We start from the raw sequence: 188,133 nt of genomic DNA, 5'->3' as shown, positions 1-188,133 counted from the left end.
TGGCTGGGGCCGTCGGTGCTGGATCAGGTGCCGGTGGGGTCGCGGACGCACACGGAGGAGATCTTCGGTCCGGTGTTGTCGGTGGTGCGGGTGTCCTCGTATGAGGAGGGCCTGCGGGTGATCAACGAGGGTGTGTACGGCAACGGTACGGCGATCTTCACCAACGACGGCGGTGCGGCGCGGCGGTTCCAGAACGAGGTCGAGGTGGGGATGGTCGGGATCAATGTGCCGATCCCGGTGCCGATGGCGTTCTACAGCTTCGGCGGGTGGAAGTCGTCGTTGTTCGGCGACACGCATGTGCACGGTGGCGAGGGGGTGCATTTCTACACGCGGGGCAAGGTGGTGACCTCGCGGTGGCTGGACCCGTCGCACGGTGGTGTGAACCTCGGCTTCCCCACGAACGGGTAACCCGTGGCTCCGACCGGGAGGGACCGGCGTCCCTCCCGGTCCCGTCCCCGGTAAGCTCCAGCACAACGGACAAGGGGGGACATCGTGAGACGCCGTCGCATATCCGCCGTGGCGCTGGCCACGGCGGCGCTGGTCGCCGGCACGGGAGCGGTGTCCTCGCCCTCCGGGACGGCCGGGCAGCCGGCCGCCAGGCCGAGCCCCAAGCCGACCCCGACGGCCACGCCCTCGCCCACGGCGACCCAGAGCGACGGCACGCTCCAGATCCTCACCTACCGCGGCTACGCCGAGTACGGCGGCGTCAGCCCCAAGGCCAACTGGGTCGGCTCCTTCGAGAAGGAGACCGGCTGCCGCCTGGCCCGCCTGGACACCGTCCGCACCGCCGAGGAGATGGAACGGGCCGTGGCGGCCGCCGACCGCCCATACGACCTGATCTCGGCGGGCCCGGCGCTGGCCGGCGACCTGATCACCCGCAAGCTGGTGCAGCCGATCGACCCGGCCAAGGTGGGCGGCTACGACGACCTCGACGAGCGTTTCCGCGACATGGTGAAGGTGTCCGGCAAGGTCTACGGCGTGCCGTACCTGTGGGGGTACCACGAGTTCGTCTACGACGCGGCCAAGGTCAAGAACCCGAGCATGAGCGAGGCGTTCGCCTCCGGCCGGGCCGCGCTCCGCGACAGCCCGCTGACCATCGCCGACGCCGCACTGACCGACACCACCGTCAAGGACCCGTACGAGCTGAGCCAGGAGCAGCTCGACCGGGCCATGGCGCTGCTCGGGCAGCAGAAGGAGCGCACCTACTGGCGGAAGCCGATCGACCTGATCAAGGGCTTCGCCACCGGGTCGCTGGATTACGCGCAGGCCACACCGTACTATCGCCTGCTGCTGCAGAAGGCCGGCAAACCGGTCCGGACGGTCGGCGCCACGGCGACCACCGGCTGGCTCGACTCCTGGATGCTCGGCGCCAACCTGCCCGACACCACCTGCGCCTACCGCTGGCTGACCTGGATGACCGCGGCCGACGCCCAGCGTGACGCGGCCGCCTGGGCGGGGCTCGCCCCGGCCAACGAGAAGGCGTGCAAGGGCCGGGCCAAGTCCGTCTGCGACGTCTACGGCGTCGGCGACCCCAAGCGGCTCGGCCGTGTCGCCTTCGCCGTCCGGCCGCCGGGCGGTTGCCGCGGCGAGGACGGGGAATGCACTGATTACGCCGTCTGGGGGAAACGGTGGGCCGCCCTCGCCGAGTAGGCGAGACCGCCGCCTCCGCTCGCCCCCATCGCGGGCGCGCCTTCCCCCGAGGTGCGCCTGCAGAGACGCCCCGGGCCTTCCCCCCTGTCCCGGGGCGTCTCGCTGTTCCGGGGCCTTCTTGGCGCCAGAAATTCGACTGAATGACCAGTCAGTGAGTATGGTCTTCCCATGAGAATCCTTCTTGTCGGCGCCGGAGGCGTCGGTTCAGCCGTGGTCCCGATCGCCGCCCGCCGCCATTTCTACGAACACATCGTGGTGGCCGACTCCCAACAGAGCCGGGCGGCCGCCGCCGTCGCCGCCGTGGACGACCCCCGTTTCACCGCCATCCAGCTGGACGCCTCCGACCGGGCCCAGGTCGTCGCGGCGCTCCGGGAGCACCGCTGTGACGTGCTGTTCAACGCGGTCGACCCGCGCTTCACGATGCCGCTGTTCGAGGCCGCGCTGGAGGCCGGGGCCCACTACCTGGACATGGCGATGTCGCTGTCGAAGCCGCATCCGCGCGAGCCGTACCGCAAGCCGGGGGTGAAGCTGGGCGACCGGCAGTTCGAGCGCGACGGCGAGTGGCGCGGCGCGGGCCGGCTCGCGCTGGTCGGCATGGGCGTCGAGCCGGGGCTCGCGGACGTGTTCGCCCGCTACGCCGCCGACCACCTGTTCGACGAGATCGACGAGATCGGCATCAGGGACGGCGCCAACCTCGTCGTCGACGGCTACGACTTCGCGCCCACGTTCTCGATCTGGACCACGATCGAGGAGTGCCTGAACCCGCCCGTCGTCTGGGAGGACGGGCAGTGGCGCACCACCGAGCCGTTCAGCGAGCCCGAGGTGTTCGACTTCCCCGACGGCATCGGGCCCGTGGAGTGCGTGAACGTCGAGCACGAGGAGGTGCTGCTCGTCCCGAGGTGGATCCCGGCGCGGCGGGTGACGTTCAAGTACGGGCTCGGCGAGGAGTTCATCGGCGTGCTCAAGACGCTGCGCAAGCTGGGCCTGGACAGCGCCGACAAGATCAGGGTGGGCGGGGCGGAGGTGGCCCCGCGCGACATGGTCGCCGCGAGCCTGCCGGACCCGGCGACGCTGGGCGCACGCATGCGCGGCAAGACCTGCGCGGGCACGTGGGTCAAGGGCACCGGCAAGGACGGCTCGCCGCGCGAGGTGTACCTGTACCACGTGGTGGACAACGAGTGGTCGATGCGGGAGTACGGCTCCCAGGCCGTCGTGTGGCAGACGGCGATCCATCCGGTCGTCGCGCTGGAGCTGGTGGCGACCGGGGTGTGGAAGGGCGAGGGCGTGCTCGGCCCTGAGGCGTTCGACGCGGTGCCGTTCCTCGACCTGCTGCGCGAGTACGGCTCGCCGTGGGGCCTGCGCGAGGCGGCGGTGGCGGCCTGAAGGCCGGGCCGCGGCCGGCGCGTGGTCGATGCGGTCGATGCGGCTAGCGGCCCGGGAAGGCCACCACGGTCGCCATGGGAGCGGGCAGGAGCGCCTCGGCGCATTCGGTGCAGGCGAGCACGGAGGAGTTGTCGGGCAGCTTGCCGACCCGGACCCGAGGCCGCGGCCACCTCTTGTGGCACACGACGCAGGCGTCGCCGTCGCGCTGGGCCACGCTCAGGCCCTCAGGGTCGAACGTCAACATACTCTGTGCCGTTCTGGTGGGACCCCAGTTCATCACGCTCCCAGCTGTCATCGCTCCTCCGCATGTCCGGATCCGTTATAACCCTGACCGAGGCCGTGATCGTCTAGCTGAGCGTCAAGCCAGGGTGAATTCTCTACCCGAGTGACCTCTTTTACACACACAAAATCGGGCATCCAGCCGCAAGGTGGATGCCCGATTTTTCGGTCTTTGCTACAGAGCGGCGACGGCCTTCTCCAAGATCCCCAGGCCCTCCTCAAGCAGGTGCTCGGGCATGACCAGCGGGGGCAGGAAGCGCAGCACGTTGCCGTACGTGCCGGCGGTCAGGACCACCAGGCCCTCGGCGTGGCAGCGCTTGACGATCTCCTGGACGGCGGCCGGGTCCGGGTTCTTCGTCCCCGGCTCGACCAGCTCGATCGCGATCATCGCGCCGCGTCCGCGCACGTCGCCGATCACCGGGAACCGCTCCTGGAGCGACCGGAGGCGGGGGAGCATGATCTCGCCGATGCGGCGGGCCTTGGCGACCAGGTCCTCCGACTCGATCGTCTCCAGGACGCCGAGCGCGGCCTCGCAGGCCAGCGGGTTGCCGCCGTACGTGCCGCCCAGGCCGCCGACGTGCACGTGGTCCATCAGGTCGGCGCGGCCGGTCACGGCGGCCAGCGGCAGGCCGCCCGCGATGCCCTTGGCGGTGCAGATGATGTCGGGGACGACGCCCTCGTCCTCGCAGGCGAACAGGTCACCGGTACGCGCGAAGCCGGTCTGGACCTCGTCGGCCACGAACACGATACCGTTCGCCCGGCAGAACTCGGCGATCCGCGGCAGGAAGCCCCTGGCCGGGACGATGAACCCGCCCTCGCCGGCGATCGGCTCGATCACCACGGCGGCCACGTTCTCGGCCCCGACCTGCTTGTTGATCTGGTCGATGGCCTGCGCGGCGGCCTCCTCCGCGCAGTTGTCCGCGCCCGTCGGCCAGCGGAACGGGTAGGCCAGCGGCACCCGGTACACCTCGGGCGCGTACGGGCCGAAGCCGTGCTTGTACGGCATGTTCTTGGCGGTCATGGTCATCGAGAGCAGCGTGCGGCCGTGGTAGCCGTGGTCGAACACCACGACGGCCTGCCTGCCGGTGGCGTGCCGGGCCACCTTGACCGCGTTCTCGACGGCCTCGGCGCCCGAGTTCACCAGGAAGGTGCGCTTCTCGTGGTCGCCGGGGGTCAGCTGGTTGAGCTTCTCGCAGACCTGCACGTACGACTCGTACGGGGTGACCATGAAACAGGTGTGGGTGAAGTCGGCCACCTGCTTCTGGACGCGCTCGACGACCTTCGGCGCGGAGTTGCCCACGTTGGTCACGGCGATGCCGGAGCCGAAGTCGATCAGAGAGTTCCCGTCGGCGTCCTGGAGGACGCCGCCGCCGGCGCGGGTGACGAAGACCGGCAGCGTGGTGCCGATGCCGGACGGGACGGCGGCCTGCTTGCGGGCCAGCAGCTCCTGCGACTTGGGGCCTGGGATCGCGGTCACGACGCGCCGCTCCTGGGGAATGCTCATGGGCTCGACGCTACGTCGGGCTCCGACCTGGGCCGATACGTCGATATGGCACACTGGGGGTGCTCGCCTTTGCCGGAATGGACAAACTCGTATGGCACCTTCGCTGCGCACCGTGGTGCGACGGATGGGGCTGCGTCCGCTGGCGGGCGCGGCGGCCCCCGAAGCGCTCGACGCGGAGGTGCGCTGGGTGGCGGTCAGCGAGCTGGAGGACCCGACGCCGTTCCTTGAGGGCTCGGAGCTGCTGCTGACGACGGGCATCCGCCTGGAGGGCGACCTCTCCGGATATGTCGCCCGGCTGGTGGGGCGCGGGGTGGCCGGGCTCGGCTTCGGCGTCGGCCTCTCCCACGAACGCGTCCCGCCCGCCCTGGTCAGCGCCGCCGACGAGGCCGGGCTGCCACTGTTCGAGGTGCCGCGCGAGACGCCGTTCATCGCCATCGGCAAGGTCGTCAGCGAGCTGCTCGCGGCCGAGCAGTACGACGAGATCACCCGGGCCTTCGCCGCCCAGGGACGGCTCACCCGGGCGGCGCTGCGGCCGGAGGGCATGCACGCGGTCATCGACCGGGTCGCCAAGGAGATCGACGGCTGGGCCGCCCTGCTCGACGAGACGGGCGAGGTCCGGCACGCCACCCCCGGCGCCGACGTGCCGGTCGTGGTGGCCGAGCTACGCCGCCTGCGCACCGGCGCCCCGGCAAGACCCCACCCCGACCAGCCCGCCACCGACGACCGCGGGCCGGCCGGTGAGCAGCCAGCAGCCGGAGAACCCGTTCGTGGCGGTGAGCGGACGCCTGCCGAGGGCGTCCGTGGAGGTGTGCCGGGCGGTGAGCGGGGGCGTGGGGGAGGCCAGGGTCCTGAGCGGGGGCGTGGGGGAGGGCCGGGGGTGGAGCGGGTGCCGGCCAGCCTCGCGTTGTCCGGGCCCGACGAGCACATCGTGATCCAGCCGCTCGGCGGCGGCGCCCGGCCGCGCGGCTTCTTCGCGGTCGGCGCGCGCAAACCCTTCTCGCCGGTGACCCACACGGTGATCAACGCCGCCGGCTCGCTGCTGACGCTCGCCATGGAGCAGGGCAGGGCCCAGCGGGAGGCGGGGCGGAGGCTCCGCTCGGCCGTGCTCGAACTGCTGCTCGGCGGGGCGGTCGAGCAGGCGCGGTCGGTGATGGGCACGCTAGGCGCGCGGCTGCCCGGCGAGCCGCTGGTGGTGCTGGCGGCGGGCGCGAGCGCCCTGGAGGCCCTGGAACCCCACGGCTTCACGGCCCTCCTCGACGACCACACCCACAGCCACAGCCACGACCACACCCACAGCAGCAGCCACGGCCGCAGCGGCAGCGGTAGCGACGGTGGGCACGGCGGAGGTGGTGGCGGGCGTGGCCGCGGTGGTGGTGGTGGGGCGGTCGTTGTTTGTCTGGTGGGGGAGGGGAGTGTGGAGAAGGTGGCGCGGGAGGCGGAGGGGCCGGTCGGGGTGAGCTCACCGTGCCGCTACGACGGCCTGCGCGACGCCCTCGGCCAGGCGCGACGGGCGCTGGCCCACAGCGACGGCGGCGTGGTGCGGTTCGCCGACCTGGCCGGGCAAGGGCTGCTCGCGCTGCTGGACGCCGACGCCCTGCGCGCGTTCTCCGGCGCGCTGCTGGCCCCGCTCACCGCGTACGGCTCCCGTGCCGACCTGGTCGAGTCCCTGCGCGCCTACCTCGACAGCAACGGCCACTGGGACGCCGCGGCCCAGCGGCTCGGCGTCCACCGGCACACGCTGCGCTACCGCATGCGCCGCGTGGCCGAACTCCTCGGCCGCGACCTCGACGACCCGGGCGTGCGCGCCGAACTCTGGCTCGCCCTGGAGGCCGCCCGCCGCTGACCCGACGGCCTTCAGCGGCCGGGGGCCGACGGCAGGTTGTCCTTGTCCACCAGGTAGCAGCAGATCGTGGCCAGGGTGACCGCCTCGTACGTGCGGTCGTCCCGCAGGTGGCCGGCCCGTTCCAGACTGATCGCGCCCTGGGCGGCGGCCCAGAGAGCGTCGGCGATCTTGCGTGGCTGGGTCGGCGTCAGGTAGCCGGCGGAGATGCAGTCGGCGATCACCCGGTCGAGGATGTTCAGGGCCGCGCGGGCGAGCGTCCTGGCCCGCTCGCTGGGTTCGAAACCGGGGATGGCCTGCTCGAACATCAGGCTGTAGTAGCCGGGCTCGGCCAGGCATGCCTGCCGGTAGGCGGGGCCGAGCGCGGTCAGGTACTCCAGCGGGTTGCGCCGCTGCGGGACCGCTTCGAGCAGGCGGCGAAACCGCTCGAAACCCTCCAGGTAAAGCGCCTCGGCCAGGCCCTCCCGGTTGCCGAACATCGTGTAGATGACGGTCGTCGTGCAGCCGGCCTCGGCCGCGATCCTGCGCATGGTCAGACTGTCGGGACCCTCGCTCTGAAGCAGGTTCACGGCCACGTCGAGCAGGCGGGAACGGAGTTCGTCGTGGGTGGCGCGCTCGCCCAGCAGGTAGGCACCCTGCAGGCCCAGCGGCGTCGAGGTCATGCGACCTCCCCAGCGACCAAGGAGCTCAGTGTCCTTGTGACCTCTTGCTCGGTCACGGGGCCCACGCCTTTCTGAGTCTGGGGCCCACCGCGCTGGAGACCCGCACTCGATGACTTAGCCATGGCGGAGATCGCTCAAACCACTCCGCATGGTAAACATCCCGAATTGGGTCTACTTCTGTTACATCATGGGTATACACCAGGGCTTGTACTTAACGGTGAGCGCTCGTGGGAGTCTTGTGCACCCTGGTGTAAATCCCCGAACTCCCGCTTGGCATAACGTCATGGGTATGGACGTGCGTACCTTCTGGCTTGCCGGCCGGCCCGCCACCGGCGAAACCGAGCTCACCGTGACCAACCCCCACGACGGTCGTGAGGTGGGCCGGTACTCCGTACCGACCGATGCCCAGGTCGAGGAGGCCGTCGCGGCCGCCCACGCGGTCTCGCGCGAGGCCGCCGCGCTGCCCGTGCACGTACGTGCCGAGGCCCTGGCCCACGTCTCGCGTCGGCTGGCCGAGCGGGCCGAGGAGATCGCCCACCTGATCACCGCCGAGAACGGCAAGCCGATCTTCTGGGCGCGCGGCGAGGTCAACCGCGCCATCTCCACCTTCCGCTTCGCCGCCGAGGAGGCCCGCCGCTGGTCCGGCCAGGTGCAGCGGCTCGACACCGAGCCCGCCGCCGCGGGCCGCCTCGCCTACGTCTCCCGCGTGCCCAAGGGCCCGGTGCTGGCGATCACCCCGTTCAACTTCCCGCTGAACCTGGTCGCCCACAAGGTCGCGCCCGCCATCGCCGTCGGCGCCCCGATCATCGTCAAGCCCGCGCCCGCCACGCCGCTGTCCTCGCTGATCCTCGGCGAGATCCTGGCCGAGACCGACCTGCCCGCCGGCATGTTCTCGGTGCTGCCCGTCCAGAACGAGCGCGCCGCCGCCCTCGTGGACGACCCCCGCCTGCCCGTCGTCTCCTTCACCGGCTCCGCGCCCGTCGGCTACGCCATCGCCGACCAGGTGCCGCGCAAGCACGTGACCCTGGAGCTGGGCGGCAACGCCGCGGCCGTCGTGCTGGCCGACGCCGACCTCGACTGGGCCGCGCAGCGCATCGCCCTGTTCTCCAACTACCAGGCCGGTCAGAGCTGCATCGCCGTCCAGCGGGTGATCGTCGAGCAGCCGGTCTACGACGCCTTCGTCGAACGCCTGCTGCCGGCCGTCGCCGGGCTCGTCACGGGTGACCCGGCCGACGAGAAGACCCAGGTCGGGCCGCTGGTGTCGGAGGCCGCCGCCGAGCGCGTGGAGCAGTGGGTGCGGGAGGCGGTCGCCGCCGGCGCCCGCGTCCTGGCCGGCGGCACCCGCGAGGGCGCCACGGTCGCGCCGACCGTGCTGGCCGACGTCCCGCACGACGCCAAGGTGGCCTGCGAGGAGGTCTTCGGGCCGGTCATGATCCTGCAGCCGGTCGCCTCGATCGACGAGGCGTACGCCACGGTGAACGACTCCAAGTACGGCCTCCAGGCCGGCGTCTTCACCCGCTCGCTGGACGCCGCCTTCCGGGCCAACCGCGAACTTGAGGTCGGCGGCGTGATCATCGGTGACGTGCCGTCGTACCGGGCCGACCAGATGCCGTACGGCGGCGTGAAGGACTCCGGCATCGGCCGCGAGGGCCTGCACTCGGCCATGGAGGACCTGACCTACGAGAAGGTCATGGTGCTCACCGGCCTGTCGCTGTAGCTCGCCAGCAGGGCGACGGCGGCGACCTCAAAGAGACCGAGGGCGCGCACGGGCCGGTGCGCCCCCTTGGTCTCAGGCGCGCTCGGCCGTGGTGTAGACCGCCTTGGCGGCCTGGCCGAAGTACGGGCCGTACATGGTGTGCTGGTCGTCGCTGTACTTGAAGCTGCTCAGCGAGGTGATCGTGCCGCGGCCGGTCATCGGGTCGAAGCCGGACATCCAGGGGCCGCCGCTCGAACCGGCGGTCATGGCGCAGCCGAGCCCCTGGTCGCGCGTCTGCTTGTACGGGTCGTCGCGCAGCCGCCCCGCGCAGTAGACGAGCTGGTCGCCGTCGTAGGGAGGGTCGGCCGGGTAGCCGAAGCCGTAGGTCTGGCCGCCGCGCCGGGCGTTGAAGGCGATGTCCTGGGTGCCCACGACGTCGGCGACGTGCCGGCCGCCCGAGGTGGCCAGGGCGACCATGCCGACGTCGTGGTTGTCGTCGGCCGAGCGCGACCAGGGGGCGGAGACGAACATGCGGCGGGCCGCGTACTGGCCGAAGGGCTGTTCGCCGCCCCTGCCGTAGCCGGGGACGAACGTCCAGTTCTCGGCCCATTCGCCTGCGCCGTCCTTGACGCAGTGGCCGGCGGTGACGACGAGGTCCTTGCTGGCGCTCGTGACCGTGCTGGCCGAGCAGACGAAGTCGGCCCCCGCCAGGGTCAGGAACACCCGGCCGGTGGTCCTGGTCACGGCCCCGCCGGTGCTCCAGCGCGCGCCGATCGTGCTGGCCTGGGGCCTGGACGACGCCTGGTGCCGCCGGCCCAGGTTGATCTCGGTGTGGCCGTCGGACACGCCGGGCGTCGCCCGCACCCCGCCGCGGCCGGTCAGGCCGCTGAGCAGGCCGTCGCCGTCGGTCACGGAGTCGAGCAAGCCGATGGGCAGGGCCGCCGCCATGCGCTGCGGGGTCCAGTAGCCGAGCACGCGCCGCTGTTCGGCGTCGTCGCGGGCGGCCTCGTGCTCGACCACCAGGCTCCGCCGGGCCGCGGAGTGCTCGACGGCGGGACGATCGACCTGCTGCTGGACGGGGACCGCGCCGAGCATCGCCGGTCCCATCAGCCCCGCCATCAGCGGGGCGGCCGCAAGCAGGGAGGTGCTCAGGGTCATGGCCCCAGAGTGTGCACCACGAGATGTGTTCTTGTGGCTACTTTCCGTAAATCCGGCAGACTGCGTTGGCGCTTCGCGCTGCTCGGCAGACGGCCTGTGCTTCGCGCCGCGCTGCTGGGAGGCGGGGCGATGCCTGCGGCGGCGAAGGTGAGGACGGACGGCGGGGCGGGATCCGCGGCGCATTACGTAACCTGCCGAAACCCGGCTCCGAGGTCGGGAAGGTAGCCGCACAATAATCGGGATTTCTCAAGACATGCGCATCCCGGTATGGCGATATCTGGACATAAATGGTCCCGGTTATCACGCGTCACTTAAGGGACGGGATCGCGGCCGTGAGCCCCTCACGTGCCCGTCCGCCCCCGGCAGCGGGGACAATGGACAGGTGCATGCAGAGACCCTCCGCTCAGTCGTCGTGCTCGGCTCCACCGGCTCGATCGGCACCCAGGCCCTCGACGTCATCGCCGCCGACCCCGCCGGGTTCAAGGTCGCCGGGCTCGCGGCCGGGGGCGGCAGGGTCGAGGCGCTGGCCGCTCAGGCGGCCGAGTTCGGCGTGGAGGTCGTGGCGGTGGCCGACGACGCCGCCGTCCCGGCGCTGAAGGAGGCGCTGGCCGCGCGCGGGGCCTCCCCCGTCGTGCTGGGCGGCCACGAGGGCGTCGCCGAGGTCGCGGCCTGGCGGTGCGACACCGTGCTCAACGGCATCACCGGCGCGCTGGGCCTGACGTCCACGCTGGTCGCCCTGAAGGCCGGCCGCACGCTCGCGCTGGCCAACAAGGAGTCCCTGATCATCGGCGGGCCGCTGGTCAAGCGGCTGGCCGCGCCGGGGCAGATCCTCCCGGTCGACTCCGAGCACTCGGCGGTGCAGCAGTGCCTGTGGGCGGCCGGTCCCGGCGGCCACGACCCCGACGCCGTCAGGCAGCTCGTCATCACCGCCAGCGGCGGCCCGTTCAGGGGCATGAAGCGCGAGGAGATGGCCGACGTCACCCCGGAGATGGCGCTGGCCCACCCGACCTGGTCCATGGGCCCGGTCATCACCATCAACTCCGCCACCCTGGTCAACAAGGGGCTGGAGGTCATCGAGGCCCACCTGCTGTTCGACATCGGCTTCGACCGCATCGAGGTCGTGGTCCACCCGCAGTCGGTGATCCACTCCATGGTCGAGTACGTCGACGGCTCCACCATCGCCCAGGCCAGCCCGCCCGACATGCGCCTGCCGATCGCGCTCGCGCTGGCCCACCCGGCCCGCGTGCCCGGCGCGGCCCGGCCCGTCGACTGGACCAAGGCCCACACCTGGACCTTCGAGCCGCTCGACGACGCGGCCTTCCCGGCCGTCGCGCTGGCCAGGCACGTCGGCGCCGAGGGCGGCACCGCGCCCGCCGTCTACAACGCCGCCAACGAGGTCTGCGTCGAGGCGTTCACCAGGGGCGGGCTGCGCTTCCCCGCGATCGTCGACACGGTCGCCAAGGTCGTCGAGGAACACCGCGTCACCCCGGCCTCCAGCGTGGAGGAGGTGCTGGCCGCCGACGCCTGGGCCCGGGCGCGTGCGGCCGAACTCACAGCCGGGCAGTCCTTCTAGCTACCTAGACTGGGTAGCGTCGTCACACCTAAGGGTAGAAATGTCTTCTGTAGCACTTGGCATCCCGACGGTCCGCCCCAAGCCGCTCGCCGAACGCCGGCACTCCCGCCAGATCATGGTCGGCAGCGTTCCCGTGGGCGGCGACGCGCCCGTCTCCGTCCAGTCGATGACGACGACGGTCACCGCCGACGTCAACGCCACGTTGCAGCAGATCGCCGAGCTGACGGCGTCCGGCTGCCAGATCGTGCGCGTGGCCGTCCCGTCGCAGGACGACGCGGACGCGCTGCCGATCATCGCGAGGAAGTCCCAGATCCCGGTCATCGCCGACATCCACTTCCAGCCGAAGTACGTGTTCGCGGCCATCGAGGCGGGTTGCGCGGCGGTCCGCGTCAACCCCGGGAACATCAAGAAGTTCGACGACAAGGTGGGCGAGATCGCCAAGGCGGCCGCCGACCACGGCGTGCCGATCAGGATCGGCGTCAACGCCGGGTCGCTCGACCCCCGCCTGCTCCAGAAGTACGGCAAGGCCACGCCCGAGGCGCTGGTCGAGTCCGCGCTGTGGGAGTGCTCGCTGTTCGAGGAGCACGGTTTCCGCGACATCAAGATCTCGGTCAAGCACAACGACCCGGTCGTCATGATCAACGCCTACCGGCTGCTCGCCGCCAAGTGCGACTACCCGCTGCACCTCGGCGTCACCGAGGCCGGCCCCGCCTTCCAGGGCACGGTCAAGTCCGCGGTGGCCTTCGGCGCGCTGCTGGCCGAGGGCATCGGCGACACCATCCGCGTCTCGCTGTCCGCGCCTCCCGTCGAGGAGGTCAAGGTCGGCGCCCAGATCCTGGAGTCGCTGGGCCTGCGCGAGCGGGGGCTGGAGATCGTCTCCTGCCCGTCGTGCGGCCGGGCCCAGGTCGACGTCTACACGCTGGCCGAGCAGGTCCAGGCGGGCCTGGAGGGGCTCAAGGTCCCGCTGCGGGTGGCCGTCATGGGCTGCGTCGTCAACGGCCCCGGCGAGGCCCGTGAGGCCGACCTCGGCGTCGCCTCCGGCAACGGCAAGGGCCAGATCTTCGTCAAGGGCGAGGTCATCAAGACCGTGCCCGAGTCGCAGATCGTCGAGACCCTGATCGAGGAGGCCCTGCGCCTGGCCGAGGAGATGGGCGTCGAGATCGACCTCGACGACGACACCGTCTCCGGGCCCCAGGTGACCGTGGGCTGAGTGCCCCGGGGGCCCCGGTCACCCGGTGCAATGGGCCCATTACAAAGTGGCAAGCGTTTCTCCATACCCAGCGTCATGACCCCGTCGCCCGCGGGAGCATCACAGGGCCATGACGAGGGGGAGGGGCTGGGTGAAGCGCGTATTCAGTGTTGCCGTCGGCATCGCGGTGCTGGTCGCCGGGGTTGTCAGCGCGGACGGTGTGGCGTCGGCCGGCAGGGGTGCGGTCACGTGGGCGCAGCAGGTGGTCTGGGGGTCGTGCCCGGCGAAGGAGGGCAAGACGGTCCGGGCCGACCTGGAGTGCGCCACCGTACGCGTGCCGCTCGACTACCACGACCCGTGGGGGCAGTCGATCAAGCTGGCGATCAACCGCATCAAGGCCAAGGTGTCCAGGGACGGCAACCATCTCGGCACCCTGCTGATCAACCCGGGCGGGCCGGGCGCCTCGGGCCGCGACCTGACCGAGTTCGTCTCGAACGGGCTGCCGAACCGGCTGGGCGAGCGCTACGACGTCGTGGGGTTCGACCCGCGCGGGGTCGGCGGCAGTGAGCCGTCACTCCACTGCGTGGACCCCGACGCCTACTACCGGGCGCCGCGGCCGGACGCGGTGCCGCACTCGGCGGCCGACGAGAGCAGGCTCCTGGCCAGGGCCGACGAGTACGCCACCGGCTGCGGCGACCACTGGTCCTGGATGCTGCCGTACCTGACGACCGAGAACTCGGCCAGGGACATGGACGCGATCAGGGCGGCGCTGGGCGAGGAGAAGATCAGCTACCTGGGCTACTCGTACGGCACCTACCTCGGCGCCGTCTACGCGACCCTGTTCCCGCAGCGGGTCAGGCGGCTCGTCATGGACAGCACGGTCAACCCCGAGGGCGTCTGGTACCGGTCGAACCTGAGCCAGGACGTCGCCTTCGAACGCCGCCACCGCGCCTTCCTCGCCTGGACGGCCCGGCACAACGACGTCTACCGGCTGGGCGGCACGCTGAAGCAGACCTCGTTCGCCTACTACGCGATGCGCGACCGGCTGCGCGCCCGCCCGGCCGGCGGCGTGGTGGGGCCGAGCGAGCTGGACGACACCTTCACCCTCGGCGGATACACCGACCGGGTGTGGCCGGAGTTCGCGCGGGCCTGGTCCGCCTACGTGCGCAAGGGCGACGTGAAGCCGCTGGTGGAGGCGTACAACCGGCGCGGCAAGAACGACGCCGACGACGAGAACGGCTACGCCGTCTACCTCGGCGTGCAGTGCCGCGACGCCGCCTGGCCGCGCGACTGGACCAAGTGGCGCACCGACATGACCCGGCTCCACCCCAGGGCGCCGTTCCTGACCTGGCCGAACGCCTGGTTCAACGCCCCGTGCGCGTTCTGGCCGGTCAAGGGCGGCACGCCGGTCGCGGTGCACGGTTCGCCGAAGCTGCCGCAGGTGCTGTTCCTGCAGTCGCGCGACGACGCCGCGACGCCGTACCGGGGGGCGCTGGCCATGCAGCGGCGCTTCCCGAGGAGCGGCCTGGTGATCGACGAGGGCGGCAACCACGGCGTGTCCCTGGCCGGCAACCGCTGCGTGGACGGCTACCTCGCGGCGTACCTGGCCGACGGCACGCTGCCGGCCCGGACGGTGTCCTGCGCGGCCCTGCCGGACCCGAGTCCGGCCGCCCACATGGCGTCGGGAGGCGCGCAGGGTCACGATCGGCTCACCGACGTGCTGTCCCGGTGAGCTATTCGGGGGACGTTCGCGTAGTCTGACCATGTGATGCTGCGTACATCGGCGTCGCGCGTGCTCGACGACAGCGACCGGGACGAAGTTCTCGCCCTGCTTGACTGCGATCCGGTCGCCAACGTCTTCGTCTCCTCCCGGGTGCGGGCCGTCGGACTCAATCCGGCACGCCTCGGGGGGCAGATGTGGGGGTTCGGGCCGCGCGGCGGGCTCGTGTCGCTCTGTTACGCCGGCGCGAACATGGTGCCGGTCAACGCCGGTCCTGAGGCCGTGCACGCGTTCGCCGACCGTGCCCGCAAGCAGGGGCGCAGGTGTTCGTCCATCGTGGGCCCCGTCGAGGCGGTGTCCCTGCTGTGGGAGCGGCTGGAGCCGCACTGGGGCAGGGCGCGCGCCGTCCGGTGGGCGCAGCCGGTGATGGCGACCTCCAGCAAGGCCCCTGTACCGGCCGATCCGCTGGTGCGCCGGGTGCGGCCGGAGGAGTTCGACATCATGCTGCCGGCGTGCGTGGCGATGTTCACCGAGGAGGTGGGCGTCTCGCCCAACCTCGGCGACGGCGGCGCGCTCTACCGCACGCGAGTCGCCGAGCTGATCCGCATCGGCCGCTCCTACGCGCGCATCGACGACGGCCGGGTGGTGTTCAAGGCCGAGGTGGGCGCGGTCACGCCGCACGCCTGCCAGATCCAGGGCGTGTGGGTGGCCCCCGACCTGCGGGGCAAGGGCCACGCGGTGGCGGGCATGGCGGCGGTCGTGGAGGCGGCGATGAGCTGCTTCGCCCCGGTCGTGTCGCTCTACGTCAACGACTACAACCACTCGGCGCGGGCGGTCTACCGCAAGGTGGGGTTCCGCGAGGTCGACACCTTCATGTCGGTGTTGTTCTGAGACGCCCGGCTAGAGGCGTACCAGCTTGTCGAAGAGGCGGGCCAGCTCGGTGTCGGGGTCGGTGGTGAGCCCCGCGTGCACCGGGCCGGTCTGCACGATCGTGCTGCGCGGCGCGGTCAGCCAGCGGAACCGGCCGCCCAGCGGCTCGTCCGCGAGAGGGCCCGGCCGGTCGCCGCAGGCCCGCTCGTAGGCGCTGAGCGCGTGGCGCACGCCGTCGAGGTCGGCCCCGGGGTCGAGGGCTCGCAGGCGGGCCGGGTCGAGCTGGACGCGCGCGCACAGGTAGTCGCGCGGCTGGCAGTAGAGCAGCACGCCGGCGTTGATCAGCTCGCCGCGCTCCACCTTGGGCATGACGCGGATCACCGCGTACTCGTAGACATCTCTGGTCACCGGCTGCCTCCCCGCCAGAACTCGCCGACCGACCCGGGCCCGGACGCCTTGTGCTCCTTGCCGGGGCGGCGCAGCAGCCACTCGCGCGGCCCGTGCGCCCGGCGCAGCAGATGGTCGGTGTAAGCCTCGCGCACGTCGTGGGCGGAGTCGAACCCCGGCTCGCCGTCGAGCCATTCGTCGGGCACCAGGGCCGTCACCTCGTCCAGCAGCTCGCGGGTGATCCGCCCGGCCAGCTCCTCGCCCGCGGCCGGCACGTCGGCCGCGAACGGCGCGAGCACGTGGTCGCCGGCGTCGAACACGCGCTGTGGGTCGGCCGTGCGCCAGTTGTGGTGGAACCACAGGGCCGCGCCGTGGTCGATGAGCCAGATGTCGCGGTGCCAGACCAGCAGGTTGGGGTTGCGCCAGCTCCGGTCGACGTTGTGGATCAGACCGTCGAACCAGACCGCCCGGGAGGCGAACATCGGGTCGGGGATCCAGCCCAGCGGGTCGAAGCCGAGCGCGCCGGGCAGGAAGTCGACCGCCAGGTTGAGGCCGGTGCTGGCCTTGAGGAGGTCCTGGACCTCCTCGTCGGGCTCGCGGACGCCGAGCTGCGGGTCGAGGTCGATGAGCTTGAGCTCGGGCGTGCGCAGCCCCAGCCGGCGGCCCAGCTCGGCGGCGATGATCTCCGCGACGAGCACCCGCCGGCCCTGGCCCGCCTCGCGGAACTTCACGACGTATGTGCCGAGGTCATCGGCCTCGACGACGCCCGGCAGCGACCCGCCCTCTCGCAACGGGGTCACATATCGGGTGGCTGCGATCTTTTCCAGCACGGGACGAGGCTATCGTCACCGGGGCCCCCTTCCGAACTCCCGGCGCGGCTCACCCCCCGGACGGCCGGGCGGGACGGGTGAAGGGCGCGAACGGCTGCCGCGACGACGCCTCGACGGCGGCGAACGCGTAGTCCAGCATGGCGTGCTCGTAGGCCGTCTTCGCCTCGGCGAGCGGCCGGCCCTCGGCGGCGGCCGCGGCCAGGTTCGCGCACAGGGTGCGGGCGTCGCGCAGCGCGATGTTCGCGCCTTCGCCGCGGCCCGGGCTCATGCTGTGCACGGCGTCGCCGAGCAGGGTCACCGCGGGCTCGTCCCAGGGGCGCACGCGCCGGGCCGCGTGGGTGTGCACCAGGAAGGTCGCCTCGGGGTCGGCCCGCTCGACGATCCGGCGCACGCCCTCGTGCCAGCCGGCGACCGCGGCGAGCGCGAGCCGGTGCAGGCCGGCGGGCGAGGTGTCGTCGGGCCGGGCGCCGGGGACGGTCAGCGTCCAGGAGAAGTAGCCGGGGACGTCGGTCAGCTCCAGGCCGGGGGCGTGCCGGGCGACGGCCTCGGCCACCGGCGTGCAGGGGCGGCAGGTGGCCACGGAGAACGCGGTGTGGTCGGCCGCGGTGACCCGGTTGAAGGTGTCGACCAGGTCCGGGGGCGTGGCGGCGAGCAGGTCGGGGGTCAGCGCGGTCCGGCCGTACAGGGCCTGGTCGAGCCGGTCCACGACGGCGTCGGGGAGCAGCTGGCCGCGGACGCGGGAGCCGACGCCGTCCGCGCCGGCGAGCAGGTCGCCGTCCAGGGTGGAGCCGTCGGCGAGGTGGGCGCGGACCCTCGTGCCGGGCAGCGGCTCGTACCGGGTGTACTCGGTGCCGAAGCGTACGTCGAGGCCGGACAGGAGGATCTCGCGGAGGGTGAGCCGGTTGACGCCGAGGCCGTCCACGCCGGGGAGCTGGGGCGGGATGTCCTTGGAGAACTTGGGGACCAGCCGGGTGTCCATGAAGGTCATGCGGGTGGCCGGGCGGATGGAGGTGGCCACGGCCAGGTCGTACAGGCCGGGAGGCAGGCAGGCCCGCAGCGCCTCGGCGCCGGTCTCCTTGAGGCTGATGCGGTAACCCTGGGGGCGGTGGCCGGGTGCGGGGTCGCGTTCCAGCACGGTGGCCTCGAACCCCGCCTTGCGCAGGCCCTGGGCCAGGGATAAGCCGCCGATGCCGCCTCCCACGACGATGACACGAGCAGAGGTGTCCATGGATGTGACGATAGACGATAGCTGTCGCGACAGTAAATGCTCTCGCCAGCTATTCTGGGGCGCGTGACCGACGATCGAATGCCGCCGCCGTTCGAGCTGGTGCTGGGCGGCGGGTCGCTGCTCGTGCAGGTGGGGCGGGAGCTCAACACCGAGACCGAGCGCCGCCTGGCCCCGCTCGGGCTCACCGCGCAGCAGGCGGCGCTGCTGCTGCACGCGGCGGGCGGCCGGAGCACGCCCGGCGTCCTGAAGGGCCGGCTCGGCACGGACACGGCCGGGATGACCCGGCTGCTGGACCGGCTGGAGGCCAAGGGGCTGCTGCGGCGGGTCCGGCGGCCGGAGGACCGGCGCTCGGTCGTCATCGAGCTGACGGACGAGGGCCACGCGCTGACGCCCCTCCTGCCGCCGATCTTCGGCGGGGTCAGCCGCCAGGTCTTCTCGGGCTTCTCCGAGGACGAGATCGAGCAGGTCACGGGCATGCTGCGGCGGATCATGGCCAACCTGGCGGAAGGGGCGTCCTGACCGGGGTGCGCACGTGTCGCGTGCCCGGTCAGGATCGTCCCGGCCGCCGGGGTCAGAGCTTGGCGATGACGTCCTCGGCGAAGCGTTCCATGGTGGCGATCTTGAGGTCGAGGGTGTCCTCGCCGTACCGGGACTTCTCCTCGGGGGTGGCCAGCCACCAGGGGGCGGCCATGGTGGCGGTCACGCCCTTGGCGGCGAAGCGGCGGTAGGTCGCGGCGTCGGGCATCACGGCCAGCGGGGCGACGATGTCGAACGGGCCCGTCCTGCCGTTCTCGTCGAGGTGCCGGCGGAGGGTGTCGAGCACCGGGTCGAGCTGCTCCTCGGTGTAGATGCGGTTGCCCAGCCAGCCGTCGCCGAAGCGGGCGGCCCGGCGCAGCGCCGCCTCGCTGTCGCCACCCACGTAGACGGGTACGGGCCGGGCCGGGGCGGGGGAGATGGACAGGGGAGGCAGGCCGTCCAGCGTGACCGTCTCGCCCGCCCACAGGGCGCGCAGCGTGGGCAGCATGCGGTCGAGGCGGCGTCCCCGGGTGTGGAAGTCCTGGCCGGTGCCGGCGAACTCCTCCTCGCACCAGCCCACCCCGACCCCGAACGTCACCCGCTCCCGCGACAGCACCGCCGCCGTGGAGACCAGCTTGGCCACGGTGAACAGGTCGCGGGCCGGGGCGATGTAGACGTTCGGCGAGAAGCGCAGCGTCGTGGTCACCGCGGCCATCGCGCCGATCGTCACCCACACGTCGGGCCAGTGCGTCTCGGCGGTCCAGCGGGGCGCGCCCGACCGCGAGTACGGGTAGCGGGAGGCGAAGTCGGCGTAGAAGAGGTGGTCCGACAGCGTGAAGGTGTCGAAACCGCAGCGCTCGGCCGCCCGCGCCAGCTCCACGAACTGGTCCGTCGGGGCGAACGAGGCCCCCAGCCACATCTTCATCGGAACTCCGGCGCGACCTTGGTGGCGAACATCTCCAGGTTCCGCTTGACCGTGTCCAGCGGGAGCACGCCCTGCTGCCCCTGCATGTACAGGCCGAACCACTCCAGGTCCGGCATGCGGTCGAGCATGCGCTGGATGCCGCGCTTGACGTCGTCGGGGGTGCCGAACAGCGCCATCTCCACGTCGTTCATGCGCTTGGCGTCGCCCTTCTCGGGGGAGATCGGCTTGTGCTTCTCGTCCTCCTTCTTGCGCAGCACCTCCAGGTAGCCGAACGGGCCGAAGAAGGCGGCGAAGTCCTTGGGGATGCTGCGGCCGAAGGTGTTGATCGCCTCTTCGGTGGTGTCCGCGATGCCGACGATCTTGAGGATGCCGGTGTGCTCGCCCAGCTTGTAGTGGCGGCCCTGCCGGGCCGACTCCTCCTGGTAGAGCTTGGCCTTGGCGGCGTGGTCGTCGGGGTTGGGGGTGAACATCCACGGCAGGATGTCCTCCTGGGCGGCCCTGATGACCGACCGGTCGGAGATCGTGAACGGCTGCCACAGCTCCGGATGGGGGTTCTGGTACGGCCGGGGGCAGACCGAGATCGCCTGGATCTTCCCGTCGTCGGAGACCTCACCGGGCGCCCCGAACGTCCTGGTCCATTCCATCGCGGGCCAGCCCTCGATACCGTCGTAGGGGTACGGCACCTCGTAGTCCAGCACGTCGGACTTGTAGCGGAGGGTCTCCTGCGTCCAGGCCATCTTCATGATCTTCAGCACCTCGCCGAAGACGTCGAAGTTCCGGGTGTCCGAGGCCGAGCCGTCGGAGCGGGCGGCGGCGGCCTGCCAGCGCTGGCCGAGGACGTTCATCCAGCGGTTCTGGTAGCCGCGCGCCACGCCGAGTCGCAGGCGGCCCTTGCTGAACTGGTCGAGCAGCGCCACGTCCTCGGCGGCCCTGATCGGGTCCCAGGCGGGCAGCACCATGCCGAGCGGCGCGAGCAGGATGCGCTCGGTCCGGGCGGCGAGGTCGGTGAGGAACATCAGCGGATTGACCGAGAACTCCATCCCCTCGGAGTGGAAATGGTGCTCGGTCATCATCAGCGCGTCGAACCCGACCTGGTCGGCGTGGACGGCTATCTCCCGCACCTCGTGCAGCAGCCGCTGATACGACTCGGTGTCGCGTCCGATGGGACGCCGTGCCTTGGCGTTCTCCTCGGCCGCGTATCCAGAGCCTGGAATCTGCGGGTTCAGGAAGATAGAGAACTTCACCGGGAACCTCTTTCCGCGGACGTCGCCTTGCAAGCTACCCTGGAAATCTTAGCCGAGCAATCGCTTGGTTGACATGAGGAGGCCGTATGAGGCTGGGTGTCACGATGTTCGCCACGGATCTGGCCATGCCGGTCCAGGACCTCGCGGCCGCGGCCGAGGAGCGCGGGTTCGACTCGCTCTACCTGCCCGAGCACACCCACATCCCGGTCAGCCGCCGCACGCCGCCCGCCGGCGGCCAGGACGAGCTGCCCGAGGAGTACAAGCGCACGCTGGACCCGCTGGTCGCGCTCTCCTTCGCCGCCGCCGCGACCCGGCGGCTGCGCGTCGGCACCGGCATCCTGCTCGCCGCCCAGCGTGACCCCATCGTCACCGCCAAGGCCCTGGCCACGCTCGACCACCTGTCGGGCGGGCGCGCGGTGGTCGGCGTCGGGTTCGGCTGGAACGTCGAGGAGATCGAGAACCACGGCGTGCCGTACGGGCGGCGTCGCGAGGTCGTCCGGCGCAACGTGCTGGCCATGCGGGCCTTCTGGCGGGACGAGGTGGCCGACGTCGAAGGGCTCGAACCGTCCTGGTCGTGGCCCAAGCCCGTCCGCGACCTGCCCGTCTACCTCGGCGGCGCCGCCGGGCCGAAGCTGTTCGCCCACATCGCCGAGTACGGCGACGGCTGGATGCCCATCGGCGGCAAGGGGATCAAGGACGCGCTGCCCGCGCTGCGCGAGGCGTGCGAGAAGGCCGGGCGGCCCATGGCCAGGGTGATCCCGTTCGGGACGCTGCCCACCAGGGAGAAGCTCGACTACTTCGCCGGCCTCGGCATCGAGGAGGCCGTGGCCACCCTGCCGAGCGGCCCGGCGGACGTCGTCCTGCGCGCCCTCGACGCCTATGCCGGCCTGCTGTAGGCGGTGCCATAATGACGCCCTATGTCCGAGCTCCGCGCTGATGACCCCCGCCGGCTGGGGGAGTACCGGCTCTCGCGCAGGCTCGGGCAGGGCGGCCAGGGCGTCGTCTTCCTCGGTCACTCGCCGGCCGGGGCGCAGGTCGCGATCAAGCTGTTGCACGCGAGCGTGTCCAAGGACGCCGACGTACGTCGCCGGTTCCTCGGCGAGGTCGAGGCGGTGCGCCGGGTCGCGGCCTTCTGCACCGCCCAGCTCCTGGACGCCGACCTCGACGGCGACCGCCCCTACCTGGTCAGCGAGTACGTCGAAGGGCCCTCGCTGGGCGAGCACGTGGTCGCGCGGGGGCCCCGGCTCGGCGGCTCGCTCGACCGGCTGGCCATCGGCACCGCCACCGCCCTGGGGGCGATCCACCGGGCGGGGGTCGTCCACCGCGATCTCAAGCCGGGCAACGTGCTGCTCAGCCTCGACGGGCCGCGGGTCATCGACTTCGGGGTGTCCCGGCTGATGGACGCCGCCGCCACCACGACCAGGTCGCCCATCGGCACGCCGGCCTACCTGTCGCCCGAGCGCATCAACGGGGAGCCGGCCGGGCCGGCCGCGGACATGTGGGCGTGGGGGCTGACCGTGGCGTACACGGCCAGCGGGCGGCATGCGTACATGGCGGACACGTACCAGGAGATTCTGGCCAGGATCCTGTACGGCAGGCCGGACCTGCGCGGGTTGTCGGGGCGGTTGCGGGAGATCGTGGAGGCGTGCCTGGCCCGCGACCCGCGCGACCGTCCGGACGCCGAGGAGACGCTGCGCGCGCTGCTCGGCCAGGACGCCGGCACCGGCGACGTCCTCCCCTCGGGCGCCCAAGCCGCCACCCCCGATGAACGGCCCCCCACCACCGCCCCCTCGACCTCCCCTGACGAAACCCCCGCCACCTTCCCCGAAGGGATGTCCGCTGTCGCGGCGGGAAGTGCTTCCGCCACCTTTCCCGAAAGGACGCCTGCCACTGTGGTCGGGAAGGCTCGGCGGGGGTGGCTGGTGGCGGTGGCGGGGGTTGTGGTGGTGGTCGCCGGGGTCGTGTTCTGGTTGCGCGGAGCGCAGGACCCGGGCCCGGCGGACGCCCGGAACGGCACGGCCGACCAGGGCGCCACCCCCACGCACGCCACCACCGGCGAGCCCCCGCCGGGAAACCCCACCGTCCCGCCCCTGGACGGCGTCTGGACGGGATCGGCCGAGCACCCCACGGCCGGCCGGATCTTCCCGGTCGAGCTGCGCCTGCGCGCCGACGGCGGATCCACCATGCGCTGGGGCGCCGACCTGCACTGCTCCGGCCGGCTCACCCCCACGAGGAGCGCCGTCGTGTTCGCCCTCGGCCAGGTCACCGGCAAGGCGTGCCACGCCGGAACAGTCCGGGTCGTCCCCTCGGACGACCCCAACCGGTTCTCCGTCAAGGTGACTCGATCGGACGACGGCGCCGTCATGTACGCGGGCCAGGTCTCCCGGGCCTCCTGACCGGCTGTGTCACGGTCAGGCGGCGATTGCGGTGCGCACGGTTGACTGAACGCGGCCCGTTGCCTTCAGTGGAGAGCAAGAAGGGGTGGCGGCGAGGGGAGGCGCCCCGTGCCAACGGCGCAGCCGCTCAGAACGGGGGACCCGCACAGACTCGGCGAGTACGAGCTCGCCGGGCGACTGGGTGAAGGCGGACAGGGCGCGGTGTTCCTCGGTTCGAGGAGCGGGGAGAGGCACAGCGGGGAGAGGTACGCGGTCAAGCTGCTGCACGGGCCCGTCGGGGACGAGCAAGGGGCGTTCCTGCGGGAGGTGGAGCTGGCCAAGCACGTGGCGAGGTTCTGCACGGCCCAGGTGGTCGACGCCGGGTTCGACGAGGGCCGGCCGTACATCGTGAGCGAGTACGTCGACGGGCCCTCGCTGCACCGGGAGGTCTCGCTGACCGGCCCGCGGCACGGCGGCGCGCTGGAACGGCTGGCGGTCGGCACCGCGACCGCGCTGGCCGCCATCCATCGGGCGGGCATCGTGCACCGGGACTTCAAGCCGCAGAACGTGCTGCTCGGGCCCGACGGGCCGCGGGTGATCGACTTCGGCCTGGCCAGGGCGCTGGACGCGGCGGCCACGGTGACGAACAGGGGGGTGGGCACGCCGGCGTACATGGCTCCCGAGCAGATCACCGCCTCGGCCGTGACCGGGGCGGCCGACGTCTTCTCCTGGGGCGCGACCATGTGTTTCGCGGCCAACGCGAGCGCGCCGTTCGGCCAGGACTCGGTGGCGCCGGTGCTGCACCGCATCCTGACCGCGCCGCCCGAGCTGGGCCGGCTGGACGGGCGGCTGCGGGTGCTGGTCGCCGCCTGCCTGGACAAGGACGTCAGGAACCGGCCGTCCAGCAGGGAGCTGCTGTTCGCGCTGCTCGGCGAGGCGGACTCGCCGGATCAAGGGTACGGCGACGTGCCGCTGGTCCCCGGGCAGCGACCGCCCGTGCCGCTGGCCGAGCCCGAGGTCACCGGCGCGGCCGGCGCGTACCACCTGCGCTCGCGGACGGGCGGCGGCCCCGAGCTCCCCACGACCGCGCAGGGCACGAGGCCGCCGGCCGAGGCGGGCCCGCCGGACGGCCTGAGGACGCGGGCCGGGACGGGCGCGCCGGACCGGCAGGGCCGGGGGCGCGGGGCCGGATGGGTGCAGGCGGTCGTGGCGGTGTGCGCGGCGCTGCTGGTGACCGCGGTCGTGCTCACCGTGATCGTGCCCGCGCTCAACGGCCACCGCTCCGGCCAGGCGTCCGTGCTGCCGGCGGCGCCGCCGAGCCCGGCGGGTTCGGCGCGCGCCTCCTCACGGCCGGGCGGGAAGCCGGCGGAGCGGGAGCGCGTGCCCACCGTCGCGCCCGCCGTCGAGCCCACCGGCGGGCCGACAGTCGGGCGGCCGGTGACGACGGTCGCGGTTCCGCCGCTGACCGGCCTGGACCGGGCCGACGCGGTCAAGGCGCTCAAGCAGGCCGGGCTCACCGTCGGCGCGGTCACCAGAACCGACTCGGTCAAGGAGATCGGCCGGGTGCTCGGCAGCCGTCCGGCGGCCGGGACCGTGGTGGGCCGGGGCGGCGCGGTCGCGCTGGAGGTGTCGGCGGGGGTGCCGGTGCCGTCCGTCGCCGGGCGGCAGCGCAAGGCGGCCGAGGCGGCGCTCACCGCCGCCGGGCTCACGGCCGGGACGGTCACCCGATCGTGCTCCGACCAGCCGGACGGCCAGGTTCTCGCGACGCGGCCCGAGGCCGGCGCCCGGGTGCCGGGTGGCGCCCCGGTGGCGCTGACGGTGGCCCGCCAGGGCGTCGAGGTGCCGTCCGTGGTGGGGGAGGGCCGCGCCGACGGCCGGGCCGAGCTGGTCGCGGCCGGCTTCACGGTACGGGCCCGCACCCAGGTCGTGGACGACGACGCCAAGGCGGACACCGTCCTGGGCCAGAGCCTGGCGCCGGGGACCTGCGCCGGGTCCGGGGACGTGGTCGTGATCACGGTCGGCGTGTCCGGCCAGCAGGGCGGGCCCGGCCCCGAGGAGCCCACGCAAAGCCCGACCGGCCCCGCCGTCGACCCCTCGACGGGGCTGTGATCGGGGGACCTCCGCCGCGGTCGGTCCGCGCAGGAGCTGATCGGCGGGAGCCGTCAGAAGGCCAGCGCCGACTGCAGCATGACCGCCGTGACCTGCTCCTCGGGCAGGTCCATGGTCTTGACCACGCCCCACTGGAGCGCCCCGAGCAGGGCCCAGCACCTGACCCTGGCCTCGGGCCCCGGGTTCTCGCCGGCGAGCTTGGCGAAGATCTCGTCCCTGAACGTGCCGACGACCGCGCGCTCGGAGCCGGCCGGCACGGGCTCGTCGGCCGCGAGGTCCTCCATGAACAGGCGGATCACCGCGCGGTGGCGCACCGCGAAGACGGCCAGGGCCTCGACGAACGCCTTGCGGTCGGGATGGTCGGCGTCGAGCAGGGTGATCATCTCGGCCGCGGCCGGGGAGAGCAGTTCGGAGGCCAGCCGGTCCTTGGGATGGAAGTGGTAGGCGACGGCGGTCTTGGTCAGCCCGACCGCGGCGGCGATGTCGGCCAGCGAGGTGCCCGCGTAGCCGCGCTCGGCGAACAGCTCGCGCGCGGCCGCCAGAATCCGGGAGCGGGTGTCGTCGGGTGTGGTCATCGTCTCATTTCCCACGGAATCCGGAATTTCCGGCGTCCTCCGTTTTATCGTAGTCCTGTACGACCGTACAGGACGGGCGTCGGGCAGGGGCGGGGCGATGACGCGGTTTCTTGGTCGGCTGGGTGGCTGGTGCGCGCGGCACGGGCGGATCGTCCTGGCCTTATGGGTGGTCCTGGCCGTCGGCCTGATGGGCGGCAGTCTCGCGCTCGGCCGTCCGGTCAGCAACGACGCCTCCATCCCGGGCACCGACGCGCAGCGCGCGCACGACCTGATGAAGGAGGGCTTCGGCCCCGGCTACGCCACCGGCGGAACCGTGCAGCTCCTCCTGTACTCCGCGGACGGCAAGCTCACCGACGCGCCGCGCAAGCAGGCCGTCGAGCGCTCGGTCGCCGCGATGCGCACGATGCCGCACGTGGTCCAGGTGGACACGCCCTTCCGCGTGGGCGGCATCGCCTCGAACCTGCAGATCGGCGTGATCACCGTCAAGATGCAGGGCAACGACCCCGACAAGGCCGGCGAGGCCACGCGGGCCCTGTCCGACGCCGCCGCCCCGGCCAGGGACGCCGGGCTGGAAGTGGTGCCCGCCGACGACTCCAACCCGGCGAGCAAGGAGATCAAGACCGGGCCGAGCGAGATCATCGGCGTGATCTGTGCGCTGCTCGTGCTGGTCTTCGCGTTCGGGACGCTGGTGGCCGCGATGGTGCCGATCTTCACCGCGCTGGTCAGCGTCGCGACCGGGCTCGGCGTGATCGGCCTGCTCGGGTACGTCGTGGACATGCCCAAGCAGGCCGGGATCATGTCCACGATGATCGGGCTCGGCGTCGGCATCGACTACGCGCTGTTCCTGCTGTCGCGCCACCGCAAGCTGCTGGCCGACGGGGTGCCGGTCGTGGAGTCCGTACGCCGGACGGTGGCCAGTTCGGGCGGGGCCGTCGTGTTCGCCGGCGGCACGGTGATCATCGCGTTGAGCGCGCTGATGCTGGCCGGGTTCCCGCTGCTGAGCACGCTCGGCTGGGTGACCGGCATCTCCGTCGTCTTCGCCGTGCTGACCTCGGTCACCCTCGTGCCCGCCCTGCTCGGGCTGCTCGGCCACCGCGTCAACGCGCTCAAGGTGCCGCTGATCCGCGGGCGTTCGTCCAACCGCGGCGGGGGCGCCGGCTGGGCCGGGCTCGGCGCGTGGGTGGCGCGCAGGCCGTGGCGGGTGCTCATCGGCAGCGTGCTCGTGCTCGCCGCGCTGGCCGCGCCCGCGCTCGCGCTGACACTGGGGCCGCTGGACGAGGGGTACGCGGCCAAGGACTCGGCCGGGCGGCGCGCGTACGAGCTGATGGCCACGGCCTTCGGGCCCGGCAGCAACGGCCCGCTCATCGTGGTCGCCGAACTGCCGGAGAAGGTCTCCGGCGCCGGGGACGTGACCGTGCGGCGGATCGCCGACGCGGTCGCCGACGTCGAGGGCGTCGCCCACGTGGCCGATCCGAAGCTGAACGCCTCCGGCCGCTCGGTCCTGCTCCAGACGATCAGCGACTACGCCCCGAGCGACCCGAGGGCGGCCGAGGTGGTCAGGCAGGTCAGGGCCGTCTCGATCCCGGGCGTCCAGGTGCACGTCGGCGGCAAGGTGGCCGGGATGACCGACGCGGGCGACCGCATGAACGAGCGCACCCCGCTGGTCATCGGCGTGGTCGTGCTGCTGAGCGCCCTGCTCCTGCTGTTCGCCTTCCGCGCGCCCGTCGTCGCGGTCAAGGCCGCGGTGATGAACCTGGTGTCCCTGGGCGCCGCGTTCGGCGCGCTCGCGCTGGTGTTCTCGATCGGACTCGGCAGCGGCCTGGTCGGCATGGACGCCCCCATGGACTCCTCCTACCTGGAGACCGTGTTCTTCTCGGTGCCGATCGAGAGCTACGTGCCGTTGATGCTGTTCGCGGTGCTGTTCGGCCTGTCGATGGACTACGAGGTGTTCCTGCTGACGGCGGTGCGGCAGGCCCACGCCCGGCACGGCGACAACAGCCGGGCGGTGGCCGAGGGGCTCGGCTCGACCGGCCGGGTCATCACCTCGGCCGCCCTGATCATGGTGGCGGTGTTCGTGGCGTTCATCGCCTACCCGGACGCGATGGTCAAGACGTTCGGCGTCGGGCTGGCCGTGGCCATCGCGGTGGACGCGACCGTCATCCGCGGCTTCCTCGTGCCGGCGACGATGGTGCTGCTCGGCCGGGCGAACTGGTGGTGCCCGCGCTGGCTGGACCGGCTGCTGCCGAACCTGTCGGTCGAGGGGCACGAGGAGGACGACCCGGCGTCGAGCGACGAGCGGGTGCAGGAGCCGGTGGGCGCCGGGCGCTGAGCCCGCGGGCGAGCGGTCGGAGCGGTCAGTCGGGGTCGTCGAGATGGCAGGCCGGCACCCATCCGACGACCCCGGTGGTGGAGTCGGTGCCGTGGTGCCACAGGGTGCTGTCGAACGCCTCGTCGCACCGGAACAGCTCGTGCTCCTCCGACCGGTCGGAGTCGAAGCCGTCGCCGGGACGGCCCACGCCGAGCTGGGTCGCGCCGTTCTTCGGCTCGCTCCAGATGACCACCTCGCGGCTGCGGAAGTCGTAGCGGTAGCGGGCCTCGGCGGGGCCGGCGCCGCCCACGGTCAGGACCGCGAGCAGGCCGGCCGCGACGGCTCCTCTGACGAGCATGCGGACCTCCCTCACTGTGGGCGATTACCCGCTCACAGTACGCGCTCGGGCGCGGGCCGGCCGGTGGCGGACCCGCGTGCCGTCCCCGCGGCTGGTCAGACCGGGTACTGGTCGTGGCGGTTCCAGAGCTCGACCCACTCCTCGGAGGTGAGCTCGCGGCCGGTGTGGGTGATGTCGGCCAGCTCCTCGAAGTACGCCTCGCGCGGCGCGCCCGGCGTGAAGAGCACCAGCATCGAGGCCGGCTCGCCCGAGGTGTTGCGGAAGGCGTGGATGCCGCCCTCGGGCACGTGCAGGAAGTCGCCGGGCAGGCCCTTCGCCCACGTGGCGCCGTTGTAGAGCTGGACGCTGCCGGTCAGCACGTAGAAGGACTCGGTGATGGTCCGGTGGAAGTGCGGGCTCGCGCCTCCGGGACGCGGGCCCATCTCCCAGCGGTACAGGCCGAAGGCGCCGTTGGTCGAGCCGCCCGTGCCCAGGTAGTGGACGCGGGTGCCGGTCGCCATCGACAGGTCGGGGCCGTTTTCCGCCGGGCGCAGGGTGCCGCTGATCTCGCCGGTCTCGGCCAGGTAGCGCTGTTCGGGGTACGACATGGGGGCTCCTCCGCTGTTCCGAAGGAACTGAGAATAGCGAGGGCTCAGAACGTGATGACGGTGCGGGCGACCGTCCCCTGGCGGACGTGGGCGACGGCCTCGTTGATCCGGTCGAGGGGCAGGCGTTCGGTGATCAGGCCGTCGAGGTCGAGCCGGCCGCGCAGGTACTGCCCGGCCAGCATGGGCAGGTCGCGGTGCGGCGCGGCGTCGCCGCCCTGGGTGCCCATGAGGCGGCGGGAGGAGAACAGCAGGCCGGTGTCCAGCTCCATCGCGTGGCCCCGCGGCGGGCTGCCGACCATGACGGTGGTCCCGCCCGGCTGGGTGGCGGCGAAGGCGTCGGCCAGCACGCCGGGGACGCCGGTCGCGTCGAAGGCGTAGTCGACGCCGCCGCGTACCAGCGCGCCCACCTGGTCCGGCAGGTCGCCGGGGGTGAGCAGGTGGGTGGCGCCGAAGCGCTCGGCCAGCTTGAGCTTCTGCTCGGCCACGTCCGCGGCGATGATCGTGGTGGCGCCGGCGAGCACCGCGCCCTGGACGACGTTGAGGCCCACGCCGCCGCAGCCGACGACCAGCACCGAGGCGCCCGGCGGCACCTGGGCCACGTTCAGGACCGCGCCCACGCCGGTGATCACGCCGCAGGCCAGCAGGCACATGGCGGCGAAGGGGGCGTCCTTGGCGATCTTGACGCACATGGCCTCGGTGACCACCGCGTACTCGGCGAACGAGCCGATGCCGATGAAGCGGCGGGTCTCCTGGCCGTCCAGGGTGACCCTGGGCGGGCCGCCCATGATGGTGGGCAGCCGCAGCGGGCCCGAGCACAGGTGGAAGCGGCCAGAGCCGCAGTGGCGGCAGCGCCCGCAGGGGCCGCTCATGGCGATGATGACGTGGTCGTCCGGCCGGACGGTGGTGACGCCCGCGCCGACGCTCTCCACCACGCCCGCGCTCTCGTGCCCCAGGATGAACGGCGGCGCGCTCACCACCGGGCTCTTGCCGTCGATCGCCTTGAGGTCGGAGCCGCACACGCCCGAGGCCTTGATCCGGACACGGACCTCGCCGGGGCCGGGGTCGTCGATCTCGACGTCGCGGATCTCCATCGGGGCGTGGAACCCGGTCAGCACGGCCGCGCGCATCAGCATGCGCCCACGCTAGCCCGGCGCGCGGGCTACGAGCAAGCGGTTGCTCGGGAGCCCGTTGACACCCCTCCCCGGCAAATCTACGCTCAGCGAAACCAAGCGAGCGCTAGGCCGAGTCGCGAGGGAGAACAACATGGTACGGCGGGGCGCGGCCGCGCTCACACTGACGCTGCTCGCCGCCGGTTGCGCGGCCCAGCAGACCGGTACGGCCCAGTCGGGCACGGGAGTGACGGACACCACCATCAAGATCGGCGGCGTGCTGACCAAGACCAGCGCGAGCGGCTACTCGACCAGGGACGCCGAGATCGGCGCCAAGGCCAGGTTCGCCCGCGCCAACGCCGAGGGCGGCGTGCACGGCCGGAAGATCGACTTCATCGGCGCCGAGGACGACGCCCAGGACGCGGCCAAGGGCGACGCGGCGGCCAAGAAACTCGTCCAGAAGGACCAGGTGTTCGCGCTGGTCCCGGTGCACGCCCCCAACTTCGGCGGCGCGGCCTTCCTCGAACAGCAGGGCGTCCCCTGGTTCGGCTGGGCCACCGGGCCGCAGTGGTGCGGCACCAGGACCGGGTTCGGCTACAACGGCTGCCTGGCCCCCAAGCAGGGGGCGGGCTCCCAGACGTGGTGGGGCAGGCAGATGGCCGACCTGCTCGGCGGCGCGGCGGGCAAGAGCGTCTACGTGCAGACCAGCGACTCCAGCGGCAGCAAGTACGGTGGCACGACCATCTCCCAGTCGTTCACCGCCGCCGGGTTCGAGCTGGTCGGCGTGAACTCCGGCCTGCCGGCCGCCGCCCCGCCCCCCGACTGGCTCCCGTACGTCAACAAGATCATGACCTCGGACGGCGGCAAGGCCCCCGACGTCGTCGTCTCGGTGATCGCGGGCACCAAGTTCAACGTCGGCCTCTACGCGGCGCTCAAGCGGGCCGGCTACAAGGGCGTGCTCACCGACGCCACCAGCTACGACGTGGCCATCCTCAAGGACCAGGCCGGCGCGCAGGCGCTCGAAGGCGTGATCGCCGCGCCCATGTTCGAGCCGTTCGAGTCGCCCGCGCCCGAGATCGCCCAGCTCAAGAAGGACGTCGAGCAGGTCGCCCCCGGCACCGCGCTCACCCAGCACCTGGCGATCGGCTACTGGGCCGCCGACATCTTCCTCGACGTCCTCAAGCGCACCGGCAAGGACCTGACCAGGGAGAAGTTCCTGGCCACCGCCAACGGCGACTACCTCTACGAGAACCCCGGGTTCGGCCGCATCCGCTACCCGAGGGACCACAGCGAGCCGAACGGCTGCGGCGCCCTGGTCAAGCTGGCGGGCGGGGCCTTCCAGGTGGCCAGAAGGATGGCCTGCTTCGACAACGTGCCGCTGAAATGATCCTCCAGTACGTGCTCAGCGGCCTGGTCACCGGGGCCGTCTTCGCGATCATGGGCTCCGGCCTGACCCTGTCGTACGCGGCGACCGGGGTGTTCAACTTCGCCCACGGCGCCGTCGGTTTCCTGGCCGCCCTGGTGTTCTACGAGCTCACCGCCGCCGCCGGGCTGCCCGCCTGGCTGTCGGCGCTGGTGGCGGCCGGGCTGTTCGCGCCTGCGCTCGGCTACCTGCTGCACCGGGCCATGTTCCGCGGGCTCGCCCAGGCGGGGGAGACCGCGCAGATCGTCGCCACCATCGGGCTCACGATCGCGCTGCCCGCGCTCGGCCTGCTGGTCGTGGACCTGGCCGGGCTGCCCGCCACGGACGCCACCTCGCTGCCGCGCGGCGTCGGCCCCCACCCCGCCCAGGGGTTCGACCCGCTCGGGGTGCGGCTGGACAGCGACCAGCTCATCACCTTCGCCCTCTCGGCGGTCGCGGCAGCCGGGTTGTGGGCGTTCATGCGGCACACGCCGTACGGGCTGCGCATGCGCGCCTCCGTGGACCGCCGCCGCCTGGCCACGCTGCGGGGCATCGACGTGGACGCCACCTCCGCGCTGGCCTGGATGCTCGGATCGGGGCTCGCCGGGCTGGCCGGGGTGCTGGCGGCGCCCGTGCTCGGGCTGGACGCGACGGCGTACACGGTGCTGCTGTTCGCCTCGGCGACGGCGGCGGTGTTCGGACGGCTGCGCTCGATCCCCTGGACGTTCGCGGCCGGGCTCGCGCTCGGGGTCGTGCAGAACCTGGTCGCCGGGTACACCGACTTCCTGGAGGAGGTCACCGGGCTGCGCACCGCCGTGCCGGTGCTCCTGCTGTTCGCCGGGCTGGTGCTGCTGAACCGGTCGCGGGAGCGGGTGGCGGGCAGCGCCGCCGAGGACGTCCCGCCGCCCGACCACCTGGCCGGGGTGCCGGCCTGGCGCAGGCGGCTGCCGTGGGCGGCGGGGCTGGCCGCGCTGGCCGCCTTCGCGCTGCTCGGGCCGCAGTACTACGTGGGCGTCGCGGCCCAGGGGCTGGTGCTCGCGCTGATCTTCTGCTCGTTCGTGGTGGTGACCGGGATCGGCGGCATGGTGAACCTGGCGCAGGCCGCCTTCGCGGCCATGGCGGCGCTGACCTGTGGGTGGGCGTTCGCCTCCGGGTGGCCGTTCGTCGTGGCGATCCTGTTGGGCGTGGTCGCGGCGGGGGCCGTCGGGCTGGTGGTGGCGCTGCCCGCGCTGCGGCTGGGCGGGCGGGTGCTGACGCTGGCCACGCTGGCCCTGGCGCTGCTGGCCGATCAGGTGCTGTTCCAGGTGGACGCCTTCAGCAACGGGACCATCGGCTGGGCGCTGCCCGCGCTCGGCCTCGGCGTCGCCGACACCTCCGACCCGCGGGTGCGGGTGGTCGTGCTGCTGGCGTTGATCGGGCTGGTGGCGCTGCTGGTGCGGAACCTGGAGCGGTCGGCGTCCGGGCGGGCCGTGCTGGCCGTACGGTCGGCGCCCGCGGCGGCCGTCACCTCCGGGCTGTCCGCGCCGCGCGCCAAGATCGTGCTGTTCGTGCTGGCGTCCGGGATCGCGGGGCTCGGCGGGGTGCTGTTCGCGATCTCCAAGGGGTCGATCACGGCCACCGACCTGCCGGCGTTCTCCGGGTTCGTGTGGCTGGCCGTGGTGGTGCTGCAGGGCGTGCGCAGGATCGGCGGGGCGGTGCTCGGCGGGCTCGTCGCGGTGGCCGTGCCCGAGCTGCTGGCGACCTGGGGCCTGTCCGCGCACGTGGGGTCGATCCTGTTCGGGGCGGGCGGCATGATCCTGGCCCGGCATCCGGATGGTGTGCTCACCCAGCTCGCCGAGGCCCGCGCCCGGCGCCGCCTGCCCGCCGTGGCTCCCGCGGTTCCCCACGTCGTGCCCCGCCGGGCGGAGGTCGCCGCCGGAGGCGGTCGGGCGTTGTTCGTGCTGGAGGACGTCGTGGCCGGTTACGCCGACTGCACCGTGCTGCGCGGGGTGAGGCTGGAGGTGCGGCCCGGCGAGGTGGTGGCGCTGCTCGGCGCGAACGGCGCGGGCAAGTCCACCACGTGCGCCGTCGCCGCCGGAGACCTGCCGGTGAGCGCCGGCCGCGTCCTGCTCGACGGAGTGGACGTCACCGCCTGGCCGGCGCACCGGCGGGCGCGGGCCGGCGTCCTGCTGGCCCCCGAAGGGCGGGGCGTCTTTCCGGGGCTCACCGTGGAGGAGAACCTGCGTACCTGGCTGGACGATCCCGGGCCGGTCTACGAGCGGCTGCCGCAGCTCGCGGCCCGCCGTACGGTGGCCGCGGGCGCGCTGTCGGGCGGCGAGCAGCAGCTCCTCACGCTGGCCCCGGCCCTGGTGCGCCCGCCGCGCGTGCTGATCGCCGACGAGCCGTCGCTCGGCCTCGCGCCGCTCGTGGTGCGGCAGGTGTTCGACGTCTTCGCCGAGCTGTGCGACCGGGGCGTGGCGCTGCTGCTGGTGGAGGAGAAGGCGACCGAGGCGCTGGCCGTCGCCGACCGGGTCGCGTTCATGCGGCTGGGCGGCGTCACCTGGACGGGCCCGCGCTCGGAGGTGGACGGCGACCGGCTGACCGCCGCCTACCTGGGGGTGAGGTGAATGCTCGCGGTGGAGGGCGTGTCCGTGGCCTTCGGCGGCGTCAGGGCGCTGGACGGCGTGTCGTTCGAGGCCGGGCCGGGCCAGGTCTGCGGCGTGATCGGGCCGAACGGCGCGGGCAAGACCACGCTGTTCGACGTGGTGTCCGGGCTGCGCAGGCCGGTCGCGGGCCGGGTCGCGCTGGACGGGCGCGACCTGACCGGGGTGTCGGCGCTCCGGCGGGCCAGGGCCGGCGTGCGCAGGACGTTCCAGCGCACGCAGGTGTTCGGCCGGCTCACCGTGGCCCAGAACGTGCTGGCCGCGCTCGACTGGCACGGCGGTGGCGGCGGGCTGGCCGCCGACCTGGCCGGGTGGCCGGGACGGCGGCGGATCGAGCGCGAGCGCGGCGCGCGCGTGGCCGAGGTGCTCGACCTGTGCGGGCTCACCCCGCTGCGCGACGCGTACGCCGCCGCGCTGCCGGTCGGGCAGCGCCGGATGGTCGAGCTGGCCCGCGCGCTCGCGGACCGTCCGAGGCTCCTGCTGCTCGACGAGCCCACCTCCGGTCTGGACGCCGCCCAGACCGCCCGGCTCGGCGAGGTCGTCAGGGCCCTGGACACGACGGTGCTGCTGGTCGAGCACGACATGGGCTTCGTGATGGAGAGCTGCGACCGGATCGTCGTGCTGGACCTGGGCAGGGTGATCGCGTCCGGGACGCCCGCGCAGGTGCGCGACGACCCGGTGGTGCGGGCCGCGTACCTAGGCTGAGTGGCGTTCGGTGAAGGTCAGGACGCGGCGCCAGGCGTCCTGGCAGACGTCCTCCCACTCCTTGAACGAGCGGTCGAAGAAGGAGTGGGGCGCGCCCTCGTAGACGTGGGTCTCGTGCTCGGTGCCCACCCGGTCCAGCGCCGCGGTGTACGCCTCGAACTCCTCCGGGCTCGACACCTTGTCCGCGCCGCCCCTGAGCAGCAGCAGCGGCGCGCCCGGCCCGGTCGTCGGCTCGTCGATGAAGCGCAGCGCGCCGTAGAAGCCGACGCTGCCGGCCAGGCCGTTGCCCTCCGCGCCCTGACGCCACGACAGCGCGCCGCCCATGCAGAAGCCGACCGTGAACACCGGGCCGTCGCCGGCCAGCTCGGCGGTCGCCGCCGCGGCGTCGGCCTGCACCTGGTCGAGCTTGAGCCGGTCGACGTGAGGCATGTGGTCGAAGTCGTCGCCGCGGTCGTCGGTCCCGGCGGTGCGGCCGAAGTAGTCGATCGCGATCGTGCGGAACCCGGCCTCGGCGAAGCGCACCGCGAGGTCGCGGTAGAACGGGTGCAGGCCGCGCACGTCCGGCATGATCACCACGCCGCGGCCGTTCGGCTCGGCCGGGTCGGCGCGGTAGGCCATGAAACGGGTGCCGTCGGCGGAGGTCAGGGTGATCTGCTCGTGCGCGGCGACCTCGCCCCGGATCGGCGGGGCGGGCGGTCGGCTGTCGGTGGAATGACACATGTTGCCCAGCATGCCCACGGTGATCGCTCGTCATCCACCTTCGTCCTCAGTACGGCGGCGCCGCCCGGAACGCCGCCAGCAGATGGGCACGTACCCGCGCCACGGCCGACCTGGCCAGCGCCCCCGACCGTACGGCCAGGTAGCCGGTGTTGATCGGCGGCTCAGGCGGCTCGGCCAGCGCGACCAGCGTGCCCTCGGCCAGGTCACGCCGGCACAGGTACGCGGGCAGGACCGAGACGCCCATGCCGGCCCGCACCGCGCTCAGCACGCCGCGCAGGTCGGGGATGACGACCTGCGCGGCCATCGACGGACGCCGCCCGAACACGGTCCGCCAGTAGCGGCGCACGATCGGCAGGTCCTCGGCGTAGGCCACCACCGGGACCCCGGCCAGCTCCTTGGGCCCGACCCGGCCGGGCGGCAGCGCCCCCACCAGGGACGGCGCCGCCACCAGGACGAACTCCTCGTCGTAGACCGGGTCGGCCTGGACGCCGCGCACCCGGGGCCGGATCGTGGACAGCACCAGGTCGAGCCGTCCGGCCGCGAGGTCGGCCAGCAGGTCGTCGGCCAGGCCGAGGGTGGTGCGCAGCCGCAGCCCGTCGCGTACGAGCGGGGCGAGCATCGGCATGACCTCCTCGCACAGGAACTCGGCCGGGCCGCCCAGGTGCACGGCCTCGTCCGAGGGCAGCTCCGAGCCGGCGACCTCGTCCAGGGCGTCGAGGGCGGGGGCGACCCTGCGGGCCAGCTCGTCGGCGGCGGGGGTGGGCGCGACGCCGCGCGGCAGGCGGTCGAACAGCGGCCGGTCGAGGGTCGCCTCCAGCGTCTTGACCTGGGCGGTCACCGCGGGCTGCGAGAGGCCGAGCGTCTGCGCGGCGGCCGTGATGGAGCCGGTCCTGTGCACGGCGAGGAAGGTCCGCAGCAGGTCCAGCGAGAGTGGCGACATATCACCATTCTGATGCCGGGACCGATATTTCACGATTTGTTACTAATGGGTCTCGCCGGGCATGCTCGACGGCATGAGCAAGCGCATCCTGATCGTGTTGACCAGCCATGACGACCTCGGCGGCGTGGAGCGTACCGGATACTACGTCCCCGAGGCGGCCCATCCCTGGCAGATCTTCACCAAGGCGGGCTTCGAGGTGGACGTCGCCAGCGTCGCCGGCGGCCGCCCGCCGCGCGACGGCCACGACCCGGACGACCCCACGCAGGCCGCCTTCCTCGCCACCGGCCTGGACGACGACACCGCCCGCCTCGCCGACGTGAACACCGCGGCCTACGACGCCGTCCTGTACGCCGGCGGCCACGGCACCATGTGGGACTTCCCCGACAACCCCGACGTCGCCCGCGTCGGCCGCGAGATCTACGAGCGCGGCGGCGTGGTCGCGGCGGTCTGCCACGGCCCGGCCGCGCTGGTCGGCCTGACCCTGTCCGACGGCTCCCACCTGGTGGACGGCCGCCGGGTGGCCGCCTTCACCAACAGCGAGGAGAGCGCGCGCGGCGTGGCGGACGTGGTGCCGTTCCTGCTGGCCGACGCGCTGACCGCGCGCGGCGCCCGGCACGAGCCCGCCGCGAACTGGCAGCCGCAGGTGGTCGCGGACGGCCGCCTGGTCACCGGCCAGAACCCGGCCAGCGCCGGGCCCCTGGCCGAGCGGGTCGTCGACCTGCTCGCCTGACCTCGCCGAGCGGCGGGCGCCGCGCGCGCAACGGCAACCGGATGGCGGTTGCCGCACCCCCGTGCGGGATCCGATCATCGAGGGGTACGGCAGGCCCCTCCGTGGAAGGAAGTCCTCATGGCGTTCCACCCCAACCTCGATCCGGAACTGCGTGCCGCCCTGGAGAGCACGCCGTTCCCGACCTTCGACGTGACCACCCTCACGGCGGAGGAACTGGCCGGGTACCGGGCCCAGATCAACGCGATGCTGGCCGCCATGCCGCCCGCCGAGAGCGAGGTGCTGGTCGAGGACCGCCACGTCCCCGGCCCCGACGGCGAACCGGACGTCCGGGTCCGCCTCTACCGTCCCGCCCAGGAGGGCACCGGCAGGCCGGGGCTCTACTGGATCCACGGCGGCGGCATGATCGTCGGCGTGCCCGAGGTCGACGAGGCCACGATGATCGATTACGTCGAGCGCCTCGGCGTCGTGGTGGTCTCCGTCGACTACCGCCTGGCGCCCGAGCACCCGCACCCCGCGCCGGTCGAGGACTGCTACGCGGGCCTGGTGTGGACCGCCAAGAACGCCGACGAGCTGGGCATCGACCCCGCCAGGCTGGCCGTCGGCGGGGCCAGCGCGGGTGGGGGGCTGGCCGCCGCGACCGTGCTGCTCGCCCGCGACCGGGGCGGCCCCGAGGTGGCCTTCCAGCTCCTGGTCTGCCCGATGCTCGACGACCGCAACACCACCCCGTCGAGCCGGGAGTTCACCGAGGCCGTGGTCTGGGACCGGGCCGCGAACCTCTACGGCTGGTCCGCCCTGCTCGGCGAGCGGACGGGCGGCCCGGACGTCCCGCCGTACGCGGCGCCGGCGCGGGCCGAGGACCTGTCGGGGCTGCCGCCCGCGTTCATCGACGTGGGCGAGCTGGAGGTGTTCAGGGACGAGGACATCGACTACGCCCAGCGGCTGGCGCGGGCCGGGGTGTCCACCGAGTTCCACCTCTATCCGGGGGCCTTCCACGGGTTCGACGCCATGGTGCCGGACACCGCGCTGAGCAGGCGGGCACGGGAGACCCGGTTGGCGGCGCTCAGGCGGGCCTACGGGTTGTAGCCCCCGGCTCAGGTGGTGGCGTTGGCGAGCGGGCGTCGCAGGGCCAGGGCGAGGTGGGCGCCCTCGCGTTCCATAGACCCTGCGCGACGCCCACCCCAGGCGCACGGACGGCGGCCTGGCCAGCAGACCAAGCGTGCGCTAGGTTGGTTTCGTGGATCTCGACTTCTCCCCGGCCGAGCTGGACTTCCGCGCCGAGGTTCGCGACTGGCTGGCCGCCCACGCGCCGCGGCGGCTCCCGCCGATGGACACCCCCGAGGGCTTCGAGGCGCACCGCGCCTGGGAGGCGCTGCTGGCCGGTGAGCGGCTGTCGGTCGTCTCCTGGCCCCGCGAGCACGGCGGCCGCGGCGCGTCCCTGATCGAATGGCTGATCTTCGAGGAGGAGTACTGGGCCGTCGGCGCCCCCGCCAGGGTCAGCCAGAACGGCATCTTCCTCCTGGCCCCCAGCCTCATGCGGTTCGGCACCCCCGAGCAGCGGCGGCGCTGGCTGCCCCGGATGGCGACGGCCGAGGACGTGTGGGCGCAGGCCTGGTCCGAGCCCGAGGCCGGCAGCGACCTCGCCGCGCTCACCGCCCGCGCCGAACGCGCCGACGGCGGCTGGCGCCTGTACGGCCACAAGACCTGGAGCTCCCGGGCCGCCCACGCCTCCCACGGCTTCGGCCTCTTCCGCACCTCCGGCGCCCGGCACAAGGGCCTGACGTATTTCCTCTTCCCCCTGGACGAGGTCGCCGTCCGGCCGATCGCGCAGCTCGACGGCCTGCCCGGGTTCGCCGAGCTGCACTTCGACGGGGTGTTCGCAGCCGACTCCATGGTGCTCGGCGAGCCCGGCGACGGCTGGCGGATCGCGATGTCCACCACCTCCTCCGAACGCGGCCTGACCCTGCGCAGCCCCGGCCGCTTCCTCGCCACCGCCGACCGCCTCGTCGAGCTGGCCGCGGACGCCGGCCCCGTCCTCGCCGACCAGGCCGCGCGCTGCTGGACGGCGGCCGAGGCGTACCGGCTGCACACCTTCGCCACCGCCCGCCGGATCATGGCCGGGGCCGAGATCGGGGCGGCGGCCAGCATGGGCAAGGTCTTCTGGTCGGAGCTGGACCTGCGCATGCACGAACTGGCCCTGGAACTGCTCGGCGACCGCGCCGGCGGGACACCCTGGCTGGACGGCTTCCTGTTCTCGCTGGCCGGGCCGATCTACGCGGGCACCAACGAGATCCAGCGCAACATCATCGCCGAGCGTGTCCTGGGCCTGCCCCGATGACCCCTCTGGAGTCGCCCTCATGCACTTCGCCTTCACCGACGAGCAACTCGCCCTGGGGGCGACCGTGCGCGACGTGTTGCGGGCGCACTGCCCGCCCGGCGCGCTGCGGACCGAACGCCGTCCGGCCTGGGACCGGCTCGCCGAGCTGGGGTTCTTCGGGCTGCTCCTGCCGCCGGAGCTCGACGGGCTCGGGCTCGGGCTGACCGACGTGCTGCCCGCCGTCGAGGAGACCGGGCGGGCGTGCCTGCCGGGGCCGGTGGTGGAGACGGCGGTGGCGGCGGCGTTCCTGGTGCCGCACGTGCCCAAGCTCGCCTCGGGCGGGGTGTGCGTGGGGGTGGCGCTGCCGGGGGAGGCGTACATGGCGGACGCCGATCTCGCCGACGTGCTGGTCGTGGCGCGTACGGGAGGTGGGGTCCGGGTTACGGCGGGGCACGAGGCGCGGCTCACGGCGGTGCCGGGCGTGGACCCGTGCCGGCCGGTGTTCGCCGTCGCCTTCGAGTCGCCGGACCGTCCCGATCCCGGCTGGTCCTGGGGACGGGGCGGGGGCGGCGCGGATCGGGTGGCGCTCGCGGTGCGGGCCGTCACGGTCGCGACCGCCGCCCAGCTCGTCGGGGTCGCGCGGGAGCTGCTCGCGGTCTCGGTGTCGTACGCGGGGGTCAGGAGGCAGTTCGGCGCGGCGATCGGGTCCTTCCAGGCCGTCCGGCACAAGCTCGCCGACGTGGCGGTGGCCGTCGAGTTCGCCGCGCCGCTGGTGCACCGCGCGGCGCTGTCCGTGGACCGGGACGCGCCCACGGCCGAGCGGGACGTGAGCGCCGCCAAGGCCGCGGCCGGCGAGGCGGCGACCCTGGCCGCCCGGGTCGCCCTGCAGACCCACGGGGCGATCGGCTACACCGAGGAGCTGGACCTGCGGTTCTGGCTCGCACGGGCCTGGTCCCTGGCGGCCGCGCACGGCACCGCGGCCGCCCACCGCGAACGCGTCCGCGCGGCCCTGCACACCCGCGACCTGCGGAGGTATCCGTGAAGCACGGCGTCCCGCCCGGCGGCGGTCTGCGGAGGTGCGTGTGAAGTACGGCGTACCGCTGGGGTTGCTGCATCCGGACGCCTGGAAGGACGTGGCCGTGGCCGCCGACGAGCTGGGGTTCGAGTCGGTGTGGCTGCCCGAGCACCTGGTGTTCGCCACCGACCTGTCGCTCGCCGTCTATCCGGGCACCGAGGACCCCGGCATCAAGCCGACGACCCCGCTGTTCGACGCCCCGGCCTACCTGTGCTGGCTGGCCGGGCTCACCACCCGCGTCCGGCTCGGCACCGCCGTGCACCTGCTGGCCCTGCGCCACCCGTTCGTGTCGGCCCGCGCGTTCGCCACCCTGGACGTGGTGTCGGGCGGACGGGCCGTCTGCGGCGTGGGCGCGGGCTGGTACCGAGGCGAGTGGACGGCGGCCGAACTGCCCTTCGAGACCCGCGGCGCCCGCCTGGACGAGGCCATAGAGGTCGTCCGGCGGCTCTGGACCGAGCCCGTGGTCGCCCATTCCGGACGGTTCTACCGGTTTCCCGAGGTCGCCTTCGAGCCCAAGCCCGTCCAGGGGCGGCTGCCGGTGCTGGCCGGTGGGGAGTCGGCGGCGGCGCTGCGCCGGGCGTCCCGGCTGTGCGACGGGTGGATCAGCATGCCGCACACCATCGAGTCGATCAGGCCGCAGGTCGCGCGGCTGGGGGCGGGGGTGCCGGTCACGGCGCACGCGTACGCCCTGGGCTCCCCGGGGGAGGTGGCGTCCTGGGCGGAGCTGGGGGTGGAACGGCTGATCGTCCGCCCGTGGACGCGCAGCCGCGACGCGGTCACCCGCCTGGCCGCCTTCGCCGCCGAGTACGGGGTCACCTGAGGGCGTGGGGCCGGCCGTCTCAGGCGGGTTGCCGTTCCCAGTCGGGGGTGCTGACGAGCTCGCGGGTGGGGGTGCGGTGGCGGCGGCCGCGCAAGGGGGCGTCCTGGACGAACGTCTCGACGGTGCTCGTTCCGCCGCCGGTCGGCTGGAACGGGCTCCACACGCTCTGCGGGGCCATGGGGCCCACGGTGGCTGCGGCGGACGCGGCGGACGCGGCTGACGCGGTGCGCCGGTGGCGGCGGCCGCGCGGGGTGGCGTCGGCGGTGAAGGGGGCGAACTCGTCCGCGAAGGCGGCGGGCCCGGGGGCGTACGCGACGGGTTCGCTGCGACGGCGACGGCCCCGGTACGTCGCGCCGATCCCGGACGCCTCCGCGGCGTGCGACGTCGTCCTCGTCCGGGCGGCGACCTCCGCCCCCGGGCGGGGGCTGGGGGAGAAGGCGCTGAACGTGCTCGTCGCCGGAGGGAGCGAGATCGCGACCATCGGGCCGGTGTCGAACGTGGGCGCGAAGGGCGCGGTGTCGGGGGCGGGCCGGAACGAGGCGCTGTCGAGCCGCCGCGGCGGCGCCGTCCGGTCGGTGAACGCCTCGAAGGCATCCCCGTCACCCTCGAACCCGCCGCTCGCGGGGCTGCGCTCGGGAACAGGAGCGGAAAGCTCGAACCACGCCGCCAGGGCGGGCTCGGGAGAGCCGACAAGGTGCTCGGAGCGGGCCGTCCGGATGGGCTCGGGACGGCCGGTCGGGTGCTCGAAGTGGCTCGTCCGGGTGGGGGCGGGGGAGACGGGGGGCGGGGTGGAGGCGAGGGGGGAGCGGTGTGGGGTGGGGTGGGTGGGTTCGTGGCGCGGGTCCGACGGCCTGCGGCGACGCCGGTGGCGGGAGGGGGCGGCGTGGGAGCCGCGCCTGGAGCGCGTCCCCGGAGCGGGCACGGTGACGCCCGTCGTGCCGCTGTCCGGCGAAGCGGCGCCCAGCAGCGCGGCGACCTCCGCCGTGGGGCTCAGGGCGACGCCTTCCGCCGGTGAGAGGTTCAGAGGGGCGATCGCCGTGGCGGCGCCGCGCATCCGGGCGGTCTTCGCGGACGCGGTGGCCGGGCGAAGGCGCTGCTGACGGGTCTTCGCCAGGGCCAGGAGGGCCAGGGCGGCGATCAGGGCGGAGCCGACCAGCGTCGGGGAGGCGATCGTGGACAGCGAGCCCGGCGAGGAGGCGTCCACCAGCGTGGGGAGGGGCTCGGCGGTGGCGGCCGTGGTGTCGGCGGTCGTCGCCTTGGCGTGCTTGGACTTCTGGGCCGACCTCCCCGCCGCCGTCGTCGGCGCGGGCGCCGCCGCCGTCGCGGGCGAGGCGGACGGTGACGGCACGGCCGGGGACGCGGCAGGCGAGGACGCCGTCGTCTTCGCAGTCTTGTCGGCCTTGCCCTTCGGCCGCGCGGCGAGCGGGACCTCGCCCGTGCGCTCCTGCTCGACGTGCGGGATCAGGGAGCTGAGCGCGTCGCCGGGAAGCTGGAGCGTTCCCACGTCGCCGGGCCTGGCGGACTGCGCCGCCTGCTCGTCGGCCCGCTTCTGGGCCGCCTCCTCGTCCAGGCGCGCCTTGATGCGCTCGGGGTAGCCGTAGCCGACGACCTTGCTGGTGTCGCGTTCCTTGCGCTTGGCGACGCCGCCGTCGATGTTGCCCTCGATGGTGAAGATCGTGTCGCCCTCGACCCGCGTGACGATGCCGACGTGGTCGATGTTGTCGATCTTGCCGGTCCCGCTCCAGTCGTAGAAGACGAACGCGCCGGGCTTCGGCGTCTTCCCCCACGCGCCCTGCGCCTTGAACCATTCGGCGTGCCGTACGGTCCAGGCGAACTGCCCGATCCACTCCTGGAAGCCGAGCTTGTGCGCGGCCCAGGAGAGGTACATGTCACACCAGGGGGCGGCGGAGTAGTCGGCGTCGAACTCGACGGTCTTGCCGTACCAGTCGCCGAACTTGGTGTACGCGCCGGCCTTCTCGGAGTAGCCGAGCTGGCTTTCGAGCAGGTCGATGTACTTCTGCATCTCGGGCGTCATGGAAGTATGGGGGAACCTTCCGGTCAAGATCCGGATTTATCCACACATACCGGGGTACGCGGGGGTAACCCGGGACATGTGTGGCAAAACCGGAAACCTGTGGTGTCGTGCGCTGCGAGGTTACCGCTTCGTGACCAAGGTCAAGCACACCCCAAGAGCAGGCAAAGACATCACCGGGCGCATAACCGCAGCTCAACCAAGCCGCCAGACATGCCTAAAACGTATGATTCGACTAGAAAGGAGTCACGGAAGCCTAGTAGCCCGCCCCCGTCAGCAGCCCCCCGTCGACCGTGAACTCGCTCCCCGTGCAGTAGCTGGCCCGGTCCGAGGCCAGGAACGCCACCACGTGCGAGACCTCCACCGGCTTCGCGAACCGCTTGATGACCATGGACTTCACGAACGCCTCCGCGTCCACCTCGGCCATCAGGTCCGGGTTCACCGCCATCGCCGTGTTGATCGCGCCGGGATGCACCGAGTTCACCCGGATCTTGAAACGGGCCAGCTCCCGCGCGGCCGACTTGGTCAGCCCGCGCACCGCGAACTTCGACGCCGCGTACGCCGACAACCCCTCCGCCCCGACGAAGCCCTCGATCGAGGAGATGTTCACGATGGCGCCGCGCCCGGCCGCCTTCATGGGGTCGATCACCGACTTGACCCCGAGCCAGGTGCCCTTGAGGTTCACGTCGATCACCCGGTCGAAGTCCTCGGGAGCCATGTCCTGAATGCGGCCGTAGGCGAGGATGCCGGCGTTGTTCACCAGGACGTCGAGCCGTCCGTGCAGCTCCGTGGCCGTGTCCACGGCCCGCCGCCACTCGCCGGGGCTGCGCACGTCGTGCCGCACGTACGTGGCCCCGGTCTCGGCGGCCAGCGCCTTGCCCTCCTCCTCCAGCACGTCGCCGAAGACCACCCGCGCGCCCTCTTCGAGGAACAGGCGCACGTGCGACTCGCCCATGCCCCTGGCCCCACCCGTGATCAGCGCGACCTTGCCGTCAAGCAGTCCCACGACTACCTCCTGCCGCGACGGCCGCCGCGGCCGCCTCCATGGAGCGGTAGACGGGGACGCCCGCCGCCGCCGCGATCCGCCGTACCTCGTCCTCCACGCCCGCGGGCGCGCACTCGCCGTTCCTGGTGACGAGCGTGATCCTGACGCGCGGCAGCGCCTCCTGCGCGCCGGCCAGGGCCCGCGTGTAGGCGTACAGGGGTTCGGCCGCGTCGCCGTAGGTGAAGAAGCTCTGCACGTTCACGTGGGCGACCACGTCCGCGTACGGCTCCCGCCGTACGATCGCCTCGATCACCTCCGCCACCAGCCCCGGACGCCCGCGCGGACCCACCGGCACCTCCAGCGGGTTGCCCGCGACGGCCAGGCCGAGCCCGTCGAGCACGCCGTCCGGGAGCGGATCGAGCCGCACGTCCGCCCGGTCGAACGCGTCGGCCGCCAGCACGCCCGCGCCCCCGCTCGGCCCGATCACCAGCACCCGGTCGCCGTCCGTGATGCGGGAGCCGTGCGCCTGGAAGAAGGCCAGCACGCCGATCAGGTCGTCCTGGGAGGACACCAGCGCCGTGCCCGTCTGGGCCGCGACCGCCGCCCACACCCGCAGGTCGCCCACCATGCCGCCGGTGTGCGAGAGCGCCGCCCGCTGCCCCTGCGAGCTGCGCCCGCCGACCAGCAGCGCCACCGGCAGCCCGGCCGCGCGCAGCGCCTCGTGCAGCTCCCGGCCGCCGCGCGGATCCTCCAGGTAGAGCCCGACGGCCCGGGTCTCGGAGTCGCCGGCCAGCCAGGTCAGCAGCTCGGCGGGGGTCACGTCGGCCGCGTTCCCCACGGTGACGACCCGGCTGAACGCGAGCCCGCGTCGCTCCCCGACCTTGATCACCTCGCCCGCGAGCCCGCCGCTCTGCGAGATCAGCGCGACCGTCCCGGCCGGTCCTAGGCCGCCGCCGACGAACGTCTGCCGGCCGCGCGGGCAGTACACGCCCATGCAGTTGGGCCCGAGCAGCCGGGTGCCCGCCGCGCGGGCGGCCCCGGCCAGCGCGCGTTCCAGGTCCGCGCGTCCCGCCTCGCCGAACCCGCCGCTCATCACCTGCACGTACGGGACGCCCGACGCCTCCCGCACCACCTCGGCGCACCGCTCGGCGGGCACCGCCACCAGCGCGTAGTCCACGCCGGCGGCGGCCAGCGACGGCACCGCGGGCACCCCCGCCACCTCGGAGGCGGACGGGTGCACGGCCACCAGCGGCACGCCGGCGGCCTTGTAGAAGTCGAGGAACATGTTCCCGAAGTTCGGCCTGCTCGCGGAGGCGCCGACGACGGCCACCGCGCGGGGCTCGAAGAGCGGCAGGAAGTCCGCCGGCGCGCGGGCGGCGGACGGGCGGGGCTCGCCGGGCAGGTACCGGGCGTCCACCGCGGTCACGCCGGAAGGGGTGGCGATGACCGGGTTCAGCTCGAACTCGCCCAGTTTTAGCCGTTCCCACAGCCCGCCATGGCCGCCGACCGTCATGAGCAGCTTGACCACGGCGTCCACGTCCACCGGCGGCCGGCCGCGGTGGCCGCGCAGGAGGGCCGAGCCGCGCAGCTCGTCCAGCATGAGCCGGGCGTCCCGCTCGGAGATCGGGCAGAGCCGCAGCGCCGTGTCGCGCAGCGCCTCCGTCCAGACGCCGCCCAGCCCGGCCAGCAGCACCGGGCCGAACCCAGGATCGCCGACCAGCCCCACGATCAGCTCCACCCCGGCGGGCGCCTGCTCCTCGACCAGGAACCCCTCCACGTCGAGCCGCGAACGCATCTCCCCGGCCGCCGCCGCGAGTTCGTCCGCCCGCAGGCCGAGCCGTACGGCCCCCGCCTCCGACTTGTGCACCAGCCCCGGCCCGAACGCCTTCAGCACCAGCGGCCCGGCCAGCTCCCCGGCCGCCGTGAAGTCCAGGTCGCGCACCACGACCCCGCGCGGCACCGGCACCCCGGCCGCCGCGACCAGCGCCTTGACCTCGTGCTCCCGTGGACCGTCCCGGCCCTCGCGCTCCTGGACGCTCACCCGAGCAGGTGCCCGTGCTGCTCGCGGATCCGGCGGCGCAGCAGCTTGCCGGGGCCGCCGGAGGCGTCCTGCGAGTGCGGCAGCTCGCCGGTCACCACGATGTGGTCGGGCCGCTGGTGCGGGGGCAGCGTGTCGGCCAGGGCGAGCGACAGCTTGGCGGCGTCCAGCGACTGCCCGGCGCGCGGCACGACCGCCAGCAGCACCCGCTGCTCGGCCGCCCCCTCGGGGACGCCCACCGCGCCGGCCTCGGCCACGCCGTCCAGCGCCGAGACGGCCTCCTCGATCGTGGCGGGCTGCGTCCACTGGCCGTGTTTGAGTATCGAGTCCTCGCGGCGGCCGAGGACGCGCAGCACGCCGTCGGCCGACAGCGTCCCGAGGTCGCCGCCCACGTACCAGTCGCCGCGCAGCACGCCGTGGTCGTCCGGCCCGTCGTAGCCCGCCATGCGGTGCGGCCCGGCCAGGTTGATCTCACCGACCTCGCCGGTCACGGCGGCGCCGGACGGGCCGGTGATCCGTACGGCGTTGCCCGTGCGCGCCCGTCCGGAGGAGCCGAGCGGCGTCGAGCCGTCGTCCACGCGGCCCATGCACGTGTACGGCGCCTCGGTCTGCCCGTAGTAGGAGTAGACCCCGGCGCCGGGCAGCCTGGCCTTGATCCGGTCCAGCATGGTCGCGGTCAGCGGCTCGCCGCCCAGCATGATCACCTGGATCGACGACAGGTCCACCCCCTCGTGCTCGGACGACCCCAGCAACGCCGTGTAGAACGACGGGATCTGCGACACGTGCGTGACCCGCTCGCGCGGCACCACGCGCAGGAAGTTCGCCGGTCCCCAGTCCTGCTCCAGCACCAGGCGCATGCCCGCGTACAGGGCCGGGCCGACGATGGCGGGGAAGCCGATGCCCCAGATGATCGCGCCGGTGCCGAACACCGAGTCGGGGCCGCGCGGCACGTCCAGCCAGATCTGGGCGGTCGCCAGGGAGGAGGCGTGGGTGTGCACGACGGCCTTGGGCAGGCCGGTCGTGCCCGAGGTGTAGTAGAGGGCCAGCGGGTCGTCGTGGAAGCCGCCCAGCGGCGGTTCCTCCTCCGGGCCGCCGGTCAGCTCGCCGGCGTCGATCCAGGTGGTGACGTCCGGGAGGGAGTCCCTGATCTCCTCGACCACCTGGGCGACCGTGGGGTCGTACACGAAGGCCGTGCAGCCGGAGGCGGCCACCACCGCCCGCAGCGTCTCGACCGGCCAGTACGGGTTGAGCGCCGCCGTCACCGCCCCGATCTTGGCCTGGGCGAGGTAGACCTCGGCGACCAGCAGCGTCTCGTTGAGCAGCGCCGCCACCCGTTGCCCAGGGGCGATCCCGGCCGAGAGCAGGGCGTTCGCGCGGCGGTTGACGGCCCGGTTCAGCTCGTCGTAGGTGAAGCTCCGCTCGCCGCAGTACGTCAGCGCCACCCGGTCGGGCGTGCGCAGCGCTCCCGCGGTCAGGATCGCGTGGCCGTAGTTGCCGTAGGGTGATCGCGCCATGGGGGTGCCTCCAGGTCAGAGGGGCGAGTAGAGCACGAACGTGTTTCCTGAGGGGTCGCGCAGCACGGCCCGCCTCTCGTGCGGCCCGTCCTCGGGCGCGCGCACCACCTCGGCCCCGCGCGCCGCCATCTCGCGCACCGTGGCCGCCACGTCGTCCACCTTGTACGACGGCGCCGCCGACGCGGTGACGTGCTCGGCGGGTCCGGCCAGCGCCACGGTGACGCCGCCGCCGTCCAGCGCGGCGAACCTGTCGCCGTCCCTGAACGTGACCGGCAGGCCGTAGAAGGCGATCGCCTCGTCCAGGTCGGCGACGGGGATGAGCACGTTGCCGAGCTTCATGCGGGCCTCCAATGCGGCAGATCGTCCACGAACGTCACCCGCACCGGCATCCCGACGCGGACCTCCTCCGGCGCGCATCCCACGACGTGCCCGAACGCGCGCACCCCCTCGTCCAGGTCCACCCACGCCGGCACGTACGGCTCCCGCCCCCGGTAGCCGGGCGCGAACGACCGGTGCACGACGGTGAACGTGTGCACCGTCCCCGTGCCCTCGGCGGGCTCGGCGGCCTGCTCGTCCCCGCCGCACGCCGGGCAGGACGGCTCGGGCAGCCAGCCGCGGCGGCCGCAGGACACGCAGCGCCGGATCACCAGCTCGCCACGCGTCCCCGCGCCGGTGGGGGAGGTGTCACCGCTCATCGCTGCCAAGCTAGCGCACGCTTGGTTGGCCGACAAGGGCCCGCGCCCCTACTCGCCGGGCACCAGCCCGCCCTCCGGGGAGGCGGGCGGGAGGGCGTACTCCGGAGAGGTCCCGGCGGACGGGGACGGCGGTCCCTGCGTGGGACGCGCGACGGGCCGCCCGCCGGCCGAGGACGTCGAGGCCGACGGGGTCGACGGGGTCGACGGGGCCGCCGGGGTGCCGGACGGCGTGGCCGGGCCCGAGCGGGTCGGGGTGGGGCAGGTGGGCCCGTCCACGGCGACCTCGCTGACCTGGGGCCCGTTGACCGCCGCCGGCTCGGTCATGACGACGATCCCGAGGTAGGCCCGCACCCCGCAGCCCACGTCCCCGGGATCGTGCCGGACGCCGCTGGTGTAGGCGGTGCTGCCGCGCAGCGTGAGGGTCTCCTGCCGCACGGTGGCGACCGGCCCGTCGTCGAGCCGCCGCGTGTACGCGATCCGCAGCCGCACCGGCCCCGTGCCGTCCGCGGACACGCTGATCGCGCCCGCCGAGCCGCTCCACCGGGTGATGCTCGCCTCCCGCACGGCCGGCGGCGGCGGGGCGGTCCCGCTCTGCGCCTGCGTCGGCACCGGCGGCGCGGCGCTGGTCGGGACCGGCGGCGGGCCGGCGGACCCGCGCGGCGGGCCGGTGGGGACGCGCGGCCCGCCGGTGGCGCGCGGGGGCGCACTGCCGCGGTCCGTGGCGGGCGCGCTCCTCCGGGGGGTCGGCGTGTGGGCGTCGACCGGCGCCGGATTCAGCTCGCCCGACGGCTTCGGCTGCGGCATCAGGATCGTGCCCGCGCCGGGCGACAACCGTCCGCCGGAGATGATCAGGGCGATCGCCACGGCGACCACCGTCGCGCCCGCCACCCACAGGTGCGGCGGCAGCGTGGGCAGCCGCACCGCCCGGCTCCGGACCCCTGCCGGGGACCGCGTCTCCCGCTCGGTCGTGGCCGCCAGCGGGAAGCGCAGCGCGAGCAGCGTGGCCAGCTCGGCGAGCCGGCGGCGGCCCCGCTGCTCCCAGCCGGGCCCGTACGCCGCGACGGCGTCCTCCTCCAGCTCGGCCGCGAACTGCCGGGCCGAGGCGTACCTGAGCGCCGGGTCCTTCGCCATCCCGCGTCTGAGCAGGTCGCGCAGCGCGTCCGGGACCACCTCCAGCGGCACCGGCTCCATCAGGTGCAGGTCCCGCAGTGCCGCGACGTCCTGCTCGCCGTCCTGACCCTCCTTGTACGCGCGGTAGGGCGGCCGCCCCTTGACCGCCTCGAACAGCAGGCAGGCCGCCGCGTACAGGTCGGCCGAGGGTCCGGCCCGTCCCTGCGTCCACAGCTCGGGCGACATGTACGCCGGGCTCCCCGCCGGCACCCCCGGCTCCTCGGCGTGCACGACCACGCCGAAGTCGGCCAGCTTGCTCGTGCCGTCCGCCTGGACCAGGACGTTCTCCGGCTTGACGTCCCGGTGCGGCACGCCTCTCTCGTGCGCGACGGCCAGGGCGGCCAGCACGCCCTTGAGCAGGACGAGCGCCGCCTCCGGAGCCGTGCGGCCGTGCTCGGCCAGCAAGGTGCGCAGCGAGACGCCGTCCACCAGCTCCATGACGACGGCGGCCCGGTCGGGCGTCTCGACGTACTCGTAGAGGCGGACCACGTCGGCGTCGTCGATCTCGACGAGCTGGTGGGTGTCGGCCCTGAAGCGGTCCATGAACTCGGGGTCCCTGCGCAGGGTGGCGTTCAGGTACTTGATCGCGACGTAGGCGCCGGTGGACTGGTAGGTGGCGAGGAACACGCGGCCGGTGCGGCCCGCGCCGAGCTGGCGAACTTCACGGTAACCAGGGACCAAGTCCAACCCCCATCAGGCAGGCCGTCGTGCATTCGACGGTCTCACCCGGGGTGTGGGTTGTCACGTCTGGAGAAATTTCCGTCTTTGCGGAGAAAAGTGATGTCGTGGGGGCGGTGTTATGCTGTGGCTTGCCCAAGCAAGCGCTCGGCTAAATAATGGAGGCTGCGGGTGGAGCGGTCGGCCGTGCTGGTGATGGAGATGCAGCGGGGCGTCGTCGGCGATCTCACGAAATTTCCGGAACTGGTGGCGGCCTGTGCCCGCCACGACGTCGTGCCCAACGCCGCCCGCGTCCTGCGCGCGGCCAGAACGGCCGGCCTCCCGGTGATCCACTGCACGGCCGCCTTCCGGCCGGACCGGGCGGGCTCGCACACCGGCAACTGCCCGTTCATCGTCTCCCTGCTCAAGGACCCCGCGCACATGCTGGAGGGCACGGCCGCCGTGCAGGTGCTGCCCGATCTGCGCGAGGACGGCGATCTGGAGAGCCGGCGGCACCACGGGTTCTCGCCGTTCACCGGCACCTCGCTGGACATGACGCTGCGCTCCCTGGGCGTCTCGTCCGTGGTCGCGATGGGGGTCTCGCTCAACCTGGGCATCCCGGGGCTGGCGCTGGAGGCGGTCAACCTCGGCTACCGGGTGACGGTGGTCAAGGACGCGGTGGCCGGCATCCCCGAGGACTACGCGCAGGCCGTCCTGCGGAACACGGTCGGCCTGCTGGCCACCCGCGTCGCCGCGGCCGACCTGGCGAAGGCGTGGACGTGATGGACGGCCTGCGCCTCGACGGCCGCGTCGCCGTCGTCACCGGGGGAGCGGGCGCGATCGGCACGGCCGTGGCGACCGACCTCGCCGCGCTCGGCGCCCGCGTCGTCGTCGCCGACGTGGACCTGCCGGGCGCCCGCCGGACGGCCGCGGCGCTGGCAGGGGCGCGGGCGCTGGCCGTGGACCTGGCCTCGCCCGGCTCCGTCGAGGCGTTCTGCGCCGAGGCCGGGCCCGTGGACGTGCTCGTGCACAACGCCGGGGTGTCGATCGTGCGGCCGTTCACGGCGAGCGACCCGGCGGACTGGGACCTCATGTGGCAGGTCAACCTGCGCGGCCCGATGCTCATGACCAAGCTGCTGCTGCCCGGGATGACGGCCAGGGGCTGGGGACGGCTGGTGTTCGTCTCCTCCGACGGCGCCAGGGCCGGGTCGGGCGGCGAGGGGGCGTACGCGGCGACCAAGGCGGGCCTGTTCGGCCTGGCCAAGACGCTCGCCCGCGAGGCCGCCAAAGGCGGGGTGACCTCGAACGTGGTCTGCCCGGGGCCGACCGACACGCCGATGCTCCGCCGGGTGTCCGAGGCCGAGCCGGGGCTCGTGGACAAGATCGCCAAGGGGATCCCGCTGCGGCGGCTGGGCACGCCCGCCGACGTGTCGGGGCTGATCGCGTACCTGTGCACCGACCGCGCCGCCTACATCACCGGCCAGACGCTGTCGGTGAGCGGCGGCGTGACCATGCAGTGACGAGCGCCGTGGGGTCACAGGGAGCGGTAGACGGCCTCGATCAGGCGCAGGCCGCGCAGGTTGCCGGTGAGGCTGTCAGCCATCCGGTTCATCACGTAGCCGAAGGCCAGGCCGCGGCCGGGGTCGCCCATGCCGAGCGAGCCGCCCATGCCCGAGTGGCCGAACGCCGTCCGCGACGGCATCGGGAACGTGAACGACGGGCGCATGTAGCCGAGGCCGAACGTGGTGTCCATGAACAGCACGCGGTCGGGGCCGCTGACGCGGGGGCGCAGGGCGTCCTGGAGGGTCGCGGAGGTCAGGACGTCGCCGCCGACCAGCGCGCGGTAGAACCCGGCCAGGCCCTTGGCGGTGGTGACGACCCCGGCGGCGGGCCATCCGGCGCGCAGGATCACCGGGTTGTTCGCGCCGCCTTCGAGCAGGCGGATGGCCGGGTTGCCGAGCGCCCGGTTCATCAGGCTGCCGGGATCGAGCGCCGCCCGGCTCATCTCGCCCAGCAGATCCCGCCCCCCACCGACGCCGACCCCTCCGCCGGAGGGAGCGGGAGTTTCGGAGGCATCCCTTGGGGTTTCGGGGGAGGGGCGGGGGCGGGTGGGGGCCTTGAGGCGGGCGGCGCGGGGGATCACGTCGTCGGGGGCCCCGACCCAGAGGTCCAGCCCCAGCGGCCCGGCGATCTCCGCCGCCACCAGCTCGCCCACCGACTTCCCGGTGACCCGCCGCACCACCTCCCCGACCAGGAAGCCGTACGTCAACGCGTGGTACCCGTGCGCCGTCCCCGGCTCCCACAGCGGCGTCTGACCGGCGAGCCGGGCCGCGACGGCCGGCTGGTCCTCGAACTCCTCCACCGGCACCGGCGTCTCGATCACCGGCAGCCCGCAGGAGTGCGTCAGCACGTGCTCGACCGTGACCGCCTCCTTGCCCCCGGCGGCGAACTCCGGCCAGACGTCCGCGACCGGCGCGCCCACGTCCACCAGGCCGCGCTCGGCGAGCCGCAGCAGCACGGTGGCCGCGATCGCCTTCGTGCACGAGTACGCGAAGGCCGGGGTGCCGGCCTCCCAGGCCCGTCCCGTGTGCCGGTCGGCGACCCCGTCCCACAGGTCCACGACCAGCTCGCCGTCGAGGTAGACGGCCACCGCCGCGCCCAGCTCCTCGCCCTCGGCGAAGTTCCGCTCGAACGCCTCGCGCACGCGGGAGAACCGGGGATCGCAGTACATCAGACCTCCGCAAGAAAGGAAGCGCTTACTTGGTGCACGAGCCTAACAACTGGGGACGATTCGGCCCAGACGACCAGCGCGGAACCCTCAACCTGCTGACCCCCGCCGTCGTCCTGGAGGCCCTGCGCAGCGCCGTCACGGGCGAGGTGCTGAGCCTGGCCATGCCGATCAGGGGCGCCACCTCCTCGGCCGCGCCCACCACCGTCCCGCACCTGCGGGGCCGTCCGCTGCCGCAACACTTCATGTCCGTGGACGGCGGCGACTACGCCGCGGGCGCCCGGCCCGTCGGCGACGGCCTGCGCGTGGCCGACGACGCCCTGCTGGTGACCCACCACGGCACCACCACCCACATGGACGCGCTGTGCCACATGTGGACCGGCGACCTGCTCTACAACGGCCACCCGGCCGTCCGCGTCCGCTCCTACGGCGCCACCCGGTGCGGGATCGAGCACGTGGGCGGCGTGGTGGCCAGGGGCGTGCTGTTCGACGTGCCCCGGCGCCTCGGGCTCGACCACCTGCCGGCCGGCTTCCGCGTCCCCGCCCGGCTGCTCCAGGAGATCGCCACGCCGCGCCCCGGGGACGTCGCGGTGATCCGTACGGGCTGGCCGCTGATCTGGGAGCGGTCGCGCGAGGAGTACTGGTCGGGGCAGCCGGGGCTGTCGGCGGAGGCGGGCTCCTGGCTGGCCGCCCAGGACGTGTCGGCGGTGGCCTGCGACAACGCGGCGATCGGCGGCCTGAACGACCGGCAGCTCGCCGACGAGTGCGCCGCCGACGACCTGCACCTCATCCTGCTCCACCGGCACGGCGTCCACCTGGTCGAGATGCTCTGGCTCGAAGAGCTGGGCGCGGCCGGCCGGACGGAGTTCGTGTTCGTGGCCGCGCCGCTGCGCATCGAAGGAGGCACCGGCAGCCCGATCACCCCGCTCGCCGTCCTGTGAGCGGGCCGGTCACCAGGTGACGGGGAGGCTCCTGACGCCGTACACCGAGGCGTCGTCCTTGACCGGCACCTGGGCCGCCGGCACGGCCAGCCGCAGACTGGGGAAACGCTCGAACAGCGCCCGGTAGCCGATCCGCAGCTCGATCCTGGCGAGCTGCTGGCCCAGGCACTGGTGCACGCCGTACCCGAAGGCCAGGTGGCGGCGGGCCTCCGGCCGGTCGGGGATCAGCCGGTCGGGGTCGGCGTACACGGCCGGGTCGCGGTTGATCACGGGCAGGGACAGGGCCACGGTCTCGCCCGCCCTGACCGTCACGCCCGCCACCTCCACGTCCTCCAGGGCGGCTCTGGAAGGCGCGCCGAGATGCAGGATCGACAGCCAGCGCAGCAGCTCCTCGACCGCGCCGTCCTCGTACGGGCGCCCGTTCGCCAGCAGCGCGAACACCCCGAGCGCCAGCATGTTCGCCGTGGTCTCGTGCCCTGCCACCAGCAGGATCACCGCGAGGCCGGCGAGCTCGTCGTCGTCGAGGTCGCCGGTCAGGTCGCCGATCAGGCCGCCGTCCGGCTCCCCGCGCCTGCGGCGGACCAGCCCGCGCAGGTAGCCGGTCAGCTCGGCCAGCGCTCCCGCGCCGTCCTCGCCGAAGGTGACGAGCCGGGCGCTGAGCTCCTGGAACAGGTCGTGATCGGCGTACGGGACGCCGAGCAGCTCGCAGATGACCAGCGACGGGATCGGTAACGCGTAGGCCGTCACGAGGTCGGCCGGCGGCCCGGCGGCGGCCATGGCGTCGAGGTGGTCGGCGGCGATGCGTTCGACCCGCGCTTCGAGCAGGCGCATCCTGCGCAGCGTGAACCGGCCGGTGAGCAGCCGTCGGTAGCGGGTGTGCTCCGGCGGGTCCATGGCCGCGAAGAAGCCCGGTGGGGCGGGCGTGCCGAGCCCGGCGGGATTCGGGTGCACGGCCTGGTGCTTGAGCTCCTGCCGGGCGCTGAACCGGGGATCGCCCAGCACCGCGCGGGCGGCCTCGGCCGTGGTGGCCAGCCAGCCGAGATGGCCGTCGGCGAACTCCAGGCGGCTCATCGCCGGAAGGCCCGCCAGCCCCGCCGGGGGATCGAAGGGACATTCCGCCGGACGTTCGATGGGAAGTCGCATAATTGTGAGAGTAGACTCTCAAATGAGAGTTGTATAGCGATATGCATCGGGCTCCGACGAGTGGACGCGCGGGACGCCGGCCCGGAGAATGCGGTGACATGAGCGAACGACCCGTCCAGGGCCTGCGCGAGCGGAAGAAGGCCAGAACCCGCGCCCTGATCCAGAAGGAGGCGCTGCGCCTGTTCCGCGAGCAGGGCTACGCGGCGACGACCGTCGAGCAGGTCGCCGAGGCGGCGGAGGTCGCGCCCAGCACCGTCTTCCGCTATTTCCCGACGAAGGAGGATCTGGTGCTGCTCGACCAGTTCCCGCCCTTCGTCGAGGCGCTCAGGGCCGTGCCCGCCGAGGTGGGTCCCGTCCGGGCCGTGCGCCTGGCCATGCGGGCGGTCACGGACGCCCAGACGCCGGAGGAGATCGCCGACGGCATGGAACGGGAGAAGCTCATGCTCACCGTCCCGGAGTTGTGGGCGGCCAGCCTGGAGAACGTCACCGGCGTGCTCGCCACGCTGCGGGAGGAGCTCGCGGCGCGCCAGGGCCGGGACGCGGCCGACCCGGAGATCAGGAACGTCACGGGGGCCGTCACGGGCGTGATGGTGGCCCTGTGGTTCGAGTGGGTCAGAAACCCGGCCATGGACGGCCCCGCCGAGCTGGACAAGGCGCTCGCGCACCTGGAGGCGGGGCTCCCGGTGTAGGCCGCCCGTACGGAGGGCGGGGGGTCAGGCGCCCGGGTAGTTGCCGCCGCCGTACGCGGCGTCGAGGGCGTCGTAGTCGGGGGTGAAACCCTGCTTGGGGATGGCGTCGGCGAACACCACCTGGCGGGGCCTCTTGTACGCCGCCAGCTCACCCCTGACGTGCGCGACCAGGTCGTCCTGGGTGGCGGCGGCGTCCGGTCTGAGCACCACGACCGCCTTGACCGCCTGGTGCCATCGGGGGTCGGGCACGCCGATCACCGCCGCGTCGGCGACGGCCGGATGGGTCCTGAGCGCGCGCTCGACCTCGGCGGGGTAGATGTTCTCGGCGCCCGACTTGATCATGCGGAGCCGGGGGCCGATGAAGGTGATGGTGCCGTCCGGCTCGCGGCGGCCCAGGTCGCCGGTGTGATGCCACCCGTACCGCGACTTCGCCTCATTTAAGTCGGGCCGGGCGAAATATCCGGAAAAGAGGGTCTTGCCCCTCGCGCAGATCTCGCCCGTCTCGCCCACCGGCACTTCCACGCCCTCCGGATCCAGGATGCGCACCTGGACCAGCGGCGACGGCCGTCCCGCGAACCCCGCGCCGCCCTCGGCCAGCCCGAGGAAGGTGAGCATGCCGCCCACCTCGGTCTGCCCGTACCCGCCCATCTTCGAGCGGCACCAGGGGGAGTCGTCCACGGTGATCATGTCGTCCCACTCGGCGGAGTGGGCGACGAAACGCAGCGAGGACAGGTCGTACTTGCCGTCCGCGTTCGCCGCCGCGACCGCGTCGATCATGGGTCCGAACAGGAACGCCTGCGTCACCCGTTCGGCGTCGACCAGCCGGCAGACCTCCTCGGCGTCGAAGGCGGGCGTGAACACGTTCGTGCCGCCGATCTGGAGGGTGGCCAGGCAGAACATCATCGTCCCGACGTGGAAGAGCGGCCCGTCGTTGAGGAAGGTGAACCCCGGCTCCATCTGGCGTACGACGAGCAGCGTGGCGCTGTGGGCGACGAGGGCGGCGCTGCTCAGCAGGGCGGCGCCCGGCCGGCCCCCGAAGGCTGCGGTGTAGAGCGCGAGCACCGGTTCGGCGTCGTCCACCTGCGGGAACTCCCGCGCCGAGCCGCCCGCGACCAGCTCCTCGTACGCCTCGCCCGCGAGCACCCACGTGGCCGCGTCCGCCAGCTCGGCGGCGGCGTCGGAGTGCTCCCAGACGACGACCCTGGGCGCCAGGTCGGACAGGACGAAACGCAGCTCGTCCGGCGACTGCCGCCAGTTGGCCGGGCAGAGCACCGCGCCCAGGCGCGAGCAGGCCAGCAGCAGCTCCAGCACGGCGTGCGAGTTCTGGCCGAGCCACATCACCCGCTCCCCGGCGGCCACGCCGCGCCCGGCCAGGGCGTCGGCCAGCCGCGTGACGCGGTCGTCCAGCTCGGGGTAGGTGAGCCGCACGTCCCCGTCCACCACGGCGGTGACCCCGGGGCGGCTGCGGGCGTGGTCGGCCAGGACGTCGGACAGGGTCAGGCTGTGGATCATCGTCATCCTCCTGCGGGGGCGAAGGCCGGCATGACCTCGGCGGCGAAGAAGCGCATGACCCGCTTCATGTCCTCCAGCGGCATGGGCCTGGTGCTGCCGAAGTCGCACAGGAGGTTGGTGAAGCCGGCGTCCCTGAGCAGCGAGACCTGCTCGATCACCCGGGCGGGGTCGCCGATGACCTCCAGCTGCTCCCAGCGGAAGTCGGGCGAGACCGAGCCGCCCTTGAGGTAGCGGTCCTGGTAGTACTCGAAGCCCTGGGCGGCCTTGCCGGTCCTCGGGTCGATGGGGGCGCTGCGCTCGTTGAAGATGCGCGAGCGGTCGAAGGAGGCCTCGAACCTGGCCTGGTCCTCGCGGGCCCGCTCCAGCGTGGGGGCGACGTACACGCTGCGGGCCACCACCAGCTCCGCGCCCGCCGGGTGGCCGGCCCGCGCGGCCGTCTCCCGCCAGGTCTCGGCCGCCTTGACGACCTTGCGGAACGTCGCGGCGGGGTCGGCCAGGACGGGCAGGCCGCGCTCGGCGTACATGGTGACGGTCTCGGGGGAGACGGCGGCCACGTGCAGCGGCGGGTGGGGCGACTGCAGCGGGCGCGGCGCGAGCGTGACCTCGGCGCCGGTCCGGTAGAACTTCCCCTCGTGCCGGTACGACTCCCGCGTCCACAGCCCGAGGATCACCTCCAGCGCCTCGTTGAACCGGTCGCGCGCCTCGGCCAGGTCGATCCCGAAGCCCTCGAACTCGAAGCTCTGGTACCCCCGGCCGATCCCCAGGTCGAGCCGGCCGCCGGAGAGCACGTCCACCTGCGCGGCCTCCTCGGCCACGTGGATCGGGTTGTGCAGCGGCAGCACCACGATGCCGGTGCCGAGCCTGATCCGGGAGGTGCGGGCGGCGACGTGGGCGAGCATGGTGAACAGGTTGGGCGCCACGCCGTAGTCGCGGAAGTGGTGCTCAGCCAGCCGTACCCCGTCGAAGCCCAGCTCCTCGGCCAGCTCGATGAGCTCCAGATGGTAGTCGTAGACGTCCTTGAAGCTCTGGCCGTCGAAGCGGTGGAAGAGGTGGAAGGTCGAGAACTTCATGCGGCGGCCTCTCCGTATGTAAACCAAGCGCTCGCTTGGGAGCGTATCACGCCGGCTGCCGCTCCCGGACCACCTCCCGCGCGGCCGGCCGCGGCCGCAGCACCGGCGCCAGCACCGTGAGCGCCACCAGGACCCCCGTGACCAGCGTGAACGCCGCCGGGTACGACACGCTGCCGGCCACCCAGCCGGTGAGCGCCGGCGCGGTCAGCCCCGACAGGTACGTGATCGTCGCGATCCCGGCGACCCCCTCGCCCGGCGTGGGCCCGGCGTTCCCCGCCGCCGTGAACACCAGCGGCACGACCACCGCGACCCCCAGCCCGACCAGCGCGAACCCGATGACGCCCAGCACCGGCGTACGGGACAGGACCACCAGCACGCCGCCCGCGACCGCGACGATCCCGCCCATCCGGACCGCCCGCACGGGGCCGGTCAGGCGCACCACCCGGTCGCCCGCCAGCCGGGCCCCGGCCATGCAGAGCATGAAGATCGTGTAACCGGCGGCGGCGGCCCCCGGCCCGGCGTCGGCGACGTTGGTCAGGTAGACCGCGGCCCAGTTGGAGCTGGCGCCCTCGGCGAACGTGCCGCAGAACCCGACCACGCCGACGGCCAGGATGGCGCGCGAGGGCAGGGCGAAGCGGCGCGGCGCGGGCGCGTCGGCGGCCTGCGGCCCGTCGGGCAACAGGCCGCGACCGGCGATCCCGCCCAGGACCACCAGGACGGCGGCGACGACTCCGAGATGCAGGCGGGCGTCGATGCCCGCCTGCGCGGCCAGGGTGCCGAGGCCGCCGGCCGCCAGGCTGCCCACGGCCCACATGCCGTGCAGGCCGGAGACGACCGGCTTGTTCAGGTGCCTTTCGAGGGTGACTCCATGGGCGTTCATGACGACGTCGCACATGCCGGCCGACGCGCCGTACAGCAGGAAGATGGCGAACAGCCAGATGGGCGCGGGGGCGAAGGCCGGCAGGGCGAGGCCGCCGCACCACAGCGCGAGCAGCACCCGCGTGGTGGCCCGGCTGCCGAACCGGTGGGCCAGGCGGCTGGCCAGCGGCATCGCGGCGAACGCCCCGATCGAGGGGCAGAGCAGTACGAACCCGAGCAGGCCCGCGCTCAGGTGGACGTGCTCCTGGATCCAGGGGATGCGGGTGGCGAAGCTGCCGGCGACGGCGCCGTGGGCGGCGAAGACGGCCGCGATGGCGCGATGAGGGCTCATGGCGAGGAAAACTATCAGGCAACCTTCCTTATGAAAAGAGCTATCAGGGAGCCTTCCTGACTATTATGGGCGGCGTGAAGACCGCGACCCCGTCCATGGCCCGTGCGATCAACGACCGGCTCGCCCTCGACCTGCTGCTGGAGCACGGTCCGCTGACCGCCCCGCAGCTGCGCGAGCTGACCGGCCTGTCCAGGCCCACCGTCTCCGACCTGATCGAACGGCTCAAGGGCGGCGGCCTCATCGAGGAGGCCGGCGAACGCGGCGAGGACCGGCGCGGCCCCAACGCCCGCCTCTACGCGCTGGTCGCCGGGCGCGCCCACGTCGCCGGGGTGGACCTGCGCCGTACGGCCATCAACGTCACGGTCGCCGACCTCACCGGGCACGTGGTCGGGTCGGCCGTCCGCGAGATCTCCGGTGACCTGGCCGACCTCGTCGAGGCCACGGTCGCCGAGGCCGCCGCCGGGCGTACGCTCGACAACGTGGTCATCGGCGCGCCCGGCCTGGTCAAGCCCAAGGACGGCGAGCTGGTGATGGCCAACGACGTGCCCGGATGGCGGCCCGGCCTGGTGACCGCCGTGCGCGAGCGGCTGGGCGTGCCCGTCGTCCTGGAGAACGAGGTGAACCTGGCCGCCGTCGCCGAGCTGCGCACCGGCGCGGCCCAGGGCAGCGACGACTTCGTGCTGCTCTGGCTGGACGACGGCATCGGCGCCGCGGTCGTCCTCGGCGGACGGCTGCGCCGCGGCGCGTCCGGGGGCGCGGGGGAGATCGGCTTCCTCGACGTGGAGGGCACGCCGTTCTGCCTCCTGCTCCAGGCCACGACCCGGCCCGAGGAGCGGGCGCGCCGGGTCGCCAAGGGCGCCTTCGCCTTCGTCACCCTCCTCGACCCCGGCCTGGTGGTGCTCGGCGGGGCCACGGGCCAGGAGGGCGGCGACGAGCTGGCCGACCGGGTCGCCGCACGGCTGCGCGAGCTGTCGCCCGCGCCCACCGAGGTCAGGGCCACCCGGGTCGAGGGCAACGCGGTGCTGGAAGGAGCCGTGCTGACGGCCCTCGACGCGGCGCGGGACAACGTCTGGTGACCCGCGCCGCGAGGCTCACTGCTGCGCGACCGGCTCGCGCAGCGGGAGGCGCACCTCGAACCACGTCTCGCCCGGCACCGAGCGCACCTTGATCTCGCCGCCGTGCCGTCCGGCCACGATCCGGTAGGAGATGTCCAGCCCGAGCCCGGTGCCCTCGCCCACGCTCTTGGTGGTGAAGAACGGCTCGAAGATCCGGTCCTTGATCGCGTCGGGCACGCCGGGGCCGGTGTCGCCGATCTCGACGATCGCCTCGTCCTCGTCGTGGGCCGTGCGGACGGTCAGCGTGCCTTCGTCGCCCATGGCGTCGAGCGCATTGTGGATCAGGTTCGTCCACACCTGGTTCAGCTCGCCGGCGTAGCAGGGGATGAGCGGCAGCGTGCGGTCGTAGTCGGTGACCACGCTGACGCCCGGCGGGACCTTGCCGCGGAAGATGGCGATCGTGCTGTCGAGCAGGTCGTGCACGTCGATCATCTGGAACGGTGCCCGGTCCATCTGCGAGTACTGCTTGGCCGAGCGGATCAGCGAGGTGATGCGCTCGGTGGCCTCGGTGACCTCGTTCAGCATCTGGGAGATCTCGATGGCCTCGGCCAGCCAGTGGAGGGCGGCGGGGGTGTGCTCCTCGCCCACCTTGCCGCGGATCTTCTGCAGGTAGTCGGCGGTGAAACCGGCGTTGACCAGCGCGGGGGCCAGCTCCCACGCGTCCTGGACGCCGACGTCCTCCAGGGCCTCGCCCAGTTCGTCCTCGGCGTCGGAGATCTCCAGGGGGGAGCGTTGCGGCTGGTTGCCGAGGTTGCTCGTGCACGCCTCCTGGGCCTCGATCAGGGTGCGCAGCTTCTCCGGCGGGATGCCGTCCTCGGCGAGCTGGGCGAGCTGGATGCGGGAGGCCTTGATCAGCGAACGCAGCTCGCTCACCGCGCGCACCGCCGCCGCCGCCGGGTTGTTCAGCTCGTGCGTGAGCCCGGCGGTGATCGTGCCGAGCGCGGTCAGCCGCTGCCGCCGGTCGATGATCTCCCGCTGCATGCGCCCGCCCGACATCATGCCGTCGAGCAGGTGCATCGCCATCGGGAACCACTCGGCCACGATGTAGGCGAACTTCTTGGCCGGCAGCAGGAAGATCCGCGAGGGCGCGGTCGCGCGCAGCGTGTGCTGGTACGTCTCCGGCGCCCGGTCGCCCAGGTACGCCGACGTGGCGCCGCCGTAGACGCCGGGCTGGGAGGCGCGCGGCATGGCGACGGTCCCGGCGCTGACCGTCTCGTTGATCATCTGCACCTCGCCCTCCAGCAGCACGGCGAAGCACTCGGCCGGCTCGCCCTGCCGGACGATGTCCTCGTCCTGGGCGTACGAGCGCACCCGGCCGCTGGCGGCCAGCTTGGCGAGCTGCTCGTCGGTCAGCCGCTCGAACAGGAAGAGTTTGCGCAGTTCGTCGATGTCGACGGTGTCGGTCATTGCTTCTCCAGATAACGATGCACCAGCGCGACGGCCATCGCGCCCTCACCGACGGCGGAGGCCACCCTCTTGATCGACTCGGCCCGTACGTCGCCCGCGGCGAACACGCCCGGCACGTTGGTCTCCAGGTAGTAGGGCTCGCGGCGCAGCGTCCAGTTGCGCGGACGCCGGCCGCCCTGCACCAGGTCGGGACCGGTGAGCACGAACCCCTTGGCGTCCCGCTCGACCGTCTCGCCCAGCCACGACGTGTACGGCTCGGCACCGATGAACACGAACAGGTACTGGGCGTCGACCGTGCGCTCCTCGCCCTTGGTCGACAGCGTGAGCCGTTCGAGGTGGTCGTCACCGGCGCCACCGACGACCTCGGTCAGGAGGCTGACCTCGATGTTGTCGATCGCGTTGATCTGCTCGATGAGGTAGTGGGACATGGATTTCTCCAAACCATCACTTCTCACCAACAAATGGACCTTGCTCGCGAATCCCGCCAGGTAGACGGCCGCCTGCCCGGCCGAGTTGGCCGCGCCGACGATGTAGACCTCGATGTCCTTGCACGCGGGCGCCTCGGTCAGCGCGGCGCCGTAGAAGACGCCCCTGCCGACGAACTCGTCCAGGCCGGGCGCCTCCAGCCGCCGGTAGGTGACGCCGGTGGCCAGGATCACCGCGTGGGCGGCGATCTCCCCGCCGTCCTTGAAGCCGATCACCCGCGCCTGCCCGCGCGGCTCCAGATGGGTGACCTTGCGCGCGCTCAGCAGCTCGGCCCCGAACTTCAGCGCCTGCCTGCGGGCCCGGTCGGCGAGCTGCTGCCCGGACACGCCGTCGGGGAAGCCGAGGTAGTTCTCGATCCTGGAGCTCTGGCCCGCCTGGCCGCCAGAGGCGTGCGCCTCGACCAGCACCGTGTTCAGCCCCTCCGACGCGCCGTAGACCGCCGCGCCCAGGCCCGCGGGCCCGCCGCCGATCACGATCAGGTCGTAGAAGTCGGTGGCCGGGGTGGTGGACAGCCCGACGGCGGTGGCCAGCGCGGCCTGGTCGGGGGACTCCAGCGTGGTGCCGTCCTCGGTGACGACCAGCGGCAGGTGACAACCCTCGCCGGCGGCCTTCACCAGCTGCGCGCCCTCCGGGTCCTCGGCCAGCATCCACTGGTACGGCACATGGTTGCGGGCCAGGAAGTCCCGCACCTGGTACGAGCGCGCCGACCACCGGTCGCCCACCACACGCAGCTCCGGACGCGCCGTCCGGTCGGTCCGCATCCAGGCGTCGAGCTGGCCGTCGATCACCGGGTAGAACTTCTCCTCCGGCGGGTCCCACGGCTTGAGCAGGTAATGGTCGAGGTCGACCACGTTGATCGCCTGGATCGCGGCGTCGGTGTCGGCATAGGCGGTCAGCAACACCCGGCGCGCGTACGGATACATGTCCATGGCGGCCTCAAGGAACTGCACGCCGTTCATCTGCGGCATCCGGTAGTCGGCCAGGATCGCCGCCACCTCGTCGCCGCGCAGCCGCATCTCCTTGACCGCCTCGATGCCGTCCTGGGCAGCCTCGGCGCGGACAATCCTGTACTCATGGCCGTACCGGCGCCTGAGGTCACGGGCCACCGCCCGCGACACCCCCGGGTCGTCGTCAACCGTCACGATGACCGGCTTGTCCATTCCCCTACCTTCTCCCCAATGGTCCCTAAGGGAAGGATGTCATGCACGCGTAGGTTGGTGAGCACTCGCTCATATCATGGGCGGATGAGCACCCGCGAGCGCATCCTCGACGCCGCCGAGCAGGCCATCCGGGAGTTCGGCATCTCCGGCGCGACGACCAGGCGCATCGCCCAGGCGGCCGGCTGCTCCGAGGCCCTGCTCTACAAGCACTTCGCCGGCAAGGAGCAGATCTTCCTCGCGGTCCTGCTCGAACGGCTGCCCGCGCTCGCCCCCGCCCTGGCCCGGCTGCGGCTGAGCGCGGGGGAGGGCGACCTGACGGCCAACCTCACCCGGTTCGCCCTGGCGGCGCTGGAGTTCTACACCGAGGCCGCCACCATCGCCTCCGGCATGCTGGCCGACCCCTCGCTGCTGGGCCGGTTCAGGCACATGCTCGCCACCACGAACACCGGCCCCCACCTGCCGATCCGGTCGCTGGCCGAGATCCTTGAGGCCGAGCGGGCCGCCGGCCGCGCCGACCCCGGCCTCGACCCCGGCGCGGCGGCCTCCCTGCTGATGGGCGCCTGCTTCCACCGGGCCAACCTGTCCTACTTCGTCGAGCCGGCCGACAAGGACGAGGAGTGGGCGGCCGGCGTCGTCGCCACCCTGCTCAGGCGATGACCCGGCCGGCGCCGCCGTCGACCAGCATCGAGACGCCGTTCACGTACGAGGCCCGCTCGCTGGCCAGGAACGCGATCACGTCCCCGACCTCGTCGGCCTGCCCGACGCGCCCGACCGGCACGGCCCGGCCGCGCGCCTCGACCTCGTCGTCGCCGCCCGACGTGCCGCGCAGGCGCTCGGTGTCGATGGCCCCCGGCAGCACGTTGTTGACCAGCACGCCGTCGCCGCCCACCTCGCGGGCCAGCGTGCGCACGATCCCGGCGACGGCCGGGCGCATGGCGTTGGACAGCGCCAGCCCGTCGATCGCCTCGCGGACGGAGGAGCTGGTGACGGTGACGATCCGGCCCCAGCCGCGCGAGCGCATCTCGGGCAGCACCGCCTGGATCAGCCGGACGGTGCCGAGCAGGTTGCGCTGCACGGCGACGTCCCAGTCCTGGAGGTCGACCTCGTCGGAGCGGCCGGTGGGCGGGCCGCCCGCGTTGGCCACCAGGATGTCGACCGGGCCGAGCACGTCGCGCGTCTCCTGGGCCACGCGCTGAGCCGCCGCCGGGTCCTCCACGTCGGCCAGCACGGCGTGCACCACGCCGCCGAACTGCTGCAGCTCCACCACCGCGTCCGCGAGCCGTTCGGGGTTGCGCGCGCTGACGCACACGTCGCAGCCCTCGCGGGCCAGGCTCTTGGCGGCGGCCAGGCCGATGCCCGCGCTGCCGCCGGTGACCAGGGCGACCTTGCCCGAGATGCCGAGATCCATAAGGCGACTATAGTGACGGGCCGATCAGCTCGGCCGCACCCGGGTCAGCTTGTCCGGGTTGAGCATGCCGTAGAGCCCAAGGATGCGGCCGTCGCGCACGTCCAGGGCGATGAGCTGGTCGTTCCCCGCCACGTGCGTCCACAGGGCGGGCCGGCCGTTGGCCTCGACGAGACGCGCGTGGCTGAAGTCGTAGCGGGCCATCAGGCCGCCGATGAAGCCGCTCACCTTGCGCCGGCCCAGGATCGGCCGCAGGGCCGCCCTGACCTTGCCGCCGCCGTCGTTCCACATGACGACGTCCTCGTGCAGCAGCTCGGTCAGCGCGTCGAGGTCGCCGCCGCCGGCCGCCTCCATGAACTTCGTCAGCAGCCTGGCGTGGTCCTCGTTCGTCGGCGTGAACCGGTCGCGGCCCTCCGACACCCGGACCGAGGCGCGGTGGTGCATCTGCCGGGCGTTGGCCACCGACGAGCCGACGATCTCGGCGATCTGGTCGTACGGCAGCTCGAACGCCTCCCTGAGCACGAACACCGCCCGCTCCGGCGGCGACAGCCTCTCCATCAGGTGCAGGGTCGCGAACGAGACGGTGTCACGCAGCTCGGCCGTGTCCAGCGGCCCCGCCTGGCCGGTCGCGACCGGCTCGGGCAGCCACGGCCCCGTGTACGCCTCCCGCCGCACCCGGGCCGAGCGGAGCTGGTCGAGGGCCAGCCGCGAGACCACGGTCAGCAGGAACGCGCGCGGCTCCCTGATCCGGCTCCTGTCGGTGCCCTCCCATCGCAGCCAGGCCTCCTGCACGACGTCCTCGGCGTCCCACATGCTGCCGAGCAGGCGGTAGGCCAGGCCCAGCAGCATCGGGCGGTATTCCTCGAAGTCCACGTCCGGCATCATGCCCTGTCATCGGGCAGGGTGGCCTGGCGGGGGTCGCCGGAGGGTGGCCAAGCCCGGCCGGGCGTGATGGGCTGGAGGCGTGGCGAGAAATCTGATCCTGTCAGGAGGGCTCTTCCACGACTTCGCCGCCACGTCGGCCGTGCTCGCCGACGTGCTGGGCGAGGTCGGCGTCGAGTCGGAGATCACCGAGGACATCGCGGGCGCGCTGAGCGAGCCGCCGGAGGTGCAGCTCATCACCGTCAACGCGCTGCGCTGGCAGATGGGCCAGGAGCGCTTCGCCGGCCTGCGCGGCGAATGGCGTTTCGCGTTGCCCACCCAGGCCCGCACCACGCTCCTCGACCACCTCGACCGGGGCGGCGGGCTGCTGTGCATGCACACGGCCGCGGTCTGCTTCGACGACTGGCAGGGCTGGCCGCGGGTGCTCGGCGGCTGCTGGAACTGGCCCAAGTCCCACCATCCGCCGCTGGGCTGGACCGGCGTGCGGGTGCACGGCGCCGCCCACCCGATCGTGGCCGGCCTGCGCGACTTCGACCTGGTGGACGAGGTCTACAGCGACCTCGACGTGCTGCCGGACGTGCGGCCCCTGGCCTCCTCCCACGGCCAGCCGCTCGTGTGGGCGCGTCCGGTGCGCCGCGGCCGGGTGGTCTACGACGCGCTGGGCCACGACACCAGGTCCTACGACAACGAGATCCACCGGACGATGCTCCAGCGGGCCGCGTCGTGGCTGCTGAAACGGCCGGTGGGCGGCACCGGCTGACGCGTCCGGTTCGTACAAGACCCCTGGCCGTCCGGCGGGCACGATGGCCTCATGAACGTGAACCTCACGGCGGTCGCCGGCTTCATGGCCACGCACGCAAGGCTCCTGGACCGGCGCCGCTTCCATCTGCTCATGGGGGAGACCGGCCCGGCCGCCGTGCTCGACGCCCTCGACGCCTACCGCAACCCCGACGGCGGCTACGGCTGGGGCCTGGAGCCCGACCTGCGCTCGCCGGAGAGCCAGCCGGGCACGGCGCTGCACGCCTTCGAGGTGTTCGAGGAGATCGGCCCCGCCACCGCGCCGCAGGCCGTCGCGCTGTGCGACTGGCTGGAGTCGGTGACGATGCCCGACGGCGGCCTGCCGTTCGCGCTCCCGCTCACCCTGCCCGAGGGCACCGCGCCCTGGTGGGCGGGCGCGGACCACGCCACCTCGTCGTTGCAGATCACCGCCGTCTCGGCGGCGGCGGCCCACGCCGTGGCCGCCCACGACCCGGCCGTGGCCGCGCACCCGTGGCTGGAGCGGGCCACCCGCTACTGCCTCGACGCGATCCAGGCGCTGGAGGACCGGCCGCACGCCTACGTGCTCTCCTTCGCCGTGCACTTTCTCGACGCCGTCCACGGGACGCGGCCCGAGGCGGCCGGGCTGCTCAAGCGGCTGGCGGCGTACCTGCCCGACGACGGGCGGGTGCCCGTGGAGGGCGGCACCGCGGAGGAGCGGCTGAACCCCCTCGACTTCGCGCCGTTCCCGGGGCGGCCCGCGCGCGAGCTGTTCGCGCCCGAGGTGATCGCCGCCGACCTCGACCGGCTGGCCGGGTCGCAGCAGGAGGACGGCGGCTGGGTCGTGGACTACGCGCCGATCTCGCCCGCCGGCGTGCTCGAATGGCGGGGCGCGGCCACCGTGCGGGCCATCCGGGTCCTGCGCGGGAACGGCGTGCTCTGACGGCTAGCGCAGCCCCACCCGGTGGGCCGACTCCGACTCCTGGGCCATGCGGCGCAGCGTGTCGAACGCCTTGCCGTACAGGACGGTGCCCAGCACCAGGGCCTCCACGGCGGCGTCGCGCGGCCCGTCGAAGGGGATGGTGGCCATCTCGACCTCGGTCACCAGCTTCCTGGCGGCCTCGACGTACGGCGCGAGGTCGACGTGCAGGCCGAGCTGGCGCATGCGGACCAGCGTCTGGGCCAGCTCGTCGCGGGTGGGGGCGTCGTCGGCGACGGTCCAGCCGAGTTCGCCGACCAGCCGGTCGACCTCGGCCCTGGCGGTCCGCCACTCCTCGCCCTGCTCGGGCTCGACGGTCGGGCCGAGCGCCCAATGCGCGATCCCCAGCATGTGGTGCATGGGCAGCGTCTCGTCCTCGACGGCGGCGATGACCTGCTTGATGGCGGCCACGGGGAGCCTGCCCACCTCCAGGAGGGCCCGGATCAGGCGGAGCCTGCGCAGGTGGGACTCGTCGTACTCGGCGCGGGTCGCGGCGGTCTGCTCGCCCTGGTGCAGCATGCCCTCACGGAGGTAGTACTTGATCGTGGGGATGGCGACACCGGATCGGGCGCTCAGTTCTGAGATGCGCATCGATAGATAATAGTGCTATCCAGATCGGGCGACGTGGCGGGCCGCGCTCACCACCTCGTGGACGTCGGCCTGCCGGTTCCACAGGAAGACCGCCTCCAGCGGCGGCACGTCCTCCTTGACGGGTACGAACACCACCGTGTCGGGCACGGTGCTGCCCTCGTGGACGCACAGGCTGTAGCCGGCCCCCGCGCCCACCATGTCGACCACCAGGTCATGGGTGGCGGCGGCCGGGCCCAGCCGGGGATGCAGCCGGTGCCGGACGAACCCCTCCAGGAACCGCCGGGCCCCGGCGACCGCGTCCGACTCCGGCATGATCAGCGGCTCGGAGGCCAGGTCCGCGAGCGACAGCGCCTCCCGCCCGGCGAGCGCATGGTCGCGGGGGAGCAGCGCGCGTACGGGGAAGCGGTGGACGAGCATGCGCGCCACGCCCCTGGGCAGCGAGCCGGGGGCGTAACCCAGGCCGGCCTGGAGCGTGCCGTCGGCGATGGAGACCATCTGCTCGGCCGTGCTCATCGGCGCGATCCGCACCGGCACGTTCTGGAGCTGCGCGAGCAGCCGGGCGGCCACGTCGGCCAGCCCGTCGGCCACGCCCAGCCGGGTGGTGCGGCCCCTGCTCCGGGCGGCGGCCACGGCCCGTTCGTAGGCGTCGAGCGCGACCGTGGCCTGGGCCAGGAACGCCTCGCCCGCCTCGGTGAGCCGCACGCCGCTGGACGAGCGGCTGAACAGCTCGACGCCTATCTCCTTCTCCAGCGCCCTGAGCTGCTCCGACAGCGTGGGCTGGGCGATGTGCAGCGCGGTCGCGGCGCGGCGCAGGCTGCCGGCGCGCGCGATCGCCATCGTGTACCTGACGTAGCGCAGATCCATCTCTCACCTCGGGGTGATGATGATGGGCTATCGGCTGATCACCTCTCCGTATTACAAGACGGGGCAGCCCGCGTGAAGACGTCCAGTCACGGCATGTGCTTTCACGCTGGTCGGGACCTCGTCCGGTCTTGCGGCGCATGCCTGGGGATGGCAGGCGTCGCCGTTGCGGCCGTCCGGAAACCCGGCAGCGAGGTTGCCGAGCAAGCGCTTGGCTAGTTGTGTTATCGTGATCGCCGAGCGGAGGGAGCGGGATGCAGTCCTTCGCCGGGTGCGCGGCCGTGGCCGGGATCGGAATGACCGCGCTGACCAGGCGGTCGGGGCGCGGCGAGCTGGAGCTGGCCGCCGAGGCGTGCCGGGCCGCCTGCGCGGACGCCGGGATCACGCCGGGCGAGGTCGACGGGCTGCTCAGCTACCACCTGAACGACTCCGCGCCGGTCGTCCAGGTCGCCCGCGCGCTGGGCATCGAGCGGCTGCGCTGGCACAACGACATCGCCGGCGGCGGGACGCAGGCGGCGTCCGTGCTGGGAGACGCGGCCATGATCATCCATGCCGGCCTGGCCCGGAACGTCCTGGTCTTCCGGGCGCTCAACGGACGGTCCGGCACGCGCATGAACACCGCCTCCACCGGCCCCCTGGAACGTCACACCTACGGCCTGGCCGGACCGGTCCCGCTGTTCGCCATGGCCGCGACCCGCTACCTGCACGACACCGGCCTCACCGCCGAGCACCTGCACGCCGTGGTCGCCCAGTCCAGGCGCAACGCCGCGGGCAACCCGCGCGCCCTGCGCCGCGAGCCCCTCGACCTGGCCGCTTACCTGGCCAAACCGTACGTCTGCACGCCGCTGCGCACCGCCGACTGCTGCCTGGAGACCGACGGCGCGTGCGCGCTGCTGGTGAGCGGCGTCCTGGACGGGCCGCGCATCCGGGCGGTCGTCCGCGGGGGCGGGCCGGGCTGCTCCTCCATGGACCGCTCGCCGGACGTGACGGCCGTCTTCTCCTCCCACGTCGCGCCCCTGCTGTGGGAGGCGTCCGGCATGCGTCCCCCGGACGTCGAGGCGGCGCTGCTCTATGACGCCTACTCCTGGCTGGTGCCCCGGCAGCTGGAGGACTTCGGGCTGGCGGCGCGCGGGGACCTGGGGGCGTACCTGCTGGAACGGCGGCACGCCTGGGTGAACCCGCACGGCGGCCTGCTCTCCGAGGGCTACGTCCACGGGCTCAACAACGTGGCCCAGGCGGTGCGGGAGCTGCGCGCCGGCCGCGAGACCGCCCTGGTGACCGGATTCGGCGGCAGCTACGGCAGCGCGGCTCTTCTCACGCGTTGAACGTCAGGGAGTGAGCGTGAACGCGGCGTGCGAGGCCCTGCCGTCGTCGCCGGGCAGCACGCCGCGGGCCGCCAGCCAGGCCGCCGCGCCGGCCGCGTCGCGCGCCGTCGCCACCCGCTCGCCGGACAGCCGCGCCAGCACGGCCCGGCGGACCGGCCCCTCGCTGGTCAGCACGCTGCCCGCGAGCACGACGTCCCCCGAGACGTGCACCCGGCGCAGGGTGGCCACCAGGCGGTCGGCGGCCTCCTCGGCGACCTTGAACGCCATCGGGTCGCCGGCCTCGGCCGCCCGGCTGACCAGGGCGGACAGGGCGGCCAGCCGCATGTGGTCGGCCTGCGCCAGCCGTACGAGCCGGTCGGCGACCGCCCGCGGCGATCCCGGACGCTCCTCGCCCAGGAAGTGCTCCACGACGAGCGCGACCAGGCTTCCCGGCTGGGCCGTCGCGCCCTGGTCGAGGGCGGAGACCACGGCCTTGGCGGCGGCGCGGCCGATCCAGAAACCCGAGCCCTCGTCGCCCAGCAGCCAGCCGAGCCCGTCGGCGATCGTGTCGATGCGGTGGCCGGTGATCCTGGCCGCGACCGCGCCCGTGCCCGACAGCAGCAGCGAGCCGTCGGGCTCGGCGGTGCCGGCGACGTAGGCCACCGCCACGTCGCGCTCGATCAGCGGGCCCGCCTCGATGCCGTGGGCGGCCCACACCCGGGCCAGCTCGGGGACCAGCGTGTCGACCTGGCCCGCGACCCCGGCCAGCGAGGCCACGACCAGGCCGCCGTCGTGTGACCCCAATGCCTGCCCGAGGGCGGTGCCGATCGCCGCCACCGCCTTGTCCAGGCCGTGCGCCGAAGGGTTGCCGGCGCCCGCCCGCGCGTAGCCGACCCGGGTGCCGTCGAGGGTGTGGACGGAGACGCGCGTCGAGGTGGCTCCCGCGTCGACACCGACCACCAGCGATTTGGTCACGGTCAAATTCTGGGGGTTGACGTGACCGGGAAGCAAGAATAATTTTCGCCAGAAGACCGGGTATTCGGAAGGAATATTCGTGACTTCAGGAGCGCTCGGGCGCGTCGAAACGGAACTGCCCGGTCTGCCGGAGGCGTTGCGCAGGGTCGGCGAGGTGATACTCGGCGATCCCGCCGAGGCCGCGCGGTCGACCATCATCGCGCTGGCCGAGCGGGCGGGCAGCTCGCCCGCCACCGTGACGAGGTTCTGCCGGGCCTTCGGCTTCTCCGGCTACGCCGAGCTGCGCGTCGCGCTCGCCACCGAGACCGGCAGGGCCGCGCAGGCCGGCTGGGGCGCGGGCGTCGGGCACGAGATCGGCCCCGACGACCCGCTCGACTCGGCCATCGAGGTGATGGCCGCCGCCGACGCCAGGCTCATCCAGGACACCGCCGCCCAGCTCGACCTCTCGGTGGTCGCCCAGGTCGCCGACGCCGTCGTCAGGGCCCGCCGGGTGCTCCTGATCGGCGTCTCCACCAGCGGGAACGTCGCCACCATGCTCGAAGGCAGGCTGCGCCGCATCGCCATCCCCTGCTGGAGCGCGGGCGACGCGCACGTGGCGCTGTCGGAGGCGGCCCTGCTCGGCGCGGACGACGTCGCCATCGGCATCAGCCACCGGGGCCGTACCCGCGAGGTCATGGAGGCGCTGGCCGAGGCGGGCAGCCACGGCGCGACCACGGTCGCCGTCACGTCCTTCGCCCGCTCGCCGCTGGCCGAGCTGGCCGACCTGGTGCTGACGACGGCCAGCAGGGAGACCACGTTCAGGCTGGGCGGGCTGGCGGCCGTGCACTCCCAGCTCTTCGTGCTCGACGCCGTCTACGTGGCGGTCGCGCAACGCACCTACGAACGCACCAACGAGGCGTTCGAGCTGACGATCAGCGCGGTGGAGAGCCACCGTGTGGAGAGGAGCTGAATGAGCTACGCGTCCACGGCCCTCGCCCTCGCCGGACGGGTCGCCGAGAGCCAGGCCGAGCCGGTGCGCCGGGCCGCCGCCCTGATCGTCGCCGCGCTGCGCGCCGGCGGGGTGGTCAACGCGTTCGGGTCGGGGCACTCCGAGGCCATCGCCATGGAGATCGCCGGACGGGCCGGCGGCCTGGTGCCCAGCAACCGCCTCTCCCCGCGCGACCTCGTCCTGTACGGCGGCCGTCCCCCGAGCGTGCTCACCCCCGAGCTGGAACGCGACCCGGCCGTCGCCCATGAGATCTACGCCCTGGCCCCCGTCGAGCCGCAGGACGTGTTCGTCCTGGTCTCCAGCTCCGGGGTGAACGGCACGGTCGTGGAACTGGCCACGCTGGTCAAGGAACGCGGCCACCCGCTCGTCGCGATCACCTCGGTCGCGCACAGCACGCGCATGACCTCGCGCCATCCCTCGGGCGTCAAGCTCATGGACCTGGCCGACGTCGTGCTCGACAACGGCTCCCCGTACGGGGACGCCATCCTCGACCTGCCGGACGGCGGCACGTTCGGCGCGGTCTCCACGCTCACCTCGGCGCTGCTCGCGCAGATGGTGGTCACCGAGGCGGTGGAGGAGCTCGTCGCCCTGGGCGAGCGGCCACCCATCTACCTGTCGGTCAACGTGACCGGCGGCGACGAGCACAACAAGGCCCTGGAGAGCCGATACGCAGGGCGCATACGACGAGGATCATGAAAATCTAGGAGCCATCAATGCCTGACACCCCCCATATCAGCCGTCGTGAACTCCTGCGCGGCGCGGCTCTCGTCCCCGTCGCCGGGGCGCTGGCCGCCTGTGCCACCCCCGCCGCCAAGCCCACCGCCACCGCCTCGTCGGCCCCGGTGGCGACCAGCGCGGCCAACCCGTTCGGCGTCGCGGACGGCAAGCCGCTGGAGGTGTGGATCTTCGACGGCGGCTTCGGCCAGGACTACGCCAAGACCATCCACGAGCCGCTGTTCACGACGAAATATCCGAAGAGCGAGATCAAGCACAACGCGACCAAGGAGATCACCAAGGTCCTCCAGCCGCGCTTCGCCGGCGGCAACCCGCCGGAGGTGATCGACAACTCCGGCGCCAACTTCATGGACTTCGGCGCCCTCTCCCAGGACGGCCAGCTCCAGGACCTCACCGCGCTGCTCGACGCGCCGAGCTGGGACGACCCCGCCGTCAAGGTCAGGGACACCATCGACCCGTCGGTCATCGAGATCGGCACCTACGACGGCAAGTTCAGCGTGCTGGGTTACGTGAACTACATCCACGGCATCTGGTACTCACAGAAGGTGTTCAGGGAGAACGGCTGGGAGATCCCCAAGACCTGGGACGAGTTCACCAAGCTCTGCGAGACGATCAAGAAGTCCGGCAAGATGGCGCCCTTCACGTACGCGGGCAAGTTCCCGCAGTACCTGTACGAGCCGCTGCTGACCATGGCCGCCAAGATCGGCGGCAACGAGGTGCTGGTCAACATCGACAACCTGGAGGACGGCGCCTGGACCACCGAGGCCATGAAGACCGCCGCCACGGCCTGGGCCGAGGTGGGCGCCAAGTACCTCATGGAGGGCACGACCGGCCTCGACCACGTGCAGACCCAGACGGCCCAGAACAAGTACAAGGTGGCCATGCTGCCGTCCGGGTCGTGGCTGGAGAACGAGCAGAAGAGCACCACGCCGCCCGACTTCGAGTACGGCATGTTCCCGATCCCCGACGTCACCGGCTCCGACAAGATGCCGTACGGCACCCTGCACACCCAGCCCGGCGAGAACTTCATGGTCTCGGCCAAGAGCCCCAACCCGCAGGGCGGCATCGAGTACCTGCGCGGCATGTTGTCGAAGAAGGCGGCCGGCGACTTCAGCGAGATGGTCAAGACGGTGACGGCGGTCAAGGGCGCGACCGAGGGCCGTACGATCTCGCCCGGTGTAACCAGCGCCTCCAAGGCCGTCGCCGACGCGGGCGCCAACACCGTCTACTACCGCTGGTACACCTGGTACGGCCAGCTCAAGGACGAGGGCATCGCCGCCACCGGCGAGCTGATGTCCGGCGGCCTGACGCCGGAGAAGTACCTGGAGCGCATGCAGAAGAAGGCCGACGAGATCAAGAACGACTCCTCGATCAAGAAGTACAAGCGCTGATGTTGTTCAACAGGTATCGCCGCGGGCTGTTCATCACCGCGTTCCTGGCAGCCCCGGCGATCCTCTACCTCGTCTACGTCATCTCGCCGCTGATCCAGGCGTTCCGGATCTCGATGACCGACTGGCGCGGCGTGACGGCCACGCCGGACTTCATCGGGCTGGACAACTTCGTCCGGCTGTTCAAGGACGGCGTCTTCTGGAAGGCCGTCACCCACAACGCCATGCTGCTCGTGCTGCTGCCGCTGCTCACGATCGTGATCGCGCTGTTCTTCGCCTTCCTGCTCAACGTGGGCGGGCGCAAGGGCTCGTCCGGCATCGCGGGCTCGAAGTTCTACCGCGTGGTGTTCTTCTTCCCGCAGGTCCTGGCCGTGGCCGTGGTCGGGGTGCTGTTCCAGCAGGTGTTCCGGCCCGACGGCAGCGGCATGCTGAACGGGCCGCTGCTCGCGCTCGGCGCCAAGCCCGTCGGGTTCCTGTCGGACCCCGGCGTGGCCTTCTGGTCAGTGCTCGGCGTGCTGGTCTGGCAGGCGGTCGGCTTCTACGTCGTGCTGTTCTCGGCCGGGCTGGCCTCCATCCCGCGCGACATGTTCGAGGCGGCGCAGATCGACGGCGCCGGCCGGTTCAGCCTGTTCTTCCGCATCACGCTGCCGCTGCTGTGGGACACGATCCAGGTGGCCTGGGTCTACCTCGGCATCCTGGCGCTCGACGCGTTCGCGATCGTGTGGGTGATGACCGACCAGCACGGCGGCCCCGACTGGTCGACCACCGTCATGGCCGCCGAGATCTACCGCAACGCCTTCCAGTACTTCCGCTTCGGCTACGCCTCGGCCCTGGGCGTCATGATGTTCTTCTTCACCGTCGGCTTCGCCATCCTCTCGCTGCGCCTGTCCCGCCGCGAACGAATCGAGTACTAGATGACAACGACGACCACGTGGACGGTGGCGAACTCCCGCAAACTGGCCCGTCAGGAGCGCCGGCGGCGGCTCGGGCCGATGGCCGTGCTGTCCCACGTCGCGCTCCTGGTGTGGACGGTGCTCGTCGTGGTGCCGATCCTGTGGACCTTCCTGGCCTCGGTGAAGAGCGAGGACGAGATCTTCGGCGAGGCCTGGGGGCTGCCGGCCAGGCTCAACTGGGACAACTTCGCCCGCGCCTGGGAGCAGGCCCACATCGGGCAGTACATGCTCAACAGCGTCGTCGTCGTCACCTTCAGCGTGGCCGGGACGATGCTGCTCGGCTCGATGGCCGCGTACGTGCTGGCGCGTTACCCCTTCCGCGCCAACCGGCCGATCTACTTCCTGTTCGTCTCCGGGCTGGCCTTCCCGGTCTACCTGAAGCTGACGCCGCTGTTCTTCGTCGTGCAGAACATGGGGGCGGTGCCGCTGGTGGGGCCGTACATCGGGTTGAACACGCACGCGGGGCTGGTGCTGGTCTACATCGCGTACTCGATGCCGTTCACGGTGTTCTTTCTGACCGCGTTCTTCCGTACGCTGCCCACGGCGGTGGGGGAGGCGGCCATGGTGGACGGCGCGTCGCACACCCGCGTGTTCTTCCAGATCATGTTGCCGATGGCGCGGCCGGGCATCATCAGCATCACGATCTTCAACGTGCTGGGGCAGTGGAACCAGTACCAGCTTCCGCTGGTGTTGCTCCAGGACCGGGACAAATGGGTGCTCACTCAGGGGATCGCGGACATCTCCACGGCGGCGGGGTACGACCAGGACTGGTCGGCGCTGTTCGCCGCGCTGACGCTGGCGATCCTGCCGATGCTGGTCGTGTACACGGTGTTCCAGCGCCAGATCCAGTCCGGCCTGACCTCGGGAGCCCTCAAATGAACAGCTTCACCTAAGGGGGCTTCGCCTCTGGGCTCAACGGGCTTCGTCGGGGGCGCTTCGCGCCTGGAGATTCAGGCGGTCCTTCTTGGGGCGCCTGGCGGCGCAACCCCCGCGCCTGACCGCATACGTTCGCCGGATCGGTGGCCGCTTCCTTCTCCCCAGGAGCGGCCCGTGTTTCTGGGAGGCGGTGTCGCGCAAGAAAATTGATTGCCTGGGGGCCAAGGCTCATGTTGGCTGGTCAGCATGGCTGAACTGCGTACCGAGCGCCTCATCCTGCGCCGATGGCGTGACTCCGACCTTGAACCGTGGGCGGCCATGAACGCCGATCCCGAGGTCCGGGAACACTTGGGCGACCTGCTCACCCGCGAGCAGAGCGATGCCTCCGTGTCGCTCTTTCAGGCCGAGTTCGACCAGCGAGGCTACGGATGGTGGGCGGTCGAGGTGGAGGCCACGCGTGAGTTCATCGGCTTCGCAGGCTTGGACGAAGTGGACGACCACATGCCGTTCACAGGAGTGGAGATCGGCTGGCGGCTCGCCCGCTCGGCCTGGGGCCAGGGCTACGCCACCGAGGCTGCGCTGGCGGTCCTGGCCCACGGCTTCGACGTTCTTGAGCTTCCTGAGATCCTCGCTGTCACAACGGCCACCAACCTTCGTTCCCAGGCGGTGATGCGCCGGATCGGCATGACCCGTGACCCGGCCGACGACTTCGACGACCCCACCGAGCCCGAAGGGCCACTGCGTCCGAACGTCCTGTACCGCATCGCCCGTAGTGCGAGCATCTGACGTTCTCCACCAGGGGCGTACGATCAGGCTGCGGCGGAGACGGGGCGTCCGCCCCATCGGATGCCTCTCTCACTGCGGATGCGGGTGCGTTCCTTGCGTTGGGCGGCGAGTACGTCGGGGTGGCGGGCGTCGGCGCACGTTGTACGCCCGCCATCCGGCCGTCGAGCCATCACGAGCCGCGCGCCGGATCGCCTCCCGCTACGCCGACCTCCGGCGCCTGCGCCGTCCGTCAGGAATGATCCACAAGACGCTGTCGTCGTAGCCGGCCGACCTCAATCGACGTGGGGATGCCTCTGCCGCAGATAGTCGTTGAGCTGTCGCCACTGGGTCGGATGGATGTCGAGCGTGTGCAGCTCGCCCGGCTCGACCCAGCGCACGTCGCTCGCCTCGTCGTTGGCCTCCGGACGGCCGCCGACCGGGCGGGCGATCAGCATCACCTCGTACTCCTGGCGGACCTCTCCGTCGGTGTAGGCCACGATGTGGCCCGGGTCGGAATAGACACCGAGGAGGCCGGTGGGCTCGACGCGGACGCCGGTCTCCTCCTCCGTCTCCCGTACGGCGCACTGTGAGGGGGTCTCGCCGATCTCCATCTTGCCCATCGGCAACGCCCACTGGCCGGTGTCGCGCCGGCGCTGCATGAGGATGCGGCCGGCGTCGTCCACGGTCACCGTCCCGCAGGCCGGCACCAGGCTGTTCGCCTTCGGGGCGTCCGGGGCGTTCCAGTACTCGACTCGTCCCATGGGGAATGCCTCCTCAGACTTCCGCGCCGGACCACGGAACGGCTCCGGCCCAGACTCGCTCGAACGATGACATGTAGTGCTCGGCCATCGTCCCTCCGTCGAGGCGATGGAAGTGGAAGGTCGGGTTGGCGGAGGCTGGTCCGCCGTACGCGTGCGGGTTGACCAGGATGTCGTCGTCGTAGCGGAACAGAGAGGCGTACAGAGTGGTCGCGTGCAGACGGATCTCGCAGCCATCGAGGTCCGGCAGCGTCCGGTAGTAGGTCAAGGATGAGCGGATCTTGGCGGGCAGCGTTCCGCTCAGCCCTTCCTCGCGATCTCGCGTCTCCACCGACTGCGCGTCGGGGTCGCCGAAGCACAACCTGATCGCGCCGCCGCGCCGCCGGCCTAACCCTGGGTGACGGCCTTGTGGACGTCGCTGAGGAAGCGTTCGATGGTGGCCTGTTCCGTGGTGTCGTACCGGCCCATGAGGGTGACGATCTCGTGGATGAGCGGGCCGAAGAAGGTCCAGCCCAGCGTGACGGCGCTCTCGTCGACCTTCAGCAGCACCCGCCGCCGGTCCTGGGTGTCGCGTTCCCGGCGGACGTGACCGAGCCGTTCCAGACGGTCCACCACCGCGGTGGTGCCCGCGGAGTTGAGGCCGAGGTGCGCGCCCAGCGTTCCGGGGGTGGCGGGGGTGCCGGTGCGGGCGGCGTCGAGAAGGCAGATGAGGGCGCGTACGTCGGTCGGGTGCAGGGCGTTGTCGGCGGCGAACCGCTCGCCCATGCGGTCGAGTTCCACGGTGACGGCGCGCAGCAGATGGACCAGCCGCATCCCGGCGTCCTGATCGTCCACGTTCCCGGCATGCTCAGGCCGCATCGTCATGCCACCAGTATGGCATTATCTCGCCCAGCGAGATTATTGCTGAGCAAGCTATTCAGTAAGGTGCGGCATGTCCGACTTCCTCTCCGCCTACGACGCGGTCCTCGAACGCTGGCCGGTTCCGGTCGAGACGATCGACCTGCCGTCGGCGTACGGCACGACCCGGGTGAACGCGTGCGGCCCCGCCGACGGCCCGCCGCTGGTCCTGCTGCACGGCGGCGGCACCACGGCGGCGATGTGGTTCGCCAATGTCGCCGCGTTCGCCCGCCGCCACCGGGTGTACGCCGTGGACCGCATCGGCGAGCCGGGGCGGAGCGTCCGGGGCGAACGCCCTCCTCGTGACGTCCGCGACCTGCTCGGCTGGCTGGACGGGGTGCTCGACGGGCTCGGGATCGACAGCGCCGCGGTGTGCGGACACTCCCACGGCGGGTGGATCGCCCTGACGTACGCCTTCCACGCCCCCCGGCGGGTCGGGCGGCTCGTCCTGCTCGACCCGACGCAGTGCTTCGGCGGGTTCCGGGCGGGATACCTGGCCCGCGCGCTGCCCACCCTGCTGCGGCCGACGGCCACGCGCGCGCGGGCCTTCCTGGCGTGGGAGACCGGCGGCGCGCCCGCCGACCCCGCATGGCTGCGGCTCTACGGCCTGGCCGCGGAGTTCCCGGACACGAAGGTCGTCACCGGGAAACGCCCCGAGCCCGGATCGTTGCGCGCGCTCACCACACCGGCCCTCGTGCTCCTCGCCGGGCGTGGCAAGGCGCACTCCCCGCACCGCGTCGCCTCCGCCGCCGCCCGCCTGCTGCCGGGCGCGCGGACCGCTGTGCTGCCGCGCCTGTCCCATCACGCGATGCCGTGGCACGAGCCCGCCGACCTCAACGCCCGCGTCGTCGACTTCCTCGACGAACAAGCCACCTGACTCGACGGACGAGCCGCCTGACTCGACGTCGGCGCGCCGCCGCCCTCCTCCGGTGGAACCGCGTCTCTCGGAGGCGCGCGAGGATGCCCGTCTCGCCGCCCCGGAACTTAGACTCCCTGGCAATCCGCGACGTAGCAGGCCGTGAGGAGACTCCCATGTCGTCCGCGCCCGAGCAGGAATCGCTGGCCGCGCTCGCGGCCCGTCACGGGTTGCGGCGATCCGTGGCCCGGCCGGACATGCGCGTCTACCTGCGCCGATTATGGGAACGACGGCACTTCGTCCTGGTGTACGCGACCTCCCGCACCGCCTCCAAATACTCCGCCTCCGCGCTCGGGCAACTCTGGCAGGTGCTGACGCCGCTGCTGAACGCCGGCATCTACTGGGTCATGTTCGGCCTGGTCCTGGGCGGGCACGAGCACATCGCGAACTATCCGGCGTTCCTCGTCACGGGCATGTTCGTCTTCACCTACAGCCAGCGGTCGGCCTCCGCGGGGGCCAAGTCCGTCTCGGGGAACCTCTCGCTCATCCGCGCCCTGCACTTCCCCCGCGCGGCGCTGCCCCTGGCGTACACCCTTCAGGAACTGCGGCAGTCGGCCGTCTCCATGGGCGTGCTGCTCGTCCTGGTGGTCGTCATGGGGGAGTTCCCCACCTGGTACTGGCTGCTGATCCCGGTCGTCCTGCTGCTGCAGACGATGTTCAACACGGGGCTGAGCCTGGCCCTGGCGCGTCTGGGGGCCTCGCTGCGCGACGTGAACCAGCTCCTGCCGTTCGTCCTGCGGACCTGGCTGTACGCCTCCGGCGTCTTCTTCTCGATCCAGTACAAGATCGTGGGATATCCGGACCCGGCCACCGGCAGGCCGGTCGGAGGGGTCGGGCTGCCGCAGTGGGTGGCGGACGTCATGTACCTCAACCCGGCCGCCTCCGTCATCGAGGTCATGCGCGGAATCCTGATCCACACCTACAGCCCGCGCCCGATCGTCTGGCTGAGCTGCGTGTTCTGGGCGGTCGCCGGACTGACCCTCGGGCTCTGGTACTTCTGGCGGGCCGAGGACACCTACGGGCGCGGGTGAGGGCCGGAAAAGGGTTCGCGTGCGGGGGGCGTGCTCTGATTTGCTCCACATCATGACGTCTGCGTGGGTCGGCGAGCGCGTGCGCCTGAGGGCCATCGAACCGGAGGACTGGGCGGCGTTCCTCGCCTTCGACGAGGACACCGACGCGGCCAGGAACGGCTGGCGGCTGCCTCCGCCCCGCTCGGCCGCCCAGGCGCAGAAGTGGGCCAGGGAGCTGGCCGAGCAGGAGTCCGACATGGACGAGCTCCGCCTGGTGATCGCCGACGCGGCCGACGGCCGCCCGGTCGGCATGCTCAACACGCACGAGGTCGAGCGCGTGCACGGCACGTTCTGCTACGGCATCTCCATCGGCACGCCCCACCACCGCAAGGGCTACGCCAGCGAGGCGATCGTCCTGCTGCTGCGCTACATGTTCGCCGAGCGCCGCTTCCAGAAGGCCGAGGCGTGGGTCTACAGCTCCAACGACCCGTCTCAGGCCCTGCACCGGCGGCTCGGCTTCGTCGAGGAGGGCCGCCGGCGCAGGAGCCGCTTCGCCGCCGGGCGCTACGACGACGGGATCCTGTTCGGGATGACGGTCGAGGAGTTCACCGAGCTCTACGGCTGAAGCTCGGCCCGCAGCCGCCGGGTGGCCTCGACGACGTGCGCCAGCGACGCCTCCACCTGCTCGTACGTCCGCGTCTTCAGCCCGCAGTCGGGGTTGACCCAGACGCGCTCGGCCGGCAGCGCCGCCAGCGTCCTGCGCAGCAGGTCCTCGACCTCGTCCGCGCCGGGCACGCGCGGGGAGTGGATGTCGTACACGCCGGGCCCGAGGCCGCGGCCGAACGCGCGCACCGCGCCCAGGATGCGCGCCCCCGAGCGGGCCGACTCGATCGTGGTGACGTCGGCGTCCAGGCCGTCGATGGCGGCCAGGATCTGGTCGGCGTCCGAGTAGCACAGGTGGGTGTGGATCTGGGTGCGGTCGGCCGCACCCGAGGTGGCCCGCCGGTAGGCCGCCACCGCCCACTCCAGGTAGTCGGCCTGCGCGGCCCGCCGCAGCGGCAGCAGCTCGCGCAGCGCGGGCTCGTCCACCTGGATGATCGACACCCCGGACGCCTCCAGGTCGCGCACCTCCTCGCGCACCGCGTCGGCGACCTGGAACACCACGTCACGCAGCGGCAGGTCGTCGCGGACGAACGACCAGGCCACGATCGTCACCGGCCCGGTGAGCATGCCCTTGACCGGCTTGTCGGTGAGCGACTGCGCGTAGGAGGCCCAGCGTACGGTGATGGGCCCGGGACGGCCGACGTCGCCGTGCAGGATCGGCGGCCGGGTGCAGCGCGACCCGTACGACTGGACCCAGCCGTTCCTGGTGACCGCGAACCCGTCCAGGTGCTCGGCGAAGTACTGGACCATGTCGTTGCGCTCGGGCTCGCCGTGCACGAGCACGTCCAGGCCGAGGCGTTCCTGCACCCTGATGACGTGCTCGATCTCGGCCTCGACGCGCCGCTCGTAGTCGTCCTCGGACAGCGTGCCGGCCACCACGGCCGCCCGCGCCGCGCGCAGCTCGCCGGTCTGGGGGAACGAGCCGATGGTGGTGATCGGCAGCGCCGGCAATCCCAGGTGGGCGGCCTGGGCGGCGGCCCGGACGGCGTACGGTGCACGTTCCTCGGACGCGGCCGGCGAGGTCAGCGGCACCGAGGGCGCGACGGGGGCCGGACCCTGGAAGTCCGACCGGGCCAGCGCCACGACCTCGGCCACCTTCTGCTCGGCGAACGCCAGCCGTTCCCGCAGCGCCGGATCGAGGTCGGGCTCGGCGTCCACGTCGTAGGGCACGTGCAGCAGCGAGCACGACGTGCTCACCGTCACCCGGTCCGCCCGCACGCCGCCCAGGGCGGCCAGCGCGCGCTCCGGCGAGGTGCGCCACACGTCCCGGCCCGACACCACGCCGGCGACCACGGTCTTGCCCGGCAGGTCGGGCACGGCGCCGCCGCGCACCAGGTCAATGCCGATCGCCTCCACGGGCGTGCCGGCCAGCACCGGCAGCGCGGGGCCGAGGTCGCCGAAGTAGGAGGCCACGAACAGTCCAGGGCGGGCGGTCGCCGACCCCAGCCGGTCGTAGGCGTCGCGGACGGCCTCCAGCTCCTCGGGAGTCCGGTCGCCGACCAGCGCCGGCTCGTCGAGCTGCACCCAGGCGACGCCCTCGGCGGCCAGCGCCGCGAGCAGCTCCTCGTAGCAGCCGAGCACCTCCTCCAGCCGCTCGGGCGCCCCGGCCAGCAGCAGGAACGTCACCGGCCCGACCACGACGGGCCGGGTCTCGTAGCCCAGCGCGCGGGCCTCGCGCACCTCGGCGAGCGGCTTGGAGGCGTCCAGCTTGAAGACGGTCTCCGGGCCGATCTCCGGCACGATGTAGTGGTAGTTGGTGTCGAACCACTTCGTCATCCGCAGCGGCGCCAGGCCCTCGGTGCCCCTGGCCATCGCGAAGTAGGGGTCCTCGGCCGCGCGGTAGCGCTCGGGCACCGCGCTCAGCAGCACCGCGGTGTCCAGCACGTGGTCGTACAGGGAGAAGGTGTTGGACGGCAGCCCCTCCAGGCCCAGCTCGGCCAGCCGGCGCCAGGTCCGCTCCCTGATCTCGGCGCCCGTCCGTTCCAGCTCCGCCCGGCCGGACCGCCCGTCCCAGTACGACTCCAGCGCCCGCTTCAGCTCCCGTCGCGGCCCGATCCTCGGATATCCGAGCACCGTGGACGTGGGGAATGGCGACATCTCAGCTCCTCGATCACGTCGGTCAGATGGCGGAATCGTGTCGGGCACCGCCGAGGTCGTGCATCATTGATAAGTGCTGCTTATGCTCAAGGAGATCCACTGCTTCCTCCTGGTCGCCGAGCGACTCGGCTTCTCGGCCGCCGCCGCTGACCTCGGCATGTCGCAGCCCGCCGTCAGCCAGGCCATCACCCGGCTCGAACGTGCCGCCGGGGTGAGGCTTTTCGAGCGCAATGCCCGCGAGGTGCGGCTCACGGCCGAGGGGAAGGGCCTGCTGCCGTACGCCCGGCAGGTGCTCGAATCGGCCCAGGCGTTCACCGCCGAGGCCGCCAGACTGGCCCGCCCGACCATTCACCTGGCTTATCCACCGTTGGTGGGGACACTGGCCGCGCGCATCGCCAGACGGCTGGCCGGGCGCGTTCCGGCGATCGGCGTGGAGCTCGTCGTGGCCGGCCGGGGCGCGGCCGCTCAGGCGCTGGGGAGCGGGGAGGTCTCGGCCGCGATCCTGGCCACGCCGGCGCCCGCGCAGTTCGTCACGGCGGCCCGCTTCCACGTCACCGTGGACCATCTGGCCGTCCCGCTGGGGCACCGGCTGGCCGGGCATGGCAGGGTCACGCCGGGCGATCTGGGCGGGCAGGTGCTGCTGACGCCGGGGAGCCGGCCGTGGCCGGGGCTGCCGGGGCGCTCGCGGATGGTGGCCGACGACGACTTCGCCGCCGCGCTCGACCTGGTGGCCGCCGGGGCGGGGCTGCTGCCGATCCCGCAGCTCCTGGTCAGGGCCGTCAGGCGGGAGGACGTGCGGTTCGTGCCGCTGGAGGCGGGGGAGCTGCGCATCACCTACGCGCTGGCCTGGGCGCGGGAGCGGGTGACGCCGGAGCTGATGGCGCTGGTGCAGGCGGTGCAGGACGCGCTGTGGACCAGATGAGCGGGTCTAGTCGACGGCCAGGTTCTTCAGCGCCTCCCGGCGGCTCAGGCCCGAGATGCCCTTGGCGCGTACGTAACGCACGACCTCGTCGGGATTGGTCTTGGCGTACTCCCGTAAGGCCCAGCCGATGGCCTTGCGGGCGAAGAAGTCGGTGTCGGACAGGCTGGGTTCGATGCAGGCGTACAGCAGGGCGGTGTCGGTGCGGGACTTGAAGCGGTTCTGGCACAGGATCGCCGTGCGGCGCTTCCACAGGTCGTCGCCGGCGGCCCAGTCGAGCACGAGCGGGCGCATGGTGTCGGGGAAGGCGGTCAGCAGGCCGCCGACGCGGTGGGTGGCCAACTCGTCGACCAGGTCCCACCAGGCACCGGTGACGATCATCTCCTCGTACATCGGCACGGTGTAGAGGGTCTGGAAGTCGCGGTAGTAGTGGTAGCCGGTCAGCTCGACGGCGGCGTAGCGCTCCTCGCGGAACTCGGCCTCCCGCCACAGCGAGAGCACCGCGCGCCGCCACTCGGGCGCGGAGTCGATGCGGTGGTCGGCGAACACCCGCCTGAGCGCCGCCCGCCTCGGCGTCGCCTGCACGCCGAGGAAGGGCATCTCCGACTTCATGTACGCGCGCATCGGCTCGGCCTTGTGCGGCTCGGCGATCTCCTGCAGTGCCAGCCGCACCGCCTTGCCGAGGCTCATCCCTGGCGCTGGGTCGTGCGCTCGCCGGTGGCGAGGCCGTCGAACAGCACGGTGATGTAGTGCTCGGCCAGGGCGGTGGTGTTGAGCCTGCCGCCGGGACGGAACCAGCGCACGGCCACCCAGATGGTGTCGCGGATCATCCGGTAGGTCAGCTTGGGGTCGACGTCGGCCCTGAACAGCCCGGCCGCCTGACCGGCCTTGATCTGGGCCACCCAGATCTGCTCGACCTCGTCCTCGGCCTTGACCAGGTAGTTGAAGCGCTCGAACTGGCGCAGGTAGTTCCAGTCGTTCTGCATGACGGTGATCGCGGCGCGGTGGGGCTCCAGCGTGCCGAAGCCGATGCGGACCATCTCCGACAGGACCGTGCGGGCGTCGGCGTTGTTGTCGACGGCGGCGCGGTAGCGGGCGATGAGGTCGTCGAGGAAGGTGGACAGCACCTCGTCGACGATCGTCTCCTTGGAGTCGAAGTGGTGGTAGAGGCTCCCGGACAGGATGCCCGCCTCGTCGGCGATCTCGCGTACGGTCGTGGCCTGGAAGCCCTTGCGCGCGAAGAGCTCCGCGGCGAGTTTGACGAGATGGTCGCGCCGCTCGGAGGCCGCCCCCGAGGTGGCGCGCTGGCGCTTCGCCGGTGACGTGGTGGTGCCGGAGTTCTTTCGCGTGGTCACGTTTCCATTATGAGCCCTCAGACAATCGCTTGTTCACGCAACAGGCCCAGCTCGTACGGCCTTACCTTGCTTACCAAGCGCTTGTTAGGATGCTGAGATGAGTGAGGCTTACATCGTCGCCGCCGTCCGCACCCCGGTCGGGCGCAGGAACGGCGGGCTGGCCGCGGCCCACCCGGCCGACCTCGGCGCGCACGTGCTCCGCGAGCTGATGGACCGCGCGGACGCCGACCCCTCCGCCGTGGAGGACGTCATCTTCGGCTGCGTGGACACGATCGGGCCGCAGGCCGGCGACGTCGCGCGCACCTGCTGGCTGGCCGCCGGGCTGCCGGAGGAGGTGCCGGGCGTCACCGTCGACCGCCAGTGCGGCTCCTCGCAGCAGGCCCTGCACTTCGCCGCCCAGGCCGTGCTGTCGGGCACGAACGACCTGGTGGTCGCGGGCGGCGTGCAGAACATGAGCATGATCCCGATCTCCTCGGCCATGCTGGCGGGCCGGCCGCTCGGGCACGAGACCCCGCTCGCCGGGTCCAAGGGCTGGGCCGCGCGGTACGGCACGGCGGAGGTCTCCCAGTTCGCCGGAGCCGAGCAGATGGCGGTGGCCTGGGACCTGTCGCGCGAGGACATGGAACGCTACGCCTACGAGTCGCACCGCCGCGCGCTGCGGGCCGTGGACGAGGGGCGGTTCCGGCGCGAGATCGTCCCCTACGAGGGCGTCGCCGACGACGAGGCCCCGCGCAGGGACACCACGCCGGAGAAGATGGCCGCGCTCAGGCCGCTGACCGAAGGGGGACGGCTCACGGCGGCGCTGGCGTCCCAGATCTCCGACGGCGCGGCGGCGCTGCTGGTCGCCTCGCCCCGGGCCGTACGCGACCACGGGCTGACCCCGCGTGCCCGCGTGCACCACCTGTCGGCGCGTGGCGCGGACCCGGTCATGATGCTCTCCGCGCCCATCCCGGCCACCGCCCATGCCCTGGGCAGGACGGGCATGGCCATCGACGACTTCGACGCGATCGAGGTCAACGAGGCGTTCGCCTCCGTCGTTCTGGCCTGGATCAAGGAGACCGGCGCCGACCCGGCCCGGGTGAACCCCAACGGCGGCGCCATCGCGCTCGGCCATCCGCTCGGCGCGACCGGGGCGGTCCTGACCGTGAAGCTGCTGCACGAGCTGGAGCGCACCGGCGGCCGGTACGGCCTGCAGGCCATGTGCGAGGGCGGCGGACAGGCGAATGTCACCGTCATAGAGCGCCTCGCCTGAGAGCCGGGCCGCGGCGACTGGAGTGGCCATTTCCGGCATTGGTTGAATTCGACACGGAAGGAACGTGGCTGACATCAGAAAATGCCTCTAGCAAATAGGAAACTTTCCTATTAGATTTCGGGTCATGCCCCTCAGCGGTGACCTTCTTCGCCTCGCCGACGCCGTCCTCCTCCCTGGTTTCGCGGGAAGGACGCCTCCGGACTGGATCCTCCGCCGACTCGGCGAGGGACTGGCCGGTGTGGTGTTGTTCTCCCGCAACATCGCCGACCCCGCCCAAGTGGCCCGGCTCACCGCCGCGCTGCGTGCGGAGAACCCCGCGGTGCTCGTCGGCACCGACGAGGAGTCCGGCGAGGTCACCCGGCTGGAGGTGAGCACCGGCAGCAGTCGTCCCGGCGGGTACGCCCTGGGCGTCGTGGACGACGTCGGCCTCACCGAGGCGCTGGCCAGGGACCTGGGCGGCGACCTGGCGGCAGCGGGCATCACGATCGACTTCGCCCCCTCCGCCGACGTGAACTCCAACCCCGACAACCCGGTCATCGGCCTGCGCGCCTTCGGCTCCGACCCCGCGCTGGTGGCCAGGCACACCAGGGCGTTCGTCCGCGGCCTGCAGTCGGCCGGGGTGGCCGCCTGCGCCAAGCACTTCCCCGGCCACGGGGACACCACCGTCGACTCCCACCACGGCGTGCCCGTGGTGGCCGACGCGGGCATCGAGGAGGCGCTCTTCCCGTTCCGGGAAGCGATCAAGGAGGGGGTCAAGTCGATCATGACCGGCCACCTGCTCGTGCCCTCCTACGACGCCGAACTGCCCGCCACGCTCAGCCCGAAGGTCCTCACGGGCCTGCTGCGCGAGGAGCTGGGCTTCCAAGGAATGATCATCACGGACGGCATAGAAATGGCCGCGGTGTCGGGGGCGTACGGGATCGGGGGCGCCTCCGCCCGCGCCATAGCCGCGGGAGCCGACGCGATCTGCGTGGGCGGCGAGCGGGCCGACGAGGCCACCGCCATCGAGGTCCGCGACGCCATCGCCGCCGCCGTGACCGATGGACTGCTGCCCGAGGAGCGACTGGCCGACGCCGCCCGCAGGGTCCGCGAGCTGGCCGCCTGGACCACCTCCTCGGGCAGCCCCGTACCGGAGGACGGCTACCTCGGGCTCTCCGCGGCCCGGCGGGCCGTACGCGTCACCCGCAGGTCCACCGCGCCCGTGCTGCCGCTCACCGGGGCGGCGCACGTGGTCGAGCTGACGCCCGAGATGAACCTGGCCATCGACAAGGGCACCCCGTGGGGCGTCGGCGAGCCGCTCGGCCGGCTGCTGCCCGGCACCGCCGTCACCCGGCTCGCGGCCGCGGACACGACCGGGGCCCGGCTGGAGCGGCTGATCGGCGAGGTGGGACAGCGTCCGCTGGTGATCGTGGTCCGCGACGCCCACCGCTACGCCTGGCAGGGCGAGGCGCTACGGCACCTGCTCAGCGCCCGCCCGGACGCCGTCGTCGTGGAGATGGGCCTGCCCGCCCGCTCCGACCTCGGCGCCGTGCACATCGCCACGTACGGGTCGGCCCGGGTCTGCGGCCAGGCGGCGGCGGAGGTGCTCACCGGTACGCTGTGACACCGTGAACCTCGACGGCGAAGACCTCTCCCACAGCCGCCCGGCCCTCCACGGCGACGGGCCGCACATCTTCCGCGGCTGCGACCTGACCGAGGCCGACCTGTCCGGAGCCGCGCTGGCCGGCGCCCTGTTCGAGTCCTGCGTGCTCGACGGCGCCGACCTGCGCAAGGCCGACCTCGACGGCGCGGTCTTCAAGGGCGGCGGCGGCATGCGCCCGAGGTTCAACGACGCCGACCTGATCGACGCGACGTTCACCGACGTCGACCTGTCCTCGGCCCAGTTCGGCGGCGCGCTGCTGACCGACGCCTCCTTCACGGGCTGCCGCATGATCGGCGCCGCGCTCACGGCCTCGCGCGGCACCGGTTTCAAGGTCGCCCGCTGCAACCTGACGCTGGCCAACCTCGGCGGCTGCTCGCTGCGCGGCGAGTTCGTCGAGGGGGTGCGCTTCGACGACGCCGACCTGTCGGGCTGCGACTTCACCGAGGCCACCTTCAGCGACTGCCGGTTCATCGGCACGCGGCTGCTCAACACCACGTTCGCCAAGGCCGACCTGCGCGGCGCCGACCTCGGTCAGCCCGACGACGCCAAGCTGCGCGCCTTCACCGGCGCGATCATCAACCAGGCCCAGGCCAACGCCATCCTCGCCGCCCGGGGCATCACCGTCCTGTGAGCCGGGCCAGGCTCCCGCGCACGTCCTCGGCCTCGGCCATCACCCGCTCGATCAGCTCGGCGCACGACGGCAGGTCCTCGATCACGCCCACCACCTGACCGGAGGCCATCACCCCGAGGTCGGCCCGTCCGTCCACCATCGCCGCCCGCAGCAGCACCGGCGTGTTGGCCGCCTGGAGCACCTGCGCCCAGGTCAGCTCCCGGCCGCGCCGCATCCGCCGTCCCTCGCGGACCAGCGCGGCCCACGACAGGCCGGACAGCCGCCTGAACCGGGCGCCGTTCAGCACCGCGCGCAGCAGCCGCGACCGTTCCAGCGAGGCCACGAACGGCGTGCTGAGCACGCGGTGCGGCACGCCGTCCACACTGGTCGTCACGACGGTCTCGCGGGCGGCGAGGTAGACGTCCTTGACCCCGCCGGGCACCGGGGACTCGCGGGTCAGCAGGAAGCGGGTGCCCATGGCGATCCCGCACGCGCCGTAGGCCAGCGCGGCGACCAGGCCCCGGCCGTCGAAGAACCCGCCCGCCGCGATCACCGGGATGTCCACCGCGTCCACGACCTGCGGCAGCAGCAGCGTGGTGGCCAGCGGGCCGGTGTGCCCGCCGCCCTCGCCGCCCTGCACGATCACCGCGTCCACGCCCCACGCGGCCACCTTCTCGGCGTGCCGGCGCGCCCCCACCGACGGGATGGTGACGACCCCCGCGTCCTTGAGCCGGGCGACCAGCTCCCGCCGGGGCGCCTGGGCGAACGACGCCACCCGCACCCCCTCCTTGATCAGCACCTCCACCCGCTCGGCCGCGTCGTCGGCGTCGGAGCGGAGGTTCACCCCGAAGGGGGCGTCCGTGCGCTCCTTCACCCGCCTGACCGCCGCCGTCATCTCGGGCACCGACATGGTCGCGGCGCCGATCACGCCCAGCCCGCCCGCCGCCGAGACGGCCGCGGCCAGCCGGGCGCCCGCGACGTACCCCATGCCGGTCTGGACGACGGGATGGCGGCAGCCGGTGAGCTCGGTCAGGGCGGTCCTCACGCCGCCACCTCGCGGTCGCGCGCCCGTCCGGGGTCCAGCCGGTCCAGGACGGCCAGCTCCCCGGCGTCCGGCTCCCGCGTCGTGGGCACGTCCGGCGGGACGACCAGCTCGAAGCCCGTGGCGGCCACCACGTCGGCCACGCTCACGCCCGGATGGGTGGACACCAGGCGCATCGAGCCGTCGGCGGTGGCGAAGTCGAGCACCGCCAGGTCCGTCACCACCCGCCGCAGCTCGTACGCCCCCCGGTCGGTCCCGAGCCCGCTCACCATGTCCACCTCGGGCACGAACACCCGGCGGGAGTGCCGCGGGATCCAGTAGCTCGTCGGGTCGCACCGCGTGTTCCCCGGCGCCCCGCGCACCCCCAGGAGCTGGGCCTTGGGCCGCGCCCAGTCGCCGATGCAGGAGATGTTGCTGTTCCCGTGCCGGTCGATCTGGCTCGCGCCGAGCATCACGTGCCGCCGGCCGTTCAGCACCAGCCACAGGTGCTCCCGGAACGGCAGCCAGCCCTCCACCACCCCGGGCGCCGCCCCCAGCGCGGGCACGTCGCCGGTGAGCAGGCAGACGCCGTCGTGGGTGAGCAGGTCGGGCTCGAACGTCAGCCGGGCCAGCCGCGCGGCCAGCACCGTGACCGCGCCGCCGATCCCGGCCGCCAGGATCTCCCCGTCGCCCCTGAACGCCTCCGCGCAGGCCAGCACGCACACGTCGGCCCTGCTCACCTCAGTTCCCCTCATCGACGCCGCCCTCCACGTACCGCCGCTGCCGTTCCTCGTCGCGCCCGTAGTCCGGCTCGCACGAGGTGAACCCCGCCCCGCCGGGCGCCTCGACCACGCCGGTCACCATCGACCGGCTGATCAGCAGCGACTGCACCGGCCCCTCCTTCAGCAGGTCGGCGGTGTCCACCAAGCGCTCGCACGACACGTAGCAGCGCCCGGCCGCCTTGGCGTACAGGTCGTCGAAGTACGGGTCGGGGCCCAGGTACTGGGCGTTGCCGCGGGCGTCGGCCCGGTTGAGGTGCACCAGGGCCACGTCCATGGTCAGGGCGGGCACCGCGACCAGCTCCTCCCCGTCCCCGTACGGCGAGCGCACCGTCCGCAGGTCCGGGTTGACCCGCATCACGCCGGACCCCAGCCCGGCCCGCGTCGGCAGGAACGGCAGCCGGTGCGCCGCCGCCAGCAGGCCGAACATGAACATGCCCTCGTCGTACTCGGCGAACTCGACCGCGCCCGCCTGCCGGGCGGCCCGGAAGTGCGGTTCGAGGGGGATCGAGTCGAGCGTGACGAACGGCGCCACCACCTTGCGCACCTTGCCCGCCGCGCACAACATGCCGACGTCCGGGCCGCCGTAGGAGACGATCGTCAGGTCCCGGACGGGCGCCCGCAGCAGGCCGCCCACCAGGGCCATGGGCTTGCGCCGCGAGCCCCAGCCGCCGATGCCGACCGTCATCCCGCTCTCCACCGAGGCCGCGACCTCCTCGACGGACATCACCTTGCTCATCGGAACCGCTCCCTGTGCTCGTCGCCCATGCCCATGAGGTTCAGCTCGAAGGTGAAGCCCTGCTCGAAGCGGTAGCTGCGCCGGACGTCCACGGGGTCGATGCCGTTCAGCGACTCCTTGGCGCGGCGGATCACGTACGGGTCCTTGTCCGCGATCAGCCCGGCCACCTCCATGGCCGCCTCCCGCAGCTTGTCGCGCGGCACCACCTCCAGGACCGACCCGAACGCGTGCAGTTCGGCCGCCGTGACGTTCCTGCACGTGTAGACCATGGCCCGCATGAGGTGCTGGGGCACCAGCCGGGCCAGGTGCGTGGCGGCGCCGAGCGCCCCGCGGTCCACCTCGGGCAGCCCGAAGTAGGCGTCCTCGCTGGCCACCACCACGTCCGCGTTGCCCGCCAGGCCGACCCCGCCGCCCAGGCAGTGGCCGTGCACGGCGGCGATCACCGGCACCTCGCACTCGTAGACGGCCGCGAACGCCTCGAAACACTGCCGGTTCGCCCCGACCAGCGCTGTGTGCCCGGGATCGGCCTGCATCTCCTTGATGTCCACGCCGGCGTTGAACCCGCGTCCCTCGGCCCGCAGCACCACCACCCTGGTCGCCGGGTCGCGCCCGGCCGCGCGCACGGCCGCCGCCAGCTCGGCCCAGCCCCGCACGGTCAACGCGTTCACCGGCGGCACGTCCACCACGACCTCGGCGACCGGCCCGTCCCGCAGTGTGATCCCCATCGCGCTCCCTGGTCGCACCTAACGCTTGCTTGGTACGGTAGCACCCGTGACGGTCACTTACGACTACACGGGCAGGTCCGTGCTGGTGACGGGCGGCACCCAGGGCATCGGCGCGGGCATCGCCAGGGCCTTCCGCGCGGCCGGCGCCGACGTGACGGTCTGCGCCAGAAGGGACCCGGGCCCCTTGGACGGTCTGCGCTTCGTCCAGGCCGACGTGCGCGTGCCGGAGGACGTCGAGCGCCTGGTCGCCGGGTTCGACCGGCTCGACGTGGTGGTCAACAACGCCGGCGGCTCGCCGCCCGCCCCCGTGTCGGGCACCTCGCCACGCCTGCACGCCCGCGTCATCGAGCTCAACCTGACCGCGCCCCTGCTGGTGTCCCAGCGGGCCCACCCGCTGCTGGCCGCCGTCCGCGGGGCGATCGTGATGATCGGCAGCGTCAGCGGCGCCCGTCCCTCGCCGGGCACCGCCGCGTACGGCGCCGCCAAGGCGGGCCTGCACCACCTGGCCCGCTGCCTGGCCGCCGAGTGGGCCCCCGAGGTCAGGGTCAACTCGGTCGTCGTCGGCCTGGCCGGCACCACGGCGGCCGAGCGGTACACCGGCCACGGGCGGGCGGACGCGACCATCCCCGCGGGCCGCCCGGCCACGCCCGCCGACGTGGCCGGGGCGTGCCTGTGGCTGGCCGCCCCCGGCTACGTGACCGGCGCCGAGGTGCGGGTGGACGGCGGCGGCGAGATCCCCGCCTGGCAATACCTGGCTTCCGGCGATATTTCCTGATATCTGTTCATGATCCCCTTGGGAGGTCTTGTGGGCATTTGCGCTGGCCGTGTGGTGATCGTGACAGGCGCCGGACGCGGCATCGGCAGGCAGCACGCCCTGGAGTTCGCCCGCCAGGGCGCCCGCGTCGTGGTGAACGACCTCGGCACCGCCCGCGACGGCGGCGGCGCGTCCGCCGGCCCGGCGCACGAGGTCGTCGCCGAGATCGAGGCCCTCGGCGGCCGGGCGGTGGCCAACTGCGACGACGTGTCCGACTGGGCCGGCGCCGCCCGCCTGGTCAAGACCGCCGTCAGCGCGTACGGCCGGCTGGACGTGCTGGTGAACAACGCCGGCTTCCTGCGCGACCGGATGCTGGTCTCGATGACCGAGCAGGAATGGGACGACGTCGTCCGCGTGCACCTCAAGGGCCACTTCCTGCCGCTGCGGCACGCGGCCGCGTACTGGCGGGAGCGGTCGAAAGCGGGGGAGGAGGTGTCCGGCAGGGTGGTCAACACCTCGTCGGGCGCGGGCCTGCTCGGCAGCGTCGGCCAGGGCGGCTACTCGGCGGCCAAGGCCGGGATCGCCGCCCTCACCCAGGTCGCCGCCGCCGAACTGGCCCGCTACGGCGTCACGGTCAACGCCATCGCGCCCGCCGCCCGTACCCGGATGACCGAGGAGGTGTTCGCGGCCACCATGGCCAGGCCGCCGTCCGGCTTCGACCCCATGGACCCGGCCAACGTCGCCCCCCTCGTGGTCTGGCTCGGCTCGGCGGCCTCCGCGCACGTGACGGGCCGGGTGTTCGAGGTCGAGGGCGGCACGATCTCCCTGGCCACCGGCTGGCGCCACGGCCCCGCCGCGGACCGGGGCGCCCGCTGGTCGCCGCAGGAGGTCGGCGAGGCCGTCGCCACGCTCCTGGAGGCCGCCCCCGAACCCGAACCCGTCTACGGAGCCGCCCCCTGACGTCCTCCCGCCGGAAAGGGCGTCAGCGCATCGACGACCGGGCGGTGGGACGCAGGCGGAAGCGCACCGGCGAGGCGGTCAGGCGGCCGTCGAGCAGGGAGAGGTCCGCCTCGCGCTCGTCCTCGGGCCGGGCGAAGCGGGTGAACCACACGAACACGTTCTCCCCGGTCCGGACGGGCAGGCGGGGAAAGGTGTTCTCGGCGTGCTCGCTCTCCAGGCAGCCGACCGGCGGCGTCCCGGCCTCGGCCAGCGCGGGCGCGACCTGCCGGGCGAAGAAGTCGGCGAAGCCCTCCTCGACGTGGCAGATCGTCGCGACGTAGAGCGCGGCGGGCGGTTCGGCCGCGACCGAGGCCGGCCGGTCCCAGGACGGAAGCGGCGGCCCGGACGGGTGGAGCAGGAGCACGTCGTCCGAGTCGATCATCGTGGCGTTGGCGGCGTCGCGGTGGGCCGCCCAGACCGGGCCGCCGTAGAAGCCCTCCAGCGCCGCCCGGCGGGCCTTCATGTCGGGGAAGGCGCGCAGCCAGGTGAAGGTGTCGGGGGCGTCGAGGTCGCGGAAGGTGCCGGCGACGCGCATGCCGAGCGCCTCCTGCGGCTCGACGAACTCGCGCTCGAACAGCGTGACCAGCGTGTCGCGCCGCCCGGGGTGCAGGGTGTAGCGCCGCAGTTCGTAGATCATGGCCGGACCGTAGGGCCGGGTCACTGCCATCTCATGTCAGGGTGGGCCACGAACAATGTTCTGATCACTCTCGGCTACCATATGGCAACGCAGAGTTATATAGTCGCATTGACCTTGATCCGAATGGGTCACAGAAGGTCAAAAAGGGGGCGGTGGCTGCCCAGGGCCCTGGTGCCCCGCCGCTTCCCAAGGGGTCCTCACCGGTAAGGAGCAGAAGTGATCAAAAGGCTGAGCGCCGCGGGTGCCGTCCTGGCCGCGGCCGCCGGCGTCGCCATGGCGGCCGTTCCCGCCCACGCTGACACCTGGTCCGACAACTGGAGCAGCAACAGCGACTCGTCGCAGGCCGGCAACAACTTCGGCGACGTCTCCGCGGCCAACCACGGTGGCTGGGACTCGACCAACGTCAACAACATCAACGGCATCGCGTCCACCGCCACCGACGGCGGCGTCGCGGTGACCTACATCTTCCACTGACGTCCGTACAGCTCTGAAGGAAGGGACATCGACATGATGAAGAAGCTCTGCGTGACCACCGGCGCCGTCGCCGCGGCCGCCGCCCTGACGCTCCTGTCCTCCCCGGCCTACGCCGACATCACCTCGGGCAACTCCAGCTCCAACCACGACACCTCGCAGTCGGGCAACAACTTCGGCAACGTCGTGAACGTCAACGTGAGCGGCACCGACGCCACGAGTGTCAACAACGTCAACGGCAACGCCACGACCGCCACCGACGCCAGCCACGCCGGCTCCAGCGTCGACTCCTAACCGGACCCGGGGGCGTCCTCCGGCGCGGAGAGGGCGCTCCCGTACGGGCCGGGTCGAGATGACCCGGCCCGCCCCCACTACCATCCGTGGATGACGAAATGCGCATATGTCACCTTTGACGACCGAACCGGCCAGGACGACGAGCGTGACCTCGCGCTCTCCCACTGGCAGGCCCACGGCATCGAGGCCCGCGCCGAACGCTGGGACGACCCCGAAGCCGACTGGAGCGCCTACGACGCCGTCGTCGTGCGATCGGTCTGGGACTACATCGACCGGCGCGAGGAGTTCCTGGCCTGGGCCCGCAGGGTGGAGTCCGTCACCCGGCTGCTCAACCCGGCCGCCGTCCTGGAGAGCAACACCGACAAGACCTATCTGAGAGACCTGGGCGTGCCGACCGTGCCCACCCACTGGTCCGCCGACGACCTGCCCGACTGGCCGGAGTACGTCGTCAAGCCGGCGATCTCCGCCGGGGCCCGCGACACGACCAGGACCACCGACCGGGGCAAGGCCGCGGAGCTGGCCACCGCCCTCCAGGCCGCGGGGCGGCAGCCGATGGTCCAGCCCTACCTCGACATGGTGGAGTCGGAGGGCGAGACCTCCCTGCTGTACTTCAACGGCCGCCTCAGCCACGCCGTCCGGCGCCATCCGATGCTGGCGGCGGGCGCGACCTTCGACCACAACGCGCGGGCCGAGCTCCGCACCCCGGCCCCGGACCAGGTCGACCTGGCCGAGAAGGTGCTCGCAGCCATTCCCCACGCCCTTCTCTACGCCAGGATCGACCTGGTCCGGCTGTCCGACGGCACGCCGGTGGTCATCGAGCTGGAGCTGACCGAGCCGTACCTGTTCCTGCGTTACGCGCCGGACGCCGCGGCGAACCTCGCCCGGGCCCTGGTCGAGCTGGTCTGATCAGCAGGAGATCCCGCCGTCCACCGGGATGACCGTGCCCGTCAGGTACGCCCCCGCCCGCGAGGACAGGAAGATGGCCGCGCCCGCCATGTCGTCGGGCCGGCCGATCCGTCCCAGGGGGATGTTCGAGGCGATGGCGGCGCGGGTGGCGGGATCGTCCAGGGCGAAGGCCATCATCTTGGAGTCGAACGGCCCAGGGGCGATGGCGTTGACCGTGATGTGGTCCTTGGCCAGCTGCCTGGCCAGGTGGCGGGTCAGCATGTGCACGGCCGCCTTGGTGGAGGAGTAGGCGTAGCTCTCCAGGGCGGGCACCCGGATGCCGTCGATCGAGCCCACGTTGATCACCCGGGCCGGGTCGTCCGCGCCGGCCGCCTCCCGCAGGTGCGGCAGGAACTTCTGGGTCAGGTAGAACACGCCCTTGACGTTGATGTCCCAGAGCTTGTCGAAGGCGTGCTCCGGATACTCCTCCAGAGGTGCGCCCCAGGTCGCGCCGGCGTTGTTGACCAGCACGTGCAGCGGGCCGCCCACCGCCGTGACCAGCGTGTCCACCCCTTCGGGCGTGGACAGGTCGGCCTGGACGGCCGTGCACCCCAGCTCTGTGGCCGTCTTCTCGACCTCCGCCGACTTGCGCGCCGATATGACGACGGTCGCGCCCGCCTCCACGAACCCGGCGGCGATCATGCGGCCGATGCCGCGCGAACCACCGGTGACGACGACCGTCTTGCCTTCCACCGAGAACAGAGTCATGTTCCGGAAGCATGCCATACCGACCGGTCGGTTACTAGCTGCCCGCGTCCTTCACCCAGAGTCGCAGCAGCCCGCGGAAGTGCTCGGTGAACCGCTCACGCTCGCCCGCCGGGTACGTGGCCGCGACCGTGTCCACCAGCAACCGGTCGAACTCCGGCCCGGCCACCCAGTCCAGTACGACCTCATCGAGGTGCCCCAGATGGGTACGGCAGAACTCTTCGTACCGGTCCACCTCGAAGTAGCGGTCGGCCAGCTTCCGGTACTGGGCCAGCCGTTCCCCGTAGTCGCCGGTGACCTCGAAGTAGTCGTGCGTCTCCAGGTCGATGCGTGGGCGGCGGCGGGTGGCCACGCAGAACACGCTCCACTTCACCAGCGCCTTGATCGCCCAGGGGAAGTAGTAGTGGAGGCTGGTCAGGGCCACGTCGGGGCAGGCGTTGGCGTAGTCGATCGGGTGCACGTCCGTGCCCTTGACCAGGGTCTCGCAGGAGTTGAACTCCCAGCGGAAGAACGCGTTCACCAGCCGCCCGACGGTGACGACCTCCTCGCCCACCGACGGCGAGAGGAACTCGTGGTCCACGGCGTAGCGGTCGTGCATCGGCTCGTCCGGGCGGAAACGCATGACCATGGTCTCCGCGCCGATCGACAGCGACCTGGCGAAGGCGTCGTACCCCTCGACGGACTGCTGGAGGTGCATGAGCATCTCGCCGCTCTGGTCGTAGGCGCGGTGCAGCTCGTCGCGGTCGCGCACGCGGGAGACGCCCCGCCAGGCCCCGCCGTCGTACGGCTTCATGAACAGCGGGTAGCCGATGCGCTCGGCGACCGCGTCGAGGTCGAAGGACCGGTTGTAGCGCTCGGCGGTGTAGGCGTAACGGGCGTTGTCCAGCGGGTTCTTGTACGGCACCAGCACCGTCTCCGGCACCTTGAGGCCCAGCCGCATCATCGCGCAGTAGGCCGCGTGCTTCTCCATCGACTGGAACGTGAACGGGCTGTTCAGCAGATAGACGTCGTCCATCATGGCGATCTTCTTCAGCCACTCGCGCGGGTGGTAGTACCAGTACGCCAGGCGGTCGATCACCAGCTCGTGGCGTGGCTTGGCGCGCAGGTCGAACGGCTCGATCGTGATGCGCTCGACGTCGAACTCGCCCACCCCCTTGATCGGCCCCAGCCGGCGTAACACGGTCTCGAACGCCGCCGGCCAGTCCTCCTCGGTCCCCAGCAGCAGCCCAATGAGATGACGCACGATGCTCCTCCGCGGTCGCCGCGAGGGCTCACACGCCGGGCAGGCGACCGTTCCTGAACAGGTCGACGAACCGTTGATGGTCTTCCCGAGCCTGTGCCCCATAACGGTGGGCGAAATCCACCAACATGCCGATGAATCCGGATTGATCGCCATCGATGACCCTGACGATCGCCTCCTCCGTCGAGAAGTCCACCAGGTCGTGGCTGGACTCGTCGTCGGCCACCGAGTGCATGCGGGCCACCGCCCGTCCCAGGTCGCGCATGATGGAACGCAGCTCGTCCGGCTCGTTGACGTCGTCCCAGTCGAGGTCGGCCGAGTACGGCGACACCTCGGCCACGAGCTGGCCCACCCCGCCGAGCGAGGCGTACCCGAGCCACGGGTCGGCGTAGGCCTGCAACGCCCGCTGCGACTCCGCCGTGCGGTGGCCCTGGTGCAGGAAGTAGGAGGCCGCCTTCTCGTTGTCGACGTACCGGGCCACGGCCGGCGCCTGGGCCTGCTTCATGTAGAGGATGACGTCGTTCTCCAGCGCCTGCGAACGCCCCTCCAGCAGCAGGTTGTACGACGGCAGCCCCGCCGACCCGATCCCGACGCCCTTGCGCAGCGCCACGTCCTTGACGACGTGCTCGACCGGGTTGGACGGCGTCGGCAGCGTCGCCAGGTAGCCCTCGAACGCCGCCAGCACCTGCTCCCGGGTCGCGGCGTCGACCGGCTCCCGGCCGTCCATGAGGGCGAAGCGCCGGTCGTAGTCGTTGATCACGGTCTCGACGTCCAGCATCGCCACCCGCGTGCTGAGCCGCGCCGTCTGGAGCACCCGGTGCAGCACGCCGCCGGTGGTCTCCAGGGTGAGCGAGCCGATGGCGTCGTCGCCGCCGGTCGCGATGCCGTGCAGCTCGGTCAGGTACGCCCGCCCGAACTCGCCCACCAGCGTGCTGATCGTGTCGTCCGACAGCGCCTTGGCGTAGCCGATCAGCGCCACACTGGCGGCGAAGCGCTTGAGGTCCCAGACGTAGGGGCCGACGTAGGCCTCGTCGAAGTCGTTGACGTTGAAGACCAGCACCCCGGAGGCGTTCATGTACGTGCCGAAGTTCTCGGCGTGCAGGTCGCCGTGGATCCAGACCCGGCCGGTGGGCTCGTCGACGTAGGAGCCGTCGGCGAAGTCGCCGGTCAGGTCGGCGTAGAACAGGCCGGCGCTGCCCCGGTAGAACGCGAAGGGGGAGGCCGCCATCTTGCGGAACTTGCGCCGGAAGGCGGCCGGGTCCCGTTTGATCGACTCGCCGAACTCACTGATCAGGACGTCGAGCAGGAAGGAGGAGCGTGTGCCCATGACACGGACGGTAGTCCGCCGCCTCCCCGCCGCCTACCCCGAATTCTCCCTGACAGGGCCAGCTCAGGGATGTTGCGAGGAGACCGAGACGGTCTCGCCCGTCATGTACGAGGAGTAGTCGCTGGCCAGGAAGACGATCACGTTGGCCACCTCCCACGGCTCGGCCGACCGCCCGAACGCCTCCTTGGCGGCCAGCTCGGCCAGCAGTTCCTCGCTCGTCACCTTCGCCAGGAAGGGGTGCACGGCCAGTGACGGCGCCACCGCGTTCACCCGGACGCCGTGCTCGGCGACCTCCAGCGCGACGCACCTCGTCAGCGCCATCACCCCGGCCTTGGCCGCCGCGTAGTGCGCCTGCCCGCGCTGCGCCCGCCAGCCGACCACCGAGGCGTTGTTCACGATCACGCCGGAGCCCTGGCCGATCATGTGCCGGACCGCCGCCCTGGTGCAGCGCATGGTGCCGTTGAGGGTGACGTCGACGACCGCGTGCCACTGCTCGTCGGTCATCTCGGCCAGCGGGGCCGTACCGCCGAGACCGGCGTTGTTGATCACCACGTCGAGCCGGCCGTGCGCCTCCACCACCGCGTCGAACAGCGCCAGCACCTGCGGCTCTGACGTCACGTCGCACGGGACCGCCAGCGGCTTGACGCCGGTCAGCTCGGTCAGCGACTCGGCGGCGGCGGACAGGCGGCGCTCGTGCCGGTCGGAGATGACGATCGTCGCCCCCTCCTCGGCGCAGCGCCTGGCGGTGGCGTAGCCGATACCCGCGCCCGCGGCGGCGGTCACCAGCGTGACCTTGCCGTCGAGCAGGCCGTGCGACTTCGGATAGGGCGGTGCCATCCGTGCTCCAATCAGCGGGGGAGTCCGAGAGTGCGCTCGGCGATGATGTTCCGCTGGATCTCACTCGACCCGGCATAGATCGTGTCCGCCCGGCTGAACAAATACAAGCGTTGCAGGTCGTTCAGCCCGTCCTGCGCCACGAGCCCGGCCTTCCCCTGGACCTCCTGCGCCAGCTCGCCCAGCCGGCGATGCCACTCCGACCAGTAGAGCTTGGCGATCGACACCTCCGGGCCCGGGTCCGGGCGCAGCATGCGCAGGGCGTTCATCCGCATGATCTCCAGCTCCAGCCACGACCGGACCAGCCGGTCGCGCAGCACCGGATCGTCGGCCGCCCCCGTCCGCCGGGCGGTCGCGATCACCTCGGCGAGCTCCCGCCGGAACCCGATCTGCTGGCCCAGCGTGGACGCCCCGCGCTCGTGGCCCAGCGTGGCCATGGCCACCCGCCAGCCCTCGCCCGGCGCCCCGAGCACGTTCCCCGCCGCCGTGCGCGCGCCGTCGAAGAACACCTCGTTGAACTCGGAGGTGCCGGTGAGCTGCCTGATCGGACGTACGCTGACGCCCGGCCGTCCCATCGGCACCAGCAGGTACGACAGCCCGCGATGCCGCTGCGAGCCCTCCTCGGTACGGCACAGGACGAAGCACCAGTCGGCGACGTGGGCCAGCGATGTCCACACCTTCTGCCCGGAGACGACCCACTCGTCTCCTTCGAGCCGCGCCCTGGTCTGGACGTTCGCCAGATCGGAACCGGCCTCGGGCTCGGAGTAACCCTGGCACCACAGCTCCTCGCCGCGCTGGATCGGCGGGAGGAAGCGGTCCTTCTGCTCGTCGGTGCCGAACTCCAGGATGGTCGGGCCGATCAGCCCCTCACCGATCAGGCCGACCCGGGCAGGAGCGTCGGCCCTGGCGTACTCCTCGTAGAAGGCGACCTGGTCGTCGAGGGAGGCGGCGCGGCCGCCGTACCGCTCGGGCCAGCTCAGGCAGGTCCAGCCGGCCTCGCCGAGCCGGCGCTCCCAGGCCAGGCGCAGCTCGTGCCCCTCGTGCTCCCTGCCGGGGCCGCCGAGGCCGCGGACGTGCGCGAACTCGCCGGACAGGCTCTTCTCCAGCCAGGCGCGGGCCTCCTCACGAAGGCTCAACAAATCCTCCGTAGCCGCCCTGGAAGAAGACCAGCGGGCCGCCGTCGGCGTGCGTGTCGAGCTGCAGCACCCGGGCCACCACGATCATGTGGTCGCCCGCTGGGTGCTCGGCCTCGATCACGCAGTCGATCCAGGCCAGCGCGCCTTCGAGCACCGGGTTGCCGCCGGGGGAGCCGGTCCAGGCCAGGCCGGCGAACTTGTCACCGCCCTTGGCCGCCATCTGCGCGCAGACCGGCTGCTGGTGCTCGGCCAGCACGTTCACGGTGACGACCTTCGCGCCGCGTACCCGGGGCCAGCTCGTGCTGGTGTGGGCGACGCAGAAGGCCACCAGCGGGGGGTCGAGCGAGACCGAGGTGAAGGAGTTGGCCGCCAGGCCGCAGGGCTGGTCGTCCGCCGGATCGAGGGCGGTGATCGCCACCACGCCGGTCGCGAACCTGCCGAGGACCTGCCGGAACCGGCGGCTGTCGGGGTGGCCGTTCCCGCTGTGCTGTGAAGGGCCGGGCGGCATGGCGGCTCCGTTGCGAGTCCTGCTGCGCTGGTGGGGCGTCGGAAGGCCGCGACAGCCGTCCGGCGCGATGAGCCGGGCAGCGTGTGTGCTCATGGGTCCGCCTCCTCGTGACCGACTGCGCCCATTCTACATACCAAGCGCTTGCTTGGACACTAAGCCCACCCCACCCAGCTGTCAACCCACCCCACCCGCCGCCCACGCAGGCCCGCCGCCCGCCGCCCGCCCGCCCGTGCCGGTGGCGCCGCGGGCCTCCGGCGGCCGCCCTCCCGGCCGCGCCGGCCCTCGCCCCGGTCCCCGCGCCGCTCGGCCGGTGCTGGGACGGTTCTCGGCGGCTTCTGGTGGGAGGTTCCGGGTCCGACTCCGGCGCCGGGTCGGTGGGGCGGGGGACGGTGCGGGTCGGCGCAAGGTGTACGGCGAGGGTCGTTCGTTCGTCCGTCGGCTTGCGTGTTCCGGTGTGCCGTCCCCTTGAGGGAGGCGTCCCTGGGGCTGCGGGGTGGTGGTTGACATGGGGAAAGGGAGGGGCATAGCGTGGCCGATGTGCCCAAGCGCTTGCTTGAATTTCGGGATGTGACCGCCGTAGCGGGAGTCGGCTACACCCCCTTCACCAAGAACTCGGGCGTCAGCACCCTCACCCTCGCCTGCCGCGCGATCCTCGCCGCCCTCGACGACGCCGGCCTCCCCCCGGACGCCGTGGACGGCCTGGCCACCCACCGCGTCGGCGACTCGGCCCCGCCCTCCCTGGTGGCCCCCGCGCTCGGCCTGCCCGATCTCGCCTGGCACCTCGACCAGTTCGGCGGCGGCAGCGTCTCGCACGCCGTCGTCGGCCAGGCCGCCCTGGCCGTGGCCACGGGCATGGCCGAGACCGTCGTCTGCTACCGCGCCGTCAACGCCCGGTCCGAGTTCCGCATGGGCGGCACCGGACGCGGCCTCCCGGCGAGCCCCGAGGTCCAGTACCAGGCCCCGTACGGCTACTTCGCCCCGCCGCAGCAGTACGCCATGTACGCCCGCGCCCACATGCTCCGGTACGGCACCAGACCCGAGCACTTCGGCCGGCTGGCCGTCACCCAGCGCGCCAACGCGGTCAAGAACCCGCGGGCGCTCATGCGTACCCCCATCACGCTGGAGGACTACCTGGCCAGCAGGTGGATCGCCGAGCCGTTCCGCCTCCTGGACTGCTGCCTGGAGACCGACGGCGCCTGCGCGGTCGTCGTCACCACGGCCGAACGCGCCCGCGACCTGCGCCGCCACCCCGTCCTGATCTCGGCGGCGGCCTGGGGCGGCGGCACGTCCCACCTGTCGGGCACGGGCCCGGCCGACCCCACGGTGACCGCGGCCGCCACCCTGGCCCCCCGCCTGTACGCGCAGGCCGGTCTCGGCCCCGGCGACGTGGACGTGGCCGAGATCTACGACTGCTTCACGTACTCGGTGATCGTCCAACTGGAGGACTACGGCTTCTGCGGCAAGGGCGAGGGCGGCCCGTACGTGGAGTCGGGAGCCACGGCCCTGGACGGCGAGCTGCCCGTGAACACCCACGGAGGCTTCCTGTCGGAGGGGTACGTGCACGGCGTCAACCACATCGCCGAGGCGGTCGCCCAGCTCCGGGGCGAGGCGGGCGACCGGCAGGTGCCCGGCGCCGAAGTGGCGCTCTCGACGGCCCAGCCCGGCTACATCCTGCCGGCCACCTCCGCACTGATCCTCAGGAGGTCGTGACCCATGGCCCACGGTCCCCGTCCCGAGCCCGACCGCGACTCCGCCGAGTGGTGGGAGCGCCTGGCGCGGGAGGGGTTCGCGGTTCAGCGCTGCGACGGCTGCGGGACCGCGCGCTTCCCGGCGCGGGCCTTCTGCCCGTCCTGCCGGGGGGAGGCGTGGCGGTGGGACCCGGTGCCGGCCGAGGGCGTGGTCGAGAGCTGGATCGTCAACCGGCGGCCCTTCATGCCGGGCGCGGCGGAGCCGTACGTCGTGGTGATGGTCCGGCTGGACGCGGTCCCCGGCTGCCTGGTGCACGGGAACTGGCGCGGCGCCGCTCCCGAGCCGGAGCCCGGCCGGCGCGTACGAGGGGTCCGCACGCGGATCGACGACCGGCTGACCCTGCTCGACTGGGAGCCCCTGAGCGGGGATCTGGATGCCCATTCGCCCGAGCGCACATCCTCCCGCTGATCGACCTCGGTCCGGAGTTTCGATTGGTACCGGAAATTCCCACCAGTCCCACCATTGCGAAGGTGCCCCCAGGTTGGCCCTCAAGGGTTGATGATGAAGCGGAGGCGTCAAACATGGAGGCGACCCGGACTTGGCGGCGTACGTGTGCGGTAGCGACTCGGCGACAGCCGTGACCCCGAGGTCACGACCGCTGACTCCTGCCGCCGGCCCGGGCCTGAGCCGGGTGGCGCGCAGCCCTCCGGACACGGGGGCGGTACGGCGGCGCAAGAGGGTCCCTCGGAGGAAGGCGCGTCCTGGCGGGCGTGGGGGACCCGCCAGGACGCGCTTCCTGCCCCGTGAGCGGCGACGCCAGGACTCCGGCGAGGGATGGAGTCCTAGGCCGTGAGTTCGCGCACGGAGTCGGTGGGGGTGTGCGAAGGCACGTGCCGCCGGCGACGAGCGGTGATGCGTCGAGCTGAGCCGATCGGGTCATCCATGGGGTGCGTGACGGGGGCGCCACCCTCCTCGTTCCAGACAAAGGATCCGTCTATGCGCCACACGGTCGGTTCGGTCGACACCGAGAGCACGGACATTCCCATTTCCGTGCTCTGACATCTGTGGGGGAACCCGGCGCGTCGCAACGCGTAACGCAGTAAACGAGTTGCTTCACGAGGGTTCTGCCAGGGCAGGAACGGCGTGTCCGAGTGAACCGGCAACACTTGGCCTCCACCCCCTCACCGGCCTTTAGATGGATTTGTACCAACGAATGGATGATGGGCCGGTCGAGGGGCTTCGGTCAAGGGGTTGTGGCCTGCTAGAACCAGATCGTCTAAATTGTTGGAACAAAAGGGGTGAAAGTGGCAAGGTCGGTGCTGTATCAGCAGGTGGCGGCGGAATTGCGTCGAGCCATCTACTCGGGTGTCCTCGGCCCCGGGGCGCAGCTGCCGACCGAGGCACAGCTCATGGAAGACCACGGGGTGAGCAGGAACACCGTCAGGCTGGCCCTCGGAGAGCTCGTCAACGAGGGACTGGTCACGCGTACGCCGCGGCGCGGCACGGTGGTCCGGGACCGCAGGCCGTTGCTCATCTACCCGCAGCGCGAGCTGGAGCCGCAGCCCACCGGAGAACTGAAGGAGGCCTTCGCCTACGCCGTTGCGCAGGAAGGCCGGGCGCCCAGCCAGTACATTGAAGTGCTGACGGTTTCTCCCGTCGAGGAGATCGCCAGCAGGCTGGAGCTGGCGGATGGGGAGTTGGCGGTCGTGCGCCGCCGTCTGCGGTTCGTCGACGGCCAGCCGTACAACACCAACGACTCCTACTTTCCCCGTGATCTGGTCGCCGATTCCGAGATCGCCAGGCCCGGAGACATCGCACGAGGGGCGAACAGGGTCCTGGAAGAACTGGGCCATGCGCAGATACGCGTCGTCGACGACATCTGGGCCCGCATGCCCAACCAGGAGGAGGCCGAGCGCCTCCAACTCGAACTCGGCACACCAGTCATGGTGTACGTCCGGGTCGGGTACGACGGGGCCGACATACCCGTGCGTGTCGCTGTGTCGGTGCTGCCCGCCGACAAACATCTGATCAGATACGAGCTCGATCGTCGCCGCTGACGGGCTCGGTTGAAGGGGTGATCCCGCCGGCCGGGCGCAGCGAGAAAGCCGCCTCGCTGGCCTAGGGGAGTCGTGCATACTCCCCTAAATCGCCATTTATCCATATATATCGGGTTGAGGACCCGTTTCGCCCCTGCGCGACATCGTGCCATCACGCTCTGTGTCGGCATGGGCACCCTACGCATCGAAGGGCTGTATTATGCACACAAACACCCTCCTTCACCCCCTCGCACTCCGGCGCGCGGAGCCCGCGGACCTTCCCGGCGTACTCAGGCTTCTCGCGGACACCGCCGAGTGGCTTTACACGAAGGGAGTGCGGCAGTGGCCGCGGCAGGGATTCGGCCCCGAGCGGATCGAGCCGCTCATCGAGGAGCGGACCCTGTACCTGCTCGACGACGAACTCCGCTATCTCGACCTCGACGGGCAGACCCCGCCCGTGGCCACCATCGCCCTCGACGACCACGCCGACCCGGAGTTCTGGACCCCCGCCGACGCTCCGGGGGCCGCGCTCTACGTCCACAAGCTGGCCGTGGCGCGGCCGTGGTCCGGCAGCGGGCTCGGTGACGCGCTCCTCGACTGGGCCTGCTCCTCGGCCCGTTCCGCCGGGCTGCCCTGGCTCCGGCTCGACTGCGCCAAGGCCAACCCGCGGCTCCAGGAGTACTACCGCAGGCGCGGTTTCCGGCACGTCCGCACGGTGGACCTGCCGCACCGCTCGTCCGGGGCCCTGTTCCAGCGGGCGTCGCGGGACCTGTCCACGACGGCCTTCCGTGACCTGACGGTCGCGGAGCTGATCAGCGCCTAGCGACCCCTCTGGCCGGATCCGGTCCGGTGGGGGGCCGGGTCCGGCCGGCGGTCGCGCCGCCCAGCCGGTCGTGTGGGTCCAAGATCATACCGCAAGGGCCTCAATGGGCACGTGCGTTTCCGGCGCAAGTGGACAGAGCACCATATAACCTCTCCTCCATGACCGGTTCCCTCCTTGAGGTGATCGCGCTGAACGTGCGCGACGCCGTGGCCGCCGAGCAGGGCGGCGCCGACCGCCTGGAGGTCGTCGCCGACATGGCGGCCGACGGGCTCACCCCAGCACCGGAGACGGTCGCCGCGATCGCCGCGGAATGCCCCCTGCCCCAGATGGTGATGCTCCGCTGCGAGGCCGGCTTCCTCGCCGACCCCGACGTCCTGGACCGGCTGCGCCGCGACGCCAAGGCGCTCGCGCAGGCGGGCGCGGCCGGGTTCGTGTTCGGTTTCCTGGACGGCGCGGGCGTGGTCGATCTGGCGGCCACCGAGGCGCTCATCCACGCCGTCTCGCCGCTCCCGTGGACCTTCCACCGCGCGGTGGACCACGCCGCCGACGTGCAGGCGTCCTGGCGGGCCGTGCGGCTGCTGCCCAACCTGGCGACCGTGCTCACCTCCGGCTCCCCCCACGGGGTCGGCGCGGGGCTGCCGACGCTGAGGTCCAGGGCCGAGGCCGGCGACGGGTCGATCATCCTGGCCGGCGGCGGCCTCAAGCCCGCCCACGTGCCCGACCTGCTGGACTACGGCATCCGCGCCTTCCACGTGGGCTCGGCCGTACGGGCGAGCTGGACGGACCCGGTCGAGTGGCGGCTGGTCCGGCAGTGGCGCTCCCTGGTCGAGCGCGACTGAGCCCTCAGGTTCGGATGGACAGGGCCGCGTCGGCGCGGCGCAGGGCGGCGGCCAGCGCCTTGACGGTGGCGGGCTCGTCCATGACGCCGCCCCCGGACGCCCGCCCCTCCTCCCAGGAACGTACGCGCTCCCGGTAGGAGTCGTAACGGGCCAGGTGGAAGGCGTAGACGGTGGCGAACCTGCTCACAAGCTGGGCCGGGTGCATGTCCCAGCCCTGATGGAAGCCGTGGGCCAGCGAGTGGCCGACCAGCCGGGCGTGCCGTCCCCACAGGGCGTGGACGTCCTCGGCCCGGTCGGAGGCGGGCGCGGCGGCCAGCGAACCGTCGGACAGCTCGACGCCCGTGCCCGCGAACGCCGTCTGCATCACGTGCCTGGCGTGGTCGCAGGCCGGATGGTCGAGCCGCTGCTCGTGCGGCGGCAGGCCGATGGCGGCGGTGTAGTCGAACACGCCGAAGTGCGCCGCGGCCAGCCGCCCGCCGAGCGACCCGGGCAGCTCGGCGCGCAGGAAGGGCAGCGTCTGCGGGGCCTCCACCTGCATCTCGAAGCGCAGCCCGGACAGGCCGAGGCGCGCCTCCAGCCGGTCCAGGACGCCCGCGAACTGCCCGAGGTACTCCTCCATGAGCACCTTCGGGAACGTCACCGTGAACCCCGCGGGAAGCTCGCCGGCCCGCTCCAGCACCCCGGTCAGGAAGCCGCCGAGCGTGCGCACCGACCTCGCCGGGTCGCCGTCGGCGAACGACTTCACCCGCAGCCCCCACCGGCGCGGCAGCGTGCCGGCGGCGTGCAGGTCGGCCACGGCCCGCGCGGCCCGCTCGGCGTGCCCGTCCTCCTCCTCGTACGGGCGCACGCCGTAGCCGTCCTCGAAGTCGATCCGCAGGTCCTCGACCGGCTCGCGGGCCAGCTTGCCGAGCACCCGGTCGCGCACGTCGGGGGCGAACGCCTCCAGATGGGCCTTGGCCAGCGAGAACGCCTGCTCGCCCCACTCGGCGACGGTCGAGGCGGAGAAACGGTCGGCGGGCACGTAGACCGTGTGGACCGGCTGCCAGCCCGGCTCGGCCATGGGGAAGCGGGCCTGCTGGACCGCGTGGACCTCGGCGAAACCGGGCACGGGCTCATCGTTCACGTACGGGCTCATTCCAGGTGGGCGCAGGCGCGGAGCATGGTGTCGACGCCGACCAGTTTGACGCGCTCGCCCCGGCCGAGCGACCTGGCCAGCTCGCCCTCGGCCCGTTCGATGGCCAGCCAGTCGTCGTAGGTCACCGGCCGCACGCCGCGCTCGGCCAGCAGCGACTCGACCGACGGCCGCGGCACCCGCGCGCCGCCCTCCAGGGGCTCGCCCTCCAGGTCGGCCAGCAGCGTGCGGACCGTCTCGGCGGCGTCGGACTTGTTGGTGCCGATGACGCCGGTCGGACCGCGCTTGAGCCAGCCCGCCACGTACTCGCGCGGGCGCACCCGGCCGGCCTCGTTGGGCACGGTCATCGTCCGCTCGGAGAAGGGCACGCCGGGCAGTGGGACGCTCTGGTAGCCGACCGAGCGCAGGACCATGCCGACGGGCAGCGTCTCGTACTCGCCGGTGCCGACGACGCGGCCCTCCTCCGACAGGCGGGTGCGCTCCAGCCGGAGCCCCTCGACCCGGTCGGCGCCCAGGATCTCCACAGGACGCAGCCAGAAGCGCACGTCGAGGCGGCGCGGACGGCCCACGGGCTCGCGGCCGGCCCACGACTGCAGGACGTTGATGTTGCCCTGGACCTGGCGCGGGAAGTCGGCGCCGAGCACGGCCGCCTCGTCCGGGCGCACGCACACGTCGGCGTTGGTCAGCTCGCCCAGCTCGCGCAGCTCCTTCAGGGTGAACTTGGCGTGCTCGGGCCCCCGCCTGCCGACCATGTGGATCGCCTTGACCTGGCTCTGGCTCAGCCGGTCGAGGACGTCGTGCGGCACGTCGGTGTGCCGCAGCTCCTCGGCGGTCTTGGCCAGCACCCGGACGACGTCGACGGCCACGTTGCCGACCCCGATCACCGCGACCTCGGAGCTGTCGAGAGTGAACCGGCCGGGATCGACGTCGGGGTGGCCGCAGTACCAGTTGACGAAGTCGGTGGCCGCCACGCTCCCCGGCAGGTCCTCGCCGGGGATGCCGAGCCGCCGGTCGACCATCGCGCCCGTGCAGTAGACGACCGCGTCGTAGACGCCGAGCAGGTCCTCGACGGAGACGTGGCGGCCCAGGGTGACGCCGCCGAGGAAGCGCACCTGGGGCAGCTCCAGCACCCTGCGCAGGTAGTTCGCGATCGACTTGATCGACGTGTGGTCGGGCGCCACGCCGTACCTGACCAGCCCGTACGGCGTGGGCAGCCGTTCGAGCACGTCGACCCGGACAGCCTCGCCCGACTGTTTGACCAGTGCCTCAGCCGTGTAGATCCCGGCGGGGCCCGACCCGATGACCGCCACGTGCAACGCCACGCTGCCTCCTCATGCCGGTGAAGGTGCGACGCGGAGGACGCGTCCCTAGAGGTGCAACCGGCCCGTGTGCTCGATGTATCCCCGGTCGGCCGCGCGGATGAACCCGTCTCCCGTCAATGCCGTCCTCTTCGGATTCTCGCCCACGCGGCCGCTCATGGCAGCCCCTGAAACGCCGGTGGTCCGGAGACGGCCCGGGAACGCAGGGCGAGCTTGTCGACCTTGCCGTTGACGTTGACGGGCAGCGCGTCCACCACCTCGACGCGCTTGGGCACCTTGTAGTTGGACATGTTGGCCTTCGCCCAGTCCAGCAGCGCGACGGCGGTGACGCGGGCGTCCGGCCGGGGCACCACGTACGCCACGCCGGCCTCGCCGGAGACCGCGTCGGGCACGCCGACCACGGCGGCCTGGGCCAGCGAGCCCTCCCGCAGCAGGAGCGCCTCGACCTCGGCGGGGGAGACGTTGAACCCGTTGACGATGTAGAGCTCCTTCTTCCTGTCCACGATGGCGAGGTTGCCGGCCTCGTCCAGCACGCCGATGTCGCCGGTGTGCAGCCAGCCGTCGGCGTCGATCACCTCGGCGGTCCTGGCGGGCTCGTCCCAGTATCCGCGCATGACGCCGTAGCCGCGTTGCAGGATCTCGCCGCGCGTGCCGGGCGCGACCTGCTCGCCGTCGTCGTCCACGATCTTGATCTCGATGCCCGGTACGGCCCTGCCGGTGGTGTTCGCGACCACGTCGATGGGGTCACCGGCCCGCGTCATGGACACGACCGTGCCCTCCATCAGCCCGTACGCGTTGATCATCCGTTCCAGGCCGACCCGCTCGGCCAGCCGGGTGATCAGCGTGGCGGGCACGGACGCGGCCCCGCAGATGGCCACGCGTAACGAGGAGACGTCCCGGTCGGCGCGCTCCAGCTCGTCCAGGATCCGGGCGAACAGAGTGGGCGGCCCGGCCAGGATCGTCACCCTCTCGTCGGAGATCAGCGACATCAGGGCGTCCGGCGAGAAGGACGGGATCGGCAACATCGTGGCCCGGCGCAGCACGCAGGCGACGAGCCCGGCGTTCAGCCCGAACCCGTGGTTGAACGGCGCGATCACCGGATAGCGGTCGTGCTCGTCCAGCGTGACGATCTCCGCCCAGTCCCAGTAGCCGCGCAGGACCTGGGCGTGGTCGAGCATCACCCCCTTGGGCGTGCCCGTGGTGCCGGACGTGGACATGATCTCGCACAGGTCGCCGGGCCCGACCCCGAGCGCCCGCTCCTCGGCCACCCGCCCGCTCACCCCGCCCGCGTCCAGGTCGCCCGCCGCGCGGACGGTCACCGGACCGTCCAGAGGCGGCAGCAGACCGGCGAGCGGCGGATCGCCGACGATCAGCACCTTCACCCCGGTACGGGCGATCAGCCCCGCCGCCTCGATGCCCTTGTACCGCGACGACAACGGCACGAGGACGGCCCCCGCGTCCCAGACGCCGAACGCGTGCCGCACCCAGGACGCCGAGTTCGAGCCCCAGATCGCCACCCGGTCGCCGGGCCCGACGCCGAGGGCGATCAGGCCGCGGGCCACCTCGGCGGCTCCCGCCCTGAGCTCCGACAGCGTGACCCGGGCGCCGCCCTCGACGACCACGACGTCGTCGGGATGGCGTTCGGCCTGGTCGCGCAGCATGCGGGGGAGCGTCCCCCAGTCGGGCATCGATGCCATCGGCTACTCCGTCGCGCTAGCTGAGGAGGGCTCTGTCCCGTCCGAGATGGTGGCCGCGCCGGTCGTCCACAGTGCCGGGCGCAGGGGTCTCCTGGACGTCCTGGGCGATCCGCACGTCGACGGAGATCGGGGTCAGGGCCCGTACGGCCTGCTCGATCCTCGACCGCCACATGGGGTTCCTGATCAGGCTCTCCCGGCCGAACGACACGGTCAGGGCGGCGGCGTCCAGGGTGCCCTGACGTTCGACCGACAACTCCCAGCCGGTCACGCCGTCGATCTTCGACAGTGCCTTCTCGATCCGGGGCAACGCCAGCCACACGCCCCTGACCAGCACGTGCTCGCCGACGGTGTGCGCGGGCGCGGGCAGCTCGGAGCCGTCGGCCCTGGCCACCAGCCCGGTCCTGAGCACGGCGTCGCCCAGCGTCGGGTGCCCGGACGGCGTGACGACCAGCTCGGCCAGCGCGGCCTCCTGACCGGCCCGGTCGTCCTTGGTCAGCGAGGCCAGGCCCAGCACGCCGTCCGCGAGCGGGGTGAGCGGCGCGTCCTCGGCCGTCCTGAACGCGAGCGCGCCGCCGCCGAACGGGTTGGCCAGCACCTCCGTGACCGCGCAGCCGAACTCGCCCGCCAGGTGTCCCATCGTGCGCTTGGAGGCGATCTCGCCGGTCAGGACGATGTGTTCCAGCCCGAGGTCGAGCGGGTCGAGGAGGAACTCCAGATGCAGGCGGGCCAGCAGGTCCATCGCGCCCGTCGGCGTGCTGACCAGCGTGGTCGCGCCGAGCGCGGTCAGCGCGTGGTGCAGGCGCAGGCGGCCGCGCGGCCCGACCGCGGCGGCGGCCCGCGCGACGTCCGCGGCGGCGGCGGCCCACAGCGCGCCCGCCGGTTCGGCGAGCGCCACCACGACCCGGTCACGCCCGCCGACGCCGGCCGCGCGCAGCGCCGCCCCGGTGAGCCCGGTCGCGGCGGCCTCCTGCGGGCCGGCCGGGAACACGCTGGACAGGTCGGGGGCCACGAGCAGCAGCCCTTCGGCGGAGCGTCCGGTCGCGGCGAGGTCGTCGCGGGTCAGCCAGCGGGCGGCCGTCAACGGGCCACCTCGTTCATGAACAGCGTCATCGACTCGCACACCCTCTCGTGGGCCAGCCCGCCGACCTGCGCCTGGATGATCAGGTCCGTGGCGCCCGCCTCGGCGATCCTGGCCAGGGCCTTGCGCGAGCCCTCCACGTCGTCCACCACGACCATGAGGTGCTCGCGCAGCGTGGCCATGGCCTCCTCGGGCGGCATCCCGGCGGCGAGCTGGCCCAGCACGCGGTGGGTGGCGTGCCGGGCGTCGTAGTAGTCGGGCGGGGTGACCAGGTTGACCTGGCGGCGGATGTACCACAGGACGGCGTCGGCGGCGGTGGCGGTGGCCTCGTCCCGGGTGGGGGCGGCGAACCAGGGGATCATCAGGGCGACCCGGCGGGAGTCGGGGTCGAAGCCGCTCTCGGCCAGGCACTCCCGATATTTCGCGATGTCGGCGGCGACGTCGTCGATGCCCTTGAGCATCGTCATGCCCAGCAGGTTGTAGCCGTGGCGGGCGGCGGCCAGGTAGCCCTCCAGCGAGGTGGAGGCCACCCACACGGGCGGGTGCGGCTCCTGGACCGGACGCGGGTAGACGGCCACGTCGGGAATCTCGAAGAACTCGTTCGACCTGCTGACCGGCTCGCCGTCGGCCCGCCAGATGGCCAGGATGGCCTCCAGCGAGTCCTCCCAGATCTGCCGCGACTTCTCGAACGGCTTCTGGAAGGCCTGGTACTCCAGGGGCGAGGCGCCGCGTCCCGTGCCGAACTCGACCCGGCCGCCGCTCAGCACGTCGAGGGTGGCGACCCGCTCGGCGGTGCGGATGGGGGACTGGAACGGCAGCAGCACCACGCCGAGCCCCAGGTGGATGCGCTCGGTGCGCTGGGAGATGGCCGCCAGGACCAGGTCGGGGGCGGAGGAGTGGGAGAAGCCCCTGGTGAAGTGGTGCTCGACGAACCAGGCCGTGTCGAACCCGAGCCGATCGCCGAGGACGACCTGCTCGATCACGTTCTGGAACGCCTGTTGCTCGACCTCGCGGGTGCGGCCGCGGACCTCCAGTTCGTACCCCAGGCTGATCCGTAGGGACGTCATCGCGCCTCCGGCGAAAGTAGTAAACCAAGCGCTCGCTTGGTAGAGACTATCAGGGCCGAAGTCTTGCGGGAAGGGCGCGCCGCCGATCAGAGTGGTTGCTCGTGAGGCGAAAGCACGCGCTGCGGCGGTCGAAGGACGGCACGTTCCACGACCATGGCGACGACGATCCCTCACTCTCCGACGCGCGCGGCTACGAGGCGTTCGGCCGGGTGATGGCCGCCCTCGCGACCGAGGCCGACTTCATCGAGTGCTGCCGCGACCTGACGTGGTGGCGCGGCGCCGACCGGAGCTGGCACATCGAGTGGCGCGACGGGCCCTACGCCTCGGAGGTGGCCGCGCTGCTCGCCGAGCAGGCGGGCGACGCCGACGAGTCCGAGCCCGCGGCCGCCGGCCACTCGGGCGCGGGCTCGGCGGTGCTGGAGGTGATGGGCGTGCGGTTCGAGCTGCGCGCGGTCGACCCCATGGGCCGGGCGCGGGTGCGTGCGCGTCCCGGGCTGTGGCGCCTGGCCGAGGCCCTCGACACCACCCGCCGCACCAACACCCGCCATCCGTGGGAGGAGCTGCTCGGCGGCTGAGCCGTGCTACGCCTCGCCGAAGACGTGCGGGGCCAGGCGGGCGCGGTGCGCCTGCGGCGGGCCGAGGAGCTGGGCGTCGGACGTGGCCCGCTTGAGATACCGGTGCGCCGGATGTTCCCAGGTCACCCCGATCCCGCCGTGCACCTGGATGTTCTCGCCCGCCGCCGTCAGGTAGGCCTCCGCGCAGTACGACCCCGCCACGGCGGCGAAGACGTCCGGCTCCGCTGCGGACTCGGCCGCCGACTCCGCCGACTCCGCCGCCGCGTGTGCCGCCGCGTGTGCCGCCGCGTGTGCCGCCGCGTGTGCCGCCGAGCGGGCGGACTCCACGAGCAGCAGCACGTCGGCCAGCTTGTGCTTGATCGCCTGGAACGAGCCGATCGGCCGGCCGAACTGCCGCCGCGACCGCGCGTACTCGGTGGCCATCTCCAGGCAGCGGGCCGCGCCGCCGGTCTGCTCGGCCGCCAGCGCCGCGATCCCGAGGTCCCGTACGCGGGCCCACGACGTCCCCGGGCCCAGCAGCCGCACGGGTGCGCGGTCGAAGGCGAGGCGGACCAGCGGCCGGGTCTCGTCCACGGTCGGGTACGCCGCCCGCCGCGTCGGCACGGCCTCCACCAGGTGCCCGCCGGCGTAGGCGAGCACGACCTCGCCCTCCAGCGCGTACGGCACCGCCCCCGAGAGCCGGTCGCCCTCCAGCAGCAGGTCGCCGTCGCCCGGCAGCACGACGGTCGCCGTCGCCGCCCCCGAGGCCAGCTCCGGCAGCAGCCGCGCGCGCGCCGCGCCGTCCCCGTCGGCCATGAGCGCGCCGACGGCCATCACGGCCGACTGCAGGAACGGGTGGGGTGACAGCGCGCGTCCCAGCTCCTCGGCCACGGCCGCCGCCTCCCGCGGGCCGCAGCCGGCGCCGCCGTACCGCTCGGGCACGAGCAGCCCCGCCACGCCCACGTCGCGCGCGAACGCCTGCCATGTCGCGTCCGGCCGGTCGGCGAGATAGGCGCGGACGACGGCGCCGAGCTCATCGGAGAGGGTCACCCGAGCATCCTAAACCAAGCGATTGCTTGCCTTAGATCCGGATGACCGAAATTTGCCTTTTTAGGATGGATACATAATCTGGATGTGGTCATCCCTAGACATTTCCGGGGGAGGGATTGACCAGGGAATGAAGATGAACCACACCGCAATCGAGTACGCCGACTTCGCCGAATGCGACCGGCGTCTGCGCCGCATGGAACACCACGTGCTGGCGGCCTTCCTGGCGGGACTGGCCGTGGGCCTGGTCGGCATGCTCACCGCCGGCAAAGGACCGGTCTGGTTCGGCCAGCTCTACGACCCGTACGCCTACCTGACCCTCGCGCTGGTCGTGGGCGCCACCGCGTCGGGGTTCGGCTGGGCGCTGCTGACCACGTTCCTGGCGGCGGTGTCCACCCTGGTCGCGGCCATGGGCGCGAGCGCGCTGCGCGGTGCGGACGGCTTCGACATCATCGGCGGCGGCGTCGCCGGCCTGAACTGGACGGTCGGCCTGCTCGTCGGCCTCGGCCTGCTCGCCTACGTCACCCGCAGGAGGGACGCCTGGGGCGACCTGGCCGCGGGCGCGATCGGCGCCCTGCTCATCGCCGACGTCGTCGACCGCGCGACCCCCGGGTTCATCGACAGCGAGCCGGCGTTCTGGCCGGGACCCGCCACCGTGGTCGCGCTGCTGGCCGTCGCCCTGGTCGTGGTGCTGCGCAGGAACAGGCGGGCCCGCGTGCGCGCGCTGGCCGTCTCGGCCGTCTTCGCGGGCCTGTTCTCGGTGGGCCTGGCCGTCTTCGTGGGCGGCTGGCTGCCCCTCTCCGCCTGATCGCACGCCCCGGCGATCCGGCCTCTCGTCCGTACGCGCCCGTTTAACGCCGAGCGGCATGGCTCCCCGAGTCGATAGCCTGTAGTCCTTCACATCCAGGCCCGAGCAAGGAGTAGCCGTGTTGCTGCGCATGTCGTCGTTGTTTCTTCGCACCCTGCGGGACGACCCGGCAGACGCGGAAGTGCCGAGCCACAAGCTCCTCGTCCGCGCCGGCTTCGTCCGCCGCGTGGCGCCCGGCATCTACTCGTGGCTGCCCCTCGGCAAGCTGGTGCTGGAGAACGTCACCAGGATCGTCCGCGAGGAGATGAACCGGATGGGCGGTCAGGAGGTGCTCTTCCCCGCCCTGCTGCCCCGCGAGTACTACGAGGCCACCGGCCGCTGGACCGAGTACGGCGACCTGCTGTTCCGGCTCCAGGACCGCAAGGGCTCCGACTACCTCCTCGGCCCCACGCACGAGGAGCTCTTCACCGACATGGTCAAGGGCGAATACTCCTCGTACAAGGACTACCCGGTCACGCTCTACCAGATCCAGACCAAATACCGCGACGAAGCCAGGCCCAGGGCCGGCATCCTGCGCGGCCGCGAGTTCCTGATGAAGGACTCCTACTCCTTCGACCTCGACGACGACGGCCTCAAGCGCTCCTACGAGCAGCACCGCGAGACCTACATCCGCACGTTCGACCGGCTCGGCATCGAGTACAAGATCGTGTTCGCCACCTCGGGCGCGATGGGCGGCTCGGCCTCCGAGGAGTTCCTGGCGCCCACCCCCACCGGCGAGGACACGTTCGTGGCCTGCCACTCCTGCGGCTACGCGGCCAACGCCGAGGCCGTCACCACCACCCCGCCGGCCGTCCGCGACCTCGACGGCGCCGCGCCGATGCGGGTCCTCGACACGCCCGACACCCCGACCATCGAGTCGCTGGTGTCCTATGTCAACGAGCGCCACGGCCTGTCCGTCACCGCCGCCGACACGCTGAAGAACGTCGTCGTCAAGGTCACCACGCCCGGCTCCGACAAGGTCGAGACGCTGATCGTCGGCGTGCCCGGCGACCGCGAGGTCGACTTCAAGCGCCTGGAGGCCGCGCTCTCGCCCGGCGAGCCCGCCATCTTCGAGGCCGCCGACTTCGCCGCCCACCCCGGTCTCGTACGCGGCTACATCGGCCCGCAGGTCCTGCGCGAGCTGGGCATCCGCTACCTCGTCGACCCCCGCGTCGTCACCGGCACCTCCTGGGTCACCGGCGCCAACGAGCCCGGCAAGCACGCCGTCGACGTGGTCGCCGGGCGCGACTTCGTCCCCGACGGCACGATCGAGGCCGCCGAGGTGCGCGCGGGCGACCCCTGCCCCCGCTGCGGCTCCCCGCTGTCCATCGACCGCGGCATCGAGATCGGCCACATCTTCCAGCTCGGCCGCAAGTACGCCGACGCGGCCGGCCTCGACGCCCTCGGCCCCGACGGCAAGCCCGTCCGCATCACCATGGGCTCGTACGGCATCGGCGTCTCCCGGGCCGTGGCCGTCATCGCCGAGCAGGCCCACGACCAGCTCGGCCTGGTGTGGCCGCGCGAGGTCGCGCCCGCCGACGTGCACATCGTCGGCACCGGCAAGGAGAACCAGGTCGAGGCCGCCCTTGAGCTGGCCGGCGAGCTGGAGGCGCAGGGGCTGCGGGTGCTCGTCGACGACCGTGCCCAGGTCTCGCCCGGCGTCAAGTTCAAGGACGCCGAACTGCTGGGCCTGCCGACGATCGTGGTGATCGGGCGCGGGCTGTCGCAGGGCGTCATCGAGCTGCGCGACCGGGTGACCGGCGTCAAGGAGGAGATCCCCCTCGCCGAGGCCGCCACGCGCATCCTGGCCGCCTGCCGCTGACCCGCCCGCCGTGGGGGCCGGGCCACCGTCCCGGCCCCGCGGTGGTCAGCCCCCGTCGGGGCCACGCCACCGGTCCGGCCCCGCGGTGGTCAGCCGCCGGGGCGCGACGGCGACGTCGTCGGGGCGGGGCTGCTGCCCGGCATGCCGGGGAAGGCCGCGGGCGGTGCCGGCTGGAAGGCGTAGGCGCGGGTCGCCGACTCCTGCATGGCCAGCGCCGCGTACCTGCGCAGCGTCGCGTCGCCGGCGGCGGCCAGCTCCAGATAGGCGGCCGTGATGCCGTTCTCCACCTGCGCCGCCAGCCGGGCGGCCTGCGCGCCGCCCGTGGGCACGTACGGCAGCGCGTAGGAGGGCTCCGACTCGTTCGGCCTGCCCCCGCGGCTGGTGATCAGGCTGCGGAGCTGATCGCGGTGGGCCCGGTGGGCGTCGTACGCGGCGCCGGTCAGGTCCCGCAGGGCGCCGCTCGTACGCGCCCCCAGGAGGCCGTAGGCGAACACGGCGGCGTGTTCGGCGGCCAGGGCCTTGCGCAGCTTCTCGATGTCGTCCCCGTCCACCACGACCCCGTTCACGATGATTTCGGCAGCGACACGGCGTGGACCGCCTCGCACGCCCCGATGCTGGCGATGAGCTGGGCCACGCCGGGGGACAGGCCGGCGAGCTGACGGGGCCGCTGGGCCGCCGCCCGGCGCTCGACGTCCCGCAGCCGCGCCAACGAGGGCTTGGGGGACTTCGACGGCGTGGCGGCGGGCGACGCGCCCGGCGAGACCGGCGCGGTCGGCGTGGCGGCGGGCGGTGTGCCCGCGGGCAGGTATTTGCGCAGCTCGGCCAGGTGCGCCTGGTGACGGGCGCGGAAGGGCTCCAGGGATTCGGCGCCGCCCGCGATCAGCGCCGAGTAGAGGGCGACCGTGCGTTCCTTGTCGGCGATCACCTGCCGCAGCAGGACGGTCTCGGGCGAGTCGGGCTCAGGGGCCGCGGGCTTGGCCGGGCCCGAGGCGCTGCAGGCCGTCAGGGCGGCCGCTCCGCCCGCCAGCACGGCTCGCCTGGAGAGGTGACGCGGGCGCACGGGCTTGGACCTCCGGTGACTACGGACCCGGTGACGACGGACCCCGGTGACCGGGATGCCGCCGGAGACGGCTCCAGGTGACTGCGGGCGCAGATAGCATCGTACGGGCTGGTGCCCGGGAACGCCGTCAGGCGACGCTCCGCCACTCGACCACGACGAGTGGCGCTCTCCTCGTGCCTCCGTACAGATAGGGTGTCAACTGTCGTCGCTGGCTGCGCAGCCGGCCGACGGAGAGCCAGTGGCGAGGTCCGCCCGGCTGAGACATGACAATAGGGGAGGTCGATATGGGCAGCGCATCATCCCGCGACCACCTGATGAAGCTCCTGGAGCCTGTGGTCGGCGCGGAGGGCCTCGATCTGGAGGACGTCACGGTCACCCAGGCGGGCAAGAGGCGGTTGCTGCGCGTGATCGTCGATCGCGACGGCGGCGTGAGCCTCGACGACATCGCCGACGTGAGCCAGGCCGTCTCCACCGCGCTCGACGAGGACGACGTGATGGGGCAGGCCGCCTACACGCTTGAGGTCTCCTCTCCGGGCGTCGACCGCCCGCTCACCGAGCCGCGCCACTGGCGCCGTGCCGCCAAGCGGCTGGTGAAGGCCGAGATGAGAGACGGCACCGTGGTGGAGGGCCGCATCCTGGCGGCGGACGAGAGCGGCGTCGACCTCGACGTCGCGGGCTCCGCGCGCCGGCTCGATTACCAGGACCTGACCCGAGGCCGGGTGCAGGTGGAGTTCCGCCGGATCGACGACACCGACGACGTCGACGGCGACGAAGGCTAAGGGGGAAGCCTCGTGGACATCGACATGAGCGTCCTGCGCAGCCTGGAGCGGGAGAAGGACATCTCCTTCGACCTGGTCGTCAAGGCGATCGAGGACGCGCTGCTGATCGCCTACTTCCGCACCGAGGGCGCTGCGCCCAAGGCACGCGCCGAGCTCGACCGCGGCAGCGGTCACGTCACGATCTGGGCGGCCGAGCTCGACGACGAGGGCGACGTCGTCAGGGAGTTCGACGACACTCCGGGCAATTTCAGCCGGATCGCCGCGACCACCGCCAAGCAGGTCATCCTGCAGCAGCTCCGCGACGCCGAGGACGAGATCAACTTCGGCGAGTTCGCCAGCCGCGAGGGCGAGCTGGTCTCGGGTGTGATCCAGCAGGGCAAGGACCCGCGCGTGGTGCTGGTCGACCTCGGCAAGATCGAGGCCGTCCTGCCGCACGCCGAGCAGGTCCCCGGCGAGGACTACGTGCACGGCGAGCGCATCCGCGCCTACGTGGTGCAGGTGAAGAAGGGTCACAAGGGGCCGTCGGTGACGCTGTCGCGCACCCACCCCGGCCTGGTCAAGAAGCTCTTCGCGCTGGAGGTGCCCGAGATCGCCGACGGCACCGTCGAGATCGCCGCGGTGGCCCGCGAGGCCGGCCACCGTACGAAGATCGCGGTCAGGTCGCGCAAGCCGGGCGTCAACGCCAAGGGCGCCTGCATCGGCCCGATGGGCTCGCGCGTCCGCAACGTGATGACCGAGCTGCACGGCGAGAAGATCGACATCATCGACTGGTCCGAGGATCCGGGCGACTTCGTGGGGAATGCGCTGTCTCCTGCGCGTGTTTCCCATGTCGAGGTTCTCGATCTCGAAGGACGGGTCGCAAGAGTGACGGTCCCCGACTACCAGCTTTCGCTGGCCATCGGTAAGGAAGGGCAGAACGCCCGGCTTGCCGCCAGGCTCACCGGATGGCGCATTGACATCCGGCCTGACACCCAAGCCGAGGATGCCGCCGGTTCCGTAGATGCGTCAACACGGTAAGCTGGAATATGGTGGCCACGCGGCCCCACAGCGCACCTGTGTGGGCTGCAGGGTTCGCACGGCTAAGTCCGAGCTGCTCCGTCTGGTGCGGATCGAGGACCATGTGGTCCCTGATCTGCGAGGACGGCTTTCTGGCCGCGGTGCATCGCTGCATCCGTCCTTGAGCTGTCTGGAGCTCGCCGAGCGCCGCCGAGCGTTCCCGCGCGCGTTCCGCGTGCCGGGGCCGCTTGACGTCGCAGGTGTGCGGGCACACCTGGAGGGAGAATCACGAAATGTCATGTAGGACGCCGAGTTGATGGGCGGAGTCAGATTGCTATGAGCGCCTGATGAGCACGCGGCGATGAAGACGTCAAGTTAACGACGGTCCGGACGGCACAGCCAGCCTCCCGGGCCGAGTAAGGGAGTGCAGTGGCGAAGGTCCGGGTATACGAGCTCGCTAAGGAGTTCGGCGTAGAGAGCAAGGTCGTCATGGCCAAGCTCCAAGAGATGGGGGAGTTCGTCCGTTCGGCGTCCTCGACCATCGAGGCGCCGGTGGTCCGCAGGCTCACCGAAGCTCTGGGCGCATCGAAGGGTGGGCCCTCCAGGGGCGGCGGTTCGTCGTCCAACAGGCCGCAGCCGCCGAAGGCTGCGCCCCGTCCGGCCGAACAGCAGGCCGGCAACGGCGCCGCGGAGGCGCCGACCCCAACTGCTCCGCGTCCAGGTCCGGGTCCGAGGCCCGGCCCGCGTCCCGGCCCCGCGACCGGCGCTCAGCCGCGTCCGCCGGTGCCGATGCCCCACCAGCCGCAGCAGCAGCCCGAGGCGGCGCGCGGCGAGACCTCCGGGGCTCCGCAGGCCCGCTTCGAGAGCGCGGCCGGTTCCGGCGCGCCCTCGCGTCCGACTCCGGGGCCGCGTCCGGGTCCCGCCGCCCGTCCGGGTCCCAAGCCCGGTCCGGCGCCTCGTCCCGGGCAGCCTTCCGGTGGCGGCGGCGGTCAGCAGCAGGCTCCGCGTCCGGGTGCGCCCGCAGGCGGCGGCCCGCGTCCTGGTCCCGGTCCCAAGCCGGGTCCGCGTGGCCCGCGTCCGGGCAACAACCCGTTCTCGTCCAACGCCAGCGGCATGGGCCAGTCCCGTCCGCCGCGTCCCGGCGGTGGCCGCGACGGCGGTGGCCCCGGCCAGCGCGAGCGTCGTGAGGGTCCGCCGCGTGACGGCGCGGGTCCCCGTCCGCCGCGTCCCGGTGGCGGCGGCGAGGCCGGTCCGCGTCCCGCTGGTCCGCGTCCCGGTCCGCCCGGTGCGGCCGGTCCGCGTCCCGGTCCCGGCGCGGGTGGTCCCCGTCCGGGTGGGCCGCGTCCCAACCCGATGATGATGCCGCAGGGTCGTCCTGCCGGTCCGGGCGGTGGCCCGCGTCCCGGTGGTGGCGGCGGTGGCGGTCGTCCCGGCGGCGGTGGCGGCGGTGGCCGTCCCGGCGGTGGCGGCGGTCGTCCCGGTGGCGGCGGCGGTTTCGCCGGTCGTCCCGGTGGCGGCGGCGCCGGTCCCCGTACCGGCACCGGTGGTCCCGGTGGCGGCGGCGGTGGTTTCGCCGGTCGTCCGGGTGGCGGCGGCCGTGGTCGCGGCGGTGGCACGGCGGGCGCGTTCGGGCGTCCCGGTGGCCGTCCCGCGCGTGGTCGTAAGAGCAAGCGTCAGAGGCGCCAGGAGTTCGACAACATGTCGGCGCCGGCGATCGGCGGTGTGCAGGTCGCTCGCGGCAACGGCGCGACGATCCGCCTGCCGCGCGGTGCGTCGCTGTCCGACTTCGCCGACCGCATCGGCGCGAACCCCGCCTCGCTCGTGCAGATCATGCTGCACCTCGGCGAGATGGTGACCGCGACCCAGTCGGTCAACGAGGAGACGTTGCAGCTCCTCGGCGCGGAGCTCGACTACAACATCCAGGTCGTCAGCCCGGAGGAGGAGGACCGCGAGCTTCTCGAGGCCTTCGACATCGAGTTCGGCGAGGACGAGGGCGACGAGGGCGACCTTGCCGCGCGTCCGCCGGTCGTGACCGTCATGGGTCACGTCGACCACGGTAAGACCAAGCTGCTCGACGCCATCCGCAAGACCAACGTGGTGGCGCGCGAGGCCGGTGGCATCACCCAGCACATCGGTGCCTACCAGGTCCCCGCGGTGCACGAGGGCGAAGACCGGAAGATCACCTTCATCGACACCCCGGGTCACGAGGCGTTCACCGCCATGCGTGCCCGAGGCGCCAAGTCCACCGACATCGCGGTGCTGGTGGTCGCGGCCGACGACGGTGTGAAGCCGCAGACGATCGAGGCGCTCAACCACGCCCAGGCGGCCGACGTGCCGGTCGTGGTCGCGGTCAACAAGGTCGACAAGGAGGGTGCCGACCCCAACAAGGTCCGCGCCCAGCTCACCGAGTACGGCCTGGTCGCCGAGGAGTACGGCGGCTCGACCCTGTTCGTCGACATCTCGGCGAAGAACGGCACGGGCATCGACAACCTCCTCGAGGCCATCCTGCTCACCGCCGACGCCGAGCTCGACCTGCGGGCCAACCCGACGATGGACGCCCAGGGCATCGCGATCGAGGCCCACCTCGACAAGGGCCGCGGCCCCGTCGCGACCGTCCTGGTCCAGCGCGGCACGCTGCGCGTGGGCGACTCGATCGTGTGTGGCGAGGCCTTCGGCCGCGTCCGCGCGATGCTCGACGACAACGGCGACGCGGTCGAAGAGGCCACGCCGTCGCGTCCGGTCCTGGTGATGGGTCTGACGGCCGTTCCCGGCGCCGGTGACAACTTCATCGTCGTCACCGACGACCGCATGGCCCGCCAGATCGCCCAGCAGCGCGCGGCGCGCAAGCGCAGCGCCGACATGGCGAAGTCGAGCCGCCGCCTCACCCTCGAGGAGCTGTTCAGCAACCTCGAGAAGGGTCGCGTCGACGAGCTCAAGCTCATCATCAAGGGTGACGTGTCCGGTTCGGTGGAGGCCCTGGAAGACGCCCTGCTCAAGATCGACGTCGGCGACGAGGTCAGGCTCCGTGTCCTGCACCGCGCGGTCGGCGCCATCACCGAGTACGACGTCAACCTGGCCGTCGCCGACGACAACGCGGTCATCATCGGCTTCAACGTCCGCCCCGAGCCTCGGGCGCGCGACCTGGCCGAGCGCGAGGGCGTCGACATCCGCTACTACTCGGTCATCTACCAGGCGATCGAGGAAATCGAAGCGGCGCTCAAGGGCATGCTCAAGCCCGAGTTCGAAGAGGTCCAGATGGGCACCGCCGAAGTCCGCGAGGTCTTCAAGGTGCCGAAGATCGGCAACGTCGCCGGTTCGCTGGTCCGCTCCGGCACGATCGTCCGCAACAGCAAGGCCAGGGTGATCCGCGATGGCGTCGTCATCGCCGACAACCTGACCGTCTCGTCCCTGCGTCGCTTCAAGGATGACGCCACCGAGGTCCGTGAGGGCTTCGAGTGCGGTATCGGTGTCGGCTACAACGACATCCGGATCGACGACACGATCGAGACGTTCGAGATGCGGGAGAAGCCGCGGGTCTGACCCGCGGCCGGGCGCCCGGCGGAACCTCCGCCGGGCGCCTCTCGCACGTCCGGGCCCCCTTCCCACCGCAGTGGACCGGCCGTGCTTCCACCCCACCAGGCCAAGCGGTGGTTTCACACGATGTATGTGGGTGCTCTGACCCTGGACATCCTGCTCGGCGACGTTCGGTCGCTGAAGCAGAAGCGCTCTGTCGTCCGGCCTCTGATCGCGGAGTTGCAGCGACGTTACCCGTCCATCGCGGTGGCCGAGACCGGTCATCTTGACCTGCATCGCAGGTGCGAGGTCGGCGTCGCGGTGATCTCCGCCTCCGCGGGTAACTGCAAAGAGGTGATGGACGCCTGCGAGCGGATGGTGGCCTTCCGCCCTGACATCGAGTTGCTGTCAGCCAGACAGCGCCTCTACAACGACGAAGATTGAACGACAGCACGGCCAGGTCGTGCGTGAGGGGGAGCGAACATGGTGGATGCCGCACGAGCGCGCAAGCTCGCCGACCGCATCCAGCAGATCGTCGCCGAGATGCTGGAGCGCCGGATCAAGGACCCGCGCCTGGGCTTCGTCACCGTGACCGACACGCGCATCACGGCTGACCTGCGCGAGGCGACGGTGTTCTACACGGTGTTCGGCTCCGACGCCGAGCGGTCCGACAGCGCGGCCGCCCTCGCAAGCGCCAAGGGCATCATCCGCGCCGAGGTGGGCCGCCAGACCGGCGTGCGTTTCACCCCGACGTTGACGTTCCGGCACGACCCGCTGCCCGACAGTGCCCGCCAGCTCGACGACCTGATCAACGCCGCCAGGGCACGGGACGCCGAGGTGGCGCGCAAGGCCGAGGGCGCGGCCTACGCCGGAGAGTCCGACCCGTACAAGAAGCCCGATGAGGGTGAGGACGACCAGGCGTGACGTCCCACGTGGCCCGAGCCGAGTGGCCCTCCCAGGAGACCTTGGGCATCCCCAAGGCCGCCTGGGAGCGCGCGATCCAGCTCATCGACCAGGTCGACGAGGTCGCCCTGGCCTGTCACGTGTCGCCCGACGGCGACGCGCTCGGCTCGATGCTGGCCGTCGGTTACGTGCTGCGCTCGATCGGCAAGCGGGTCGTGGCCTCCTTCGGCGACGAGTACTTCGCGGTCCCGCGGATCCTGCGGTTCCTGCCGGGGCAGGAGATGTTGTGCCCGCCGGCCGACTACCCCGAGGCGCCGGCGTTGATGATCACCTTCGACTCGTCCACGTTCGAGCGGCTGGGCCTGCTCAGCCCCAACGCGGCCAGGGCCGAAGAGGTCATCGTGATCGACCATCACCCGTCCAACGCCGGGTTCGGCACGCACAGCCTCATCGACCCGCAGGCGGCGGCCACGGCCATGCTGGCCGAGCAGCTCATCTACCGGCTCGGCGGCAGTCTCGACCGGGACATCGCCACCTGCCTGTACACGGGGCTGGTGACCGACACGGGGTCCTTCCGCTACGCCTCGACCACGCCTGCCGTGCACCGGATGGCGTCCCGGCTGGTGGCCACCGGCCTGCACACCGACGAGATCGCCCGCGAGCTGTGGGACCGCGCGCCGTTCGGCTACCTCAAGGTGCTGGCCAGGGCGCTCGACCGGGTGCAGCTTGAGGGCTCGCTGGTCTGGACGTACGTGCCGCGGGTCGACCGGGCCGCGTACGGGCTGCCGTACTCGGAGATCGAGGGCATGATCGACATCGTCCGGCGGGCCGACGAGGCCGAGGTCGCGGTCGTGCTCAAGGAGGACGACCACGGCGACTGGCAGGTGTCGACCAGGTCCAAGGGCGAGGTCGACGTGGCAGCCGTGTGCGCCGCGCTGGGCGGCGGCGGGCATCACAACGCGGCCGGGTTCACCTCCTACGACAGCGTGGAGGAGACCATGGCCAAGTTCAGACGAGAGCTGGGGAAGGCTGGATGGCCGAGAGCGGTCTGATCATCGTCGACAAGCCGGGCGAGTGGACTTCGCACGACGTGGTGGCCCGGATGCGGCGCATCGCGGGCACCCGCCGGGTCGGGCACGCCGGCACCCTCGACCCGATGGCCACCGGCGTGCTGGTGATCGGCGTGGAGAAGGCGACCCGGCTGCTCGGGCACCTGGCGCTGACGGAGAAGGTCTACGAGGCCACGATCCGGCTGGGCGTGACCACCAACACCGACGACGCCGAGGGCGAGACCGTGGCCACGGCGTCGGCGGCGGAGGTCGAGGCCGCCGAGGTGCACAAGGGCGTCGCGGCGCTCACCGGCGCCATCATGCAGGTGCCGCCGCAGGTCAGCGCGATCAAGGTGAACGGGCAGCGGGCGTACAAGATGGCCCGCGCGGGCGAGGAGGTCGCGCTCGCGGCCCGTCCCGTGACCGTGTACGGCTTCGACGTGCTCGACATCAGGGCCGCCGGCGACGTCGTGGACGTCGACGCGGTCGTGACCTGCTCCAGCGGCACCTACATCCGGGCCCTGGCCCGCGACCTGGGCGCCGCGCTCGGCGTCGGTGGCCACCTGACGAGCCTGCGCCGGACCCGGGTCGGCCCCTACGACCTGTCGCTGGCCCGGAGCATCGACCAGCTCGCCGAGGAGTGCGTGGTGCTGCCGATCGGCGAGGCGGTGGCGGCGGCGTTCCCGCGCCGGGACGTGACCGCCGAGGAGGCACGCGTGATCGGCCACGGCGGCCGGCTGCCCGCGGCCGGGCTCGGCAGCGGGCCCATCGGCGTGTTCGGGCCGGAGGGCGAGCTGCTGGCGCTGGTGGAGGAGCAGGGCCGGATCGCCAAGCCGCTGGCCGTCTTCGCCGGTTGAGCGGCCGCCGCCGGCTGCCTGTCTTCGCCCGGCTGAGCGCCCGCCCCCGGAGAGGCGGCGGTCAGGCGGGTTTGCGGGCGACCAGGATGTCGCGGACGATCGCCTGGTCGACCCAGTGCTCGAAGTCGGGGTAGTCCATGACCTCCAGGCCGGCGCCGGTGAGGATCGCGGCCAGCTCGGCGCTCTTGCCGCCGTAGGTGTTCCAGGAGATGCCCATCGCGCCGCCGGGGCGCAGCAGCTCGGCCCAGATCGGCACGGCCTGCCTCAGCAGCTCCAGCGGGCTGCGGGACAGGCCGCCGCCGCCCTTGCTGCCGTGCTGGACGCCGTAGGGGGCGTCGGTCACGACGACGTCGAACGAGCGGGGCCTGAAGAACTCACGGCTCTTGAGGGTGTCGGCGTTGACCACGGCGAGCTGCTGGACGTCGCCCTCCTTGACGGCCTCCTTGGACAGCCCGAACGTGACGTTGAGCCGCCGCCCGACCAGCGCCCGCGCCCGCCGCACCGGCACGGTCTCGGCGGTGTGCTTGAGCCGCTTGTTGCGCAGCCAGGTCTTGATGAAGTTCGTGTACGCCTCGAAGTCCTTGCCGTCGACGTCGAGGCCGTAGGCGTCGTAGCCGTACATGAGGGCCTGGTTGAGGGTGGTGCCGCGGCCGCACATCGGGTCGAACACCGACAACCTGTCGGACATGGGCCGGTCGGCGGCGAGCACGGTGACGTTGAGCAGCAGCTTGGTGAAGTGCTCGTTGGTCTTGCCGGCGTATTTCTGGATGGTGAGCAGGTCGCTGCTCAGCCGGTCGAGCGGGCGCATGGCCAGCGGCCGGAGAAGGTCGCCCTCGACGCCGAAGACCGCGTAGACGGAGGAGAGGTTGGACAGCAGCGCGACGTCGGCCTCGGAGAGCGGCTCGGCGGTCTCGAACGTGATGTACGGGACACCGCCGATGGTGGTCTCCGCGCTGTCGAGCACGGTGTTCTCGATGGCGTGGTCGCTGAAGACGGCCAGCTCGCCCCTGGTCAGGCGTGGGGAGCTCTCGCCGTAGACCCGGTTGAAGGCGGGCAGGATCAGGAGCGCGTATCGAGGCATGATGGCTCATCCTACTTGCGGGAATACCGCGCTCCGCCCCTCGATTGGAGGTGAGCGGCAGGTGCATGGCAGGCTTGTGTCGGATTGATCTGCCACGAACGAATGGGGCCTAGCGTGCGGGGTTCGAGAGGGTCTGTGGTGACCATCGGCGTGTACGACGGGGTCCATCGCGGGCATCGCGAAGTGATCGAGCGGACGGTCGGGCTGGCCCGCGAGCGGGGGGCGCGCAGCGTGGCGGTCACGTTCGAGCCGCATCCCGACGAGGTGGTGCTGCCGGGCACCCGGCGGGCGCGGCTGACCACGCTCAAGCGGCGCGCCGAGCTGCTGGCCGAGCTGGGCGTCGACGACGTCGAGGTGGTGGAGTTCACGCTCGACCTGTCGCGGACGAGCCCCGACGACTTCGCGCGGGCCGTGCTGAGCGAACGCCTCGGGGCCGCGGTCGTCGTCGTGGGGGCGGACTTCACGTTCGGCCACGGCGCCGCCGGTGACGTCGAGACGCTGCGCGCGCTGGGCGACAAGTACGACTTCGAGGTCGAGGTGGTGCCGCTGCTCGACGGCGTCTCCTCGACCTCCGTGCGCCGGCTGATCGTCGCCGGTGACGTCGAGGGGGCCGCCGCCGAGCTGGGCCGTCCCCATCGCGTCGAGGGCGTGGTCGTGCGCGGCTACCAGCGGGGGCGGCAGCTCGGCTTCCCGACCGCCAACGTCGAGACGCCGCAGCAGACGGCCATCCCGGCCGACGGGGTCTACGCGGGGTGGCTGGAGTGCGTCCCGGTGGCCAACCTGCCCGCGCCGTACGAGGGCGAGCGGTGGCCGGCGGCGATCTCGGTGGGGACGAACCCGACGTTCGAGGGCGTGCCGCGTACAGTGGAGGCGTACGCGCTCGACCGCGACGACCTGGAGCTCTACGGCGTGCACGTGGCGGTGGAGTTCGCCGCCCGGCTGCGGGGCAACACCCGGTTCGAGTCGATCGAGGCGCTGATCGACCAGATCCACGCCGACGTCGACGCCGCCCGCCGCATCACCTCGTGACACCGGGCGGGGCCTGATCGTCGCGGGCGCGAAGCACTTGACTCCGATGGTAACCTTGCATGTCGGCTCTGTAACGGGAGCGCTGCTGCGCTGCCCAACGACGGCCTTCACGCGGCGACTGTAGGCACGCACGGTCGTTCGCACTCTTCATCTCATTCACGCGTGTCCGTAGATCGAAGGAGAGCCGTGTCCCTCGACACCGCTGCCAAGAAGACCATCATCGGCGAGTACGCGACGACCGAGGGCGACACCGGTTCGCCCGAGGTGCAGATCGCGCTGCTCAGCAAGCGCATCAGCGAGCTCACCGAGCACCTGAAGACGCACAAGCACGACCACCACAGCCGTCGTGGCCTGCTTCTGCTCGTCGGTCGCCGGCGTCGTCTGCTGAAGTACCTGCAGAAGGTCGACATCCAGCGTTACCGGTCGCTCATCGAGCGACTCGGTCTGCGCCGATAACATGAAAGGGAGCGGCGCTCGACGCCGCTCCCTTCTCATATGGCTCCGCCCATGTGGGTAGGAGCACACGCGACCGGCGCGTCGTGGCGGGCAACCGCCGCGCCGTCGGCGTACAACTGAATATCCGAGACACACAGCCCCCGCGTCCGATTCAGCACCATGCGACCCGCGACGCCTGCGGGCCGGTCCTCGGTAGTGGCTTCCGGTAAGAACGACCGGGCGCTTCGATCGAAGACCGGCGCTGCACCTTCTATGGGGAGACGTGCTGACCGACCGCCGCCACGGTGCCGACCGGGCACGACGGATAGGCGGCGGTCTGACGAGCAGATCTCCTCATAGGCACGAGGGTGCCGGTGAGAAAAGAGGGCGCGGGTGACCGACCACAAGGAGGTCCCCCGTGGAGGGTGTCCACACCGCTGAAGCCGTCATTGACAACGGCTCGTTCGGCACGCGCACGGTCCGGTTCGAGACCGGCCGTCTCGCGCGCCAGGCGGCGGGTTCCGCCGTCGCCTATCTCGACAACGACACGATGGTGCTCTCCGCCACCACCGCGTCCAAGGCTCCCAAGGAGAACCTCGACTTCTTCCCGCTCACGGTCGACGTCGAGGAGCGCATGTACGCCGCGGGCCGCATCCCCGGCTCGTTCTTCCGCCGTGAGGGCCGTCCGTCCGAGGACGCGATCCTGACCTGCCGCCTGATCGACCGGCCGCTGCGCCCGTCGTTCGTCAAGGGCCTGCGCAACGAGATCCAGGTCGTCGCCACGGTCATGGCGCTCAACCCCGACCACCTCTACGACGTGGTCGCCATCAACGCCGCCTCGCTGTCCACGCAGCTCGCCGGGCTGCCGTTCTCCGGCCCGATCGGCGGCGTGCGGGTCGCGCTGATCGAGGGCCAGTGGGTGGCCTTCCCGACGCACCCCGAGCTGGAGCGGGCCACGTTCGACATGGTCGTGGCAGGCCGCCTGCTCGACGACGGCGACGTCGCGATCATGATGGTCGAGGCCGAGTCCACCAAGGACACGCTCAAGCTGGTCGCCGACGGCGCGGTCGCGCCGACCGAGGAGACCGTCGCGCAGGGTCTTGAGGCCGCCAAGCCGTTCATCAAGGTGCTGTGCGAGGCGCAGTCCCGCATCGCGCAGGTCGCCGCCAAGGAGACCGCCGAGTACCCGGTCTTCCTCGACTACCAGGACGACGTCTACAACGCGGTCGAGGCCGCGATTAAGACCGAGCTGGCCGCCGCGCTGACCATCGCCGGCAAGCAGGAGCGCGAGACCGAGCTCGACAAGGTCAAGGCGCTGGCCGCCGAGCGGCTGCTGCCCGAGTTCGAGGGGCGCGAGAAGGAGATCTCCGCCGCGTTCCGCTCGGTCATGAAGAAGCTCATGCGCGAGCGGGTCGTCAATGAGGGCCTGCGCATCGACGGCCGTGGCACCAAGGACATCCGCGCCCTGTCGGCCGAGGTCCACGTGGTGCCCCGGGTGCACGGCTCGGCCCTGTTCGAGCGCGGCGAGACCCAGATCCTGGGCATCACCACGCTGAACATGCTGCGCATGGAGCAGAACATCGACACGCTCAACCCCGAGCGGACCAAGCGCTACATGCACAACTACAACTTCCCGCCGTACTCCACCGGTGAGACGGGCCGCGTGGGCTCGCCCAAGCGCCGCGAGATCGGTCACGGCGCGCTGGCCGAGCGGGCGCTCATCCCGGTGCTGCCCTCGCGCGAGGAGTTCCCGTACGCCATCCGCCAGGTCTCCGAGGCCCTCGGCTCCAACGGCTCCACCTCGATGGGCTCGGTCTGCGCGTCCACGATGGCGCTGCTGGACGCCGGTGTGCCGCTCAGGGAGATGGTCGCCGGCATCGCGATGGGCCTGATCAGCGAGGGCGGCAGCTACGTCACGCTGACCGACATCCTCGGCGCCGAGGACGCCATGGGCGACATGGACTTCAAGGTCGCCGGCACCAAGGACGTCATCACCGCCCTCCAGCTCGACACCAAGCTCGACGGCATCCCCGCCTCCGTGCTGGCCGCCGCGCTGAAGCAGGCCAAGGGCGCCCGTCTGGCGATCCTCGACGTGATGCAGGAGGCGATCGACTCCCCGGCGGAGATGAACCCGACCGCGCCGCGCATCATCACCATCAAGGTCCCGGTGGACAAGATCGGCGAGGTCATCGGCCCGAAGGGCAAGATGATCAACCAGATCCAGGACGACACGGGCGCCGAGATCACCATCGAGGACGACGGCACGATCTACATCGGCGCCACCGACGGGCCCTCGGCCGAGGCCGCCCGCACGGCGATCAACAGCATCGCCAACCCGCACATGCCCGAGGTCGGCGAGCGTTACCTGGGCACGGTCGTCAAGATCGCGGCCTTCGGCGCGTTCATCTCGCTCATGCCCGGCAAGGACGGCCTGCTGCACGTCTCCCAGATCCGCAAGCTGCACGGCGGCAAGCGCATCGAGAACGTCGAGGACGTCATGGGCGTCGGCGAGAAGATCCAGGTCGAGATCGCCGAGATCGACGGCCGGGGCAAGCTCTCCCTCGTGCCCGTCGAGGTCATCGAGAAGGAGGCCGCCGAGAAGGAGGCCAAGGCCGCGGCCGGCGCCGAGGTCGGCGAGGCCCCCGCGCCCGAGGCCGACTCCGCCGACTCCGCCGCCGAGGAGAAGTCCGACCGGCCGCGCCGCACCCGGACCCGCGTGCGCACCAGCCGCCCCAACGAGGGCGACGACCGCAACTCGTGACCGGCCAACCACAGATCTCGGCACCCCCGAAGCAGGAGGCCTCGTGATGACCACCACGCTGCACCCCGGCAAGGACGGAGCCGGGGTCGTCAGGCGCACCGTCCTGCCGGGCGGGCTCCGTGTGGTGACCGAGACCATGCCGACCGTGCGTAGCGTCGCGGTCGGCATGTGGGTCGGCATCGGCTCGCGTGACGAGGCCCCCGAGCACATGGGGGCCACCCACTTCCTCGAACACCTGCTGTTCAAGGGCACGCCCACGCGGGACGCGATGGAGATCTCGGCCTCCATCGAGGGCATCGGCGGCGAGATCAACGCCTTCACCGCCAAGGAGTACACCTGCTACTACGCGCGGGTCCTCGACGAGGACCTGCCCGTGGCGGTCGACGTGCTCGCCGACGTGGTGACCAGCTCGCTGGTGACCGAGGAGGACGTCGAGTCCGAGCGCGGGGTGATCCTGGAAGAGATCGCCATGCACGACGACGACCCGTCCGACGTGGTGCACGAGCAGTTCGCGGCCGCGCTCTACGGTGACTCGCCGATCGGCCGGCCCATCCTGGGCACGGTCGAGTCGATCAACACCCTGGGCCGCGAGCGCATCGCCGAGTACTACCACCGCTACTACCGGCCGCGTACCACCGTGGTGTCGGTGGCGGGGAACGTGCGGCACGAGGAGGTCGTCGAGCTGGTCGCCCGCGCGTACGAGCGGGCGGGCGCGCTGGAGGGCCCCTACGAGTTCGCCGCGCCGCGCACCAGCGGGCCCGGCGCCGAGACCCGTTCCGGGGTCAGGGTGCTGGACCGGCCGACCGAGCAGGCCAACCTGGTGCTCGGCACGACCGGCATGTCCAGGACCGACGACCGCAGGTTCGCGCTCGGCGTGCTCAACGCCGCGCTGGGCGGCGGCATGTCCTCGCGGCTCTTCCAGGAGATCAGGGAGAAGCGCGGGCTGGCCTACTCCGCCTACAGCTACACCTCTGCCTACGCCGACACCGGGCAGTTCGGGATCTACGTGGGCTGCCTGCCCTCGAAGATCGACGACGTGCTCAAGATCTGCCGGGACGAGGTGTCCCGGGTGGTGGCCGAAGGGCTCTCCGCGGACGAGATCATGCGCGGCAAGGGGCAGATGCGCGGCGGGCTCGTGCTCGGGCTGGAGGACACCGGGTCGCGCATGTCGCGCATCGGCAAGAACGAGCTGGTCTACGACGAGCTGATGTCGGTGGACGAGGTGCTGGCGCGGATCGAGGCGGTCACCCCCGACGAGATCGGGGAGGTCGCCCGCGACGTCCTGAGCCGGCCGCTCACGCTGGCGGTCATCGGGCCGTACGGGGACAAGGACTTCTCCGAGGCCATCGCCTGACGCCCTGAGGTTCTGTTCTGAGATGGGGGAGTTCCCGGTCGGGGAGCTCCCCCATCGCTCTGCGGTCCCGGGGGTTGCTTGGGAGGGGGAGCCGGGCGTAATAGGGTTGGGCTGTGATCAGGGTTGGTGTGCTGGGCGCGCGTGGTCGCGTGGGCGTCGAGGTGTGCAAGGCCGTCGAGGCGGCGGACGACCTGGAGCTGGTGGCCGCGCTGGACAAGGACGATCCCGTCGAGGGGCTCGAAGGCGCCGAGGTGGTGGTCGACTTCACCCATCCCGACGTGGTCATGGGCAACCTGGAATGGGCCATCGCCCATGGCGTGCACCCGGTGGTGGGCACCACGGGGTTCGACGCCGGCCGGCTGGAGACCGTGCGCGGGTGGCTGGAACGCTCGCCGGGCGTCAACTGCCTCATCGCTCCCAACTTCGGCATCGCGGCCGTGCTCATGATGCACTTCGCGCAGCAGGCGGCTCGCCACTTCGAGTCCGTCGAGATCATCGAGCTGCACCACCCGAACAAGGCCGACGCCCCTTCGGGCACCGCCCGGCGTACCGCTGAGCTGGTGGCCGAGGCGCGCGGGAAGGCCGGGCTCGGCGGGATGCCCGACGCCACCAGCACCGCCCTCGACGGCGCCCGCGGCGCCGACGTCGGCGGCGTGCACGTGCACGCGGTGCGCCTGGCCGGGCTGATCGCCCACCAGGAGGTGCTGCTCGGCGGCGACGGCGAGATCCTCACCATCCGGCACGACACGATGAGCAGGTCGGCGTTCACGCCGGGCGTGCTGCTGGGCGTGCGCCGGGTGCGCGAGCTGCCGGGCCTCACCGTGGGCCTGGAGCCCCTGCTCGACCTGTGACCGCTGCACGACGTGCCCATGACCGCAAGGGATGGGGTCATGGGCACGTCGTGAGGAGAGGGTCCCGGCTCCGCACAGCCGGGCCTACGATCATCAACACTAATACGAGCGGCGTGGTCCGCCCGAAACGTGAGACCGTGTCGTCATGGTGCGATGGGCTGACCCGGACGAGCTCCCCGGGCTGATCTCCGTGGAGCTGGCCGCCGACAAGCTGTTCGAGCAGGCCGGAATCGTCTTCCCGCCCGGCACGACGATGGTCGAAGATGTCGACGACCCGGCGTCGGTGCTGGTCGAAGGCGATCCGCCGGCCGGGTTCGCGCTGATCGGGTGGGTCGACGGCAACCTGCACCTCGACCAGCTCGCCGTGCACCCGGACAACATGCGGCAGGGCGTCGGCGGGCGGCTGGTGGAGGCGGTGGCCGACCACGCGCGGGCCGTCGGGGCGCCGGCGGTCACGCTGACGACCTTCCGTGACGTGCCCTGGAACGCCCCCTGGTACGAGCGGCACGGCTTCGCGGTGCTGCCAGAGTCCGAGTGGGGCCCGGAGCTGCGCGAGCTGGTGGAACATGAGCGCGAGCTGGGCATCGAGGTGGCGCCGCGGGTCGTGATGCGCCGATAGCCTGAGTGGGTGAGCCGGTTTCGTGATGAGTTGTGGCAGGTCGTCGGCGGTGTGTACGACCAGATCCTGGCCCACCCGTTCCTGTCGGGGCTGACCGACGGATCCCTGCCGCGCGAGGCGTTCCGCCACTACGTGGTGCAGGAGGCGCACTTCCTGCCCGACTACGCCAGGGCGCTGGCGGCGTGCGCGGCGCGTTCGCCCGAGCCGTCCGGTGTGCAGCGGTTCGCCCGCGACGCCGCCATGACCGTCGAGGTCGAGCACAGCCTCGTGGTGGAGCTGCTGGCCGCGTTCGGGCTGGACGAGGCCGACGCGCGCAAGACGCCCGCCGGGCCCACGACGGTCGGCTACACCTCGTACCTGGTGCGCACGTGCTCGCTGGGGACGTTCCCCGAGGCGCTGGGCGCCATCGTGCCCTGCTACTGGATCTACGCCCGGGTCGGCGAGACCCTGCTCGGCCGGTCCTCTCCCGACCCGCTCTACGCCTGGTGGATCGACACCTACGGCGGCGAGGGCTACCAGGAGACCGTGGCCGGGGTGCTCGACCTGCTCGACGGGCTCGCGCCGGGCGGCGAGGAGCGGCTGCGGCTGCTCGACCGCGCCCTCACCACGGCCCGCTACGAGTGGATGTTCTGGGACGCGGCCTGGCGCCGGGAAGGCTGGCCATGCGGCTGAGGGACCTCCTCCAGGCCGACCAGCTGGCCCTGAAGGTGCTGACCGGGCACGACCTGCTCGACCGGCGCGTACGCGGTGTCGCGACGACCGACCTGCCCGACCCCGCCATGTTCGTCAAGACGGGCGAGCTGGTGCTGACCGAGCTGACCTGGCACACCGGCCCGGCCTCCTCCCGCGACTTCGTCACCAGCCTCGGGGACGTGGCGGCGCTGGTCGCGGGCACCGCGCTCAAGGTTCCGCCCGCCGACCTCATCGACGCCTGCGCCGAGGCCGGGTTGCCGCTGCTCACCCTGCCGGTGGACGTGCCGTTCAGCCAGGTCACCGAGCACGTGCTGCGGGCGCTGATCGCCGAGCTGGGCACCCCGCCGCGGCCCGCGTACGCCGCCCGCAGGCGCCTGGCCAGCACCCTGGTCGACGGCGGCAGCCTCACCAAGCTCGTCACGGCGGTGGCGGGCGAGCTCGACGTGCCCTGCTGGGTGCTCTCGCCGACGGGCCGGGTGATCGTCGGCTCCCAGCCGCTCGGCGCACCGGCCCGGCTGCGGCTGGCGCACACGTTCCTGACCGCGCGTTTCCTGCCGGGGATGGTGACCCAGGAGGACGGCACGACGCTGTCGGTGTTCCCGGTCGGCAAGGGGGCGCCGCACCGGATCGCCAACTGGTTCCTGGCCTACGCGGGCGAGCAGGTGCAGGGGGAGAACGAGGACCTGATCGTCGAGCTGGCCGCGCTCGTGGCGCTGGAGCGCTCGCGGCTGGAGGCGGCGCAGCGGATCGAGCGGCGGGTGCTCGACCAGCTCCTGACGCTGCTGGAGTCGGGGGACGCGGCGCTGCCGGGAGTGGTCTCGCGCCTGCACACGCTGCACGTGGAGACCGAGCACGGCCTGCTGGCCGTCGCCCTGTCGGCGCGGCTGGACGGCGGCGCCGACGAGGTCGCCGTGCCCGTGCTGGACGAGCTGCTGCGGCCGCTCGCGCCCGGCATCGTCACGGCCACCGGCGCCGCCGAGGCGGTCGCGCTCGTCCCGCTGGCGGGCAACACGGCCGAGGAGCTGACCGCTCACGTGCTCAGGGGCGCGCGCACCCTGGAGGCGGGGCTCGGCCAGGGCCGCATCACGCTCGGGCTGAGCAGCGTGACAACCGGCCCGGCGGCGCTGAGCAGCCTCATCGAGGAGGCCAGGCACGCGCTCACGCTGGCCGCGTTGAGCGGCGACCGGGTCAGCGTGATCACCGGCGACGACGTCAGCTCCCATCGCACCCTGCTGGCGGCCATCCCGGGGGAGCTGCGCCGGGCGTTCCGGTCACGGCTGCTGGGGCGGCTGGAGTCGTACGACGCGGCCAACCAGACGGACCTGCTGGAGACGTTGCAGGCGTACCTGGAGGAGTCGGGCTCCTTGGTGGCCACCGCCGAACGCCTGCACGTGCACGTCAACACCCTGCGCTACCGGCTGCGCCGGATCGAGGAGCTGACCGGCAGGTCGCTGAACTCCTGGGACGAGCGGGTCGACTTCCTGCTGGCGCTCAGGATGCGCTGAGGCGGGCCTGTACCTCGTCCACGCTGGGGTTGACCAGGGCGGAGCCGTCCGGGAAGACGACCGTGGGGATGAGCCAGGAGCCGCCGTTCAGCTCGGCGATGAGGTCCACGGCGCCGGGGGTCTCGTCCACGTCGAGCTCGGTGTACGGGATGCCGGCGCGGGAGAGCTGCGCCTTCAGCCGGTGGCAGTGGCCGCACCAGGGAGCGCTGTACACGGTGATCATGTATTTCCGATCCGTTGGGTGGGTTTGACGGGTGGCGCGAGCGCCGAATACTCTCATGTGCCAACTGGAGTTTACCGGTAGACACTGCAGCTAGGCGGGTTAACCGGTCGTGTGAAAGTAGGGTCCCCCGGTGACCGATCTGCCTATTTCCCGGCGTTCTGTCCTGCGGTCCGCCGCCTTCGCGGGGGCGCTCGCCGTACTGCCCGGCCTGTTGTCGGCCTGCGGTTCGTCCGAGCCCGCCGGCACAGGCACGGGCGCCAAGAAGAGCCTCGACGTGCTGCGGGTCGCCCTGCCCTCCTCCATCGGCTCGCTGGACGCGGCCAAGGAGGCGGGCATCATGAACTACGTCGTCGCCCTGCTGGTGCAGGAATCCCTGGTCGGCGTCGGCCCGGACGGCAGCCTCCAGCCGTCCCTGGCCGAGTCCTGGGCCAGGAAGGACGCCACCACCTACGTCTACAAGCTGCGCGGCGGCGTGACCTTCTCCGACGGCAGCCCGCTGACCGCCGCCGACGTGGTCGCCAGCCTGAACCTGCATGCGAAGAAGGGCTCGACCACCGCCTTCGCCTACGCCTACGCCAACGTGGACTCGATCGAGGCGACCGGCGACGCCGAGGTGACGATCAAGCTCAAGAGCCCCGACGCGGCGTTCGCGTGGGTGCCCACGCCCGGCACGCTGCTGGTGACCAGCGAGAAGTTCATCCAGGCCACCGGCGAGCGCATCGGCACGCCGGAGGGCAAGCTGCTGGGGACGGGGCCGTACAAGGTGGCCGAGTTCGCCCCCGACTCGCACGTCACGCTGGAGCGCAACGACTCCTACCGAGGTGGCAAGCCCGCCTTCCGGCAGATCAGGATCGACTTCATCCCCGAGGAGTCCACCCGGCTGCTGGCCATGCGCGGCGACAACGTGGACGTCGCGCTCAACGTCCCCGCCGAGCAGATCGACCAGTGGAAGGCGGTGCCCGGCGCCCAGGTGCTGACCGCGGGCGACCGTTCGCTGGTCACGCTGGCCTTCAACACGGCCAAAAAGCCCTGGGACGACGTCCACGTGCGCCGGGCCGTCGCCCACGCCGTGGACCGGGAGGGCATCGTCAAGAGCGTGCTGCGCGGCCACGGCAAGGTCGCCACCGCCGTCCCGGACCCGGCCCAGTGGGGCGGCGTGCTGGGCGAGGCCGCGGTCACCGCCCTGTACGCGTCCATCCCCCAGTACGGCTTCGACCTGGCCCAGGCCAAGGCCGAGCTGGCGAAGTCGGCCACGCCGCAGGGGTTCGCCGACACGCTCACGTACCCCAGCAGCGGCCCGCAGCTCGGCCGGGCGGCGCTCACCCTGGCCGAGAACCTCAAGACCATCGGCATCACGCTGGAGGTCAAGGAGGTGCCGCTCGAACAGTGGATCGCCGACCTCGGCAAGCACGCCTCCGGGATCTACCTCGGCTGGTACTTCGCCACCACCGGCGACCCCGCCGAGTACATCCAGCAGCTCCTGCACGGCGGCGCCGTCGGCGAGAACGGCACCAACATCGCCGAGTACGACAATGCCGAGGTGACCGGCCTGCTGGACCAGGCCAAGGCGGGCACCGACGACGCCGCCCGGGGCAAGCTGCTCGGTCAGGCGCTGGTCAGGGCGGCGGCGGACGTGCCGTACCAGCCGTTGTGGTGGGGTGAGGCGGCCACCGCGTTCGGCAAGGCGGTCGCCGCCGAGGGCTTCGGCCCCTACTTCTTCGTCGGCCCGTGGGCGACGAAGGTGGCCGCACGCTGATGACCGACCCCACCGACGCGCGCCCGGCCGCGCCCCGACCGACCGACCCCCTCGACGCCCGGCAGGCTGCGTCCCGAACGACCGACCCCACCGACGTGCACCAGGCTGCGGCCCCGACGCGTGACCCCCTCGACGTGCACCAGGCGCTGGCCGGGGTGCGGTATCCCGAGTCGGTGTCGCTGCACCCCGACGGCGACCGCGTCGCCTGCGTGATCGACGGCGTCGCGCACGTCGTCACGCTCGACGGCGTCCTGGAGGCCGTGGGCGACTGCCAGGGGCCGGTCCGGTGGCTCCCCGACGGACGGTTGCTGCGCACGCCGTCCCCGTCCGAGCTGGCCGTCGAGGGCTGGCGGGCCCGCGTGGACGGCGAGATCGAGGACCTGATCCCCGGCGAGGACGGCACCGTCCTGGTCCGGCTGGCCGACCCCGGCAGCGACCGCGACGGCAGCCACCTGGGCCTGCGCGTGCCCGACGAGTCCGACCCGTTCGTGCTCACGCCGGGCGGACGGCTGCGCCGCCTGGCCTGGTTCGAGCTCGGCGACGACCGTCCGCACGAGATCGTGCTGCCCGGCCTGACCGTGTGGGACGCCGACTGGCGCGACCGCCGCGCCCTCGCGGTGACCTCGGAGGACGAGACCCCCGCCGGCTACTACCGGCCCCGGCTCGACCTGGTCGAGGACGGCGAGGTGCGGACGTTGCACCGCACGTCCTGGCAGCTCAGCCGGCCCCGGCTGGCCCCGGGCGGGCGGACGGCCGTGGTGGTCGAGGGGCTGTCGATCGTCTCGGGCCGCGTCCTGCGCGCCGACCTGGTCACGGGGGAGGTGGCGTACCTGGGCGAGCTGGACGACGTCACCGACCTCGGCTGGCTGGACGACCAGACCCTCTGGTTCACCGGCTGGTCGGGCACCGGCGTCCACGGCGGGGTGCTCGACGCCGCCGACGGCCGCGTGCTGAGCCGCTGGACGGCCCGCGGGACGCTGGGCGGCCGCGACGGCCAGCCCTCGTTGTCCGCGGACCGCGCCGGCACGGTGGCCGCGGCCTGCTGGGAGAGCCCCGAGCTGCCCCCAGAGGTCGCCGTGGCCGTCCTCGGAGAGGGCGAGTGGCGTCCGGTCACCGCGCTCAACGCCGGGCTGGCCGGGCTGGCGGTGCACCAGGAGGAGACCACCTGGACGGGCCGCGACGGCCTCCCGATCAGCGGCCTGCTCCTCACCACCCCTGAGCACGGAGACACCACCCCTGAGCACGGAGCCGGGCCCAGGCCGTTGGTCGTCATGGTGCACGGCGGGCCCACCTGGTTGTGGTCCAGCTCGTTCGCCCCCGCCGAGTCGAACCAGCTGGCCGTGCCGCTCGCGCACGCCGGCGCCGCCGTCCTGCTGCCGAATCCCAGGGGCAGCAGCGGCCGCGGCCAGGACTACGCCCGCGCGGTCATCGGCCAGGCCGGCGAGGCGGACCTCGACGACGTGCTGGCCGGCGTGGACCACCTGGTCGCCACCGGCGTCGCCGACCCGGACCGCGTCGCGATCATGGGCCTGAGCTACGGCGGCTATCTGACCGCCTGGGCCGTCACCCGCACGGACCGTTTCCGCGCCGCCGTCGTCATGTCCGGCGTGAGCGACTGGCTGAGCTTCTCGACCGCCAGCAACCTCGCGGGCGGCTTCGACCCGCTCTACCACGCCGGGGCCGACCCGGCCACCGCCGAGGGACGCGAGCGCCTGGCCGCCCGCTCACCCGTCCACCACGCCGCCAAGGCCGCCAAGGCCGCCACCCCGACCCTGATCCTGCACGGCGAGCGCGACCGCACCACCCCTCCGGGACAGGCGGAACAGCTCTATCGTGCCTGGTCGGCGGCGGGCGTGAGCACTCAACTGGTCCTCTACCCTCGGGAGGGTCACGAGCTGGTCGAGCCCGCCCACCGCAGGGACGCGGCACAGCGCGTGATCGGCTGGCTGACCGGGGGCGGGGTGTTGTGATGGGCTGGGCCGGGTTCCTGCTGCGCAGGTCCGCGGGCACCGCCGCCGTCGTGCTGCTGCTGTCGGCGGGCGTGTTCGGCCTGCTCTACCTGGCCCCGGGCGACATCCAGCAGACCCTGCTCGGCACCCGTCCGGCCACCGCCGAGACGATCGCCGCCCTGCGCGCCCGCTACCACCTCGACGACCCCGTCGCCGTCCAGTACCTGCGCTGGCTCGGCGGCGTGCTCGGCGGCGACCTCGGCACCTCCATCAGGACCGGGCAGCCCGTCGCCGACATGCTCGGCGAACGCCTGCCGCGCACGCTCGTCCTGACCGGCTACGGCACGCTCCTGGCCGCGCTGATCGGCCTGCCGCTGGGCGTGCTGGGCGCGCTGCGCAAGGGCCGGGCCAGCGACCGCCTGGTGGTGACCGCCGGAGTGGTGGGGCTGAGCGCGCCGCCGTTCGCGGTCGGTCTGCTGCTGCTCGTGGTGTTCGCGCTCTGGCTCGGCTGGTTCCCCGTCTACGGCACGGGGGAGGGGTTCGCGAGCGAGCTGTGGCACCTGACGCTGCCCGCCGTCGCGCTCGCGGCGGGGGCGGCCGGGATGTTGCTCCGCTTCAGCAGGGCCGCGCTCGTGCGTGAGCTCGACCAGGACTACGTGGTCTTCGCCCGCGCCCGCGGCCTGAGCGCGCCCGTCGTGCTCGGCTACGCGATGCGAAACTCGCTGGTGCCCGTCCTGACCGCGGCCGGGCTCGTCGTCACCGGCATGCTCGCCGGGACCGTGCTGGTGGAGGTCACGTTCGCGCTGCCGGGGCTGGGGTCGCTGCTGGTCGACTCGGTCACGTTCAAGGACGTGCCGGTGGTGCAGGCGCTCGCGCTGCTGCTCACCTTGCTGATCGCCGCCGTCAACCTGCTGGTGGACGTCGCCTACTCGGTGGCCGACCCCCGCGTGCGGCTCGGCGGGGGTGCGTCATGACGGCGCCGGGCCGCACGCGGAGGCGGGCCCTCGTCCCCCGGTTCCCGCTCGCGGTGCCGCTGGCCCTGGCCGTGCTCGTGCTCGTCGTGGCCGCCGCCGCGTTCGCCCCCTGGCTGGTCCCCGGCGCCACCGCCCAGGACCTGATGACCGGCATCTCCATGCCGGGCCCCGGCCACCCGCTCGGCACCGACGACCTCGGCCGCGACGTGCTGAGCCTGCTGGTCGCGGGCGCGCGCACCGCCGTGCCGGGGGCGTTCGCCGTGGCGGCCGGATCCATGCTGATCGGCAACCTGCTCGGCCTGGCCGCCGGCTACTTCGGCGGCTGGACGGACACCCTGGTCATGCGCTGGGCCGACCTGATGTTCTCGCTGCCCGCGCTGCTGGTCGCCATCGTCGTGGCGGGCGTGCTCGGCGGCGGCTACGGCCTGGCCGTCGCCGTGCTGGTCGTGCTGTTCGCGCCCACCGACACGCGGGTGGTGCGCGGCGCGGTCCTGGAGCAGCGGCACCGGCCCTACGTCGAGGCGGCGCTGCTCAAGAACCTGTCGTCCTGGCGGATCATGACCCGGCACATCTGGCCGAACATCGTGCCCGTCAGCCTGGCCTCGGCCTTCCTGAACTTCGCCTTCGCCCTGGTGTCGCTGTCATCGTTGTCGTTCCTCGGGCTGGGCGTGCCCGCCGGCTCGCCCGACTGGGGGCGCACGCTGGCCGACAACCGCACCCAGCTCCTGGCCAACCCGTGGGCGGTCATCGCGCCCGGCCTGGCGGTGATCGTCACCGCCGCGGCGCTCAACCTGGTGGGCGACTGGCTGCACGAACGCTTCGAGCGGAGGGCGCGGTGACCATGCTGCGGGTCGCGGACCTGACCGTACGGCAGCCGGACACCGGCCGTACGCTGCTGTCGCAGGTGTCCTTCGAGGTCGCGGCCGGTGAGTCGGTGGCGATCGTGGGCGAGTCCGGCTCGGGCAAGTCGCTGACCGTGCGGGCGCTGCTCGGCCTGCTGCCCGCCGGCCTGGAGTCCACCGGCCTGGTCGAGATCGACGGGCGGCGGGTCGACGACGACCCCAAGGCCAGGCGACGGCAGCGCGGCGGCACGGTCTCGCTGCTCATGCAGGACCCGTTCACGCTGCTCAACCCGCTGCGCCGGGCCGGGAAGCAGATCGCCGACGGCCTGCCCGAGGGCGCCGACCCCAAGACCGAGGTGCCGAGGCTGCTGGCCGAGGTGGGGCTGCCCGGCGAGGTGGCCGGACGGTACCCGTTCCAACTCTCGGGCGGCATGCGGCAGCGGGTGGGCCTGGCCTGCGCGCTGGCCGCCGCGCCGCGCATCCTGCTGGCCGACGAGCCGACCACCGCCCTCGACGCCACCACGCAGCGGGAGGTCCTCGCCCTCATCCGCCGCATCCAGCGCGAACGGGACATGACGTTCCTGCTCATCACCCACGACCTGCGCCTGGCCTTCTCGATGTGCGACCGGGTCGTGGTCATGTACGCGGGCCGGGTCATGGAGGTCGGGCGGGCCGCCGAGCTGCGGCAGGAGCAGCGGCATCCGTACACGCGGGCGCTGCTGGCCGCCGAGCCGCCCGCCGACCGGCGGCTGCCGGTCATCCCGTCCGTGCCGGGCTCGGTGCCGGCCCACGACGCGGTCGCCGGGCGTTGCGGGTTCGCCGACCGGTGCGCGTACGCGGTGGAGGAGTGCCGGACGGGCGTGCCCGGCCTGGTCGCCGTGCCGGGCGGGCAGGCGCGCCTGTCGGCCTGCGTACGGGCCGCCGCGCTGCCCGCCGCGCCGCCGCCCCCGCAGGGCGTGCCGTCGCCGCCGCGCAGCGCCGCCAAGCCCCTGCTGGAGGTCGCGGGCCTGCGCAAGACCTACGCGGGCGGGTCGCGTCCGGCCCTGGCGGGCGTGGACCTGACCGTGGCGCCGGGCGAGGTCGTGGCCGTCGTCGGCGAGTCGGGGTCGGGCAAGACCACGCTGGCCCGCTGCGTCACCGGCCTGGAACGCCCCGACGCGGGCGTCATCACCCTCGACGGGCTCGACTGCTCCGACCACGCCCGCATGTCCCGCCAGGCCGTGCGCCAGGCCCGCCGGACCACGCAGATGATCTTCCAGGACCCGTACTCGACGCTCAACCCGGCGCGTACCGTCGGGGCGACGCTCAAGGAGGCCCTCGCCGCCGAGGGACGCCCCACGGACGTCGGCGCGCTGCTGCGCCTGGTGGGCCTCGACCCCGCACTCGCCCGCAAGCGCCCGGCCGGCCTGTCGGGCGGCGAGCGGCAGCGCGTGGCCATCGCCCGCGCCGTGGCAGGCGAGCCCCGCCTGCTGGTCTGCGACGAGCCCGTCTCCGCCCTGGACGTCTCCGTGCAGGCGCAGGTGCTCACCCTGCTCGCCGGGCTCAGGGAACGCCTGGGCATGGGCCTGCTGTTCATCACCCACGACCTGGCCGTCGTCCGCCAGCTCGCCGACCGCCTGTACGTGCTGCGGGCCGGCGAGTGCGTCGAGACCGGCGACGTGGACCGGGTGCTGGACGCCCCCGCGCACCCCTACACCCGCGAACTGCTGGCCAGCGTGCCCGACGGAAGCAGCCGCTGGCCCGGCTAGTCGTAGGAGATCAGCGTGAGCACCCGGCAGCCGCGCTCGCCGGTGGCGTAGACGTGGTCGACCTCGGCCCCGAACCGGACGGCGTCACCCTCGGCCAGCCGCACCGACCACGTGTCGCTCTCGACCGTCACCTCGCCGGACACCACGTAGGCGTGCTCCACGGACCCGTGCCCGTGGGCGCTCCTGGCGCTGCGCGTCAGCGGCGGCAGATCGCCCTCGGCCAGCTCGAACCGCCGCCGGTCGGCCGTGGCGAACAGGCTGCGCACGGTCGTGTCGCCCACGGTGACCGGCATGCCCTCGCCCCTGCGCAGCACCTCGGGCTCGGGCAGGTGGGTGCGGGTCAGCTCGGCGAACGTCAGCTCCAGCGCCGCCGCCAGCCGCGTCAGCACCTCGATCGTCGGATTGGCCACCCCGCGCTCGATCTGCGAGATCAGCGCCTTGCTCACCCCGGTCAGCTCGGCCAGCTCGCGGACGCTGAACCCGCGGGCCAGCCGCGTGCCGCGCAGGTTGCCGGCCAGCGCGCCGCGCACCCCGGCGGCCTGTCCGTTGGTCAACGCGAGTTCCTGCCGCACGTGGTGAGTCCTTCCTGTCCCGGCGTCCACCCCCATCATGCCCTGCGCGTCAGGCCACCTTGTCCAGGAAGCCGGACACCGCGGAGACGAACGCGGCCGGGTCGTCCACCCATGGGAAGTGCCCGGCGCCGGGCAGCGTCACCAGGGTGGCGTCGCGGAACAGGGCGGCGAAGGCCGGCGCGGACAGGCGGCAGGGGTGGGCGTCCAGGTCGCCGGTCAGCAGCAGCGCCGGCGCGTCCAGCGTGTCCAGCCCGGCCCTGACCTCCTCGGGCGGCACCGGGGACGGCGCGTAGAAGCCGTCCGCCGCGGCCTCGGCGCACTCGTCCTCGGCGCCGGCCGCGTGCGCGGCCGTCTGCTCGGTCCAGGGGCCGTAGAAGAAGCGGTGGCGTTCCACGCCCTCGTCGGCCAGGAAGGCGGCCAGGGCGGCGGGGTGCCACGGCTCGTCCTTGCGCAGGTCCAGACCGGCCTGCCAGTCCTCCTCCGTCGGCGGGAGGCCCGCGGCGACCGACGAGGGCGTGACCAGGCACAGGGATCTCACGCGGGCCGGATGCAGCCCGGCGTACCGGACGGCCACGTTCGCGCCCGCCGAGTGGGCCAGCAGGTCCATCCGGGCCAGTCCCAGATGCTCCCGCAGCGCCTCGACGTCCTCGGCCAGCCGGTCCCACCGGTACGTCCCGGGGTCGGCCGGGATCGCCGAGTCGCCGGTGCCCCGGCCGTCCAGCAGGATCAGCCGCCGGGGCAGGCCGCCGAGGTCGCCGAGGTAGCGGGAGGCGCGGCCCGGGCCGCCAGGCAGGCACACCAGCGGCTCGCCCGTCCCGTGTACGTGGTAGGCCAGCTCGGTCCCGTCGTGCGCGAGAAAGGAGGGCATGCGGTGATTATGCCGGGTGTCCCTGGTCGCCGGGAGGCGGCGGATCGTCGAACCGGGGCCGCTGCGGCGGGCCGCCGCTCACCGACCGCACGATCGTCGCCGCGACGTGGTGCACCTTGAGGTTGCGGTCCTGGGAGACGTTGCGCAGGATCTCGAACGCCTGGTGCGCGGTGCAGCGGCGCTGCGCCATGACGATCCCGAGGGCCTGGTCGATGACCGGGCGCGTGCCGAGCGCCTCCTTGAGCTGCGCCGCCACCTCCCGCGTGCGGGCCGCGTCGATCGCCACGTCGAACAGCACGCCGACCAGCGCGGCGCCCACCTCGGCCGCCGCGTGCGTGCGGGCGGCGAAGCCGTCCACGCCGGCCGAGTAGAGGTTCAGCGTGCCCAGCAGCCGTCCCTGGGAGATCAGCGGCTCGGCGTGCAGGCTGCGGACCCCGTGCGGCACAGGGCAGAAGGCTCCCCAGCGGGTCTCGCCGGCCGCGAGACCGGCCGCCGTGACCGGACGGCCGGTCTCGATCGCGTCGAAGCTCGGCCCCCGCCCGGCCGACGACTGCAGGCCGTCGAGCACCCTGGCGCGGGCATGCGCGCACGCCGCCGAGCGGATGCCACGCTCGGTGCACAACGTCACGCTGACCAGCGGAGAGTCGGGCATCGCGCGGGCGGCGACGACGACACTCCGTGCCAGCGCCCGTTCGAACTCGTCGATTCCGGCCGGAACAGCGGTCCTGTTCAACAAATCCCTCGCGCTTGGCTGCGGCTCACGCCTGCGACCAGACAGCCTGCCCCTCCAGCGGGGTTCTAAGCCCGCCCCGCCGGGGGATTTTGTCAGGCGAGGTAGCGGTCGATCTCGGCCAGGTAGGCGTCCTTCAGGTGGCGCGGCAGCCAGGTGATCTCGAACGCGTTGCGCTCCAGCTGGGCCAGCTCCTCCCGGGTCAGCTGCAGCTCGCCCTGCAACGCCACCAGGTTCTCGCTCACGTACCCGTCGAAGTACGCCGGGTCGTCGGAGTTGACCGTCACCCGCACGCCGAGCTCCATGAGCTTGCGGATGCCCTCGGACTTCATGGAGTCGGTGACGTACCCGTTGGAGATCGGGCAGCAGGTCAGGCCGATGCCGCGGGCCAGCACCAGGTCGACCAGCCGCTGGTCCTCCAGGATGTTGACGCCGTGGTCGACGCGGTCGACGCCGATCTCCTCGATCGCCTGGCGGATGTGCTCGATCGAGTTGTCCTGGTCGACGTCGCAGTGCATGGTCAGCAGGTAGCCCTCCTGCCGGGCCCGCTCGTACACGGCGGCGAACTTGGCCGGCGGGTTGCCCTTCTCGTCGGAGTCCAGGCCGATGCCGACGATCCACTCCTTGTACGGCAGCGACTCCAGCAGGGTCGCCATCGCGTACTCGGCCTGGAAGTCGCGCAGGAAGCACATGATGAGCTGGGCCCGCACCCCGAGCTGCCGGTCGGCGTCGATCAGCGCCCGCCGCAGGCCCCGGATCACCACGTCGAACGGCACCCCGCGCGAGGTGTGCGCCTGCGGGTCGAAGAAGATCTCGGCGTAGCGCACGTTCTGCTCGGCGGCCTTGCGCAGGTAGGCCATGGCCAGATCGTAGAAGTCGGGCTCGGTGCGCAGCACCTGCATGCCCTCGTAGTAGACCTTGAGGAAGGACGGCAGGTCGTCGAAGGAGTAGGCGGCCCGCATCTCCTCGACCGAGGCGTAGGGCAGCGCGAGACCGTTCCGGCGGGCCAGGTCGAACTTGAGCTCGGGCTCCAGCGTGCCCTCGATGTGCAGGTGCAGCTCGCACTTGGGCAGCCCGGCGATGAAGTCCTTCATGATCAAACCTCCGTGAGGATGGGGTCGACGACCTCGAGCCGTACGCAGTCGACCAGCCCGAGGTCGGTGACGGCGTAGTCGGGGATCGCGGTGATCGACAGGAAGAACAGGTACATCAGCGGCGCCGGCAGCGTGCAGCCCAGCTCGCGGGCCAGGTCGTCCAGCCGCTCCTCCAGCACCGCCATCTCGGCGGCGGGCAGGTCGGAGACGATGCCGCCGACCGGCAGCGGCAGCAGCGCCCGCACCTCGCCGTCCACCACCACGGCCTGGCCGCCGCCCTGCTCGGCGACGGTGTTGACGGCCAGCGCCATGTCCTCGCGGGAGGCGCCCACGCAGATGATGTTGTTGTCGTCGGGGGCGGCGCTGGTGGCGATCGCGCCGGCCCGCAGTCCCATGCCGCTGACCATGGCGACCGGCTTGTTGCCGGTCTTGCCGTAGCGCTCGACGACCGTGACGAGCAGGGCGTCCTGCTCCACGGACGGCTCCACGACGCCGTCGGCCACCGGCAGCGTCACGTCACGCCGCCGGCGGACGAAGACCTGCTCGGTGAACCCCAGGGTCAGCACGGTCGCCTGGTCGCCCTCGGCACGCAGCACCAGGTCGTCGGCGGTGACCGGCTCGATCGGGAACGGCCGCACCGGGCCGCGCTCGGGGGCGGGCGTCGGCGTGACCATCCGGCCGTCCCTGGCGGCGGGCACGCCCTTGGCGATCACCTCGCGGACCCGGAAGTCCTCCAGCGAGTCCACGATCAGCACGTCCGCGAACCGGCCGGGGGACAGGCTGCCCACCAGGTGGTCGATGCGGTACATCTCCGCGCAGTTCACCGTGGCCATCTGGATCGCCGTCACCGGGTCGACCCCCGCCGCGATCGCCATCCGGACGAGCTTGTCCATGTGCCCGCCCGCCAGCACGTCGGCGGCGTGCACGTCGTCGGTGCAGAACGCCAGCCTGCGGGAGCCGGCCAGGGCCACGGCCTTGATGTTCTCGTCGAGGAAGTGGGCGACGGACGACTCGCGGATGATGCCGTACATGCCGCGGCGCAGCTTCTCCAGCATCTCCTCGTGCGAGTACGACTCGTGGTCCAGCCGCACCCCGGCGGCCGCCAGCCCGCTGATCCGGCGCGGGTCGGACAGCGGCGCGCAGCCGAACACCGGCAGCCGCCGCTCCCGGGCCAGGTCGAGGGCCTCCATGACGGCGGGATCGGAGTGTTCCACCATCTCCTGGACGGTCTCCCAGATACCCACACATTCCGGCCATTCGTGGGCGATCCTGTGCTCAGCCGGGCCGAACGGGTGCCCGACGGTCGACTCCGGCACGGTGTAGGGCGCCTTGGCGGGTGCACCCCACCAGATTCGCATGCCGGTCGCCGCCGACTCGTCCAGGAAACGCCGTACGCCCGGCAGTCCCTCGGCCACGAGGATCTGGTCCAGCCCCGACACCACGCTCGTCGTGCCGAACGGCACCACCAGGTCGGCGAAGCTGGTGACCGACAGCTTGCTGCACTCGATGTGCAGGTGCCCGTCGATCAGGCCGGGCACCAGGTAACCGCCCCGGGCGTCGATGACCTCGGTGTCCGGGCCGCGCTCCAGCACCGGCTCGACGGCGGCGATCCGGCCGCCCACGATGCCGATCTCGGCCGGATAGAGCTCGCCGGTCAGCACGTTGACGAGCGTGCCGCCCGTGATGATCGTGTCCGCGGGCCGCCGCCCGTACGCCACGTCCAGCAGGTCGCGGTCCATCATGCCTCCACAGTCCGTACGGCGGGCCGGGGCACGAGCAGCGCGTACGCCGCGCCCGCCACCAGGAAGCCCGCGAAGATGCTGAAGTCGCTGCCGCCGGTCGCTTCCGACAGCGGCCCGACGAAGACGGCCGAGTTGATCCACAGGGCCGCCGCCACCATGCCCAGGACCTGCGCGATGATCGCCGGCCACCGGACCTGGCCGGGCGCCTGCTCGTCGAACAGCGCCTCGGCGTCGTAGCGTCCCCTCCTGCGCAGCCAGTCGGTGAGGTAGACCCCGGCCCAGGGCGCCAGCCAGATGATCAGCAGCGCGAGGAAGTTGTTGAGCATGGTGTTGAAGTTGTTCGAGGTCACCGCCACGAACGTGATGATCACGCAGAGCACGAGGTCGCCCACGACCGCCACCCAGCGCTTGACCTTGATCCCGGCCGCCTGCAGGTTCAGCCCCGAGGAGTACAGGTCGGTGGTGTTGACCGCGAACAGCGACACGATCGCCAGCAGCAGGTACGGCACCACGAACCACTGCGGCAGCGCGCTCGGCAGCCCCGAGATCGGGTCGGTGTTGTCCTTGACCACGGTCGCCACGGCCGCCCCGAGCGTCATCAGCAGCACGTACGGGACGAACCCGCCGAGGGCCGCGTAGCCGAAGACCGCCTTCTTGGAGGAGTTCGCCGGCAGGTAGCGGGAGTAGTCGCCGCCCAGCGGCCCCCACGACAGCCCGCCCGCCGACATGATCATCGCGATCGCCATCGTGAACGTGGCGAAGTCCGCCGACCCGCCGCCGCCACCGAGCTGCACCTTGGGCGCGATCAGGATCGCCATCAGGCCGAACAGCACGACGAACACCCAGGTGAAGTACTTCTGCGCCTTCATCACCGCGGCGTGCCCGATCAGCGGCAGCACGAGCTGGATCGCCGCGGCCACCAGGATGACCACGATCTTGAGGCCGAGCCCCTGATCGCTCACCCCGGCCTGCTCCAGCAGCGACAGCGCCGCGAACGTGATGAGCACCATGCCGCCGGCCTCGAAGCCCACCATGTTCAGCCAGCCGAAGAAGCTGAGCGCACGGGCGCCCTTGGGGCCGTAGGCGGCCCTGGAGACCGCCATGGTGGAGGTGCCGGTGGCCGGGCCCTGCAGGCTGGTCAGGCCGACCAGCGGGAAGGACAGCAGGTTGCCGATGACGATCGCGATGACCGCCTGCGTGAAGCTGAGCTGGAACGCCGCCACGATGGTGATGCCGTAGACGAGGGTGAAGATGCCCATCGTCGTCCCGGACCAGAGGAAAAGCAGGTCACGCGGGCGGCCGTACCTTTCGCCGGCCGAGACCAGTTCGATCCCGCGTTGTTCCATGGCCCCTCCTGAGGGTCGCTGGTGTGTGCGCACACAGTGAACCGTAGGGGGATGACCTGGTGATTTATCCAGACATACGAGCGTACCGGGGGGCAGTTGTGCCCTGGCTACAAAGTGATCGCCAAGCCGACCGCGAACAGCAGCCCGTACGCCATCTGGAGCTTGCCCGTCTGCTGCAGGACCGCGATCAGCGCCGGCCCGACCGCCTTGCCCAGCACGGTCCTGATCGGGGTGACCGCGAGCGGCGCGGCCAGCGCCGCGAGCGCCGCCCACGGCGTGACCGCGATCATCGCCAGCGCCACGACGAACGGCACCACCTGGCACAACACGTACAGCGCCCGGGTGCGCTCGGCGCCCAGCACCACGGCCAGGGTGCGCTTGCCCGACGTGCCGTCCGTCTGGACGTCGCGCAGGTTGTTGACCACCAGCATCGAGCACGACAGCAGGCCCACCGGGATCGAGGCGAGGAAGGCCGTCCAGCTCAGCTGCTCGGTCTGCACGTACGCGGTGCCCATGACCGGGACCACGCCGAAGAACACGAAGACGGCCAGCTCACCGAGCCCGCGGTAGCCGTAGGGACGCTTGCCGCCGGTGTAGAACCAGGCCGCCGCGATGCACGCGACCCCCACCAGCAGGATCCACCACGCCCGCGTCACGACCACCAGCACGAGCCCGAGCACCGCCGCGACCGCGAAGCAGCCCAGCGCCGCCGTCAGCACCTGCCGGGGCGTGGCCGCCCGCGAGCCCACGAGCCGCATCGGGCCGACGCGCTGGTCGTCGGTGCCGCGGATGCCGTCGCTGTAGTCGTTGGCGTAGTTGACGCCGATCTGCAGGGACAGCGCCACGAGCAGCGCCAGGACCGCGCGCCACCAGACGAATCCGCCGTCGCCGACCGCCACGCCCGTACCGACCATGACGGGGACTACGGCGTTGGGAAGGGTGCGCGGGCGCGCGCCCGCGATCCACTGACCGGGGGTAGCCATGCTGTCGAACCTCTAGCTGATATCCGTGGTGAGCCTGACCATGCGGATCGGGCGGCCCATGTCGAGGACGCGTTCGGCCATGTCCTCGCCCCAGCCGGCCGACTCCAGGAAGCCGAGCACCGCGTAGTTGTCGGCGAACACCCAGGTGACGATCTGGCGGAAGCCGTCCTCACGCAGGTAGTCGACGGTGGCGTTGAGCAGGCGGCTGCCGTGGCCGCGGCGGACGAAGTCGGGGTCGACCAGCAGCGTCAGCATCTCGGCGACCCTGCTGGGATCCAGGTCGGGATCCTCGGCGGGGGCGTGCGAGGCCAGCCCCACCACGCGCTCGCCGCCGCGCGGGGTCGTCAGCGCCGCGCTGCCGCCCGCGCCCAGGGCGGGGAAGCCCTCGGTGTCGAGGATGGTCTCCACCGCGACCAGCACCCGGTGCGTGGGGCTGGGCGGGGCGACGATCGCCTCGTCCCACTGGCGCAGCCACATCTTCTCGGCCGCCGGCCCCGTCATCTGCTCGAGTGGGCCTTCCGGGAGGAACTCCCGATATCCGTAGCGCCAGGCGCGGATCTGAGTATTCGCAACCTGAAGAACATCCTCGCGCCGGGCCGCCCGGACGCCTACGTCTGCCATCTCGGCCCGCTCCTTCGCCTGCCGTTCGTGCCACAAGGCACGAGTTACACCGTATCGGTGTTTGAGCCTTGGAGACGACGCGAACCCCGCTTCCTCGCCCGGTAAGCGCGTGTCTTGGTGCGGTCAGCGCATACCCGCATCGAACACCATGAGCGCGAACGATTCCCGGACGTGTCGATGAACGCCCGCTGACATGTTCCCACCCGCCCTGCCCCCGCACAGATCTTGAGCCGCTCCCAAGCGACGTCGACCACCGCGACGGCCTCGGCCCGACCGGCGTGGCGCGGTCATCGGCCCGCCCGCCCCCGGCCCCGCACTCCATCGAGTGTCCGATCACGGGACCTGCGAGTCCAGCGCCCGTCCGAGTCTTCGCACCCCCTCGGTCAGGACCTGCAGGTTGGCGGCGGCCATGTGCGTCACCCTGATCCGCGGGCCCGGCGGCTCCGACGGGTAGTACATGCGCCCCGGACTCACCAGCGTCCCGTGCCGCCTGGCCGCCTCGACCAGCGCGTTCTCGTCCACCTCCGGAGGCAGCCGCAGCCACAGGTGCAGACCGCCGATCGGCATCAGATGCACCTCCGCCCCCGGGACGTGGGCCGCCAGCGCCGCCGCGAGCGCGTCCCGCCTGGCGGCGATCTCGGCATGGACGGCGCCCAGATGCCTGCCCCAGGCCGACGAGCCCACGAACTCCAGCGCCGTCTCCTGCAACAGCCGCGCCACGAAGAAGGACTCGACCAGCTGGGCGGCCCGCAGCCGGTGCGCGGCCGGCCCACGGGCCACGACCGCCGCCACCCTCAGGCTGGGGGAAAGGATCTTGGTCAGCGAGCCCACGTTGACGACGGTGCCGTGCGCGTCCATGGAGGCCAGTGACGGGGGAGCGGCGGGGGTCAGGTAGCGGGCGTAGTCGTCCTCGATCACGAACGCCCCCGCCGCCCTGGCCACCTCCAGCACCTGCGCGCGCCGGTCCGGGGGCAACGTCGCGCCCGTGGGATTGTGCAGGGTGGGCTGGCAGAAGAACACCCGCGCGCCGGTGACGGCGAACGCCTCGGCCAGCAGGTCCGGCCGTACGCCGTCACGGTCCATCGGCACGGCCGTGGCCCGCAGCCCGGCCGCCTTGGCCGCCGCCAGCGCTCCCGGGTAGGTGGGCGTCTCGACCAGCACCGGCGTGCCGGGGGCCGCCAGCGCCCTCAACGCGTGCGTCAGCGCCGCCTGGCCGCCGCTGACGATCAGCGCGTCCGCCGCCGTCACGTCACCCCCGGCCTGCCGGGCGAACCAGCCGCGCAGCTCGTGCAGGCCGTTGAGCGGCGGCACGGCCCACACGTCCGGACGGCGTGCCGCCCGAGCGGCCGCCGCCGCGAGCTGCCTGTCCGGTCTCAGCCCAGGGTTCAGGTAGCCGCCGGTCAGCGGCACGACCTCCTCGGGCGGCTGGGCGAGCAGCGCCGCCACTGGCCCGTCGTCCACGACCCGGTCGCCGAGGGCGACCGTCTGCCAGGACAGGTCCACGGGATCCTGCCCGCGGACGGCCTGGCGCGGCGCCACGAACGCGCCACTGCCCGGACGCGACACCACCCGCCCTTCGGCGGCGAGCTGGCCGATCGCGCGCGAGACCGTCACGGGGCTGACGTTGTGCCGCCGCGTGATCTCCCGGCTGGACGGAAGCCGCGCACCAGGCCCCAGCCGGGCGGCCTCTTCGCGCAGTATCGCAGCAATCTGAGCAATACTGCTATCGTTGGACATGAAAGACAAGGATAGCGCTATCGCCCACCCCGCAGTAGCACTCCCACCCCCCACCCCTGAAGAGACCATCACCGCACCTCACGGCATCACCCCCTCCAAGGGCACCGCCGGCGCGCCCGCACCCCCTCCTACGACCCCTGGGAGGATCAGCCCCGCATCTCGGCCCGCCACCTCCGAAAGGGCCGCCGGCGCGCCCGCGCCCACTCCCCGCACTCCCGACGGGACCAGCGCCTCGTCTCGCGACACCGTCAGAGGGACCGGCAGTTCGCCCACGCACCCTCCCACCACCCTCGCGGGGACCGTCGCCGCATCCGGCGGCACCCTCAGAGGCAACGCGCCCGCATCTCTTGCCACCACCTCCCAGGGGACCGGTACGTCGAACGGCCCCGATGACCCACACCGCGCCTCCACAGGGACCATCAGCGGGCCCGCCACGCGCGCCCGCCAGGGGACGATCCTGGCCTTCCTGGGCGTCCTGGCCTTCTCCGGCAGCTTCCCCGGCACCGTCTACGCGATGCGCGGCTTCGACCCCTGGCTGGTCGCCATCGGCCGCGCCGCCGTGGCCGGCGTCATCGCGCTGATCTGCCTGAAAGCCGCCCGCATCCCCCTCCTCCCGCCCCGCCCTCACTGGCCCGCGTACGCCGTGATCTCCCTGGGCGTCGTCTTCGGCTTCCCGGTCTTCAGCGGCCTCGCCCTCGACCTGGGCGCCAGCACCTCCCACGCCGCCGTGGTCATCGCCCTGCTCCCCGCCGCCACCGCCGCCTGCGCCGTCGTACGGGCAGGCGAACGCCCCCGCCCCCTGTTCTGGGCCGCCTGCGCCGCCGGCGCCGCCGCGATCCTCGCGTTCACCCTCACCCGGGGCCAGGACGGCGCCGCCTGGCCCGACCTGCTCCTGGTCGGCGCCCTCCTGTCAGCCGCGCTCGGCTACACCGAAGGCGGCCGCCTGACCAGGACGACCCCCGGCTGGCAGGTGATCAGCCACGCCCTCGTCCTCTCCCTCCCCGTGACCGCCGTGATCAGCGCGACCCTGGCCGTCACCACCCCCGTCGCGCCGACCGCCCCCGCCCTCGCCGGCTTCGCGTACGTGGCCCTGATCTCGATGTTCCTCGGCTTCATCCCCTGGTACGCCGGCCTCGCCAGGGGCGGCATCGCCAGAGCCGGCCAGACCCAGCTGGCTCAGCCGCTGCTGACCCTCGTCTGGGCCTGGGTCCTGATGGGCGAACGTTTCGGCCCGGCCACCGTGGCTGCCGCGCTCGCCGTCCTGGCCTGTGTCGCCGTCACGCAACGCACCCGCTCGTAAGGACGGACCTGGCAGGACGACGTACGCGCCGGGTCGCGGCGATGCTTGCATGGCGTGACGCCCCCACGCAGGATGGGAGAGGAGGTGTCACAACCATGGCGGACCTCACGATCCCGGAGGGCGGCTTCTGGCCCGCGCCGGAGATCCCGCAGCCCAACATCTACCCGATGGAATGGCGCGTGGAGACGGAGAAACTCGCGGCCATCTACGAGAAGTCCAAGCGCAAACTCTGGAACCCGGCCGACCTCCCATGGGACGGCCTGAAACCAGAGGACTTCACCCGCGAACAGCGCCTGGGCATCATGTACTGGTTCGCCGTCCTCGCCAATTTCGACGCCTCGGGCCCGGCCGTCTTCGCCCGCGCCACCATCCAGGCTTTCGAGAAGCACGAGGAAGACCCGGTCAGGAAGTGCTTCTTCTCCATCACCCGTGACGAGATGAACCACGAGGAGTGCTGCCAGCGCACCATCGCCCGGCTGTGGCCCGGCGGCCCGCTCAGCTGGCCCCCCGAAGACGATCTCGAAAGGGCCGCACACAACAACATCGGGTGGCTCTACCACAACGGCGGCCGCTACTGGAACGGCTACACCAGCGCCGTCGGGAGATACTCGCTCCCGGTCCTGTTCACGAGTTTCATGATGGGCGAGATGGCCGCGTCCACGCTGTTCAGGGGCATGGCCACGGGCACCCGGCATCCGGTGTTCGGCGAGATGTTCCACCGCATCGGCCTCGACGAGTCCCGCCATCTGCAAATCTGCATGACCATTCTGGAGAACGAATGGCCGGGCCTGACCGACGAGACCCGCGGCCTCATCACCCGCCAGCTCCGAGCCGGTTTCGTCTTCCTCTCCATGATTCTCTGGGAGCCTCCGGAAGGTTTCTGGGAACTGCCGCCGTACTTCCTCGACAATCACCGCGTCCTCATGGACCACGCGAGGGAGGCGGGCCTGGGCGTGCTCTCGTACGAGGAGCAGAAGGAGAACTGGCGCGTGGCCATGGCGAAGGTCCGCGCGATCGTCGAACGGTGGGGCATCGCCTTCCCCGCCATTCCCGAGCTGGACCTGGAAGGCGTCGAGGTGAACTTCATCGACCCGGAGGAGATCATCCCCGTCTTCTAGGATGCGCATATGTGGCCCCGCATCGACGGACTCAGAGTCCTCGCCCTCGGCACGCCCGGTGAAGTGCGTACCCTGCTGACCGATCTGACCCTCTCGGGCGCGAAGACCGCCACCGCCGGCCTGCTGCCCCTCGACTACGAGGCGGAAGGCGAGGAGGTCGAACACGTCGGCGAACACCTGATCCTGGTGAACGACGTCGGCGAGAAGGCCGCCACCATCGAGATCACCTCAGTGGCGCTGGTGCCCTTCGCCGAGGTGCCGTGGGAGTTCGCCGAGGCGGAAGGCGAAGGATTCACCTCGATCCAGCACTGGCGAGACGTCCACCACAGCTACTGGTCCTCCTTGGGCCACGAGGTGAACGCCACCTCCACAATCGTCTGCCTCCACTACCGCCTCCTGCCCTCCTAACCCCCTCACCCAACCCACCTCGCTTCCCGCTTCCCGCTTCGGCCTCAGCTCCGCACTTTTGGGTTGCGGTCGTTCTCTCGCTGCTGTCGTTGCTGGGCGCGTCACTTCTGGGGTGCCGTCACTCCCATCTCGGCACCGCCGGCGACACTCGCCCCAACCTGGCTCTCACCTGTCCCCGCTCTCGTTCTCCGCTGTGGCCCAAGTCCTGCACGCTTGGGTTGCGGTCGTTTCCACGCTGCTGTCGTTGCTGGGCGCGTCTCTCATGGGGTGCCGTCACTCCCGTTTCGGCACCGCCGGCGACACCCGGCCCAACCTGACTCTCACACATCCCCGCCTGCGTCCCCACCCCCGCTGCCCTCCGAACCATCGCCACCGCCCCCGACGAACGTCCCCTTCCCCTTGACCGTGTGCACGAGCCGCCGCCTACGCAGTTCCCGCACCACGTTCCTGACAGTTGACCGCGCCACATCGAACTCGGCCTCCATGGCGAGCTCGCTCATCACCGCCTCGCCGGCCCGCAGTTCACCTCGCAGAATCTGACCCTGGATCATCTCTGCGATCTGCACGTAGATCGGCACAGGCCCGTCTCGGTCGAGCATGCTCAAACCTTAGACGTCTGGATACAAGCAGATGAGCGAACCTCAGACCTGGGGCCACGACTCTTCGGGCGACACGTAACTCCCGCGCTGCGGCACGGTGTAGATCCACCCCTGCTCCCGCAACAACGCCATGGCCCGCCGTACCGTCTCCCGTGCCACGTCGTACTGCTGCACCAACGCCGTCTCACCTGGAATCGGCCGCTTGGGCTGGAACTGCCCCGCCTTGATCTGGGCAGCCACATCCGACGCGATCTGCCGATAGAGCGGCTCTTTCCGCTGCTTACGCGGAGCTTCGTCAGGTACGCCGACGAACGTCCCCTCACCCTGAACCGTGTAGATGAGCCCTTCCTCGCGCAACACGTGGATGGCCCGACGAGCCGTCGTCCGAGCGACCCCGAACTCGTTCTGAATGTCGGCCTCGCTCGGCACGGGATGCCCGGACGCAAGCCCCTCGACCCGCCGCCGAAGGATCTCCGCGATCTGCACGTAGATGTGGGTGTCGCCATCGTAGTCCAGCACACCGGCAAGATAGACGAACCCGTACGAGCCCGCCCATATCCTCCTGTCTGATCAGACAGAGTCGTCTTTCTGTACAGGCGAGCGGATACAACCAGACGTATGCTCCAACCATGGCCGAACACCCTGCGAACGACGAACACTGCTTCGGCACCCACCCCCCTGACCCCCACCCCCACCCCGAACTCACCCGCATCCGCTGGTATCCCATGCGCCCAACCGGCGAACACGTACGGGTCCAGGCCTACACCTGCGCCTGCCGACCCACGTCCTATGAGCTCTGCCAAATCGGAGGCCAGTGCTTCATCCGCCGAACCCGGCGCACCCGCAAGGGCGTCTACGTGGACGAGAGCCTCCGAAGCTCCGTAACCAGGACCTCTCTGCTCTGGGCAATCCTGCTGGCCGTCGACCCCGTACAACCCGGCCTACCCACCCCTGACTGCCATGTGAAAAGCGCCCATTCTCCGGGGGCGTACCCTGATTTCGCCATCCGAGCCATCGCCCAAGTCGGACTTTCCTGATTAACGCGCAAGCACCGGTATTACTTCCAGCAACCCGAGATGACAGAAGTAGGAGCCACAGTTCCAGAATGGCTTTGCATGCCACCTTGGACACGGCACACTGTTCTTCGCGGCCATCACGTAGGCTCCTTCGTTCTCGGACAAGGCCCTAGAAGGAACACGGGATGGCCGTCACCATTCCTCAAGGCAACCAGCGTCTCGCCGAGCTGCTCAAGCCGGACCTGAAATCGACGCCCATTGCTCAGCGCCATCCCGTTCGAGCAGTCAAGCAATCCGCGACAACCCCGGCAAGGCGAGCCCCCGACTTGAGTCGGGGGCTCGAATCCGCGCTACGCGTCATCCTTCGCCAACAGGCGATCAAGTCTGAGCCCTAGATCGTTCAGCTGGAACCGAAGGCCCTCCAGCATCGTCATCGTCTCCAACAGGCTGGCGCTGCAGCCCTCGTCGAACCGCTTCCGGAGACGTGCGATCTCGAAGTTGAGGATCTCGAAGTCCTGACTGACCCCCGAGCGAACATCGACGATCTCAGCCCTCGCAGCAGCCAACCCGGCCAACACCGCGTCGTGGCTCCCCGAGCACGAACGAGTCTCCAACGCCTGCAGACGGAGTTGTAGATCGAGGATCTCCACCTCAACGTTCACGTACCCCTACCCCTTACCAGTGGATGACGGGAAGCTCGGCCCCGCACTGGCGCCGAGCTCACTTTGTGCGAGCACATATTGACAAGCCGTCCGCGCCCGACGCGATCGCCGGCAAGCACCTCTGGAGTGGTTTTCTTCTCCCGACAGCTCGAGCTTGTTCCAGGACGTTCTCATCTGCCCGGCATGTCGGAGGAAAAAAGACCACCTCGATAAGAGGCAGATCGTGCATATGTGTTAGCCGGGATCACTCACCCACTCGCAGACACTTACGAAATTGCGACTCCAATTCAGGCCTGTCTGACGCCACCGCAACGCAGGCGTGCCGAATGGCTGGACCCAGACCATTTCCAGCCGTCCGGCTGATTGAACGCAATCCCGAATGCAGTAGAACGCCCCGGCGTTACCCGGACGACCTGCTCCTACCGCTGATTCGTCCCTGGCCTCCCGCCACAACCCGCCCGAACATGGCCACATGACGATCACCTTCGTCACCGGAGCCAACAAGGGGCTCGGTCACGAGACCGCCCGCCGCTCATCGAACTCGGTCACACCGTGCTGCTCGGCGCACGACATCCCGAGCGAGGCACGCAGGCCGCCACCGCACTCGGCGCGCGCCTTGTCCGCATCGACGTGACCGACGACGCGTCCGTCGCCGCAGCGGCCGCCGATGTCGCCGCCCACGAGGGCCGAATCGACACTCTGATCAACAACGCCGGCATCCACGGTCCTTCCGGCGCCCCGCCACCTTGTCCGGCACCGACGCCATGAACCTCTTCGACGCCAACCTCGCCGGCGTGGTCCGAACAACCACAGCCTTCCTGCCGCCGCTACGCCGATCACCCGACCCGGTCATCATCAACGTCAGCAGCGGCATGGGCTCGCTCGCCCACACCCATGCCCCGTCCCGGCCCGAATCATCGGCGATCGCGCCGCCCTACACCGCCTCAGAGGCAGCGCTCACGATGACCACTCAGTACGCCAAGGCCCTGCCCACATCCGCATCAACGCCGCCGATCCCGGCTACACCGCCACAGACCTCAACGGCAACAGCGGCCCCCAACCGTCACCGAAGGCACGGACGCGATCGTCGCCCTGGCCAGAGAAACGCCCGGCGCACGCTCCGGACGCTTCGTCGACCGAACCGGCGAGATCACCTGGTCCTGAACCCGTCGCCCCCGGGGAGAGTGACCCGCAACGAACACCACCGAGAAACGTTCCAATGCAAGCCCGGGTGTGGCAGAAGCGGCGACTTCCACCCGAAAGCCATACCTCGGCAGTACCTCCTCCAGCGCGAACAGGCTGCCCCCTCTCCATTGACCCGAATCGACACCAGAGACAGAAGGGCCTCCATTTGCCCTTCGTCCTCGGTTGCGTAGCCCGCGCCCAGCGGGGGTTGTAGGCGTTCAGCCCTCTTGCAACCTTCAGCCGAGCTGACCTGTACCGCATCAGTTCGCCCAGCCCCCAATGGCCAGATGGCCACGCGTGGGGTTGATGCCCTGGAGAAGTCACCTCGACGAGGGCAGGGAGATCCCGGCCCTCACCGCCTCCAGAGGCACTGTTGGTGCTCCTGCGCAGCCGAGCACCAACACCACTCACAGTCGAAGGATCGCGGGAGAACCGAAAACAAACACGCCCCTGTCAGCCACTCGTCCGCGGTGCCATCCAAGTGTGGGCCGGTCTCGGGTCGGCCCGCTCCCAGAGCTCTGACACCCCACATCCAGTTCCATCACCACACGGTTCCATGCCATGCACCATGTCGACTCCCGCAGTCGCCGTGATCAGGAACAGGCCAATCGACGTCGCAACAGCAGGCGCCCTACGCCAACAACCGACCGGCGCCTGCTGCCACCAGCACCCGGCCTCAACCCTTACGTTTCGCCATGTTGATCACTTCGGTGAGACGGAGTGCCAGGCTCGCCAGCACAGGATCGCTGACCTGTACCGCCCCAGCCCCCTCCTCGCCCGCAGCCTCAACCGAGGCCCCGACGTCGTAGCTCATGACAGCGCCAGGATGCACCACAACATCCCCGCTCATGTGGCTACCAGTGCTCTGTGCCGCCTGCACATCCCTGAGCAGACGCCCCCAGGTCCCGTCCGCAGACCAGCGGCGCTGCCGTTTGTAGACCGTGATCCAACATCCGAACCGATCCGGGAGACTGCGCCAAGGCGACCCGGTACGCGCCTGGTACAGCACCCCGTTGATCACCATTCGCTGCTCTCCGTGCCGCCGCCGCTCAACTGCACCGTCAGGCAGCAACGGCACCAGCCGTTCCCACTCCGCATTGGTCAGATCCGTATGGCGCAATTTATCCCTACCCTCGACTGCCATCTGCTCTCAGCCTCGTCACCAGGGCAATAAGGACGGCCATCGCAAGTCCCCTTCGAATAGCAACGATTCAAGGGGTGAAGGAGGCTTGCAATGGCCGCAGGAACCAGTGTGCCTTCTCCGTCATGGGCAGCGCAGCAGATCGGCAAGGTTTGGCCAAAATTTCCAGGCGGACGCGACAGGAGGCGTATTCCGTCAACGCCTAACCCTCATGACCAACGTCTTATGCTCAACAGACGCCATTCAAGAGGCAAGGGGCAAACCGGTACAGTCCTTCGGTGGTGATGTTTGAAGCCTCAGATCTGGGCGAGCTGCCTCGGTATCGCCGAGCCATACTTCCTCAGTGGGCGCAGCTGCGAATTTTCGATTGCTGCCGACCGTCCAGAAGTATCTGGGCCAACGGTCCATTCTCGCGACTGGATCACTGACCGGCCAAATCTTATTCGCGAGAAGGAGAAGCGTGGTCCCGCACTCTCCGGGATGCGCGGGACCACGCCAAGGCGAGTCTGTTGGCCAGCCGACGTCCATTACAGCCTCAACTCGCGCCATTAGATTCTCATAACTGCCCCATGTGTTTCTCCTGTTCGGCGCTATCGGCGGGAAGATTCCCTTTGAGCCTCCCCGAGCTCGAATCTCCGCCGAGGTCCCAGATGAAGGTGATTTACATGGAGATCCGCCTCCAGGCAGCGTCCGTGATGATCAGATGGTCGAGGAGGCGTAGCCCGACTGTCTGAGCGGCCTCGGCCAGGCGTGCCGTTACTTCCAGATCGGCATCGCTGGGATCGAGAGAACCTCCAGGATGATTGTGGGCAACGCCGAACATGGCACCACCGGTGGTGAGCACCAGAGAGATGGTCTCCCGCAGCGGCACCGTCGTGTGATCGGCGCCCCCCTCCGCCAGCACCGAACGCTTCAGCACGCCGCCCCGCGTATCGCACACCACCACGACGAAGCGCTCGTGCCCGAGGCCACGCAGTAAAGGCGCGCAGACCTCCGCCAGATCGGCTGTGCTGGCGATGCGGGCCCGCGCAGGCTCCGACGCCGCACGCCGTACGAGGTGAAACGCCGCCGCCACCCGCGCGGCCTTGGCCGGCCCTATACCTCGCAGTCTGAGCAGCCGATGCGGGTCCGCGCGCCCGAGCGCATCGAGATCACCGCAGTGTTCGATGACTTGACTGGCCAGCTCCAGCGCGCTCGCCCCACGAAAGCCGGAACCGAGCAGGACAGCCAGCAGCTCCCGGTCGGCAAGCACCGCCGCGCCGCTCGACATGAGCCTCTCTCGCGGCCGATCGCGCTCGTACAGATCTTTGACTCGCATTCGCAACCTCCGCACCCGTTCTATCAACGAGGACCGACAATCCCAGCTCCTCAATTCCAGGCCCTAGAAGCGTGCAATAGACGGAGATATCACGCTTGATCTACGCGGATGGCAGTCGTGGATCTTCAGTGAGAGGAATGGGCGGCTTCGTATCCGTTCGACGCGGGCCCTGCCTTCAGGCAGTGCGCTCGTATGGCGACATGAGGGTAATCACTCTCTGTTCGTCATGTGGTCGCCTACTTCTGAGTATGCCGTCTACCAGCATCGATGTCAGCTTCGGCAGTGTTGGGAGCCAGACGATGGTCCCTGGCTTCGGCCGACGCCGGCGCCTCCAATTCCGCCACAAGCTCCAGGCCGCCCTTGTCATCCGAGAAAGCGCCAGAATGCCTGGCCTATCAGCGCCGTGCTAGGAGAAGGCGGGCGAAGATTTGAACCGCTTGTCTACCGTGTCCACGAGGCGCCTTCCTGGTCTCGATGCAGTGTCGATCATTAAATGGGCATTATCGGGATAATTCCGATAGAGGCAGTGCGGCTCGTCGGCCCCTGCTCAAGGATCTCGTCGACCGCGAGCCGCTCGCACCACGCTGAGGCTTTCATCTTGGGGCCGTTAAAGGCAGTTGCTGATACTCAGCCGGGACACATCTCGACTCGAGTCGTGCGTCGACGCCCGATGTCGCCGATCGAATGCCCGAGATCTCAGAGGAGCGTGACCTCGTCGGCTCGCCGAGGCGGCCGGGTGCCGTCCCAGGTAGGGCGGCAAGCGCGAGCACAGGCGGCTTGCGCCACAGGACCTCGGCGTCGGGATCGGTGCCATGGCCATCGTCTCGACGTCGGTGCGCGTCTGATCGGAGTCGATCTTCAGGAACACGTCATCTACGCGCAGGGTTGCGGCTCGTCATGAGCAAGGACGACCTCGACCTGCTCCACGTCGGCCAGATCGTGGGGATGGCCACCAGTGCCGCCAGGTATTGCGCGTCCGCATGGCTGACTGCGTCCCGCTGCCTGGCCGTCTCGTCCGCAACGCCGGGAGTTGGCCGATCGAGCAGTGAGACATTTCTCGTCTGAAGCGCACCTGGCGGTCCGACGGCGGAGCGCCCGACTGACAGACCCTTGAGAGGCTCCTGGTGGATGGGTCGAAATCAGAGCACTGTGGGAAGAATCGCGCGCTGCTTCACTGCGCCGCAGCATCCTTGTCCCGCAGCACCCTGCCCCACGTCACCGACAGCATCCAGTGCCACCGCACCGCCGGCGGCTCACGATGGCACCCGGCTCGCAGGAATCACCGGTTCCGGCCCACGTGGGCAACGGCGACACTTACGCGCCCGGTCGCTGGCTTCCCCCATCGGCACCACCGTCGCCGGGCAGTACGTCGGTGAAAATTCGACCTGCTTTGCCCAGCTCACATCTTGTGCGCCAATCGGCCATGTCAACGGGCGTCATGACGGAAGCTGGGGTGTCGCCTTCGGCTCCCTGAGACGTCGCTTCCCGAGTGACTGTTTGCGGGCAGGCGAGGCTCCAGGCGGCGAGGCGCGGCGCCGCCCGGAGCTCTGAATCCGGTCAGACGGGCATGCTGTACATCATTCTGAAGCGATCACCTGGAATGACGATGTCGCTCGTTTCCACAGGACGTTCGCCGGCCCAATGCGTACGTTCGACATGGAGAACGTGAACCCCTGCCGCCAGGTCGAGCGCGTCGCTCTCAGCCGGTTGGGGCACCCGGGTGTGGATGCACTCGACCACCTCAGTGATCTTTATGCCATGGGCGTACATTCTCGCGACCAGACTCCGGCGCTCCTCCTCGGTGTGGGCGACGAACGCCATCGGCTCGTAGGCGGTGACAAGCTGGATCGGCTTGCCGTCGCCGCGAAAGACGTAGTTCGTTCTGGTCAGCGTGGATTGTTCGTCGATGCGTAGGCGTCTGGCGATGTCAGGGCTGGCATCGGCTGGTTCGCTGTGCCAATCCCACGTCACGCGTCTGCCTTGCGACTGCAGGTCGGACGCGAACGGCGCGGGGTGATCCAGGAAACGCCATCGATGCAAGGGGGTCAAATTTGGACGGTCCCTAACGTAATGGCCTGAACCGACGCGGCCGATGATGAGACCTTCGCCCGCGAGTACGCGGAGAGCGTGACGGGCAGCGGTCTCGCCGACCTGGTACTTGCGGGTCAGCTGCGCCCGTGAGGGGATGGGCGCGCCTGGGGGGAGGGTGCCGTCGAGGATCTGCCGCCGGATGTCTTCGACGACACGCAGGTAGACCGGATCTGAGGTGGCCACTAGTCCATCCCTGGGGGTTCGTGTGAGGCGTTGCCCCATGTTGCCGTATTCGACAGGTAACCGACCGTCATCGATGACTGCTGGAGCCCCAACTTTGCGATGGTGAAAAATTATCGGAGAAACCCTGTAACGCTGATGTAAGGGACACCGATTCTCCGGTAGAGGTCGTCGATGTGTGTACCCCCGAGCACATATCGGCGACCTCTTCCAATGCGCGCGCCGTCGAGAGCGGCCGTTGCGGCGAGTTCGTCCAGCCCATTTGGTACGTTGCGCACTGGTTTGCGGGTTTTCTGACCTGTTACTGACCGAATTCCCGGTTCCGCGGCTGAAGGTGCGATCGCAGCGAGCTGAGCAAGAGCCTGTCGGACGGGATCGTGGGCCACACCATGCTGCGAAGTCCATGCGCAACCGTGTGACAGTAAGTAGTCATACTGCTCGCAGGCATGGAGGAGTCACGCGCAGGACGAGGACGCACGTGATCAGTGGCCTGCAGCGGATCTGGTTTCTGGTGGGCCAGGAGAGCGGCTGATGAGAGTCGCAACACACGCAGAGCCGTCAGCCTCGGCAAAGTCTTGCCTGTGACTCAGCCCTCATGTCCGAGGGGCTGCAGAGCGACGCCACCTTGCAGGTGACTCCGCGATCGGTAGTCGGCGACAGCCTCGGGGCCCTGTAGCTTCGAGGCCCTGTGTGGGCTGGCCCTCATGAAGGTCAGCTTTCGGCCTGGCATCAAGCGGAGTGGTCCTCTGATATCGCAAAGAAGTGGCTGTGTTGGAGAGGGCCACCTTGTCCCTAGGTTGTGACCTTCCGCCCTCGTCTTGACTGTTGGCTCCGTGTGCCCTTCGGGGGCGGCGTTCTGAGGCCGTGCCTGTAAGGAGTCCATGTGATCAGCATTGACAAGCTCATGCCGTCCGACCGGGACGTCTGGGAAGACCTGTTCCGGTCGTACATCCACTTCTACCAGCGAGTTGAACCGGATGAGATGTACGAACGGGCCTGGCAGGAATTCCAGGCGGACTCCCGGATGCACGCCCTCGGTGCAAGGTTGGACGGGCGACTCGTCGGCATCACGCACTTTCTGGTCCATGCCAGCACCTCGGCCCCTGACGCCGACGTCTGCTATCTCCAGGATCTGTTCACCGCTGCCGATGTCCGGGGCAGGGGAGTGGGACGCAAGTTGATCGAGGCCGTCGCCGACTGGGCTCGGGATCACGGCTGCTCCCGGGTCTACTGGAACACCCATGAATCGAACAGCACTGCGCGCCGTCTCTACGACAAGGTCGCCGAGAACCGGGGCTTCATCAGGTACCAGATCGAACTGTCGAGGTAAGGACTGCCCGGAGGCTGTCGAAGTTTCCCCTTCGATCCCGTCCGGGGAAAGGGAGAACATGAGGATTCGCCTGCTGACCGGGTGATCGCAGGCGAAGCCCATCGGGTTGCACCAAGCGGTCGCCCTTGTAGCCTTGCCCCTCCGAAGGCCCGCGAATGAGGGCAAATGCCCCCGCGAGGCAGGCAAAGCGGGGTGGCGACGTCCAACGCTTTTGCGAATCCAGGTAGCGTTCGCACTATGGCATCGCCAACTGGAACCGCCGAAGCACCCTTCGGTCGCATGCTGACCGCGATGGTCACGCCGTTCACCTCTGACGGCGACGTCGACTACGAGGGAGTACGACGCCTGGCCACCTACCTGGTGGACGAGCAGCGCAATGAAGGCCTGATCGTCAATGGGACGACAGGCGAGTCGCCCACCACCTCGGACGACGAGAAGCGACGGATCGTCAGCGCCGTCCTCGAGGCTGTTGGCGACCGCGCGGCCGTAGTGGCGGGGGTGGGGACGAATGACACGCGCCACACCGTCAAGCTCGCGAAGCAGGCGGCGGACGTGGGCGCCCACGGGTTGCTGGTGGTGACGCCGTACTACAACAAGCCTCCGCAAGAGGGGCTCTTTCAGCACTTCACCGCCGTGGCTGACGCCACCGAGCTCCCGGTGATGCTCTACGACATCCCCGGACGCAGCGGCGTCCCGATCAAGACTGAGACGTTGATCCGCCTGGCGCAGCACGACCGCATCGTGGCCGTGAAGGACGCGAAGGGCGACCTGTTCGCCGCCAGCCAGGTGATGACGGCGACCGATCTCGTCTTCTACTCCGGCGACGACCTGCTCAACCTGGCCTGGTTGTCCCTTGGTGCCGCTGGGTTCGTCAGCGTCGTCGGGCATGTCGTGGGCTCCGAACTGGCTCGCATGATCGAGCTGCACAAGAGCGGTGATGTGAAGCAGGCACTGGAAGTACACGGTCAGGTGGCACCCGTGGTGGACGGGATCATGCTGAAGGCCGGTGGCGCGATCATGGCAAAGGCGGCGCTGAGCCTGGTGGGCGTGCCGGTGGGACCGGTACGTCTGCCGCTCGTGGCCGCGACAGAGAAGCAAATCGCCGAGCTGCGTGCTTGCCTGGTGGCCGGCGGGGTGAAGTTGACGGACGCATAGGAACGGGGAGGAACCGGGAGTTTTGAGAACACGATTTGACCATGGGGGCCGGGCATGAGCCATCCGCATCCTGAGCTTGGCCCCCCGCCGGAGCTGCCTTATGGCGGCCTGCGCATCGTCGCGCTCGGCGGGTTGGGGGAGATCGGCAGAAACATGGCCGTCTTCGAATACGACGGCCGGCTGCTGATCGTCGACTGCGGGGTGTTGTTCCCCGAGCCCGACCAGCCGGGTGTCGACCTGATCCTGCCCGACTTCGAATACATCAGAGACAGACTCGACGACATCGAAGCCGTCGTGCTGACGCACGCCCACGAGGATCACATCGGGGCCGTGCCTTACCTTCTGCGCGAGCGGCGCAATATCCCGCTCATCGGATCCAAGCTCACCTTGGCCCTGATCGAGGCCAAGCTGACGGAGCACAGGATCCAACCGACCAAGGTCGAGGTCGTCGAGGGCGAACGGCACATCTTCGGGCCCTTCGACTGCGAGTTCCTCGCGGTGAACCACTCGATCCCCGACGCGCTGGCCGTGGCGATCAGGACGCCCGCCGGCATCGTCCTGCACACCGGTGACTTCCGGATGGACCAGTTGCCGAGCGACGGCCGGCTCACCGACCTCGGCGGCTTCGCCAGGCTCGGCACCGAGGGCGTCGACCTGCTGATGTCGGACTCCACCAACGCCGAGGTGCCGGGCTTCGTCACCAGTGAGCGGGAGATCGGGCCGGTCATCGACGAGGTGATCCGCACCTCCGAACAGCGCGTGATCGTGGCGAGCTTCGCCTCGCACGTGCACCGCATCCAGCAGGTGATGGACGCCGCTGCCAGGCACGGCCGCAAGGTGGCCCTGGTAGGACGATCGATGGTCCGGAACATGGGCGTGGCCCGTGACCTGGGCTACCTCAAGGTGCCGCCGGAGTTGATCGTCGACTCGCGCGACATCGAGGAGTGGCCGCCGGAAGACGTGGTGCTGGTCTGCACCGGCTCTCAGGGCGAGCCCATGGCGGCGCTGTCGCGGATGGCCAATCGCGATCATCCGATCCGCATCGCCGAGGGTGACACTGTGTTGCTGGCGTCGTCCCTGGTGCCAGGGAACGAGACCGCGGTCAACAAGGTGATCAACGGGCTCACCAGGTGGGGTGCTCGTGTCGTGCACAAGGGCAACGCCAAGGTGCACGTCTCCGGCCACGCGGCCGCAGGCGAGCTTCTTTACGTCCTGAACCTGACCCGTCCCTCGAACTTCATGCCGGTTCACGGCGAATGGCGGCACCTGCGGGCGCACGCCAAGCTCGCCGCGCTCACCGGTGTCCCCGACGACCACATCGTGATCGCCGAGGACGGCGTCGTGGTGGACCTGGTCGACGGCAGGGCGAGGATCGTGGGAGCGGTTCACGCCGGATACGTCTACGTCGACGGCACCTCGGTGGGCGAGATCACCGACACCTCGCTCAAGGATCGCAGGATCCTCGGCGACGAAGGGTTCATCTCGGTGGTCGTCGTGGTCGACTCCGCCACCGGCAAGCTCACCGCCGGCCCCGAGATTCACGCGCGAGGGTCCGGCATCGATCCGGCGCAGTTCGAGGAGTTCATTCCACAGATCGAAAGGGCTCTTCAGGACAAGGCCGCGGACGGCGTGGTCGACATGCAGGAGATCCGCCGGGTCGTGCGCCGCACGGTCGGCCGCTGGGTCAGCGACACCTATCGCCGCCGACCCATGATCATCCCTGTCGTGCTCGAAGTCTGAGCCACCGGGAGGTACGGCAGGCACCTGAGCCTGCCGTACCTGCGGTTGCAGAATCAGACGGCGGTGGAGACGCCTCGACAAGGTCCTTGGAGCAGGCATCTCAAGCGTCCCTCCTGCGTATGAGCCAGACGGCGGCCAGCAGGGGAAGCACCGCGTACGCCACCAGCACAGCGGCAGCCGCAGGCGGAGACAGAAGTGACCCGTACACCGACGTGGTGATGATGTCACCGGTGATCTCGCGGGGCAGTGCACCGATCATGATCGAGCCCAGCCGTTCACTCCAGGGCTCCGGGATGTTGCCCACGATCATCGGGATCACATAGATCAGACCCACCAACACAGTGATCGCCCCGGCGGCGGAACGCAGAAGTGCGCCCAAACCCAGGCCCAGCAGCGCGAAGACCGCCACCGTGAGGCTGGTGACGAGCAGGAACGGCAGCCTGTCCGCGAACGAGGTCAGATACGCACCGGAGAAGCGGTCGCCAAGCACCCAACGGGAGACGAAATACGTCCCGAACACCGCCAGCGGCCCAATGACCAGGCTCATTGCGCCCACCACGGCAGACTTCGCAGCGAGAACCGGCCATCTACGGGGGACGATCGTCAGGCTCGTTCGGATCAAGCCCGTGGTGTATTCAGACGTGATGACCAATGTGCCCAACACGCCCATGCAAAGTTGGGGCACGATCACCAGAACCTCCTCCAGATCCGCTATCCGGGCGCTTGGGCGCTGCTCCATAGGGGCGTTGTCGTACATGCCGGCCGCCATGGAGGCCAGAGCCAGGCCGAGAAGGATCGTGCCGATACTGATGCCGACGATGAGATAGGAAGATCGGACCGAGCGGACCTTCCGCCACTCCGAGGCGAGAACACTCATACGTCCCTCCGCTTGAGCAAGATGAAACCGGCACCGAGCGCGATTGCCGGGTAGGCCAGGAGAGCCAGGAGCGCGGCCCAAGGTGGAAGAAGACCGTCCCCAAGCCGTGACGAGAGGCGATCGCCGACCAGTTGGGGAACCAGGTTCGGTAGCAGCAGTGATGCGGCACGCGTGTTCCACGGCGCCGGCAGATATCCGACAACACCGGGCAAGATGAACAACAAGGCCACGACCGAGGTGATCGCTCCGGCCGTTGACCTCGTGGCCACGCCCAAGCCGAGCCCCACCAGAGCGAGCGCCGTCACCGAGATCCCCGCCGCTAACAACATGGGCACGTCATCGGTCAGGGATGTCTCGTTGAAACCCAGCCGGTGGTTGTCGGCGATCAGACGGCTCGCCGAATAGGTGACCAGCAGGATGACGTGACCCGCTGTCAACGTGGCCAGGCCGACGACGACGGCCTTGGCCAGAAGTAAGGTGCCGCGCCGTGGAACGACGGTGAGACTGGCACGAATCATCCCCGTCGCGTATTCGGACGTGACCGCGAGCACGCCCAGCACAGTGAGGCTCATCTGAAGGAGCGGCAGGAAACCCTGTTCCGGCGCGGCTGCCTGCAGCGTCCCTCGCTCATCTGCGAGGCCGCTGACATAGATCGTCCACACCACGCCAAGTACTGCCATGAGGGTTGCCGCGCCCATCGCTCTCCACGTCGAAGTCACCGACCGGAGCTTCAGCCACTCGGCGAGCAGCGCTGCCCTCATCTCGCCGCGCCGAACTGGACACTGCTCGCCGTCAGGGCCATGTATGCGTCTTCCAGCGAGGGATAGCGCGCGGTCAACTCCGCTACCGTGGATTGCGCGACGAGCCGCCCCCGGCCGAGGATCACGATGCGTTCAGCGGTCAATGCCATCTCGCTCATCAGATGACTGGAGAGCAGGACGGTTCTCCCCTCTGCAGCCAGCGATCGCATGAGGTCGCGGATCCAGCGCACCCCGTCGGGATCGAGTCCGTTGACAGGTTCGTCGAACAACAGCACGCCAGGATCGCCGAGCAGCGCGGCCGCGATGCCGAGCCGTTGCTTCATGCCGAGGGAGAAGCCGGCCACGCGTTTTCGCGCCACATCCCCCAGCCCGACCTGCTCAAGCACGTCGGCCACCCGTGTGGCACCGATGCCGTTGGTAGTGGCCAGACAGAGCAGATGGTTGTAGGCGCTGCGCCCGCCATGGACCGCACCGGCGTCGAGCAGCGCCCCCACCTCGAACATGGGCTTGCTCAAGGAGGCATATCGTCTGCCGTTGATCAGGGCCTGGCCGGAGGTGGGCGCGTCCAAGCCCAGGATCAGGCGGAGCGTGGTGGATTTGCCGGCGCCGTTGGGGCCGAGAAATCCCGTCACATGGCCAGGCTCCACGTTGAAGGACAGATCGTCCACGGCGAGCGTGTCGTCGTAGCGCTTGGTGAGGTGCTGAAGTTCGATCACGCTGAAGAAGATGCGGCATGCCGGGTCCGCGGCGCATCAGACCACGGTTCGAATCTCGAGGTCAGACCCTGGGCTGACGTGCTCAGCTCGGCGAGAGGCTACCGTTCAACGCGTGAACGAGAACCATCCCTTCTTCGCCAGGCGTTGGAGCCGCGGTCAACTGATCGTGCTCGATCTGGCGGCGGGACTGGCCTTCACGTTCGTGTTCGTCACGGCGGCGGTCGCCACCCCAGGAGTGCCGCCGTGGATGAAGATCGCCCTTCCTTGCGGGTTGGGGCTGCCGTTGGCGGTGCGGAGGCTATGGCCTCTGTCCGTCTTCTGTCTCACGCTGCTGCTGGCCGTCTTCGCCGCCGCGGTAGATGTGGTGGGGTACGCCTGCATCGCACCCGCGTATGCGCTCTACATCGTGGCCATGACCGACAAGCGCGGCGCCCTGATACCGTCCTCAGCCATCGGCGTGGTCAGCATGATCAGTGTGTTGGGGCTGGTGATGGCAGGCGGCACACCGCGTGGGGGCGCTCCGGTCTGGCTGATGCACATCGATCAACCGCTGGTCGGTATCGCGGCGCTCGGCGGAGCCTGGACCATAGGGCGGGCGGTTCGGGAACGCAGGCTGTACGCCGCCAGGGAGGCCGAGCGATTGGCGGAGCACGCGGTGACGCAGGAACGGTTACGTATCGCGCGGGAGCTGCACGACGTCGTGACTCATAGCGTCGGCTTGATCGCGGTCAAGGCGGGCGTGGCCAATCACGTGCTGGCGACCAGACCGGAAGAGGCGCACGACGCCCTGCGCGTGATCGAGACCGCCAGCCGAAGTGCTCTGGTGGAGATGCGCCACCTGCTCGGAATGCTGCGTTCGACCCAGCTGCCAGATCTTGTCCCCGTTCCAGGGATCGAGGGTCTGCAGGGCTTGGCGGAGCAGGCCCGGCAAGCTGGGGTCGAGGTTGAGCTTGATCTCCGGCTCGCGGAGGAAGAGGCCGGCGGTGAGAGGGCGGGTGCGCGTGTTCAGGACGGAGGCACGCCACAGGTGCGGAGAGGAGGTGAGCCGCGTGAAGGGGAACACGCCGCGCTTTGGAACGACGACCAGGCGATGAATGATCGCTTGATCGGAGGAGCCGTTCCCGGCAATGGCATGAGGGGACGACGAGAAGGTCATGCGGCGGCGGGAAGACGGTTGCCGGATGGTGTGGAGTTGTCCGTCTATCGCATCGTGCAGGAGGCGCTCACAAACGTGGTCAAGCATGCCTCGCCGACTCGGTGCCGGGTATCCGTCGCCGCAGATGGGGGTGAGGTGCGGATAGAGGTGATCGACGAGGGCGCTGGAAGGCACATGTCGCCTGCGGACGGCTCCGGGCATGGGCTGATCGGGATGCGCGAGCGGGTCATGATGTACGGCGGAGTCTTCGAAGCGGGGAGTTTGCCTCGACAGGGGTTTCGTGTCTTCGCGCGCCTGCCCTACCAGGAGGTTTCGTGACCAGGGTCGTCGTTGCTGATGATCAAGCTCTGCTCAGGGGGAGCTTCACGATGCTGGTCGATTCCGAGCCTGACATGACGGTGGTAGGCGAGGCGTCAACCGGCACCGAAGCAGTGGCGGTCGTCTTGGAGCAGCGACCCGATGTGGTGCTAATGGATGTCCGCATGCCGGATATGGACGGTATCGAGGCGACTCGGCGTATTGGGAATGTCTCGCGGGTTCTCGTGGTGACGATGTTCGATCTAGATGCTTATGTCTACGATGCGCTTCGGGCCGGAGCGAGTGGCTTTCTGCTCAAGGACACGCCGCCTGCAGATCTGCTCGCTGCGGTTCGGGTGGTTGCGAGTGGTGAGGCCCTGCTTGCGCCCACGGTGACGCGGCGCTTGATCGAGGAGTTCACGAAGACTCCGGTGGTGCAGCGGCCGCAGGGGCTTGACAGGGTGACGGAGCGAGAGCGGGAAGTCCTGTTGTTGATCGCTCGCGGGCTGTCCAATGGGGAGATCGCTGATCATTTGCGGTTGAGCTTGGCCACCATCAAGACGCATATCAGCCGATTGCTTGCGAAGTTGGAGGCTCGTGACAGAGCACAGCTGGTCATCGCGGCATACGAGAGTGGGTTGGTCTCCGCAAGGCGGTGATTCACCTGGCATGGACTCGATCCTCTCAAGAGATCAGGTCTCCACCGAAGCCGGAGCGATTCAGCCTGACGCCTGACCCTGGGGTCGGGAACGCGGGAGCATGGGGCGTTGGGTTGGTGGGGGCCAGGGGCCGGCGCTATCACGACGGGTGCTTACCGGGGTGGACATGCTGGGGCGCCGCCGTACTGCGCTTGATGTTTATGAGGGCGGGTTGTCTTGTCCGGGGGAGGGGGGCATGGGTCTGGAATTGGTCTCCTTCACCGCTGCGGCCAGCGCGTTGCGCGACGCGTGGTTCTTAGAGCCTGCTAACAAAGGCTTAGGTGCTGGTGGGCATGGGCCCGTAGAGAGCCGGTCCGATCTTGTGGATGTAGCCCTGGTGGGACCATTGGCACAGCTGGACGCGGAAGCTGTTGACGTTCTCGATCCCGAGGATGGCGGCCAGTTCGCTTCCTCTCCCGGCTCGCCAGGGCTGAGGGGACAGGAGTTGCAGGACCTTGCCGCGCCGGTCAGGGCTGCACAAGATCGGCAGAGGTGGTGGGCCGCTCCACCGGCTCACGGGTGGCCTGCCGGCCAGTTCGCGTGTCAGGCGGCGGGTCATCGGGTGCACACTGGCCCACCAGATCAGGGCTTCATGATGGTCGGGTCTGCGTTCGTAGACGCGCACCAGGCGGCGGTAGCGCACCAGCCAGGCGAACGTCCGCTCCACCACCCACCTGCGGGGCAGCACCACGAAGCAGCGCACGTCGTCGCTGCGCTTGACGATCGTGACGGCCAGGCCCAGGACCTGCCGGGCCCAGGCTTGCAGCCGCCCGGCGTAGCCGCCATCGGCCCAGACCAGGCCGATGGCAGAGAACTTCTCGCGCAGCAGCGCCAGCACCCGATGCGCGCCGTCGCGATCTTGTACCGACGCGGCGGTCACCATCACACACAGCAGCAGCCCGAGCGTGTCCACCACCACAGGCCGTTTCTGCCCCTTGGGCTTCTTTCCCGCGTCATACCCGCAGGCCGCAGCGCCGACGGTTTCGGCCGCCCGGACCGTCTGAGAGTCCATACACCCGGCCGTCGGCAACTCCTCCCGGCCGGCCAGAACCCGCAGCCGGCCGCGCAACCGTCCGGCCAGCCGTTCGGGCAGACCACGCCGCGACCAGCGCACGAAGAACGCATACACCGCCTCGTGCGGCGGGAAATCCACCGGCAGGGCCCGCCACTCGATCCCGTACCGGGTCACATAGTTGACCGCGTCCAGCACCGCGCGCAGGTCATGCACCATGGGCCGGCCCGCGACCGCGACCAGCTCAGCCATCGCGCCCCGCGCCTCAGGCTCCAGCACCGACCACTGGGCATCGGTCAGATCCGACGGGTATGCCGGTTTCCGGCCCCGACATGCACCTCCCGGTGAGGCGCAACCGCCGGCCTTCACGGCTGCGGGCGTGCAGACAGACAACCACGGGCTCCTGGCCGCTGAGCTGCCTAGAGGCTGAGGACGAAGGGGACGTCGATGCCGTGGGTCGCGCTGGCCGGTCCTCGCCAGGTACAGCCAGGTACGGCCACCCGCCCGGGCGTGGGCGTGATCGATGTGGACGGGATCGGCCTCCTCGACACGATCGCGCACACAACGCGCGGCACACAGAGCGCCGCAGCGACCGCCGTCGCCGCGATCGAACGGTGTCGGCGTCACCGCAGGCGCTCGCTCAGGGTTCACGCACGGCCGTGTTCCCAGGCCCAGGCGGCTATGCCCACGCGGTTGCGCACACCGAGCTTGCGCTGGACGTTGGCCACGTGGGTCCTGGCGGTGCCCGCCGAGATGAACAACTCGGCGGCGATTTCGGGGTTGGATCTCCCTGCGGCGACCAGCTTGACGATCTCCAGCTCGCGGTCGCTCAGCGGCTGTTCACCCGGTACGCCGGTACGAACGGGTGACGGGGTGAGATGGCGCAGCAGCCGTACGGTCACCGAAGGGCTGATCAAGGCATCGCCGGCGGCTGCCGCTCTGATGCCCTCCACGAGGAGCACCGGCCCCGCGTGTTTGAGCAGAAAACCGCAGGCTCCTGCGCGGAGGGCGGCGTGCACGTACTCATCGAGGTCGTAGGTGGTCACGACGATCACCCGCATCGGCGATGGCGTCTCGGGGCCGGCCAGGCGCCGGGTGAGTTCGAGCCCGTCCATGCGCGGCATGCGGATGTCGGCGACGACCACGTCCGGCCGGAGCGCGCGGGCGAGGTCGAGCGCGGCCACGCCGTCCGCTGCCTCGCCCACCACCTCCAAGTCCGGCTGGGCGGCGAGGATCGTGCGGAAGCTGCGCCGGACGGCCGGCTGATCGTCGGCGATCAGAACCCGGATGGTCATGGGAACACCGCCTTCACGACCCAGCCGCCGCCGACGGCGCGGCCCGAGGTGAACTTGCCGCCCAGCGCCTCCACCCGCTCGGCCAGCCCGGCCAGGCCGACGCCGGCGCGTTCGGCGGACGGCAGGCGCGGCAGGGCCTGGTCGCGTGCATGGTCGGCCACGGTCACGACGACCGGCCCCGTCTCGTCGCTCACCTGAATGGCGACGCTCGACCCGGCCGGCGCGTGCTTCCTGACGTTGGTGAGCGCCTCCACGACGATGCGGTAGGTCGTGGTCGCGACCTCGCGCGGCACCGGGCCGGACGGTTCGACGCGCATCTCGGTGTCGGGGAAGCCCGCGTCGGCGAAACGCCGTACCAGATCGGGCAGGTCGTCGAGGCCAGGCAGCGGCTCGGCGGGGGCGCTGTCGCCCTCCAGCTCGCGCAGCGTGCGTACGGTCCGGTCCATCGACGCCAGCGCCCGCGAGCCGTCCTCCTCGATCGCCCGCAGTGCAGCCACGGCCTCGGACGGATCGCGGTCAAGCAGGATCTGCGCCGCCTGTGCCTGCAGGACCATGGCGCTGACGTCGTGGGCGACGAAATCGTGCAGGTCGCGGGCAAGCTGCAGCCGCTGGGCGCGGCGGGCCTGCCTGACCGCCTCGACCCGGCGCCGATCGAGAGCACGGAGATAGGCGCCGAGGCCGACTGCGCCTGCCGTGCCGATGGACCAGAAGAGAGTGAGGGCGACCGCGTCGAGGCCCGACGGCGGTGGCTGGGTGATCTGCAACGCCAGGAGCGCTTCGGAGATCGCGGCCACCCCCACCGCCGGGACCGCCTGCCGTACGGCGGCCCAGCGCACGGTCAGCGTCATCAACGCGAGCACGGCGACCGTGTGAACGTAGGTCGACGGGCCGCCCGCGGTGCCGGGATCGGCCAACCAGGCGAGCGTGCACGCCGCGCCGGTCACACCGGCGGCCGCCGTGATCGCCGCGAGGCGGGGGCGTGCCCTCGGCCACCAGACAAGCCACATGGCTGCGGCCGTGAGCACCGCGGGCACGACGACGAGCGGGCTCGGGAGCGGCCACAGGACGAACGCGAGCGCGAGCGCGCCAGCCGCCACCAGCCCGCCTGCGAGAAGTCTCATGGGCGGCACCTTAGAGCAGCGCCGGTGCCGGCGAATCAGCCGATCGGCAGATGTCTTCCTCGCCGCGCGAGCGCAGTCTGGGTGCTGATTCCAGAGGCCAGGAGGCTGCGATGGTACGGAAACCGATGTCCGGCGTGCTGCTGTCAAGCGCCGTTCACGGAGCACTCGGGCAGGGCGCGGGCCAGCAGAAGCAGACGCGGGAGAGATGGCTGCTGGCCGGTCTCGCCGCCGACGGCCAGATGAATCACCAAGATCGAGTACACGCCGGCCACTCATCCGGACAGTCCTGGAGGTAGAACCATGACGATCAACTTGCTGCACAAAGCTCCGGCCGCCAGCGACACCGAACGGCCCGTCCCGCGCTGGGCGCTGCGTGCCGCCTACGCGCTTCCCTGGCTGGTGCTTCCTTCTTGTTTGTGGAGGCTGCCGTTCGCCTTCAACTTCCCGATGGGCCAAGTCCACGACACGGAAATGCCGGCGCTGTGGATCATCAGGCTTTCGTACATCTTCGGGCTCAGCGTGTTGTCGGAGCTGGCGGCCTTGCTGTGCATCGGCCTCGTGCGCCGGTGGGGAGAGGTCGTCCCGAACTGGATCCCGTTCCTCGGGGGGCGTCGCGTACGGCCGATGGCCGCGATCATCCCCGCGGTGGCCGGGGGTGCGATCTTGTCGATACTGCCGGTACAGACGGTGCTTCAATGGGTCGGAACCGTTGACCAGGTCGCTTACGAGAACGTCTGGTGGGAAATCCTGGCCGCGGCATGCATCAGCCCGCTGAACCTGTGGGGCCCGATCGTGCTCGCCCTGGCCTACGCCTACTATCGGCGCCGCCGCCACACCCAAGCCTTTGTTGGCAGGCTCTTAGGGACGAGCATCGGTTCGTACAGAACTGCCAACGCTCAGGATCGGCCCGCACGGGCACAGGTGTAGGGGTGGCGCCCGCGCGGGCCGAAGTGGAGGAGCCAGTAGGTGCCCGCGCGGGCAAAATGGAGGGGGTTTCTAAAGTGCCCGCGCGGGTGTCTGTGGGATCCGCTATCGGATCAGTCTCGTCCTACATTGAACGGTTAAGTGTGGCAACCGTTCGTGTTTCGGCTTGCTCAGGGTGAAGATTACTAGCCGGTGGCCTAGTTGTGGGGCCGAATGCTTATGTTGATGCTGGTGGAGTGCTGAGGGTGGACGGTTCGGGGATAGTGGGATAAGCGTCCCATTTTGCGTCCCTCATGGGTGCTCGGGGGCGTGGGGTGGTTGTCCGTTGGTGTTTGTTCCTTTTTGAGGGCTATGAATGGGGTGTGGTGGAGGGGTGCTGGTTGTCTGGGAAGGGTTGGGATCTTCTCCGGCTTGTGCTTCCTCTAGGACCCTTGCCCACGTTCCGTCTTCGGTCCAGCGTTTGTATCGTTCGTAGCAGGTTTGCCAGGGGCCGTAGCATTTGGGGATTTCTCGCCAGGTCGCTCCAGTCTCGAAGCGCCACAGGATTCCGTTAACTACTTGCCGGTGTCCCCGCCAAGGGCGGCCGGGGCCTGCGGCAATCGGGAGTAGAGGCGCGATCCGCTCCCATGCTTCGTCGGTCAACTCGCTACGTCTTGCCACGGCTCACTATCTAAGCGGGATCGGGGAGCCGTGGTAAGAGGGATATCGGAGCGTTCTTGGGCTGGAAGTGTGTGCGCGGGGCGGGAATGATGAAAATGTGCGGGTATTTGAGCGGTTGGTCATGAGTGGTGACGGTGTGATGGTCCTTTTTGGGGGCGATGTAATGCTGGCGGCATTTCAGAGATTGTATAGCTTTTAGGCGAAATGTTCCCTGGTGGCTTGATTCAAGTGTTGTTGAGTGCAGGTCGAGTATGTTGAATGGCGTGTGAGGGAGAGAGGTTCTGTCGGCTTCCGTTGGTCCTTGCCTCTGGTGAGGGTGTGGCGGCTCGAGTTCGAGGCGACTCTCTGGCAGAGGGCGGAGCGTACTGGCCTTGAGGGAGCGTGAGGGGTCAGGTTCGTTCTGGGCCGGTTGGGGAGTGTCTGGCGCCTGTCGTGTTGTTTGCGCTTCGGGGGCTGAGGGTTCGTGGAGCGGTCAGGTTAGTTTCGGTTGAGGTGTGTTCTTGGTCTGCGGTTCAGTCCCATGGGGGCCGTGGCGGCCTTTCGGGTGTGGCCCCTGGTGGCCGGCTCGTTTCGCGGGCTGGTCAGGGGGCCGCCTGCCAAGTCTCGGGTGGCAGTGAGGAGTGGGCTGGGGCTTGTGCTGTGAGGCGTGTCGGATGGTGTTCCGGCATGGTGCGGGAGGGAGGGGAGGTAGAGGGCCTGGGCGGGGTCTGTGGTGGGGGCATGGTCTCGGAGGCATGGTGAAGGGCGGATGCGGAAGGGGGTGGGGCGGCGGCGTATGGGTGCTCGTGGTGGCGGGGGACGAAAAGTAGATTTGTTCTATGAGCGATGTACGGGTGGTGTTTCGGAAGTACGGCGGGGCGTTGCACTGGAACCATCCGGGCAAGGTGCTCGGAGAAGATCAGCATGGGGTGTGGGTTGCCGTGCCTGGAGGGACGGTTGCGCGCAAGGGGGATGGGCCGGCCATCACCTGGGACACCCACGCCATCATGCTCTTTCCGCGGGATGCCTGGTGGACGGCGTCGTTCAACGCGGCACCGCATCGGACCGAGGTCTATGTGGATGTCACCACGGTTCCCGAGTGGCGTGACGACGAGGTCACCATGTTGGATCTCGATCTCGATGTGATCAGGAAGCGGGATGGGCGGCTCATCCTCGACGATGAGGACGAGTTCGCTGAGCATCAGGTCGTGCTGGGGTATCCGCCGGAGTTGATCGCTGCGGCGGAGGAGAGCGCTCGGTGGCTGATGGATGCGGTTGGGGCTCGTAGAGGGCCGTTCGGGGGAGCGCATCTGGGGTGGCTTGCGATGATGGATTAAGTGGCGTCGGTTCGGGGGGTGCGTGGGTGGCATTGCTCGGGCTGGGGCCTGACGGTCGGCGCTGGCGGCTGGTGCGGGTTGTGGGGTGCTGAGGTGGTCAAGTCAGGCGGCTGAGGCGCTGGCCAAATGGTTGATCTTTGGCGCTGGGCCGTGATGGCTGATCTGAGGAATGGCTGACCTCAGACGCTGGTTGCAGCTCTGTCGTTGCTTGGGCTGGTTGGTGGGTGTCTTTCTGTGTCTGGGCTTCGTCTTTGGCGGGCGGTGGTGATCGGCGAAGGCAGTCCGTTGCCTTTGCTGGGCTGGTTGATCGTCCTGGAGTGTCGGCTCTTTGGGGGAGCTCTCCGGGGACTCGGGTGCGCTGGCTGTCATGTGGGCTTGAGTGCCTGCGGCGATGAGTGTCACGTGCATCTTGATGGGTGGCCCGACGGGGCGTCGCCGGCGAGGGAGTGAGCCGCACCGGATGGGTGCCTCTCCTCACTGGTGCGGTGTGAGGTGGAGGCTCCTGGGGCAGGTCGTTGGGGCGAGGCTATTGGAGGAGGCGGAGAGCGGTCGCGATGGTGGAGAGGCGGCGCCGGGAGGCCAGACCTGCGTGGTACAGGTGGAATTCTGAGGCGCCGGCCTTGGCGTAGGTCTTCAGTTGGCCGGCCAGCGTGGCTGCGTCGGCGGGGCGGGGTGGGAGGGCCAGGACGTAGGCGCCTACTCGTTGGCCAGGGGTGCGCAGGTTCGCCAGAGCTGTGAGGCGGGCGGCGTCGGTGGTGGTGTCGCCCCAGCAGTTGCCCACGAGGACGTCCAGGTCTGGGTCGCCGGCGGGGAGGGCGGCGAAGGCGCCGGTGGCCCATGGGTTCGGGTTGGCGTGCAGGGTGATGGGGATGTTGGGGGCTGTTCGGCGGGCGGCCGAGATGAGGCGGCGGCGGAGGGATGCTGACAGGCTCACGCGGGTTGCACGTATCTCGTTCGCCAAGGGGCCGAGGGCGAGCTCCATCGGGTCTGTGTGGTGGCGGAGGGTGGCATGGCCGCCGGTGTTGTCGGGGGCTGTGAGGGTTCGGAGTGCGGCGCCGGGGTCGGGGTCGGGGTCGGGGTCGGGCGAAGCGTTACCAGCAGGGCCTGCGGTCGGGGCTCCTGGCGCTGCTGTGCCTATGGCTGGGATGCCTGCGGTTGAGGCTCCTGAGGTCAGGGCGCCTGCGGACGATGTTCCAAGGGTCCGTGTTCCTGAGGTCGGGCCTTCCGACGGCGGGCCTTCCGACGGCGGGCCCTCCGACTCCGGGCCGTCTGACGCCGGGTCCCCTGAGGTCGCGTCCACTGAGGTCGGCGCGTTTGGGGTGGATGTGCTTGAGGGGGCGGTGGGGGCGTCTGTGGGGGTGGTGGTTGCGGCGGTGGTGCCGCTGGCTGGGGTGGTGAGGGGGCCGGGGGTGGGTTGGGGGCGGTCGATGGTGATGCGGACTCTTGCGGCGGTTTCTGGAAGGTACTGCGGTGCGCAGGCGGTGCAGAAGCACAGGGAGAGGAGGTCGGCGTCGGTGGCGGTCCAGTCGGCGCCGGAGGTCTTCTCGTGCACGCTCTGGTGCCCGAAGCCCATCGGGCCGCATGCCTCCAGGATCAGGCCGTCCGGTTCGGCCAGGGTGAGGATTTCCGTGACGAGGGTCTCGCAGTACGCTAGGACGTCCTCGTGGGCGGGGCAGAGGGCGTACGGGTACGGGTCGCCGAAGGCGTTGCGCACGTTCAGGTCGGGGAAGCGGGTTCCCAGGTAGGAGTTGTGGGTGAGGACGGTCCAGGCGTGGACCTTCAGGCCGGCCTTCCGCAGGGCCGTCTGGGCCTGGAGGTAGGCGTCCGGCGGGGTCCAGGTGGGGGCGGCGGGGACCAGGCGGGACCAGGCGCGCGGGCGGATCGGCAGGTAGAACGCAGGATGGGGGACGTCCAGTACGCGGTGTTCGGGGTGGTACGGGGTGGCTGCGCGGGTGGAGTGGTAGCTGGCGGCCAGGGCGATCACGTCCACGCCCAGGTCGGCCAGGCGGGCGGGGGCCGACGGGTCGCCGACGATGTCCCAGGGGTAGACGTAGGCGACGTTCACCAGCGGGGTCTCTTCGCGGAGAAGGCGGGTTCGTGGCGCTGCATGTACGTCGTGTCGTCGCGGGCCCGGATGCCGCAGGTCTCGTACTGCTCGTTCATGACCGCCAGCACGTCGCGGTCCAGTTCGACCCCCAGTCCGGGACCGGCGGGCACCGGTACGGCGCCGTCGGTGAAGCGCAGGCTGCCGGGACGCACGACGTCCTGGCCGTCCTGCCAGGGGGTGTGGGTGTCGCAGGCGAAGGTGAGGTTCGGGGTGGCGGCGGCCAGATGGGTCATCGCGGCCAGGCTGATGCCGAGGTGGGAGTTGGAGTGCATGGACAGGTCCAGGCCGAAGGTGCCGCAGAGGGTGGCGATGTGCGCGGATCGTACGAGACCGCCCCAGTAGTGATGGTCCAGGAGGAGCACGCCGATCGCGCGGGCGGAGATGGCGGGGGGCAGGTGTTCGGGGGTGACGACGCACATGTTCGTGGCGAGCGGCATCGGGACGGCCGCGGCCACCTCGGCCATGCCCGCGATGCCCGGCGTGGGGTCCTCCAGGTACTGGAGGGCGCCGTCGAGCTCGCGGCCGACGCGGATGGAGGTCTCGACACTCCAGGCGGCGTTGGGGTCCAGGCGGAGGGGGATGCCGGGGAGCGCCTCGTGCAGGGCGCGGATGCCGGCGACCTCCTGGTCGGGTGGGAGGACGCCGCCCTTCAGCTTGATCGAGGAGAAACCGTACTCCTTGATCAGGAGGGCGGCCTGTGCCACCAGGCTCGCCTCGTCGAGGGCCGGGCCGAAGCGGTCGGGGGCCGCGCCGGGGTGGCCCGCCCACTTGTAGAAGAGGTACGCGCTGTAGGGCACGGCGTCGCGGACGCGGCCGCCGAGCAGGTCCACGACGGGTACGCCGGCCGCTTTGCCGCGGATGTCCAGGCAGGCCACCTCGAAGGGGGAGAAGACCCGGTCGACGCTCTTCTCCTTGGTGGCGACGCCGGTCAGGCCGTGCAGGTCGGTGACGACGTCGCCGACGGTGGCGGCGATGCGGGCGTACATTTCGTTGGTGGCGTGGACGTCGAGCCCAAGCAGGACCTGCGCGCACTCGCGGACCTTGGTGAGGTGGCCGAGGTCGCCGTAGGTCTCGCCGAGGCCGGAGATGCCCTCGTCCGTGATGATCTCGACGATGGTGCGGAGGGCCCACGGCTCGTGGACTCCGGCGGCGTTCAGGAGGGGCGGGTCCCGGAAGGCGACGGGGGTGACGTGGATCTGCCGGATAATCAATTCAGAAACCGCCGTCCATATATGTGAACAATTGCCAGATTTGTGGACAGGTTGCCGCAACTGTAAGAATCGGGCCGAGACAGTGTCAAGACTCCGAAGGGCCACTCGATGATCTACGGATACGACCCCAGGACCGGTGAGACCGTGGGCAGCGCACTGCCCGAGACCGACAGCGCCGGGGTCGACCTGATCGTCTCCGCGGCGGTGGCGGCCGGCGCCGCGTGGCGTGCGACCCCGGCGGACGAGCGGGCGGAGGCGCTGGAGGCCGTCGCCGACGCGCTCACCGCACACGTGGACGAACTGTGGCAACTCGCCGATCAGGAGACCGCGCTCGGAGAGGGACGGCTGCGCGGCGAGGTCGCGCGTACGGCCGGCCAGTTCCGGCTGTTCGCCCAGGTCGTCAGGGACGGCGGCTACCTGGAGGCCGTCATCGACCACGCCGACCCGGCGCTCACGCCGCCGCGCCCGGACGTGCGGCGGATGAACCATCCGCTGACCGGGGTCGTCGCGGTGTTCGCGGCGAGCAACTTCCCGTTCGCGTTCTCGGTGGCCGGTGGGGACACCGCCTCGGCGCTGGCGGCGGGATGTGCCGTGGTGGTCAAGGCGCATCCGGGGCATCCGAACACGTCCGAGCGGGTGGCGAAGATCGTACGGAACGCCCTGCCTTACCCGGACCTGCTTGGGATGGTGCAGGGGATGCAGGCGGGAGCCGACCTGGTACGGCACCCTCGGGTGGTCGCGGCCGGGTTCACCGGGTCGGTGGCGGGCGGCAAGGCGATCCAGAAGCTGATCGACGAGCGGGAGACGCCCATCCCCTTCTACGGGGAGCTGGGCAGCGTCAATCCCGTGGTGGTGCTGCCGTCGGCGGAGGTGGGGGAGGTGGCGAGCGGGTTCGCGGCGTCGCTGACGTTGGGGGTCGGGCAGTTCTGTACGAACCCGGGCCTCGTGTTCGTCCCCGAGGACGACGAGTTGCGCAAGGCGCTGGTCGCGGCGGTCGAGGCGACCGGCGGAGGGCCCATGCTGGCCGAGCGCATCCGGGACGGGTACCTGGGCGGGCTCGGACGGCTCGGCGAACTGCCGCTGCTGGCGGAGGGGAAGCCGGGGGAGGGGGCCTGGGCGGTGGCGCCCAAGGTGTTCGCGACCGATCTGGAGTCGTTCGGGGCGAGGTTGCCGGGGATCGCGGAGGAGTGTTTCGGGCCGGCGGCTGTTGTGGTGACTTATCGGGAGATTTCGGAGCTGCGGAGGGTGCTGGAGCGGCTGGAAGGGTCGCTCACGGCGACGGTCCATGGCGGTGATCCGGACGAGGCCGAGGAGATCGTCGAGGTGCTCGGGCGGAAGGCGGGGCGGCTGATCTGGAACGGCTGGCCGACCGGGGTGGCCGTCTGCTGGGCGATGCACCACGGTGGGCCTTGGCCTGCTTCGACGTCGGCGTACACGTCGGTGGGGGCGACGGCGATCGGGCGATGGGTGGCGCCGGTCGCGTACCAGGACTGGCCGGAGGCGCTGCTGCCGGACGAGCTCAAGGACGCCAACCCCCTCGGGATCCCCCGCCGGGTGGACGGCCGCCTGCAGGCGGGCTGACGGACGCGCCCAAGAACGCCACCCCGCTCGGGGCTCCCCGCTGGGCGGACGGGCCCGCCTGCGGACGCGCCTGATGCGCTCTTGAGGGCGGCGAGCATGCCAGGGCTCAGGGCGCGTGGGGGAGGGGGCCGGGGAGAGAGCCTTGGGGTTGGTCAGGTGGCGGCGATTTGCAGGCCCTGCGCTGTGATGCGCTCCAAGGCGGCCAGGTGTTCGGGGGACGGGTCCAGCAGGGGCGGGCGGACGCCGCCCACGTCCAGCCCCCGCATCCGTACGCCCGCCTTGACCAGCGACACCGCATACCCCGGCACCAGATCACGCAGCTCCACCAGCGGTAGGTAGAAACCGGTGAGCAGCCGCCGCACGAGCACCTCGTCCCCGCCCGTCACCGCCTTGTGGAAGGCCAGCGCGATCTCGGGCGCGAAGGCGAACACGGCGCTGGAGTACAGGCTCACCCCGAGCCCGCGGTAGGCGGGCACGGTCAGCTCGGCGGTGGGGAGGCCGTTGAAGAACGTGAACTCCCCGCCGGGCGCGGCCGCCCGCACGGTCAGGATGATGCGCTGGAGCAGGTCGAGGTCGCCCAGCCCGTCCTTGAAGCCGATGACGTTCGGCAGGGCGGCGAGCTCGGCCACGGCGGCGGGGGAGAAGCGCGCGTTCGCCCGCTGGTAGATGATGACCGGCAGGTCGGTGGCGGCCGCCACCTCGCGCACGTACCGCACGAGACCGGATGGTGGGGCGCTGACCAGGTACGGAGGCAGCAGCAGCAACCCGTCGGCCCCGCTGTCGGCGGCGGCCCGCGCGACGGCCCTGGCGGTGGGCAGCGGCCCGCCCGCGCCCCCGAAGACGGGCGCCCGCCCCCGGGCCGCGGCCACCGACGTGGTCATGACCTTGGTGTAGTCGGCCAGGTCGAGGGCGTTGAACTCACCGGTTCCGCACGCGGCGAACACTCCTCCCGCCCCGGCCGCGACCCCGGCGGAGACGTGCTCGGCCAGCACCTGCTCCGAGACGGCCCCGTCGCCGTCGAAGGGGGTCACGGGAAAGAAGAGAACACCGTCCAGCCGCATCGGCAGTCCTTCCAATGAGGGGGTCTAGCGGATGCCTTCCCTGCGCAGAGTGGCAGCCAGCTTGCGGGTGTGCTTGATCACCGCTTCGGTGATCCGCTCGATCTCGGCGGGCGGGAGCGCGACCGGCATCGAGCAGCTGATCGCGTCGGTGGCCGGGATGCGGTAGTCGACCGCCACGGCCACGCAGGCCACGCCGGGGGTGCCCTGTTCGCGTTCGAGGGCCCAGCCGCGGGTGCGCACCTGGTCGAGCTCTCCGGTCAGCTTGGTCAGGTCGGTGATGGTGTGCTCGGTCAGCGCCTTCAGCGGGTCGGGCAGCAGGGCCACGACCTCGTCGTCGGTGAGCTGGGCGAGCAGCACCTGGCCGAGCGCGGTCACGTGGGCGGGCAGCCGCCGGCCCACCCTGGGGATCACGTGGCCCGCCTCGCGGGACTCGCGGGTGGCCAGGTAGAGGACGTGGGCCTCGTCCCGGCGGGCGAAGTGCACGGTCTGGCCGATCTCGTCCCGCAGGTCCTCCAGGGTCTGCTGGGCGAAGCGCAGCGCCGGGTCCTTGTCGAGGTAGGCGGTGCCGGTCAGCAGGGCGTGCGGCCCGATGCCGAACGCCGACCTGGTCGTGTCGGTCTCCACCCAGTTGAGCTCGACCAGGGTGCGCATGAGGGCGTGCAGGCTGCTGCGTGGGAAGCCGGTGCGCCGCTGGAGCTCCGAGAGCGTCATGTGGTCGGAGGACTCTGCCAGGGTCTCCAGGATGCGTACGGTCCGCTCGGCGGACTTGACCAGCTGTGGCTCCATACTCGTCCCATCTCGGCGGCGGCTT

Annotated in this window: 175 protein-coding genes and 3 pseudogenes; 90 read left to right on the top strand and 88 right to left on the bottom strand. The window is 71.4% G+C overall.

Annotated elements, in window-relative coordinates; genetic code table 11:
* The 3 genes from ABZ815_RS06490 to ABZ815_RS06480 all read left to right on the top strand — a co-directional run.
* Positions 1-408 (top strand): aldehyde dehydrogenase family protein (locus ABZ815_RS06490; RefSeq protein ID WP_357694637.1); only part of this gene is annotated, 408 nt, incomplete at its 5' end.
* 84 nt (positions 409-492) lie between these two features.
* Positions 493-1,650 carry an extracellular solute-binding protein gene (locus ABZ815_RS06485; protein ID WP_357694635.1) on the top strand — a complete coding sequence of 386 codons (1,158 nt, stop codon included), beginning with the start codon at positions 493-495 and terminating at the stop codon, positions 1,648-1,650.
* A gap of 168 nt (positions 1,651-1,818) precedes the next feature.
* Positions 1,819-3,033, top strand: coding sequence for a saccharopine dehydrogenase C-terminal domain-containing protein (locus tag ABZ815_RS06480; protein WP_357694633.1), 1,215 nt, complete (start codon positions 1,819-1,821; stop codon positions 3,031-3,033).
* Positions 3,034-3,076: 43 nt separating this feature from the next.
* Here the strand turns inward: ABZ815_RS06480 and ABZ815_RS06475 are convergent, their stop codons facing one another.
* Both ABZ815_RS06475 and gabT read right to left on the bottom strand, forming a co-directional pair.
* Positions 3,077-3,277, bottom strand: a complete 201-nt coding sequence (locus tag ABZ815_RS06475; protein WP_357694631.1) for a hypothetical protein — start codon at positions 3,275-3,277, stop codon at positions 3,077-3,079.
* Between the two features lie 210 nt (positions 3,278-3,487).
* Positions 3,488-4,816 carry a 4-aminobutyrate--2-oxoglutarate transaminase gene (gene gabT / locus ABZ815_RS06470; RefSeq protein WP_357694629.1) on the bottom strand — a complete coding sequence of 443 codons (1,329 nt, stop codon included), beginning with the start codon at positions 4,814-4,816 and terminating at the stop codon, positions 3,488-3,490.
* Between the two features lie 91 nt (positions 4,817-4,907).
* Here gabT and ABZ815_RS06465 point away from each other — a divergent pair, with 91 nt between their 5' ends.
* On the top strand, positions 4,908-6,659 hold the full coding sequence (locus tag ABZ815_RS06465; protein ID WP_357694627.1) for a PucR family transcriptional regulator: 1,752 nt from the start codon (positions 4,908-4,910) through the stop codon (positions 6,657-6,659).
* A gap of 11 nt (positions 6,660-6,670) precedes the next feature.
* Here the strand turns inward: ABZ815_RS06465 and ABZ815_RS06460 are convergent, their stop codons facing one another.
* On the bottom strand, positions 6,671-7,318 hold the full coding sequence (locus ABZ815_RS06460; RefSeq protein ID WP_357694625.1) for a TetR/AcrR family transcriptional regulator: 648 nt from the start codon (positions 7,316-7,318) through the stop codon (positions 6,671-6,673).
* A gap of 289 nt (positions 7,319-7,607) precedes the next feature.
* On the opposite strand from ABZ815_RS06460, the gene ABZ815_RS06455 reads away from it, so the two are divergent.
* Complete coding sequence (locus ABZ815_RS06455; RefSeq protein ID WP_357694623.1) at positions 7,608-9,035, top strand: aldehyde dehydrogenase family protein; 1,428 nt, start codon at positions 7,608-7,610, stop codon at positions 9,033-9,035.
* 72 nt (positions 9,036-9,107) lie between these two features.
* Here the strand turns inward: ABZ815_RS06455 and ABZ815_RS06450 are convergent, their stop codons facing one another.
* Positions 9,108-10,172 carry a trypsin-like serine protease gene (locus ABZ815_RS06450; protein ID WP_357694622.1) on the bottom strand — a complete coding sequence of 355 codons (1,065 nt, stop codon included), beginning with the start codon at positions 10,170-10,172 and terminating at the stop codon, positions 9,108-9,110.
* 382 nt (positions 10,173-10,554) lie between these two features.
* Here ABZ815_RS06450 and dxr point away from each other — a divergent pair, with 382 nt between their 5' ends.
* The 4 genes from dxr to ABZ815_RS06430 all read left to right on the top strand — a co-directional run bounded on the left by dxr (position 10,555) and on the right by ABZ815_RS06430 (position 15,545).
* Positions 10,555-11,745: a 1-deoxy-D-xylulose-5-phosphate reductoisomerase gene (gene dxr, locus ABZ815_RS06445; protein ID WP_357694620.1), complete on the top strand. Its 1,191-nt coding sequence runs from the start codon at positions 10,555-10,557 to the stop codon at positions 11,743-11,745.
* Positions 11,746-11,785: 40 nt separating this feature from the next.
* Positions 11,786-12,955 (top strand): flavodoxin-dependent (E)-4-hydroxy-3-methylbut-2-enyl-diphosphate synthase, encoded by a 1,170-nt coding sequence (gene ispG, locus ABZ815_RS06440; RefSeq protein WP_357694618.1) that lies wholly within the window; start codon positions 11,786-11,788, stop codon positions 12,953-12,955.
* Positions 12,956-13,085: 130 nt separating this feature from the next.
* Positions 13,086-14,666 carry an alpha/beta hydrolase gene (locus ABZ815_RS06435; protein WP_357694616.1) on the top strand — a complete coding sequence of 527 codons (1,581 nt, stop codon included), beginning with the start codon at positions 13,086-13,088 and terminating at the stop codon, positions 14,664-14,666.
* A 36-nt stretch (positions 14,667-14,702) separates the two neighbouring features.
* On the top strand, positions 14,703-15,545 hold the full coding sequence (locus ABZ815_RS06430) for a GNAT family N-acetyltransferase (RefSeq protein WP_357694679.1): 843 nt from the start codon (positions 14,703-14,705) through the stop codon (positions 15,543-15,545).
* A 9-nt stretch (positions 15,546-15,554) separates the two neighbouring features.
* Here ABZ815_RS06430 and ABZ815_RS06425 read toward each other — a convergent pair whose 3' ends face one another.
* Genes ABZ815_RS06425 through ABZ815_RS06415 form a run of 3 tightly spaced genes read right to left on the bottom strand, consistent with a single transcriptional unit; the run spans position 15,555 to position 17,969 of the window.
* Entirely contained in the window at positions 15,555-15,932 is a 378-nt protein-coding gene (locus tag ABZ815_RS06425; RefSeq protein WP_357694614.1) for a DUF3037 domain-containing protein, read from the bottom strand.
* Positions 15,929-16,741 carry a HipA family kinase gene (locus ABZ815_RS06420; protein ID WP_357694612.1) on the bottom strand — a complete coding sequence of 271 codons (813 nt, stop codon included), beginning with the start codon at positions 16,739-16,741 and terminating at the stop codon, positions 15,929-15,931. The genes ABZ815_RS06425 and ABZ815_RS06420 overlap by 4 nt, the downstream gene beginning before the upstream one ends.
* A 49-nt stretch (positions 16,742-16,790) precedes the next feature.
* A complete protein-coding gene (locus ABZ815_RS06415) occupies positions 16,791-17,969 on the bottom strand; it encodes an NAD(P)/FAD-dependent oxidoreductase (protein ID WP_357694610.1) in 1,179 nt (392 codons plus the stop codon).
* Between the two features lie 63 nt (positions 17,970-18,032).
* On the opposite strand from ABZ815_RS06415, the gene ABZ815_RS06410 reads away from it, so the two are divergent.
* Positions 18,033-18,488, top strand: a complete 456-nt coding sequence (locus tag ABZ815_RS06410) for a MarR family winged helix-turn-helix transcriptional regulator (RefSeq protein WP_357694608.1) — start codon at positions 18,033-18,035, stop codon at positions 18,486-18,488.
* 52 nt (positions 18,489-18,540) lie between these two features.
* Here the strand turns inward: ABZ815_RS06410 and ABZ815_RS06405 are convergent, their stop codons facing one another.
* The gene (locus ABZ815_RS06405; protein WP_357694606.1) at positions 18,541-19,410 is read right to left on the bottom strand and encodes a TIGR03619 family F420-dependent LLM class oxidoreductase; all 870 of its coding nucleotides are present in this window, start codon (positions 19,408-19,410) and stop codon (positions 18,541-18,543) included.
* Positions 19,407-20,654 carry an LLM class flavin-dependent oxidoreductase gene (locus ABZ815_RS06400; protein WP_357694604.1) on the bottom strand — a complete coding sequence of 416 codons (1,248 nt, stop codon included), beginning with the start codon at positions 20,652-20,654 and terminating at the stop codon, positions 19,407-19,409. The genes ABZ815_RS06405 and ABZ815_RS06400 overlap by 4 nt, the downstream gene beginning before the upstream one ends.
* Before the next feature lie 86 nt (positions 20,655-20,740).
* Here ABZ815_RS06400 and ABZ815_RS06395 point away from each other — a divergent pair, with 86 nt between their 5' ends.
* From ABZ815_RS06395 to ABZ815_RS06385, 3 genes are all read left to right on the top strand, one after another.
* Positions 20,741-21,550, top strand: a complete 810-nt coding sequence (locus ABZ815_RS06395; protein WP_357694602.1) for a TIGR03619 family F420-dependent LLM class oxidoreductase — start codon at positions 20,741-20,743, stop codon at positions 21,548-21,550.
* Between the two features lie 21 nt (positions 21,551-21,571).
* Positions 21,572-23,050, top strand: a complete 1,479-nt coding sequence (locus ABZ815_RS06390; RefSeq protein WP_357694600.1) for a serine/threonine-protein kinase — start codon at positions 21,572-21,574, stop codon at positions 23,048-23,050.
* A 108-nt stretch (positions 23,051-23,158) separates the two neighbouring features.
* A complete protein-coding gene (locus ABZ815_RS06385) occupies positions 23,159-25,138 on the top strand; it encodes a PASTA domain-containing protein (RefSeq protein WP_357694598.1) in 1,980 nt (659 codons plus the stop codon).
* 53 nt (positions 25,139-25,191) lie between these two features.
* Here ABZ815_RS06385 and ABZ815_RS06380 read toward each other — a convergent pair whose 3' ends face one another.
* Positions 25,192-25,713 carry a TetR family transcriptional regulator gene (locus ABZ815_RS06380; protein ID WP_357694596.1) on the bottom strand — a complete coding sequence of 174 codons (522 nt, stop codon included), beginning with the start codon at positions 25,711-25,713 and terminating at the stop codon, positions 25,192-25,194.
* A gap of 97 nt (positions 25,714-25,810) precedes the next feature.
* On the opposite strand from ABZ815_RS06380, the gene ABZ815_RS06375 reads away from it, so the two are divergent.
* Positions 25,811-28,042 (top strand): MMPL family transporter, encoded by a 2,232-nt coding sequence (locus tag ABZ815_RS06375; RefSeq protein ID WP_357694594.1) that lies wholly within the window; start codon positions 25,811-25,813, stop codon positions 28,040-28,042.
* A 25-nt stretch (positions 28,043-28,067) separates the two neighbouring features.
* Here ABZ815_RS06375 and ABZ815_RS06370 read toward each other — a convergent pair whose 3' ends face one another.
* The 3 genes from ABZ815_RS06370 to ABZ815_RS06360 all read right to left on the bottom strand — a co-directional run bounded on the left by ABZ815_RS06370 (position 28,068) and on the right by ABZ815_RS06360 (position 30,099).
* On the bottom strand, positions 28,068-28,379 hold the full coding sequence (locus ABZ815_RS06370; RefSeq protein ID WP_357694592.1) for a hypothetical protein: 312 nt from the start codon (positions 28,377-28,379) through the stop codon (positions 28,068-28,070).
* A 95-nt stretch (positions 28,380-28,474) separates the two neighbouring features.
* Entirely contained in the window at positions 28,475-28,966 is a 492-nt protein-coding gene (locus ABZ815_RS06365) for a cupin domain-containing protein (protein ID WP_357694590.1), read from the bottom strand.
* Positions 28,967-29,010: 44 nt separating this feature from the next.
* A complete protein-coding gene (locus ABZ815_RS06360) occupies positions 29,011-30,099 on the bottom strand; it encodes an alcohol dehydrogenase catalytic domain-containing protein (RefSeq protein WP_357694588.1) in 1,089 nt (362 codons plus the stop codon).
* 130 nt (positions 30,100-30,229) lie between these two features.
* Here ABZ815_RS06360 and ABZ815_RS06355 point away from each other — a divergent pair, with 130 nt between their 5' ends.
* The 3 genes from ABZ815_RS06355 to ABZ815_RS06345 are packed head-to-tail and all read left to right on the top strand — an operon-like array spanning position 30,230 to position 34,824.
* Complete coding sequence (locus ABZ815_RS06355) at positions 30,230-31,462, top strand: ABC transporter substrate-binding protein (protein WP_357694586.1); 1,233 nt, start codon at positions 30,230-30,232, stop codon at positions 31,460-31,462.
* Positions 31,459-34,083: an ATP-binding cassette domain-containing protein gene (locus ABZ815_RS06350; protein WP_357694584.1), complete on the top strand. Its 2,625-nt coding sequence runs from the start codon at positions 31,459-31,461 to the stop codon at positions 34,081-34,083. Before ABZ815_RS06355 ends, ABZ815_RS06350 begins: the two co-directional genes overlap by 4 nt.
* A complete protein-coding gene (locus ABZ815_RS06345; RefSeq protein ID WP_357694582.1) occupies positions 34,084-34,824 on the top strand; it encodes an ABC transporter ATP-binding protein in 741 nt (246 codons plus the stop codon).
* Here ABZ815_RS06345 and ABZ815_RS06340 read toward each other — a convergent pair.
* Complete coding sequence (locus tag ABZ815_RS06340) at positions 34,816-35,544, bottom strand: dienelactone hydrolase family protein (RefSeq protein ID WP_357694580.1); 729 nt, start codon at positions 35,542-35,544, stop codon at positions 34,816-34,818. The two genes, ABZ815_RS06345 and ABZ815_RS06340, sit on opposite strands and share 9 nt — an antisense overlap.
* Positions 35,545-35,590: 46 nt before the next feature.
* The gene (locus ABZ815_RS06335) at positions 35,591-36,484 is read right to left on the bottom strand and encodes a LysR family transcriptional regulator (RefSeq protein ID WP_357694578.1); all 894 of its coding nucleotides are present in this window, start codon (positions 36,482-36,484) and stop codon (positions 35,591-35,593) included.
* Between the two features lie 73 nt (positions 36,485-36,557).
* On the opposite strand from ABZ815_RS06335, the gene ABZ815_RS06330 reads away from it, so the two are divergent.
* From ABZ815_RS06330 to ABZ815_RS06310, 5 genes are all read left to right on the top strand, one after another.
* The gene (locus ABZ815_RS06330; RefSeq protein ID WP_357694576.1) at positions 36,558-37,214 is read left to right on the top strand and encodes a type 1 glutamine amidotransferase domain-containing protein; all 657 of its coding nucleotides are present in this window, start codon (positions 36,558-36,560) and stop codon (positions 37,212-37,214) included.
* 117 nt (positions 37,215-37,331) lie between these two features.
* A complete protein-coding gene (locus ABZ815_RS06325; protein WP_357694574.1) occupies positions 37,332-38,297 on the top strand; it encodes an alpha/beta hydrolase in 966 nt (321 codons plus the stop codon).
* A gap of 151 nt (positions 38,298-38,448) precedes the next feature.
* On the top strand, positions 38,449-39,549 hold the full coding sequence (locus ABZ815_RS06320; protein ID WP_357694572.1) for an acyl-CoA dehydrogenase family protein: 1,101 nt from the start codon (positions 38,449-38,451) through the stop codon (positions 39,547-39,549).
* A 19-nt stretch (positions 39,550-39,568) separates the two neighbouring features.
* A complete protein-coding gene (locus ABZ815_RS06315) occupies positions 39,569-40,570 on the top strand; it encodes an acyl-CoA dehydrogenase family protein (protein ID WP_357694570.1) in 1,002 nt (333 codons plus the stop codon).
* A gap of 40 nt (positions 40,571-40,610) precedes the next feature.
* Positions 40,611-41,423: a TIGR03619 family F420-dependent LLM class oxidoreductase gene (locus tag ABZ815_RS06310; protein WP_357694568.1), complete on the top strand. Its 813-nt coding sequence runs from the start codon at positions 40,611-40,613 to the stop codon at positions 41,421-41,423.
* Positions 41,424-41,442: 19 nt separating this feature from the next.
* Here ABZ815_RS06310 and ABZ815_RS06305 read toward each other — a convergent pair whose 3' ends face one another.
* The 7 genes from ABZ815_RS06305 to ABZ815_RS06275 form a co-directional block, all read right to left on the bottom strand.
* Positions 41,443-43,458, bottom strand: a complete 2,016-nt coding sequence (locus ABZ815_RS06305; protein WP_357694566.1) for a CHAP domain-containing protein — start codon at positions 43,456-43,458, stop codon at positions 41,443-41,445.
* A gap of 253 nt (positions 43,459-43,711) precedes the next feature.
* Entirely contained in the window at positions 43,712-44,461 is a 750-nt protein-coding gene (locus tag ABZ815_RS06300; RefSeq protein WP_357694564.1) for a glucose 1-dehydrogenase, read from the bottom strand.
* The gene (locus tag ABZ815_RS06295; RefSeq protein WP_357694562.1) at positions 44,448-46,481 is read right to left on the bottom strand and encodes an acetate--CoA ligase family protein; all 2,034 of its coding nucleotides are present in this window, start codon (positions 46,479-46,481) and stop codon (positions 44,448-44,450) included. Before ABZ815_RS06295 ends, ABZ815_RS06300 begins: the two co-directional genes overlap by 14 nt.
* Entirely contained in the window at positions 46,478-47,992 is a 1,515-nt protein-coding gene (locus tag ABZ815_RS06290) for a class I adenylate-forming enzyme family protein (RefSeq protein ID WP_357694560.1), read from the bottom strand. The genes ABZ815_RS06295 and ABZ815_RS06290 overlap by 4 nt, the downstream gene beginning before the upstream one ends.
* Before the next feature lie 15 nt (positions 47,993-48,007).
* Positions 48,008-48,331 carry a VOC family protein gene (locus ABZ815_RS06285; protein ID WP_357694558.1) on the bottom strand — a complete coding sequence of 108 codons (324 nt, stop codon included), beginning with the start codon at positions 48,329-48,331 and terminating at the stop codon, positions 48,008-48,010.
* Entirely contained in the window at positions 48,328-48,687 is a 360-nt protein-coding gene (locus tag ABZ815_RS06280) for an OB-fold domain-containing protein (RefSeq protein WP_357694556.1), read from the bottom strand. Before ABZ815_RS06280 ends, ABZ815_RS06285 begins: the two co-directional genes overlap by 4 nt.
* Positions 48,688-48,735: 48 nt before the next feature.
* Complete coding sequence (locus tag ABZ815_RS06275; protein WP_357694554.1) at positions 48,736-50,538, bottom strand: protein kinase; 1,803 nt, start codon at positions 50,536-50,538, stop codon at positions 48,736-48,738.
* Between the two features lie 168 nt (positions 50,539-50,706).
* On the opposite strand from ABZ815_RS06275, the gene ABZ815_RS06270 reads away from it, so the two are divergent.
* Positions 50,707-51,297: an isochorismatase family cysteine hydrolase gene (locus ABZ815_RS06270; RefSeq protein ID WP_357694552.1), complete on the top strand. Its 591-nt coding sequence runs from the start codon at positions 50,707-50,709 to the stop codon at positions 51,295-51,297.
* Positions 51,297-52,034: an SDR family NAD(P)-dependent oxidoreductase gene (locus ABZ815_RS06265; protein ID WP_357694677.1), complete on the top strand. Its 738-nt coding sequence runs from the start codon at positions 51,297-51,299 to the stop codon at positions 52,032-52,034. The genes ABZ815_RS06270 and ABZ815_RS06265 overlap by 1 nt, the downstream gene beginning before the upstream one ends.
* Positions 52,035-52,048: 14 nt before the next feature.
* On the opposite strand, the gene ABZ815_RS06260 is transcribed toward ABZ815_RS06265, so the two are convergent.
* A complete protein-coding gene (locus tag ABZ815_RS06260; RefSeq protein WP_357694550.1) occupies positions 52,049-53,245 on the bottom strand; it encodes a serine hydrolase domain-containing protein in 1,197 nt (398 codons plus the stop codon).
* 29 nt (positions 53,246-53,274) lie between these two features.
* Here ABZ815_RS06260 and ABZ815_RS06255 point away from each other — a divergent pair, with 29 nt between their 5' ends.
* Positions 53,275-54,183, top strand: coding sequence for a cyclase family protein (locus ABZ815_RS06255; RefSeq protein ID WP_357694548.1), 909 nt, complete (start codon positions 53,275-53,277; stop codon positions 54,181-54,183).
* A 9-nt stretch (positions 54,184-54,192) separates the two neighbouring features.
* Here the strand turns inward: ABZ815_RS06255 and ABZ815_RS06250 are convergent, their stop codons facing one another.
* Positions 54,193-55,326, bottom strand: coding sequence for a cytochrome P450 (locus tag ABZ815_RS06250; RefSeq protein ID WP_357694546.1), 1,134 nt, complete (start codon positions 55,324-55,326; stop codon positions 54,193-54,195).
* 98 nt (positions 55,327-55,424) lie between these two features.
* Here ABZ815_RS06250 and ABZ815_RS06245 point away from each other — a divergent pair, with 98 nt between their 5' ends.
* Positions 55,425-56,015, top strand: a complete 591-nt coding sequence (locus ABZ815_RS06245; RefSeq protein ID WP_357694544.1) for a TetR family transcriptional regulator — start codon at positions 55,425-55,427, stop codon at positions 56,013-56,015.
* Between the two features lie 24 nt (positions 56,016-56,039).
* On the opposite strand, the gene ABZ815_RS06240 is transcribed toward ABZ815_RS06245, so the two are convergent.
* From ABZ815_RS06240 to ABZ815_RS06230, 3 genes are read right to left on the bottom strand one after another with little or no spacing between them, the layout of a single operon-like run.
* Complete coding sequence (locus tag ABZ815_RS06240; RefSeq protein ID WP_357694542.1) at positions 56,040-57,527, bottom strand: AMP-binding protein; 1,488 nt, start codon at positions 57,525-57,527, stop codon at positions 56,040-56,042.
* A gap of 2 nt (positions 57,528-57,529) precedes the next feature.
* Positions 57,530-58,597, bottom strand: coding sequence for an LLM class flavin-dependent oxidoreductase (locus ABZ815_RS06235; RefSeq protein WP_357694540.1), 1,068 nt, complete (start codon positions 58,595-58,597; stop codon positions 57,530-57,532).
* A gap of 46 nt (positions 58,598-58,643) precedes the next feature.
* The gene (locus ABZ815_RS06230; protein ID WP_357694538.1) at positions 58,644-59,807 is read right to left on the bottom strand and encodes an MFS transporter; all 1,164 of its coding nucleotides are present in this window, start codon (positions 59,805-59,807) and stop codon (positions 58,644-58,646) included.
* Between the two features lie 74 nt (positions 59,808-59,881).
* Here ABZ815_RS06230 and ABZ815_RS06225 point away from each other — a divergent pair, with 74 nt between their 5' ends.
* On the top strand, positions 59,882-60,883 hold the full coding sequence (locus tag ABZ815_RS06225; RefSeq protein ID WP_357694536.1) for an ROK family transcriptional regulator: 1,002 nt from the start codon (positions 59,882-59,884) through the stop codon (positions 60,881-60,883).
* 15 nt (positions 60,884-60,898) lie between these two features.
* Here the strand turns inward: ABZ815_RS06225 and ABZ815_RS06220 are convergent, their stop codons facing one another.
* Positions 60,899-62,329, bottom strand: coding sequence for an ATP-binding protein (locus ABZ815_RS06220; RefSeq protein ID WP_357694534.1), 1,431 nt, complete (start codon positions 62,327-62,329; stop codon positions 60,899-60,901).
* Positions 62,326-63,975, bottom strand: coding sequence for an FAD-dependent oxidoreductase (locus tag ABZ815_RS06215; protein ID WP_357694532.1), 1,650 nt, complete (start codon positions 63,973-63,975; stop codon positions 62,326-62,328). Before ABZ815_RS06215 ends, ABZ815_RS06220 begins: the two co-directional genes overlap by 4 nt.
* An 84-nt stretch (positions 63,976-64,059) precedes the next feature.
* Here ABZ815_RS06215 and ABZ815_RS06210 point away from each other — a divergent pair, with 84 nt between their 5' ends.
* Positions 64,060-64,632 (top strand): helix-turn-helix domain-containing protein, encoded by a 573-nt coding sequence (locus ABZ815_RS06210; RefSeq protein WP_357694530.1) that lies wholly within the window; start codon positions 64,060-64,062, stop codon positions 64,630-64,632.
* On the opposite strand, the gene ABZ815_RS06205 is transcribed toward ABZ815_RS06210, so the two are convergent.
* Together ABZ815_RS06205 and ABZ815_RS06200 are read right to left on the bottom strand one after the other, a co-directional pair.
* A complete protein-coding gene (locus tag ABZ815_RS06205) occupies positions 64,622-65,383 on the bottom strand; it encodes an SDR family oxidoreductase (RefSeq protein WP_357694528.1) in 762 nt (253 codons plus the stop codon). The genes ABZ815_RS06210 and ABZ815_RS06205 overlap by 11 nt on opposite strands.
* A gap of 24 nt (positions 65,384-65,407) precedes the next feature.
* Positions 65,408-66,262, bottom strand: coding sequence for an RNA polymerase sigma-70 factor (locus ABZ815_RS06200; RefSeq protein ID WP_357694675.1), 855 nt, complete (start codon positions 66,260-66,262; stop codon positions 65,408-65,410).
* Positions 66,263-66,344: 82 nt separating this feature from the next.
* Between ABZ815_RS06200 and ABZ815_RS06195 the strand changes: the two genes are divergently transcribed.
* A complete protein-coding gene (locus tag ABZ815_RS06195) occupies positions 66,345-67,022 on the top strand; it encodes a ThuA domain-containing protein (RefSeq protein ID WP_357694526.1) in 678 nt (225 codons plus the stop codon).
* A gap of 51 nt (positions 67,023-67,073) precedes the next feature.
* Complete coding sequence (locus tag ABZ815_RS06190; RefSeq protein WP_357694524.1) at positions 67,074-67,961, top strand: hypothetical protein; 888 nt, start codon at positions 67,074-67,076, stop codon at positions 67,959-67,961.
* 3 nt (positions 67,962-67,964) lie between these two features.
* On the opposite strand, the gene ABZ815_RS06185 is transcribed toward ABZ815_RS06190, so the two are convergent.
* Together ABZ815_RS06185 and ABZ815_RS06180 are read right to left on the bottom strand one after the other, a co-directional pair.
* Positions 67,965-68,588: a MerR family transcriptional regulator gene (locus ABZ815_RS06185; protein ID WP_357694522.1), complete on the bottom strand. Its 624-nt coding sequence runs from the start codon at positions 68,586-68,588 to the stop codon at positions 67,965-67,967.
* Between the two features lie 15 nt (positions 68,589-68,603).
* Entirely contained in the window at positions 68,604-69,452 is an 849-nt protein-coding gene (locus tag ABZ815_RS06180; RefSeq protein ID WP_357694520.1) for a LysR family transcriptional regulator, read from the bottom strand.
* 251 nt (positions 69,453-69,703) lie between these two features.
* Here ABZ815_RS06180 and ABZ815_RS06175 point away from each other — a divergent pair, with 251 nt between their 5' ends.
* The gene (locus ABZ815_RS06175) at positions 69,704-70,774 is read left to right on the top strand and encodes an acetyl-CoA acetyltransferase (protein ID WP_357694518.1); all 1,071 of its coding nucleotides are present in this window, start codon (positions 69,704-69,706) and stop codon (positions 70,772-70,774) included.
* 3 nt (positions 70,775-70,777) lie between these two features.
* Here ABZ815_RS06175 and ABZ815_RS06170 read toward each other — a convergent pair whose 3' ends face one another.
* Positions 70,778-71,728 (bottom strand): BadF/BadG/BcrA/BcrD ATPase family protein, encoded by a 951-nt coding sequence (locus ABZ815_RS06170; protein ID WP_357694516.1) that lies wholly within the window; start codon positions 71,726-71,728, stop codon positions 70,778-70,780.
* 79 nt (positions 71,729-71,807) lie between these two features.
* Here ABZ815_RS06170 and ABZ815_RS06165 point away from each other — a divergent pair, with 79 nt between their 5' ends.
* The 6 genes from ABZ815_RS06165 to ABZ815_RS06140 all read left to right on the top strand — a co-directional run bounded on the left by ABZ815_RS06165 (position 71,808) and on the right by ABZ815_RS06140 (position 77,454).
* Positions 71,808-72,677, top strand: coding sequence for a MurR/RpiR family transcriptional regulator (locus tag ABZ815_RS06165; protein ID WP_357694514.1), 870 nt, complete (start codon positions 71,808-71,810; stop codon positions 72,675-72,677).
* The gene (locus ABZ815_RS06160) at positions 72,678-73,412 is read left to right on the top strand and encodes an SIS domain-containing protein (RefSeq protein ID WP_357694512.1); all 735 of its coding nucleotides are present in this window, start codon (positions 72,678-72,680) and stop codon (positions 73,410-73,412) included. It begins immediately after the preceding gene.
* 17 nt (positions 73,413-73,429) lie between these two features.
* Positions 73,430-74,842 carry an N-acetylglucosamine/diacetylchitobiose ABC transporter substrate-binding protein gene (ngcE, locus tag ABZ815_RS06155; RefSeq protein WP_357694510.1) on the top strand — a complete coding sequence of 471 codons (1,413 nt, stop codon included), beginning with the start codon at positions 73,430-73,432 and terminating at the stop codon, positions 74,840-74,842.
* On the top strand, positions 74,842-75,753 hold the full coding sequence (locus tag ABZ815_RS06150) for a sugar ABC transporter permease (RefSeq protein WP_357694508.1): 912 nt from the start codon (positions 74,842-74,844) through the stop codon (positions 75,751-75,753). Before ngcE ends, ABZ815_RS06150 begins: the two co-directional genes overlap by 1 nt.
* A complete protein-coding gene (locus tag ABZ815_RS06145; RefSeq protein WP_357694506.1) occupies positions 75,754-76,671 on the top strand; it encodes a carbohydrate ABC transporter permease in 918 nt (305 codons plus the stop codon).
* Positions 76,672-76,914: 243 nt separating this feature from the next.
* Entirely contained in the window at positions 76,915-77,454 is a 540-nt protein-coding gene (locus tag ABZ815_RS06140; protein ID WP_357694504.1) for a GNAT family N-acetyltransferase, read from the top strand.
* 272 nt (positions 77,455-77,726) lie between these two features.
* On the opposite strand, the gene ABZ815_RS06135 is transcribed toward ABZ815_RS06140, so the two are convergent.
* Genes ABZ815_RS06135 through ABZ815_RS06125 form a run of 3 tightly spaced genes read right to left on the bottom strand, consistent with a single transcriptional unit; the run spans position 77,727 to position 79,055 of the window.
* Positions 77,727-78,194, bottom strand: a complete 468-nt coding sequence (locus tag ABZ815_RS06135) for an NUDIX domain-containing protein (protein ID WP_125647161.1) — start codon at positions 78,192-78,194, stop codon at positions 77,727-77,729.
* A 13-nt stretch (positions 78,195-78,207) separates the two neighbouring features.
* Positions 78,208-78,552 (bottom strand): hypothetical protein, encoded by a 345-nt coding sequence (locus tag ABZ815_RS06130; protein WP_357694501.1) that lies wholly within the window; start codon positions 78,550-78,552, stop codon positions 78,208-78,210.
* Positions 78,553-78,578: 26 nt separating this feature from the next.
* A complete protein-coding gene (locus ABZ815_RS06125) occupies positions 78,579-79,055 on the bottom strand; it encodes a MarR family transcriptional regulator (protein WP_357694499.1) in 477 nt (158 codons plus the stop codon).
* A 67-nt stretch (positions 79,056-79,122) separates the two neighbouring features.
* Between ABZ815_RS06125 and ABZ815_RS06120 the strand changes: the two genes are divergently transcribed.
* The 3 genes from ABZ815_RS06120 to ABZ815_RS06110 all read left to right on the top strand — a co-directional run bounded on the left by ABZ815_RS06120 (position 79,123) and on the right by ABZ815_RS06110 (position 81,639).
* Positions 79,123-79,965 (top strand): alpha/beta hydrolase, encoded by an 843-nt coding sequence (locus ABZ815_RS06120; protein ID WP_357694495.1) that lies wholly within the window; start codon positions 79,123-79,125, stop codon positions 79,963-79,965.
* A gap of 155 nt (positions 79,966-80,120) precedes the next feature.
* A complete protein-coding gene (locus ABZ815_RS06115) occupies positions 80,121-81,035 on the top strand; it encodes an ABC transporter permease (RefSeq protein WP_357694493.1) in 915 nt (304 codons plus the stop codon).
* Between the two features lie 52 nt (positions 81,036-81,087).
* Positions 81,088-81,639, top strand: coding sequence for a GNAT family protein (locus ABZ815_RS06110; protein ID WP_357694491.1), 552 nt, complete (start codon positions 81,088-81,090; stop codon positions 81,637-81,639).
* Here ABZ815_RS06110 and metE read toward each other — a convergent pair.
* Entirely contained in the window at positions 81,630-83,774 is a 2,145-nt protein-coding gene (metE, locus tag ABZ815_RS06105) for a 5-methyltetrahydropteroyltriglutamate--homocysteine S-methyltransferase (protein WP_357694489.1), read from the bottom strand. The two genes, ABZ815_RS06110 and metE, sit on opposite strands and share 10 nt — an antisense overlap.
* A gap of 82 nt (positions 83,775-83,856) precedes the next feature.
* Between metE and ABZ815_RS06100 the strand changes: the two genes are divergently transcribed.
* Positions 83,857-84,696 carry a LysR family transcriptional regulator gene (locus tag ABZ815_RS06100; RefSeq protein ID WP_357694673.1) on the top strand — a complete coding sequence of 280 codons (840 nt, stop codon included), beginning with the start codon at positions 83,857-83,859 and terminating at the stop codon, positions 84,694-84,696.
* A 6-nt stretch (positions 84,697-84,702) separates the two neighbouring features.
* Here ABZ815_RS06100 and ABZ815_RS06095 read toward each other — a convergent pair whose 3' ends face one another.
* Positions 84,703-85,383 carry a DNA alkylation repair protein gene (locus tag ABZ815_RS06095; RefSeq protein WP_357694487.1) on the bottom strand — a complete coding sequence of 227 codons (681 nt, stop codon included), beginning with the start codon at positions 85,381-85,383 and terminating at the stop codon, positions 84,703-84,705.
* The gene (locus ABZ815_RS06090) at positions 85,380-86,048 is read right to left on the bottom strand and encodes a TetR family transcriptional regulator (RefSeq protein ID WP_357694485.1); all 669 of its coding nucleotides are present in this window, start codon (positions 86,046-86,048) and stop codon (positions 85,380-85,382) included. Before ABZ815_RS06090 ends, ABZ815_RS06095 begins: the two co-directional genes overlap by 4 nt.
* 97 nt (positions 86,049-86,145) lie before the next feature.
* On the opposite strand from ABZ815_RS06090, the gene ABZ815_RS06085 reads away from it, so the two are divergent.
* The 3 genes from ABZ815_RS06085 to ABZ815_RS06075 all read left to right on the top strand — a co-directional run bounded on the left by ABZ815_RS06085 (position 86,146) and on the right by ABZ815_RS06075 (position 89,573).
* Positions 86,146-87,300: an acetyl-CoA C-acetyltransferase gene (locus tag ABZ815_RS06085; protein ID WP_357694483.1), complete on the top strand. Its 1,155-nt coding sequence runs from the start codon at positions 86,146-86,148 to the stop codon at positions 87,298-87,300.
* 124 nt (positions 87,301-87,424) lie between these two features.
* Positions 87,425-88,903, top strand: a complete 1,479-nt coding sequence (locus tag ABZ815_RS06080) for a glycoside hydrolase family 3 N-terminal domain-containing protein (protein WP_357694482.1) — start codon at positions 87,425-87,427, stop codon at positions 88,901-88,903.
* Positions 88,904-88,907: 4 nt separating this feature from the next.
* Positions 88,908-89,573: a pentapeptide repeat-containing protein gene (locus tag ABZ815_RS06075; protein WP_357694481.1), complete on the top strand. Its 666-nt coding sequence runs from the start codon at positions 88,908-88,910 to the stop codon at positions 89,571-89,573.
* Here the strand turns inward: ABZ815_RS06075 and ABZ815_RS06070 are convergent.
* The 4 genes from ABZ815_RS06070 to ABZ815_RS06055 are packed head-to-tail and all read right to left on the bottom strand — an operon-like array spanning position 89,560 to position 92,816.
* Positions 89,560-90,597 (bottom strand): nitronate monooxygenase family protein, encoded by a 1,038-nt coding sequence (locus ABZ815_RS06070; protein ID WP_357694480.1) that lies wholly within the window; start codon positions 90,595-90,597, stop codon positions 89,560-89,562. The two genes, ABZ815_RS06075 and ABZ815_RS06070, sit on opposite strands and share 14 nt — an antisense overlap.
* Positions 90,594-91,328, bottom strand: coding sequence for a CoA-transferase (locus ABZ815_RS06065; protein WP_357694478.1), 735 nt, complete (start codon positions 91,326-91,328; stop codon positions 90,594-90,596). The genes ABZ815_RS06070 and ABZ815_RS06065 overlap by 4 nt, the downstream gene beginning before the upstream one ends.
* Complete coding sequence (locus tag ABZ815_RS06060) at positions 91,315-92,091, bottom strand: CoA-transferase (protein ID WP_357694476.1); 777 nt, start codon at positions 92,089-92,091, stop codon at positions 91,315-91,317. Before ABZ815_RS06060 ends, ABZ815_RS06065 begins: the two co-directional genes overlap by 14 nt.
* Positions 92,088-92,816 (bottom strand): enoyl-CoA hydratase family protein, encoded by a 729-nt coding sequence (locus ABZ815_RS06055; RefSeq protein ID WP_357694474.1) that lies wholly within the window; start codon positions 92,814-92,816, stop codon positions 92,088-92,090. Before ABZ815_RS06055 ends, ABZ815_RS06060 begins: the two co-directional genes overlap by 4 nt.
* 46 nt (positions 92,817-92,862) lie before the next feature.
* Between ABZ815_RS06055 and ABZ815_RS06050 the strand changes: the two genes are divergently transcribed.
* Together ABZ815_RS06050 and ABZ815_RS06045 are read left to right on the top strand one after the other, a co-directional pair.
* Entirely contained in the window at positions 92,863-93,591 is a 729-nt protein-coding gene (locus ABZ815_RS06050; protein ID WP_357694472.1) for an SDR family oxidoreductase, read from the top strand.
* 9 nt (positions 93,592-93,600) lie between these two features.
* Positions 93,601-94,530: an SDR family oxidoreductase gene (locus ABZ815_RS06045; RefSeq protein ID WP_357694470.1), complete on the top strand. Its 930-nt coding sequence runs from the start codon at positions 93,601-93,603 to the stop codon at positions 94,528-94,530.
* 22 nt (positions 94,531-94,552) lie between these two features.
* On the opposite strand, the gene ABZ815_RS06040 is transcribed toward ABZ815_RS06045, so the two are convergent.
* Entirely contained in the window at positions 94,553-95,206 is a 654-nt protein-coding gene (locus ABZ815_RS06040) for an NIPSNAP family protein (protein WP_357694468.1), read from the bottom strand.
* 216 nt (positions 95,207-95,422) lie between these two features.
* On the opposite strand from ABZ815_RS06040, the gene ABZ815_RS06035 reads away from it, so the two are divergent.
* The 3 genes from ABZ815_RS06035 to ABZ815_RS06025 all read left to right on the top strand — a co-directional run bounded on the left by ABZ815_RS06035 (position 95,423) and on the right by ABZ815_RS06025 (position 96,877).
* Positions 95,423-95,680 (top strand): hypothetical protein, encoded by a 258-nt coding sequence (locus tag ABZ815_RS06035; protein WP_357694466.1) that lies wholly within the window; start codon positions 95,423-95,425, stop codon positions 95,678-95,680.
* Between the two features lie 33 nt (positions 95,681-95,713).
* Positions 95,714-95,971, top strand: a complete 258-nt coding sequence (locus ABZ815_RS06030; protein ID WP_357694464.1) for a hypothetical protein — start codon at positions 95,714-95,716, stop codon at positions 95,969-95,971.
* Between the two features lie 90 nt (positions 95,972-96,061).
* On the top strand, positions 96,062-96,877 hold the full coding sequence (locus ABZ815_RS06025; protein WP_357694462.1) for a hypothetical protein: 816 nt from the start codon (positions 96,062-96,064) through the stop codon (positions 96,875-96,877).
* Here ABZ815_RS06025 and ABZ815_RS06020 read toward each other — a convergent pair whose 3' ends face one another.
* The 6 genes from ABZ815_RS06020 to ABZ815_RS05995 form a co-directional block, all read right to left on the bottom strand.
* On the bottom strand, positions 96,878-97,624 hold the full coding sequence (locus ABZ815_RS06020; protein WP_357694460.1) for an SDR family oxidoreductase: 747 nt from the start codon (positions 97,622-97,624) through the stop codon (positions 96,878-96,880).
* Positions 97,625-97,658: 34 nt separating this feature from the next.
* Positions 97,659-98,864 carry a hypothetical protein gene (locus tag ABZ815_RS06015; RefSeq protein WP_357694459.1) on the bottom strand — a complete coding sequence of 402 codons (1,206 nt, stop codon included), beginning with the start codon at positions 98,862-98,864 and terminating at the stop codon, positions 97,659-97,661.
* Positions 98,865-98,892: 28 nt separating this feature from the next.
* A complete protein-coding gene (locus tag ABZ815_RS06010) occupies positions 98,893-100,188 on the bottom strand; it encodes a DUF2252 domain-containing protein (protein WP_357694457.1) in 1,296 nt (431 codons plus the stop codon).
* A 63-nt stretch (positions 100,189-100,251) separates the two neighbouring features.
* Complete coding sequence (locus ABZ815_RS06005; RefSeq protein WP_357694455.1) at positions 100,252-101,025, bottom strand: SDR family oxidoreductase; 774 nt, start codon at positions 101,023-101,025, stop codon at positions 100,252-100,254.
* 11 nt (positions 101,026-101,036) lie between these two features.
* The gene (locus tag ABZ815_RS06000; protein WP_357694453.1) at positions 101,037-102,158 is read right to left on the bottom strand and encodes an acyl-CoA dehydrogenase family protein; all 1,122 of its coding nucleotides are present in this window, start codon (positions 102,156-102,158) and stop codon (positions 101,037-101,039) included.
* Entirely contained in the window at positions 102,145-102,666 is a 522-nt protein-coding gene (locus tag ABZ815_RS05995; RefSeq protein ID WP_357694671.1) for a flavin reductase family protein, read from the bottom strand. Before ABZ815_RS05995 ends, ABZ815_RS06000 begins: the two co-directional genes overlap by 14 nt.
* Before the next feature lie 549 nt (positions 102,667-103,215).
* Here ABZ815_RS05995 and ABZ815_RS05990 point away from each other — a divergent pair.
* The 5 genes from ABZ815_RS05990 (at position 103,216) to ABZ815_RS05970 (ending at position 108,053) form a co-directional block, all read left to right on the top strand.
* Positions 103,216-104,376 (top strand): acetyl-CoA acetyltransferase, encoded by a 1,161-nt coding sequence (locus ABZ815_RS05990; RefSeq protein WP_357694669.1) that lies wholly within the window; start codon positions 103,216-103,218, stop codon positions 104,374-104,376.
* Positions 104,377-104,379: 3 nt separating this feature from the next.
* Positions 104,380-104,823 (top strand): zinc ribbon domain-containing protein, encoded by a 444-nt coding sequence (locus ABZ815_RS05985; RefSeq protein WP_357694451.1) that lies wholly within the window; start codon positions 104,380-104,382, stop codon positions 104,821-104,823.
* Between the two features lie 836 nt (positions 104,824-105,659).
* Positions 105,660-106,412, top strand: coding sequence for a GntR family transcriptional regulator (locus ABZ815_RS05980; protein ID WP_357694449.1), 753 nt, complete (start codon positions 105,660-105,662; stop codon positions 106,410-106,412).
* Between the two features lie 313 nt (positions 106,413-106,725).
* Positions 106,726-107,214 (top strand): GNAT family N-acetyltransferase, encoded by a 489-nt coding sequence (locus tag ABZ815_RS05975; RefSeq protein WP_357694447.1) that lies wholly within the window; start codon positions 106,726-106,728, stop codon positions 107,212-107,214.
* A 158-nt stretch (positions 107,215-107,372) separates the two neighbouring features.
* Positions 107,373-108,053: a copper homeostasis protein CutC gene (locus tag ABZ815_RS05970; protein ID WP_357694445.1), complete on the top strand. Its 681-nt coding sequence runs from the start codon at positions 107,373-107,375 to the stop codon at positions 108,051-108,053.
* A gap of 4 nt (positions 108,054-108,057) precedes the next feature.
* Here the strand turns inward: ABZ815_RS05970 and ABZ815_RS05965 are convergent, their stop codons facing one another.
* From ABZ815_RS05965 to ABZ815_RS05945, 5 genes are all read right to left on the bottom strand, one after another.
* A complete protein-coding gene (locus ABZ815_RS05965; RefSeq protein WP_357694443.1) occupies positions 108,058-109,176 on the bottom strand; it encodes an aldolase in 1,119 nt (372 codons plus the stop codon).
* Between the two features lie 8 nt (positions 109,177-109,184).
* On the bottom strand, positions 109,185-110,507 hold the full coding sequence (locus tag ABZ815_RS05960) for an FAD-dependent oxidoreductase (protein ID WP_357694442.1): 1,323 nt from the start codon (positions 110,505-110,507) through the stop codon (positions 109,185-109,187).
* 152 nt (positions 110,508-110,659) lie between these two features.
* A complete protein-coding gene (locus tag ABZ815_RS05955; RefSeq protein WP_357694440.1) occupies positions 110,660-112,201 on the bottom strand; it encodes an AMP-binding protein in 1,542 nt (513 codons plus the stop codon).
* A gap of 16 nt (positions 112,202-112,217) precedes the next feature.
* Positions 112,218-113,282: a hypothetical protein gene (locus ABZ815_RS05950; protein ID WP_357694438.1), complete on the bottom strand. Its 1,065-nt coding sequence runs from the start codon at positions 113,280-113,282 to the stop codon at positions 112,218-112,220.
* Positions 113,279-114,346, bottom strand: coding sequence for an LLM class flavin-dependent oxidoreductase (locus tag ABZ815_RS05945; RefSeq protein WP_357694436.1), 1,068 nt, complete (start codon positions 114,344-114,346; stop codon positions 113,279-113,281). The genes ABZ815_RS05950 and ABZ815_RS05945 overlap by 4 nt, the downstream gene beginning before the upstream one ends.
* A 101-nt stretch (positions 114,347-114,447) precedes the next feature.
* Here ABZ815_RS05945 and ABZ815_RS05940 point away from each other — a divergent pair, with 101 nt between their 5' ends.
* Positions 114,448-114,921, top strand: a complete 474-nt coding sequence (locus tag ABZ815_RS05940) for a hypothetical protein (protein WP_357694434.1) — start codon at positions 114,448-114,450, stop codon at positions 114,919-114,921.
* A gap of 6 nt (positions 114,922-114,927) precedes the next feature.
* Here the strand turns inward: ABZ815_RS05940 and ABZ815_RS05935 are convergent, their stop codons facing one another.
* Positions 114,928-115,950, bottom strand: a complete 1,023-nt coding sequence (locus ABZ815_RS05935) for an acyl-CoA dehydrogenase family protein (protein WP_357694432.1) — start codon at positions 115,948-115,950, stop codon at positions 114,928-114,930.
* A 133-nt stretch (positions 115,951-116,083) separates the two neighbouring features.
* Here ABZ815_RS05935 and ABZ815_RS05930 point away from each other — a divergent pair, with 133 nt between their 5' ends.
* Both ABZ815_RS05930 and ABZ815_RS05925 read left to right on the top strand, forming a co-directional pair.
* The gene (locus ABZ815_RS05930) at positions 116,084-116,755 is read left to right on the top strand and encodes a hypothetical protein (RefSeq protein ID WP_357694430.1); all 672 of its coding nucleotides are present in this window, start codon (positions 116,084-116,086) and stop codon (positions 116,753-116,755) included.
* A 118-nt stretch (positions 116,756-116,873) separates the two neighbouring features.
* Positions 116,874-118,616, top strand: coding sequence for a proline--tRNA ligase (locus ABZ815_RS05925; RefSeq protein WP_357694428.1), 1,743 nt, complete (start codon positions 116,874-116,876; stop codon positions 118,614-118,616).
* An 89-nt stretch (positions 118,617-118,705) separates the two neighbouring features.
* Here ABZ815_RS05925 and ABZ815_RS05920 read toward each other — a convergent pair whose 3' ends face one another.
* Together ABZ815_RS05920 and ABZ815_RS05915 are read right to left on the bottom strand one after the other, a co-directional pair.
* Complete coding sequence (locus tag ABZ815_RS05920) at positions 118,706-119,182, bottom strand: ferritin-like domain-containing protein (protein WP_357694426.1); 477 nt, start codon at positions 119,180-119,182, stop codon at positions 118,706-118,708.
* Positions 119,179-119,676, bottom strand: a complete 498-nt coding sequence (locus tag ABZ815_RS05915) for a hypothetical protein (protein WP_357694424.1) — start codon at positions 119,674-119,676, stop codon at positions 119,179-119,181. Before ABZ815_RS05915 ends, ABZ815_RS05920 begins: the two co-directional genes overlap by 4 nt.
* A 284-nt stretch (positions 119,677-119,960) precedes the next feature.
* Between ABZ815_RS05915 and rimP the strand changes: the two genes are divergently transcribed.
* The 8 genes from rimP to truB all read left to right on the top strand — a co-directional run bounded on the left by rimP (position 119,961) and on the right by truB (position 127,773).
* The gene (gene rimP / locus ABZ815_RS05910; RefSeq protein ID WP_357694422.1) at positions 119,961-120,455 is read left to right on the top strand and encodes a ribosome maturation factor RimP; all 495 of its coding nucleotides are present in this window, start codon (positions 119,961-119,963) and stop codon (positions 120,453-120,455) included.
* A 12-nt stretch (positions 120,456-120,467) separates the two neighbouring features.
* A complete protein-coding gene (gene nusA / locus ABZ815_RS05905; protein WP_357694420.1) occupies positions 120,468-121,472 on the top strand; it encodes a transcription termination factor NusA in 1,005 nt (334 codons plus the stop codon).
* Positions 121,456-121,755, top strand: coding sequence for a YlxR family protein (locus ABZ815_RS05900; protein WP_357694418.1), 300 nt, complete (start codon positions 121,456-121,458; stop codon positions 121,753-121,755). Before nusA ends, ABZ815_RS05900 begins: the two co-directional genes overlap by 17 nt.
* Before the next feature lie 125 nt (positions 121,756-121,880).
* Positions 121,881-124,991 carry a translation initiation factor IF-2 gene (gene infB / locus ABZ815_RS05895; protein WP_357694416.1) on the top strand — a complete coding sequence of 1,037 codons (3,111 nt, stop codon included), beginning with the start codon at positions 121,881-121,883 and terminating at the stop codon, positions 124,989-124,991.
* 120 nt (positions 124,992-125,111) lie between these two features.
* A complete protein-coding gene (locus ABZ815_RS05890; protein ID WP_357694667.1) occupies positions 125,112-125,408 on the top strand; it encodes a DUF503 domain-containing protein in 297 nt (98 codons plus the stop codon).
* Positions 125,409-125,447: 39 nt separating this feature from the next.
* Entirely contained in the window at positions 125,448-125,888 is a 441-nt protein-coding gene (rbfA, locus tag ABZ815_RS05885) for a 30S ribosome-binding factor RbfA (RefSeq protein ID WP_357694414.1), read from the top strand.
* Positions 125,885-126,919, top strand: a complete 1,035-nt coding sequence (locus ABZ815_RS05880) for a bifunctional oligoribonuclease/PAP phosphatase NrnA (RefSeq protein ID WP_357694412.1) — start codon at positions 125,885-125,887, stop codon at positions 126,917-126,919. Before rbfA ends, ABZ815_RS05880 begins: the two co-directional genes overlap by 4 nt.
* A complete protein-coding gene (truB, locus tag ABZ815_RS05875) occupies positions 126,901-127,773 on the top strand; it encodes a tRNA pseudouridine(55) synthase TruB (protein ID WP_357694410.1) in 873 nt (290 codons plus the stop codon). The genes ABZ815_RS05880 and truB overlap by 19 nt, the downstream gene beginning before the upstream one ends.
* 61 nt (positions 127,774-127,834) lie before the next feature.
* Here the strand turns inward: truB and ABZ815_RS05870 are convergent, their stop codons facing one another.
* Positions 127,835-128,854 (bottom strand): SAM-dependent methyltransferase, encoded by a 1,020-nt coding sequence (locus ABZ815_RS05870; RefSeq protein WP_357694408.1) that lies wholly within the window; start codon positions 128,852-128,854, stop codon positions 127,835-127,837.
* Between the two features lie 102 nt (positions 128,855-128,956).
* On the opposite strand from ABZ815_RS05870, the gene ABZ815_RS05865 reads away from it, so the two are divergent.
* The 8 genes from ABZ815_RS05865 (at position 128,957) to ABZ815_RS05830 (ending at position 138,101) form a co-directional block, all read left to right on the top strand.
* Positions 128,957-129,883, top strand: coding sequence for a bifunctional riboflavin kinase/FAD synthetase (locus tag ABZ815_RS05865; RefSeq protein ID WP_357694406.1), 927 nt, complete (start codon positions 128,957-128,959; stop codon positions 129,881-129,883).
* A gap of 186 nt (positions 129,884-130,069) precedes the next feature.
* Complete coding sequence (rpsO, locus tag ABZ815_RS05860; RefSeq protein WP_195896693.1) at positions 130,070-130,339, top strand: 30S ribosomal protein S15; 270 nt, start codon at positions 130,070-130,072, stop codon at positions 130,337-130,339.
* Positions 130,340-130,736: 397 nt separating this feature from the next.
* The gene (locus ABZ815_RS05855) at positions 130,737-133,079 is read left to right on the top strand and encodes a polyribonucleotide nucleotidyltransferase (RefSeq protein WP_357694404.1); all 2,343 of its coding nucleotides are present in this window, start codon (positions 130,737-130,739) and stop codon (positions 133,077-133,079) included.
* A 46-nt stretch (positions 133,080-133,125) separates the two neighbouring features.
* A complete protein-coding gene (locus tag ABZ815_RS05850) occupies positions 133,126-134,433 on the top strand; it encodes a pitrilysin family protein (RefSeq protein WP_357694402.1) in 1,308 nt (435 codons plus the stop codon).
* A gap of 113 nt (positions 134,434-134,546) precedes the next feature.
* Positions 134,547-135,284, top strand: a complete 738-nt coding sequence (gene dapB, locus ABZ815_RS05845; protein WP_189652749.1) for a 4-hydroxy-tetrahydrodipicolinate reductase — start codon at positions 134,547-134,549, stop codon at positions 135,282-135,284.
* Positions 135,285-135,429: 145 nt separating this feature from the next.
* Complete coding sequence (locus ABZ815_RS05840) at positions 135,430-135,903, top strand: GNAT family N-acetyltransferase (protein ID WP_357694400.1); 474 nt, start codon at positions 135,430-135,432, stop codon at positions 135,901-135,903.
* A gap of 9 nt (positions 135,904-135,912) precedes the next feature.
* A complete protein-coding gene (locus ABZ815_RS05835) occupies positions 135,913-136,575 on the top strand; it encodes a TenA family protein (protein ID WP_357694398.1) in 663 nt (220 codons plus the stop codon).
* Positions 136,566-138,101: a PucR family transcriptional regulator ligand-binding domain-containing protein gene (locus ABZ815_RS05830; RefSeq protein ID WP_357694397.1), complete on the top strand. Its 1,536-nt coding sequence runs from the start codon at positions 136,566-136,568 to the stop codon at positions 138,099-138,101. The genes ABZ815_RS05835 and ABZ815_RS05830 overlap by 10 nt, the downstream gene beginning before the upstream one ends.
* On the opposite strand, the gene ABZ815_RS05825 is transcribed toward ABZ815_RS05830, so the two are convergent.
* A complete protein-coding gene (locus ABZ815_RS05825) occupies positions 138,088-138,324 on the bottom strand; it encodes a glutaredoxin domain-containing protein (RefSeq protein ID WP_357694395.1) in 237 nt (78 codons plus the stop codon). The genes ABZ815_RS05830 and ABZ815_RS05825 overlap by 14 nt on opposite strands.
* A gap of 130 nt (positions 138,325-138,454) precedes the next feature.
* Between ABZ815_RS05825 and ABZ815_RS05820 the strand changes: the two genes are divergently transcribed.
* The 5 genes from ABZ815_RS05820 to ABZ815_RS05800 are packed head-to-tail and all read left to right on the top strand — an operon-like array spanning position 138,455 to position 145,593.
* Positions 138,455-140,080, top strand: a complete 1,626-nt coding sequence (locus ABZ815_RS05820) for an ABC transporter substrate-binding protein (protein ID WP_357694393.1) — start codon at positions 138,455-138,457, stop codon at positions 140,078-140,080.
* Positions 140,080-142,050, top strand: a complete 1,971-nt coding sequence (locus ABZ815_RS05815) for a S9 family peptidase (protein WP_357694391.1) — start codon at positions 140,080-140,082, stop codon at positions 142,048-142,050. The genes ABZ815_RS05820 and ABZ815_RS05815 overlap by 1 nt, the downstream gene beginning before the upstream one ends.
* A complete protein-coding gene (locus ABZ815_RS05810) occupies positions 142,050-143,003 on the top strand; it encodes an ABC transporter permease (protein ID WP_357694389.1) in 954 nt (317 codons plus the stop codon). Before ABZ815_RS05815 ends, ABZ815_RS05810 begins: the two co-directional genes overlap by 1 nt.
* A complete protein-coding gene (locus ABZ815_RS05805; protein WP_357694387.1) occupies positions 143,000-143,842 on the top strand; it encodes an ABC transporter permease in 843 nt (280 codons plus the stop codon). The genes ABZ815_RS05810 and ABZ815_RS05805 overlap by 4 nt, the downstream gene beginning before the upstream one ends.
* A 2-nt stretch (positions 143,843-143,844) precedes the next feature.
* The gene (locus ABZ815_RS05800; protein WP_357694665.1) at positions 143,845-145,593 is read left to right on the top strand and encodes an ABC transporter ATP-binding protein; all 1,749 of its coding nucleotides are present in this window, start codon (positions 143,845-143,847) and stop codon (positions 145,591-145,593) included.
* Here ABZ815_RS05800 and ABZ815_RS05795 read toward each other — a convergent pair.
* The 10 genes from ABZ815_RS05795 to ABZ815_RS05750 all read right to left on the bottom strand — a co-directional run bounded on the left by ABZ815_RS05795 (position 145,590) and on the right by ABZ815_RS05750 (position 155,286).
* Complete coding sequence (locus tag ABZ815_RS05795) at positions 145,590-146,165, bottom strand: XRE family transcriptional regulator (protein ID WP_357694385.1); 576 nt, start codon at positions 146,163-146,165, stop codon at positions 145,590-145,592. The two genes, ABZ815_RS05800 and ABZ815_RS05795, sit on opposite strands and share 4 nt — an antisense overlap.
* Before the next feature lie 49 nt (positions 146,166-146,214).
* The gene (locus ABZ815_RS05790; protein WP_357694383.1) at positions 146,215-147,033 is read right to left on the bottom strand and encodes an alpha/beta hydrolase; all 819 of its coding nucleotides are present in this window, start codon (positions 147,031-147,033) and stop codon (positions 146,215-146,217) included.
* Between the two features lie 7 nt (positions 147,034-147,040).
* A complete protein-coding gene (locus tag ABZ815_RS05785; RefSeq protein ID WP_357694381.1) occupies positions 147,041-147,766 on the bottom strand; it encodes a GAF and ANTAR domain-containing protein in 726 nt (241 codons plus the stop codon).
* Between the two features lie 92 nt (positions 147,767-147,858).
* Positions 147,859-148,857, bottom strand: coding sequence for an adenosine deaminase (locus tag ABZ815_RS05780; RefSeq protein ID WP_357694379.1), 999 nt, complete (start codon positions 148,855-148,857; stop codon positions 147,859-147,861).
* Positions 148,858-148,859: 2 nt separating this feature from the next.
* On the bottom strand, positions 148,860-150,599 hold the full coding sequence (locus ABZ815_RS05775) for an adenine deaminase C-terminal domain-containing protein (protein WP_357694377.1): 1,740 nt from the start codon (positions 150,597-150,599) through the stop codon (positions 148,860-148,862).
* The gene (locus ABZ815_RS05770; RefSeq protein ID WP_357694375.1) at positions 150,596-151,945 is read right to left on the bottom strand and encodes a cytosine permease; all 1,350 of its coding nucleotides are present in this window, start codon (positions 151,943-151,945) and stop codon (positions 150,596-150,598) included. Before ABZ815_RS05770 ends, ABZ815_RS05775 begins: the two co-directional genes overlap by 4 nt.
* A gap of 107 nt (positions 151,946-152,052) precedes the next feature.
* A complete protein-coding gene (locus ABZ815_RS05765; protein ID WP_357694373.1) occupies positions 152,053-152,928 on the bottom strand; it encodes a 1,4-dihydroxy-2-naphthoate polyprenyltransferase in 876 nt (291 codons plus the stop codon).
* Positions 152,929-152,940: 12 nt separating this feature from the next.
* The gene (locus ABZ815_RS05760) at positions 152,941-153,429 is read right to left on the bottom strand and encodes a GNAT family N-acetyltransferase (protein ID WP_357694371.1); all 489 of its coding nucleotides are present in this window, start codon (positions 153,427-153,429) and stop codon (positions 152,941-152,943) included.
* 164 nt (positions 153,430-153,593) lie between these two features.
* Complete coding sequence (locus ABZ815_RS05755) at positions 153,594-153,803, bottom strand: CGNR zinc finger domain-containing protein (protein ID WP_357694369.1); 210 nt, start codon at positions 153,801-153,803, stop codon at positions 153,594-153,596.
* Between the two features lie 79 nt (positions 153,804-153,882).
* Positions 153,883-155,286 carry a PLP-dependent aminotransferase family protein gene (locus tag ABZ815_RS05750; protein ID WP_357694367.1) on the bottom strand — a complete coding sequence of 468 codons (1,404 nt, stop codon included), beginning with the start codon at positions 155,284-155,286 and terminating at the stop codon, positions 153,883-153,885.
* 418 nt (positions 155,287-155,704) lie between these two features.
* On the opposite strand from ABZ815_RS05750, the gene ABZ815_RS05745 reads away from it, so the two are divergent.
* From ABZ815_RS05745 to ABZ815_RS05735, 3 genes are all read left to right on the top strand, one after another.
* Positions 155,705-156,586 carry a DMT family transporter gene (locus ABZ815_RS05745; protein WP_357694663.1) on the top strand — a complete coding sequence of 294 codons (882 nt, stop codon included), beginning with the start codon at positions 155,705-155,707 and terminating at the stop codon, positions 156,584-156,586.
* Between the two features lie 95 nt (positions 156,587-156,681).
* Positions 156,682-157,704 carry a hypothetical protein gene (locus ABZ815_RS05740; protein WP_357694365.1) on the top strand — a complete coding sequence of 341 codons (1,023 nt, stop codon included), beginning with the start codon at positions 156,682-156,684 and terminating at the stop codon, positions 157,702-157,704.
* A 9-nt stretch (positions 157,705-157,713) separates the two neighbouring features.
* Entirely contained in the window at positions 157,714-158,112 is a 399-nt protein-coding gene (locus ABZ815_RS05735) for an ASCH domain-containing protein (RefSeq protein WP_357694363.1), read from the top strand.
* A gap of 320 nt (positions 158,113-158,432) precedes the next feature.
* Here ABZ815_RS05735 and ABZ815_RS05730 read toward each other — a convergent pair whose 3' ends face one another.
* From ABZ815_RS05730 to ABZ815_RS05720, 3 genes are all read right to left on the bottom strand, one after another.
* Positions 158,433-158,711, bottom strand: a complete 279-nt coding sequence (locus tag ABZ815_RS05730) for a GntR family transcriptional regulator (RefSeq protein ID WP_357694361.1) — start codon at positions 158,709-158,711, stop codon at positions 158,433-158,435.
* A gap of 42 nt (positions 158,712-158,753) precedes the next feature.
* Positions 158,754-159,230, bottom strand: coding sequence for a GntR family transcriptional regulator (locus ABZ815_RS05725; RefSeq protein ID WP_357694359.1), 477 nt, complete (start codon positions 159,228-159,230; stop codon positions 158,754-158,756).
* Positions 159,231-160,077: 847 nt separating this feature from the next.
* The gene (locus ABZ815_RS05720; RefSeq protein ID WP_357694357.1) at positions 160,078-160,389 is read right to left on the bottom strand and encodes a hypothetical protein; all 312 of its coding nucleotides are present in this window, start codon (positions 160,387-160,389) and stop codon (positions 160,078-160,080) included.
* Positions 160,390-160,941: 552 nt separating this feature from the next.
* Here ABZ815_RS05720 and ABZ815_RS05715 point away from each other — a divergent pair.
* Positions 160,942-161,157, top strand: a complete 216-nt coding sequence (locus ABZ815_RS05715; RefSeq protein WP_357694355.1) for an SDR family oxidoreductase — start codon at positions 160,942-160,944, stop codon at positions 161,155-161,157.
* A gap of 1,291 nt (positions 161,158-162,448) precedes the next feature.
* On the opposite strand, the pseudogene ABZ815_RS05710 reads toward ABZ815_RS05715, so the two are convergent.
* The 3 genes and pseudogenes from ABZ815_RS05710 to ABZ815_RS05700 form a co-directional block, all read right to left on the bottom strand.
* A pseudogene (locus tag ABZ815_RS05710) lies at positions 162,449-162,718 on the bottom strand (transposase); the annotation flags it as partial.
* Positions 162,719-163,376: 658 nt separating this feature from the next.
* Positions 163,377-164,033: a DNA repair protein RadC gene (gene radC / locus ABZ815_RS05705; RefSeq protein WP_357694353.1), complete on the bottom strand. Its 657-nt coding sequence runs from the start codon at positions 164,031-164,033 to the stop codon at positions 163,377-163,379.
* Between the two features lie 1,557 nt (positions 164,034-165,590).
* On the bottom strand, positions 165,591-166,307 hold the full coding sequence (locus tag ABZ815_RS05700; protein ID WP_357694351.1) for a GntR family transcriptional regulator: 717 nt from the start codon (positions 166,305-166,307) through the stop codon (positions 165,591-165,593).
* Between the two features lie 880 nt (positions 166,308-167,187).
* Here ABZ815_RS05700 and ABZ815_RS05695 point away from each other — a divergent pair.
* From ABZ815_RS05695 to ABZ815_RS05685, 3 genes are all read left to right on the top strand, one after another.
* Complete coding sequence (locus tag ABZ815_RS05695; protein ID WP_357694349.1) at positions 167,188-167,634, top strand: GNAT family N-acetyltransferase; 447 nt, start codon at positions 167,188-167,190, stop codon at positions 167,632-167,634.
* A 237-nt stretch (positions 167,635-167,871) separates the two neighbouring features.
* Positions 167,872-168,789, top strand: coding sequence for a 4-hydroxy-tetrahydrodipicolinate synthase (gene dapA, locus ABZ815_RS05690; protein ID WP_357694347.1), 918 nt, complete (start codon positions 167,872-167,874; stop codon positions 168,787-168,789).
* 54 nt (positions 168,790-168,843) lie between these two features.
* On the top strand, positions 168,844-170,529 hold the full coding sequence (locus ABZ815_RS05685) for a ribonuclease J (protein WP_357694345.1): 1,686 nt from the start codon (positions 168,844-168,846) through the stop codon (positions 170,527-170,529).
* Between the two features lie 100 nt (positions 170,530-170,629).
* Here ABZ815_RS05685 and ABZ815_RS05680 read toward each other — a convergent pair whose 3' ends face one another.
* From ABZ815_RS05680 to ABZ815_RS05670, 3 genes and pseudogenes are all read right to left on the bottom strand, one after another.
* Positions 170,630-171,406, bottom strand: coding sequence for an ABC transporter permease subunit (locus tag ABZ815_RS05680; protein WP_357694343.1), 777 nt, complete (start codon positions 171,404-171,406; stop codon positions 170,630-170,632).
* The gene (locus tag ABZ815_RS05675) at positions 171,403-172,167 is read right to left on the bottom strand and encodes an ABC transporter permease subunit (protein WP_357694341.1); all 765 of its coding nucleotides are present in this window, start codon (positions 172,165-172,167) and stop codon (positions 171,403-171,405) included. Before ABZ815_RS05675 ends, ABZ815_RS05680 begins: the two co-directional genes overlap by 4 nt.
* A gap of 77 nt (positions 172,168-172,244) precedes the next feature.
* Positions 172,245-172,883 (bottom strand): annotated as a pseudogene (locus tag ABZ815_RS05670) (ATP-binding cassette domain-containing protein); the annotation flags it as partial.
* A 112-nt stretch (positions 172,884-172,995) separates the two neighbouring features.
* Between ABZ815_RS05670 and ABZ815_RS05665 the strand changes: the two are divergent.
* On the top strand, positions 172,996-174,357 hold the full coding sequence (locus ABZ815_RS05665) for a histidine kinase (protein ID WP_357694339.1): 1,362 nt from the start codon (positions 172,996-172,998) through the stop codon (positions 174,355-174,357).
* The gene (locus ABZ815_RS05660) at positions 174,354-174,995 is read left to right on the top strand and encodes a response regulator transcription factor (protein WP_357694337.1); all 642 of its coding nucleotides are present in this window, start codon (positions 174,354-174,356) and stop codon (positions 174,993-174,995) included. Before ABZ815_RS05665 ends, ABZ815_RS05660 begins: the two co-directional genes overlap by 4 nt.
* Before the next feature lie 316 nt (positions 174,996-175,311).
* Here ABZ815_RS05660 and ABZ815_RS05655 read toward each other — a convergent pair whose 3' ends face one another.
* The 3 genes from ABZ815_RS05655 to ABZ815_RS05645 form a co-directional block, all read right to left on the bottom strand.
* Positions 175,312-176,415 carry an IS5 family transposase gene (locus ABZ815_RS05655; protein WP_357694661.1) on the bottom strand — a complete coding sequence of 368 codons (1,104 nt, stop codon included), beginning with the start codon at positions 176,413-176,415 and terminating at the stop codon, positions 175,312-175,314.
* A 278-nt stretch (positions 176,416-176,693) separates the two neighbouring features.
* Positions 176,694-177,341: a response regulator transcription factor gene (locus tag ABZ815_RS05650; protein ID WP_357694335.1), complete on the bottom strand. Its 648-nt coding sequence runs from the start codon at positions 177,339-177,341 to the stop codon at positions 176,694-176,696.
* The gene (locus ABZ815_RS05645; RefSeq protein ID WP_357694333.1) at positions 177,338-178,462 is read right to left on the bottom strand and encodes a histidine kinase; all 1,125 of its coding nucleotides are present in this window, start codon (positions 178,460-178,462) and stop codon (positions 177,338-177,340) included. The genes ABZ815_RS05650 and ABZ815_RS05645 overlap by 4 nt, the downstream gene beginning before the upstream one ends.
* A gap of 300 nt (positions 178,463-178,762) precedes the next feature.
* On the opposite strand from ABZ815_RS05645, the gene ABZ815_RS05640 reads away from it, so the two are divergent.
* Positions 178,763-179,389, top strand: coding sequence for a hypothetical protein (locus ABZ815_RS05640; RefSeq protein ID WP_357694331.1), 627 nt, complete (start codon positions 178,763-178,765; stop codon positions 179,387-179,389).
* 420 nt (positions 179,390-179,809) lie between these two features.
* Here ABZ815_RS05640 and ABZ815_RS05635 read toward each other — a convergent pair.
* Positions 179,810-180,046, bottom strand: a pseudogene (locus ABZ815_RS05635) (transposase); the annotation flags it as partial.
* Positions 180,047-180,864: 818 nt separating this feature from the next.
* Between ABZ815_RS05635 and ABZ815_RS05630 the strand changes: the two are divergent.
* Positions 180,865-181,362, top strand: coding sequence for a DUF402 domain-containing protein (locus ABZ815_RS05630; protein ID WP_357694330.1), 498 nt, complete (start codon positions 180,865-180,867; stop codon positions 181,360-181,362).
* Between the two features lie 526 nt (positions 181,363-181,888).
* Here the strand turns inward: ABZ815_RS05630 and ABZ815_RS05625 are convergent.
* Together ABZ815_RS05625 and ABZ815_RS05620 are read right to left on the bottom strand one after the other, a co-directional pair.
* Entirely contained in the window at positions 181,889-183,427 is a 1,539-nt protein-coding gene (locus tag ABZ815_RS05625; RefSeq protein ID WP_357694328.1) for a hypothetical protein, read from the bottom strand.
* Positions 183,424-184,680, bottom strand: a complete 1,257-nt coding sequence (locus ABZ815_RS05620) for a glucarate dehydratase family protein (RefSeq protein WP_357694327.1) — start codon at positions 184,678-184,680, stop codon at positions 183,424-183,426. The genes ABZ815_RS05625 and ABZ815_RS05620 overlap by 4 nt, the downstream gene beginning before the upstream one ends.
* Before the next feature lie 108 nt (positions 184,681-184,788).
* Here ABZ815_RS05620 and ABZ815_RS05615 point away from each other — a divergent pair, with 108 nt between their 5' ends.
* A complete protein-coding gene (locus ABZ815_RS05615; protein ID WP_357694325.1) occupies positions 184,789-186,261 on the top strand; it encodes an aldehyde dehydrogenase (NADP(+)) in 1,473 nt (490 codons plus the stop codon).
* Between the two features lie 152 nt (positions 186,262-186,413).
* On the opposite strand, the gene ABZ815_RS05610 is transcribed toward ABZ815_RS05615, so the two are convergent.
* On the bottom strand, positions 186,414-187,322 hold the full coding sequence (locus ABZ815_RS05610) for a 5-dehydro-4-deoxyglucarate dehydratase (RefSeq protein ID WP_357694323.1): 909 nt from the start codon (positions 187,320-187,322) through the stop codon (positions 186,414-186,416).
* A 24-nt stretch (positions 187,323-187,346) separates the two neighbouring features.
* Positions 187,347-188,108, bottom strand: a complete 762-nt coding sequence (locus ABZ815_RS05605) for an IclR family transcriptional regulator (RefSeq protein WP_357694321.1) — start codon at positions 188,106-188,108, stop codon at positions 187,347-187,349.
* Between the last annotated feature and the right edge of the window lie 25 nt (positions 188,109-188,133).

The sequence above is a fragment of the Nonomuraea sp. NPDC047529 genome (assembly GCF_040642995.1).
In the GTDB taxonomy this organism is placed as follows: domain Bacteria; phylum Actinomycetota; class Actinomycetes; order Streptosporangiales; family Streptosporangiaceae; genus Nonomuraea.
This window is presented reverse-complemented; position numbering and strand designations above follow the sequence as displayed.

Bases quoted from the DNA above. Each gene is read 5' to 3' on its own strand.
- ABZ815_RS06480 (WP_357694633.1), top strand. From the start codon at position 1,819: ATGAGAATCCTTCTTGTCGGCGCCGGAGGCGTCGGTTCAGCCGTGGTC.
- ABZ815_RS06475 (WP_357694631.1), bottom strand. From the start codon at position 3,277: ATGTTGACGTTCGACCCTGAGGGCCTGAGCGTGGCCCAGCGCGACGGC.
- gabT (WP_357694629.1), bottom strand. From the start codon at position 4,816: ATGAGCATTCCCCAGGAGCGGCGCGTCGTGACCGCGATCCCAGGCCCC.
- ABZ815_RS06465 (WP_357694627.1), top strand. From the start codon at position 4,908: ATGGCACCTTCGCTGCGCACCGTGGTGCGACGGATGGGGCTGCGTCCG.
- ABZ815_RS06460 (WP_357694625.1), bottom strand. From the start codon at position 7,318: ATGACCTCGACGCCGCTGGGCCTGCAGGGTGCCTACCTGCTGGGCGAG.
- ABZ815_RS06455 (WP_357694623.1), top strand. From the start codon at position 7,608: ATGGACGTGCGTACCTTCTGGCTTGCCGGCCGGCCCGCCACCGGCGAA.
- ABZ815_RS06450 (WP_357694622.1), bottom strand. From the start codon at position 10,172: ATGACCCTGAGCACCTCCCTGCTTGCGGCCGCCCCGCTGATGGCGGGG.
- ispG (WP_357694618.1), top strand. From the start codon at position 11,786: ATGTCTTCTGTAGCACTTGGCATCCCGACGGTCCGCCCCAAGCCGCTC.
- ABZ815_RS06430 (WP_357694679.1), top strand. From the start codon at position 14,703: ATGCTGCGTACATCGGCGTCGCGCGTGCTCGACGACAGCGACCGGGAC.
- ABZ815_RS06415 (WP_357694610.1), bottom strand. From the start codon at position 17,969: ATGGACACCTCTGCTCGTGTCATCGTCGTGGGAGGCGGCATCGGCGGC.
- ABZ815_RS06405 (WP_357694606.1), bottom strand. From the start codon at position 19,410: ATGAAGATGTGGCTGGGGGCCTCGTTCGCCCCGACGGACCAGTTCGTG.
- ABZ815_RS06395 (WP_357694602.1), top strand. From the start codon at position 20,741: ATGAGGCTGGGTGTCACGATGTTCGCCACGGATCTGGCCATGCCGGTC.
- ABZ815_RS06390 (WP_357694600.1), top strand. From the start codon at position 21,572: ATGTCCGAGCTCCGCGCTGATGACCCCCGCCGGCTGGGGGAGTACCGG.
- ABZ815_RS06380 (WP_357694596.1), bottom strand. From the start codon at position 25,713: ATGACCACACCCGACGACACCCGCTCCCGGATTCTGGCGGCCGCGCGC.
- ABZ815_RS06375 (WP_357694594.1), top strand. From the start codon at position 25,811: ATGACGCGGTTTCTTGGTCGGCTGGGTGGCTGGTGCGCGCGGCACGGG.
- ABZ815_RS06370 (WP_357694592.1), bottom strand. From the start codon at position 28,379: ATGCTCGTCAGAGGAGCCGTCGCGGCCGGCCTGCTCGCGGTCCTGACC.
- ABZ815_RS06365 (WP_357694590.1), bottom strand. From the start codon at position 28,966: ATGTCGTACCCCGAACAGCGCTACCTGGCCGAGACCGGCGAGATCAGC.
- ABZ815_RS06360 (WP_357694588.1), bottom strand. From the start codon at position 30,099: ATGCTGATGCGCGCGGCCGTGCTGACCGGGTTCCACGCCCCGATGGAG.
- ABZ815_RS06355 (WP_357694586.1), top strand. From the start codon at position 30,230: ATGGTACGGCGGGGCGCGGCCGCGCTCACACTGACGCTGCTCGCCGCC.
- ABZ815_RS06350 (WP_357694584.1), top strand. From the start codon at position 31,459: ATGATCCTCCAGTACGTGCTCAGCGGCCTGGTCACCGGGGCCGTCTTC.
- ABZ815_RS06345 (WP_357694582.1), top strand. From the start codon at position 34,084: ATGCTCGCGGTGGAGGGCGTGTCCGTGGCCTTCGGCGGCGTCAGGGCG.
- ABZ815_RS06340 (WP_357694580.1), bottom strand. From the start codon at position 35,544: ATGTGTCATTCCACCGACAGCCGACCGCCCGCCCCGCCGATCCGGGGC.
- ABZ815_RS06335 (WP_357694578.1), bottom strand. From the start codon at position 36,484: ATGTCGCCACTCTCGCTGGACCTGCTGCGGACCTTCCTCGCCGTGCAC.
- ABZ815_RS06330 (WP_357694576.1), top strand. From the start codon at position 36,558: ATGAGCAAGCGCATCCTGATCGTGTTGACCAGCCATGACGACCTCGGC.
- ABZ815_RS06325 (WP_357694574.1), top strand. From the start codon at position 37,332: ATGGCGTTCCACCCCAACCTCGATCCGGAACTGCGTGCCGCCCTGGAG.
- ABZ815_RS06315 (WP_357694570.1), top strand. From the start codon at position 39,569: ATGCACTTCGCCTTCACCGACGAGCAACTCGCCCTGGGGGCGACCGTG.
- ABZ815_RS06305 (WP_357694566.1), bottom strand. From the start codon at position 43,458: ATGACGCCCGAGATGCAGAAGTACATCGACCTGCTCGAAAGCCAGCTC.
- ABZ815_RS06290 (WP_357694560.1), bottom strand. From the start codon at position 47,992: ATGGCGCGATCACCCTACGGCAACTACGGCCACGCGATCCTGACCGCG.
- ABZ815_RS06285 (WP_357694558.1), bottom strand. From the start codon at position 48,331: ATGAAGCTCGGCAACGTGCTCATCCCCGTCGCCGACCTGGACGAGGCG.
- ABZ815_RS06280 (WP_357694556.1), bottom strand. From the start codon at position 48,687: ATGAGCGGTGACACCTCCCCCACCGGCGCGGGGACGCGTGGCGAGCTG.
- ABZ815_RS06265 (WP_357694677.1), top strand. From the start codon at position 51,297: ATGGACGGCCTGCGCCTCGACGGCCGCGTCGCCGTCGTCACCGGGGGA.
- ABZ815_RS06260 (WP_357694550.1), bottom strand. From the start codon at position 53,245: ATGTACTGCGATCCCCGGTTCTCCCGCGTGCGCGAGGCGTTCGAGCGG.
- ABZ815_RS06250 (WP_357694546.1), bottom strand. From the start codon at position 55,326: ATGCGACTTCCCATCGAACGTCCGGCGGAATGTCCCTTCGATCCCCCG.
- ABZ815_RS06245 (WP_357694544.1), top strand. From the start codon at position 55,425: ATGAGCGAACGACCCGTCCAGGGCCTGCGCGAGCGGAAGAAGGCCAGA.
- ABZ815_RS06240 (WP_357694542.1), bottom strand. From the start codon at position 57,527: ATGATCCACAGCCTGACCCTGTCCGACGTCCTGGCCGACCACGCCCGC.
- ABZ815_RS06235 (WP_357694540.1), bottom strand. From the start codon at position 58,597: ATGAAGTTCTCGACCTTCCACCTCTTCCACCGCTTCGACGGCCAGAGC.
- ABZ815_RS06230 (WP_357694538.1), bottom strand. From the start codon at position 59,807: ATGAGCCCTCATCGCGCCATCGCGGCCGTCTTCGCCGCCCACGGCGCC.
- ABZ815_RS06220 (WP_357694534.1), bottom strand. From the start codon at position 62,329: ATGACCGACACCGTCGACATCGACGAACTGCGCAAACTCTTCCTGTTC.
- ABZ815_RS06215 (WP_357694532.1), bottom strand. From the start codon at position 63,975: ATGGACAAGCCGGTCATCGTGACGGTTGACGACGACCCGGGGGTGTCG.
- ABZ815_RS06210 (WP_357694530.1), top strand. From the start codon at position 64,060: ATGAGCACCCGCGAGCGCATCCTCGACGCCGCCGAGCAGGCCATCCGG.
- ABZ815_RS06205 (WP_357694528.1), bottom strand. From the start codon at position 65,383: ATGGATCTCGGCATCTCGGGCAAGGTCGCCCTGGTCACCGGCGGCAGC.
- ABZ815_RS06200 (WP_357694675.1), bottom strand. From the start codon at position 66,262: ATGCCGGACGTGGACTTCGAGGAATACCGCCCGATGCTGCTGGGCCTG.
- ABZ815_RS06190 (WP_357694524.1), top strand. From the start codon at position 67,074: ATGAACGTGAACCTCACGGCGGTCGCCGGCTTCATGGCCACGCACGCA.
- ABZ815_RS06185 (WP_357694522.1), bottom strand. From the start codon at position 68,588: ATGCGCATCTCAGAACTGAGCGCCCGATCCGGTGTCGCCATCCCCACG.
- ABZ815_RS06180 (WP_357694520.1), bottom strand. From the start codon at position 69,452: ATGGATCTGCGCTACGTCAGGTACACGATGGCGATCGCGCGCGCCGGC.
- ABZ815_RS06175 (WP_357694518.1), top strand. From the start codon at position 69,704: ATGCAGTCCTTCGCCGGGTGCGCGGCCGTGGCCGGGATCGGAATGACC.
- ABZ815_RS06160 (WP_357694512.1), top strand. From the start codon at position 72,678: ATGAGCTACGCGTCCACGGCCCTCGCCCTCGCCGGACGGGTCGCCGAG.
- ngcE (WP_357694510.1), top strand. From the start codon at position 73,430: ATGCCTGACACCCCCCATATCAGCCGTCGTGAACTCCTGCGCGGCGCG.
- ABZ815_RS06150 (WP_357694508.1), top strand. From the start codon at position 74,842: ATGTTGTTCAACAGGTATCGCCGCGGGCTGTTCATCACCGCGTTCCTG.
- ABZ815_RS06145 (WP_357694506.1), top strand. From the start codon at position 75,754: ATGACAACGACGACCACGTGGACGGTGGCGAACTCCCGCAAACTGGCC.
- ABZ815_RS06140 (WP_357694504.1), top strand. From the start codon at position 76,915: ATGGCTGAACTGCGTACCGAGCGCCTCATCCTGCGCCGATGGCGTGAC.
- ABZ815_RS06135 (WP_125647161.1), bottom strand. From the start codon at position 78,194: ATGGGACGAGTCGAGTACTGGAACGCCCCGGACGCCCCGAAGGCGAAC.
- ABZ815_RS06125 (WP_357694499.1), bottom strand. From the start codon at position 79,055: ATGACGATGCGGCCTGAGCATGCCGGGAACGTGGACGATCAGGACGCC.
- ABZ815_RS06120 (WP_357694495.1), top strand. From the start codon at position 79,123: ATGTCCGACTTCCTCTCCGCCTACGACGCGGTCCTCGAACGCTGGCCG.
- ABZ815_RS06115 (WP_357694493.1), top strand. From the start codon at position 80,121: ATGTCGTCCGCGCCCGAGCAGGAATCGCTGGCCGCGCTCGCGGCCCGT.
- ABZ815_RS06110 (WP_357694491.1), top strand. From the start codon at position 81,088: ATGACGTCTGCGTGGGTCGGCGAGCGCGTGCGCCTGAGGGCCATCGAA.
- metE (WP_357694489.1), bottom strand. From the start codon at position 83,774: ATGTCGCCATTCCCCACGTCCACGGTGCTCGGATATCCGAGGATCGGG.
- ABZ815_RS06100 (WP_357694673.1), top strand. From the start codon at position 83,857: ATGCTCAAGGAGATCCACTGCTTCCTCCTGGTCGCCGAGCGACTCGGC.
- ABZ815_RS06095 (WP_357694487.1), bottom strand. From the start codon at position 85,383: ATGAGCCTCGGCAAGGCGGTGCGGCTGGCACTGCAGGAGATCGCCGAG.
- ABZ815_RS06085 (WP_357694483.1), top strand. From the start codon at position 86,146: ATGAGTGAGGCTTACATCGTCGCCGCCGTCCGCACCCCGGTCGGGCGC.
- ABZ815_RS06080 (WP_357694482.1), top strand. From the start codon at position 87,425: ATGCCCCTCAGCGGTGACCTTCTTCGCCTCGCCGACGCCGTCCTCCTC.
- ABZ815_RS06065 (WP_357694478.1), bottom strand. From the start codon at position 91,328: ATGAGGGGAACTGAGGTGAGCAGGGCCGACGTGTGCGTGCTGGCCTGC.
- ABZ815_RS06060 (WP_357694476.1), bottom strand. From the start codon at position 92,091: ATGAGCAAGGTGATGTCCGTCGAGGAGGTCGCGGCCTCGGTGGAGAGC.
- ABZ815_RS06055 (WP_357694474.1), bottom strand. From the start codon at position 92,816: ATGGGGATCACACTGCGGGACGGGCCGGTCGCCGAGGTCGTGGTGGAC.
- ABZ815_RS06045 (WP_357694470.1), top strand. From the start codon at position 93,601: ATGATCCCCTTGGGAGGTCTTGTGGGCATTTGCGCTGGCCGTGTGGTG.
- ABZ815_RS06040 (WP_357694468.1), bottom strand. From the start codon at position 95,206: ATGATCTACGAACTGCGGCGCTACACCCTGCACCCCGGGCGGCGCGAC.
- ABZ815_RS06030 (WP_357694464.1), top strand. From the start codon at position 95,714: ATGATGAAGAAGCTCTGCGTGACCACCGGCGCCGTCGCCGCGGCCGCC.
- ABZ815_RS06025 (WP_357694462.1), top strand. From the start codon at position 96,062: ATGACGAAATGCGCATATGTCACCTTTGACGACCGAACCGGCCAGGAC.
- ABZ815_RS06020 (WP_357694460.1), bottom strand. From the start codon at position 97,624: ATGACTCTGTTCTCGGTGGAAGGCAAGACGGTCGTCGTCACCGGTGGT.
- ABZ815_RS06010 (WP_357694457.1), bottom strand. From the start codon at position 100,188: ATGGGCACACGCTCCTCCTTCCTGCTCGACGTCCTGATCAGTGAGTTC.
- ABZ815_RS06005 (WP_357694455.1), bottom strand. From the start codon at position 101,025: ATGGCACCGCCCTATCCGAAGTCGCACGGCCTGCTCGACGGCAAGGTC.
- ABZ815_RS05995 (WP_357694671.1), bottom strand. From the start codon at position 102,666: ATGCCGCCCGGCCCTTCACAGCACAGCGGGAACGGCCACCCCGACAGC.
- ABZ815_RS05985 (WP_357694451.1), top strand. From the start codon at position 104,380: ATGGCCCACGGTCCCCGTCCCGAGCCCGACCGCGACTCCGCCGAGTGG.
- ABZ815_RS05970 (WP_357694445.1), top strand. From the start codon at position 107,373: ATGACCGGTTCCCTCCTTGAGGTGATCGCGCTGAACGTGCGCGACGCC.
- ABZ815_RS05955 (WP_357694440.1), bottom strand. From the start codon at position 112,201: ATGGCATCGATGCCCGACTGGGGGACGCTCCCCCGCATGCTGCGCGAC.
- ABZ815_RS05945 (WP_357694436.1), bottom strand. From the start codon at position 114,346: ATGACGTCCCTACGGATCAGCCTGGGGTACGAACTGGAGGTCCGCGGC.
- ABZ815_RS05930 (WP_357694430.1), top strand. From the start codon at position 116,084: ATGAACCACACCGCAATCGAGTACGCCGACTTCGCCGAATGCGACCGG.
- rimP (WP_357694422.1), top strand. From the start codon at position 119,961: ATGGGCAGCGCATCATCCCGCGACCACCTGATGAAGCTCCTGGAGCCT.
- ABZ815_RS05900 (WP_357694418.1), top strand. From the start codon at position 121,456: ATGCGTCAACACGGTAAGCTGGAATATGGTGGCCACGCGGCCCCACAG.
- ABZ815_RS05890 (WP_357694667.1), top strand. From the start codon at position 125,112: ATGTATGTGGGTGCTCTGACCCTGGACATCCTGCTCGGCGACGTTCGG.
- rbfA (WP_357694414.1), top strand. From the start codon at position 125,448: ATGGTGGATGCCGCACGAGCGCGCAAGCTCGCCGACCGCATCCAGCAG.
- truB (WP_357694410.1), top strand. From the start codon at position 126,901: ATGGCCGAGAGCGGTCTGATCATCGTCGACAAGCCGGGCGAGTGGACT.
- ABZ815_RS05870 (WP_357694408.1), bottom strand. From the start codon at position 128,854: ATGCCTCGATACGCGCTCCTGATCCTGCCCGCCTTCAACCGGGTCTAC.
- ABZ815_RS05865 (WP_357694406.1), top strand. From the start codon at position 128,957: ATGGGGCCTAGCGTGCGGGGTTCGAGAGGGTCTGTGGTGACCATCGGC.
- ABZ815_RS05850 (WP_357694402.1), top strand. From the start codon at position 133,126: ATGACCACCACGCTGCACCCCGGCAAGGACGGAGCCGGGGTCGTCAGG.
- ABZ815_RS05840 (WP_357694400.1), top strand. From the start codon at position 135,430: ATGGTGCGATGGGCTGACCCGGACGAGCTCCCCGGGCTGATCTCCGTG.
- ABZ815_RS05830 (WP_357694397.1), top strand. From the start codon at position 136,566: ATGCGGCTGAGGGACCTCCTCCAGGCCGACCAGCTGGCCCTGAAGGTG.
- ABZ815_RS05825 (WP_357694395.1), bottom strand. From the start codon at position 138,324: ATGATCACCGTGTACAGCGCTCCCTGGTGCGGCCACTGCCACCGGCTG.
- ABZ815_RS05815 (WP_357694391.1), top strand. From the start codon at position 140,080: ATGACCGACCCCACCGACGCGCGCCCGGCCGCGCCCCGACCGACCGAC.
- ABZ815_RS05810 (WP_357694389.1), top strand. From the start codon at position 142,050: ATGGGCTGGGCCGGGTTCCTGCTGCGCAGGTCCGCGGGCACCGCCGCC.
- ABZ815_RS05805 (WP_357694387.1), top strand. From the start codon at position 143,000: ATGACGGCGCCGGGCCGCACGCGGAGGCGGGCCCTCGTCCCCCGGTTC.
- ABZ815_RS05800 (WP_357694665.1), top strand. From the start codon at position 143,845: ATGCTGCGGGTCGCGGACCTGACCGTACGGCAGCCGGACACCGGCCGT.
- ABZ815_RS05790 (WP_357694383.1), bottom strand. From the start codon at position 147,033: ATGCCCTCCTTTCTCGCGCACGACGGGACCGAGCTGGCCTACCACGTA.
- ABZ815_RS05780 (WP_357694379.1), bottom strand. From the start codon at position 148,857: ATGAAGGACTTCATCGCCGGGCTGCCCAAGTGCGAGCTGCACCTGCAC.
- ABZ815_RS05775 (WP_357694377.1), bottom strand. From the start codon at position 150,599: ATGATGGACCGCGACCTGCTGGACGTGGCGTACGGGCGGCGGCCCGCG.
- ABZ815_RS05770 (WP_357694375.1), bottom strand. From the start codon at position 151,945: ATGGAACAACGCGGGATCGAACTGGTCTCGGCCGGCGAAAGGTACGGC.
- ABZ815_RS05765 (WP_357694373.1), bottom strand. From the start codon at position 152,928: ATGGCTACCCCCGGTCAGTGGATCGCGGGCGCGCGCCCGCGCACCCTT.
- ABZ815_RS05760 (WP_357694371.1), bottom strand. From the start codon at position 153,429: ATGACGGGGCCGGCGGCCGAGAAGATGTGGCTGCGCCAGTGGGACGAG.
- ABZ815_RS05750 (WP_357694367.1), bottom strand. From the start codon at position 155,286: ATGTCCAACGATAGCAGTATTGCTCAGATTGCTGCGATACTGCGCGAA.
- ABZ815_RS05740 (WP_357694365.1), top strand. From the start codon at position 156,682: ATGGCGGACCTCACGATCCCGGAGGGCGGCTTCTGGCCCGCGCCGGAG.
- ABZ815_RS05735 (WP_357694363.1), top strand. From the start codon at position 157,714: ATGTGGCCCCGCATCGACGGACTCAGAGTCCTCGCCCTCGGCACGCCC.
- ABZ815_RS05730 (WP_357694361.1), bottom strand. From the start codon at position 158,711: ATGCTCGACCGAGACGGGCCTGTGCCGATCTACGTGCAGATCGCAGAG.
- radC (WP_357694353.1), bottom strand. From the start codon at position 164,033: ATGCGAGTCAAAGATCTGTACGAGCGCGATCGGCCGCGAGAGAGGCTC.
- dapA (WP_357694347.1), top strand. From the start codon at position 167,872: ATGGCATCGCCAACTGGAACCGCCGAAGCACCCTTCGGTCGCATGCTG.
- ABZ815_RS05685 (WP_357694345.1), top strand. From the start codon at position 168,844: ATGAGCCATCCGCATCCTGAGCTTGGCCCCCCGCCGGAGCTGCCTTAT.
- ABZ815_RS05680 (WP_357694343.1), bottom strand. From the start codon at position 171,406: ATGAGTGTTCTCGCCTCGGAGTGGCGGAAGGTCCGCTCGGTCCGATCT.
- ABZ815_RS05675 (WP_357694341.1), bottom strand. From the start codon at position 172,167: ATGAGGGCAGCGCTGCTCGCCGAGTGGCTGAAGCTCCGGTCGGTGACT.
- ABZ815_RS05650 (WP_357694335.1), bottom strand. From the start codon at position 177,341: ATGACCATCCGGGTTCTGATCGCCGACGATCAGCCGGCCGTCCGGCGC.
- ABZ815_RS05645 (WP_357694333.1), bottom strand. From the start codon at position 178,462: ATGAGACTTCTCGCAGGCGGGCTGGTGGCGGCTGGCGCGCTCGCGCTC.
- ABZ815_RS05640 (WP_357694331.1), top strand. From the start codon at position 178,763: ATGACGATCAACTTGCTGCACAAAGCTCCGGCCGCCAGCGACACCGAA.
- ABZ815_RS05630 (WP_357694330.1), top strand. From the start codon at position 180,865: ATGAGCGATGTACGGGTGGTGTTTCGGAAGTACGGCGGGGCGTTGCAC.
- ABZ815_RS05615 (WP_357694325.1), top strand. From the start codon at position 184,789: ATGATCTACGGATACGACCCCAGGACCGGTGAGACCGTGGGCAGCGCA.
- ABZ815_RS05610 (WP_357694323.1), bottom strand. From the start codon at position 187,322: ATGCGGCTGGACGGTGTTCTCTTCTTTCCCGTGACCCCCTTCGACGGC.
- ABZ815_RS05605 (WP_357694321.1), bottom strand. From the start codon at position 188,108: ATGGAGCCACAGCTGGTCAAGTCCGCCGAGCGGACCGTACGCATCCTG.